Genomic DNA, 230,686 nt, shown 5'->3' with positions numbered 1-230,686 from the left:
AGATCCGATAGCGAATCCCTTTCCGATAGCAGCAGTAGTGTTACCTACAGCATCTAGTTCATCTGTAATGTCACGAGTTGCTTTTCCAAGACCTGACATTTCAGAAATACCACCAGCGTTGTCAGCGATTGGCCCGTAAGCATCAACTGTCATTACAACAGCTGTACCAGCAAGCATACCAACAGCAGAAAGAGCGATACCGTATAGACCTAAGTATTTGTCTGCGATGTACGCAGCAGCTACTACAAGAAGCATTGGGATAGCAGTTGATTCCATACCAACAGCTAGACCGCGGATAACACCTGTACCAGCTCCCGTTTTAGCAGCTTCAGCTGTAAGACGGATTGGTTTACCAGCAGTGTAGTACTCAGTGATTAGACCAATGAACATACCTGAGAATGCACCGGCCGCTAGAGCGATTGTTACACCTTGAGAAATTCCAAACATTGGAACGATTACATAAGATGCAATAGTTAAAATGATTGGTGGTACGATTAGAGCGTTTCTTAAAACCGTTGCTGGTTTTGAGTTTTTAAACATACGAGCAAGGAAGATTACTGCAATTGAGATAACCATTCCTAGAGCTGAAAGAAGAAGAGGAAGAGCAACACCCGCCATACGAGCAGCAACTTCATCAGCAGTTGATACAAGGTTTGTTAGGCTTGCTGCAGGGATTGTAAGAGCGATGGCCATAGCAGCTACGATAGCAGCAACCATAGACTCGTAAATATCAGCACCCATACCAGCTACGTCACCAACGTTGTCACCAACGTTATCAGCGATTACACCTGGGTTACGTGGATCATCTTCAGGAATGTTTTCTACAACTTTACCTGCGATATCAGCACCAACGTCTGCCGCTTTTGTATAGATACCACCACCAATACGAGCAAATAGCGCGATTGATGAAGCCCCTACTGCGAAAGCGTGAAGGATTGTTGAAAGATCAGATGAGTCTTTGAATACAACGTAAATAACTCCAAGACCAACAAGTCCAAGAGAAGCTACTGCTAGACCCATAACCGCTCCACCATCAAGAGCAACAAGAAGTGCTGCTGCTTTTGATCCAGTTGAAGCTGCTTGAGTTGTACGAACGTTAGCGTATGTCGCTGCTTTCATCCCAGCAAAACCTGCTAGAAGTGAAAGGAAAGCTCCTACGATGAATGAAACAGAAGAAACTGCTCCAAGACCGAAATAAAGAGCCGCTGCAACTACTACACAGTAGATTGCCAGAACTTTGTACTCACGAACTAAGAAGGCCATTGATCCTTCACGTACGTAAGAAGCGATTCTTTCCATTGTTTCGTTTCCACCTGGCTGTGATTTTACTCGGAAGTAAAAAAACGCGGCGATTAATAAACCAAAAACTCCAACGTAGATCGGAGAATTGATTAGTGCTGCACTAAACATTGCTGTACCCCATGTTTGAAATAAGTAATAAAATTCGAATACTTAGAATTACCCTAAGCGACAAAAACCGTCAAGAATTTGTATTTTCTTTTGCCTGTGTTCGCAGTGAGTAAAGATGTTGAATCTATGTGGGGATGGGCAATAAAAAGGCCCTCTTTCGAGGGCCCCTTTTTTATTTAAGAAGTTTTTCTACTAGAATTTGTGACTGTTGGTCTTTTAATGCTGCTGGCGAGTTGTGAGGGTAAAGGATAAGGGCTCTCATGTTCCCTAGACCTCTTCTCATCGACACGTGCTCAAGATCGTTTGCACCTACTGTTACCACTTCTGGCATATCGTAGAAGGCCAGAGAATTCTCAGAAAGGTTCAATGATTGCCACTTCTCACCATGGTTAGCTAAGAAGTCATCACCTTTTGAATCAGCTTCTAGGTGAGTGACTGAAAGCTTGATTCCTACTTTTCCGTTTTTCCCTTTAGCAATCTTAGAAAGATCAGCTTCTACAACTGCAACGTTTGAGTGGTTGTAGAATTTCATTTCACGGGCATCAAGGATGGCCGGAAGGTAGTTTTCTTGAGTGTTCGCTGGGTCCATTTCAAACGCCATACGAAGGTTTCTTGCCATCTCTGCATCTAAAAGAAGAGAAGCGAAGATATCAGCTGTGATCCCGCTTACGTAGTTCGCTTTGATCGCCAGAAGTTCCTGGTCTGCAATTCCATCGTTGTTAGCGTCGATCTGAAGAGAGATGTCACATGGCTGCCAGAATGTCATAGCATCATATAACTTCACCCCAACTTGAAGAACTTTTGTTGTTTGTCCTTTGTCAGTTTTTTCGATGATACGAATCCCTGCTGCTTCAAGGTCACATAGAGTTGAAGCTGACATATTGTTTGGATTTAATACCGTCTTTCTCTCATCTGTTCCCAGAAGGTTGAAGATAAGAGCGTCACCAGAAGACTTAGCTGAGTTTGTCAGCGTAACTTTTACTTCTGATCCGTTTCTATCTACTTTCGAGTCAGTTTGAGTCACAAGGTCTGAAGCCTTGATGTCACTTACTTTGTTTAGAACCGCAAGGAATGGAAGAGAAACTTTTGATCCATCGTCTGCGTTTGTTAAGATAACAAATCCGTCTGCTTCAATGTTGTTTTGAGCAGCGTTTTCACGAGCAAGAGTGAAGCTTACTGTGAAAGTAAGTGAACTCTTCGCCTTAACTTTTAGAGCACTTTGCAGAGACACCTTAATGTTCTTGCTGTTGATTGCTCGTGTTGAGAATAGAACATCTTTATCAGATGAGTTTGTTAATGTTACTTTCTTCGACACAGTCTTTGTTGAAGCTACTGGAACTTCTCCAAGAGAAAGAGTCGCAGGCATTGCGATAACTGGAGCTTTAAGAGCTTCTTCTACTTGAACACGTCCAGCACCTTGACGAGAAACTGCTACGTGAGCTCCGTTTGCCATCATGATTTTAGCTGTGTTTAAGATACGAGCTTTTAGTTCCTGAACTGAAGCTTTCGGGAAAGCCTGTCTCATAAGGGCCATAACACCAGCAAGGTGTGGTCCTGACATAGATGTTCCTGAGAACTGAACTGATTCAGCACCTGTACCAAAAGCAGCAGAGATAACGTTTGCTCCTGGACCAGAAATTTCTGGTTTAATTAAAGAGTCGATTGAACGTGGACCACGAGACGAGAAGTTTGTCATCGTATCGATTAGGTCGTCACGGTTAATGATTTGTCCTGGTGAGAAGTTAAATACTACTTCTGATTTTTTCGCTAGAGCAGCTTTAATTGCATCCCCTAGAGATTTTGTAACCATGACAGCCGGGAAATCGTATTTGTTTTCAGATCCCATTGCGATTGGAGCTCCATCAACGTTGTTAACCATAACAACACCAGAAGCACCAAGAGCTTTAGCTACCTGGAATTTTTGTTCGAATGAAATCGCTCCACGGTCCATAAGAGCGATGCGCCCTTTAACCTGAGTTTTGACTTCTTCAGAAATCGCTTCAACACCTGTTCCGATGTGAATAAGAGCACCACTTACTTTGCTTGAATCAGCTGGGATTGTTCCGTTTCCTTCTACTTTCTCAACTAACTTTGAAGCTCCTTCGATTGACACTTCAACCGCTGGAACAGCGATGTTTTGTGGCATGTAATCGATTGAAGCTGCAACAGAGATAGCTTCGTCAGAAGTTGCCGGTGCACCTGTAATGTATGGGTTGTCTCCTGAGTTACCAGCTGAAGCTACAACGATAGTTCCTGCTTTTGTCAGGTTCTTGATTGCTTCAGTATAAAGGATTTTTGGTTTACCGAATCCACCACCAAGAGAAAGGTTAACTACATCAAGACGGTTTGTTGGTTCGATTTTCTCACTTGGGTCAGCAGCGTATTCCAGGGCCTGGATAACGGCGATATCAGACGTGCTTCCTTCTTTACCGAAAACTTTTAGAGCATATAGAGCTGCTTCTGGAGCTACACCAGAGTATGAAACAATGTTGTCACCGATACCAGCAACTGAGCCGGCAACGTGTGAACCGTGTCCACTTTCATCAATTGGGTTTTCATCGCGCACTGGAACTTGTTGCTCAAGAGAAGCTCCACCTGCAGAGTATTTTGATCCTACGAAGTCAGCTCCACCAACAACTTTCGCGTTCGGGAAAAATTCGTTTGGTGCTGAAGGATCGATTGAATCGTAAGTTTCTTTTTTACCAGTCCCACCAAGCATAGCGTGAGTGTAGTCGATACCTGTATCGATAACCCCTACTCTCATCTTCTGCCCAGAGATCCCCATCTTGTGAGCTTTATCAGCACCGATGAATGATACAGAGTTTTTATCTTTCAGGCTTTCGATTGCCGCTGTTACTTTCTTCTCAAGACCTACAGTTTGTGGTCTAGCGAAGTTTGTGTTTTGGATAAGTTTATTTACACCTTCAATTCCTTCGATCTGACCGGCCACTTCACTTGGAGCTACGAAAGCTACCGCGTTTAGAACCATCTTATATGTCGCCACGATTTTAATATCTGGTGAGATATCTTTTAGTTTTGAGATAACTTCTTCTTGTTCATCAAGAATAGCTTTCTTTAACTCTTCATCGATAACAGGTTTACCATCAACTGTTTGCGCTTCAGCTAAAAGTGCAGGATGAGATAATTGAACGATCCCCACATATTGTGTTGGAGTCTGTTGTCTCATGCTGAAATATTTGCTGGCGATTAAATCCAGTGATGATTGGTTAGAATTCTTCGGTGCACATGATGCTAGTAGCGCCAAAGACAGAAGTAATGATGCTGAATATTTCATAAGTTCCCCTTGCTCTTAAATAAGCGAAAGGGACTATATCGTATAAAAAATTGATGTCAAAAAAATGTCGCTGATATTTACTCAAAGTTGAGATTTTTAAGTTTTGGGGCCCTAAATGTTGTAAAAATCACCACAAGGAGTGTCATTGTGCCACCAAAAATCACCGAAGGAACTACCCCCATAATCTTCGCGGCCGTCCCTGACTCAAATGCACCAATCTCATTGGATGAACCAATAAACACAGAGTTAACTGCTGAGACCTTTCCCTTCATATCTGGAGGCACAAGCGTCTGCATAATCGTTCCACGGACGACAACAGAGATGTTATCGCAAGCTCCACTGACAGCGAGAATGAAAACTGAAAGATAAAAATTCTTTGAGAGTGCAAAAATAATCATGCACACACCAAAACCAAACACAGCAAAGAGCAGTTTCTTTCCCGTGTTTTTCACTGGAGGCCAATAGATATTAATGGCGGCCATAATAAATGAACCCGCACTCGGTGCCGCTTTTAAAAAGCCCAGTCCTTGAGGTCCCACTTTTAAAATATCATTAGCAAAGATTGGAAGAAGAGCGACGGCGCCACCAAATAAAACAGCAAAGAGATCGAGAGAAAGGGCCCCTAAAAAAACCTGATTCTTAAAGACGTAAGAGATCCCCTCTTTAATTGAATCCAGCATCGGTGCACGCTTTTCTTTTGTCATCAAGTGAGGCTTTGGCGAAATAAAACTAAATGAAATAATTCCGCAAAGAACGAGTACACTCACTACCAGGTAAGCATCGTAACGAATGTAAGCGAATAAAAATCCACTCACTCCTGCTCCCAGCATATAAGCAATCTGCCAAATCGTTGAACTCCACGACGTTGAGTTGACGTAAATATCCCTCGGCACACACTCTGTAAGAATAGAAAACATTGAAGGAGAAAGTGTCCCGCGGGCAAGCCCCGTTATCGCAATCACCACATAAAAGAGTGAGAGCTGTTGATTGTTATCGGGAACCATGTGGGTGATGGTATAAAGACCAATACCACTTAACATCACGACAAAGAGACATGAGATAACAATTTTCTTTCGGTCGTAGATGTCGGCATAGTGACCAGCAAACAAAGTCACCGCAAAGTTTGGCAGGATTTCCACCAGTCCGATCATCCCCAGAGACATCGGGTCTTTGGTGATCTCATAAACGTGCCAGCCAATACTGACCACCTCAATCTGAAGGGCTATCGCCAGGAAAATCCTGGTTAATATGTAGAATCGGTAATCGGGGTATCGAAGGGCCGCGTACGGGTCTTTTTTAGTTAGAATCGGGGTATTCATATGAGTCTTTCCGCCTACTTAGCAGGCTCTTTGAGAATTTGCTATACTGTATATTAGCCAAGGCTTTTGATCCAGTACAATTTTTAACATAAGCCATCCTTACGCCGATACGACTAGTATGAGTAAAATGGGGAATAACTTTTTTTCAGTTTCTTTTGATCTGATTTTATTGGATAAATCGATTCCCTATGATCTTTACGTCAACTCTTCGGCCTCTTCAGAGCGTGAACGTTTTGTTCGCATCTACCCAAAAAACGACTTATTAAGTTTAGAGGACCTGAAGCTTTTTAAGAAAAAGTACTTCCAGCTCTACGTGCATGAATTTCAGCGCGAAGATTATTTAAAGAGTTTAATCCAAATCAGCGGTGTCGCTGATACGACGAAAACAGAAGTTATTAAATCATCAGCGATTCACTACCTCGATAAACTCTTTGATAAAGACAAAGAGTTTACGACAGAGCTTCTTTCAGAAACGATTTCTGAGTGTAAAGTGGCCGTTGAATCCATGGTTGACGTGATTAAAGACTACGACGTTTCAAAGCTTCAAGGGCTGATTGCTTCTTTAAGCTTCCATGACTTTTATACTTACGATCACTCTATTAACGTGTCGATGTATTGTATCTCTCTTTATAGAGCGGCAAAACCAAATGCCACAAAAGATGAAATCGTTATGGCCGGTCTCGGCGGGCTTCTTCACGATATCGGTAAAATTAAAATCTCTACCGACATCATCAATAAGCCAGAGAAACTTTCAGACGAAGAATTCAATATCATTAAAACTCACCCTGCCTTCGGGTTTGAGCTTCTCGCAGAAAATCCATGTGACTGCGAAGGTGTAGACTTCAACATCATTAAACGTGTTGTGTACGAACACCACGAAAATTTCAACGGTAGCGGTTACCCGAGAAAACTCTCAGGAGCAGACATTCACCTGCTTGCCCGTGTTACTGCGATTGCCGATTTCTTCGATGCCATTACGACCAAAAGAACTTACCACGAAGTGCTCTCAACTGAAGACGCCATCGCAGTTATGGCCAAAACAGTTGGAAAAAAACTCGACCCACAACTCTTTGAAGTGTTCACAAAAAGTGTGAAGCAGTTAGTTCTCAATGGAAAATTAAATAAAGAGCTTCCAGAAGACTTTGATCCATGTCAGCCGCAAAACGTTTTACCTTTTAGAAACCCAAAAGGGTACAAGGTAGAAGGATTCGGTGCCGGAGACAAGCCCCAGTCATTCGGAAAAATCAAAAAGAAAGTCGGATAGAATGCGCAAGCATTCCCTAGATATCCATTCCTTTAATCAATTCTTCAACTTGTGATTTTGTATTGAAAACGTGGAAAGAAAGACGAATGTTCCCCTGACGAACAGACACGTCGATATTGCGCTCTTTGAATTCTTTTTCAAGCGCAATACTGTCCCCGCTCACCGACTTCATACACACGATATTTCCCATGTGATCAAGAGGTGTAACCAGGTTGTATTTTTTCTTCGGGTAATTCGCTAAGAAGTAGTCTCGGATTTCAGCGTTGTATTTTCTGATGTTCGAAAGACCGATTTCCTGAAGGAAACTTAAACTTCCTTCCAGGCATCCAGAACACAGCAGGTTTGCCGCCTGTCCTCTATCGTACTGACGAGCACCCGGAAGTGTTTCAGTTGTATAGTCCAGCAGGTTGTAAACTTGTTTTGAGTTCGGGCTTAGAATCCAGTTAGCATTCAAGTGATAGATTGAATCCTGTGCCTTCTGGCTGAAATAAGCAAAGGCATGTCCGTAAGGCCCAAGCATCCACTTATAAGAAGAAACTGTCAGGACATCGATATATGAAAGTTCTTCTGCTGTGATCTCCATTCCCCCAAGGGCCTGAGTTGCATCAACAACAAAAAGAATGTCTTTTGATTTTAAGAATTTTCCAATTGATACCAGGTCCATTTTTTTACCAGTATCAAACGTCACGTATGACATATTGAAGATTCTCGTCTGAGGCTTAAGGTTTCTCTCCAGCCAATCAGGAGTGGGAACCACCTCGCTCCCCAGGTCAATCATGTCGAAAGTAAACTTTCCATGTCTTTGGGCCAGCATCCACGGAAGGATGTTGGAAGGATAATCTTTATTGATCGCGGCGACTCTGTCTCCGCTTTCGAAGATAAATCCATTGGCGATAATATTGATAACATCAGACGAAGAAGTTGAGTGAGTGATCATGTCTGGAGAGACTTGAATCAGTTCAGCAAACTTCACACGAAGTTTTTCTGAAATACTCATCCAATCATCGTAAGCATAGAACGACGGATCTAATTCGCGGTTCATTGCTTTCGTGATCGTTTCTTTCGCACGAATAGGACTAGGCCCGAAATAGGCCGAGTTAAAATAAAGTGTCTTTAAATGTGCGTACTCTTGATCGATTAAGTTTCTGGTGGCCGCGTCCATGGTGCCGCCCTTACTTACTTCGTCGCAGGCGTAGTTGCAGGCGCCGTCGTTTCTGGTGCAGCTGGTGCCGTTGTTGTTGGCGCTGGAGCTGTTGTCGCATCAGAGTTTAGTGGACGAGAAACTGGAGTTTCAGAATCCAGGATTGATTTTTGGAATTTTGAATCCTGAAGACGAGCTAGGTAGATTGAGTTAGCAAGGAACAAGAAAGCTAGAACACCAGTGATCTTTGTCATGATGTTACCGCGAGTTGAACTCGACATGATTGATTCAGAACCAGCAGCAGTCATTAATCCCGCTTCAGCACCTTTACCGAATTGAAGTAAAACAGTGATGATAAGTAGAACTGAGATAATTGCTTGAAGTACCATTAATGCTGTAGTCATGAACTTTTGTCCTTAAAAAATAAAATGTCTTAAATAGATAACAAAATTGCCGTGTTTTTCCAATTATTTTAAGAGTTTTGGCTAGATTACGCTAGCACTTGTACACAGTTGCTTGAAATCTTTCGCCTTTAGACTCGCCCCGCCAACAAGTGCACCATCAATATTCTCTTTTCTTAGCAGTGAGTCAATGTTATCCGGCTTCACTGACCCCCCGTAAAGGATGATGGTCTGCTCAGCATTTTGAGTGAGTTTACCTCTAATAAAAGCGTGAACTTCTTCGGCCTGTTCTGCACTCGCCACTTTTCCAGTACCGATGGCCCACACTGGCTCGTAAGCAATCAAGAGTAAGTGTGCTTTATCGGCCGGAACATTTTTTAATCCAACCGCAAGCTGCTCTTCGATAACTTTGAATGTTGTATTTGATTCGCGCTCTTCCAGTGTTTCACCTACACAGTAAATCACTTTTAAATTGTGCTTTAGGGCCGCCAGAACTTTTTGATTTAAGATTTCATTGTCTTCTTTAAAAATAGTACGTCTTTCAGAGTGTCCGATGATCACAAACTCCACTCCGATATCAGCGAGAGCTGCCGAAGAAATCTCTCCTGTAAACGCACCAGCATCAGCATGTGAACAGTTTTGTGCTCCCACTTGAATCGCTCCAGTAGTGAAAGCGATTTCTTTTAAAATAGGAATATGCAGAGACTGAGGAGCAATCCACGCCTTGCACTTTAACTCCATTTTCATTGCCGTCATCTGAATAAAAAACTCGCTGATCTCATGCAGAGTTTGATTCATCTTCCAATTACCAACAATGTGGATTTCGCGCTTTTTCATAATCATTCCTAAGTAAAAATGTGATACTAAGTAATAACCCAAATAGTACCAAAAAACTAGACAAAGCAAATTTATTAATCAGATAATTTTACCCATGACTGTAGAAGAAATCCACAAGCAGATTGTTTTGCCCGCGATCGCAAAAGCTGAGCGCGAAATTCCCAATCTCAACTTCAAAAGCTTCAACGACACGACTCCACTTTATGGGCCCCCTGGCGCTGTGCTGGATTCGCTTAATCTTGTGAGTTTTGTTTTTCTTCTGGAAAATTTCATTGAAGGTCAGTTTAAGAAAAAAATTGAAATCACCACGGCCGATGTTCTCAACGGAGACAAGCCGCCTTTTGCCAATGCTTTGGTCTTAAGCGAGTTTCTCGCGGAAAAGTTGAAGTAAATGGAAGAGCTATACAAAAGCTGGAAACACTCATCTAAGATTTTTAATATTTCTGAAAATGGAAAAAAGACTTACGATGACTTTTTTAATGACCTGGAAAAAAGCCGTGAGCATTTAAAAAAAGCCTTTACCCAAAAACAGCTTTTTGTCCTGGAAGCTTCCAATGATTACCAAACCTACGTTAAGTTCGTTTCGTGCCTTCTGGAAAAACACTGCGTGTTTATGTCGGCAACTTATCAGTTTGTCGATCCTGACTTTCGCGCGCTTTTAGAAAGCGAAACTCAATCGAGTTTTATTTATATTCCTGCAAATAAGAAATTTAATGATATTGCCAACACCAGTGCAACTCAAAACCCTATTATCCTGCAAGCTCTTCAGGATAAAATCTCGCCTTTTTTAGTGAGAACATCAGGTACTTCAGGAAATAAATTTAAATTCATCTGCCATAGCGCTGAAGCTTTTGTCAGAAAATATCACCAGATTCAAAACCATTTTCATACAACCATGGCCTTTTCTCCCGCTGACACCATTGCGGGAATTGAAACGCTTATGGAGGCCATCACTCATCAAAACACCCTGGTCAGTGATAAAGAAAAAATGACTCCGCTTAGAGTTTCAGAACTCATTGGAAAAGAGCAGGTTGATTATTTTCAAACGACACCTAGTTTTCTTAACCTAATGCTGATTTCCAAGGCCTTCAATCAAGAGAAGATGAAAACGCTAAAGAAGATTGCTTATGGCTCTGAGCCTGCACTCTCATCTTCTTTGCTTGCCATAAAAGACGCTCTTCCTCATCTCGAATTCAAGCATACTTATGGAATGAGCGAGATTGGAATCCTCTCAACGACGACTGATCAAAACGATCCTGCACGCTTTAAATTCAATCAATCGATTAATGACTTTAAAATTGAAGAAGGTGCTCTCTTTATCAAAACAGAAACCCGAATGCTGGGTTATCTCAATTACGTCAATCAGGCACCTGGATGGTTTAAAACAGGTGACGCTGCTGAGCTTGATCGCGAAGGTTTTATCAAGATCCTTGGCCGAACAGATGATCTCATCAACATGGCCGGAAGAAAATTTTATCCTTATGAAGTAGAAGACCTGCTCATTCGCATTGAAGGAGCAGAAGACATCAGCGTGACTGCAGAGAAAAATGCTCTCATTGGAAATATCATTGTGGCCAAATTTTTACTTGCCGCGGATTATGATGAACAGGATTTCAGGGAAAGACTTAAAATTTTTTGTGAAACTCAACTTCCAAGTTTTATGTGCCCGCATAAGATTTTAGTCACACGCGATCCTTTTATTACTTCTCGTTTTAAAAAGGACAGAAAGATATGATGTATTCGACTGTCCAATTTATTTTTTATACGGCCTTTGCTCTTCTGGCCCTCTACTACACTCCGGGGAGATTTAAACTCTGGTGTGTTTTTCTAGCGAGTGTCATCTGGTATTTAAACTGGGGCGCTCTCTGGTTTAATATCTTTGCAGGGATTATCCTTTTTAATATTGGAATACTTTTTCTGCTTAAAAAGCGTTCCGATAAAAAATTCTTTCCTTATCTCGTTGGACTAAATGTTTTTATTTTTGTTCTTTTAAAAATCCTTCCCGAGTTCATACGTTTCAGGACGCCTTACGGCACCAGCTTTTTCATGCTGATTCTTTTAGGGATGATTATTGATTACTGGAGAGAAGAAACACCTATTCAAAAAGAAGATATTCTTCCAGCGATGACCATGCCTTTATTTTTTCCAGTATTAATGGCAGGCCCCATTGAACGCAGAAAACATTTTTTTCCTCAGTTAAAAACAATTCCACCTTTTTCATTAAATAACCTGGTCGACGGCATTCTTATTTTCAGTATTGGGTACTTAAAGAAATTTCTCATTGTTGATCCCTACAGCAGATCAGTTCTAAGTAGCAGTGGAATAGATAATTTTATTTACCAGGGATTGCTCGATACGTTTATCACTTACGTTTTATTTTGCAGTTATAGTGAAATGGGAAGAGGTTGTGCTAAGGCAATGGGAATTGACCTGGCCATTAGCTTTAAGCCGTTTTATTACGCTAAAAACCCCAATGAATTCTGGCAGCGCTGGAACATCACACTGGGAACATGGATGCGAGACTACGTCACTTTCCCAGCGATGTTCAAATGGGGACGAAAAATCAGTCCTGATTTCATCATCCTTTTTTCTTTTCTTTTAATGGGATTGTGGCACGGGATTGGATTAAACTGGTTATGTTTTGGTCTCTTAAACGGACTGGCCATTTACGCTTTTAACGTTTCTCAAAGAAAATGGTCCCTGCCGGGGATCGGTATCTTCTTATCTGTCTGTATCTGGATTGGAAATGGTCTTTTCCAACACAAAGACTTCTGGCATAGAATGACCCGCTCTTTTGAACTTATACCTGAACTAAGAGTCCACGACATCAACTTGTCCTTATTTTTAGGGGCCGTGGGCCTGTTATTTGTTTTTGAATTCGTTCAGGAAAAGAAAAATAAAATCGATTTTTTTACCGGTTGGTCTTTGTGGATCAAGGTGGCCCTTGCTGTCCTTGTTGTCTTTTATTTCGGATGGAAACTCGACGACAACTCCCTCATTCAGACTTTTGACCTGCCACCTGTTTATTTCAGGATTTAAAGTTTTCTATATCGCTTGATGCACTCTTCGACATGCTGGAAATCTTCGTGGTGAAAATCTGTAATAAAAAACTCGTATCCATAATCACTATACTTCTTTAACAGCCCTGCACACTCATCGTAGCTTCCCACAATAAAAGGTGCCGAAGTCCAGAAATTTTTCATCGCACTTAAATTAAAATCATCTCTTTCGTTCGGATTCTTCTGGAGATAATCCTTTATCCACTGGCTCCATGAAGTCTCATGCCCTCCTAGAACCATATCAAAGAGCATCTGCCCTTTTCTATCTTGAGGGTAAAGCTTTTGCATGCTGGCCTGTGCGTCTTCATTAGTTGCTCTCGTGCAAATCCCCAGCAAGAGTCCCTGATTGGCCCCTTCACTCTTTTTCATTTCGTTTAGAGGCTTGATACCTCTTACATAATTACCGGACAACTCTGGCGTTGTCGTCACTCCAGAATAAAATAATTCAACATCCTCTTTTAAAGGAGGAAACAACTTTGCATCTGTCACCTGGTAGTACTGGCCCTGAAAACTGCCTGTTGTTTTCTCTTTAAAGAAGTCTTTGAGAACATTTGAAAAATCTTTTAAACGAGAGAAGCGTTCAAGAAAACTTAGCTCATCATGAAGGGCGCTCATTTCGTTTGGAAACGAACCCGGGATCATATTCAGGGCCATAGGCCTTGCATAAAAATCCTGTAGTGATGAAAGTTTTTTCACAATGTGAAAAGGATGTTGATGAAGTGGATTCACCGCAATCAGTGGATGAAATTCAGGGTTTTTCTCCATGGCCTTTTGAGCAACAACCCATGGGTCAAGACGCTTATCACCTGCCGTAATGAGGGTGTATTTAAAAAATTCTTTTTTCGTTTTCCCGACATAATGATCAAGCTGTGCATGAAATTCTTTTTCATCACGACGGTCATTTGATGGGGCAACATTAATAAAAAAAGCTTTTGTCATTCATTCACCTAATTATGTTGTGCAAGGATCTTCGTCATTTCATCACCAAGCCATTCACCGTAAAGCCTGTAGCCATAAGATGTTAGGTGGGCCCTATCCCACCACATATTCCCATTTTTTATATGGTCGTCACGATTGAGGTATGGGTTGGGGTTTAGGACAATTAAACCAAACTCTTGTGTCCAGCGCTCAATTATTTCTTTTTCTCTTAAGGAACTCTGCTCTTCTACTGCTTTACTAAAAAACAGCAAGTCGAGCCTTACATCGGAATTGGTTCTCATAAAGCTTTCAGGATTCTTTTGAAGTGAAAGATAAATGGGAGTGATTCCCATTGGAGTCATTTCTTTTAAAAGTTTTTTAAAACCACGGTCCTGTTCTGGAATTACTGAAAAATCTGTATTTTTTGTCAGAAGAAGATAATTAATTTTTTCCTGCTGTACTTTCTTTAGTATACGCTTGCGATCTGTTCTATATGAAAATTGATCGATTGAAAAATTGATGCTTTCAAGATTAAATCTTTCCTTAACTGCCTCATAAATTCTTTTATGGGCGACATTCATAAAGCCATCACCTGGATGAGTGACCCCACTACTATAACTAAAACTCGCCCCCACTAAACCAATTCTTATCGTAGGCTTGCCGTTATCAAGGGCCTTAATCGTTGCGCGCTCTTTTATAGACCCGCACTTTTCATTAAAGCAGTAAAAATAGCTTGGCTCGAACTTCGATTCACCAAACCTCGCAACAAAGGAATGAATGTCAGAACTCTTCCCACCCCAGGCCTCATACCAGGCCTTAAAAACTCTGTAGCGTCCAACCTCAAAATCGTAATCTTCTTCGGCCACAGACACTCCTCTAATCCTTCGAGTCGCGAGCCTTTTGTCACTCCAGTCACTTTCGAGCCTTGAGAAATAAAGGTAATCAAAGGCGAGCCATAGACCACCCAGAAGAAAAATAAATGATGTGCAAATGGCAAATGACTTTGAATAATGGATGTCTCTCAGTTTTTTTACAACGAAAGCGATGATTAAAGCTCCCGCTAAAATAATTAAGAAGTGACCAATGAAATGTTTTTCATAATCACGGTTGTTTTCAAGAGAAGTCCCAATCTTAATTCCAGAAACATCCAATGCTTCAATATTCGAGACAAAGGCCCCGCGCATTCCGGTTTTAAAGCCAAACTGGGCCCACTGGAAATGGTCATTGGGAATAACACTTGCTTTTTGCCCATCGACAAAAAGAGTGATGCCTTCTTCACTTTCTTGCACTCTCACTTGGACTTTGCCTGATGAAGGAAGATCAATAGGGAATGGCTGAACATTTAAGAAATCTCCTTCGCGTTTACCGTGATAAAACATGGAAGGAAAAAGTGAGCTACGGCTTAAACGAAAAGCTGTCAGGTTATGATCAGTGACGTTAAAGATCACATCTAGGTAAGAATTTAGCGGGATTGAAGCATCAAAGCTAAGAGATGAAAGTTGGACGGCCTGGACAGAATTAATTTCATTAGCGCCATAACCAGCTCTCAAGTTCAACTGATTGCCCGCAATGTTTGAGCGCGAAAGTGCTGAGCCGGTAGAGCCCATCATGTTCGACGTAATCATTTTGCTTTTTAGGTTATACCAATAGGGATTGTTAACCATGTAAGTCTGCGAGATATGCAACGACTTCGTCCATACCCAGGCTGCAAGAAACACGCACAGAATCCCTGTGAGCCAGTAGTTATGAAAAATGTCTTTTAACTTTTTCACAAAACTCTCCGCTTTGCCTTTTTTGTGCTGATAGTATTAAATACTTCTCCAGCTCCTCATTCATTTCATTGCTTAAAACTGGTCTTTGAATTTTTCCCTCTCTGACAAGAGTGAGGCAATCTCCAATATATTTTTCGATGTTTTTCACATCGCTAAAATAATGAATCAATTTTATTTTTTGAGCTTCGACCACATCAATTTTATCACCGTTTGCTGAAAGATGTTCAAATTCTCTCTCTCCTATTTTGCTTTTTAAAATAGGAGTAATGATTCCCGGGATAAGTCCCCATTTTTTTTCCGGTAAAGAAAACTGAGAAAATTGATCGCTTACCACCACATCACTCGCGGCCACAAGCCCCATTCCTCCACCAGAAACTTGTCCTTGCACCTGGCAAATAACTGGCACACGGCATTTTAAAATCTGCTGGTACATGTTTTTAATTTTGGCCATGTCTTGCAGATTTTCTTGGGCACTTAATTCACAGGCGCGCTTCATCCAGTTCAAGTCTGCACCCGTGCAAAAATTTTTTCCTTCAGCGCTAAGAAGAATCGCTTTAGCTGATGATGGGACATGAGAAAAAGCACTTGCGATTTCCTCTGTCATGTCAGCATCGTAACAATTTCCTTTTTCAGGATTATTCAAGGTAATGAAGTAAATATCGTTTTCTTGGTAAGTTAAAACTTTTTTCATAATCACCAGGTTAAAAGGGACATTTCAATTGTCAGCCCGGGTCCCATGGTGATCATGATGCCGTAATCACCTTTTTTGACACTTCCTTCATTGAGAAGTTCCTGGTAGCTAAAAAGAAAACTTCCACTGGAAATGTTGCCGTAGTTTTTTAGAATCGTGCGCGTGTGGCGAAGATCAGATTTCTTAAATCCTAACTTCTCTTCGATGCCATCAAGAATGCTTGCGCCTCCTGAATGAACAATCCAATGAGAGATATCTTCTCTTTTTAGTTTGAAGCGATCTAAAAGAGTATTCAGTGGCCTCTCAACTTCCCGGGCCAGGAATTTTGGAGTCTCTTTGCCGATAAAAAAGCGGTAGCGGTTTTTCTCTTCATCCCAATCAAAGCGAAGCATTGGAAGTGAGTCCGGGATTAAGTAACTTTCAAATCCTAAGATCGAAGCCTCTCCACTCTCTTCTTTTTGTTCAACTAAAGCGACGGCCACGCCATCGCCAAAGAGGCTGTTGACCAATGCCGTGCTCTCGCTGTCATCTAAGGTATAGATCGACGAACAAAGCTCACAACAAATGAGTAAGGCCTTTTTCCCTGGGTTATTATTCACCCAGCTCGCAACTGCATTTAAACCGTTTAATCCGGCATTACAACCCATGCCGACGATGTCGAGTCTCTGAGTATTGTTTCTGAATTTTAATGGTTCTAAAATAAGTGCAGAAAGTCCTGGAACAAGAAAGCCGGTTGAAGTCACACAACAAACATAATCAATGTCTGAAGGACCTAGACCTATTTGTTTTAAGGCCTTCTCAACAGCAACGCCAATGAGTTCAATCGCATTCTTTTTAAACTTCTCACGAAGGTTAAAGACAGACTCTTCAGCAAAATCATTTTTAGATAATGTCAGGTAGCGGTTTTCAATATGCTCATGTTTAAAAAAGCGTTTTGATTTCTCGCTCGTCACATTCATAAGAGCGGCGATTTCATTCTGGGAGAACTTATTTTGGGGATGTGATAAACCGAGTGAAAGAATTTTAGGAGTGGACCTATGCATTGCCTTTTACCAGAATGTCGTTGTGTTCTAAATATGAAACAACTAATTCTGCTAAAAGGCAATAATAAGACTAATCAATACCGAATTTAAGAGCTTGAATACCAGGAAGAGTCCCGTTTTCAATGTACTCAAGAGAAGCCCCACCACCTGTAGAGATGTGAGACATTTTGCTCGCAAGACCTGACTGGTTTACAGCATTAACTGAATCACCACCACCCACAAGTGTGAAGGCGTCTAGTTCAGATAATGTTTTTGCAATCCCTAGTGTTCCTTTTGCGTAAGCTTTATTTTCAAAAAGACCCATTGGACCATTCCATAGAACAGTCTTAGCGTTTCTTAAGTAGTCATTGTAGTTAACGATTGTCGATGGACCGATATCCAGACCGATTAAATCGTCACCAATGTTCGTCTGCCCTACCTCAACCGGCTCTCCACCAAAAGTTAAAGAGCACAGGTGATCGCTTGGAAGAACGATCTTATTCTTTGACGGCATATTAAGAATTCTTTTTGCCAGTGAAACATCTTCGTCTGAACAAAGTGACTTCCCGATCGTGTGACCTTGAGCTTTTAAGAATGGGTAGGCCATAGCTCCACCGATTAAAAGCTTATCAACTGAGATAAGAAGTGCTTCGATGATCTTGATCTTATCACTTACCTTTGCTCCACCAACAACAGCAACAAAAGGCTTTTTAGGGTCTTTTACAATGCGGTCTAGAGATTCAACTTCGCGCTTTAGAAGAAGTCCGCCATAAGCTTTGTTCTTGAAGAATGCATTGATCTCGTAAGTTGAAGCGTGTTTTCTGTGAGCGGCACCAAAAGCGTCGAACACAAAAACGTCCCCGTAAGTTGAAAGCTGACGAGCGAATTCACGGTCGTTGCTTTCTTCCTCTGCGTGGAAACGAAGGTTTTGAAGCAGGATGATTTTCGATTCATTAAGACCTAGAAGAGTTTTGATTCCACGGTCAAGTGCCGTTTCAGTCAACGTCACTTCCATTCCTAATTTTTCTGCCAGGCATTTTGCCACTGGTTCAAGTGAATATTGCATATCCACTTTTCCTTTTGGTCTACCGAAGTGACTCATCAGGATAACTTTTTTTGCTCCAGCTTCCAGGATAGCTTTGATCGTTGGGATCGCTTCATCGATTCTTGTCGTGTCAGCAATGACCGTTGGATCTTTTTTATCCATTGGAACGTTGAAATCAAATCTCGCCAGGACTTTTTTGTCCTTAGCGAGTGTTTTAAAACTTTCTTCAGTAATAAATTTTAAGGCCATGGATTAAAGTCCTTTTGAACCGATGAACTTAACAAGGTCAAGAACACGGTTTGAGAATCCAGCTTCGTTATCGTACCAAGAAACTACTTTTACAGTGTTTCCAATCACGTTAGTTAAAGAAGCATCTAAACATGAAGAGTGTCTCATTCCCATGAAGTCTACAGAAACAAGTTCTTCTGTTTCGTAACGTAGAATTCCTTTTAGAGATGTTTCACTTGCTTCTTTTAGAGCAGCGTTGATTTCAGATGCACTTGCAGGCTTCTTAAGTGTTGCCACGAAGTCTGTTAGAGAAACGTTTGGAGTTGGAACGCGGAAAGAGTATCCATCCAGTTTCCCTTTTAGCTCAGGAATGATTTCCCCTACAGTCTTAGCTGCCCCTGTTGTCGTTGGAATGATCGACATAGCAGCTGCGCGAGCGCGACGAGGATCAGAGTGTGATCCATCAAGAAGCATTTGATCAGATGTGTATGAGTGAACAGTTGTCATGAATCCAGTTTCAATTCCAAATTTTTCGTTAAGAACTTTTACGATTGGAGCAAGACAGTTTGTTGTACAAGATGCGTTTGAGATTACGTGGTGTTTTGAAGCATCGTAAATATTGTGGTTAACACCCATTACGAAAGTTGCATCAAGTCCTTTACCAGGAGCACACATAATAACTTTTTTAACAGTTCCATGCATGTGTTTTGAAAGACCTTCTTTATCTTTGAATACACCAGTTGAATCGATAACAACTTGAACTCCAAGATCTCCCCAAGGAATTTCTGATGGATCTTTTTGAGAGTAGAATTTTAGAAGTTTACCATTAACACTCAGGCTATCACCTTCAAGATGAACATCACCTTGAAATGGTCCGTGAACTGAATCATATTTTAGAAGGTGAACGTATTGTTCTGCTTTACCAGGGTTGTTAACTGCAACGATTTCGAATTCAGATTCATTGCGGTTGAAGAACTCGCGTAAAACAGTTCTTCCGATGCGTCCCATTCCGTTAATACCAACTTTAATTTTAGTCATAAAAACTCCATGAAATATGTAGGCGTATAAAGCGAAAATTCGTCAATTTTTTATACTTGTAGAGAGTGTAGTGTAAAAGGTCAATGGAAGTTTTGACAGAAGTTTTTGAGAGGAAAATTACACCTAAAAAACGCACCGGGCCGTACCCGGTGATTAAGCATGATTTATTTAAATAATGCGGGGCTTTCGCCCCGGAAATTGACTGAAATACTTCGATTAGCGAGACAGAGAGCGCCCGATAGACTCAAAGAGCTCTTTAATCCACGAGAAGAACGACTTGAAAAGGCCTCTGGCCGTGTCGTTAATTGAGGTTTGAGGCTTCGAATCGACAACGATATCTCCTCCTCTTTCTTCATTTTTCTTTTCATCTGAAACATTCGGTTCGCTCTCAGCGAACTGAAGCTTTTTGTCGACCCCTTTAGAAATAAGAAGTCTTTCAACAATTCTCTCCAGCGGAGCCCCAAGCCCTGCGTCGACATTATTCATAACTGTTGAAGTTCCCCCCGGGTGCCATGAGTATCTTGGAGTTTTGGCCTTGTTGCAGACTTGTCCGCGATAAAGGCCTGTTGGCTCAGCAAGGACCATCGCCATTGTCGAGTTGTTTTGTGGAGCTTGTTTTTTAAAATCAACGGCCCCTGTTCCCAACTGACCGGCAGTGGTAATCGGAGTTGTTGCTAAAATGTCACTATTCCAAGGAATACTTCCTCCGTGCAATCCTTTAGCTTCCGGGTCACTACCATAAGAAGGCTGTGGAGTGATGAAGGCTAGATTGGGCGTATTTCTTTCTCTTTCACAATAAATCTCGGCTTCAGAAGCGCTGTATTCATACTCGTCGCAAAGACCCAGTGTATGCATATACTCGTGTAGCATGGCCCTTGAACTTGTTCCCGTCGTAATAACCGGGACACCGCCACCAACAGAGCTCGACCCACCCCACTTGCTCATATTCTTTACAATCATGGCCTGATCCCCGCCGCGTCTGGCGGCCTGGGCCTGAATGCTGTCTGAATTTTTACACGTCACCAGGCGGTCGATTCCCAGAGAGCTTCCGCAATCCAACTCCTCAGGAGAGACGCGAACAATTTCAACCTCCACATCAAATTTGTTGAAGGGGTAAGTTGATTTCATCATCTCTGCGACTTCTTCTGATTTTTTGGTGATTGTTTCATCAGTGTAAATGACATACTTATAAGCATGCGCTGACTGAGTCATCCCCAGAACAAAAGTTGCCAGTGCGATTTGTTTTAAATTCTTTTTCATAACTACCACTTTATTTTTTGCATTTCGTAAGTCTTTTTATCTTCAAGCGATTCAATTTTATACTTTGAAATTGTTCCCATTTCTTTAGAGACCGGGAATTTTACGATGCGCGAGTTTGCATCTTGAGTGATCTTTGTTTTCTTAATCGCCCCAGGGTCTTTTTTATCAGTGAAGCCTTCATGAAAAACCATTGGATTTAAGTAGACGCGCTTGTCGTAAACAAGTTTATCTTCAGCGTTGTAGAGCCTAATAATGAAATTAGCATTCTCTTCATAGCGACCGTTGTCACAGAACTCATCTTCTTTCATAAAAGCGCCATCGAGCACAGGTGGTGCTTTTTGTGCGATCTTAAAAATAGCGCTCATGCTCTTTCCACAAACTCCTAATTCTTTCTTTAGCTCTTGCCCAAAAGAAGTTTCAGAATTAAAAAGAACAACCGATAAAAATGTGATTAAATACATTAGTTTTGACATGAAAATCTCCTTAAAGATTTTCGGTTTAAATGTCACAGACCTTTAGGAGTTCCCCCTTGAATAAGACCCAATTCATCAATCAGCTTGGTTCAAAAGACGATGTCCTCTCTCCTTTTTTGGTAAAATACATCAATAGCGCCGAAGGAAAGGATGGAAAAAGCTATCTCAATATCATTTTGGCCGATAAGTCTGGAGAAATTGAAGCCCGCAAGTGGCATGGGGCCGAAACGATTATCGGACAAATCCGCTCAGGTGATGTGGTCATCGTCAACGGCAAGATCAACCAATTCCAAGGTCGTCTACAGCTCATCGTAAATGAACTTTCTAAACTCGGGGAAGAGCAATTCAACCGCGAAGACTATATTCAAAAGGCCGGAAGTGCTCCGGAAAAAATGTTTCAGGAACTTTTAGATATCGTCGAAACTCTTGAGGAAGTCTATATCAAGGACCTGTTAAATTCGATTCTTCACGACCCGGAAATCGCTCGCCGTCTTAAAATCTGGCAAGCGGGAAAGAGCATTCACCATGCTTACCAATCAGGTCTTTTAGAACATATTCTCTCTTGTACCAAACTCGCGGTGATTCTTTCTCCTCATTATAAGGTGAATAAATCGTACGTTGTGGCCGGTTGTATTCTGCATGATCTTTGCAAAATTTACGAACTCACAGAAGGCCCGGTTGTCGATTACACAGAGGAAGGAAAACTCGTTGGTCACCTGGTAAAAGGACTTGAAATCGTCGATCACTACGCCGCTAAAATTAAAAATTTCCCATACAACATGAAGATGCACATCAAGCACATTCTGCTCGCTCATCACGGTGAATACGAATACGGATCTCCAAAAATCCCGAACACATCAGAAGCTTATCTCGTTCACTTAATTGATTTAATGGACTCTAAGATGGGCTCACTTGAACAAATCAAAAAACACGATTCAAGCACAGGCCACTGGAGCGGGTTTGTAAAACACATGGATCGCATTGTGTATAAGAGCGAACTTCCAAGCTTCACTCATTATATTGATGAGGACAAGAAGGCCTCTCCTTCTTCTACTCACGAAGCCCCTCCGGCCCCAAAGGCCACTGGTAGCAATAATAAAGAGTTAAAGTCATCGCTTGGGAATCTTTTAAAGGACTTCAAAGTCGAAGACTAAACATTTCAAGGAATACTATCGCCTGACGATAAGTTCCTTATGAAAACGTTTAAACATTCACTCTTCTTTTTTTGTATTCTGGCAGTCCCTGCGGTTGTCAGCTTCCACTACTTTAACCATGGGTATAGTCCATCGAGGACTATTGCTCAAGTTCACTCGCCTGATGGTGAATATGAAATTGTCGGTGTCAGCGACACTAAAGGTGAATACACTGGAAGGGCCTGGGTTCGTGGCGGAGCTGTTCAGCGTATCGTAAAATGGAAAAATTACTCTTATCAAGGCATGGCCGTTGAATCAGTATGGTCTGGAAAAGTTACACCTAGTGGTTTTGATTTTTCTCTTTCCCTTTCGAATGTCCTGACTCGTTTCGAAGACTACGATGCGACTAAAGAAGAACTCATCCCTGTTAAAGTCACTCTTCCTCTAGCAGGATTAACTTCAGAATTTTCTACAACACTTAAAGGTGACGGTGTTATCAAGGAAACATGGACACGTCTAAAAGATGCCGGACAAAATCCACTATGGGTAGACCAAAGAACGAGCTTCGTTGGGAATGGAGATAAACACCCTTTCATTACGATGCTTTCAAAAATCGCTGGGATGTACAAAGTCATTGAAGCCTACAGAGAGCTTCCACAAATTAAAATTTACGCAGACAAAGAAGCATTCCAAAAAGGACAACAGATTTGGGTAGAAGATAAAACAGATGCTGACTTCTATTTAAAAAATCAAAACGTTTTAAGAATTACCAACAAGACAGTAAACCCTCTTTCACTGGCCGAAGCCGTGATGAGAAAAAATGCTTATGGCCACACTCTGACTTACAAAGAAAATTTCCTGGCCAATGAAACTCAAAAATTAAATATGAACGATGCCGGAATGCTGGAAGTCGCACGCATCGATAGTGACGGTAACAAAATCGGAATGGGCCCAGAAGGCGACTCTGCTCTTTGGACCGGGATTTATGGATGGTCGCAAGTTGTTCGTTATCAAATGACCAAAGACCCTGAGGCCATGGCCAACTTTAAAAAAGTTTTAAATGGAACTCTGACATTACTTGAAATCCCTAATGACCCAAAACAATTTGCCAGAACACTGGCCATCTCTCCGGCCTCAGAAGTTTGGAGCGATGAATGGATTCAGGGAACAGGTCAGTACTCTCACCTAAAATGGATGAAGAGAGGAAACAACGACATGGCCAAGGGAATTTTCCTGACTCTGGCCCTTGCTCACAAGATGGTTGATCCTTCTGAAGTGCAACTCATCGAGAGAATTAAAAAGGCCGTTAAGTCTTTTCCTTCAGCTACTGCCATCGAAGAGCGCAGCTTTAACTTTGGGATCGCCAAAGGTCTTGATGCTCTTTGGAACAAAGACGAAGAAAGCTTACTGACGTTTCAAAAGAAGATGCTTAACTTCGAATCATTCATTTCAAACTTCACTCATCTTGATGCCGGACTTTATATTGAAGGAATTGCAGACTGGTCAGGGATTCACCTGACGATGTCTTCGATTATGTCTCAATACTTTGTTTCAGAAGAGTTGATGAAAGTTTTCCCAAATGAGTATTTCAATAAAAAGATTCATGCAAAAGCGGAAGCGAGTTTAATGGAACTTGATGACGTTTACAAAAATGGACACCGCCGTTTTGTGACTCTCGTCGCTTATACTTATTCTCCAAAAGCGCGCAAAGATAAAAAATTTGAAGCAAGAGCACGCGAAGCTCTTTGGACATTAAAAGAAGTTCCAGCTCCAAGATTTGTTGGAAATGCAGGTGCAGATCTTCCCAAACGCCCGGACTGGTCAATCTCAGCCTGGCCTCGTCAGCCTTGGAAAGGGCTTACTGGTTTTAGAAAGATGAAAGAGGATTTCAATGTGGCCGAGCTTCAACAGGGAGCTTACTTCTACCCTTACTTTGAAGGTAGCACTTGGAATACAACTTATTACTGGAAGGACATCCCTTTCCCGGTACATATCAATTCTGACAAGTCTACGAAGTCCTTCTCGTCTGATTACCTAATGCTTTATTGGGTCAGCCGCAGCTCGGGACTCATAACTGCGGAAGATTAAACTTACTTGAGTGTCATAGTCCAATTTAAAGGCCAGTGAGTATTTACCTATGCAGGATTAAAACTCAGAGGACCTTTATAATAGGGCTATGACGAAAGTAGCAGACAAAGCTCTGATAAAAAATTCCAATCTCCAAAACTTAAAACCTTTTCGAGGAAATGGAAAACTTCCGGCCGAAGCTGCCAATGCGACTAAGACTGCTGAAGGTCTGCCGAAAGCAGAAATCACTGATCAGGCAAAAATGCTGAAAGCTCAGGAGACAACTCCTCCAACAACTCCAGCAGAACCCGCACCCGAAACAACACCAGAGCAGCCATCGTCATCACCATCAACTCCTTCTTCATCAGTAATGGATAAAGCGGCGTCAGTGGCTAAAGCGATTGCAAAAGCTCCAGTTATGCCAGTGGTTGTTCCCAAAAACACGAAGTCTATTGAAAATAAAATCTCTGATAAAAAACCAGACGCCCCTCCTCACTTCATTAAAAAGCCGGCCGTTATTTTCATCGAAGGCTTTTCAATGTTTGGGATTTCTAATGGCGATGGGATTAAAGAAATGTCTGATAACTTTCCAGGAGCTAAACGCTTTGATTGGACTGAGCACGACAAGATCATTGGAGAAATCAAAAAACACGCTCCAGATCAACCTGTCGTTCTCGTAGGACACAGTTTTGGTGGAGACACGGCCATTGAAGTGGCCAATGAATTAAACTCAGCGAAAAACGGTTTCCGCCCTATCGACCTACTGGTTTCAATCGATGCGGTTGGGATGAATAAAACCATCATTCCTATTAACGTTAAAAGCAATCTAAACTTCTTTGGCGAAGGGATTCTTCCTTTCGTTCATGGCGACCCGACGGTTGCCCGCAATACAAAATACACTGAAGTCACAAATGAGTTGCGCTCAGATATGCACTCGAAAATGGACGACAGTCCTGAAGTGCAGTTTGAAATCTTCCAGAAAATTAATGAAGTTCTGGGTAATGCGGGACAGGAAGATATCTTTATTGAGATTAGTGAGACTAGTCAGATTAAAGATGTTTTGGACGCGATAAAGAATAGTCTTTAAGAGAAAAATCTACTAACCGTCTCAAAAAACATTTATTTAAAACTTAAGCCTAAGAAATTTTTGGTTACAGCCATATAGTTAATGCTGCATTTTTATATCTTCTCATTATTAGCTTTTACTTTCTTGAAGCTCTTAGTGCTGCCGATCTATTGGTCTTTTTGTAAATTTTTTCCATATTTTCTAATCGATCAGAACAAATCTTATTCGCATAAAGCTAATCTAAGAAACTAAGTATTTTATTAATTGAATGATTGCAGTGATACTCACCTTAGTACTTATATTAGATCTAAAAAATTGCAGCATCTTTCCATTATTCATAACTCCATTTTTTATCAAATTAAAAACCTCTGAGCTATTTTGATAATTTTCAGACGAAACAAATTTTAAAGAGTCTACGGCATTTTTGATATGCTGATTAAGCTCTAAAAAGGAATCCTCCACCTTATCGGCTTTCAATGAAACAATAAATGAATCCGAAATTATTTTGCCATCCGCTTGGAAGAATAACACGAAAGGAGTTTTAGGATTTTTTTCTAAATTTAAAATTTTTGACACTGACTCGTTCTGCGTATGCCTGAAAGACTCTTTAATATCTATTGAACTCATAAGACCGATATGCCCTTGAGTATTATTTTCATGCTTATCTTCAATGTAATTTAAATAAAAAACTGTAAGATATTTTCCTGAAATTTCATTCAAAGCATTCCAGTAATCTATATCCCTAAGAACTTTACCAATAGCAGGGCTTGAAAAATTAAAAACAATAAAGGCAAATGCTACTGCACGTCCATCTCTCTTATGATTCTCACAAGTTTCTAGAATATATTTTTGAAGATCTTCCGCAGAATATATCCCTCCGATATAGCTAGTTATTGGGTTCATCTTTTCCTCCTAGTTTTAACATTCCAACATTCACAAGAACACCAAATGAGATCCTCAGTCAAAAAACCGCCAAACATAGTGTTCGTTAGCCATCTCAAGAAAATCTCTACTTTGAACACTTTTTTATATTTTTCAGTCATTTGTTATGCATAAGAAAATTTTAAAATTTTTTTTAGTTGTGCATATTCTTCGATTCTCCCTTCTTCAAATATTGCTTTTGTTTCTTTCCATGCTTTAAATGGCTTATCCTTACTAAACGGCGCTCCATTTGCCCACAATACATTTTCAAATGTATCAGCAACTTTAAAAATTAATTTATCATCGCCAACAATATCTAAAATTCTTTCATTTGCCTTATATTCATCACTGCCTGATATTTGTAATAATTCTTCATCACTTCTTCCTTTCCTATCTTCATCATGAATAATTTTGAAAGGTATACCAAAAGTTTTCAAAAGTAAGGCGATTGGGGCAATAGTCCACTTACCATCACAAGAAACAATAGTTGTGCTTTCATAGGAGTGAGGACTAATATTTAAATATTCTAGATAGTTTTTTACCAAGCTAAAGAAAGCAATTTCCGTATCACCTTCCACCAACACTACTTGCTTCGCAAAAAATGATTCACAGACAGTCGGATGAAAATCCAACAATGCTCTCAAACTATCTCTTTCTTTTGTCTTTCCGACAAAAGGATCTGCTTTTAATTGCTTGAATGATAATTTTCTACTTTCATTCTTTTGCAAAATTATTAATGATAAAGGATCCTTAGCAACATCAATCAAAAACGGTGAATGGGTTGTACATAAACATTGCCAACTGTCTGATTTACTAATTTGCTCTAAAGCACTTTTTAATCTTCTCATAAGATGGGGGTGAAGATACAATTCTGGTTCTTCAAAAAGGAGTAATGTTGAACGTATCTCTTCCTTATCATCTACTCCCCTCTCCCCCTTAGAAAGAGCGGATCTCTTGGCCAAGACTTCAATTAAAGCAAAAATAAGAGATCTCTGAGCACCATGTCCCTGCTTTTCTACTTCAGTCTCGAATCCATCATTTAATTTTACAGTAGCACCGCCACTTATAATCTTCGATACTTCTGGATTAGCGAGAGTAAGATTTACTTTAGTACCAGATAAAATCGAATCCATCCGATCTGACAAATCTTTAGATAAATTTTTAACTTCATCTATTTGTTCAACCCCGTCACCTTTAACTTTTGCAACAAGTTTATTCATTGCTGTTTCGAAGCTCTCAAACTCCGTTGTATTTTTTAAAGCTGGAAATATAACTGTTTCAAGCAATTTACCAAATGGTGTCTTCGCCGTTGTTTTTAATTCTTCTCCAATATTTAAAGAGGCTGAAATTATTACGACTTGAGGCAAGGCTTGTTTAAGTGCTTCCTTAATACTGATACCTTCGGAAGTCCATTTAGACTCTCCTTTGATAATCTTATCTGAATGATGTTTTCTAATAAAATTCTTGAGTGTCTCCTTATTAGATTTACTATTCCAATTCTTGGAAGTTAATCCTTGCCCCTCTGCAAATGTTTTTACTTCTTTAGGTAAAGTAGTCCATGTTGCATCATCGAATTCTGGAATTTTCTCGTCTTGTAAAAATGCTTCATAAGTCGTTTCTATCTTATCATTTTTCTTGTCGTAAACGGCTTGCATCCTAAGAAGAATTTTATCGTTTTGTACTAAAGACGCAATTCCTGGTTTTCTTCTTTCCCAATTTTGAATCTCTTCAAACTGACCTTCAATTTCAATAGCTGTATCAAAATCATGTTGATGCCAATCATCCTTAGCTAATTTAGACTGATCTAAAAATAATTCAATAGCCTTGAGCACTGACGACTTGCAAGAGTTGTTCGGTCCTATAATAGTCGTATAGTCCCTTAAATCTAATTCAAGATTGTGAATGCCCCTGAAGTGCGTAATTTTTATTGTCTTTAGTTTCATATTTCTTCCTGGAATAATTAATAAGTACTTTAACTTTAAAAAAAACTGTCACTATTATTTTCATTGATACGAATTATCGGTTTTTAAATATAAATCTTTCTATTACATTGCCTGCTGACCGTCTCAAAAAAAAAAGAGTATTTAAACTTGTAAACGAAAATGATTTCCATTGCAAATAAAAAAATTCCTTTGAGAATTTATCCCGACCATGTTATTCAAACTCTATTCAAGAAGAGCCAAATGGATTTAAATGAAGAAAGCTCAATCCCAATAGGCAAAGAAGCTAAAAAAGTTTAAACTCTTCTCCAATGAAAACCTTATTAAATGCCCTGACGTTTTTAACTTATAAACTTCCACGCAATATTATTATTGGGGTCATTGTCCTCTACACCCTATTTGGTTTTTTCATCGTTCCATTAATCATGGAATCCCAGGTCGAAAAATTCATCACTGAAAGCTACAAAGAAAAAGTTCAAATCGAAAAAATCTTTTTCAATCCTTATACTTTTGAATTAGAAGTTAAAAAATTCGCCATTCCTGATACAACGTCTGGAGGGATCGATAAAAGCCGCCTGACCTTTAATCGCCTTTATCTCAACCTTGAAATCTTCCCTCTCTTTGTTAAAGAGATCACTTTCAAAGAAGCAAGCTTCGAAGGCGCTCACGTTTATTTAAGTTTTTACAAACAACAAAAGAATAATTGGACATCCTCAGCACCTAAAAAGCCTGAAGAGAAAAAAGAATCCTCAGGATCTCCCTGGACTTTGGTTTTAAAGAAGCTTTCTTTCGACAAAGACTATTTCCAATTTAGAGACTTTAATTACCCAACTCCGGTTAATCTTCCTCTTGGGCCTTTGAGCTTAAAGGCCTCGAACGTTAGTACGACGATTGGAAATCAATCCGCACTAGAGAGTCTTTTTATCAATCTTGGAGACCAAGGAAGCCTACTTCTCAAAGGAAAAGTGAGTCTCTCTCCTCCTTCGGCCGATATTCACTTAACAGCAAAGAAGTTCCCACTTAATTTCCTAACGGCTTACATGTCAAATACGACTTACTTAAGCCTCAACCAAGGCAGTCTCGATTTTAATGGAAACATTGATTACGACAAAGCCGTCTTTAGCGTAAAAGGTGATGCTCAAATTAACAACTTCTCTCTTATTTCAACAAAAGATCAGACTGATATCTTAAAAATTAAAAAGGCCGACTTCCAATCACTTTTTTATTCGACAGCGCCAGCGAAGTTTACTCTTGAGGCGATGGTCTTTGATGAACTTAAAAGTTATGTCCTTCTTAAACCAGATGGGACTTTAAATTACAAAGAACTCATGAAGCCAACTCCTGCCTCTCAAGTTGCACCGACAACTTCAGAGACAGCAACTGCCGAAACAAAGAAGCCCGGTTTAAATTACAAAATTAACACAATTAAACTTATTAATGGTCAGCTCGACTACAACGACTGGCAAATTAAACCGAAGTTTATCGCCCATATCCACACTCTCAATGGTGATATTGGCCCTCTTTCTAATAATCCAGAAAATAAAATTGATATAGCTCTTAACGGAATGGTGGAAGACCAAGGTAAATTTACCTCAAAAGGTTATTACTTTCAAAGTATCAAGCCTCTCGATTTAAATCTCGATGTGAAGTTTGCCAATATTGAGATGACAACATTCACTCCCTACTCTGGCCACTTCATGGGTTATGAGATCAAAAAAGGAAAGCTCTTCCTTGATGTCAATTACACTTTAAAGAAAAACCGCATTGTAGGGAAAAACAAAGTTCGCCTGGATCAATTTACTTTAGGAGAAAAAGTTGAAAGTAAAAACTCAACCAATCTTCCTCTAAAACTTGCCGTTGCTCTTCTAAAAGACCGCAAGGGCCAGATCAAATTCAACCTTCCTCTTGAAGGAGAAACGAACTCTCCTAAATTCTCTTACGGTAGTGCCATCAGGACTGCGCTTTTTAACATGATCGTTAATATCGTGATGTCTCCTTTTGATTTTCTGGCAGACGTTTTTGGAGTTGGAAAAGAAGTTCAGCTGATTGAATTTGAAAACCAGCTAGTCACTTTTAAGGTCGGGAATGAAAATAAGATTGATAGTGTCACGAGGATATTGGAAGAAAGGCCGGAACTTCGTTTGGAAATCTTAGGAACTTGCTCTGAAAAAGAATTTCTAGTTGAAGGAGCTAAAGAGCAGCCGGTTATTGAGGAAGCTCAATACAAGGAAATTGGACTTAAGAGAGCTCAGCTTGTTCAAAACCTTCTTGCCAAAAAAGGAATCAGCGCCGAGAGACTTTTTGTCATGGCGGGAAAAAAGAATGATGATTCGATTGGGAAATCGGGGGCAGTTTTAATCTTTAAAGCGGATTAATTACACTCTTCCCCAGTCTCCCTCGTAATATAAAGCTCACTATACTCAGCATCGAGCCCAATACACACCGGAAGATTTTCTTTCTTAGATTCAATCAGGTAAGTGACAAGTTCATCACACATGAACATATCCAGATAAACATTGCTCTTTAGCTGGCCCTTATCCGAGAACGTCATTCCCGTCACAAGGCTCTGGCAATCGAGCATGACCTTATCAAACTTCGTGGTTTTTATTTCATAGATGTAATCCATATCTGGTGTTGGATTGAAGTCTTGCACTGGCATTTTGATAATGTCATCTGCCATAGCAGTCATGGACATTAAAAGGCCGATCAAAACGATCATCTTTTTCATAAAAAACCTCACTTGTTTAATGAACAAGTCGGGCTTTGGAATAAAAAGTTGAGCAAAATAATAGAAAAAATGAGAAAAAATTGCCGGGGAGTCAAATATCCGTCACTTATCCTTTTCAAGGATGTTTCAAATTATTTTAATAGCTAAGCTAGATCATAGAGGCCCATCCCGCGAAGTGAGATTATCACTATCAAGGAGAGACACTATGAATGCTGAAAGTATTATGTCCAAAGACCTCATCACAATTAACAACGACGTCCCTATCATTGATGCTTATAGATTGATGAAGGAAAAAGATATTCGTCACCTTCCGGTTGTTGATCACAACCAAAGGATTATCGGTATCCTGAGTGACCGCGATGTTCAAAAAGCAATGGTCGCCAAAAAACTTGATGAGTACTACAGTGAGACTCCACTGGATAACAAGGTTTCAAGTTTTATGAACTCACCTGTTTATATGGTGAATGAAAAAACAGACTTAAAAGCCGTTGCTAAAATAATGATTAGAGAAAAAATCTCTTCGCTGATTGTTGAAAATGATGAGCACGACATCACTGGTATCGTGACAACAACTGATATGCTTGCCTACATTCTTCAGACACTGGAGAAAATGGATCACAATCCAAACTGGACTCAGTGGACGATGTCGTATTACTTAAATAGTCACAAGAAATAAAAAAGGGCCTCAATTGAGGCCCTTCTTCTTTTTAGATTAATTAAAAAAACTAAAGACTAAAACGGAATGTCGTCAGATGTGAAGTTTGTGTCTGTCGAAATGTCGTAGTCTTGGTTAACCATGCTTGAGTCGTAAGATGGACCGCTTTGGTTCATATCTTTACCTGCTCCAGCATTTGCACCAGCACCAGCAGTTGCTCCACCGATGAACTGAATAGTCTTAGCGTTGATTTCTGTTGTGTAACGTTTTTGACCGCTCTTATCGTCCCATGAACGAGTTTGAAGTGATCCTTCAACGTAAGCTTGTCTTCCTTTTGTTAGGTATTGGTTGCAAAGCTCAGCAAGTTTTCCCCAAACAACAATTCTATGCCATTCAGTTCTTTCTTGTTTTTGTCCTGCTTTATCGGCCCATGATTCGCTTGTCGCTAGTGTGAAGTTACAAACTGCCATTCCACCTGGAGTGTATTTCAACTCTGGGTCTTGTCCTAGACGTCCAAGGATAATTACTTTGTTAACACTCATTGAGATCTCCTGTTTTATTCACGGTCAATACTAACGTATGAAACTGACCGCTACATTGTGTGTGTTTAATGACCGCCATTAAACTTTAAATTTTACAGGAGCAAAAGGGGAAATGTCTTACAATTTATAATTGAGCGAAATGCCTAAGAAGGCTTGACTGGGTTATTAGAAACTGACGGGTTAACCGGCTGTTTTTGCGCCCAGAATTCTGCAACTTTTTGACGCGCAACTTTTACGTCGCGTTTATACCAAGTCGCATCAAAGCCACAGTGAGGGCACGGGACTTGTTTTTTATAATCCGAACGAACGGCAAGCTCGAAAGCTCCCCAGATCGCAAAAAAGATCACGAAACTCTCTACCCCAAAAAATGGGTATAGAGCGGCCCCTAAAACAATCGTTGTCAGGGTGATTTGCAGGAGGTTTTTCTTAGTGAGTTTAGGCGATACAGTGACGTTTCTTTCTGTACGGCAAAGCGGACAGAAAAAATTGCGGTCTTTGTTTTTGTATTTGTATACGCGCTCTACTAAGGGTTTTGGTTGATTTCTCACATGCTCCTCCATCTCCTATTCTACCCAATGAAGGCGGGCATTTTTAGAGGGCACATTTTTTCCCATACCGGGAAGGTCGGGCAATAAAATAAGGCGAGCCAGAACCCCCGCGGGTTCTGGTGTTTGAAATTGTGTGGAGTGCACCGTGCACGGTATGAAGAAGGTAGTGATGGGATTTCCGAGATACAACCAACGTTCCGCTTTATCTAGACTCGGTCTCTAGAACTGTTTTTATCAACTTCAATAATCGGGCCAACTCATAGGACCACCAACTGGTCCTATGAGCACCTGATTTCAATGTATTGTTTGACCATGAATTTCGCCTTCGGTAGCATTGAGACACTACAGTGAGTTTTATAGAGTGATTAAAAGTAACCGCGGACAGCTCAGTATCTTCATGGGTGTCACCTTATTGCTGGTGATGGGGATGCTTGCGTTTATCGTAAACGTGGGACTTTTCGTAAAGGCCAAAATCAACCTGCAAAACGCTGTGGACGCCGCTGCCTTCTCTGGGGCCGCAACTCAGGCACGCCAACTCTCTAACATCGCCTACGTAAACTGGGAGATGAGAAACACTTACAAAGAATGGATGTTTAAATACTACATTCTGGGGCAGATGGGATTGGTTAAGGGAGTAAATAACAATCTTTCAGACAACGTTCTATCATCGAATACTCGTGTAAATTATATTTTAAAAACACCTAACGCCGACGTCTCAGGATCAAACTTAGGTTCAGGTGGAAACGCTTACGATAAATACAACGTTCCTACGATCTGTATTCACAACAACTCTTCTAACGACATCTGTACACTTTATAACCTACCGGGGATCCCTCGCTTTCCAGCGATTGGTGTAGCGGGAATTTCAGAAATTCACGAAGCATTCGTCAACAAACTGGTAGAAGAAAAAGGGGCCAACTGTTCGGCCAGAACACAGATTAACTTCCTTGCTGCTCTTTCATGGGCCTACAGTTCAGGGCTAAAAGAAATTCCTGGTGCACCTCTGATTGCAACAAACAGAACTGGGGCATGGCCAGAAGCTCTTGAGCTGGCAATGAGAATGAGAAACCTGGAAATGATTGTTAACCGTCCTCCTGTAGCTGAGATCACGGCAAACAACATGAATAACTTTGCCTCTGTCGGACAAAATATCGGGCTTAACGAAAGACCAACAAAGGCCTTCATGTCTGCCTTCAGGAATCTGGGTGGAGGAAAATACAAAGACAACATCTCTTCTGGTGGTGTGGCCCAAGATGAATTAGCAGCGACTTTTAAACTCACAGAAATTTCTCCGCAACCTTTTCAAGCACCGGAGAAATCAGTTTCAGGATTCTTAATCCCTACGACATTCACTTACCCTGGTGAATCAAGTATGACTGCTTTGACTAAACACTATCTCGACCTACAAGCCGTGCCAGTTAACTACGCAACGATGTTCTCTACTTTTGCGACGACTCGAAACGAGTTTGAATCAAACGTAGCAATGGAATCGAGCTGCTTTGTTTCTAAATCGGCCATGCCTGTTCCTGGTTATCTTTTAGGATTCGTTAAAAATCCTGCCGTCGTGACATACTATGCAGTCAAAGGCGAAGCTGAGTTCACCGGGCTTTTCTTCCCTCGCTTACAAGGCGATCAATCAGGGTCATTTAAACTGACTGCCTATGCTGCTGCTAAACCATACGGTGGAAGAATTGGTCCAAGACTTTTTAACTTCACGGATGGCGACAGATCAGTTGTCCCAAGAGAAGACGAAAACGCGAGAAGCAGTTCGTACATCGGAGGAATTAGAATCCAGGTATCGACTGGGTATGCTCCGGGTATGCCAATTCCTTCAAGCGAAACTTTCTGGGCCAATGACATCAACTCTCTGGTTGGTGGAGTTCCTGGTTCGGGTTCACCGATTTCATACGGTATCCCTAATATGATTTACGATTTCGACACAGACAGCGACCTTGCAGCTCAAAACACTGGTGGGGTCACTCGCATTCAGACTATCACTCCAAGAATTTCTCCTTTTATGAGCACTCAAGAATCACAAGGTCTTTATAACTCTTATCAAGTGAGAAAGTTAAAACAGGCACTGGGTGGAGATTTCACTGGTAAAAACATGACGTCTTCTGATTTGATCCGCGCTCTCGTCTCGGCCAGAAGAGTGACAAAATACGATGCTGCCAACTATATGATCCCCGATTTTTCTCACGATGGCGAAGCTAAGAGCAATGCTGCTCCAAGAGTGAAAAAAACCCTGGACCCGAATACTGGAATGCCCAACTCATTTCAATACCAGCTCTTTGCTCCTTTGCTTGGACCAGAACTTCTCTACAAAACATCGTCTGAAGTTGGAACGATCGTTATGACTTACATGAGTGCCAACCAAGGGGCGATTGAAGCCTACACCGCTGCTTTACTCGAAGTGGCCAGAAAGATTTATAGTCTTGACCAGGGGAAAGGAAACTCAACGAACCTCAGTGCCCAGGCCGGTCAAAGTATCCATGCCAATGCGGCCGGTGGTAGCGCAATTCCACCTGAAATTTCCAGCCCTGACCCAACTAGTCCTGCAGGTTGTAACCACGGCGATATGGCCTCGAAGTTTTATCACTTTTTTACGAAATCTCAGATTCAATGCGGGATCGTTCCGCTTGAATCACTAATGGTTGAATACATTGACAAAAAGGTCAACCAGCCTAACGGCGACCTATTCTACACTACCAGCTACTACAACCCACTGCCTAATAATACGACAATGACAGCGTATTACCCAGGAATGCGCCAAGGTGCGGGGGCCGATGCGACTGCTCAGAACCCTATTGGAGTTACTACTGACACGGGGACCTACTCATTGCGCAGAAACTTCTATTCAACTAAGTTTGTTGCACTAAATAAGCTTATTAGCGGTTATAAAGACAATGTGTACCTTGAATCAGACACAAAGCCCGTCTCAGACCTGCCTGTTTTGCCAATGCAAAACCCGGTCAAATCTGATGCCACAACTAATCTTAATAGCCCCTTTTTTCTTGATTTTTAATTCTTGAAAAAAGTTCAAATTTCCATATATACTCTTCTCCAGTTTTGAAGAAAAAAACCTTCCTAATCCGAGGATATCAGAATGGCCAAAAAAGCAGCCCCAAAAGCAAAAAAAGCAGTAACTAAAAAAGCCGCTCCTGCAAAAAAAGCAGCAGCTAAAAAAGCCGCTCCTGCAAAAAAAGCAGTAGCTAAAAAGGCCGCTCCTGCAAAAAAAGCAGTAGCTAAAAAGGCAGCACCTGCTCCTAAAAAAGCAGCCGCTAAAAAGGCCGCACCTGCTCCTAAGAAAGCAGCCGCTAAGAAGGCCGCACCTGCTCCTAAAAAAGCAGTTGCTAAAAAAGCTTCTCCTGCTCCTAAAAAAGCAACAGCTACTAAGTCAGCACCAAAAGCAGCTGCTAAAGCAGTGGCACCTAAAAAAGATGCTGTTCTTTCAAGAGAAGAAGCTATCAAGAAATATAAAAGCGCCATCGCTACTCCTGTTAGTGCAAAAGGCAAACAGAATGATTATTTCGATGACGAAATGGAAGATGACTTCGATCTAGACGCTGATCTTGGTGACGATGAAGACACTGAGACTGTAGATGAGGCCATGGGCGACGAAGACTTCGACGATGAAGAAGAAGGCGAAGGCGGCGGAGCGAAGTTTGAAGAAGAGTTCGATCCTGAAGACGATGAGGGCAATAGCCAGACAGAAGGAAACTACTCTTACGGATGGGGTTACAACGATGCTTTTGATAAACCAGAAGACGATGACCTAGACCGTGAACTTGATGAAGATGAGCAATACGCTCTTGGAAAGAAATCAGGTGACGATGAAGATTCGTTCGATGACGATGATGATTACTAGAAAGTAAAACTATAGAGGGCTTCTTCGGAAGCCCTTTTTGCTATATAAGGCCATAAAAATGAAAGCCCCTGAACTAGATTTTTATTACTTCGACTCTTGTCCTTATTGCCAAAGAGTTATAAATGTCATTAATAAGCACAAAATTAAAGTTAACTGGATCGACATTTATGAAGATCTAAATGCGCTCCAAAAGCTTATTCAGATAACGGGAAGAAAAACTGTCCCTTGCCTGTTTATCGATGGAGATCCTATGCATGAGTCGTCTGACATCATGGCATGGCTGGAAGCAAACGTTGACCGTCTGACAAAGACAACTTAAGGAACAAAATGGAAATTCGCGATCCCGTTCATGGCTCTATCCACATCCTCGATGAAGAAATTCCCATTATCCGTGATGATTTTTTTCAGCGTTTAAGAAACATCAAACAACTTGGTTTTTCTGAATACGTTTTCCCGGGAGCAACTCACACCAGATTCATTCACTCTATTGGTGTTATGAATATTGCCAACAGCGCTTTCGACAGACTTTTCAAACACCGTTTACAAGACAAGAACATCCAGAGATTAAAAGAAACTTTTAAGCTGGCCTGTCTTCTTCACGATGTCGGTCACGCCCCGCTGTCTCACTCGACAGAAACGGTGATGCCGAAACTTTCAGAACTAAACATTCCGAAAGACTTCCTCTCTCTTAAAGATCAAAAAACTGACCGCCAGGCGACTCACGAAGACTACACAATTAAGTCTATCGTCGACAGCTCATTTGCCGGCTCATTCTCATTGGTTGAAAAAAAATTCGGCCTGCAAAGAAAACACATCGCCGACTTAATCACTGGTCACACAAGCGACCCCGATTATTTTAAAGTCGATGGAATTAACTACTTCCCTGTCTTGTCTCAGCTGGTTTCAAGTGAACTAGACTGCGACCGCATGGACTATCTGCTTCGCGACAGTTACTTCTGTGGAGTAAGCTACGGTTCATACGACCTGGACTGGATGCTTGATAACCTTGAAGTGTGCGTGGAAAACGACATGGCCTACTTAGGGATTAACGAAAGGGCCGTAGTGACTTTCGATGATTTCCTTCTGTCTCGCTACCACATGTTCATCATGGTGTACTTCCACTACCGCGCAGTCTGCCTGGAGCAATTGCTCTTTAAGTACTTTAGGACTTCACCTTCTGAGTACGTCATCCCGGCGAGTATTGAAGAATACATCGAACACGATGACCAATTCCTGATGAAGGTTTTAAGAAAATCAAAAAACAAATATGCTGAAGCGGTTGTGAAGAATCAAGTTCCACAAAAGATCTTCGAATCTTTCAACGATAACCAGGAAAAGAAGCTCACTGAAATCCTGAACTACCTGGCACAGGAAAACATCGAATTCATCAGAAGCTCTTCAAGTGGGCGCCTTTCAAAATACTATGTGGATGAAACAAGTATTTCGAAGTACCCGATGAAAGTTGTCAGAAAGCTTTTCGGAAGCGACCAAAAAATCACTTTCGATATCAACGAAGCTACTGACCTCTTCACAAAATTTGCTAAATCTCACGCGGTTAACCGCCTTCACTGCGATTTTGAGACCCTGACTCCTGTTCAACAGAAAAGGATTCTGGAACTCATTCACGCCCGTTAAGAGGCCAGCCTAGAAGCTTTTGCCCGACTCCCCCAGTGGTGGTCTTCCCCTGTAGAATAGAAGGAAGATCACACACTAGAAGGAGTCGACTGTGGATTTAAAAAGCTTCCAGATGCTAGAGTTTATCAATTCAAGATTGAACAACATTGAAAAGAACATTTCTCGAATTGATGAAAAGCTGGATTTCTCCATCACTCTTCAAAGAAACCATTTAGTGCGTGTTAAAAACGGCGAAGAAATCGACGACCACATGATCCTGATGGGAAGACCTTATAACGACATCTCTCCTCAAAGAGCATGGAGCATTTACAACAATCCTAATATCGATTTTTTTGTTCTGGATGTGACAGCAAAGTCATTTAAGGGGACAAGACTGGAAGAAGCGGTTCATATTCCAATTGAAGAGCTGCATGTTCGTTTTTCAGAAATCCCAAGTAAAACTGTTCCTATCCTGGTTATCTCAGAAAATGGACTACGCTCTATTTCGGCCTGTGAGTTATTGGTAAAAAAAGGATTTTTTAATATCAATAATATTTCGGGGGGCTATGAGTTCTGGCCTGGAAAATCATCAGAGAAGAGTGCACCTGATAAAGATGCACCCGTTTAAAAGAAATTATTTTAGTAATTGATAAGCAATCGTTGCGCCGGCATAGCCCAAGAGCCCCATGTAAGTAAACATGAATGCCGGGTATTTCCAAGAGCCCATTTCTCTTCTTAGAATCGCCAATGTACTAATACACTGAAGAGCAAAGACGAAGAAAATCAGAAGACTCCATGCTACTGCCGTATTGAAAACAGGTTTTCCTGTGACCGGGTCAACTTCAGATTTTAGTCTATCGCGAAGAGAGCTTGATTCTTCATCAACATCACCAAGAGCATAAACAGTTCCCAGAGTCGAAACGAAAAGTTCACGTGCTCCAAAGGCCACGAGAACCCCAACTCCCATTTTCCAGTTCATCCCCATCGGCTTAAGCACCGGCTCCATGAGCTTCCCTGCTTGACCAAGGTAAGAGTTCTCAAGTGTTAATGCTGAAACTTCTTCAGGAGTTTTATTGATAGTCTGCTCTTCACTTAATCCAGGGAAAGTCGAAAGAATCCAGATTAAAATCGAAAGCCCCAGAATGATTGTTCCGGCCTTCTTAAGAAAGACTTTTCCTTTTCTCAAAGCTTGTCTTGCAGCAAATCTAAAAGAAGGTTTTTCATAATGAGGAAGATCGATAATGAAGTTACTTGTTTCACCTTTATAAATCGTCAGCCTGAAAATCTTGGCGATGATTAAGGCCATAAAGCTTCCAAGGAAATAAAGGAAGAAGAAGGCCAGTGCCTGAGAGTTTAAAAAGCCCAGGTAAGTTACACTTGGAATGAATGTCCCGATTAAAAGAACATAAACCGGAAGTCTGGCACTACAAGTGATCATTGGAATCGTCATGATCGTGCAGGCCCTTTCTTTGTGATCCGGAATGCTTCTTGCTGCCATGATCGCTGGAATAGCACAGGCAAAACCAGACATATAAGGAAGGAAAGCCTTTCCGTTAAGTCCGAATGTCCCCATTACTTTATCAGTTAAAACAGCGGCCCTTGAAATGTAGCCTGATTGCTCTAATAAACTTAGCAAAAAAAAGAGAATCATAATCTGAGGAAGAAAGACAATCACTCCTCCAACTCCGGCAAACACACCATCAATAACGACACTTCTGATAAGTCCTTCTGGAAGGTGTGGCCCAACGAAATCACCTAAAGCGCCCACACCAGCTTCAGTCAGGTCCATGATAGGGCCGGCCCAAGAATAAATGGCGTGGAAAATGATATAGAAGATTGCGATGAAAATTAAACTTCCCCAAACCTTGTGAAGCATAATTGCATCTAACTTTTCAGTAAATTTAGTTTTAGAAGAAGAGTGAGAATAGATCCCGTTGATAATTGCTCTCGCCTCTGCTTGATGAGATTTAATCGTCTTAACAACATCATCTACGGCCACTTCTACAAAGTGCTCCTGCGATTTTAACTCAGGAATATACTGAGTCGACTCAGGGTAAACTTTGATTTTTTCAAAAGCAGAGTCTGTCTCTTTTTTATCTGTGACGAATTTGCGGATGAAATTATCCAGTTCTTTTTCATCGTCATTGATCGCCGAAATACTTAATACCGGATAACCAATTTTGATTTCAAGTTTTTTAGCATGCTCTGCTGTGAAGAGCAGGTGATCATTTTTGTTAACGATAACAATGATATTTTTCTTTGGAAGAATTTCTTTGACCGCTAAAAGCAGCGACAATGAGGCTTCAAAGCGATCAAGGTCCAGAATCATGGCGATCGCTTTGTACTTTGACATGTCTTTAATAAGTGAAGTTGTTGTAACTCCTTCATCAAGACTTGTCGGCACGAGGTTGTATACACCCGGAAGGTCAACCACACTTATTTTTTTATCATTGATTGAGTTTGAAATTAATTCTGCGTTTGCTGAATCAACGGTTACACCTGAGTAGTTGGAAACTTTTCTCAACTGGCCTGTCAGCATATTAAAAATGGTTGATTTACCAGAGTTCGGAAAACCAACGAGCAATACGTTTTCCATTTTATTCTCCCAACTTCTTTACAATGATTTTATTAGCGTAATCTTTTCTCAGTGCCAGGAAGTTCCACTCTCCATGCTTAAGAGCAATCGGGCCACCAAAAAGACTTTTAGATTTGATTTCGACATGATCTCCAGGAAGAATCCCAAGAGAAATAAATTTGAATTCATAAAGGCTCTCGCCTTCATAACCGACAACTTCGACCTTAGTTCCAACAGGAACATCTGCAAGAGTTAAACTCATAAACCGTCCTAATAAGGTAACAGTAATTCCAACCTAGGAATAAAAATTTGAATAGGCTAACTTACCGCATACTATTATTAGTACGGAGGATAATCAATAGGAAGTTTGCTGATATAACTCAGTGGTCCGAAAAGTGCTCGAAAAGCCCTGGTTGAACTAACAACTTAGAATGAAAGTTCTTTAAGATGAGTTCCACACGGTTAAGTTCAAGGTCACCAATTAAGTCGGTGTACTTTTTCTCAATATCGCCAATGCATTCAAACAAGTTCAGTTTAAATTTCAGGCCATACTCCGTAAGGAAGATATTTTGTTCGCGTTTGTCGTGAGAGTTAAGTCTGCGCTCGATATAGCCGCGGCTTTCAAGCTCATTAAGGTGAGAAGTCATCGTCTGCTTCTTTAGACCACAACCTGTACCGATTTCTTTAATAGACGGTCCGTCGTGCTCACAGATGAATAAAAGAACTTCTAAGAACGATGGTCTTAGGTCAGTGAATCCTCTTGATTGTAATGAGACTAGTAGTTCTGCTGAGTAAGTTCTGTAAATCTTTTTTACTAAACTTCCGATACTCGAAACTTTCTTCATGAAACGTCCGTGGTTATGGTTTTATTTAGTCCCCTACTGAGACTAAAATAGTTTCCCACGAAGATTCCAAGAGAGTCAAGTCTTACAACAGTACTAATAGCGAAATGCCAGACTTTAAAATAAATTTCTCGCATTGCTGATAGATGTCACGACACCACAACACACTCCGAATGTCAGAAGGTTTGATCCTCCGTAAGACATGAGTGGGAGTGGAATACCAACGATAGGCATCAATCCGGAAACCATGCTCATGTTAACGATAGTGTGCCAGAAGAAAATCCCGAGCACTCCGACAACAACAATGGAATCAAACATCTTATTGACGTTGGAAGCAAGCCATAACAATCGATAGAATAGCGCCAGATAGAGAGCAATCAGAAATACTGATCCAACAAACCCGTGCTCTTCATTAAAGATCGCAAAAATAAAGTCAGTGTGGTTTTCTGGAAGATAGTTCAGGGCCCCCTGAGAAGACTGGCGGAATCCTTTTCCAAAAAACTGTCCCGAACCGATAGCAATTTTAGATTGAATCGCGTTGTAACCAGAACCCTTGGCATCGAATTCCGGATCAAGGAAAGTGATAATCCTTTTCTTTTGGTATTCGCGAAGACCAAAGTTATACATAACTGTCGCTGAAACAATTCCGATCATTCCGATAACAACAATCGTCTTCCACTTTAGCTTTCTGTAGAAAGTGATCATGAAGAAAATAAGAAGCGTTAACATTCCCGTACCGAGATCGGGCTGAATAATAACCATGATCGCAGGAACGAAAGTAATAAGAAATGGAATGATGAGTTCTTTAAAGCCTGTTTCTTGCTCCGGAGAAGCCTTTGAATACCATCTGGCCAGAACGAGAACTACGGACATCTTAACAATCTCCGACGGCTGAAACTTAATCCCACCAATACCGATCCAACGTTGTCCTCCGAGTGCCGAGTGACCCACAAAAAGAACCATAATTAAAAGCATGATACATAGTAGATAAGAAGGATAAGCTAACCGGTAAAAGTTCTTTGGTTGAATAAAACTCACCCCGATTCCCACCATCCAAGAAAGGCAGAACCACATAATCTGAGTTTTATAAATCCCCTGCTCTGGACCAACACCGTGTGAATGAGTCGCTGAGTACAGGTTTAAGATACCAATAATGAAAATTGCGGTACAAATTCCGAAGAACGAATAATCGTAGCGCTTGAGTTCTTCTCTAAAATTAATCATTATTCACCATCCGTCCCCTCTCCTTCTTTTAATGGAGCAAGAGGCGCGCGTTTGCCATCTCTAGTTAATACATAATTGCGTACCAGAACCCCTTGTTCATCGTAGAAATCAATTGGGTTTGTCTCTGGAACCATCGGGAACGGGTTGACTCTGTTGTCTTCGATAGCTTCTTCAAAAGTCATCTTATCTTCAGCAATCAGCTTTTCCTGATATTTTGGGAAGTATTTATTCATGTAAGCAGAAACCATCGCGCGGGCAACTGGACCTGCGGCAGAACCACCGTGACATCCGTGTTCAACAACAACTGCAACGGCGATTTTTGGATTCACGCTTGGAGCATAGGCCGTAAAGAGACCGTGGTGACGGAATCTGTATTCCTGGTTTTCACACTTACTGAAAATCTTGTCTGCCGAGAAGCTGATAACCTGGGCCGTCCCCGTCTTACCAGACATCTGAATCCCCACTCCTTTTTGTGAGTAAGCTGTACCACCTGGTACGTTTACTACGTCGAACAGGGCACGTTTTGTCAGATCAAGTGTCTTCTTAGAGATTTTAAACTCATTGATAAGTTCCGGTTCATATCTCTTTAAGACCTGTCCAGTGTTTGAGAAGACTTCTTTAACAACGTGTGGACGGTATAATTTCCCTTCGTTTGCCAATGTCGAGTAGAACATTGCCAGTTGAAGTGGAGTTACGTTAACGAATGACTGACCGATTACGCACGAAAGAGTCTCCCCTTTCTGCCACTCAACTCCTGTGCGTTTTTTCTTCCATTCTTTGTTAGGAATTAAACCTGAAGTTTCGCGCGGAAGGATGATCCCCGATCTCTGTCCCATACCAAACATCGTCGCGTACTTGTAGATAACGTCGATATCGATCTTGTTTCCGATTGTGTAGTAGAAAACGTCACATGAAGTTTGCAGAGCTTTAATAACGTCTACGACACCGTGACCTTCTTTTTTCCAACAGTGGAAGACCCTTCCTCCCATTCTATAACCACCACTACAAACAACTTTCGTGTTTTCGTTGATGATACCTTCTTCAAGGGCCGCAATGTGAGTCAGAGTTTTAAACGTAGACCCTGGAGAATAGTGCTCCTGGATTGTTCTATCGCGAAGAGGTCTCTTCTCATCCATAACTAGTCCACCCCAATAGTTTGAAGTAAGACCTGTCGAGAAGTTTCCTGGGTCATAAGCTGGGCGAGAAACCATGGCGATAACTTCACCAGTTTCAACATCAAGAGCAACAGCGGCTCCATCTTTTCCATCAAGCGCGTGGTAAGCGGCCAGCTGAACATCGCGGTCAATTGTCAGACGAACGTTTTTCCCTGGCTCGGCCAGTTTGTTTTCAATTCCTGAATAAAGGTCATCAGAGCTAACGTGTCTTCTTGCGCGTCCTCTGGCATCAACTTCCATGAACTGGTAGCCGTCTTGCCCTCTGATTTCTAAGTCAAACTGCTGCTCAATCCCTGCTTGCCCGATAAAGTCACCTTGTTTGTAATCGTACTTATCGCGCTCGCGCAGCTTTGGCAGTTTTTCTTGAGAGATTTCTGAGATGTATCCCAGTAAGTGAGCACCGGCATCGCGGTCGGTGTACTCGCGGGAAATAAACGTTTCAACCGAAACCCCCGGCAGTCTTGCCGATTCAGTTTCAATGATCGCTACTTCTTTTCTTGAAATATTTTTCTTAATAACAACCGGGATGTATTTTGCTTGTCCCTGGTAACGCTTTAGGATTTTCTTGATCGCATCCGGAGTCATCTCCAGGATTTGCCCAAGGTAGGCCACTGTCTCATCCGAACTTTCTAAATACTGAGGTGTCACGATCGCATCAAAGCGCGGAACGTTGTGAGTAAGAAGAACGTTATTGCGCGAGAAAATCATCCCGCGTGGAGCGCGAACGACGTCTTTTCGAAGTCTGTTTTCCAGAGAGTAGTTAAAGAATTGCTTTCCACGATAAATCTGCAGATACCACAGGCGGGCAAGCAGGATCGCAAAAGCTATAACAATAATATTAAATAATAAATCTGCTCTTTCCTGGTGGGATTTGACCAGATCGTCTTCACCGAACATTAGACCTTATCTCCTAGCATACCGCGATCATCTACGTTCCAGATTCTATTTAAGATATAGAAAAAGATCGGCGATAAAAGGGCGATAATGACGGACTGAGGAAGGAAGCGCCAGCCTTTTTCAAAAATGTAATTCAGACTTCCAAGCTGAATATAGATAAGAATCGATTGTACAAAAAACCATAATAATTGGAAGACCTGGGTAATTAGGATCGTCATCGTCCAAGACGAGAAGTGGATCATTTCTCTTACGTAAGAAACGACAACACAGATAACGATTCCGGTAACTGTCCCCATCTCCCAACCTTCAACGGAGAAAAATCCGTGAAAGTACTGAACGATCATAATAATGATGGCCAGGTATGGTGTTTCAAGTCTTAGACCAAGAAACAATACCAGTAGAATATTGAACGGAATTCTATAGTGTAGAAGACCAATATTCGGGAACACCGCTGTCGTCATCACCTCTAAAAAGAACAGAAGGATGAGCGTTTTAATCAGTGGAACAATAATATCTTTTAAATTTGTTTTCATCGCTTAATCTCGCCTGCTTCCGGCTCTTGGTCTAAGGCCTTCCACTCGAGTTGTTTATCTTCTTCTTGTTCTTGAACCAGAACCAGAACTTCTTCAAGTTTAGAGAAATTCACGATTGGCGTGATTTCTACGTGCTGAGTGATCCCGTAACTTTCGCGTTCAATACGCGAAATGTATCCGATCTTAAGACCTTTTGGATAAACGTTCCCCAGACCGGCCGTTAAAACGATATCGTTTAGGATGATCGGCTCTGTACGGTTAACATATTTCATAATACAGCGACCGCGGCTGTAACCTTCAACAACACCATGAGAGCGAAGGCGCTCAACCACACCGTCAACACGGTTATTGGCATCAAGAATAGTAATAACGTCAGCAAAGTGTGCAGTCAGACGGTAAACATAACCAACCAGACCTTCAGCACTCACAACAACAGAGTGAAGCTTCACCCCGTGTTTAACCCCTTTATTGATACGAATAACTTTGTAATCATCCGCTGAATCCCACGAAACAACGCGGGCAACGATTTTCTTTCTCTCTAACTGCTCGCCGTAGTTAATCAGCTCGCGTAGGCGGTCACTTTCTTTAACCGCTTCCTGGTAACTAAAAACTTCATTTTGCAGGTCTGAAATCTTATTTTTTAGGACTTTATTTTCTTTACTAGCATTAAGGTTTGCCACGTAGTGCTCGACGTACGAAGACATGCCTTCCTGGATTCCAGTCACAAAACTCTGGACTGGGGCCATCAGGTCGATAATGACTCTTTCAGCAATAGATGTTTTTTGGAAAACGTAGTCTCGCTGCGACATCCCATACAGGGAAATCGCTAAGATTATGCTGTTAATCACAATCTTGGTTTTGCGCTCTTCTGAATCAGACAATCTCAAGTGATTCACTCCGTAAATATTGATGGGAAAAACAATTAATAATTAAGCTTAAGTAATCTTTTTTAAAAAGCCAATAAACTTTACGAACTTTACTTTTAATCGTTACAATAGTGAGAAATTTTTTAAAGCGCGAACCAAAGGGAAAAAGTTATGTCTGAATTCACAAAGAACAAAACGGCCGGCGTTTTTGCTACTGTTTTAATCGGTCTCATCATTCTTGCTTTCATGTTTACTGGTTACCAACAATTCGAAGGCGGTGGATCTGTCTCTCAAGTTGGATCAGTTGGCGGAATGCCAATCAAGCCTGAAGAGTATCAGCAAGAATACAATCGTCAGATTGAGTTCTATAAACAAATTATGGGTGGAGAGCTGACTGCAAAGCAACTTGAAGGCCTAAAAATCAAAGAAAGCACGATCAAAAACATCGTCCAAAGAAAGTTAATGGTAAAATTCGCGAAAGATCTCGGAACTTTTCCATCTGATGAAGAAGTTAAGGCCGAAATTAAGGCGCTTCCATACTTCCAGACTAACGGTCAATTTGACGTTAACCGCTACAAAGGGATCCTTTCTGCAAACCGTCTGACTCCACTTGAATTCGAACAAGATGTTGTCGACCAGATCAGAATGAAAAAAGTTCAAGAATTAGCTGGAAACTTCCCACTGTCAAAAGGCTACATGGCCGATATGGCAAAATTCCGTGAAGACCAACTCAATGTTGAAGTCGTTCAGATTTCAAAACACTCTCTTTCTCAGTTTATCGACGTATCTAACGACGAACTGGCAAAGTTTCTTGCTGTTGAAACAAACCAAAAAAGAGTTGAATCAATGTTCAACGAAAGAAAAGAAAGCTTAAACAAACCAGAAGAAGTTACAGCTCGCCACATCCTGCTTTTAACAGAAGGAAAAGATGAAGCTGCAGTAAAAGCACAAATTGAAAAAATTGCCAAAGAAGTGACTCCTGGAAACTTCGCTGCAAAAGCTAATCAATACACAGAAGACCCATCTGGAAAAGGTAAAGGCGGAGAGCTTGGAAGCTTCCAAAGAGGAAGAATGGTTCCTGAGTTCGACCAGGTTGCATTCACACAAAAACCAGGGACAGTTTCTGCTCCGGTAAAAACACAATTCGGTTATCACTTAATCTTCGTTGAAAAGAAAAATGAAGGTATGACAGCTAAGCTTGCTGACTTCCGCGAAAAATTTGCTCGCGAAATCATCCAAAAAGATAAAGTTGAAGACCTAAAGAAACTTACTGTAGATATCGCCAACAGCATGAGAAAAGCTCTTGAAGCTGGAAACGAATCAGAAGTTAAGGCCTTAGCTGCAAAATACAAACTTCAATACAACAAAGGAACTGCTAACCGTATCGATGGGATCTCAACAGGAGCTTACGTTTCTGCTGATAACATGAAGGAACTATTCGCTGGAGACCTATCTAAGCCGAAGTTCAATTCTTTTGATGACGGTGCAAACTTGATTATGGTAAGAAGCACGGCGGCTGCAAAAGCTACAGATCTAAACGCTCAAGCGAAGACTGCAAGTGATGAAGCCGGCCTAAAGAACGCCCTAGCTCGTAAAATGATGGACAACATCCTAAAAGAGCTGGAAGCGAACACAAAGGTTAAAATCAACCACAATGTTTTACAGATGTAATAAGAGATAAAAGAGCAATGGCCGACAAAAACTCAAAATGGGATCTAAATGTACCGGGGAAATTCTACGTTGATGACCAATGTATCGCTTGCGATGCTTGTGTTATGGAAGCCCCGAGTTTTTTTACCATGAATGATGATGACGGCCATGCTTTTGTTAAATTACAGCCAAAAACTCAGGTAGAACTTGAAGAATGCCTGAGCGCCATGGAAGCCTGCCCTGTCGAAGCTATCGGCAACGACGGCGAAGCCTAGGCAACCTTCTTCCCTTCAGATAATTCCACTGCACTCACAATTGTTTTATCCAGAATGCCTGAAATCTCAGTCGCTGATTTGGCGCTGACTTCGGTAAGTTTTTCAAACTCATTGATGACGAGTAAAAGATCCTTCCCACTTTCGCCCGACTTAACGGCTTCAACCGAGGCATTAAAAAAAAGCTGCTTGGCCTGAAACATACTTTCATTAATCGTTCTGTTTTCTTCCTTAATCGCGTACATGGTCTCGATCATTTCACTAAAATGCTGGTGACTTTCAGTTTCGGCCGGGGCCTTTCTCAAATACTTATTTAAGAGCATTGCTGATAAAAACATCAAAAGCCCCATCAAAACACTCATGCCTTGAAAAATAAAAATCCTTTCCTTGTTCATTTTTATTTCGCGTTCCAGACGGGCCTTTAAGATCTCTTTTAAATCTGTCACGGCCTTAGTGAACTCTGTCGAAAAATTTTGATAAATCTGATTGTGCATCAACCTTTTTGCCAGGTCTAAATTCGGCACACCTTTATTTTTATAACCACCATTAACGTCGTGATAGAACCCCTGGACGGCGTGAATGGCCTCAATTTCAATGCTCATTAAATCTTTTGACAGTTTCACCGCCTGCTCTACTTTATTTAGTTCATTGCGAGTGAATCCTTGCTTGTGAAGCAGATCTTTTTTTGACGATTTTCTTTTGTCGTATTCTTCTACCCATTTCTTCTCACCAGTCACGATATATAAACGCGCAAGACGTGTCAGATCATCAGAGTTTTTTTGCAACTCCTGAATCCCCTCTAGTGAAGTGTGCCTGAATTCATTTAATTGGTTCACTTCAAAAGAAGCCCACAATAAAGCGACAATCGAACCCAAAAAAAGGGTAAGTAGAATCATATTGATTCTGAAAATATTGCGGTAATTAAATATTTTTGACATCAGAAAAGACCTCAAAGATTCGGCAACGAACTCCTATCGAGACAGAGGGGAATTTTCTAAACTTAAGATTTGAAAAAAATATTTATTAGGCTGGCAAATGACAGGGCCTGCACGAAAACAGGCCCTGTTAGAAGTGGTATCTAAAGATTCAAAAATAATTGATCAATCAATGTATTATCTTGGTTGAATGTCTCGATCTTCAAAGTACGGTTAGAATATTTTACTTTAGTAAAAGTAAGCGCATTTGAGTCAAATTTTTGTACATATGGATTCTTAAAAGTTGGCTTATTTATACGCCCACCGGCAGGGCCAGCGACTAAATAATGAACACCATCTTTAAATGAGCGCTCATACATATGAGTGTGTCCGCTCAACACCAGCTTAACACCGTATTTTTCAACCATTGGAACCAGTTTTCTCCTTAGCTTCATTACTGCAAAGCTTGTGAACTTATTTAGTGAAGATGAATACACCGGGAAGTGAGTTACAAAAATCAATGGAGTGTTGCTCTTTTGGGCTGCCTGCATTTTTTGCTCAAGCCACGTCCACATTTGGTCTTCTTCATCACTCTTAAGATCGCCGACATTGCTGTTCCAGATGACTAATTGAAAACCTGGCATTTCAAAGAAAAGGTTTCCGTTGGCCGGGCTTCCTTCCCATCTCATGTATTTCTGGAAAAATTTTGGAAGTGCGTAATCTACTTTGTGCCCGCGGTAATCATGGTTTCCAATTGCTGCGATTTGCGGAACATCCATCAAGTAAGCTTTCCCACCTAAAAAGTACTCAATCCATTCTTGTTCGTCTTTTTGTCCATTTTGAACTACGTCCCCACCGTTAATGAGAAACTGAAGCGGGTCCATTGAGTGGTGATAGGCGATAACTTGTGCGATCGCTTCATGACGGTCTTTATACTGTTGTGTATCGCTGATAAATCCAAATGTGTAGTCTGGAGCTCTTGATCCCTCTGTGCATGAGAGACCTTCATAGCTTTTCGTGAAAACCACTTGGTTTGTTCCAGCATCGCGGATGCGCAGGTCTTTGCTGACTCCACATTCTTCTTTTCCTAATTCTGTCTGGTAATGAGTCCCTTTTTTGTATTCAAAAGAGCGGTTGATCTTCTGCCCGTCTTCAATCACCAGCTTCTTATCTTCATTTAACTGAAAATTTAAAAGCAAATGACCATTAGTGTGCTTGAGTGTGTAAGGAGCGACCTTAAACAAATCGGCCGAAAAGGCCTCAGAAGAGCCGACGATACATAAGGCAAGAAGCCCTAGTCTTAAGTTCATCATTGAAATCATCCTTGATTTTTATTTATTACTTAAGAGTTTCGCTTAGATTTTAAAAGAAAACAAGATGCGTGGATGTCAGGAAATCATCAGGTCTGTGTTGGCACAAACCTGATGAACGATTGATTTATTTTTCTCTGAATACTTTTCTTAGGTCTTTTGGATTTGTCTGACGATATTGATCCAGTGTTAAGCGCAGCTCCTCTGTCGTCATCCATCTGCCAGTTTTCTCAAAGTGTTCCTGGTCAGCTTTAGTGACAACTGGAAGTAAATTACCGCCAATAGACTTTAAACTCGCCATCGTCGTAATCGTTAAGCTTGGGACATCTTTCGTAAAGTCTTTTGGGATTCCAGAAATCTTCGACATCATCCCCCACAGTCCCGGGATGTATCGTGTTGACCAGATCACCTTTGCGGCAACACTCGTCATATTTTCATAGATGCGGTAATCGTAGTCCTGGATCCATCTGAACATCTCTCCTAAAAGAGCGTCCTTTCTCCATGAATCGCGCATCACGCGGTAATCCGTCCAGTCTAGAACGACATCAAAGCGCGAATCTGTCTCCATATCTGTTGGAACCATCATCGGCCCTTTTTTAACACCAACGCGCTTTAAAAATTTTGGGTCATCTAAAAGAATCTGAGACTCCATTTCCGGAATAATCATCGCTCCATTAGAAACCGTTTTATAAGCATCGTAGGCCACTTCTTCGCATGACATTTTGCTATTGTCGGAAAAATCCAACTCATAGTCATACGGAATGTACTTTTTTTCAGACTTAAGTTTTTGAACCTTGTTGTACATATAGTTGGCGGCTTTCGAAGCTAGGGCCTGATCTTTTGCTCTTAGTACCAGGATGCGGGCGTTTTCGTTTTTAAGCGCCTCCTCAATTGGGAAAATGCTCACGCCTTTTCCGACATAGGATTCAATCGTTGTCACTTCTTTCGTTTTTTCATCAACGTGAACAAAAACAATATGGCTGAAAACGGATTTAGGAGCGGCCAGTTCCGAAATCGTGCTCGAAACAAAGCTGATCCCTTTAGTGATCATGATATCGCCGTTTTTAAACTCGAATTTCGCTTTTGGATCAATCCCCGCTCCTACGTGATAAGGACGGTATTTATCGGCTTCATAAACCGGCACAGGCTCTTCCTGATACTTAATCGAATCAGCAGAGATCTGGGCATCGCTATAGTAGTGAACTCCAACATAATCCTCCACCATGCGCATTTTCAGGTAAAGGTCTTTTACTTTCGCCTTACATTCAACCGGTAAAACATCCAGCATAGAGTGAATGGCCATTCTAGCATCAAAACTTTGGTCCAGGATTTCCTGTCCTTGGTTTTTAATGACTTCGATATTCAGTGTCTCCGGCGCTTTACTATATTGTTCAATCAAAAGGTCTAAATCGCGGCTACAGCTTTGAACATTAAAATCTCTTGTCGCTACCCGGTCAATGATCACCTGAGATTTTTCCAGTAGATCCAGTGATGTCTCTACACTTGAAGGCTTTCTCCAGCTTTTCGGCCAGTAGGCACAAGATGAGAGGACAAAAGCGATTAAAATAATTAAACAAGTATTTCTCTTCATATTTGTTCCGGTATTTTTCCCAAAAAAAGGGGCCCTTCCTAGGCCCCTTTATTATTTAGCTAGCTAAAATTATCTCTTAATCTGAAGAACTTGTTGTAGCATTTCGTCCGCTGTCGTTAACGTCTTAGCGTTAGCCTGGAAGTTTCTTTGAGCTGTCATCAGGTTAACGAATTCGTTTGCGATATCAACGTTTGAAAGCTCGATTGACTTAGAAAGAACTTCTCCACGTCCAGACTCACCAGGTTTACCAAGAGCAGCTTGTCCAGATGCTTTTGATTCTTTGAAAAGGTTCTTACCAATTTTGAATAGACCTTCGTTGTTTTCAAACTTTGCTACAGCGATTTGAGCTACGTCTCTTGTTTCACCGTTATCGTATGAAGCAGTTAAAATCCCTTTATCGTTAAATGAAAGAGAAGTTAATGTTGCAGCTGAAGCTCCATCTTGAGTGTGACGGGCCATTGCTGAATCAGATCCGTACTGAGTAGAAGCATCAAGACCGTTTCCACCTTCTTTAATCGATTGACCAAAGTTAAAAGTAATTTTTTGGTCTTTAGCAGCACCTTTGTTGAAGTTGAAAGAGTTTTTAGAAGTCTTTTCTTCTTCAAGTTGCCCTTTGTCGTTGAAAATTAGAGTACCAGAAGCTTGTTCATACATAGTATCTGGCTTTCCACCTTCTACATCTTTTCCATCAACAGCAATGTGGTATTCCCATGTGTTGTTATCTACTTTGTTGTAGTAAGCAGTTACAGTTCTAGCTGTACCGATGTTATCGTAAATTGTCATTGAGTTAGAGAAGTTAGAAGTTTTCTCTGGGTTCTCGATGTTGAATTCCATCTTGTTCATACGTGAATCAAGGTTCATCGACATTAGAACTTCTTTTGTCGCTTTCGCTGGGATTGTTGTGTTCCCTAGTTTAATAGCGTCGATTTTGTTAACCATCTTTCCGTGTTCATCGGCCTGGAAACCAAGAACTTTGTATCCGTCCATAGTTGTTAACTGACCTTCTTTATCGAAGTGGAAAGATCCATCACGAGTAAACGTTCTTCCTGCTGGAGCTTCAATTGTGAACATACCGTCACCAGAAAGTGCAAGGTCTGTTACTGAATCTGTTCTTGAGATATCCCCTTGAGTCATTAGAGGCTTAATGTGACCTAATTTTGTACCGGCACCGAATTGGTCTCCCCCTTCGATTCCTTTAAGTGATACTGCTAATACGTCTTGAAATTCAGCTCTAGAAGATTTAAATCCGTTTGTTCCGGCGTTAGCGATGTTATCACCGATTACACCCATACCTTGACCAGAAGCATTTAAACCAGAAACACCAATTGTGAATGAACGTAGAATACCCATTATGTCCCTCCTAGACCTAATCGCTTAAAGATGTTTATAGCACTACAGGCTTTAAACTCAGGTTTCCGGAAAGGACCAACCGTTTTCTTTAAGACTTTTATTATTAATTTGTTAATTCATTAAAATCGTAGAATCAATTTTCGTAAAAACGTTTTCTCCAATACTTTCTTTATCAATCGCAGTTACAATCGTGTTTTTCGGAACATCTACTATGTACGCCGCTTTACCCGTAATAACTAACGAATCCTGCCCTCCTTTTAATTTCAGGCGATCCATTGCTGTTTGTAATTTTGTGTATTCATCTTTATCAATTGAAATGTTTCTTTCTTGAAGCCTTCTCATCGCGTGAGTTGAAAGCTGAATGCCTTTTTTTGGAGCTAGAGCGGACTGGCCTTCCTGCTCTGCTACTTGTGAGTCTAAGAGTCCCTTAAACTCTGACGTTTCCCCTTGCTTTAACTTATTAACGTCATCCGTCTTCTTCTGCGACGGCAGCTGCGTGACGTTCGGAATAAGAATGTTGTTAATTTTAGGATTCGCCATTTTTTTCTTTTTTTACCTTATATTTTTTCTTACGAAAAAATTATTGTTTCTCTACTTGATTATAAGCTTGCGCCGCTTGCTTTTGCAATGCAGGAATATTTTTTCCCTGATCATTATTTTCCGCTACAGAAAAACTTTGAACATCTTTTAGGAAAACTTTTTTTCCATTCGCAAGATCTAATACAGTCTCACCGTCTTCGAAGTGTACACCTTGTACTAAACCTTCAGAGCGAGTTGAACCGTTAAACTTATTGTTGTTTTCATCGAAACCAATCACCTCAAAGTGATAAGTTTCTTTCGCTGCAATTTGTCCGTCGAATCCAATTCCATCCCACGTTACGTCTTGCATTCCTTTTTGTAAATTCTCTCTTTCAATTCTGGCAATCAGCTGGTTCTTATTATCAAGAATGTTGATAACAGCGGCCTTCGCTGGTTGGTCAAGGAAGAAAGGAACTCTTACATCTTTCCCATCACCTTTGTAGTCAATACTTGTTCCAGATGTCACAACTTTTCTTCCTAAGAAAGCTGCACCCTGAACACGTTTATCGTCAACTGCATTTTGGTTAACGGCATCCATTTTTTTATTCATGGCCGTCAACTGCTCTAGTTGCGAGAACTGAGCAAGGTTGGCTGAGAAATCTTTTTGATCCATCGGTTTCATTGGATCTTGATTTTTTAACTGGTGAGCAAGAAGTTTCATAAAACCATCTTGACCAAGTTCTTCTTTTTTTCTTCTATCGACAAAACGCGCTTCTGGCTTATTTCCGGCGATCTGATTTAATGAATCACCTACTGCTCTATTAGGAAGAGCACCATTTGCAGTCGATGGTTGTCTATTGATTTTGATGTCTGAGAATGCGTTTTGCTCTACTGGTCTTCCAATTTCTGGCATACCTTAAGCTCCGTATCTTTGTTGATTATCGCGGGCCTCTTGCCATAGCTCTCTTCTTCTCTGAGATCCATTTGACGAGTCACCTGAATCAAAGCTCATAAATTCTTTTGGAGCTTGATTATATTGAGAGTTTCCTGATTGTCTTGAATCATTTTGAGCGAAACTAGAAGATTCACCACCTGAAACGATTCTTAAATCAGAAAGCTGAATTCCTGCTTGAGAAAGATTCTTCAGAAGACCTGTCTCGTTCTTCATAAAGAACTCATGCCCTTCTGCAGTTGATGTCGTAATTTGCATATCCATTTGGTTAGATCCAGGAGCCGTTGGTTTTGTTACCTGAATCTTGAACTGTCCAAGGGCATCGTGCTTAACTGTTAAGTCGATACTATCCTGGTTTGCCACCTGGCTTTGCTGAACGTAATCACTGATACGTTTAATAACTTCTTCTGTATTAGATGCATTCATCTTAGAAAGATCTAGAACCTTTCCAGAATTCTGCGTTTGCATATTCTGTCCCATTTCTTGCTTTTGCTGCATTAAAGGAACGAACTGCTCTTTTACCATCGCAGTTTCTGCGCCGATTTTTAAATCTGGATTTTTTAACTCATCAATCGCCGATTTTGGCTTTGTTTCTTTGAAGGCAAGGTCTTTTGTATTTCTAATGACGTTATCACTTAGAAGATTTTGTTTTTGTCCGTAAGCCTTCATCGACTGGTTTAATTGTTTTTGCATCAATGCTTTTGGATCGAAATCCTGAGCAGCGTCGCCTACCAATTGAGCTGGAGCTTTTTCAGCTTTTGCTTCTGCCATGTTCTTAATGAAATCTTCACTTGAGAGACCAAGCTTTGAAACAGACTCAGGATTTGTTGCCAGAACTTTTTCAGTTGTAACAGCTGCGCTTCCTACGTCCTTAGACTTTGATTCTTTAATTAAGAAATCAAGAGCGCTTCCTTTATTGTTTTTTACTTCTTTAGAGTTAGTGTTTTGAAGTGTCTCGCCTTCAACGTCCTGAACATTTCCTTCTTCACCTTTTAATGTTTTTAAAAGCTGGTCAAGATTAGTTGAGGCCGAAGTGATTTTTCCATCAAGGGCTTCACCTTTTACTGGTGCACCTTTTTGTCCTTCTGCTGTAACTGGAGTTTTTGCCAGAAGGCCGTCGATATTTTTTAAGACTTCAGGAGACAGTGCCTGCTCTGTAGTAAGAACCGTCTGCTCTGTTTTCTTATCTTGTTCTTGTGACTTATTTTTTAGAAGAGCATCTACTTTAGCTTCAGAGTTTGAAGCTTTTGTTTCTGTGGCCACTTCACCTTTTAGAGTTTGTGGTTGAGCTGATCCTTCTGTAGATTTAGTTTCTGAGTTGCCAAGAAGATTTCCAAACAGAGAAGCGAATGCTCCTTGCTCTGCCTCTTTTCCTTCTTTATTTTGACCGATAACACCTGCAATTTTGCCATTAGCATTCACAGATGCTGCTGCATCCGTTTTCCCTGTAGCTGGAGCTACATTTTGTGCTAATAAATTTACTGGCAATCCTTGCATACGTTCCTTTTAATCATCCTAATTAAAGTTTCAACGCTTCTTGTTATATTAACTTACTTTTTCATTTGAAGAAACTGCTTTTGAAGTCGGGCAGAAACTTCCTTATCCATCAAGTTAAAGATCTTTGAAGCCTTTGCTGAGTCCAGTTGGCTTAATATCCTAACAGAAAGGTCGGGATCTTGAACCGTCAGTACATCGGCCGCGTTCTGTGGCTTCATTCCAGAAATAACATCCACCATCTGAGACACTCTTTTATCGGCCTGTGCGCTTTTTTCGTCAACACATCCTAAGAACTTCTTTTGTGAGTCCTGGAACTCCACCAGCTTCTTCTTAAAGTCGGCCTTGTTCATTTCTAGTTCTTCTGATTCTTTTTTAACAGCGAGTTCTTTTACCTTGATGGCCTCTTCTTTTTCTAAAAGCTCTTTAGAAAAATCCACCAAGTTGGCACTTCCCGCTTTTTTCATTAACTTTGTCGCTTCTTCAAGCACAGCTGCTTTAAATTCTTCTTCTGTGTATTCGCGCTTGGCCGGAGCGGCCGGAGCTGCTGGAGCTTTTTTAGCTGTCGCTGCATACACCAGACTTGCGACTGTCAACATAGCTACGATTGAAGTTGTATATAAAATTTTTCTCGTTTTCATAATATTCCCTAGAGCAATCCCTTAGATCCGTTTGATCTCATCATCAGAATTTCTTCGATGGCTTCCTGTTCTTTTTTATTTCTTTCTTTAGACCACTCGTCCTTCTTTTTTTCTTTGAAGTTCTCCATGACCTTTACTTCACCGCGGGCCTGTGCCAGTTCGGCGATTTTTTTATCGTACTTCTTTCTCAGAGACCAAAGCAGGTTCTCTTTATTTTTGATGTCTTCTTTTTTCCCCTGAATGAACAATGGGAAAAACTGTAACATTTGTCCTGCTGAAGGGTCTTTCATGAACGTTTCTTGCGCTTCATAGGTTTCTTCAATTGCCTTGTTTGCTTCAGCAATTTTGTCTTCAACAGCAGTGATCTCTCTTAGGATTTCTCCCAGCTCGATCTTGATTTTCTTTTCTTTAAACTCGCGAACCTTTAGAAGACCGTCGAGTTTGAATTTAAACTTTTGCATTTATTTTTTTACTTATTAATGTTTTCAGCTTTTCTTGCGATCTCAACCATGCGGTCAAAAAGCGCATCAATTGTTAAGAACTCTGTCATCCCCTGAGTTTGCTTCAGAAGAGTCATTAAATCGTCATAAATCAGCATTGCCTTATCAACCTTAGGGTTTGATCCCTTGGCATAGGCACCAACGTTAATCAGGTCCTCATTGGCCTTATAAGCGGCCATTAAATCTCTTAAGTGAGATGAAACAATTCTGTGTTCCTTCGAAGCAACCTTCGACATAACTCTGGATAGAGATGCCAGAACATCTATCGCCGGAAATTGGTTTCGTGAAGCAAGCTCTCTTGATAAAACAATGTGTCCGTCGGCAATCGCTCTTACCGCATCGGCAATCGGCTCATCCATATCGCCCCCTTCAACGAGAACGGTATAAACTCCAGTAATTGATCCTGCTCCAGTCTTTGTTCCTGCGCGCTCCATTAGCTTTGGAAGTTTCGCAAAAACTGAAGGTGTATACCCTTTCTGTCCTGGTGGCTCACCGGCCGAAAGAGAGATCTCACGGTTTGCCATCGCAAAACGCGTGATTGAGTCCATCATCAAAAGAACGTCAGCGTTCTGATCGCGGAAATACTCAGCAACAGTTGTTGCGACGTAGGCCGCTTTCATTCTCGTTAATGCTGATGAATCTGAAGTTGCAACAATAACAACCGACTTCTTTAAACCTTCCGGTCCAAGGTCGTGCTCAATGAATTCTAAAACCTCGCGACCACGCTCTCCGATAAGCGCGATAACGTTGATGTCTGCACTTGAGTTCTGGGCGATCATACCCATGGTTACCGACTTACCAACACCCGAACCGGCCATGATGGCAAAACGTTGTCCTTTTCCTGCCGTCATAAAGCAGTTGATAGCGTGGATACCAGTATCCAGGGCTTCACTAATTGGCGGTCTTTGAAGTGGGTTTAAGGCCACACCGTAGATGCTTCTCGCTTCTACACCTGTTTGCTCAATCGGGCCTTTTCCATCGATAGGGTTCCCTTGGAAATCGATGACGCGACCAAGGAATCCTTGTGAGATTTTAATTGTTGTTGTCAGGTCTTTTAAGTAAACGCGAGTTTCTGAGTTGATTCCTGAAAGTTCATCGTACGGCATGGCCATACAACGGTTTCCGTTAATCCCTACGACTTCACCTAAAGACTTATCTCCGTATTCAGTAACGAACTCAACGTTCGCTCCAATAGGAGCTCTTGGAAGGTTAATTTCAAAAACCATCCCTTTATTGGCAAACACCTTTCCAATTTTCTGGAAAGGAGAAGCGTATTCGTAATTTTTATGGATTGAAGAGAGATCAAGATTCTTGTCCATTTACTCCCCCCTTAGACTTTCGCCAGTACGTCTTCAAACAGTTTATCAAGCGACTTGAATTGTTCTTCCATTGTCGCGTTAATGATTCCGTTTTCTGACTCTACTACAATTCCTCTTGTCGTAACCGATGAATCGATTTCTACTCTCACATTCTTCATTTCACCTAAGCGGCCTTGAACATGGTTCAAGACATCCGGCATTGAAGCGAAATCATCTGCATTCACCTGGATTAAAAGATTGTGTCTTGCCTGCATTTCTAAAAGCAGTCTTTCAAGTAATCTTTCGATGTATTTTCCGTCGTCCTGAAGCTCTCTTAGAACGATCCACTTTGAAAGGTTTCTTAGTAACTGATACATTTCTGTTTTTTGATTAAACAGGATTTCTTCCTGAGTCTTTAAAACAGCTGTCACCATTTGTGAAAAGTCTTCAAGCTTCTCATCAACAGCGCTTCTCATCTGGTCAAAAATCTCTTCGCGCCCTTGGTTTACACCTTCATCAAATCCGGCCTTAAAAGCTTCGTCCTGAATTTCAGCAACTCTTCTTTTAACTTCTTCTTCTACTCGGTGTTCATATTCACGGTCTTCCTGGTCTCTTAAACCACGGAATTGTTCAACGATAGGGTTAACTTTAAACTGAGAGTTCTTTGCAAACTCTCTTTCAGTTTTAATAACTCTTTGGAACTCACTTTTTTCAATAGTCTGAGCAGCAGTAAGCAGAGGCTTGAACTCGAATAACTTAACAGACTCGTTCCCTTCTTCCACTTCTGTGAAATTCTGAAACTTGTATTCTGTAACTTCGCCGGTCGCTTTAACCATTTTATAAATTCCTTATTTAAACTATTAAACCAGAGAGTCACCATCAGAACCGCGAGCGATAAAGGCTTTACCTTGACCTTCAAGTTCTTTAACTTTAGCAACCATTTCAGCCTGTGCTTTTTCAACATCTGAAAGCTTAGTAGGTCCAAGTGCCTCAAGATCTTCTCTAAGCAGCGTAGCCGCACGGTTTGACATGTTCTTGAAAAGCTTTTGCTTGATTTCGTCTGGTGCCGTCTTCATTGCAATAACAAGCTTTCCGTTGTCCACTTCGCGAAGAAGGTTCTGGATACCTTTGTCGTCCACGTATAGAAGGTCTTCGAAAGTAAACATAAGTTTTCTGATCTCTTCTGCCAGCTCTGGATCTTTTTCTTCAACACGAGACATGATGTTCTTCTCAGTGTTTTTATCCATAAGGTTAAGCATATCAGCGATCGGCTCAACACCGCCAAGCTGGTTAGTGTCGATAGAACCAAGAGTAGAAAGTTCAGTTTTAAGTACGTCGTCAAGCTGAGAGATAAGCTCAGGAGAAACGTAGTCAAGGTTAGCAACACGAAGAACAACTTCCGCTTGCAGACCTTCAGGAAGACGTCTTAGAACGTCTACTTTTCTTTCTGGTGCAAGGTGAGCAACGATAAGCGCGATAGTTTGCGGGTGCTCGTTGATTAAGAAGTTTGATAATGTTCTTGTATCTACCAGTTCAAGAGATTCAAGTGTATTTGATTGTCCAACTTCTACGATCTGACCAAGAAGTTGTTTTGCTCTGTCTTCACCAAGAGTGTTGATGATGAAATCGCGTCCGCGGTTTTCCGCGAATAGTAAGTCGTTTTCTTCGTTTAGTTGCTTGTAAAAATCCTCAAGAACTCTCTTAACCATCCAGATTGGCGCGCGCTTTACGTTCGACATCGCGTTGATCATTCTCTTAACATCGTTATCCTTCATGTTTTGAAAGATAAGCTGGGTAATGTTCATTCCCAGTGAGCTCAAAAGAAGTCCCGCTCTGTCCTGGCCATTTAGGAGGCCATACTCTGTGTCGGGATCTAATTGGTTGTCGTTCAGTGCTGCCATCGTTTATTCCTCAATAAGGATTAATTACGCAATTTGTTTATCTGATTCAGAAGAGTGGATCATCTCGTGGATAATCTGAGCTGCTTTACCTGGGTTGTTTTCAACCAGAGCAATGATTTTTTCACGAAGCATGTTCCCTTCAATCTTCTCAGGGTTAAGTTTTTCTTCAATCTGCGGAAGAGCATCCTCAAGACCTGGTAGGCGTTGGTTGGCCTGAACTTTTTCAAGTTCTTCAAGTGTACGAGGTAAGAAGTCTTCCACTGTTTCGATCGTGTTGTCCGTAACCCATTGGATGAAAGGACGAACTACCAGGAAGAAGAATAACGAGATTGTTAATCCTACTGCCAGGTACTTTACGATGTTTCTGATAAGTTCACGGTTAGCTTGCTCTTTTAAGATGGCATCAGCTACCGTCATGTCTTCTCTAGCAAATTCCATGTTCTTGATGATCAGCTTGTCACCGCGCTTGTCACTTGTTCCAAGTGTGCTGGCAACGATTTGCTGGAAGTTCTCAAGATCAGCTGCAGACCACTTCTCATACTTCATGACAGGGTTCCCCTGCTTATCAAGTTGAGCTGCTCCGTTTTCATCTAATACTGGAACTCTCTTACCATCGATCATAACCGCAGCAGAGATTGCTTTTACGTTTGCCGCTGGCTTCTTAGACTGAGTTACTTTTGTTGGAACATTGAAGTTTCTCGTCGTAAGTTCTTTTGTTACGTTATTTTTTGTTTCAGCTACACCTGCTTGCGGCTCTTCACCTGGAAGATTTGCGCGAGCTCCAACCACTCCTTGAGGTGATGGACGTGACCCAGCAAGATTCTGAGAGTTCTTTACTTCAGACACAACTGCCGCGTTCTCATTGTCATAAGACGTTTCAGTCGAAACTGCTTCTGTGAAATCCAGGTCAACTGTTACTTTTGCTACAACTTTTCCATCTCCAACAACCTTGCTTAGGATGTCTTCGATTTGTCTTTCGTATTTTTGGTTTAATTGAGCCTCAAGAGCAAGTCTGTTTGCTGTTGTAGCCGTCATCGGGTCACCGATGTTTTCAGAAAGCTTCTTACCGCGGTCATCTAGGATAACGACGTTTTCAACTCTCATCTCTTCAACCGAAGAAGCGACTAGTGAAGCTACCCCTTTAATCTCAGCTGGAGTTAATGACACTCCATTATTTAATTCAAGAACAACTGAAGCAGAAGGAGCTTTCTTTTCAGCTACGAATGGAGATGACTCAGGGATTGAAATGTGAACGCGTGCGCGTTTTACACCCTGGATGTACATAATCGACTTAACAAGCTCTCCTTCAAGAGCTCTTTGTTTATTTACCTTCTGAACGAAACTTGTCGTTCCGAATGATTGTTTATCAAAAACTTCATACCCTACAGTCCCCGAGAAGCTTGTTCCAAGCTTCGCGATTTCCAGACGCCATACTCCAACTAGATCCTCTGGGATCGAGATTGTTTTTCCATCATCTGATGTTTGGTATGGGATTTTCTTCTCTTCAAGGATGATAGCAATTTTTCTTGCATCTTCTTTATTTAGATCAGTATAAAGAGTGTCATATCTTGTTTTAGAGGCCCAAACAACAATCCCCACCATCGCAGCTGCAATCATACAGGCAACAATGATGAAACCAAGTTTTTTAGTGGCATCTAATCCATTAAAAAATTCTTTGAAGTTTCTAACAATCTTTTCCAAAATATCTTGCAAGGGAATCCTCCTGATAATCCAATTTCACATCCTATGAAATCTTATATCGCCCTAGTAACCAGTAACCGAGTAACCAAAGAAGCAGTGATTCAAAATCACATCTGCATTCTCATAATCTCTTTATAAGCTTCAATCACTTTCATACGAACCTGGTTCATAGTTTTGAAAGCAATTTCCGCGTTTTCTACCGCAAGCATTGTCTCACTGATATTTTTAGTTTGTCCTGAAGCTAGTTTCTGAATCGCTTTATTTGCCTCAACCTGCATGTTGTTTACTTCTGCCAGTGATGAAGCCATGATTTCAGAAAAGCTCTGAGGTGCCGCTGCGCCTTGAGCTTGTCCAGCTGTTAGCTCATTGAAGTTCGGAAGGCTCGCCTGATCAATCGAAGCACTTTTCGTCCAATCCTGAGTGCTATATTTTGATAGCATCTTGTTCATGTTTCCTACGTTTTCAATCGACATCTTTGTCTCCTACTACTCTTCTTATTTATTTACCGAACTCAAAATTTCAATGTTCAACTTTTTACTTTTTCATCACCAGTCAAAATGCTCCACTGGAGCATTTTATCGGTAAATTAATTTCTACCAATCTCTAAATCTTTAATCGCCATACTCTTTGCAGTGTTCATGGCATTGATGTTAGCTTCATAGGCCCTTGAAGCTTCAATCATATTGGCCATCTCTTCCATCGTGTTGATGTTTGGGTAGGCCACGTACCCTTCAGCGTTAGCATCTGGGTGGTTTGGTTCATATTTCATAATCGGCGCTTTTTTGCTGTTGGCGATTTCCGTTGCGTGAACGGCCTGTGCTTTTTCTTCCAGCTCGCCTTCTAAAATCTCAGCAAAGTTCTCTCTTGCCGGCTCTGATCCAAAAACAACTTCTTTTGGCTGGTAAGGTCCGCCTTCCGCCGTTCTTGTTGTTTGAGCGTTAGCAATGTTCGAAGTGATTGCTCCCATTCTCTTTTTGTTGGCAGCCAATCCTGATGAGCTAATTTTTAAACTAGTTAATAAATCCATTCATCCCCCCTAAACTATTGCCCAGAACCGATGGCGTACTTAAGTAGGCCAAGTTTTTTGTTAATTAGCTGAACAGTGGCATCGTACATAACTTTGTTTTCTGCCATTTCGGCCATTTCCTGGTCGCGGTCAACAGTGTTACCAGTTGGATCTACGATTCCGTTTGAATCTTCGTAAATCTCTGGTTGTAAATTATTAAAACCACCGCCTCCAACATTGAAATGTTTAGAGTCGGTAGTTTTCATTGTTAATTGTTCATCTGTATCAAGAGCACGGGCCAAAGCTTCTTCGAAATCAAGTTTCTTTGCTTTGTATCCTGGAGTTTCAGCATTAGCGATATTCGATGCATGTAACTCCTGACGAAGCTGTCTGAACTTCAGTGAAGCTTGTAGGGCCTGCATTGTTTTATCGTTAATCTCCATCGTCCCTTCTCCTCTACTCTAAATTATCTTAGGTTAACGAAGTACGAAGAACCTTCAGTTCTATACTCGTTAATCTTGTTTCTAAGAGTTCTGATTGATACACCAAGGATCTTAGCAGCTTGAGTTCTGTTTTCTGAAGTGTGGATAAGTGCTTTTTTGATAAGAAGCTTTTCAGCATCTTTAAGCGACATTAGTCTTACACCGTCAGAGTCGTCTTCACTCATGAAGTTAACTGATTTTTTGTCAGAAACTTCGTATGCACTTTCGTCTAGTAGAGATGAATTGTTAGAGATTGAGCTAGAGATAACTTGTTTTAGCTCATGGATGTTGTTTGCCCAGTAGTGAGAATTGATTCTATCCATAGCAACTGAATCGATATCAACTGTTTGACTTTCAGTCATTTCGCTCATGAAGTGACGAGCAAGACGCTCAAGGTCTTCTTGTCTTTCACGAAGTGCTGGGATTGTTACAGCGTTGTTTGAGAAGATTGTATATAGACCACGGTAGAATCTTCCAGCTCCAACAAGCTTAGAAAGGTTCTTTGTTGTTGTCGCGATTAAACGAACGTCGATATCGTAGTCTTCAAGTTCATTGATAATTTTGTGTAGTCTTTTTTGGAATTCTTCATCAAGGCAGTCGATGTTAGCGAAAACAACAGTTCCTCTGTTGGCCGCTTCAAGGATCCCTTTATTGAATCTTCCAGTAGCATTGTCTCTGTGTCCAAGAATGCGGTTTTCAACTTCTTGTGCTGGAAGTGAACAGTCTACAAGCTCGAATGCTTGAGCTGATCTTCCTGAATTTTCATGGATGTAGCGACCTAGAGTTCTTTTACCAACACCATTTTCGCCAACAATTAATACGGCAGCTTTGCTAACAGATAAGTTTCTTGCTTGCTGAACAGCTCTTTCTACTCTTGCATCTGTTCCAAAAAGTTCTACCCTAATCGCTTCCATCTGACCTCCTGTCATACGAATCTCGCTTCCATCCTGAAGCTAGTTATAAAGTTCTTTCTTTAAGATTTAGTAACCCTAGTTCACTCTTAGCTAACTCTTTCAAATAGTCTGAGGTGTTTTTATCGTTAACCAGTGATGTGAAGATCTCTCTTCCTTCTTTCACTTTCTGGTTAGCCACCATCGCTTGCCCCAAAAGATAGTTCACTCGTCCTGTGTAAATCGACTTTGAGTAAGCTTTTTTGAAATCGTTAATCTTTTTTTCAAATAACATATAGTTGTTTAGTGTCCCTTTTCCGGCGGTTATTTCGATACCGAGGTAGGCAATTCTTTCCCGGACATTTTGAATATAAGCATTATCCGTGCCGAAAGAAGTGGTGTCATTTAAGATTGCCTCACTAACTTTCAAGAATTTATCAGTCTGCCCCAATTCGTAGATGGAGTCAGTATAGGCCCGGATCATATCTGCTACATCCGACGGGTCGTAAATAATTCTCTGATCTTGTTTAGAGAAGAAGTTCTCCAGGTGAGTCACTGCACCTGCATAGTCTTTCTGGTTAAAAGAAACCAGACCTTTGTAGTAATTTGTCTTATTGTAAGCTGGGAGTTTCTTCTCAAAAGCTGCAATATTCTTTTGAACCAGGTCCCAGTTTTTTAGTTTAATGTCTTTAACGATCACTAATTCGCTTAATAAGTCACTTGCCTTCAGCTCCTGGTTGCGAGCAACCCAAATAGGGAAAGTCCTGTTAGGAGTGTCTTTAAGCTTCTCAAAAGCGGCGTAAACATCGTCAAACCCTTTGTAGAGACCAAGCTTCACATAAGAGCTTCCCACTACGAAATTCATGTATGGGTCCATTGCCACTTTATCAATGTATTTATCTTTGTACGTCTGCCATGCTTTGATAGCTTGTGAGTATTCTGCTTTCTGGTAGAAGTCCGAGATGATTCCGTAAACAATCTCCGCTCCGTCACCGTCAAAAATGCGAGCGTCGATTTTCGCCATACCAATTGTTGGGATCAGGCTTAGGTAGGCCAGTGCTTCTTTGTATTTGCCATCAACAATAAGAGTTCTTAGACGAACCTGCTGAAGAAGTTTTGTTAAGTTCTTATCTGGGCTCGTTGCATTCTTATCTTGCTCTAAGAAAATTCTGATTTCTCTGTCGCGGTCATCAAGATCTCTCTTTCTCACACTTCTAAAAGCAACGTAACGAACGCGAGCTTCGTAGCTTACTTGTCCGTCAACTGAAGTATCGATTGCTCTTTTGTACAGGTCTAGAGTTTCATTGTAGTTTTTATCCATTAGGTCTGAACAAAGGGCCATTCTTAAGTAAGCATTTGAAGCTACATATTCATACGAGTAGTTCTTCGTGAACTCTGTATAAAGGTTCATTGCTTCCTGGAAGCGACCCACTCTGAAGTAAGCTTCAGCAGTGTTGTACATGATAACCGGGTCGATCGGCTTAGCTAGTGCGACTCTGTTTGTTTCGTAGAATGAAATGAGTGCATTTAAATCCCCGCCTCTTAGGTAAGCGTAAGATTGGTAAGCGAGAAGAAGCTGGGCCGGAAGGATCTTCTTCATCGTCTTTTCTTGAGAAAGCTCTCTGATCTTATCGATCTGACCAAGTTTTGCCAGAGAATTTAACATTGCTTCTGCTGGGATAATTGACTCTTCGAAATCGAAATTGTCTCTTGTTCCCGCATAATAAGTTTTAGCGATTTGAAGAATCTTAAGGGATTCATTCTTTTCAATATAATAACTTAGAAGGTATTTATAGATCGCCTTCTTTAGTTCGTAGTTATCTGATTTTTCAGAAAGATTTGTAAGCATAGTCAGAGCGTTTTTAAAAAGCTCTGGGTTTGGAACATCGACGTTTTCTCTTAAGATCGCGTTTGCCTTAATGAATTCTAAAAGCTCCCACTCTGCCGTTGCACCGTATTTCTCAGTGAAAAGCTTCATAGACTTATACATCAATCCCCACTTCTTCTTGCGGTATAGATTGATTGTTAATTGAAGGTGGGCCTCTTTATCGTCTTTTTTAAAGTTACGGTTAGCAATTGGATAGAAGATCTCAGGGATCTTCGTCTTTAAGTTCACTAATTGTTTGTAAGCCGGTGCGATAGGATCGTAATCCCAAACAAAAGTCGCTCCGTATCTGAAGTCTCTATAAGGTTTTTTCGAAGCCTCTTCTTCAGCGTCCAGCTCTGCCGCTGATTTTTTGCTGATTCGAGAAGGATCTACAACGAAACTTGAAAGAACTTTATCTGCTTCAACTTTCTTTTCCAGGGCAACGTCTGCTTTTGGCATTGGTTGCTCTTTTGCGATTGCAGTTGTCACTTTCGACTTCGCTGCAATGATTTTTGGTTCAGTTACTTTTGGTGCAATCTCAATTTTAGGTGTTGGAATCGACGCCGGAGCCTTTGTTGCCACTTCTTCTGGCTTTAAAACGGCTGCTTTTCCTAACGTAACGGCATCAGAGCTGTCAGTCCAGAAGTCTACAACGTACTTCTTATCTCTTTCGCGGTAGAAGCTGAACATTTCAACGTTTGCATCTTTTAACTCAATTTCTACGGCCATAGCATTAAGAGCATTAGCGCCATTAGCATTATCTTTGAATTGAATTGCATTTAAATACTGAGGATCAAGTCTTACGTCTGATAATTCGTTCTTTAAATTGTTAAATAGCTCAACATTAAGAGTCTTTATAACAACTTTATTTCCGACTTTTGAAAATTGGAGCTGGTCTCTACCGGTAAAAAGATTCCAACGAAGATACGTTGTCGCTTTTTCTTGGTCTAAAAGTGCTTGTGAAAAGGCATTATTTGCCAAAACAATGGCAAAGACAAAAACAATCGTCAAAAATTTGAAGAATTTTTTCTGTGGGCACATTTTCACGAAACATCCTGTTCGCATCAAATTGTCCTAAAGTTTAAGGCTGTAATTGTCCTCTTCATCCTGAAGTGACTTCTTATTGATCTTACCCTTTTTTGGATTTTTTAAAAGGAAAATTTTTCTCGCAGGCATAAAATGCCGGGTCAATTCCTTGACAGATGAAAGAAATAATCTATTTACAATCATTTAGAACAATCTTCTAATAAAGGTAATAAATTTGGTAGTAACCGAGTACTTTAGACTGTTTATGAAAAACTTCTTCCTTATATCACTCCTCTTTATTATCGCTTGTTCATCAAGTGAAACCGACAGCGGTGCTTATACAAAAAGCGCTACTGTAGAAAACCATTTAAGTAAAACACTCAAAGCTCCATGGAAAGAAATCGACAATCAAGGTTCAGACCTTGCTTTAAGCAATACAAAAACAAACAGCTTCTTTATCTTTAATAGTGCCTGCAGAAGATACGACCAAAGCAATCTGCCAACTCTTACGAACTCTATCCTAAGTGGCATCAGCAATGTTGAGATTTCAGAGAAGACCATCGTTTCTCATCAAGGAAGAGATGCCTCTCTTGTTATTGCTAAAGGTGCAGTTGATGGTGTTGAAAGATACTTCCGCATTTTAACAACTCAGAAGAACAACTGTATTTATGATTTCGCTCTTATCTCTACAGGCCAAAAGAACCTGGATAAAGATACACCTGACTTTAATAAATTCATTGAACTGTTAAAATTAAACTAAATGAAAGCATTGATCCAAAATACAATTGACCGAAGAATCGAAAAGGCCCGTGAGTTTTTTATTTTCATGGGCGAAATTTTCGAACTTCTCTACCAAACGATAAAATGCACTTTTAGCGGAAAGTTTTATGTCTCAAGACTAATGGAGCAGATCAACCAGCTGGGTTTTGGCTCAACTTCTATTACCGTAGTTATCGGGTTAACCATGGGTCTGGTTATGACCCTGAACTTTGGTTATGGCCTAACAAAATTTGGCGGAACTCTTTATGTTCCGGCCGTTGTATCTTTATCTCTTGCCCGCGAGATGGCGCCACTCTTTACTTCCCTGTTGGTTGCCGGCCGGGTAGGTTCAGGGATCGCTGCGGAAATCGGAGCGATGAATGTTACTCAACAAGTAGACGCTATTAGAGCACTTGGAACATCACCTGTCAGAGTCCTGGTTGTCCCTCGCTTTTGGGCGCTGGTTATTTCGCTTCCTTTATTGTCGGCCCTTTCATTTGCTGTCGGTATTTTCGGCGGAATGATTGTTTGCATGTCTGAATTCGACATCATTCCTGGCTTTTACTTTTTCAAAGTTTTTTCAACCGTAAAGTTTTATGACTATATGTCAGGGATTGTGAAGTCCGCGATCTTCGCCGGAATCATCACGATCTTTGCCTGCTACAAAGGTCTTCATACCAAAGACGGAACAAAAGGAGTTGGAGTCTCAACCACGTGGGTTGTAGTGACTGCTTCTATTTTGATTCTGATCACAGATTTCTTTATCAGTAAAATCTTCCTGGTGATCTGGGGATAAAATGAGCGACGTAATATTAGAGCTAAAAGACATTCATAAAAGCTTTGGAGACAACGCCGTTCACCGCGGGATCAATCTCACTCTTAGAAAAGGAGAAAGTCTCGGTCTTCTAGGCGGCTCAGGAACAGGTAAGTCTGTTCTTCTTCGCTCGATCATCGGGCTTGAGCGCATTGATAAGGGCCAGATCCTTTTTCACAACGAACGTTTTGATCACCTGGACGAGGATGAGCTGACCCCTTATAGAATCAAAATCTCCTACTCTTTCCAGAGTGGCGCCCTCTTTGATTCAATCAACGTTTTTGAAAACATCGCCTACCCTTTATTTGAACACACTCGTTTTAGTTACACGCAAATTAAAGATAAAGTCGCCCAGATGCTAAAACTGATCGACCTCCCGGGAAAAGAAGAAATCATGCCTTCAGATTTGTCCGGCGGGATGCAAAAGCGCGTGGGCATGGCCCGAGCCATGATTTTAAATCCTGAAGTCGTTCTTTATGATGAACCAACTGCAGGTCTTGATCCGGCCAACACCCTGAACGTTGTCTCGCTTATGCAACGTCTGAAAGAAAAAGGGCTGGCCTCTATTTTTGTTACTCACGACATCCCTTCGGCGTTGAGCCTTTGCGACCGCATCGTCGTTCTCTATCAAGGGAAAATTATCTTTGATGATACTCCTGAAAAATTTCAAGCTTCTAATGACCCTGTCGTTATGAAGTTTCATGTGCATAAGGAATAGATTATGTTTAAGCCATCTGATAGAAAAAATTATCTTATCTCTGGTATTTTCATCTCGGTCCTCCTGGTGGTTGTGATGGTAACAGTCTTTATGCTCAATAAAGAGAACCCGCTTTTTTCCAGCAAGGTTTATATCAGCACTGAAGTTAAGAGTGCTCAAAACTTAAAAGAAGGAGCAGCTGTCCAATTAAGAGGGATTAAAGTTGGAAGTGTTAAATCGATCGATTTTAAAGACCTGGACACTCTGGTCATTACTGTTGGTGTAACTGAAAAATACAGCACATGGATTAAGCAAGACTCAACAATGACTTTTAAAACTCAGGGGGTTTTAGGGGACAAATTCCTTGAGATCTCGGGTGGAACAGACTCTGCTCCTGGAATTAAAGATGGAGATGTTCTAGCGACCAATGAAGCTTCTCAAATTGATCACATCATCACTAAAAGTGAAGACCTAGTGGTTGCAGCCGGTAGCATTCTGACGAAGTTTGATAAACTAGTTTCAAGCATTGAAGATAGAAGATTGGATAAAATCCTAAGCAACATCGAAAGCCTGACGGCCAATAGTAATAAGGTAATGATGAGCTTAAATGACAAAAACCTTGGACAGTCGCTGGCAAATCTTAAAGCTTCAAGCGACTCTATCAGTCGCATGACAAAAAGAATTGAAGAAGGACCTGGGACTCTCCACGCGCTTATCTACGATCAAGGCCTGCATGAAGACCTGAGATCGCTGGTTGGTGGGGCAAATAGAAACAAGGTTCTTAAATTCTTTATTAGAGAATCTATTAAGAAAGAAGATAATAAGTAATCTATTTGTTCTTCAAGAAGTTCTGGCAATCGCCATACACTAAGAAACTCTTAATGCGCTCGACCTGGTAGTAATAGTAATCACTAAACACACAAAGGTCCGGCGCAAACGGGTGCGGATGAAAATCCACCACCATATATCCTGCTTTACATTCAGGTGAGAAAATCTGGTAGCGGTCATCTCCACCTTCAATTCTGTGCATTTTAAATTCTTTCACCGGCGTTTTAAACGTCATGTGTTTTTCAATACGTTTTCTCATGTCGTCTTTGCATGTATTTCTCGTGGTAAAAGCATCGACGATGGCCTCAACCAGCTCCTGCGAACGAACATAGACGGGCAACTTAAATAGATCCTTATACTCATTGATCTTCTTTAGGTCTTTTTTCGACAGCGGAGAAAAAGAACGAGATTTTTCCCACCCATAACCCCATCTCCATGTGGTTTTAATTTTCGGAGTCCCACCAAGTGAAACACCATAATAGAAAATGGTGCTTAACCATTTCCCCATTTTGTTTTTTTCCAGACAGGCCTTAAAGGCCATATCAGTCTTCTCTTTCTCTTCTGCTGTCCCCCCCTTCCAGTAATTGATATCGTGAGGAATACAGCAATTAAGCCAGTCATTATTGCTAAAAGGCTCCGAATCCGGAACCATTGAACAGCCATCCGACTCAAATGGGTTAAGCCTGTTTTCCTCTTCCCCAAAGGCCTGTGAGTTCATAAAAAGTAGTGAGAATGCCAGTAGTAGTGTTTTCATATGTCCTAAGCTATTGCAAAGAAACGACCAAACTCTCCATCTAAACATATCCAGTAGATAGTCGCCTGTCTCAAGTGTGTCTGATGCTGTGTCATTGGTCATATGCCTAAAAGATAAACATCAAAAATCACCTGTAAATTCTTCAATTCTCTTGAGAAGAAACCCTCTTAAAGGTACACCTAGCTCATATGAAAAACGTAGTGATGGGAACTCTTTTACTGGCCCTGGCCGGATGTAATTTTATCGACCCTGATAAAGGCCCGCTTGCTTTTTCATCAGGCAAAGCAATCATCAATCCAATCAAAACTGACACTGATAAACCCGAGACTGAAGTTGAAAAAGACCTGGTATATCTCGATATCAAAAAGAACCTTTTTGATATGAGCTGTACGAGATGTCACAACCCTGAAAACGCCGTCAAAAAAGGCCGTCTCGATTTAACTAAGAAGGAATTGATCTTGGAAAATTACGACGACATCATTTACCGCATGACTGATGCTTTCGATCTTGGCGTGGATTATATGCCTCCGAGAGGAAACCGCGTGTCCCCAGAGGTCATTAAACAGCTTAAAGCATGGAAGGCAGACCAGGCCTATCTCAATATTCAGAAAACAGTTTTTGAAGCAAGCTGTACAAAATGCCACAATCCAAACAACAAACGCCGAATGGACTTAACTTCGAAAGAAGTTATCGTTGAAAACTACGACAAAATCCTCTACCGCATGACCGATGCGTTCGAAGAGATGAACCGCCCGATGCCACCAATCGGAAAAGGCGAAAGAGTTTCTGCTAAATTAGTTGAAGAACTAAAGGCCTGGAGAGCTTCTCTTTAATTTTAAAAATTTAATGAAATAAAAAAGGCCGCTTAAGCGGCCTTTCTTTTTTTACTATTTTACTAGTTTGTAATTGATTGTTTCTAACCATGGGTGTGAGTGGCATGTATCGTTTGTCACTTCAGTATCTACAGATACAGCTAAAGATTCTGCATTGATTTCACCGTAAGCAAGTTGTCCTTTTACATTAAGCTTTGCAGAGATCCCGTCTCCACATCCTGATTCCCAAATATCAACAAGAACAGCCTCTGCCTTAAAGTTAAGTCTGTCTTCATTGTGGCGGCTAGTTTCCGTGATTTTTAGAGCAGCTGGAAAGCTTCCATCTACACTCACAACATCTAGTTGATTGTAAGTTGTTCCATCAACGATTGATTCAAGACAAAGAACACTTGGCACTTTGTATGGAGTAGCAGTTTCTGCTTTGTAACAAGTTGTTCCGAATGCAAGAGCTGGCATAGCTAATAAAAAAGCGATTAGTTTCATAAATCCTCCAATTTTTTGTTGGAGGACTTATAACTTAAAATTTAAATGATTGGTGTGAAGAAATGGTTAAGATTTCGTTACTAGTTGAGTTGAAGAAACCCTTTCTTTTTCATCTTTTCAATTAACGTCGTGCGGTTCATTGAAAGAAGTTTAGAAGCTTGATTCTTATTTCCACCAGTTACTTCAAGGGCCTGGTTAATGAGCGAGTCCTCGATGTCTGAAAGAAGCTGCTTAAGGTCAACACCCTCGTCCGGTAAAGAAATAATATTTTTATAGGCTTCGACGTTCTGTGGAGACGTCTTTAAGAATTTTGCTGGAAGGTCTGAAACTTTAATCTGGTTTCCACCTTTTAAGATAACAAGTCTTTCAATTAAGTTCTCTAGCTCACGGACGTTTCCTGGCCAGTCGTACCCAATAAGAAGCTCTAGTGTTTCATCATCAAACTCAATATTGTTTCTTCCATCCGCACTTACGAATTTCGACAGGAAGTACGAAATCATTAGCGGGATATCCTCACGGCGCTCACAAAGGGCCGGGATCTTAATCGGAATAACATTTAAGCGATAGTATAAGTCCTCTCTGAAATTTCCTTCAGAGACTGAGTCTTCAAGATTTCTGTGAGTCGCTGTGATGATGCGAACATCGATTTCAGTTGTTTCAGTTGAACCAACTCTTTCGATCACTCTGTTTTGAAGCACGCGAAGAAGTTTTACTTGAAGAAGAAGTGGCATATCCCCGATTTCATCCAGGAAGATGGTTCCTCTGTGGGCCATTTCAAAACGTCCCTTGCGAGAAGAGATCGCTCCAGTGAAGGCTCCTTTTTCGTGTCCAAATAATTCACTCTCTAAAAGCTCCGAAGGAATCGCTCCACAGTTTACTGAAACCATGTTGTGCGCTTTTCTTGGAGAAAGATTGTGAAGAGCATTCGCTACTAGTTCCTTCCCTGTCCCTGACGGTCCTGAAATGAAAACAGTTGAATCACTCGCTGCTACTTTTTTAATGCGTTCAAAAACCTGCTTCATCTGTTTAGAGCGTCCAACCATGCCACAGAAAATGTCATCCGGGCCTGGAGCTTCGATCTTAAACTTTGATTGGAACAAGTGAGGCGCTTGAGTCGACTGCGAAACAACCGACTTCTGGGCCATCGTTTCAGCGGCCGCAAAGGCAGAAGCTGGAACGTTTAATTTTTTAGTGAAGGCCTTCGTTACCAGGTCACTTAAGACATCCAGTTCAAAAGGTTTTGTTAAATAGTGAAAGACCCCTTTTTTAGTCGCATTGATGGCCGTTTCAATTGAAGCGAAGCCTGTCATAACGATTGAAACAAAGTGGTGTCCACGCTCTTTTAAAAGATCGATAAGAAGAAGTCCGTCAGAACCACCAGCTTCGAAGCTGATGTCTGTGATTAAGCAAAATGGCTTTTGGTTAACAACAGTTTCTGCTTTGATTTTTTTATCGAGTTCTAAAAGGCATTCAGTGGGAGTAAGGAAAAAATGAACATTGAGATTGAGCTTTCTTTCAAGGTATTTCTTAATCGTCGTTCCTAAAACGCGATCATCTTCGACCAGATAAATATCCGGGAGCTTCATTTGATTTGTCAGTCCAGACCCCTTTTGATCCCTGGTGGGATCTTGTTCGTAAGAAGTATGGAGAAATTGAAAATCATTCACTCTTCGCGTCCTTGAAAGAAATTATGAAATTAAAGCTTTACCAAAAAGGTCAATCCATTTGACCTTGTAGAAAAATGCTAGCAATGAAATGGAGTCAGTGTCAATTTCTCAACATCCAATTTTAAACGGGGCAACAATTTCCGACTGATTTGATAAGATAGGCTAACTAGCTAAAAGCTTGAGTTAAATTCTTTGTTATTCCATCTGGCCCACCCATCGCAAAATAAACGGCGATAGCTGTAAGACAAAATAAGGTTATTCCTACCCAAAAGTAGGCAATGTCTCGGTAGTCCTTCAACCAAAATGTATAAGCGAAGTGTAAGCTGATGAGTCCTGAAGGGACAGCCCAAAATGGAATGTATTTACATGTGAACAAAACGACATCAAAGATATTCAAAGAAGCTGCCTCATCTGGTTACTGTCTCAGTCTTAGGCGCTTCTGGGCGAGTGTTTTCCAGCTCAGTGTTTGGCTTAGCCTTTCTCTTTCCATCGAAGTTTTTATCAACCACTGGACCTGGAGTTTTTGTTGTGACGGCCGAAAGAGTGTTACTGCACGCAACTGCTTCCAGACTTTTTAACTCTTCCATTTCCTCTTCTTCAGCAGAGTTCATGCACTTTTTCACTTCTTTACACTGCTCCTTCTGAAGTTCAAGTGCATCCTTTTCCTTAACAACTTCTTTGCCGTTAATCACAACTTTATAAGTCGTAGGAATATCCAAATTGCATGAGCCATCAAGCACAGCAGGAGAACGCGAATTCTCTGCGTGAAGAGCTGAAGAGATAATGAATGTGAATAACAAAAATTTATTCATCATTAAAATGGTGCCAGAGAGAAGATTAAGGAGCAAGGGGGGAAGCATTGCCTCCCCTTAAAGTTTATTCAAATAGTTAGTTTAATCGCCCTTGGCCCCAAAAGGATCATCCATCGGGCATAAGGGGTGAATCGAGGGCCAGGATTCGTGCAAGAAAAGATGAAAAAACTAGAGAGACTTCAACTCACCAATGACAGACTCGATAAAGAGTTCCTGAGTTTTATTAAAGAGTTTTCCTCGTCTCTGATAGAGTTTCAATGAAAACTCTAACTTCTCGCCAGGTAATAAATTTATTAGCTGCTTCTTTTTAAGATCTTCTTTTAGGCTGAACTCTGGTAGAACCACTGCCCCTGCCCCTTTTAATGCAAGCTCTCTATGAAGTAACAACCCATTCGAATTGATTTTAATCTTTAATTTTGGATAAATCTTTTTGAGCTTATCAAACGTAGGAAGTTTCTTTACCAAAGTATAATCGACTTCACGCGACCCAATAAAGACCTCGTGATTTTTTTTAACTCCCGCACAAATAAAAGCGAGCTTTTTGATTTTCTCAAATTCAATGCCACTCATTTCTTCCGGCCCATAAAAAAAGAGGCCAAAATCAATTTCATCTTTTAGCATCTTCTCACAGCCTTCCTGCGCGCTGATGAATTGCAATGAAATATCTACAAGAGGATACTCTGCAAGCCAACGGGCCACAATGGGAGAGAGAATATGATGAGCAATAAGATCGTTCGTAGCCACTCTCAAGCGCCCGGCAACCTCTTCGCTTTTTTGTCCGATAAATTCTTCGAGCTTTTCAACTTTCAAAAAAACGTCTTCAGCATAACGGTACAACTCTCTTCCCTTGTCAGTGAGTTGAATCTTCCTTCCTCTCTTTTCAAAAAGAGGAAAGCCTACGCTGGCCTCAAATTTTTTAAGCATAATACTAAGAGCTGGTTGCTGAATTTTAAGCACCAGGCTGGCACCGGTTACGCTGCCACTCTTAGCGACCTGATAAAAGTAAGTGAGATGAAGCAAATTGATATTCATATATTTAATATATCATACATATTAAATATATATATTTTTATTTAATTCGAATCCTTTGTATCTAGTGGTGCTAATAAAAGCAGGAGGAGTTATGTTTAAGACTTTGTTTCTATGCCTTTATACCAATGCCGCTTTCGCCTGGGGGACTATAGGTCATCAGACCGTTGGAGAAATTGCCGAGCGCAACCTAACACCCAATGCTCGCAGTGCTATCACTTCAATTCTTGGGGCCGAGCGATTGGCCATTGCCGCTGTCTGGCCGGATGATGTCCGCGACGATCCAGACTTCGAAGTTTTTAAGCCTTATCATTATATCAGCATCGACACCACCGACTCTTACGACTCTCTCCCTGAACATTCCCATGATCCTAAGGATTCCATGACTGTTCTTACAAAATACCCTGCCCTTATTAAAGACCCTAAAGTTTCCCGCAGTGTAAAAATCGCGGCCTTAAAATATCTTCTTCACGTCGCAGGAGATGTTCATCAGCCAATGCATATCGGGAAAAAATCAGATAGTGGTGCCAATGCCTGTATGGTCATTTGGGATAAACAACCTTTCTCCTTGCACCAAATCTGGGATGGAAAAATCATTGATGCCGACATCAAAAGATTAAAAATGGAAAATCCAGGCATCCGTCAGTATAGCTTTATTCAATACGCTGATGACATCATCAAAAATAACTCCCCTAAAGATCTTTCTCTCAATTTTTCTGAATGGATTCACGAAGGACAACTCCTACGCGATGGTCTCTATCCACAAGGCCTTTGCTTAAGAAAACCAAATGAAGTTTCTGTTATTAATGACGACTATAAAAAGCAAAGTATGTCTCTAACAGAAGAGCGTTTATTAACTGGGGGATTAAGACTTGCTGCTCTTTTAAACGATCTCTTTAAAGATGGAATTGATCCTGGAACAAATGATCACCTTACAAAAAACCAAATTATTGATCAGCTCAGTCTCTCAAACTATTAGGAGTCTTTATGAAATTTCTTCTTCTCCTTTCTCTGTTTTTTTCTTTTAATGTCTTTGCTTCGGGGTGCATGCCTGATGATGTCCAACTCGTAAGTGAAGAGATCGTCACAGGTCTTGGCAGCTTTGAAGCCTATGGACGTTGTGAGGACGGTAAATGCGGCCTTTCTGTTTCCAACTCGGTAAAAAATGAATGGCACTACCTGCACCAAATAAGCGGTCAGCCCAATGCCATTGCCCAAAAGACAATTGAATTAAAAATTTACGACCAATATTTTGTTAGTTCGTGTTCGGAAACTCACCGCTACATTCTCGGTGTCGACATTGATGGCAAACGCTTTAGAGAAGAAAAAGACTTAGATTATTTATAGGCAAAAAAAAAGGCCCTCTTCCGAGGGCCTTTTTTTTAGAAGTGTGATTTTAGTTCGTCTAGACGGTCTAGTTTTTCCCATGGGAAAATATCGCGTCCAAAGTGACCGTAAGCAGCTGTCTGAGAATAGATCGGTCTTAGAAGATCTAGTCTTTGGATGATAGCTTTTGGTCTCATATCAAACATTTCGTTGATAACTGCGTTTAGCTTAGTCATATCAACTTTTTCTGTTCCGAATGTATCAACTAGGAAAGAAACTGGCTTAGCAACACCAATTGCGTATGCAACTTGAACTAGAGCTCTTTCAGCAAGACCAGCAGCAACGATGTGCTTCGCTACGTGGCGAGCAGCGTATGCAGCTGAACGGTCTACTTTTGAAGGGTCTTTACCAGAGAAAGCTCCACCACCGTGAGCTCCGTGTCCACCGTAAGTATCTACGATGATTTTTCTTCCTGTAAGACCACAGTCTCCCATTGGTCCACCAATAACGAAACGACCTGTTGGGTTAATGAAGATTTTAGTGTTGTTATCGATTAGGTTAGCTGGAACAACTTTGTTGATAACTTCAGCTCTGATTCCTTCTTCGATTTGTTTTAGAGTCATTTCTTCAGCGTGCTGAGTAGAAACAACGATAGCATCTAGACGAGCTACTTTTCCATTCACGTACTGAGCAGAAACTTGAGTCTTACCATCAGCGCGAAGAAGTGGAAGAGTTCCATTCTTTCTAACTTCAGAAAGTTTACGAGCTAGGTTGTGAGATAGATCGATTGTAAGTGGCATGAAGCTAGCTGTTTCGTTAACTGCGTAACCAAACATTAAACCTTGGTCCCCTGCACCTTGTTCAAGGTATGTCCCTTCGTTTTCGTTAACACCTTGAGCGATATCTTGAGACTGCTTTCCAAGAGCAACAGTCACACCACAAGTGTGAGCGTCAAACCCTTTTCTTGAATCATCGTATCCGATGTTCGCAACAGTGCTTCTTACGATTTTTTGGAAATCAACGTTAGCGTTTGTTGTCACTTCACCTGCTAGAACAACTAGACCAGTAGTGATTAGTGTTTCACACGCAACACGTGATTTTGGGTCTTGAGCTAGCATTGCATCCAATACCGCATCAGAGATTTGGTCAGCGATTTTATCCGGGTGACCTTCAGTAACAGACTCAGATGTAAAGATGTAATCTTTTAACATAAACGTTTCTCCGCAAATTACAGGTAAATAAATTCTACCTAAATAAATAATACTCTAGTGTATTTCGTGGGAATATACACCCACTAATGGCCTTGAGCAACTATTTTACAGGAGCAAAATAACGAAATTGATTGGGGTTACGGTAGTAATAAACCTGTTTAGGGTTACTAAAGTCGACCACATACGGCCTTCCTTGGATTTCCACTACCAAATAGGTCTTTTTCTTATCGGCCACCGTGAAGTCATACAGGAATTTATAGCGGTCCTGTTTGAAGAGTTCCGCGAGCTTTTTAGTATTGCGGGTAAGTCTACCTGGCACTTCCCCTAGAGGTTTATAACCTTCCCATAAGGAGTCCATTTCAATACGCCCGTACATGCTCATACGAGAAAAATAACGAAGGGCCGGAAAGCTTTTGCGAGGGCTATTCAAAAGCTCAAGAGCAATGCGCACATTTTCTCTTCTTAAGAACTGGCCCACTTTAGTCATATCAGGACAGTAAATATGAAGGTTTCCCGGAATATAAAAATAAGTAAACGAAAACTCCCCTTCCTTGAAAAGAACGTTGAGCCATTTGTTGTCCTTGGTCTTCATGTCTTTTGGGAGGTAATCAAAAATGGAATCAGCTGAACTGATTTCACTATAAATCGGATGAGAGAAACGATTAATCACAACTTGGGCCACATCTCTTCTTTCCAAAGCATCCGGGGCATCAATGCGCCCAACCTCTGCATAGAGAATCGTTTCAATTGCGTATAGGTATTGAAAGAGCTCTGATTTTTTTGACCAGTATGTGTAGGCTTCAGCTTCCTTCTTTAAAACAAATTCTTTTAAATTATATAAAGAGCGGGCCCTATCCTCTAAAATTGTAGCGATATCTGCTGCGCTTACTGCTCCATCAGATTTAATCTTTTTTCCATCGGCCAGGTCTTGATAAAAAGTTAAACTGCGCTCTGTCCTTGAGGCCCATTCATCATAACGAGATACCAGCGTTTCCTTACCTAAATCCAGTAGTATTTTAAAATTAGTCAGAACATATTTAAAATCTGCTCTTTCATTATCAGTTAAAAATGTGCGGCTTTTGTCTTTATTGAGAGAAAGATAAAGTGTATCAAAACCGGCACGGATAACAGAATCATTGCGAGTCAGGTTTTCATCGTAAGAGCCATCCTGAACAATACGGCGGTAAAGATAAATAGAGTTCGCTTTTGCCCTGGCTTCTTTCGTATTCATTCCTTTAAATTTTTCGTATTCTGCACGAAGCCCCAAATGATCCAGAGGAAATTTAAAACTCTGCAAGTAAGGAGCTGCATTTTTAAGATTTTCAACTTCCTTCATCATTTGAGCGAACTGCTTTTGAGCACGTTCTTCAATATCTTTTTTCTGGTCGTTAGTTTTAGCAAAAAAGAAATCTTTCTTGGCTTCTTGTAAAACCTGAACCTCGTTTTCGATTCGTTTTAAAATCTGTAGCACTTCTTCAAAACTTGGAGTCTTTTTAATCAACTCTGACTGCGTTTTAATCCAGGCGATTTTTTCTTTGATTAGAGGGAGGTTTGCTTTAACCGTTTTTTGATCTACTTTTTGATCAAACGCTACAGGGATAAAGTTCCCGTCACCACGGTACTTCACATCCAGGTCTTTATAGGTCTGTTCAGTGGCCAGTCCACAAGTTGTCTCAGCATACTCTTTTTGGATTTTTAAGTACTCTGTCAGTACAGCTTGGTCGAGTTTGCTCTTCGCCCATAATTCCTGGGACGCAAACAAGAGCGAAATGATGTGAATAAAAAAATACATTCTTATTTAGAAAGATTTTTAACGAAGTCAGACTCCCAAAGGCCCAGACAAGTTCCGTTACTTAAAATAAGAACGACATTTTGTGGCCCGGTGATTTTTTCAATCTCAGTCATCAATTCATCAAGAGTCCCGACCACACTTCCTGGCCTTCCCGATTTCTTAACTTCTTCAACGATTTTATAAATGTCCAGGTCACCAACGTTTTTAACACTTGTTGGTCTTGTTGGTTTAGTGAAAATAACCGAAGCCGCTCGTCTTAGAGATTCTTCAAACTCTTTCTGGAAAATAGCACTTCTTGCTGTTGCCGAATTCGGCTCCATAATAACGTGAATATTTTTTCCAGGGTATTTGGTGATAATTCCATCAAGAGTTAATTCAACTGCACGCGGGTGGTGAGCAAAGTCATCGATCACAAGGGCGCCTTTATAGACTCCGCGAACTTCCTGACGACGCTTAACCATCTGCAGATCTTTGATGGCGTTGGCAATTTCTTCTTTAGAGAACCCTTCCGTTAAGGCATAAATAATGACAGCAGAAAGGTTTAAGACATTATGCTTTCCAATCAAGTTTGTCTGGAAAGTGTATTCTTCTTTATTGAGTTTTAACTGAAATGTTGTCCCTGAAGGATCGGCCGATAGAATTTTCGGTCCAACTTCAGAATTCTCTCCATACTTCATCCAACGAGTCTTATCTCCGTTGCTAAATTCGCTGAAGAGTTCATTGGCCGCCACATAATCAGATGTGATGATAAACTTTTTTTCGATATGAGGAATAGCAGCTCTAAATTGATCTTTGATTTCTTCAACTGAGTTAAAGATATCAGCGTGGTCAAATTCAAGAGAAGTTAAAATCAGGTTATCAAGAGAGTAAGACCTAAACTTAGAGATCTTTTCAAAATAAGCTGAATCGTATTCATCTGATTCAATGAAGAAGTATTTCCCACTCCCTAGCTTTGAAGAAGGACGTCCTTCCATTACACCACCGATTAAATAACCAGGAAGTGCATTTAGGTTTTCAAAAACCTGTGTCGCTAGATAAGTCGTCGTCGTTTTACCGTGAGTTCCGGCAATCCCGATAACGTTCACATCACTTAAAACCAGTGCACCGATTGCTGTCGGGAAAGATGAAAACTTCACACCAAGCTCTTCAATCATGCGAGCATCAGGTCCGCCGTTTGGAACAACGTTCCCCACTACGATCAGGTCAAATGACTTTAAAAATTCTTGAGTGATTTTATCAAGCTTGTGTAATGGGATACCAGTCGACTCAAGATAAGTGCTCATCGGTGGATAAAAATTAATATCCCCGCCTTCAACGTCATATCCTTTTTCTTTTAACAAACAAGCGGCAGCTCCCATTCCGGTTCCGCACACTCTGTAAAAAAACACTCGCTTAATATCTTTTTGCAGCTTTCTTAAAGCACTATAGTCAAGTTTGTTTGCTAAATTCATGAGTTTTCCTGTCAGGTATAAGTGAATTCTACCTGTATCTTAACATATTTAACCCTAAAACATAAGCCAAATGTTACCGAAGAAACACTGAGGTGTTGGAGACTCTTATGAAAAATTTAATATCATTATTCGTACTAAGCATACTGCTTATTCAAGCGGGATGTTCAAGCTTTACTGAGCGCTCACCTGCTCAAGTTGATAGTGAATATTTTCAAAATGCCTTTTCATTTTCTGCGACAGTAAAAGGAAAAACGAATCATAAAGAAACTATTGAAAAAGTTATTTCAGAAAATATCAGCCTGGGAGCTTATAACAAAAACGATGTTCCTCGTTCTGAATTCGTTGCCAGCAAGTCTCTCCCAAAAGGTGAAGCTTTTCACCTTGAATTAGATATTGACCCAAAAACGTCTCAACTCGTTTATAGAATCTATCATGCACCAGGAGCGCTACAAGACGATGTGGCCAGCTATGCACTCATGGATTTTTTTAGCAAGATTCTGGACTCCGGCAAACTAGATACGAGACAAGCTATTTTTGAAATGTATTACAACGCCAGACAGGGCGATCCTATTGCAATAGATAATTTTTTAAAACTGCGCGACTCCGAACAGCACTACATTCACGGGATCGACAACGCTGTTTTCAATAGTGATGAGTATCAAAAGGCCAGCAAAGATATAAAAAATCAAAGAAGTAAAATCGCTTCTGAAATCAAAGCACTTAAAGCTCAAAGGGCCAAAGATAAGGCCAAAAGAAAAAGCATCTTAGACGCTTTAGATAAAGCACCAGAAGCAAAACAATTCAGAACTCTTATTGCCAAAAATGACCGCGCGGGAGCCGCTTCCATCTTAAAGAAGTATCTTCCTTGGGAAGAGATGGCCCCTTTTGAAAAAAACTTCTGGGAAACCTATTTAGAGGTTATTGAAAAACCAGTTCCTCTTGAACAAAGAGTTTTAATCTATCGTGGACTTGATGGAGACTATATCCATCGTGCTGTGGTCAAAGGAAAAGAGCTAACGGAAAAAGAGGCCATTATTCAGAATAAAGCCTTCATTATGTCATCAGGCATGGTCAAAAACCAAGGATCATGGAACAGAAGACTTCGTTCACTTGAATCAATGAATGATAAGTTTATTGCGACAACTTCAGACGGCAGCAATGAATTTGCCCAGGTTGCTAGAATCAGTACAATTTTTAAGCGTCACTCAGAAAACCCAAAAGGAAGTCCGTTTCTTTCCTACACACCAAATTTTGATATTGCAGATAACTTTGGCGGAGAAAAGGTTTCTGCTTATCTGTTAGACCCAAGACTTTTAAATTTTAATTATGCTTCTAGTTTTGACAATGAAATTGAGTATCTTGTTCCGTTGAATACTTTTCCTGATGAACTTGTAGGTATTGCAGACATCGATCTTCTACCAGAGGATAAGAAGTATGCACGCCTGGAGTACCTGGATAATCAATTAGAAAAGCTTATCGCCAGTGAATTCGGTGAAGCTAAGAAAAAAGAAGTTCTGCTTAAAATCAAAAAGAACACTTACGATTTCTTTAAAGGTGAATACGATGGCATGGTTGCTGTTCCGGGGAAAAGCCCCGCTGCTTCTAACCTGGCCTTTTATAAAAAATTTTTAACGAAAGGTGACCCGAAGCCGCCCATCTCTCCTAAAGGAGAGATGAACTGCAAGGACCTCATCGAACTTTTCTGGATGGCGAACTGATATGAAATTTACATCACTACTTCTGATTCTCTCTCTCTTCATCACCAGCTGCTCGAGCGTGCAGTTTGGAAAACCAGGTATGGCAACTCCGTCTGTTGAGCGTCTGCCTGCTTCAAGTGTTGAAGAAATTGCTTATTACTTATCTGTGGATAAATTCAAATACTATTTGAATGAGTACTCAGTCGCGCAGGAAGGAAAAATCCCTGAGCCAATCATTAAATATCTTCGCAGTCTGGATGTTCAAGACATCATGAAAATGAACCTGGACACAGACGCCCTTAAGGATGCGAACAATTACGATAAAATCATCTGGGATCTGCTAAAAGATGAGAAGCTTACTGATGGTGTGACACAAACTCAGTTAAAGTGGGGCTACAACTTTTTTAAGACAAAACTTAACGAGGCTTTCAATTTAGCTCCTAGTAAGCTGGATATTGCCCTGACTATGCCAAGCACGAGCACTGATATCAACACGGGAACCGTGCTCAATCCGGAAATCCTGGCACCAGAAGATATGACTCTGGATTCAGGACATTATATTTCAAACAGAACAACGCGAGCTATCTTCTGGGAAGCTAACGAGAACAACCGCCCTATCGAATTTCACCTTGGAGATAGCCGCGAGTTTTTAAAGGAACTAAAAGATAAAAATGGCGAGCTTCTTTATGAAGTAAAACCTTTTGCTAAAAACTATAATAAGATTTACATCATCCAATACCCGGGTGAAAAAACTTACCGCTATGCTATTACAAACATCGGTGGACAAGACCGTCTAGACCACTTATCTCACCAGATCTCTCTTTCTAATTTCTCTGGTGGAAAATTAAACAGTAAGGTTATCGTTAAAGGCGATATTAAAAAATTCCACGCGGCCAAAGCTGAAGAACATGCTCTTCAACTTCGCCTACTTCCAAAAGCAGACCGTGTTATCATCGGACAAAAAGAATCTATCGATGGAAAGTTCAACATCTTCTGGAAAATGGGAGCACTGAAGAACTACTACCAAAAAAACCGCGCTGCATTTGAAAATAAACTCGAATCTCTTGGAACAAAAGAGCGTGAAAAGTTCTTTATGATGATGAACAGTGTTGGTGGACACGAGGCAATCTTCAAAGACAAAAAAATCATCGAAGATGCCTATGCCCTATTTGAGCCGGAATTTACCAAAGATCCTTCATTGCTTCCAGGTAAGTTTAAACTTTATAACTATGACAACTTTACCATTGAAATGTGTGACTACGTTTTTGAAGGAAACGATGGAAAACCAGTTCGCTGGCGTGTTGTTTCTAACGTTTGGGGAGATGAAGTTATTCCTATCGCCCAGGCCCTAAAAAATACCGGCCACACCAATGTAACATACATGGGAACAGCTGGTGCTTTTGCCAATAAAGAATATAAAGTTGGAGACCTGGTTTCTCCGGCCAAAGTAAGAGATGGTGAAGCCGCTCTACAGATGATGTCTCAGCCAATGAAAATCGAAGGCGCAAAATACGGTGGTACAGTAGAACACGTAGGCTCTCCTTTTGAAGAAAGCCATGCGTGGCTGGCAAAAGCTCAAGCGCGTTCTGAGTTTGTTGAAGTTGAAACGTCTTACCTGAGAAGAATTTTTAACGGTCCAAAAGACAACTTAGAAATCTTTCTTCTGATCTCTGATATCTTAGGAAGTGAAACTGAAACTCTTGCTCATGCCACTAGCTCGAAGAGGAAGAATTCACAAAACAAACTTCTGGCAAAACTTTTTGAAAGAGATTCGAAAGGAATCCCAGCAGCAACAAAGTACACTCCTCCAACACAATTGGAAGGAATTAAAAATTTAGTTTTAAGAACACTGGAAAAGAAAACTCCGGCCTTCCGCTACTACGCTTACTCTAGCTTAAAAGGAAACAAGAACCTGACTCAACAGGAGATCCTGGCCTTTGCTGAGAAAAAAGCTTCTTTCACTGACAGCTTCCTTCTTGATCGCCTGGTCAAAATTGGTGAAGTCATTCATGAGATGAAAAAGAGTTACCCTGAAGCGGGAGAATTCGAAGTGGCCTTCTCAAAGTCACTTGTTGAAGGAACATGGAACCCTAAAGAAGATAAATTGGCCGTGACTTTTAAAGCGAAAAGCCCACAAAGTGAAAAAGTGATGAAAGAAGCACTAAAAGAAAATCAGGCCTTCTTAGATAAGATGAAAGCGTTTGCAGTCATCGACGTTAAAACGGCCATTGATGATCCAAACATGGTCTGGCTAAAAGTGCCGGAAAAAACAGATCCGGATTTCCTGGTGAAGATTTATTCACTTTCAGGATTTAAGAATGCAGGTCTTTATAAGAACGTCACTTACAACGGTAACGTAACACTAGATTTTCTTCCTACAAGCCAGACGGAAAACGCTCTGGAAGCTTTCTATCAAGGTAAAGGAGCTGTCCCCGCAGTTAAAGGCCTTGATGTTGGCGGAACTTGTATGGAAGCGATGTCGAGGTTAATGAAGATCTTATAGTTTTCGGGGAGCTCTATGTTTTCCTACGGCCGCACGGCTTTATTATTGTGTGCCCTGGTTGTAAGTTGTGACAACAATGTCACTATCTCAACCCAATCATCAAAATATTTGATGAAGGCACACGTGTCTGAGCTGACGGCCCAGGACGCCCTTCCACAAGAAGTGCGTACACTGCTTAAACGTGAATCCTTAACTAATAAAAAGCCAGTGAAATTTCCTCTCGCATACTACCTGATTCAGGAAGAAGACACCAAGATGTTGTACTCTTCTGATTTTGAAATAAAGATCACCACCCAGCTTTTCCTTGTGGTGAGTGGAACAAAATATTACAAACTTTTTGTCCATCCAGACCTGGAAGGCAGTTACTCTTTTTTAAGAAACGCCTACAGATATATTGGTCCTGATCAAACTGAGTTTATGGCCACTCCGACTACGGGAGAAAGAACCATGGCCGTTTGGAATCGATCGCATACAGGCAAAATACCTTTCATCGTAAAAACAGAAATCGATGAGCGCACAATCAATGTGGGTAGCACCCGCGTGCCGGCCAGTTTATCGCAAACCGTTCTTCCTGACTCTATTCAAATGATCTTTCACCGTCCCATAAGAGGAACTAAGGAGCGTATTGAAGGTCAGCAAATCACTAAAATCCCTTCCTATAATAATCATTAAGCCAGCCAAATTCTGTAATTTTTACAGCTAAAACCACCTTTTTCCCCTTTTTTTCTAAGCCTCCCTATAATGCCGGCACAAACAAAACTTATGAGGAGTCTTTATGAAGGCATTCGTTCTTGGTCTATTAGTTCTTGCCCTATCAAACAATGTATTTGCAGACACTGAAACACGCACATATAAAAAAGTTAGTGCGACAGAAGCAACAGTTACTATCAAGACAGAAGAAACAGATGGAACTCAAGCTGCTGGTTATGTTGATGCTCAAGAAAATGAAAAATTCATCAACGAACTTTTAAAAGACCCAACTTCTCCACTTTATAAAATCGCAAAAGAAATTGAAAACGATATGTGTGATGCAGAAAGCACGCCTGATAATTCTTGGATTGATGGATGTGGTGAAGTCACAATCACAAAAGAAGTAAGAACATCTTTTGGTAGAGGTGGTTGGGCCTCTGCTGGTGCCGGTTATACATTCTTCATCGGTTTCACAAGCGATGGAACAGGAAGATTCTTTGATGTTTCTTATATGGTAACAATCGGTGAATCAGCTGACGCTCAGACTGACGATAATGGCGAATACAATGGAATCGTGCTTAAAACTCTTTCGCTGGCAGAAATCAAAAAACTAGAAAATAACTAAAATAAAAAGGGGCCTTTAAGGCCCCTTTTTTGTTTTTAATCTAAGTAAAAAATCACCTGACTTACAACCCTCACCTTTTTCTTTAGCGACGAATCGGCATCGTAATCATTAATCGGCGATCCAATTGAAAAAAGCCCTTGAGACGCATTTTTAATGTCTCCTACCTTTGCACCAGCGTTGGCCGCAAAACTCTGAGCTGCCGCTCTGGCGTTTTTAGTCGCTTCTTCCAGCATCTGAGGTTTGATATCATTTAAGGCCGTAAAGTAATAACTCACACGGCTTCCGGAAAGAGCAACACCTTTGCTTAAAAGCTCGTCGGTCTTCTGGCTGGCGGCAACCAGCTTATCAATTTTTGTACTCGTCACTACAAATCCACCACGGGCCACAAAACGCGCGCCTTTTCTCTCACCGTACTCTTGCGCTTCTTTATCTGTGATATTTCCAGCGTCTTTAATAATTTCTTCTTTTGTAAAACCCTCAGCTTCTAAAAAAGCTAACGTTGTCTTTTGAGTGTCGCTAATCTTCTTATTGAGATCACTCATGTTGTCTGAAGCCACGTTATAAGTCAGTGACCATCTCGCCTCGTTGGCATCTACCACGCGTTCTGAAAGCCCTTTAACTTCCACCACACGGTCTAGTTTCTTAAATTGAATAATTCCGTTACCGATAAAAAATCCGCCTAAAGCAACTCCAAATGCAACAACTAAACTCGACACTGAATTCATTAAATCCTCCAGATAGCTTCACCAAGTGTTTTTCTAAGATGGGTTAATCCCGATCGTTCATACCAATAAGTTTGAGTGGCATTAGTCAGAATAACTGAACCTTTTTGCTGTTCAAGATCTATCCAGAACGATGTTCCGGTAAATCCTAAATGCCCGAAGGTTTTTGTCGTAGCTCCTTTTCCTGCCAGCGTATTTTCCGGGTCCATGACGTGGTCAAAACCCAGGATAAAGCGGTCTTCATTTTTGTGTGACTTGAAAGCCTCTGTTAACTGGTCGTTAAGTTTTACCGTCTTATTCCAATTAAGGAGTGAACGGCACAGGCCTCCGACAGTCGCAAATAAGCCAGCGTGAGAAATAAACTCACCAATGTTGTAGCAATTATTATCATGAACTTCTCCACTCACTACATGCTTGTTTCGGATTCCATACTCTGGTGAAAAGGCCCCATCTGGAAGCTCTTTCCAGTGAAGCATTTCAGGATCAAAGTAATACGAACATAAATCCTTTAATTTTTTACCCGACTTCTTTTCAATCTCCAGCATACAGCGAAGAGATGAGTAATCAGAGTATAAAGTCGGAGACAATTTAATATCGTAGGCCAGGAGCTCTTCTCTCCATGTATCTTTCGAGAGAAGCCCTCCGCTTGGCAGACCCGCAATGTGATTTAATAGAAGCGAATTCTTTTCATCAAAAAGTCCTGGCTCCTTTAACCTCACCGCTGAATTCGTCAAAGGCTTAGTTAAACTTGCCAGGTCAAAATATAAGTAAGGCTTTGGCGATACAACATTCGTGGCAGCGATCTCAAAGCTTTCAAATGAGTTATTCTTAAAGTCAATCACGCCAACAGCAAGTGAATCGAAGTGCTGCTGATCTAAAAGTTCAAGGCCTAAATTTACTAATTCGTTTTTCATACTCTCGTCTATCTTAATGGGGATTTTAAAAACCGGCACGGTGAAAATGGGAGAAACGGCAGGAAGTGTATCCACTTTGCGGACACCCTGCCGTTTAAAAAGATTACTTCATCAACTTTAAAATGTTTCCGTCAACATCTTCAAACACCAGCATATGCCCCCAAGGCTGCTTGTTTTCGCTTAGGATTTTTCCGCCGTATTTTTCAATGCGTGCACGGTCCTCTTCGATATTGTCTGAAGAAAGCGTCAGCGTTCCTCCATTTTCCTGCCCGTGGCTATCGCGTACAGTTTTTGGAACATCCTGGCCTTCATTCCAATGAAGCCCTAAGCACAGGTTACCAACAACCATGCTCGTCCAATACTCGTCTCCTGTTTCAACAAACATCTGTAATGCTTCTTGATAGAAGGTCACGGCTTTTTTCATGTCTTTAACATTGTAATAAATGTCTTTGTACCCTGTGATCATATTATTTATCCATTTTAAAAACTTGTTCCATGACTTTTTGGGCCACTTCAAAAGTGTCGCTGACTACGAAGATTTTACTTTCTCTATAAGCAATGACTTTGTTTACTGATTTAGGTTTCGGCATTTTCTTCGAAAGCATTCCTCTGGTTTTTGCAGAGAATTTATCCGGGTCTATTTGCGAGTGGTACACTAAAGTCACCAACCCTTCTTTACTGAACATTTGCGGCATATTTCCTTTGCTCACGATATAAATCGGAGCTGAAATGAATTCACCATTTCTTTGAGAAATAAGTTGCCCATTTTTTTTGAAGTAACTAATCACGTTCTTATTCAGGTAAAGTGCATACTCACTTTCAGCATTTTCTTTTGTCAGGTCAGTGTCTTCAACCGCCATTGTCATCTCATCAGAGATTGCGTTGTCGATAGAAAGTTTCTTTCCTGTCAGCTTTGAAAAAAGCTCTGAACAAGCATTAAACCCTTCACACTTTTCAGCATATGAATTCGCTGAAAGGGCCATAAGCATAAGGGCAAGAATCACTCTCTTCATTCATCCTCCATAAAACGCAAAAAGGCCCGCACGAGGCGAGCCTTTTAAATACTTACTATTTTGTGTTCTTGATTGCTGCTTGTGCAGCGGCCAGACGAGCGATTGGAACACGGTAAGGTGAACAAGAAACGTAATCAAGTCCAATCTTGTGACAGAACTCAATTGATTTCGGCTCTCCACCATGCTCTCCACAAATACCAAAGTGCATATCAGGGTTTGTTTTTCTTCCTTCAGTTACGGCGTGTTTCATTAAGAAACCTACACCTTCTTGATCGATTGAAACAAACGGATCTGTTGGTACGAGTGTCTTATTAACGTACTCAGGAAGGAACTTACCTGCGTCGTCACGAGACAGACCAAACGTCGTCTGAGTTAGGTCGTTTGTACCAAACGAGAAGAACTCAGCATGCTTAGCAATTTGTCCACCCATGATCGCGGCCCTTGGAAGTTCGATCATTGTTCCAACTTTGTACTTAACTTTCTTTCCTTTTTCTTTAAATACTCGCTCAACTTCATTGATAGCGTCTTCTTTAAGGATTGTTAATTCACCTTCAACGGCCACAAGAGGAATCATGATCTCAGGAAGAACAGTCATTCCTTTTTCTGTACAGATCACTGCTGCTTCAGCAATGGCCTGAACTTGCATGCGGTAAATTTCCGGGAATGTAATCCCTAAACGGCATCCTCTGTGTCCTAGCATCGGGTTGAACTCATGAAGCTGCTCGCCTCTGTGTTCAATCGTCTTCATATCAAGACCAAGACTGTCAGCAAGTTCTTTTTTCTCCTCAGTTGTGTGAGGCAGGAACTCGTGAAGAGGTGGATCTAGTAAACGGATGTTAACCGGAAGACCATTAAGGGCAGAGAAAATTCCAACAAAGTCTTCTCTTTGGAAAGGAAGAATTTTTGCCAGCGCTTTTTTTCTATCTTCAAGTGTGTTGGCGAAAATCATCTCGCGAACAGCAAGGATTCTGTCTTTTTCAAAGAACATGTGCTCTGTACGGCATAGACCAATCCCTTCGGCTCCGAACTTCACTGCTACTTTTGAATCTTCAGGAGTGTCAGCATTTGTTCTTACACCAAGTTTTCTGAATTCATCAGACCATTGCATGAAAGTGGCGAAGTCAGCTGTAATCGCAGCATCAATCGTTGGCACGATTCCTTCGATAACTTCCCCTGTTCCACCATCGATTGTCAGTGAATCGCCTTCTTTGTAGCGTTTCCCGTCAACTGTTAATGTACCAGCAGCGTAATCGATCATAAGAGCTGAACATCCTGCTACACATGGCTTCCCCATTCCGCGGGCAACTACCGCCGCGTGAGAAGTCATCCCTCCACGTGCCGTCAGAATCCCTTGAGAAGCAACCATACCTGCGATGTCTTCTGGAGATGTTTCCTGGCGAACCAGGATAACTTTTTTCCCTTCTTCTGCAAGCGTGTGAGCGCGCTCAGAAGAAAAAGCAATAATACCAGCTCCAGCACCTGGAGACGCTGGAAGACCTTTAGCGATCATTTTCTTAGTAGCTTTCGGGTCCAGACGAGGGTGAAGAAGTTGGTTTAGGTCTTCAGCGTTTACACGAAGAAGAGCCTCTTGTTTTGTTAAGATTCCTTCGCTTACAAGATCAACGGCAATCTTGATTCCAGCAGCTGCTGTTCTCTTTCCGTTTCTTGTCTGAAGGATATAAAGTTTTTTGTTTTCAATTGTAAACTCGATGTCCTGCATGTCTTTGTAGTGACCTTCAAGTTTTTTGTAAACTTCAGTTAGTTCAGCAAATGCTTTTGGCATAGCTTCTTCTAAAGTTTTGAAGTTTTTGTTCGAGTCGTTTTTAGAGAAATTGTTAATCGGCTGAGGAGTTCTGATCCCTGCTACAACGTCTTCACCTTGAGCATTGATTAGGTACTCACCGAAGAACTTTGCTTCTCCAGTCGATGGGTCGCGAGTAAAGCACACCCCAGTAGCACAGTCATCTCCCATGTTACCAAATACCATTGATTGAACGTTTACAGCTGTTCCCCAGTTATGTGGGATATCGTAAATCTCGCGGTACTTAACAGCTCTTGGATTTCCCCAAGAGTTAAATACTGCAGCGACAGCTAACCATAATTGCTCCATTGGATCAGTTGGGAAAGACTCCCCTGATTCTTCAAGGATGATTTTTTTGAAAACTGTAACAAGCTCTTTTAGATCCCCCGCTGAAAGCTGAGTATCATCGTGAACTCCACGAGCTTCTTTTAAATCTTCCATCGTCGCTTCAAGAAGCGAGATATTGAAATCCATAACAACGTTGGCATACATCTGAATGAAACGTCTGTAAGAGTCCCATGCAAATCTTTCGTTGTTTGTTAGTTTGGCTAAACCTAAAACCGATTGATCGTTAAGACCAAGGTTTAAAACTGTGTCCATCATCCCTGGCATTGAAGCGCGGGCCCCTGAACGAACAGAGAAAAGAAGTGGATTGGCATTGTCACCGAATTTTTTACCAGTAAGTTTTTCAACTTCTGCAATGGCCTTCAACACCTGAGCTTTTACGTCCTGGTTGATTGCCTTGTTATTTTTTTCATAGTCCAGACAGGCTTCCGTCGTAACTGTGAATCCTGGAGGAACGGCAAGTTTTAAAGAACACATCTCGGCAAGGTTGGCACCTTTTCCTCCAAGAAGATCCTTCATGTCTTTGTTCCCTTCGGTCTTTTCTGCGCTAAAGAGATACACCCATTGTTTTGTCATACTTTCCCTTGTTGTTAAAAAGGCCTCGATTAATTGAGGCCTTAAACTAAAATTTAAATTTATCTTTTAAATAATTTTGTACGTTAGCAATCGCGATTCTTTCCTGAACCATTGTATCGCGGTCGCGAACTGTAACGGCATGATCGTTTAACGTATCGAAATCCACTGTAATACAGAATGGAGTTCCGATTTCATCCTGACGTCTGTAACGTTTTCCAATTGTACCCGCTACATCGTATTCTGATTTATAAACGCCACCGATATCTTCGAATAGCTTTGTCGAGACTTCTTCCAGCTCTGATTTTTTAGAAAGCGGAAGAATTGCTGTTTTAATTGGAGAAAGTGCTGGGTGGAATTTCATTACTGATCTTTCCTTGTCCGCATCACCTTCGTTTTCTAATCTGTAAGCATCACACATAATCGCTAGTAAACATCTATCCGCACCAACCGAAGTCTCGATTACGTATGGAAGATATTTTTCGTTGTTCACCTGATCAACGTAGTTCATGTTCTTCCCAGAGTATTCCTGGTGTTGTTTTAAGTCGAAGTCAGTACGAGAGTGGATCCCTTCCATCTCTCCCCATCCCATCGGGAATTCGTATTCGATATCTGTAGCAGCGTCAGCGTAGTGAGCAAGTGAGTCTGGTCCGTGTGGTGCCCACTTGATCTTCTCTGCACGCAGACCGTTTTCAAGGTGCCACTTCCAACGGATTTCTTTCCAAGCTTCCATTGACTCTTTTTGTGTTCCTGGTTTTACGAAATATTGCATTTCCATTTGTTCGAACTCGCGAGTTCTGAAAATGAAGTTCCCTGGAGTGATTTCGTTTCTGAATGCTTTACCAATTTGAGCAATACCGAATGGAAGTTTTTTTCTCATTGTTGTTTGAACGTTAAGGAAGTTTACGAAAATCCCTTGAGCCGTTTCTGGTCTTAGGTAAACCATAGAAGACGTATCTTCCATCGCTCCCATTTGAGTTTTGAACATTAAGTTGAATTGACGAACGTCTGTGTATGAATCTTTTGATCCACACTTCGGACATGGTTTAGTCATGTCGATGTTGTCCGCTCTGAATCTTTCTTTACAAACTTTACAGTCTACCATCGGGTCAGAGAAACCATCAACGTGTCCTGAAGCTTTCCAAACTGTCGGGTGCATAAGAATTGAAGCATCAACACCTACGACATCTTGACGAAGAGTCATTGCTTTCCACCAACGGTTCTTTAAGTTATTTTTTAACTCAACTCCGTAAGGACCCATATCCCAACATGAGTTCAATCCACCATAAATTTCTGATGATTGAAAAATAAATCCACGTTGCTTACACAGGGCCACTAAATCACTCATTGATTTTAAATTGCTTTCATTAGACACGGCTAATTCTCCAGGCTGAAATTTCCAAATTTTGACTCTGAAAGATTACTTTTTATTGGGTTTTTTGTAATTAAAATTTTTGCTTTAGTTAATGAAAGCACAGCTTAGTTAGTTCCCAAATGTGCGCGGTGCGATGTTTTGAAGTCTTTGGCTAAGAAAAAGGTCATAGCCAGGGGCAAAAGTATAGCGTTTCATAGATGCAAGTGCTGGCAAAACACATTTTTTAATTATTTTGATATTAGGATCATATTCCCAACTGTCTTGAATGAGCACTATGTCAAAAGGAATCTCCCCATTTGAGCAGGCGTCCTTTAATTGAAAATAAAGGTAAAACTCTAGGCCTTCATGACCCAATACCTCTCCAATTCTCTCATATGAAAGAATACGGAAACGGTTTTCATAATCTACTTTGGGAAGAGATTGGATCAAATCATGCATTGGCTTGTTAATAAGTCCATTATAAGCACGAATTGAAGGGAAATTGACTGAAACACCATCTGCATAATTTGGGCGATCGAACAAGAAGGCCATTAAGCATAATCCAATAATCGCTTTGGAAATCCATCTGTGACCTCTAGTATCGAGCATAAAGGCTAATAGACTCAGCATCAAAACATAAAACATGATTATGTAAGAATCAAGATTTCTAACCGCTAGCAAAGGCACCATCGCTACATAATAAAAAAGCTGATTATCCCTAACTTCTCTCCAGTAATTCTGTCCTTTTTCTTTAAAAGATTTTTGAATGAAAAGCAGCAAAAGAAAAGCATTCATCATGGTAAAATAAGAGTCCAACAAAACACGCCAAAGCGTATAGACTACATACTTTCCATATTGAAAAATATTAAAAACGAAGATGGAAATCAAATTCCATAAACGCTCAAGCGGACCGTAAGATTGAGGATGAGTGTCAGTTGCCAGGCTAATAGAAAGCAGAGGTTTCATCCCTCCAACGTATTGATAAATCAAAAACGCTGCAGCAATTCCTCCCAATGAAAAAATAAAGAAAGATATTATCTTTTGCTTTTTTGTCTTGGGAATCCCCAAAGAAAGCGATAGCGCTAAAGCTGCAGCAAAAGCAAATTCCATTCTAAAAAACCCTAAAACTCCTAAACTAAGAAAAAGAAAAATTCCTCGAGCTCTACCTTCAAAACGATCCGCCATAAGCAGAATCAGAAAATAAAAAGCAATCGCCCAAAAATGCATTTTCCTCGACAAGGTAATATGCAATGAACAAAGTGCTAATGTTGATGTAACAAAAATGTTAGTCGCCAATGAAATATTTCTTTTCCTGTGATAAAGGAAAAAAAGAAGACAGAGGCAAAAGCCCGAGAGAATAAAATTCATATAAAATACGTCATAAAAATTTCTCGAAATCAGAGTAAAAAGCGAAAGAAACCTGACGTGAAGATTATTGGGATATGTTCCTTTTCCAAGTGCCTGCAAAATTGAATGATATTCATCCTGATAAGGGTAATCAGCATACGAAACCATCCAGATTTGAATATAAAAAAGTAGTCCGATAAAAAATAAGATTATTAGACTAGATGCATATTTTTTTAAAAAATCTTTTATTTCCAAAGCAAATAATCCTTAATTACTAGATAATCCATTTCTGTTTTCATAAAACAATCCACGGCATCATCTACTGAAAGCACAATGGGCATTCCATTAATATTAAAGGATGTATTAAGTAGAATCGGGCAATCCGTCAGTTTGTAAAACTCCCTAAGAAGCTCAAAAAATTCCGGATTATATTTTGAAGAAACTGTTTGCACACGGGAGGTTCCATCCTCATGCACAATAGCGGGAGCAAGCTCTTTTGTTATCTCCTTTGCATTTAAAGTTTCAATCATAAAAGGGTAAGAATTTTTATCTGTCTGATAAAAATTCTGCACTTCTCCTTCTGGAAAACTAGGGGCAAAAGGCCTGTAAGGCTCACGGAACTTTACTTTTTCATTGATAATATCTTTCATCTTTTTATCGCGAGGGTCCCCTAAAATACTACGGTTTCCAAGCGAGCGATGACCAAATTCCATCCTTCCCTGCATCCATGCGATGACTTTCCCCTTTGCCAGAAGCTCGGCCACTTCGCTGGTATGGGAGATTTTTTTATAGTTAAGATTTTTAAATGAACTGGTTTTAATCTCCCCGATAGCAGGCCCTAGAAAAAGATGTTCCACCTTTTCCATTTTCACACCAGCTTGCATCTGCACCCACTGAGCAGCTCCAAGAGCTGTCCCATTGTCATCGGCCACTGGAAAAAATGTATAACTTTTAAAAAGTGAACTCTCTGCAATTTTCTGATTCAATAAGCAGTTGAGAAACACTCCACCTGAAGCAGAAAAAGAATCTGAATGAAAAAATGATTTATTCTTTTCTAAAATCCCGAGCACAATAAAGTTCAAATGATCTTGTAGCGAGCGAGCAAAATCCATTCTGTCATTTTCCGTATTCACGTCCGGAAAAAGTTCGTAAAAGGCTTCAGAGAAAAACTGATTTCCTTTTTTATGAATTTCAAAATACTTGAGGTTTAACTCAAAATGATTGTCATTGAAACGATAAAGCTCTTTAAAGCGTTCGTTAAAACGCGCACTCTGCGAATAAGCGGCAAGCCCCATCACTTTAAATTCATCGCTATCTGGAGTAAAACCTAAAAACTGCGTCGCACTCGAATAAAGGACTCCCAATGAATGCGGGAAATGGTCTTCGTAAATTTTTCGTGTATTGGACCCTTTAAATTCAAACAGACTGGTGGAAGCAAACTCCCCCATCCCATCGGCCACCATACAAATGCCATCCTGTCTTTCAGTCTGCACATAGGCCGACACCGCATGGGCAAGGTGGTGATCAATAAATGAGATTTCACCTTTAAACTGATAGCGTTTTCTAATTTCATTTTTAAGGTTAGCGATAAGAAAAAACTTATTAAAGCGCGAACGTTTTTTAGCGCCTTCTCTTTTTTCCAGAAAAAAACGCAGTGATTTTTTGTGTAAACTTTTTAACTGGCCCAGGATAGTTAAGCGCGGAGACCAGCCAATAGCAATGTGATCAATCTCTTCGAAAGAAATGCCAAGTTCTGTGGTCAGGTACTCAATGGATTTTTCGGGAAAAGCGTCGTCGAATTTCTTGCGGGAAAAACGTTCTTCAGAGACCGCTCCTAAGGTCTTGCCATCTTTTACCAATGCGGCAGATGATGAATGTCCCTGATAACAGATAATCCCCAGCGAAATCATGGCGCTCTTTTTCCCTCATTTTTCTCACGTAAAATTAGTTTATGTTATAATGCTTTTTATGAATATAGTTATTATCAACCCGCCGGATAAAAACACCATCGTCGAATTTCCCGACGAAAAAGGCGACAGTTTTTTAGAAGCTGACGACTATGGTTATTTTCCTCCTCTGGGTGCTCTCTATGTTCTGTCATACTTAGAAAAAAACACCACCGGCCACAATCTTCACTTCATCGATTGCGTGGCCGAACAAGTGGATCACAACGCTCTTATTGAAAGATTAAAAATCATTCAACCTGATGTTTTAGGAATGACCAGCTTCACGATTTCTTTAGTCGACATAAAAATGGTCGCAGAAAATGTGAAGGCTCATTTTCCTAATTGCCACATTTGCCTTGGCGGGCACCATGCGATTTCGTATCCAAACGAAGCAGCGGCCATGCCCAATATCGACTCCATTGTCGTGGGCGAAGGTGAAAAGGCCTTTACTGATTTAGTTAATTGCCTGGAAAAGAAAGAATCCATTGAGCACATTCTTGGTGTGTACACTAAAGAATCAATCAAGCGTGCAGAAGAACCCAAAAAAGACAATCGCTTCCTAAACTCTGTGATCGTCAATCCTGCGTATGTCGATGATGTCGACACCATTCCCATTCCCAATCGAAAATTCATTAAACACATCAAATACAGCAGTATCTTGGGCGTGAGTAGCAACCTGGCGACTATTATCAGCAGCCGTGGATGCCCTTACCTCTGCACTTTCTGTAATGTGCCTTATAAAAAATACCGCGCGAGAAGCCCAAAACTTATCGCTGATGAAATCGAAGAGTGCTTAAAGCTTGGTTACGACGAATTCCATTTCTACGACGATCTCTTTAACATCACTCCAAAACGTCTTATTGAAATCTGTGAAGAGTTTGAGCGCAGAGAACTTAAGATCACATGGGATTTTAGAGGACGCGTAAATTCGCTTACTAAAGAGGCCCTGGCCATCGCCAAGAAAAATGGATGCCGCTTAATCTCTTTTGGAGTGGAAACCGGAAGTGATGAAGGACTTAAAGTTTTAAAGAAAGGCTGTAACATCGAAAAAGTCCAGAATGCTTTCCGCTGGTGCCGAGAGCTCGGAATTATTTCTGTGGCCGATTATATGATAGGACTTCCTCATGAAAGATCAGAGGCCGACATCATCAAGAACATTCAGTTCCTGGTCGACTTAGACCCGGACTATGCTCAGTTTAATATTATGACTCTTTATCCACACACTGAAGCCTATGACCAGGCCGTGGCCAAAGGGCTAATTGAAGGCGGAAGATGGCAGAAGTTTGCCATGAACCCGACCAAAGATTTTAAAGTGGATCACTGGGAAGAGTATGTGCCGATGAAGAGGCTGGTAGAGCTGCACAAGTACGCCTACCGCAAGTTTTATTTCAGACCGCGCTACATTTTCAGAAGCGCAGTCAAAACCAAATCGCCTTTTGAATTTATGAGTAAATTCAGAGGGGCCTTAAAAATCCTTCGAACTTAAGCCTTTAAAGAAAGCTCGTAAAGTTTTTTGTACTCACTGTTGTTTGACATCAGTTCGTTATGAGTTCCCTCTTCAACTAAACGCCCGTCTTTTAAAACGAAAATGCGGTCGTAGTCCTGAATCGTTGAAAGCCTGTGAGCAACAGCAATAACTGTTTTATTACCAGCAATAGATTCAAGTGCTCTTTGAACAACTTTCTCTGATTCGTTATCAAGGGCACTGGTCGCTTCATCGAATAAAAGAATGTCAGTGTTCTGCAAGAAAGCACGGGCAATCGTTAAACGCTGCTGTTGTCCGCCTGAGAGTTTGGCACCTCTATCTCCTACAACTGTATTTAGACCTTGAGGAAGTTTATTCACAAACTCTGAAGCGTAAGAAACTTCAAGGGCACGCTGGATTTCTTCATCGCTGAATGTTCCACCGATTGTTAAGTTCTCTCTAATCGTGTCGTGGAAAAGGAAAATATCCTGAGACACTAATCCAAAACGTTTTCTTAATTCTTTAAGTTTAATCTCAGAAAGAGGTCTTCCATCAATCGTGATTGAGCCTTGTGAAAGCGGGTAAAGACCAAGAAGAAGGTTAATCAATGTCGACTTTCCAGAACCCGATAAACCAACAAGAGCGATCTTCTGACCTTTTTTTACTTTGAGAGAAAAATCTTTCAGAACATCAGCTTCACCGTAACCAAACGTCACGTTATTAACTGCGATTTCATCGTTAAACGATTTAATATCGTAAGTCCCTTTATCAACTTCCTCTTCCAGATCAAGAATCTGGTTAATGCGATCTGCAGCTGCTAAACCTTGCCCAAGTTTTACGTTGGCCTGAGAGTATTTTCTGATTGGATCCATTAAAAGGGCAAGAGCTGCTACGAACTGGATAAAATCCCCGACAGTCATCGCACCTGATTTAATTCTGTAGTAAGCAAAAACGATAACCAGAGAAAAGGCAATCGCCCCGATAAGTTCAACAAACGGGTGAGCAATCTCTTCGACTTTCGTCGTCTTCATTTGAAATTTAAAATAATAGTCCTGTGATCTCTCGTAACGTTCCATCACGAATTTTTGCAGGTTAAAAGCTTTGGTCACTTTATGGCTTGAAAGCCCCTCAGCTAAATTGTGAGTTAATTCAGCTCGCCCTTCCTGAACCTGACCTTGATTCGCTTTAATCTTCTTTCCGCTAATCTGGAAAATCATAACAAAAAGCGGACCAACAACTAAAATAACCAGAGTTAATTGCCAGTCACTGTAAATCGCAAGACCAAGGTAAACCAGTGCCTTTACCGGCTCTCTGATAATATCAATCAAAGCTCTAAACGATTGCGCGAAAATCTCAGCGTCGTTAAGAACAGTTGAAAGCATGCGGCCTTGTTTATTTTGGTTGTAAAAACTTGTCGGCAATCTTTGAAGTTTAGCAAAAAGAGTTGATCTCATGTCTGAGTTCATTTTTTCGCCAACGTATCTCATCCAGTAAAAGTGAAAGTATCTTGCCGGGAAGTTAATCACACCCAAAAGCAGTAACAGACCTGAAAGAGTGAGAACTTCCTGAAGTGTCGCTGATCCCGATAGACCGCTATCAAAAATAGGCTTGATAAGTTTTACTTGCGCTCCCGTTAGGGCCGCTAGAACGAATGATAATAAAAAGGCCGCAAGGGCCATAGATTTATATGGCTTAATGTAAGGCCATAGCTGCTGGATAAGTTTTTTAATCATGCCCCAGATTAGCCCATAAGAGGCTAAAATACCATAGGAGCGGTCTTAAAATCTTTCTCTTCAAAATGGAATTGGAAACAAAAATAGTGGAAGAGCATTTTAGGAAGTGATTTGTATTCCAGCTTAAGCCCATGAAGTTCGGAGTATTTTGTGTGGGCGATGTGCCCGACAATTTCCCAAAGCTCGCGCCCTGATTGCACAGAGTAAGACTTCCTCTGATTCATGCAAGGAGGACAAGAGAAGCCCCCTTCTTCTGAAAGCAAGTACATATCATTGAATCCACCCAGCTCAATGCCACACAACGTGCAGTGCTCGCGCTCTGGAAAAACTCCCAAGTGAAGCAAGGTCTTGGTTAAAAAGATGACGGCGTGCGAGTGAATATAAAATGAATTCTCTTTAAGAGACTTTTCCAGGTGCACCAAAGCATTACTTAGCGATGTAAAAAGCCCTACCATCTCCGTGTTTTCTTCATGCACATCATGCAGGTTCTCCGTCGGAGAGATGCGGTTGATCACTTCTAAGAAAAAGCACATCAGGTAAAAAGCACTGTGGTTAGAACGAATCAGATCGTGATGCCAGATCAAGTTCCACTCTTTAGCATGATAAATATCAGAATGATTTTTTGCTTGAGAAAGTTCTACGGAAAGCATGAAACCAAGTTCGATGATCGAAGACTTTTGTTTTTTCCCACCGCCGCGTCCACCGTAAAAGACCACGGAAATTTTTCGTCCTGTCCTAAGCAGAAGATGAGCGATAATGTGGCGTTCATCGTAGGGAATTTTCGAAAGGACCAGCCCTTCAACTTTGGTTTGCATCCTCCCATCTTACCTGAAGGAGAAAATGTTTGTCTCCTAGATTTCAATTCCCAGAAGGTCTCCCAAAACGATTTTTGCTTTATGCTTTAGTCTTTCTTTTTTAGTCGTATGAAAACGATCAGTTGTATAGACTTCGTAACCACTCCCCCTTCTTCCTCCCCGGCCAATCATCTGCAGCCAGAAGTCGTAATTCTTCACTTCATAATCAATAAAAACTTTTTTTATCTCCGGAAGATTCACTCCGTGGCTTAAAGTTGTCGTCGAAAAGATGCAATCAATCTCGCCTTTATTCTCTTCTACATTTTCTAAAAAGGACTCCACTTCTCCACCGACACAGCCCAAGGCCTTAAACCCCAAACGCTTTGCCCGGTCGGTGAGCTCATCCACCTGTGAGCGGTAAGCACAGAAATAAAGAAAAATGTGCTCACTCTCTTTCTGTCTTAACTCTCTCCAAAAAGCTTTTTGTATATAGGCCGGCTTCATCCCATAAAAGCTCAGCTGCTTTTCAGGTTTTCTATGGAGAGCATGATTGCCGTAATCGATGTGAATCCAGAAGTCCTGATAATACTCCAGGTCTTTTTTTAATCCCGCCATCACTTCCTGATCCATCGTCGCGGTGACGGCCAGCATGGGAAAGCAACAATTCAAAATGGCGAGGAAGCGGTCATGAAGTACAGGACGAAAACCTTGCCCCCAATAATAAAACAAATGAAACTCATCAATGACAAAAATAACTTTCTCTTCAAGCTCAAATAATTCTTCGAGGAACTCTTCACTCAAAAGCTCCATCGTTGAGACCAGAAAACTCTTCTTCGCTTTAATAAACCCTTTTAAACAATCCTCCAGCGGTGTTTCACCACCAGCGAGAAAGATATGTTTTTCACCGGCCTTTTCTAAATTGGAATGGACTTCATTGGCGAGGGCCCGCAAGGGAGAAAGATAAACGATCTTAAAATCTTCTTCGCGATAAAACTCCACCACCATCCTGGTTTTTCCGGAAGCGACAGGGGCAGTCAGTAGTGTAAAACATGAGGGTGAAAATAAAGCGGGGATAAGTTTCATGAAATGGCATCATTCAATGCTACCTCATGCCCCTTATCCCCAACCTAGGAAGATTATGGACGTGACTCCAAACGAACTTCTAATCTTTGTATTTTGATTTCATTTCTTTCATACGAGTTTTCATAGCTTCCTGAAATTCTTTATTCTTTTTCTTCAGGACATTTTCTTTAAACTCTTTTCTGTTTTTCTCTTCTTCTTTTTTGAAAGAGTCTTGTTTCTCTTTAATCTGTTCACGTAAAGCTTTGTTGTGAGTTTTATCACCCGGCTTTAATTGTTTATAAAGCTCTTCAAGCTCTCTTACATTGGCCAGTTTGCGGTCATACATTTCGTTAATATGTTTAACGTGCAAATCACGCATTTCCTGAATGTGGTCTTCACGGAATTTTGAGCACTCTTTAGAAAACTTAGCGACGTCTTCTTTTACCTGGTCATCGGCCGCAAAAGTCACAGCGCTTCCCATTAAAAGGACCAGGGTAAAAATAGCGTTTCTTAGCACCCCTAATGAAATCGTCATGTTAGAACCTCCGTTTTTGTTCTCTTAACCATTTTACGCTAGCATTTCATAAAAGTTTCACGAAACTTTTGGGCAATATTTGCGTATTATAGGTGAATGGAAACTGCCAGGGCCACAAAAGGCATTATGTCCGACAACCAGTTAATGCAGATGTTTGCTGATCACGATGATCAGGTTGCGTTCGAGCGCCTTTACCATAAATACAAAGAGTCCTTAATTAGATTTAGTTATGGATACACTTTTAACCAGGCCCGTGCGGAAGAAATTGTTCACGATACCTTTTTAAAGGTCTATCGCTACAAAAAAAATTATGATCCACAAAAAACATTCCGAACATGGTTGTGGACCATTTGTAAAAATACCAATCTCGATGCTCTTGATAAGAACCCACTTAAAAGGGACCAGAGCTTTGAAGATATAGAAACTGAATTCACCGACCAGGATGAATCAGTTTTAGAAAAGATGGTGAATGAATCTACCAAAGAAGAGATTAACAATGTAATTGGCACGCTTCCTCTCACTCAAAGAGAAGCTCTTTTGTTGTGGATGAATGATGACTTAAGCTTTGAAGAAATGGGAAGTGTTTTAAATAAATCTCCCCAGGCCGTAAAAAACCTGGTCCACCGTGCGAAATTAGGAATGAAAACTAAATTAGGAGGCTCAAAATGAGCAATCAATTAAAAGATGCACTAAAGAAGAAAATGGATGTCACTCCATCGTCTAACTTTGATTCAGCTTTTTTTGAGAAGCTTGAAAAGAGCAAGAAGCCTCGCCTATTTAGCAATTGGGTTACCTGGGCCGTGAGCGGTTGCGCGACAGCTTCAGTCCTTTTTATTGCTATCACTAACTACAATGTCCCGGGGCCCCAGCGTGTAAACCAAAGGGAATTTGTGGAAAATGCCCTTGAAATCCAGGGTGCCTTAAACGAAGGGATTTCCCCTATCGAATCTGACTTGACGGTCTCAATCACTGATGAGATTTAGTCATGCATGAATTCATTAATCCTAAAAAACACTGACGGGGTCATTGCCGATCCAAAAGTCCTCGCGCATATGCACGAGACACTTAAAGCGAAGGCAGGAGACACATTTAAGTGTACAGTTTTAGGACAAGGCCTTTGCCAAGGTAAAATCATTGAGCTGGCAAAAGACAAATGCATCCTCGAGCTCTCTCCTCTGACAAAAGCTCACTCGCAATGGTTTAACTTGGTAGTGGGAATTTCCAGACCGCAAACCAGCAAAAAGGTTCTCGAACACGCCACTACTTTTGGCGCTAAAAATATCCATTTTTTTAAGGCCGCTCTCTCTGAGAAAAGCTACCTGGACTCAAAAGTTTTTGACCCCCATGAGTGCGAAGAATACCTGCTTGCAGGACTTTCTCAGTCGGCAATCTATGGTGAACTTCCTGGTGTTAAGGTCGATAAATATAACCCAGCAGATCACTATAAAAACGAGCCTCAAAAGTTCATTCTTGATCTTTCAGGAAAAGAGAACTTCCTTGATTTAAAAGAGAGTATTAACTTTGATACTGCCATCACCTTAGCTATCGGTCCGGAAAGAGGTTTTATCCCTGAAGACATAGAGCGTTTTCATCAGGCAGGCTTTAAAAGTGTCAAGATATCGTCTAGCATTCTTAGAGTAGAACATGCTATATATTCAGCCGTTTCTCAGTTAGAATTGATTAGAGGAAGATATTAATATGATCAGAAAACTAGAAAATTTATTTGATGAACAAGTTCGCCCGGCACTCGCTGCTCACGGTGGTAACGTGGAAATCGTCGACCTCGACAACAACGTTCTTTTCCTTCGCCTTCAAGGTGGATGTCAGGGATGTTCAAGCTCTAATGCCACTCTTAAGCAAGGGATTCAAACTCTGGTGAAACAAAATTTTCCGGAAATCACTGACGTGGTCGATATTACAGATCACGAGAGTGGAGAAAATCCTTACATGTAGTTGTGATGGACCCCATCACTTTCTCCGGCGTAAACAGTTTCAAACATTGCATGTACTCATCTTTTAAATCACAGACGGAAAGACCACAGTAGTGGTGCACTCTGGTTCTGCATGCCAGCTCTTCCACATAAAAATAAGGATGCTTTTTAGAATCGTATGGATGCCATTCATTGGCAGGCTCTGGTCCAAAAAGCGTGAAGCTCTTTAAATCAACCGCAACCGCGATATGTTTTAGGCCTGTATCATTTCCAATGTAAAAAGCCGACTCCTCAAAAAATTTTGGGAGCTCAGCCAAGGGAATATGAACGATAGCTGTATTTGAGGGAAGACCTAAAGCTTCTAGTTCGTTTTTAATTCTTTCATCATCCACGCTTTTAGAAAGTGGTATGACTACTTCAAATTCAGGAAAAGCTAAGGCCATCAGTTTCGCCAAAGCGATATAATTCTCCAAAGGCCACATTTTCGTCAATCTGGTCGCCACCACTCCAAAAATAATTCTCGCTTTTTTAGCGTTGGAATTAAGGACGGTCATCTTCGGTGAGTAATCCAAAAATTTTGGAATCTCTTTATCACCTAAAAAAGAATACACACCATCAAGGTCTCTTTGAATAAGTGGCTTAATCACGCCCTGATCAAGAACCTCACCACCTTCTTTTAAATGATGGTTATGGGCGGTGTATTTAATCCCCATTAAAAAAGCTATCAGCTTAAACGCCTTAGCTCCTCTTCCCGACTGGTGCATTTCATGAATGTGATCGATTTTTAGTTTTCTCAGGTCTTGGTAAGTTTTAAAGAAATCTTTTAACGACTTTAGCGAGAGCGGGTAAATAGAATCTGCCGCTGTTTCAACATTCTTATAAAGCGGCGCCACCCATTGAGGAACAGCGTAAATGATGTTAGCCTTGGGGTATAATGCACGAGTGTAAGCAACCGAGCTAAGCCCCATAACGGAGTCGCCTAAAGCACGGTTTTTAACTAACAGAATGTTTGAAAGTTTTCGCATTTAGGTACCAAAGAATGAATAAATTAACAGTGGCCATCATAACTTACAACGAAGAGAACAACATTGAACGTTGCATCACTTCGGTTAAAGAAATCGCCGATGAAGTCCTGGTAGTGGATTCATTCTCTACAGATAAAACTGAAGAAATCGCTACCCGCCTTGGTGCCCGTTTTATTAAAAATCCATTTGCCGGCCACATTGAACAAAAGAACTTTGCTTTAGATCACTCGTCTCACGATTACGTTCTTTCTCTCGATGCCGATGAAGCCCTTTCTCCAGAACTTCTTACTCAAATCAAGATGGTCAAAAAGAATTTCAACATGAATGGCTACCGCTTTAACCGCTTAACCAATTACAACGGTCACTGGGTTCGCCACTGCGGTTGGTACCCTGATACAAAACTTCGCCTGATTAAAAAAGGCAAAGCTCGTTGGGGTGGAGAAAACCCACACGATATTCTTCAAATGACAGTGAACGAAGGAACCGGTTTTTTAAACGGCGATCTTCTCCACTACAGTTATGATTCAATCACTGCTCACGTGACTCAAACAAATAAGTTCACGACAATTGCCGCTTACGCTGCTTTTAAACAAGGCAAGCGCTCAAGTGTCTTTAAAATTGTCACGAGACCTGTCTTTAAATTCTTCCGCGACTATTTTATCAAGGGTGGATTTTTAGATGGCCGATACGGTTTCATTATCTGCTGTATCAACTCTCTCTACGCTCTTTTGAAGTACTCTAAGCTTCACGAGCTGCAACTTGGTAAAAAAATCTAGGACCTTTATGAAAATAGTTTTCTCTCACTCAGGCGTTCTTCCGGTTATTGGTTATGGCGGAATTGAGCGCATTCTTTTCTGGCACATGGTAGAGCTTGCTCGCCTGGGCCATAAAGTCGTTTTAATCGGACACCCCGATTCTAAAGTTAAAGAATACGGCATCGAACTCATCCCTATGAAAATGGAAGGAAAAGAGTGGACGACACAAATCCCACAGGACGCCGACATCATTCACTTAAGCTACAACTACCGCGTTCCTGGAAACATTCCGACAATCATTACTGTTCACGGTAATGGTCAACCGGGAGAGATTTTCGATAAGAACTCTGTTTTTGTTTCTAAGAGACATGCTGAAGTTCACGGTTCAACTCAATTCGTTCACAATGCAATCGATCTGGCCGAATACCCATACCAACCAAAAAAGAAACGGGCCTGGAATGATTTTCTCTTCCTGGCCAAAGCTTCCTGGCGAGTGAAGAACTTAAAAGACTCCGTTAAGGCAGCAAGAAGCACTGGCAGACACTTGCACGTTGCAGGTGGACGTTGGTGGGGGCTGTCTCGTTATGTCCACAACCACGGAGTTGTTGGCGGCGATAAAAAAATGGACATTATTAGAAACTGCGACTTCATGGTTTTTCCGGTTCGTTGGCCAGAGCCATTTGGAATCGCTGTTATTGAAGCGATGTCACAAGGTCTGCCTGTGATTGGTTCTCCTTACGGAAGCCTTCCTGAACTTATCACTAAAGATGTTGGTTTTATCGCTCACAACTATAACGAATTGGAAAAATTTGTTCGCGAAGATCATTCAAAAACTTTTGATCCAGATAAAATCAGAAAGTATGTCGAAGACAATTTTAATGTGAATAAACATGCTCTAAGTTATCTGGAGCTTTATAAGAAAGTGATCAGTGGAGAGAGTCTGAATCAGACCAACCCAACGTTTCAATTCTCTGAAAGGGCCGAGAACCTACTACCTTTTTAAAACAGAGTAGCTATGCCATTTAAAGAACACGTCGAAAACACACTTCGTATCAATCCTGAGCCAACACCGCTCTTTAAGATGCTTCTTTCTGCGCTGGCCATCACCACTCCACTCATCATTGGACATTTTAACCACGAACTTTTTGTTTCGATGTTCGGCTCACTTATGGGTCTGGTTTTTTACTTAAATGATCACTTCGATAGTTTTTTTGTTCGCACCCGCCACCTGGTCGTCACGTTTATTCTCTTGATGATCAGTTTAGCTGTTGGCGCAGCTTCTGTTGGTAGCCTCTACACTGTCGCCATCATTCTTTTCATTTTGAGTTTTCTTCTGGGGAAATCAAAAGATTATGGAATTGAACTTGAACGCATGATGCTTTTTATCACGCTTCAATTCTTAACGGCTTCAGCAGAAGTTGTTATTAAGCTGAAACTTACCTCACTTCTTCTTTATTCAAGTATCGCTTTTCTCAATTACTTATTTTGGGCCTATGTCATTTTTAAGGTTACAAAACATGAGACTAAATTAACGGAAAGTAAGAGAGCGACAGTAAAAAAGATTATTGCTCATAACCGCGGGATCAAATTCCCTTTAGTATGCGCTGTCTTTTCAACTCTTGGGTATATCCTTGCTCAGGTTTTTGAATTCGCTCATGCAAACTGGATTGTGGGGACTGCGCTTATCGTGATTCTTCCAGACAGCTATCAAAGTATTTACAAAAGTGCCCAGCGAGTTCTGGGAACAATTTTAGGTGTCGTCATCGCTTCGGTCATTTTAAGTTATGCCCACAACCAGCTTCTGCTTATCTCTTTTGTGTTTATCTGCTCATTTTTAATGCCATTAGGCCTTTCTCAAAATTATTGGGTTGGTAACATCTATATCGCGGCCATGATTCTTTTTTTCCTGGAAATTGCCGCTCCTCAATCAACGGCCACTCATCACTTAGCTTATTGGCGTGCGATTGATATCATCCTTGGATGTTCTATCGGAGTCTTAGCAGCAATTTGGCTCAAGCCAGACATCGTTAAAAAGTCGATCAAATCTCTCAGACATTAATTTGTCACATTTGCGTTTTGTTTGGCCGATAAGACCCCTAATTGGGGGTCTATGTGAAAATTAATCTACTTCTTCTTTCGCTTGCTTTGATGCAATCGACAGTCTTCGCTCAGGTGCAAGACTTGGATCAATACAATCAGTATCCAGGGCAACAGCAGCAACAAGGCTCTCAAAAAGACTCTTTCAATTACCCTGGTGGTGGCATATTCGGTGGAATGACTGGTGGGTTTCCTGGGGGCATGGGAACAACGAAACTCAATCCTGATGATTATCCACAAATAACGGTTAAACTTGCCAACAATCAATCATCTGTAAAATGTAATCTCGATAAAGAAGTCAAAGTTTACGTTTGTCCTAATGGCGACAAACCAGTGCTGGTTAAAAACAATCCATTTGGTTTCACGGCCCTTAGTAGAGATAAAGAAAATGCACCGTCATTCGCTACGATTGAAAATGTCGTGGCCGATGGAAAAACTCTCTACGCTGCTCCAACGACATCTCCAGGAATGGGAATGGGTATGGGTGGTGGAATGATGGGAGGTTATGGTGGTACAGGCGCTTTTGGAAAACCTAACGACCTAAGCACTAAGTACAATGAAAGTGTCATGCTCATTGATGCTTTTTTCACCAACCCAGAAAACCGCTCTGATAATTCATTAAAGACGAAAGGCTCTTCTCAATATAAGTCTATTGTCCAGGCCTACATGTACGACAGAGAAGAAGCGAAAGCAGAACTCGACAGGGCCTACAACGAAAAGTCATACAAGGTTCAACTTTTTAATGGCCAGGAAGTTTCATGTGAGCGCGGTGAAACCAGAGAGCTGACAAATCAAGAAAGAGATTATCAGCGCCAAATGGGTTACCAGATTAAATGCGGAAGCTTTAAATGTGATCCAGTAACGATTGACGGGAAGACATACCAAGCGACAATGCTTTATGACTCTGCTCCAAATTCAATGATCCCGGGAACGATTCACTTGCTAGATGAAAAAGATGGAATCGGTCCAACTACAACGATTAAAAAAATCACATCTCCAAATTCGCAAACACCATTAGTAGATATGCCTTATGACTATAAGAAGCTTCCGATGTACGGCGATTACATCAAAGCGAGCGTTCCTCAATCACTTGGGCAAGACCGCGATAAAGTTGTGACATATAAAGATCCCAATTTTGAGCAGGCCATCGTTTACTACAAAAATGTTTGTAAAGACAACAAAGCATTAAACGATTTGGTTGAAGGCAAAAAGAAAGTGCTTAAAAAACTTGGCGATCTTGAGCTGGCCGAGTTCATTCAGGTTATCGGAAATGGAAACCTAGTCGGGACTTTTGTCGATCCAAAAAAAGCACCTGAATTAGGATGTATTTATCAAGGTGTTTTCCTAAATGCTGAAGCGGCAAAAAATCTTGACCGCATCAAAAAGAACATTCACCCAGATAGAACTGTTGAACAAACCATTACGATGGACAGAGCGAGTGAGCTTTTTAAGAAAGCACAAAAGATGGATGACATTGCCTGGAAATATAAGCCAGACGGTTGTTATGCCCGTGCTCACTTAATGGCAAGACGTTTTGAAGAAGAAGGTGTGCGCGTTGATAAAGTCTGGATCAAGGGTGATCTCTATGTTCCAGGAACAGAGCCACTTATCCAGTGGAACTTCCACGTAGCACCTATCGTGTATGTTAAAAATGCTAAAGGTGAGACACAAAAAATGGTTATCGATCCTTCTCTTTTTGATAAACCGGTAACAGTTGAGGAGTGGGACAATAAGATGTCAAAGAACACAGCTCGTGGCTCGGTTGTGACAGCTTTTCCTTTCCCGGAAAACGCAGCTCAGATGGAGAGATCAGCTTTATCTTTCTCAAGCTCTGATCCTTACCTTCCTCGCGACAGCATCTATCTTTCTGAACAAGAGAAAATGGATATGGCGAATGAAACAATGAGAATGTACAAACCACTGGAGCCAAGATAATGAAAACATCAATCCTTCTTTTAACACTTCTGATGTCCTCTTTCACACTTGCCCAGGAAGCTGGGAAACGTGAAGAAAAAACAATAGAAATCAAAGCTCATATTGCCAAGATGCTGATGACTCCTAAAAAGGTCTACAGATTGGAATTAGTCGAGCTTGCAGCTGCCTACTTCGCTGAAGAAAAGTTCGCACCTTGCCTGCAAAAAGCGATGAAAGAAAATAAAAAGGCCACTATGAAAGTGGCCGCTTATTCGCTTAGTGTTTTAGATTGCAAAGTCGATTAATAAGGACGATTCATTAAGACTGATTTCCTGATGAGTTCAATCTTCGGGAAATCAAGTTCTACCACTCCTACTTTCACACCTTCTTGAAGATCCATAAGAATATCTCCCCACGGGTCAACAACTAACGAGTGACCATAAGTTTGCATCCTATCGTTGTGATGTCCCCACTGAGCAGCCGCAATGACAAAACACTGATTCTCAATCGCGCGGGCGCGAAGAAGTGTATGCCAATGAGCTCTTCCCGTCGGCACTGTAAAAGCGGCAGGGTAAGTGATAATGCTCGCTCCTTCTTTTCTATAGTGAAGGGCCATCTCTGAAAAGCGCATATCAAAACAGATCCCCAGACCTACTTTAACGGCGTTTACATCAACGACTTTATAATCAGAGCCAGCAGTGTAGTTTTTTGCTTCTGAAATCTTCTTATCTGGAAGATCACAAGCAAAAAGATTGATCTTGTCGTAGTGACCAAGGTCTTTACCATTTTTATCAAAGTTGTAAGCGCGGTTAACCACTTTACCGTTTAGTAAAGTTGCGGCCGAACCACCAATCTGCGCCATCCCGAAATCCGTCGAGAGTTTCTGGATTTCTTTATAGTGCTCGTTGCCCTCTTCAACTAAATAAGGTGTAGGAGTGATTCCATCACTCATTGAATAGAAAACTTCCGGCATAAAGAATGCTTCGGCCCCTTGAGCTTTAGCCTCTTTTAAAAGGCCTCTGATTGTCTCAAGGTTCGTTTTATAATCAAGAACAGATGTTAACTGGAGTACTGCGATTTTCATTTAATGAATTTCCCAATTGCGTAGTAAGTAAATCCTTCTGCCTGAACTTTTTTAGTGTCGTATAAGTTTCTTCCGTCAAAAATAACTGGTTTGTTAAGCTTCGTTTTAATTTCAGAGAAATCAGGAGTCGTAAACTCTCTCCACTCTGTTACAGTGATTAAAGCGTCAGATCCTTTAAGAGCATCATACTTGTTATCGAAGGCCTTAATCTTGCCTTCACATTCTTTATACTGACTCATTTCATGTAGGTAGTTTTCAGTCGCTACTGGATCGAAAATGTTAATTGTAGCACCAGCTCCGATTAACTTTCTTGCCATCGCAATCGCCGCTGTCTCGCGAACGTCATCAGTGTTTGCTTTGAAAGCTACACCCCAGAACGTGAAGACTTTACCTGTCAGGTTGTCACCGTAATGTTTTTTTACTTTTGAGAAGACATAAGATTTTTGTTCATCGTTAACTTCTTCAGTTGCGTTGATGATTTTTAAATCCATTCCGTAGTCTTCAGCTGTTGCCACTAGAGCTTTTACGTCTTTAGGGAAACACGATCCACCGTAACCTGGACCTGGGTATAGGAAGTGTCCACCAATTCTCTTATCTGATGAAATCCCCTTTCTTACTTCTTCGATATCTGCATTTGTTAAATCACAAAGGCGGGCAATTTCGTTGATGAAAGAAATCTTAGTAGCAAGGAAACAGTTCGCTGCGTACTTGCTCATTTCAGCTGAAAGGTTGCTCATTCCGTAGATCGGGTTACCTTGGCGGACAAGAGGAGCATAAAGCTCTTCCATTACTTTCATCGCTCCAGCGTCCTGGTGACCGATGATAACGCGGTCAGGGCGCATAAAGTCTTCTACCGCTGATCCTTCTTTTAGGAACTCAGGGTTGTTAACCAGGTGGAATTTTTTTGTCGTTTTTTCTGCGATTAGCTTTCTGATTTCAACAGATGTCCCAACTGGAACTGTTGATTTAATAACAACGATTGCTCCGTCAGTTAAATTCTTTGCCACCGCTTCAGCAGCTGCACGAAGATACTTAAGGTCAGCTCTTCCGTCGTCTGCAGATGGCGTTCCAACGGCCAGGAAGATTGATTGAGCTTCCGCCACAGATTCATACCCTGTTGAGAAATGAAGTCTGCCCGCTTTAATATTTCTTTCCAGAAGTTCTGTTAAACCTGGTTCATAGATTGGCGATTTATGTGCTTTTAGCATTTCGATCTTTTTTGGATCGATGTCGATACAAGTTACATCGTGTCCGATTTCAGCAAAACAAGTCCCGCTGACTAATCCCACATACCCAGTACCAATAACAGAAACTTTCATATTTTCCTCTCTCTCAAAATTAGCAATTTCCCCCCTACAATAGCATTATGCGAGGGAATATGCTAAATTTTTATAGATGAAAACCACCCTCAAATTCCTCCTGGCCTTTGCCTTATGCTATTGGCTTTTTAAGAATGATCAGCTGGATTTCTCTCTCGTAACAAAGACCTTGAATAGTGGTTACTTATGGGTGTTCGCTATAACCTTGCTCGTTGCTCGATTATTTGTCGCCAATGTCCGCTGCCAGATTCTCCTGGAAACAAAGAGCGAAAACAAAATCTCTTTTTCCAAACTCTTTGCGTTTAATGCAATTGGCAATTTCTTTTCCGTAATCCTGCCGGGCTCCAGTGCCGGAGATGTCATAAAGTTTTTCTATTTTAGAAACCTGGATAAAAGTCTCTCTGCCACAACCGTTGCTTCCATTATAGCCCTCGATCGTTTTGTAGGGCTTCTTGGCCTATTGGGGATTGGGATTTTTATTTGCTGTTTTCAATACCAAAGCATCATGGCACTCAACCCTGCGCTCTTAACGTTCATCATCATGAATGTCGTTCTTTTTGTCGGGCTTGGAATTTTTATTGTTGTGATCTTTAGCAACCTGATCAACAGAGAAAAACTCGTCTCTAAGCTCACTCATTACCTCAACAGATGGCCAAAGGTCTTGGGTCCTTTAATTGATATGCTTTCCATCCGCCTATCGTTTAAACCATTTTTTTATACGTTTATGCTGAGTGTGTTTAATCAGTTGTTACTCTTTATCTGCATCTGGCTTTTAATTAAACCTTTTATTCCTCTGGAAACCTCAGTACTCAATCTCTTTAGCATTCTTCCCATCGGAATGATCGGCGCAGCTCTGCCTATCACACCGGCAGGTCTGGGAGTTGGTCACGTCTTGTTTGAAAATTTATTTAAGATGCTGCAAATTGATCATGGCGCTTCATTATTCAATTTATTCTTTATCGCCAATACGCTGGTGAATCTTACGGGAGTTATCCCCTACCTGTTCGTTAAGTCTGAACTTAAAGACAGGCAGGAGACACCTTAATCATTATCTGTGCTGGCTTTCTTTCATCGAATTAACCGAAGTTAAAATCGCTTCCTGAATCTGGTCTCTCATTCCCGTTACGTTGCTTGAACTGTACGGAACCATGATAGTGTTTGAGTGAGAGTTTTTACTCATGGCCTCTAGCGCATCATAGTGTTGAGTGATTAAAAGAATAGTTAAAACCTCTTCATTGTTAATGCCGGATTGTTTTAAATCTTCAATCGACAATTTTAAACCAGAAGCAATCTCTTTTCTTTGGTTGGCCATACCAAGACCTTGAAGACGTTTACTTTCAGCGTGAGCTTCAGCTTGCATAACGATGCTGATTTTTTCAGCTTCAGCTTTGGCCATCGCTGCATCTCTTAATCTTTCAGCAGCGTTGATTTCGTTCATTGATTGCTTAACTTTTTCATCTGGATCAATATCAGTGATGAGAGTTTTAATAATCATGAATCCAAAATCATCCATTGATTCTTCAAGAGACTCTTTCACTGCTAAAGCAACAGTGTCTTTGCTAACGAATACATCATCAAGAGAAAGTTTTGGGATTTCCGAACGAACTACGTCAAAGATATAACTTTCAATCTGCGCGATAGGATCAGACAGACGGTAGTATGAATCGTGAACTTTATCTCTGATAATCTGATACTGAACAGAGACTTTTGTTCTTACGAATACGTTGTCTCTCGTTTTCGTTTCAACTTCAATATCCTGTTGAACGATCTTTAAATTTCTTCTGATAACAATTCTGTCGATAAACGGCAGCTTGAAGTTTAAACCTTCGTGAGCTGTGATATGGTATTTCCCCAGGCGCTCAATAATGGCAGCAGTCTGCGAGTTAACAATAAACAATGAATCAAATAAGCAAATAGCGATAAAAATCAGAAGCACAATCAATAGTGGTTCCACATAGACCTCTCAAATTAGTTTCTTTGATCATAAACCTTGAGAGGCCTTCACAAAAGCCTTAATGCAAAAAATTATTTCTCTGTAAGATTCGACGCGAAGAGAGCTCTAAGAAGGGTGGCGAAACCCGATATGTCTGCTGGATAACTGGAAAATCAGTTTAAAATCATCACTCCACGGACGGTGAAGTTTCGACTTCATTTCAAGACCTGGCTCTGCTCTCTTAAAAAGGTAATCAAACAATCCTGGCTCAGTTAACACCATCGACTTCTTTAAAGCAGATGGAACTTCGCTGCTTGAAGCAAACCAAGAAACCTTTTTGGCCCCAATTGTTTTAAGAAGAGTTTGAGAATATTTTTTCGGGTCTCCCACAATCGCCACTTCAGAAACTTCTGGAAGCTCCCAAATATCATTCATGCGCAGGATGCGCTCTTTCATCACTAGTGGATGAGTGCCAAAATATTCAACACACTTATTTTTGCTGGCATTTCTCTGGCCTTTGGAAAGCTTTTCTTCCAGCACTTGAGCTTCATGATAAAGTTTTCCCATATCGCGGATTTTTTCTTTATATGAGTCCTGCTCTCTTACGTGGCCGTAATGGAAAATACGCGCCTCTGTGAAGAAAACTTTAGTCTGGTTTCTGAATCCCTGAGCGTCTCCCCAGGATTCAATATTAGTTTTTAGTTTGATCGCTCTGATTTCATGCGGGTACCATTTTTTAGAAACGGCCACATGATGATGAGTCTGCCAAAAATGGAAGTAGCGGAATGAAATCGCATCACAACCAGTCTTCTGAGCTTCCTCAATATCTTTAATTAATCTTTCGTAATCATCTTCGTGCAAAACTTCATCGGCCTGCAGGTAAATTCCCCAGGCATTATCTTCTTGCCCGTGATCTTTTCTCAAGGCCTCAAGTGCTTTGTTCGTTTCCACAGAAAGCACGAGTCCTTTTTTCAGGGCCATGTCCCAAGTACTTGGGATGATTTTTACGCCGGGAATCTTTTGTGACTCTTCCAGAGAGTTGTCATCACCTTTATCTAAAGCAACGTAAACTTCCTCTGAGATATGAGATAATGACGTGAACGATTCTCTAAAAGAGTAATCGTATTTCACGCCATTTCTTAATAAGGTAAAACCGTATAACTTAACTAAATTTGAAGATTTTTGTGGCATCGACGTGTCCGTAGCGGATCCACTTCGTCTTAAAAGATTCAATCTTCAGAAGGAATTTTAGCTCCTCACCAGGATTTTTCAGCTTTCTAACTTTTTTACATTCCTTCTTCAGGATACCGCGAACATCTTTTGGGATAACACAAAGGCCACTCATCAGATAGTTTTGGTTTTCATAAGTCAGAACGCGCCCAACGAAAATATCATCTTTAATGATTGATGGAAGCGACTCTCCTTTTGGAAGAGTGATTTTTTTATCGTGAAGCATATCGTACAGAGTATCGTATCCTCTGAAGTTTTTACCGACATACTCAAATAGAGAATAGTTAACGCCTGAAAGGGACTTCGCCAGGAAGTCATCTACCGGGTTGTTGATCAGGTAATCGCTGATAACAGTTCTAGTTCCACGCATAGAAATAAACTGAAGAACGTACCACTCGTTAAACGAGTTCATGCGCGCTTCAAAATCATCATCGTCGTCGTTAGCTTGACCAGTGATTGTGAAATACTCTTTCTTGGCTTCTAAAAGCGTGTCGTAATGTACACCTTGTGTATAGATGTCCAATGCTTTTAAAAAATGTTCTTTTAACAGTGGGTGCATATAATCCTTTATATGAATCTATTTCATCAATACCATCTTCATCGTTCAGTCGCGCGACGTGCAGTAGCACGCCTCCTCCTTCACTCTTCAACTCCTAGAATCTGGCATCGCTGAAACAGCTTCCAATTCTTAACTTATTCATCAGTTGAAAGAACAGCGAGGAACGCTTCTTGCGGAACCTCTACAGATCCTACCATCTTCATGCGCTTCTTTCCTTCTTTTTGTTTTTCTAGAAGTTTGCGCTTACGTGAGACGTCACCACCATAACACTTGGCAAGTACGTTCTTACGCAGGGCCTTGACTGTTTCTCTTGCAACTATTTTAGCACCAATTGCAGCTTGTACTGCAATATCAAATTGTTGGCGATCAATTAATTTTTGAAGTTTTTGCACAAGGTCACGACCTTTATAGAAAGAATTGTCGCGGTGACAAATAATCGACAGGGCATCTACCTTGTCCCCATTCAATAAAATATCAACTTTAACTAAGTCGGCCTCTGCGTAATCTCTGAACTCATAGTCCATCGAAGCGTATCCTTTAGTTAAACCTTTTAGTTTATCGTAAAAATCAAAAACCATTTCCGAAAGTGGCAGATCGTAAATAACCTGAACGCGGTCTTCGGTGATGTATTTAATCTCAGTCTGAATCCCTCTTCTTTCTTCACAAAGAGTGATCATACGTCCTACGTATTCGTTCGGAACGTGAATCGATAATTGAACCATCGGCTCACTAACAGATTGGATTTCTCCCGGCTCCGGCATCTCTGACGGGTTAGAGATCATGATTTCTTCACCGTTATTTTTTAAAACTTTGTAACTCACCGATGGAGCTGTCGAAATCAGGGCAAGACCAAACTCGCGCTCTAAGCGCTCCTGAATAATGTTCATGTGCAGAAGTCCTAAGAATCCGCAACGGAAACCAAATCCAAGGGCCGCAGAACTCTCCGGCTCGTATGTGAAAGAGGCGTCGTTAAGAGCAAGTTTCTCCAGAGCTTCTTTTAGATTTTCATAATCAGTAGACTCAACAGGAAAAATACCACAAAAAACCATGGGTTTGACTTCAACGTATCCAGCGAGATTTGGAGTCTCTTTTTTGTTGGCATGAACAACAGTGTCGCCAATATGAACGTCACGAATAGTTTTAATACCACAAATTACCATCCCTACTTCACCGGCCGTTAATTCATCAAGCTCAGTGAAAAATGGCGAGTTCACCGCCAATTTTAAAACTTCGTATTCCTGGCCTCCGGCCTTAAGGAAAATCTTCTCGCGTTTTTTTAGTGTTCCTTCAACTACTCTCACCAAGATAACTACACCCTGGTAAACATCAAACCACGAATCGAAGATCAGCGCCTGAAGTGGGTTAGTTGATTTTCCAGTTGGAGCAGGAATCTTTTGAACAATTTGTTCTAATAAAGCATCAATACCAATTCCCGATTTTGCCGAAACTTCACAGGCTTCGCTGGTATCGATTCCGATAATATCCTCAACTTCCTTCTTCACTCTTGGAGCATCGGCGTGAGGTAAATCAATTTTGTTAATAACTGGAAGGATTTCCAGGTCGTTGTCGATGGCCATATAAACGTTGGCCAGCGTCTGAGCTTCTACCCCTTGAGAGGCGTCCACAACCAGAAGAGCTCCATCACATGAAGCTAAAGAGCGCGAAACTTCGTATGAGAAGTCTACGTGGCCTGGAGTATCTATCAAATTAAAATAATAGGTATTGCCATCCTGCGCCTTATAAGGGATACGAACAGCCTGGGCTTTAATGGTAATTCCGCGTTCGCGCTCTAGATCCATGTTATCGAGTAAACGGTCTTTCTTCTCACGATTTGAGACAGCGTTTGTTGCTTCCATAATACGATCTGCGAGAGTCGATTTCCCGTGGTCGATGTGAGCAATGATAGAAAAATTGCGAATAAATTTTTGATCCATAAATCCCTAAAATTAAAGATAGCAATCACCATAGCATTAGATACTTAAAAATTGAATTTATTATACGAAACTTAGGACACCTTTCATGAAAAACGAGTTCGAAATCCAGCATATTGATCCTATTGGGCAAGGCGTTTCTAAACAAGAAGGCAGTGTAACCTTCATCAAAAAAACTTTGCCAGGCGAAATTGTCACTGCGGAAGTGTTCTCTTCAAAAAAAGGGGTTCAATTTGCCAAGCTTTGCGACGTTGTCACCCCTGCACCAGATAGAATTGCACCACTATGCCCACATTACAGCGAGTGCAACGGCTGTGATTTCCAGCACACTAGTTACGAAAAGGAACTTGAATACAAAAAAGCGGCACTTGCCCGCCATATGTTCAAATTCCCGGAAGTGCCAGTGACAGTTCACGGCGCAAAAAGAAGACTTTCATACAGAAACCGCATCCAACTTCATTACGATAAAAAGAAGAGAGAGCTCGGGCTTTTAAACTATAAAAATGAAATCATCCCAGTTCCTGAATGTAAGATTATCGAGCCAAGTGTTGCTTATGAACTTCGCGCTCTTTACGCTGCCGACAATTGGTTAAAGCTAGTGACAAAAGAGCCAGTTAAGGGCCATATCGAGCTTTACTCAAGAGACAATCACACTGGCGGGCACAACGTAAAAGTGTCAGTGAATTACCCATACGCCAATGGCGGTTTCACTCAGGTAAACGCAGAAATGAATGAGCGCTTGCGCGTTTGGATTGAAAAAAAGGCCCATGAAATCATTCCTCCAAAGGCCGTGGTGTACGACCTTTTCGGCGGAAATGGGAACCTGAGCGTGAAATTTAAAAACCCAACTCTAGTTGTGGATAAATACCGTACAACTCCCCAACCTTCGGCCCACCAGAAGTTCTTTTCTCTCGATTTATACGACAAAAACGCTGTAAGAAGCCTCATCGCTCTTAAAAAAGACGGTTATCCTCGTCCTGATTGGTTAATTATTGACCCTCCTCGCTCGGGATTAAAAAATTTACAAGATTTTTTAAATGAATTTAAACCAGCTGGATTTATCTTCATCGCCTGCGAAGCGACCAGTTTCACTCGAGATACACTGGCGACTTTGAGCAATTACGATCTTCAGAGCGTGGAAATATTCGACCTTTTCCCTTCAACACAGCATTTTGAAACAATCGGCATATTTACAAGAAGAGCCTAGAGCGATTAAAATAGACTCATATCTTAATGGATTGAGATGTGAGGATCCCATGCTAAAAAAAGCGTTATGTTTAACTCTTACTACACTTGCTGTTGCTTCTTGTTCAAGCAATCAACTAAAAGAGCAGACAGTTGAAGAAAAGAAGGCCGAAGTTTATTACGGTCGCGGCACAGAAGAATTAATTTCTAAAAACTACGCTCAGGCCCTTACATACCTGACTCAGGCCAGAGACCTAAATCCAAAAGATTCACAAATCAGAAACAATCTTGGAATGGCCTACTATTTTAGAGAACAGCCAGTCCTCGCAGAAAATGAATTAAAAGAGGCCATTAGTATTGACCAAAAAAACAGCGACGCCAGAATCAACCTTGGTTCTCTGTATATGGAAAAAAACAGGCTTAAAGAAGCGCGTGAGCAATTTGAGCGCGTAGAAAAAGACCTGACTTTCAACAATCAATTTAGAAACTACTACAACCTGGGAATTCTTTCGCTTAAAGAAGGCGACAGACGTTCTGCTTTTGAGTACCTGGCAAAGTCAGTGAAAGAAAGAGAAGACTACTGTGCTGCTCACTACAAGCTTGGTGAAATGTATGCGGAAGAATACCGCTTCTCGCAGGCCCTTGAATCATTTAAAAATGCCGGAAAAGGAACGTGTGTAAAAGAACCTGCTCCGTACTATCAACAAGCTCTAACACTTATCAATTTAAATAAACCAGCAGAAGCAAAAAGAAAGTTACTCGAAATTACAGACAAGTTTCCATCAACTCGTTTTAGCTCGATGGCCGTTGCTCAACTTCGCAAGCTGGAAAATATGCCGGAAGGCCAATCATCAACCAGAGCTTCTCAAACTGAAGTGATTAAAGAATCACGCGCAGTCGAGACTCCGAACTTTTAAGAAACTATGACGGAAGAAAACAATACACCTGAAAATGAAATTGAAACAACGCCAGTGCAAGAAACACCTGTACACGTTGAACCAAAACTAACGATCGGACAACTGATCAGAAAAAGCAGAGAAGATAAAGGACTTAGTTTAAAAGTCATCTCTCAACAAACGAAAATCCACATTGGATTACTGGAAAGCCTGGAAGCTGACGAATTTGAAAAACTTCCAAGCAAAGCTTATGTTCGCGGTTTCGTAAAATCGACGTCAAAAATCCTGGGCATCAATCAAGAGATGGCCCTTGAGCTTCTTGATACAGCTTACGCAAAAAGTGCTCCTCAAATGCACCACCCAGTTCCCAACCAGGAAATGAAAACGGAAGCTGCAAGAAACACTCTTTCGGCCATCACGACAACTCCACTGGAAACAGTAAAATCAGTAACAGCTTCTTCAACAGTTTTTCTAGCGAAGTCAGCAGTCGTTATCCTGATTGTGGGGATTATTGGATTTAATGTTAAAAACTTCATGGAAAAATCTTCTGAAGAATCAGAAGTAAAACTTCCTGAAGTTCTCTCTACTCTTCATAAGAAAAAAGCACCAGCACCTAAGCCGGTTGCGAAAGTTGAACCAGTTGAGCCTAAAAAAGAAGAGCCAATTCAGGTTAACTTAATTCAGGATAAAAACCCAAAACCAGCTGAAGTGACTGTTAACGATATCAATCTTTCAACGATTTCTATTGCTGAAAAACAGTTCGCTGAAGAAAAAATGGAAAAGGAACAATACGACGAACTTCTTCCAGCAAAGTACCGTATTCAACCAACAAAAGGTCAGGAAACTGTCTTTATCAATGCTAGCGAAGGCGACTCGTGGCTGACGTACAAAGTTGATGACAAAGAAATTAAAAAGTTTGTTTTACGCCAGGGAAGAACTCTTTTTCTAAGAGGTTCTTTAATTCGCCTGTTTGTTGGAAACACTCGCTCACTAAAAGTTTTCTACAATAACAAACCTGTGAATCTAACGGCCGGAGCAAAAGGCGGCGTAAAGAACATCGTTCTTCCAGAAGAAATGAAAACGAAGTACATGGCACCACTCTTTGTTTTCCAGGATGATGGTTCTGTTTTAACGAGTGATGAATACTTAAAAGTTAATCAGAAGAAAACGCCAACTCCTCCACCGGCACCAGCGGCGGAAGCTCCAAGAACAGATGGACGCAAAGTTAATAATATCTAACTTATCCGACCCAATCTAATTTTCGATAATAATAAAAAGAAATACACAACAAGAGGACACTAGGTGAAAAGCTCGCAAGAGCAGCACCTATTGCTCCTCTTTGTGCCAAACTGATCAAAAAGAAATAAAGACCATAGTAACCAAGAAGAAAGACAATTGCACGGATAGTGTTCCCACTTCCTCCGCCTCTTCCTTTCTTAATTCCTAAAGTAAAACCTAAAAGCACAAAGAGAATGATTTGCGGAAGAGTGATGAAGCGTCCGTAGTATTCGATTTGAGATTTTACAATCGACTTTTTGGCCTCTTTTCTAATCTTCGTATCATCTTCATTTTTGGCCGGAGTCTGCATCAGATAGTTGTACTCTCTGAGCCTATTCTCGATAGTCTTATACAACTCTTTATTAGTCTTCATACTATCTTTGTCTAAACTGCTCGAGACAAAATCAGCATTAAAAATTGGAAAATCATACTGCTCAAAAAGCACCTTCTCTACCTGATCCCCATCACCATTGATCTTGGTAATGTTACCGTCTCTCAGGTGAAGCCTTAAACTAGGGGCCTGTTGTTCATCGGCATAAAGCTTTACCAGCGAGCCCTTTTTAGCAAAGATGATTCTCTGCTCTGCCCCCGACTTATCTTTTAAGTGGAGAAAGACCTCATCAAAATTGTCTCCATTCTCTGACACATCCTCAGCAAATAGCGTTGCGTTTGGAATGTCGGTAAAGAATTGTCCTGATTTAATACTGGTCAGCATCCCCGTTGATGTCAGACGTAAGATGGTGTTCTTAAAGTTAGCGTTGGCCTTAGGAATATAAACACTATTAAGTGAGAAAATCATTCCTCCAATAAGTAAACTAACCAAAAGGAAAGGAAGATAAATCTTAAACTTTGTGATCCCAAACGAGCGCATAGCAATGATCTCAGAGTCTTCGCTGAGCTTGTTCAACGTATAGATAGTCGCAAAAAATACGGCCAATGGTGTCGCAAGAGGAAAAAACGAGACACTTAAATTAGAGACCATCCCTAGGACTGTTCCGATTTCAACTCCCTTGTTCACGATAAGCGAGATGATCCTAAACATGTAGAAGGTAATGAGGAACGCCACGAAGAACACAAAGCCTATGGCGAACGGAGGGATAAAATTTGCTGCTAAATACCTAGTGGTTACTTTTAACATAGACTGTGCTATTTTAGCCTGAATACTTTTTTTTAAACATCAAAAACATAGGAATGTACCGATGAAAATTAATTTAAGCTTCGCACCAACATCCGCTGAACTCAATGTTTATTCTTGTTTTAACAAGACACAGGAAGAAAAAGCGGCAAAAACAACAAAAACCTCTAAAAAAGCTCCAGCATCTAAAGGAAAAGCTGAAAAAGTCCTGGTTCACTCTCACTGGCCAGAAGAAGTTACTGAAGCTTTCGAGCACGCAGTAGCAAGCAAGCACTACAAAGGTGACGTTGGAGAAACATTTGCTCTAACTCTAGTAAACGGACAAAGCGCAATCATTCTTGGTCTTGGCGATAAGAACAAAGTAACTAAAGAAACTCTAAGACGCCAAATCGCGCATATCTACAAAGCAGTGTCTGGAAGATATGAAGACATGAACCTTCACCTTGATGGGTTCCTTCTAAAAGGTGAACAAGAAGAATCACTGGCTGCAATCGTTGAATCTCTTCACATGACTTCTTACGTTTTCGACCGCCACCTTTCAGCTAAGAAAACAGCTAAGCTTCAAACTATCAATCTGGTTACAAGCGAAAAGAAAACAGCTCAGAAGAAATTCGAAGCTGCTATCGCTGAAGCTTCTAAAATTGGTGAGTCTATCACTGTAGCTAAAAACTTCGTTAACGAAGCACCAAACATTCTTAACTCTGAAACATACGCAAAAGAAATCGAAAAAGATGCTAAGTCACTTAAGAACGTAAAAGTAAAAGTTCTTGGTGTTCCAGAGCTTAAGAAAGAAAACATGAACATGTTCCTTTCTGTAAACGCTGGTTCAGCTTATGGAGCTCGCCTTGTTCACTTAACTTACACTCCGAAAAAAGCGACATCAAAAACTCGTCACATCGCTCTTGTAGGGAAAGGATTAACTTTCGATACAGGTGGATACTCATTAAAGCCAGGTGCTTCAATGATGAATATGAAATTCGACATGGCAGGATCTGCAACAGTATACGCTGCTTTCAGAGCTGCAGTTCTACTAGAGCTTCCAGTAAAAATTTCTTGTTACCTTGGTATGACAGATAACGCTGTTAACGAAAAAGCAACTATGCCAGATTCAATCGTTAAAGCTCGCAACGGAAAAACTGTTGAAATCCTAAACACGGATGCTGAAGGACGTTTAGTTCTTGGTGACGTTGTTAACTATGCTTGTGATGACAAACCAGATGCACTTATCGACGCTGCTACTTTAACTGGAGCTATCCTTGTAGCTTTAGGAAACGAAGTTTGCGGTCTATTCTCAAATGACCAAAAACTTGCTGACGCTCTTTTAAAATCAGCGAAGAACTCTGATGAATATATGTGGCAACTACCAATCATCGACGAACACAAAAATGATATGAAGTCAGTTGTAGCCGACCTTAAGAACATCGGTGGAGCAAGTTTCGGTGGATCTGCTAAAGGTGCTGCGTTCATTGAAGCTTTCATTGAACCAGGTATCTCATGGGCCCACTTAGATATCGCAGGTATCGGTGACTCTCAAGGACACCTTCCATACTGTTCAGCAAAAGGAGCTTCAGGTCTTGTGATCAGAACTCTTGTTGATTACCTTAAAAAGCAATAATGTCTAAGTTTAAGATCGTATTAGTTGCGCCTGAAATTCCCGGAAACACCGGGAGTATCGGGCGCACTACGGTCGCTCTCGACCTCGAACTCATTCTCATTAAACCACTCGCTTTCGATATCGATGAAAAGGCCGTCAGACGCGCAGGCCTTGATTACTGGAAGTACGTTAAGCTTAAAGTGTATGAGAATTGGGAAGAGTTCATGGAAAAAGAGCAGCCTAGCGCTGATAAGATGTTTCTCTTCTCTCGTTTTGCCACTAAACCTATTTTTGATTTTAAGATCACTAAAGACAGCTATCTTATTTTCGGGTCAGAAACCAAAGGTCTTCCGGCCGAAGTTAAAGACGCCTTCACCTCTCAATTGGTCACCCTGCCAATGAATTCTGAGCACATCAGGTCTCTCAACCTTGCCAATGCCGCCACGGCCGCAGCTTACGAAGCCCTAAGACAAATTGATTTCGTAAAATAAAAAAGGCCGGAACTCAGTCCGGCCTTATGAAGTTTTCTTTAAATTAGCTTCTTGGTTTTGGAAGTAAACACCCTGGAACACTCAGGTCGATGTTGAAATCCGGGCGAAGGCAGCTATAAATATTATAAGTCTGCTGTCCGTACTTTTTGTCGCGAAGAACAGTGATTGTTCCTTGCTCATTGATTTCACAAGGATTGTTCATTGTACACTTCTTCCCGCTTTCGTTAGCTGTGTTGTTGATAGCGATAACTGAACGAGTTCCACGAGAGATGATTGGAGAACCTGAAGTTCCACCAACAGTCGCACATCCATCCGTGTAGCGAATTGAGTCCTTAAATGTGTACCCTTCTTCTTTTAAGTTGAAAATGAAAGCGTCGATAGCACAGCTGTATCCACGTTCCCAGTACCCAGAAACGATATCAATATTCGTTCCTTCAAACGGTCTCACTGTATCCAGGCTAAATGGCTCAATTTTATATTTAGACATGATTGAATCGTATGATTCAGAAAGCTCATAAAGAGCAATATCAGTATCAGTCATTGTTCCGTAAAGCACGCGAGTTGCCTTAACAGGGAAAGTCTTCATATCTTTGTTGAAGATCTTCATATCACGAGAAATAGTTTTGTTATAAATCACTTCACCTGGTTTCATCATTCCACCAAAGACTCCAGCAGAATAACAGTGACCATTTGTTAAAACGACGGCCTTAGAAGATGTCGGTTGTCCCTGGAATCTGATTAAAGATCCTGAACAGTTGTTAAGCTTAATGATTCCTTCGAAATCATAAGTCTCAGCTTGAGTTGATTTTTCTGAATGTTCAATTGTTGTCTTTAGAGCATCAAAGGGAGCTGTAGGAAAAGCAAAAGCAGATTGAGCAAGAGCGAACGTTGCCAGCGTTAATAGAAACTTCATAAAACCATCCTTGGATTATATTTCTTGTGAAGTTAATCATAGGATTGTTGATCTGACTTTGTAATCCAACAAAATATCTCTTTTGGCGCTTAAAATAAAAAAAGCCGGGCGTTAACCCGGCTTTTTTATTATGAATCAATTCATTTAATTCAGAATTAGAACTTGTAAGTAACAGCAACACTTGTTTCTAGGTTTTCAAGTGAAAGGATACCAACCTTTGGTGCATTAGAATCTGTTGCAGATTTTGTCTGAGCTCCAGTTCCGTTAGTTGCACTGATTAGACCATCAACTGAAATTTGTCCAAATGATAGAGTTGCTCCAGCGTTTACCTGAGTAGAGTTCGCAAGAGTCTTCTTTCCTGATCCACCGTAGATTTTAGAAATTAGGTTACTTGCAACTTTATTTAAACGAGTTCCGCCTGCAGCGTAGTTATCCACGTTTTTGTTGTCTTGTTGACCCCAAATGTTTTGAACTACTGATCCGCGAAGAACTAGCCAATCTGTTGCTTGAGCTTCATATCCAATTGTTAATGGAAGAGCGATGTGACGGATTTCACCTTTGTTTGAAAACTTCAAGTTGATATCTGTTTTCTTAGCTGCAAAAGAGTAGAAAAGTTTATCAGTTGTGTTTACATCTGTGTGAGATCCCCATCCAAGATAGTAAGAAGTGAAATCACCTTTTACAGTTCCTTGTTGTCCACCAATGTTTGCTTGTTGAGTAGCATTGTAACCAAAGCTATCTTTTTGCTCCCATCCGTAGTGCTTCACGTATCCGAAAGCTCTATTGTTTCCTGAGAATACGTATGAACCACCAACTTGAAGACCAAGTTTTCCTTCGAATTCTTGAGTAACAGCAGTTGAACCGATACCAAGAGCTGCTGCTGCAATAGTATCTGTTGCTTCTGCTTTACTTGCCAGAGATACGTTTAAGTGAGCATCCCATCCAGAACCAATCACACCACCACGTAGAGCGATCGCTGAATCTTTTGCTTTTCTTGCATCATCTTTTCCGAAAGCTACAGTTGGGTTAACGGCCCACTTAAGATCGCTTCCACCACCGAAGAATAAATCAACTTGGTTATCAGCTGTCTGAAGCATTTTTGATTGAGGTGAAGTAGCTGCCCCTGTGTATGCGTTCATTGCTGAAGCTGCAGAAGTACCAGCAACTCTTAAAAGAGATGAAGTGTTTGACTCGTTTCCGAAGTATAGACCGTAAACGAAATCACCGTATGTCTTAAAAACCCCACCTTGAGCTTTTGGGCTTGAAGTGTTGTTGTTAAGAGTTGCTACTGAAGTTGTAGCTCCAGCTCTTGCGTTTAGACCAGTATCTCCCCACTCAAATACAGCGTGGTTAGAGTAAAGGTTAATGTAAGCTGGGTTTAGGAACATATTACGAGCGTCTGAAACGTGGTACATACCTTCGTTGTCAGTTTCGTTCATACCTAAAGCTAGAAGTCTAGCTTGAGAAGCCATAGCCGATGTTGAAATAAGTGATAGAGCACTTACGATTAATAATGATTTTTTCATTGCAGGATTCCCCTTTAAGCAAATTTGTCTAGTTTAAAAATACTTAAAAAAAAGGCCCACCGGAGTGGGCCCATTGAATTCAGTTAAGAATTAGAAGTTGTAAGTTACACCAACTCTAGTAAGAAGGTTAGATGTTGAAAGAACACCTTTCTTCCCGTTAGCTCCTGTTCCGTCAGTTGTTCCAACTAGACCGTCAACAGCAAGTTTTCCGAAGTTAAGAGTAGCACCACCGTTTACAGTAGTTGAGTTAGCATCAGTTGATTTAACAGATCCGTTCTTTCTGTTGTTTAGAAGAACGTATTGTCCTACTGATCCACGAAGAGTTAACCATGAAGTTGCGTCAGCTTCGAATCCGAAAGTTACAGGTAGACCCATGAACTTATCTTTAGTAGTTGTTTTTTCTTGTGTGTAAACAAAAGAAGCGTCAGCTAGAACTCTAGCAGTTGGGTTGATTTCCCAAATACGTCCAGCACCAACTCTGATATCAGTTGTTTTTGTAGATGTAGTTGTTCCAGAAACTTTTTCTTCTACTTTTCCGTTAGAGAATTCACCGAAGAAAGTGTATCCAGACCAGTCATATGATCCACCGATTGTGAAAGATGGCTTTTGGTTCCACTCGTCACCAGCAGCAGCTCCACCTTCTGATTTGTCAGAGATGTCAACGTTAGCGTACCCTTCAGCAGCTCCCATTACCATACCAAGACCTACACCGTAAGCAGAGTTTTTCTTCTTAACAGTTCCTGTATCGTCTTTTCCAGATGCATAGTGAAGACGAGCTCCCCATTGCATACCAGCGTCACCACCTAAGAATAGGTCAAGAGCGTTGTCTTGAGCCATATAGTTAGTTGTTCTAGTTGTATCGTTCTCACCATCGTTTCCTAGGTATAGACCGTAAGCTAGAGATCCAGCGTCTTTAAAGAATCCACCTTCAGCTCTTGGAGCAGTAGATGAATCAGCGTTAACATTGTCACCCCATTCAGTTACTACGAAATTTTTGTGCGTGTTGATTGTAGCTGCGTTTCTGAAAACGTTAGCTTTGTCTGAAACGTAAAGGTTTGCAGCTCCATCGTTCCCGCCTAAAGCTGCTAATCTAGCTTTAGATGCAAATGCGTTTGTAGATAGTAGTGCAAGACCTGCAATTACTAATGCGCTCTTTTTCATTCAATCTTCTCCTTGAAGTTAAACTAAGTATGTTAATACTTGTCCTAATAAATCACGTCTTTCATTAAATGTTGTGAGCAGTCGATTCTTTTGTCAACATACCCTAGTCAAATTTTTTCGTATGGTTAGACTGAATAACAAGGGCGCGCATCACCCCATTTAGATCTTTCTTGGAATATTCGAACGTATAATTAGCACACTGCTCGCTAGTAACCGGAGCATTGATCCCAATGAAAAAGAGATTTTTCATTTCGTTTTTGCCGGCTTCTAAACTTTTAAGAAAAAGCTCGTCGTCAATTTTAAGACACCCAATTTCTTGCTCCAATGCGATGTATTCATGACTTTTAATTTTTAAAAAATTATCAAAAATCTTCTCCATATTCTTTTTTAAAAGACGAATTATTCTTGAAACGTCTTCTTCCGACATCAAATGGTCTTCCATAAAGTGCATGAATTCGATTTCCTGCCCATCTTTAGAGGCCCTAAACTCTCCTACAAAATGCCCCCAATCATGGGTATAGCTTAGAGGGATAAAAAGCGTCTCTTTCATGTCTGAAAGTGGTGTTTTATCGAAGACAAATTTCACAAAGAGGGCCGAAGAAGTCTTAGTGGTTTCACAGAACTCCATAAAGCTGTCAGAGAATTCGCTCTTTTCAGAATAGAACTCCATATAATGATAAGGAGAAAGTCCAAAATAAAGAAACTCGCAGTGAAATTCAGTTCCGTTGATACATTCAACGACGAATCCTTCGTTTTCCCTTTTAATAGACTTGATTTTTACCTGGTAAGCTTCCTTATTGATCCCTTCCAGATACTCATCAGAATGAGGGATGTTTTTAAAGATTTGTTCATAGTCCGGAGTGATTTGTCCGCCTGTATAGAACTCTTCATCGTACTTCAGGACTTCAGACTTACTTCTTCCACCAAAACTCTTCCACGTCATATCTTTATAGAAGAGAGCATTCTCCATCGTTTCGGTACGGGCGATATCCGGAAATGTCTCGTTAAAGAATCTCTTATTCACTTCTCCGCGGATTGTACTTGGCCCCTTTGGCAGAAGATCCGAACGCAAAACAGCGTCCTGAGAAAGCAGGCGTACCTTGTCATCTCCATGGGCTTTTTTCAGATCGTTATATAAGGAAAGAGCGAAGATATCTTTTCCAACCACTAGGTATGGAGTTGTGATGCTTTCTTTTTCAACAACCGCAATTTTCTTAAGTTTATGAAGATCTTTAAAGGCCATAGATATTTCCTTGAGAAGGGCACTCGGGAATTATTTTAAAAACAAAGTGTACTTCAAAGAAAATAAGACTGGGAAGAGGTTTTAAAACGAAAAATGGCCCCAGAGGGGCCATTTTTATAAGAGAAAAATTTTATTTAGATTACTTGATAACTAATTTTACGCCTGCATTAACTTTTTTCGATTTTTTGCTAAGGACGTCTCCGTTCGACGCTATTAACCGCTTCACTGATATTCCGTGTTTTTGTGCTACGGTGAACAGTGTTTCTCCCTTTTTTACGGTGTAATAGCGCATAGGCTTTTTTCTAGCTGCATACCTCTTTGCTCTGTAAGCACGGCTGTTCTTTTTCAAAACTTCACGGCGAGGTTTTTCAAATAAGTCAGCGTAAAGGTTATTCGATGGGCTTACCAACTCTCCATCTCTAAATGGAAGTTTAACCACATCACCCGGCTGGAAACGAGCGCCTTCTGAAACATTGTTCAGGCTGGCAATTACATAGTCTTTTCTAATTTTAAATTTCTTTGAAATCTGAGCAAGAGTCATGCTCTTCTTCCCACCTACTACATACTGCTGGAAGTTTGTCGCAATCAGGTTTGCCTTTGCACAACATTCTGCGAATTTCTCAGCTGTGTTTGGTGGAAGTCTTAAACGGTACTCTGCAATGTTTGGTGGAGTGAACCAACGAAGAACTTCTGGGTTCAAGCGTTGCATTTCTTCGAAATCAACTCCCATTAGCTCAGAGAGTTTCACTAAGTCTGTCGCTGCTGGAACTGTGACTTCATCAAAATCCAGTGGCTCATGGAATTCAACATCATCAAATCCGAATGACTTCAGGTTTTTTCCGATGATCGCAAGGGCCATAATTTTTGGAACGTAGTTTTTCGTTTCAGCTTTTAGGTACTTTCCTTTCGTTAAGTGCCAGAAGTCCTCAGACTTGTACTTTTTAATCGCACGTCCAAGCTTCCCTTCTCCAGCGTTGTAAGCTGCAGCTGCAACTTCCCACTGTCCGAAATCATCATAAAGCTTTGTTAGGTATCTTGCCGCTGCAACAGTTGCCTTGATCGGGTCGCGGCGTTCGTCGCGGTACCAATCTTGTTCAAGACCATAAAGTCTTCCAGTGTAAGGCATGAACTGCCACGGACCAACAGCTGCCGCCCAAGATTTTGCTACGTTGTTGAATCCACTTTCGGCCATTGCTAAGAAAATAAGATCGCGAGGCAGACCGTGCTCTTCCAGGATTGCTCCTAAGATCGGCGCATATCTTCCCGCTCTTTCAGTATAACGTTCAAAGAAAGGACGTCCTCTGTTTAGGAAGTAATCCATCCATTTTTTTACCTGATCGTTGTAAACAACTGGGATATCAAAGTAATTATTTTCAAGGTTCAGTTCTTCTGCACCTTCAAGATAATAAGTTTTTCCCTTATAGTTTCCAAGACCATCCAGAGTTGAAGCTCCAGTGATCATTGACTTTGATTGAGCTTTAGCAATCTTCGCACTTTCTTCTTCGTCGATTTTCTTATCTTGCTCAGTGTAATCCGTTTTCTTCAAACGCAGGTAAGCTTCGCGGACGCTTTCAGAGGCAAAACCATCTTTCGTGGCCACATGATTAGTCGATGCTTTTTGTGTTTGAGAAGTAGATGCACATGACGTAAGGATAAGAGCGGCTACAAGAAGAGATAATTTAGAAGAGGCAGATTGAATCAGTCGGTCTTTTTTCATAAATTTATCATCCTGATGAAGTCACAATAGGTGATCCAACGCTCCTGTTGAATCGAGCACAGATACAGATAAAAGTGTAACCTTAAATCCCTCAAAAAAAAAGTTTTTTCCCGGCTAGTGCGAAAATAAAGCTCCGCTTAAAATAGTCGAATGTACAACCAGTTTACAAAATATCTTTCGCTTATGCTGTTTTTAGCAGGGATTTCGATCATAGCGAAGGCCGAAATAAAATCTCCAAACTACGATTTTAATCTGGCGGTTATTGAATCATTTTTCCCGGGTAAAGGGATTGAAGAAGCTAAAAAAGACAAAGCAATCAAGTCTGATATTTTTGAAGACAACGGCAACATTAAAATCTGGCGATTCAAGGTTAACAAAAAATCCTACATACTCGACATCTACGCTCAGGTTAAGGACGACAAGATCACCGATATGTACGTGCGCCTTCCCCAGCACTTTTCCCACGACCAGGTTTTAACAGATTTACAAAAGCGCTATAAAAAACAGGATAAATACGTCAACAAGGACATGAGCTCCCTTTACGTATGGATGAACCGCGATGGCAATAATGTCATCTATCACGGTTCGTGCTCAATAACTTGTTTCCCAATGTTTGTGGAAGTGGTGAGCACAGATAAAACCGTCACACCACTCTATCAGAAATTAAATGAAGCTTTGCCTAAATGGTAGTGTTTCTTTTCTTCGCGTAAATGCCTACGGCCACACCTACGATAATCATTAAGAAACAAAGAATCTGACCCATCGTTAAAAAACCAAAATAATACCCAAGTTGTGTATCTGGTTCGCGGTAGAATTCAACAATAAAGCGGAAGATTCCATAAAGAGCGATAAAGGCCGCAGAGATCATCCCGTACACTTTAACTTTTGATTTCATCATCCAAAGAATGATTGAAAGCACGATTCCTTCCAGGACTGCTTCATAAAGCTGTGACGGGTGTCTTGGAGCTAATCCCCCGCCATTTGGAAAGATGATCCCAACCCATGAAGTTGTCGGACGTCCGTACAACTCTCCATTGATAAAGTTCCCCATTCTTCCAAAGAATAACCCTTGAGCTCCGGCCAGCGCGATACTGTCCATAACCTCAAACCATGTCAGCTTGTTTTGTCTTCCAAAAATATATCCACCAACACATAGACCAGCGAGCGCTCCGTGGAAGCTCAATCCGCCCTTCCAGACAGCTAAAAGCTCCATCATGTGATCAGCGTAATAATCCCAGTTGTAAATGAAGACGTAAGCAAAGCGAGCACCGATAAACATACACACGATCATCGTGGTAATCAGTGAATCAATTTTTGCTTCTTCAACTTTAAAGAAATTGTCTTTGACTAATTTTTTTAACAGAACACCGGCAATGATAAAACCGACAACATACATCAATCCATACCAACGGATCTGCAAACTTCCTAGATCTAAAATGACTGGATCAAGATTGTGAACGTAATGAGAGCCCATATATTATCTCTTTTTAAAAATTGATTTTTAAGAAGGATAACTAAGACTGACTATAATGACAAATCAGTTCTCGGCCTGAAGCTCTCTTCCGGATGAATCAATCCCACTGTCATTTTCGCCAGCGTTTGAATCATTTGTCTCACAGGAACTGAAAGCCCGGTATAATCCAGGTATGAACAATGTGCTGAGATAAAACTCAACAACTCTTCATTGGTCATGCGGATGTTTCTTCCGTGAAGAGTCGGGTCGAGTCTTAACACTTTAAACTTCGGACCTAGTTTTTTAATTCCATCCAGAGAAAGAATGCGGTTTCCGACGACATCGACAAACACTGCCTCCCCTTTTGATTCAACAGATCTCTGCAAAACCATTCCATCATCCACTGTCACTCCCCACAGACCAAGAATCCCGTGGTGAACCAATGCCCAACTCAAAAAGCGGTGAATGATTGTTTTATGGGCCAGGCGCTTTGCCGAATCCTTACTTGAACCAAAATCGTGAAAAGCTCCAAACTCCCACGATTTCACCCCAAAAGAATAAACCATCAGTCCTTCATCTTTGTAGCGGTAAACTTGGTAGCCTGGTTTTGGGATCACGCTTTCTAGCCCGTAGCGGTCGCTTTCCATGGTTGAATGAATTTGACGCGCAACGGCCGGCGTGGCCTCGGTGATATTTAAACATCTCGATGCGTTATTTTTCTTCATGGTTTCCAGGGCCGCCGCTTCTTCTTTGTCCTGAAGTTTGGTAAATTTCATCAAAAGCAGGAAGTCATTTAACCCGGATTCAAACCCTTGCGGATCTACGGCGATATAAACGGGCAACCCTAAATCTTTTTGGTATTGATAAATGGCTTTTTTACTCATAACAGCATCCTCGTCGACTCCGGGGGTTTTCCCTCGGAAACTTATCCCTTTATCGGACGAGTATTCCCTTGACATTAAGGCGGTATTTGCATAAAAATCCAAGGTTCATAAATAGTGGTTAAAATTAGGGCCAACAAGTTTTATGCCTGATCAAAAAAATCAGTTATAAGCCCCTGGATTTTGCTATTTATAGTTTTAGGAGTTTTCATGTACGCAGTAGCAGAAATTGGTGGTCACCAGTACAAAGTTCAAGCAGGTGATCTAATTGACGTTGAGAAACTAGCAAAAGACGCTGGTTCACTAATTGAACTTGATCAAGTTCTTTTCATTGGTGGAGATAAGCCTCTTGTTGGTGCTCCAACAATCGGTGGTGCTAAAATTACAGCAAAAGTAATTATGCACGATCGCTCAAGAAAACTAATCGTTTTCAAGAGAAAGCCAGGTGGATACAAAAGAAAGAACGGTCACAGACAACACTTCACAGCCCTTCTGATCACTGAGATCAACGACGGGAACGGAAATGTTGCTAAGATCGATAAAGCATCTAAGAATGCTACAAAGTATTTAAAATAATTAATTAAGATTTTTTAGGAGTTATACAATGGCACACAAAAAAGCCGCCGGGTCCACAGCTAACGGTAGGGATTCAAACCCAAAAATGCGTGGAACAAAAAAATACGGTGGAGAAAACGTTATCCCAGGTAACATCATCGTAAGACAAAAAGGGACAAAACTATTTCCAGGTACTGGAGTAGGTATGGGCCGTGATTTCACAATCTACGCTCTAATCCCAGGAAAAGTTAAGTTCTCTCACTACACTAAAAATAAAAAGTTAGTTTCTGTAGTTCCAGCTTAGTTTTTTCTAGATTCATAGCAAAAAGTGTTATAAAGGGAATCCACTGGATTCCCTTTTTTTTTTGTGGTTTCCCAATAGGACAAAATGCGTTTTATAGACGAAGTACGAATTACTGCAATTTCAGGCCACGGTGGTCCAGGTGCCGTTACTTTTCGAAGAGAAAAGTCGATTCCATTTGGAGGACCAGATGGTGGTGACGGAGGCCGCGGAGGCTCGGTTATCTTTATTGCAGACGAAGGGATCAACACACTGATTGATTTCCGTGGAAAGAAAGTCTTTAAAGCTGAAGATGGTGAACCTGGTGCCGGCAGACAGTTAAACGGTGCTGACGGAGTTGACCAAATCCTTCGCGTTCCAGTCGGAACAATCGTAAGAAATGCTGAAACTGGCGCAGTTATCGCCGATTTAAAAAAACATGGTGAAGAAGTTGTTATCGCTGAAGGTGGTAACGGTGGACGCGGAAACATTAACTTTAAATCCTCTGTTAACCAGGCCCCACGTATTGCTCAGCCAGGTCTTCCTGGAGTTGAGTTAGTTCTTGATCTTGAGCTTAAGCTTCTAGCCGACCTTGCTCTTGTAGGACTTCCTAATGCTGGTAAATCGACGCTTATCTCGTCGATCTCTGCCGCAAGACCAAAAATTGCAGATTATCCTTTTACGACACTTGAACCAAACCTTGGAGTTGTCACTCTAGGCGAGAGATCATTTGTTGTCGCAGATATCCCGGGACTTATTGAAGATGCGAGCATCGGAAAAGGTCTAGGGACAAAATTCTTAAAGCATATCGAAAGAACATCAGCACTCGTTCACCTCGTGGATGTTTCATGGTGTCTTGATGAATACGAAGCCTTTGAGCAATATGTAACTGTGCGCACTGAGCTTGAAAAATACAGTGAAGACTTAGCTCTAAAGCGCGAGATCGTGTGTCTGACTAAGATCGATGCGATGACTGAAGAAGAAATTAAAAAATTCCAGGACTTCTTTGAAGAACAACTGGATAAAAAAGTATTACCAATCTCTGGGGTTTCTGGACGCAACATTGACCAGCTAAAAGCGCTTATGATCAAGTGTATCGACATGGCCAAAGCAACAGAGAAAGAAAAGCGTGGGAAAAACCTAGATGGTATCCATGCGATTGATGAGGAATAAAAATGAATCGTGATTACATTTCAAAAGAAGTTGCCGCTATTATCGAAGACAAACACTTCGAAGCTCCATTAAATGCAGCGATGGCATCAGCTTGGATTATGGGAAACTTCAAAGGTTTAAACCTTAAGGTTTTAGATCTTCGTAAAGTTTCTGGGATCGCGGACTTTTTTGTCATCGGTTCAGCGTCTAACCCTACTCAGGCAGGGGCGATGGCCGAAGAAATCTCTCACCAAATGAGACAAAATGGTTTTGAAGCTCTTTCTCGTGAAGGACTTAAGACAAACACTGACTGGATCCTTCTGGACTACGGCGATTTTATCGTTCATGTGTTCCATGAACCTTCAAGAACTGTTTACGATCTTGAACACCTATATAAAAACGCAATCGCTGTTGATATCCCTGAGTCGTACTACTTCTCTACTCCAGAAAACGAGAGAAAAGGTGGAAGCGACGACGGACGCAACTACTTCTAGTTTTTTTAGTTCATGAAAGATCTTCATCTTATTGTTGTCGGAAAATTAAACGATAAAAATATTGAAGAACTTGAACGCGATTACTTTAAGAGAATTACAGCTCCAAAACTCTTCATTCATGAAGTTAAGGCCCATTCAGAAGACCTCGTTAAAGAGGCCCGCGAAGTCATATCTAAAATTGATGATATTGCTAAAAATGAAAATCCCTACATTGTCCTTCTGATGGAAAAAGGAAAGCAATTTACGAGCGTGGATTTTTCTAAGTGGTTATCAGGAGTTTATGAAAGGCAGAGCATGGTCTTTGTTATTGGAGGAGCTTCTGGTCACGGGGAAGCGGTCATTAAAAGGGCCCATTTTAAGCTGTCTCTTTCTGAACTCACTTACCCGCACAAATTGGCAAGGCTACTTTTCGTCGAACAGATTTACCGCGCTCAAACGATCGTAGCAGGACATCCTTACAACAAGTAACTATTCAAAGCTTAATGGAAGCTTGTAAGTTGAAGCGACTGCGGCTTCACCTGCTTTACTTGAAGTAATCGTCAGCTCTTTATACATTTTTAGTTCATTGCCTTTGATATCGCATCTAAAGAACTCAGCTTCTTTAGTGCACTTTACCGGGAAGTCTTTAGCTCCCTTTAGTGACATCGTAACCTGTGACTTTGTCATGTCTACTTTCTTGAAATTAATATCTAATAGATACACCTTGGTTTCAGCTTCACTCGATACTAACTCTACGTGATAGGCCCCAGGCATTCTTACATAACCACCATTAGGTCCCGGTTTATTCATGCCATGAGCAAAGACCCCTGTTGAGAGAGTCATTAATAATGTCACAAATGCAAGTTTCATAGCGTATTCCTTTTGTTAAACTAGCTGTACTCAGTATACGACACTAAGGAGAATATGTGACAGTCAATAAATCAGTAAATTTCAAAGTTAATGGTATGCACTGTGGTGGATGCGCAAATAAAATCAAAAACAGCGTCGCTGGTCTCAATATCGAACATGACTTAAACGTTGATGTGCCAACTGGAAAGGTCAACATTAAGTACAACTCTGAAGAAACTTCTATTGCCACATTAAAAGATAGCATTGCAAAAGCGGGCTTCCAGGTGGAATCAGTTGAGCTCGAGTAATTTAAAATTTAAAATCGAAGGAATGACCTGCGCTGCTTGCTCAGGCATCATCGAAAAAGAGACGAGACTTTTAAAAGGTGTTGAGTCTGCTGAAGTTAACTTCGCTACGGAGTCAGCTGAATTTAAAACTGCTGAAGGTTTTGATCTTGAAACATTCCATGCTCTTTTAAAGAAGCTAGGCTATCGTGCGATTGATCCAAACGCTAAAAGTGAACAAAACAACGATACGATTTTTAACCGCGACTTTACCAAGGCCGCTATTGCGATCGTACTTGCTTCTATCACGATGTTTTTTGCCATGGTTGTTCCTAACAACACCATTCAAGCAGTCTTAACGACAATTCTTCTATTTGGATTTGGCTGGCCTTACATTAAGGCCGTCATTGGTTTTCATTCCAATATGAACACGCTCATTGGTTTGGGAGTTTTAAGCTCATACCTCTATAGCATGTATCTTATTTTCGCCTCACCTCACGCTCACCCCTATTTTGAAGGTGGAGCTTTCATTATCGCCTTCTCTCTCGTCGGTCACTACCTGGATGGGCTGGCCAAAACAAAAGCGAGAAACAATTTAAGCTCACTTTATAAAATGCAGATTAAGTTTGCTTCACTGGTTGTTGATGGAAAAGAAATCAACACACCTGTAGTTGATTTAAAAGTTGGCGACGTGATTCGCCTTCGTCCGGGAGAAAAATTTCCTTTGGATGGTGAAATTATCGTCGGCGAAACTCACGCTGATGAATCTATGCTTACCGGTGAATCACAGGCGATTGCCAAATCAGTTGGTTCAAAAGTTTTTGCCGGAAGTATGAACCTTGAAGGGTCTGTGACTATTAAAATCACAGCGACACTTCACAGTACTTTTATTTCTGAAATCGTTCACTTCGTTGAAAAAGCTCAGCTTAAAAAAGCTCCTATTCAACAATATGCTGACAAGATCGTTAAGATCTTCGTTCCAATTATTCTTCTGATTGCCGCTTTGACTTTTGTCGTGTGGTACTTGATGACGAAGGATTTAGGATTCTCTTTAACTCATATGATTGCTGTTTTAGTTATCGCCTGCCCTTGCGCGCTTGGGCTAGCTGTCCCAATGGCCATTATGCTTTCAACCAGTGAAGCGGCCAAAAATGGACTTTTAATTAGTGGTGGAGACATCGTTGAGAAAGGGTCTCATATTGATACGATTGTTTTTGATAAAACGGGAACACTCACAGAAGGTCGTCCTGAATTAACAGAAATTGTAGTCTTCGATACGGCCCACACAGAAGAAGCGCTACTAAAAATGGCCGCCTCTTCACTTCAGTATTCAACTCACCCACTTTCACAATCAGTGGCACACGCTGCTGTTAAAAAAGATGTTAAGCTTGCTGACCCTGATAAGTTTAAAAGTTTAACAGGACTTGGTGTTGTAGCGGAATTAAACGGCAAGAAACTCACTCTGGGAAATGCTGATCTTTTAAAACAAGAAGGTGTTGAAGGGGCCATTCCTGAGAGCTTTTATAAAGCTCACGTCGGAAGTTATGTTTTCCTTTCTATTGATCAAAAACTGGCAGCCGCTTTTGTCATCACTGATCCGATTAAAAATGAAGCGCGCGCCCTGATTTCAAACCTTCACTCACTAGGCATTAATGTGTGGATGTTAACCGGAGATCACCATGGGGTTGCTCAGAAGATCGGTAATGAATTAGGTATTACGCCTGAGTTTATCCGTGCTGGTGTTAAACCAGTTGGGAAAGCAGACTTTGTCTCTGACTTACAAACCAAAGGTCATAAAGTCGCAATGATTGGCGACGGAATTAACGACGCTCCAGCATTAGCGAAGGCCGATCTTTCAATCGCAATGAGCAATGGCTCTGACGTGGCCCTGGAGGCTTCTGAAGTGTCTTTACTCGATGGGAAGATTCTCTTAGTTGGTGATTTTTTCGCCCGCTCAAAACGCACGATGAGAATCATTAAAGAGAATTTACTGCTCTCTTCGCTTTATAACATTCTCTGCATCCCACTCGCGGCAGGTGTGTTTTATCCATGGACAAAGATGTCTCTCACTCCAATGTGGGCGAGTCTGGCCATGGGGCTTTCTAGTTTTTCGGTGATTATCAACTCGTTTAGAGTTAAAAAATTATAGCTTAACCTACAATCTTTCTAACCTCAGCAGCGGCTTCGGTCGCTGCTGCAAATGAACATTCAAACGCCGGATTGGCCCAATTGTCCTGGTTAGCAAAGAAGATCTTTCCACCAAATGGTTTACACATTTTTTCAAGGTAACCACTTTCGATCAGACCTTTATCGGCCACAGGAATTGAGTGCCCCCAACGAGTCATGCGCATTCCTTTTAAATCATTCCAATCTACGCCGACAGTCTTGGCGAAGTTTTTAAGCTCCTCAGAGATTAAGCGCTTATGTTTGTCGTGAGCTGCTGGGTTGAAGAGGAATTGGCGTGCTCCATCGAATGGAAGAGCTTTATAAACAGTCATAACACCGTTTTGAGTGTCATCGTTTTGTGCCCATGTACCGAAACAAACATCGCTGAAAGCGCGGTTAGATTGCTTCATGGCCATTGGTGGCTCAGGCTTTTCACCTTCAAAACAATAAACATCAAAACCAGCAGACTTAAATGGGTGATTGAAGATGGCATTCGCAACTAAGTATCCGCGGAAATTTAAGTCATCCATCAATTTGATTTGCTCAGCTGGAAGTGAGGGAACAATCAGTTTCGCTACGAATTTTGGAGAAGCTACAATACACGTTTCTGTCTCAACAGTCTTAACAACACCAAGTCCGTCTTCATAGGTAACCCAAACGTTGCCGTTACTTTTTTTATCTACCTTTAAAACGAAGGCCTGCGCGCGAAGAGAGTTCGCAGTCGTTTGCTCTTCAATTTTTTCAAACATTCTTTGAGTGATTCCTGCGTTTCCGCCAGGAAGAGCTAGGACTCCATCAACTTCTGAAGCTACAAAGTTTAACACCTGAAGCGCTGAAAGCTCTTCGATAGATCCATTGAAAGAAGACCAACAATAGAGTTGGAAATATTCCAGGATGTGTGGATGCACTTTCCCGAATTTCTTATTTAACCATTGCTCGAAAGTCATTTTATCCAGCTCAAGATACTCTTCTTTTGATATCGCACTCTCAGGTGTCCATGGAATATCAGGATAAGCTTCGTCGTAAATTCTTCTTAACTCAGCTTCGACATTAATAAAATCCTGTGCATTTTTTGGATCAGTTGTGCCTTTCCAAAAATCACCCATCAGAGATTTTTTGTAAGTGAATTTTGTCTCTTCCGATGTCTCGTGCTTTAGTTCATCTAATAAACCTAATTCTTTAAAAAACGTTTCAATGTCTGAGCCTTCATCTGGAATTGTGACGTAAGCAGCACCAATTGAGTAAGTTGCATTACCGTATGTCTCGCCTTTAGAGTTTCCTCCAAAGTTCGGGTCTTGTTCTAAGATAAGTGGATTTAAATCGCGAAGGCTCCATCCAGCGATCAGGCCAGACATCCCACCGCCAACAATAACAACTTTTCTTTTTTCAGTCGGAAGAGGAATCCCTCCTTTCTTTTTAATGTAACCATCAAGGTTCCATAAAATGTCGTGAGGTCTATTAATATTGTCACCATTGAAATCAAGACTCGCAAACTGATCAGCGCTTAAGACCTGAATAGGAGACATTTGCATAAGACTCTTGGGAAGCAGCTTTTTAAGAACGGCTTCGGATTTTTTGGGCATAGCGAAGGCCATGGCCGTAAAAGCAGAAAGTTTTAGGAAATTGCGACGAGGATTGCTTTGAGACTCATTTAAATTCAATGACATATGAATTATTTCCTTACTGAGAAATTTGTTTGAGGTATAAAACACTTCCCGTGTATTTCTGTCAAGAATTCCTATAAAAATGACGATAAATAGGCGTGATAAGTTTAGTAAATAGGCACATTCTCCTTCTCATCACCTGGATGCTGATTGCTTCATGCAGCTCACACCAGTTAGAGCTTAGTACGCGCGAACCTGCCGGCGAAAACAGCTGTGCAGACCTAATGTCTGCACTCATCCAAAAAAATACTGCTTTAGACACCTCCCCTAAAGAAGCTCCGATCCTTCCAGGGCCTCTTGTCGATGTTCCCCTCACACGGATTATTAGCAAAAGAAAAAGTCTCAAAGAAAAATATATCAAGATTACTGAATCTATTCGCGACTTCCAAATTGGCAAAGACGTGCCAGTCAATGGAAAGACAAAACTTTTACTAGATGCTCGTGAAGGCTATCTGGCAAAAATCATGATGATTAGGAATGCTAAAAAAACCATCGACTTGAGCTATTACATTTTTAAAGACGATGATACAGGTAAGGCCATTTTGCATGAATTAAGACTGGCCATTAAACGCGGTGTAAAAGTACGCATTCTCGTTGACTCCTCAGGATCAATTGCCAAAGCTCCATTTTACGATGATATCAAAGCCCTCATTGCCTTAAGCGGAAGAGCTGTTCTTGATGAATATGGCAATCCTACTGGTGAGTACGCCCACGCCGAAGCGATGCTCTTTAATCCCGTTTTTAATATACGTGCCCACGTCGCGAACTGGGTAAAAACGATTCATAACTTATTTGCCAGTGAAAATGAAAAAATCCCTCTTGCCACTTTTACCATCAATCGCAGAAGTCATGACAAAATACTTCTGATCGATGCTCACTCTGAAACGGATTCAATGGCCATTATAGGTGGAAGAAACATCGCCGACAGGTACTACTCGGTCAATTCAGGTGAAGACAATCCAATACTTGATGCAGAAATTCTCATCAAAGGTCTTGCAACAAAAGATGAAAATGGAAATATTCAAAACTCACTGGAAGACCACTATAATAAAATTTATTTCTATCTCGCCAACAAAAACTTTGAAAATTTCCTTTTCAAAACCAATCGTGCTCAAGTGAAAAAAGAATTCAAAGAAATGCGCGTTAGTGCAAAAAATCTTTTTGATGAAGATGGTCCCTTACATGAACAACTCAAACAAATGGAAGAAGATAAATTTCTTGAAACGGATTTTGAAGACGGATTAATTTCGATCATTAATGAAATCCAAAACCTCAGCCGCACTAAAATTTTCCTGGCACCGCAAGGAGCTCACAATAAGAAAAATGGAAACTCTCTAGTGGCTAAACTTCATGCGGAAATCGCCAAAGCTGAAGATACGGTTGATATCGTCTCGCCTTATTTCTGGATCCCCGATGAGGAGATTGAATTTCTCATTGATTGGGCAAAAAAGCATCCACATCGAAAAGTGCGAATCTTTTCTAACTCGATAACAACCACAGATAATATTATTGCCCAGTCAATGGTGGATGCGACTTTTCAAGAGACAATCATTAAGCGCATCAAAGGCACTCCCTATGAAAAGCAGTTTGAGATCTACTCCTATGGTAGAATTGATGATGAAATCCTGGGAGGGGATAAGCGCTATGGATTCCTCCATGCAAAGCTAGTCATTACCGACAATAAGGTTGTTACCGTCTCAACTTCTAATTTAGACCCAATTTCGAGGCACTTAAATTCAGAAGTCGGAACCACCATTGAAAACCTCCCTAAGAACTCTAAGAACTTGCAGAAGTTGGTAAAATACATTGATGATCTGGAGAAAAACTCTACACTATGGGGAAGTGCTGAATGGGAAGAAATACGCAGGCATCCTAACAATAGGATTATGACGATTTTACAAGCCTTTGTAACTAAAATCATTTATGCATTAAACTTAGTTCCTATTATCTAAAAACGGGGCAACTAATTTCGATGCACCAAGAGAAAAAGCAATACATTGAAGATCAGTTGAGCAACGACTACGTCGTGAAGGCCCAAAATTCTTCTATCGCTTTTCTCCTCGGGGCCCTGCTCTACTTTTTCTTGCACAAAGAGCATGATAAATACCAAATTTATATTATTATCTTGCTCGTTGGAATCGTTATCCTCTCTCTTCTTAGACTCTACAATGCCAATCGCTACATCAATAAGAAAGTTCCTCTTCAGGATGCTGTTAAGATTGCCAGTTTCAGTGCCATTTTCAATGGGCTTCTGTGGTCTGCCGTTGGCATTTTTTCTATACTCTCCTTTAATACTGTCAGTGTGCAAATCATTATCACATTTATTATTCTCATTAGTTTTAGTGCCGGCTCTCTCTTAACACTCTCTCACCGCTGGCCAGTTTTAATGATTTTTAACTTTGCTATCTTATGCCCTCAAGTTTTTTATGCTTTCTACCATCGCAGTGAAGATAGTGGCAGCCTTTGGCTTCTGGCCTACACTGTTGTTAACATCATCTATATTTTTAGACAGGCCAATGTTGTTCAAAGCGAACTTAGAATGCGCTTTACCTCTGAATACAATTTAAAAGAATCACTTGAAGCAATCGCTCTTAGTAAAAAAACACTGGAAGAAGAAAGTATCAAGACCTTTCACGCTTCCCGTCTGTCTTCTCTCGGAGAAATGGCCGGAGGAGTGGCCCACGAAATAAACAACCCTCTAACCATTATTCAGGGAATTACTAAATCCATCATGGTTCACGATCAATTGAAAACTGATGACCAAACTCGTGAAAAGCTCGGCAAAATCCATGCTGCCAGCCAACGTATTGCTAAGATCGTAAAAGGAATGAAAACAATTTCAAGCAAGCATGATCAGATTGAACACGAAGAATTAAAAGTCAGTAAAGCACTCGAATTGTCTCTGGGACTTTTTGAAGAACGTTTAAAAAATGAAAGTGTTATTTTTCATTATGAGAATTTAACTGACCCTACAATCAGATGTAACCCTCAACAGGTTTCACAGATTATTATTAATCTTTTAAGTAACGCCCTCGATGCTCTCTTAAGAGTCGATATTCAAAGCCATCGCCTGGACGTTTTAGTGATTGAGGACAAGTCCAATCAAGCGGTAGATATCAGAGTTATTAATAGCGGACCTCTTATTGATCCTGAAGTCGAAACAAAGATCTTTGAGCCTTTTTTCTCTACCAAGTCATTAGGACAAGGAACAGGCCTTGGATTAAGCATTTCACAAACCCTTGCAGGGAATAATGGTGGGTATTTGAGTTATGAAGTGTATCAAGGTAAAGTATGCTTCAAACTTAGACTGCCAACGGTGAATGTATAATTTATGAAAATTATCTGGCCCCTTATTCTAATTTCTTATGCCAGCCTTTTTGTTTTTGGAATTAGCGACAATATTCGCGGCCCCCTCTTTCCTGAAATCCTAAAAGACTTCAATGTCAGCGATTCAATGGGATCATTGATGTTTGCCTTAAGCTCAATCTCAGGTTTTTTTGCCAGCCACTTAACCAGGCACCTACTAAGACGTTATGACAGAAAATCCATTCTACAAATTGGATGCTTAGGTTTAACTTTTGCACTTCTAGGGATGGCCCTGGCCCCAAGCTTTCAGATTTTCCTGGCCCTAAGTGTGATCTTCGGAATGTGTTCTGGGATTCTTGGGCTCATTCCCAATGTTCTGGTCCCCTTGGGAGCTTCTGCTGAAAAAAAGCAGCAGCTTTTATCAGGACTACATGCCATGTATGGGATTGCCAGCCTGCTTGCGCCAATGTTAGTTGCAGCTGTTGGATTTTTCACTAAAAATTGGAGAATTACTTTTGCCTTAACAGCAGTAACTCCATTGATCCTCTATTTTTACTCTCTTCATAAAAGTCATTACCCTCACCACCAAAAACCAAAACTGACTGCAGAAGAACATAAGGCAAATAGAAAAAAGAATTTTAAGCCGCAAATCTTCCTGGCCTTCATGGTGAGTTTTGCCGTTGCTGCTGAAGTAATGATGTCTTCGCGTCTGGCCCTGTATATGAGACGCGTATGGAATTACGACCTGGAAATGTCGAGCCTCTACGTCACGTATTTTTTTATTGCTCTTCTTTTAGGACGACTGCTTTTTACCGGCGTGAAGTTTAACCGCTCTATTCCCTTTCAGCTCTCGGCCTGTTTATTGATTACAGCGATGTGTATTTCTCTGGGACTTTTTATTCATCCTCTCTTTTTTGCTGTTGCAGGTATGAGTATTGCGCCTTTTTACCCCCTGGCCATTGCCATGATTTCTTCTGAGTTTCCTCATGACCTGGACACCGCCGTCTCTTATATGATGGCAACAGACTCTATGATGCTGGCAATTATGCATGTGACGGTTGGAAAACTGAGTGATGAATACGGAATTCACCAGGCCATGTACTCTGAAGCTTTCTTTCTTACGGTGTCATTCATTTTAGTGAACACCTACCATTTCTTTTTCAAAAGAAATGCGCAAAATCACTAAAGACTATTTTTTGATTCTGCATTATCATTAATCTATGAAGTTTTTAATGAAACATTCATTGATGGTCATGGCCGTTACGGCTATTGTCATCACTCAATTTATTCTTCCATGGTCTGGGGTGAATGATGCTTATCCAATTTTTAACTGGAGCATCTTCTCTTTTAGTCTTCCAACCACTCAGGCCACTACCATTCGCGTGACTTTTAAAGATAATATCGGCGAACACGTTTGTTACCTGACTCTTTGCCCGCGTGAGCTTAGAACCGGCAACCGCAACGAACTTATCTGGAAAGCAGTGAACTGGGAAAAAGCTGTAGATAAATCGCTGGCAAAACCTACCTTTTTTTCAAACTTAGATGAAAGAATCACTCACTATGAAATTCTAAAAGTCGACATTGATCATACGAAAGCTTTTGCACCTGAAACAATCACTCCTGTTCAGGTATTGGGGAAATGGAAAGAATGATGATGAAAAATAGAATCACACTTCTTTACCTGACCCTTTTTGTGCTCATCATGGCCCATGTCACCCAATTTCTTTATATTTTAAATTTAAGGCCTACTGATATTCTCTGGCCGGTTAAATGGATTCCAGAATCAGCATGGTTTTTTACTGGCAATATTATGCTTGGAGCTTCCCTTCTAAGTACTTTCTTTTTGGCGGTTAAGAGCAAACACCGCTTATTAAGAATCATCTCTTTTGTTTCCGTCTTCTTCCTTCTTGCTATGTATTTTTCCTATGGAAAAATCAATCATGGGTTTCATCAATGGATTTATGTTCTCGCTGCCTTAATGATTCCTCAAAACTTCAAAAAAGAAACGACTGATTGGTGGAGACAGAATCTCGCTGGGATTTTTACTTTAACTTATTTCTGCTCTGGCATCTGGAAGATCAGGGGCTTTTTTGATTTTGCCATTTCCTATAAACAATACAGCTTGGCCGACTATCTTCGCATACAAGTAAACAATGCCACCTTAGATAATGGGCCTTCTTACTTTATTCACTTTTTTAATTCTCCTTCGAGCAACAGCTTTCTTATTCTAGGTGCCTTACTAGTGATTGCCCTTCAAGTGTTGCCTTTTCTTTTTGTTTTCAAGAAAAAATATCTTCCAGCCTTTATCTGCGTCGCTCTTTTTCACACCATGACACTTATCTCTCTTAAGGTTTGGTTCTTTCAAAGCATCATTCTTGCTGCAATTCTCCTTCTAGACTTCGATCAGCAAGAACATGAAATCAAAGAAAATTAAAAGCATCGTTTCAAAACTGACTCATCTACTTTTTTAATTTAACTTTAAGTTCTTGTAGGTCCTATTAAGCTTCTATTTTCTCCTTGATAAGCTGAATTTAAGAGGGGCGATTCCCTCTCTAATGGAGGAAGAAATGAGCGCTGAGCAAATCATTACTGTTTCGGTTATGGCCCTTTGGTTTTTGTTTCCCATCGGGATGTTTATTTCGGTCTGGAGACAACAAGACGATGAAAAGCGTACAGTTTATCCAGCGAAGTCCAAAAGACCAGAAACCATCCATGTTGTACCTCACGCTTCCTATGTTTATGAAGACAATCTTGACGATGAAAATCACTATCAGGATTATGACTACACTAAGATCCCGAAGAAAGATTCTAACAGAGATACTCACTACACCAATAACTAGTGCTTGCTTTTATATTTTTTAAAGTCATCCAGGACTTTGATTTTTTGTTTTAACTTTAAATAACCTTTCCAAGGGTCTGATCTCTTTTTAAGAAGTTTAGGAACATCCTTAAGCGTATAAGAGTGTCCACTCTTTAATTTTTTAGCTTCTGCCCATGTAATGGGTAAAGCAACAGGTGCATGCTCTCTGGCCCGTACAGAATAAGGAGCAATCGCAGTGGCCCCATACCCATTTCTCAAATAGTCTAAGAAAATTTTCCCTTTCCTCTTGGCCTTAGAGACAGTAGTTGTGTATTTCTCAGGATGAGCGGATTCCATTTGCTCACAGATTTTTTTAGCAAATTCTTTAATTTCATCCCAGTTATATTGAGGAGAGACTGGTACTTGGACATGGAGCCCTTTTCCTCCGCTGACTTTGATAAAAGATTTTAATTTCAATTTTTCCAATAAGGCCTTAAGTTCAAAAGCTGCAGATTTAACTTTTTCGAAACTCATACCTTCATCTGGATCGAAATCAAAAACGATTTGATTAGCATAATCAATATGCTGGTAGTCTCCTCCTCTCACATGAATTTCGAGTGTGCCTAATTGAACCAGCTCTCTTAAACCGTCTATCGAATCGATATAAAGCACCTGCTCTTTCTTCTCTTTTAGCTTAGAGACAATATCCTGACTCTTAATACCTTCCTCATCTGTTTCGGCATGCTTCTGAAAAAAGCAGGTATGATCATATCCAGCTGGACATCTCAATAGGGCCAGAGGTCTGTCTTTGAGATGAGGAATAATCCATTTTTCAATCGCTTTATAATAATCTAACAGGTCTTGCTTCGTGATTTGATCTTCTGGATAAAGAATTTTATCCGGACTGCTTATCTCTGCTGCCATTTTATTCTTCTTCTGAAGCACTGCTTTTTTCACCGGGAGCTCCAGCATAACCTCTGGTGCTTTTTTATCTTTTCTTAATCCTTTAAAGGCTGCATGTCTCAAAATCTTATCCTCCGTCCAGGTTGAAAATTCAATATTGGCCACGAGAGAGGGCTTTACCCAAAACTGCTGCCTTCCTTTAGGGGATTTCATTTCAAAGGGAGATTTAGTTATTTGCAGGTTTTTTAAGGATTTTAATAGAGCTGTACTCGTTTTGTTATTAAATCCTGTTCCGACTTTTCCGATGTATTGAAATTCTCCCTTTTCATTATGTACTCCCAGTAAAATCGCTCCAAGAGAAGCACTATTTTTTTGAAGGGTATAGCCGCCAATGACGAACTCCTGGACATTTTTACATTTAATCTTTAACCAGTTTTTCCCTCTTCCAGATGAATACTCACCGTGGATATTTTTAGAAATAATCCCTTCTAATTCATTCTCGCAGGCACTCTTAAAAACGTTCGCCCCATCTTCATCCCAATGGGAACTGTATATAATCTTTTTGGACTTAGTCTTTTGAATGACTTGCTCAAGAAGTTTTTTTCTTTCAGCAAGAGGAAATCTTCTAATGTCAAAGCCATTTAAAAAGAGAAGGTCAAAAACATAGTAGATTAGCTTTCCGTCATCTTTTTCTTCCAAAGCGTTTTGCAATCCTTGAAAACTTGAGTGCCCATGCTCATCAAGCCAAACAATCTCTCCATCCATGACAATGTCATCGACAGGAAGTTTTTCACATTCTTTTAAAATGCTTTGATACTTCTTACTCCAATCAAGTCCATTTCGAGTGATGAGCTGTAGCGATTTTTTCTCTTTTCGGCAAAGGGTCCGATAACCGTCATATTTGATTTCATGAATCCAGTCTTCGCTAAGAGGTGGTGAGTCGACAAGAGTTGCTAATTGTAAAGATCCAATCTCTGCAAAGGTTAGAGGTTTTGTTTTCTTAGGGCTTTTTTTTTAGCAGTGGACTTTGTTTTTACCACCTTCTTTTTCATAGGGATTTTCTTTTTAAGTGTCTTTAACTCCACTCCACCTTCCAGATCTTCAATCGTGACGCCCGAAATAACACTTCGATCATTCTCAGTAACATCTACACCAGACACTGCTCCTTCATCGTCTTTTTTTACCAGAAGCCAGTTTGGTTTTTTATTTTCTCCCTGTCTGGTCCTTAGAAGCATCCAATGCCCTTCAAGTTTTTCACCATGTAGTTCAAAATCAAGATGCCCCTTTTTAAGTTGCTCATGAACGTTCTTAGGAGGAGTCCACTCCCCCTTATCCCACACGATAACGTGACCTCCGCCATATTCGCCTTTTGGAATCTCTCCTTCGAAATTGGCATAGTCCACAGGGTGATCTTCAACTTCTACCGCTAACCTTTTAACCTTTGGATCCAATGATGGCCCTTTCGGAACAGCCCAGCTCTTTAAAACTCCATCCAACTCCAAACGAAAGTCATAGTGAAGATGACTGGCATGATGTTTTTGAACAACAAAAATATGCTTATTTTTTGCTGAGCCTTTGAGGCCTTTAGGCTCAGCTGTTTTCTTGAAGTTTCTTTTGGCCTTATATTGTTTTAACGTCATGCTCTCGCTCGCTTTTTCTTAACAACTCTTTTTGCAGGAGTTCGGCTTTTATGGCCGGTCTTTCTTTGTCCATGAGTTTCCCCAAGGCTTTTTTGCAGAAAAGGCAGGAGATCGAGAACATTAGTGTCTGTTTCCTGGGCCTCTTCTTCCAAATCCTCATTTTCTTCCACATCGCCTTTTTTAATTTTCTTTTTAATGTATTTTAAAAGTTCATCCTGATATGTATCTTTGTATTGTTCTGGTTTCCACTTAGCCGTCATTTCATCAACGAGTACTTTCGCTGCCTTTAATTCACGAGGAGAAATTTTGACTTTTTTCAAATCAAAATCATCCAAAAAATTTGCTTCATGGGTTTCCTGAATTTCATGAGCAAATCGGAGCATCTCTAAAACGAGGTACTCATCCCGGGCCATAACGGCAACAAGGTGCTGCTTACTCCTCAAGACAAATTTTGCAATCGCCACTTTACTAGTGTCTTCAAGTATCTTTCTTAAAAGCACATAGCCTTTTTCACCATTTTTTCCAGGAACCAGGTAATAGGGTTTTTCAAAGAGAAGTACATCCACTTCATCAAGAGAGATAAAATCTTCAATATCAATAGTCCTCGTGGCCTTGGGATTGGCCTTTAAAAAGTCTTCTTCAGTAATAATTACAAATTGATTTTTCTTATACTCATAGGCCTTTTCAATATCTTTTCTATCAACTTCTCGGCCTGTTGCTTTGTTGTATTGTTTATATCCTATTGGGGCTTTATTCCTTTTATCGAGCATCTTAAAGCTAAGTCTTTCCTCCTCTTTTGCGCTCATGACTGAAACAGGGATATTTAACAGCCCAAAACTAATTGCCCCGCTCCAAATTCCTCTTGCCATGCACACCTCCTTCGTACATCACTCCATTCATTGTCTTGCATTTCTTGTACCCAATAATTCCCGACTATCTGGTATGCAAATTGCTTAACTACAAAATCGTGTTCATTAACGAGGAAATATTCCTCAAAACTAAGGAGTGTTTATGAAAATCAAGTTCCTATTATTAACTCTTGCCTTAACGTCTGCTTTTTCTTTTACAGCACATGCACAGGCCATGAATGATCATCAAATCGCAGAAATTCTTGAAGAGGCAAATGATGCAGAGATCGATGCTGCCAAACTAGCTAAAGACGATGCTTCTCATAAAGAAGTTAAAGAATTTGCTAAACATATGATTGAAGAACATAAAAAGAACGAAAAAGAGACAAAGAAAATTGTAAAAAAGAACGATATTGACCCAGAAGACTCTGAGTGGTCAAAAGCATTAAAAGAGAGTGCGAAAGAAAATAAAAAAATGTTAAAAAAACAAAAAGGCATGGCATTTGATAAAATGTATATGGAGCAACAAGTTTCTATGCACCAGCAACTTCTCAATGACCTAGATCAGAAGTTTATTCCAAATGCAACAAAACCAGAATTTAAGTCTCACCTACAAGCGACTAGAGAGCATGTCAGCAAACATCTTGAGCAGGCCAAAGCTATCCAATCAAAACTTTAATTTTCCAAGCAAGGTAAAGAGAGGGACTTAAAACCCCCTCTCTTTATCTACTTTCTGTGTCGGCCCTCTTTTGCCACAGCCTTTTATCTCTGCATAATAATTTCTCATTCGTTGTTAATTCTTATCCAAATGATAGGTTGATAAAAACTACATTTGGAGGTTTTATGAAAGTATTACTTGTTTCTCTTCTTTTATCCCTAACATCACTTCTACAAGCAAAAGAGTTTTCTCCCAAAAATCTTGATTGCCAATTTAAAATTTCAACAGATGAAAAGACGATCTCACTTCCAATGATTTATTCTGAAAGTGGCATCATTGGCCCAGCATGGATCAGCGGATTTAAAAATGAAAAAGCTCAATACCGCGCACTTGCTTTTGGAGGAATGCCAATAAAAAATAAGCTTATTCTCCTTTATGTTGAAATTGTACGCGATGAAATCTATGAAGCTAATGGAAGTGTCAACGGTTCATCAAAGGTTTATAAAGCAAATCTGGCCCTTAACAATGATAGCCGAAGTGGATTTATCTCATCAGAAGTAACTCAATGGCCGGAAGGAAGCAGCGAAACGCTTGCGGTTGTTTGCGAAGTACAATAACAAAATTGTCTAAAGGGCCTGCGGGCCCTTTTTCCTTTCATCAACATTGTCCTCATTCAAGTTTTGTTGTAGCCTAAAAGAGTATAATTAGACATAACAACCAAGGAATCCCTAATGAAAAAATGGGGACAATTCATTCCCTATCTTATCATTTTAGCCTTTTGTTTAATCAATGTGTGGGTGGTGGGTCCAAACAGAGATAATAAAGTACGCCTGCCTTTTTTTAACTGGTGCTTGTTCTGCACGGCTGATGCTCAACATATAAAATATTACGAAGTCCAAATCCAAGGGCCTAATAAGCCTCTGGTCATTTTCAATAACAGAAATAACCGCAACCAAATAGATGCTCTACGCATAACAGAGATCATGTCTCTTTACACAAAATCTCAATTAACACCAAGTCGTCTAAAAGATTTAACTGGTCAAAAAAATGCTACGGTCTTTCTTTACGAAGTAGGTTGTGACATTCATCAGTGGTTTATCAAAAATGAATGTGGTCCAACTAAACTACTGGCGGTTTATGAAATCTAAAATAGATAATGGAGTTCAATATCCAACAATCATCGCCTTTCTTTTTTACCTGGCACATGCATTTTTCCTGCCGCGGCTAACTGTTTTTTTAAATAGCCAGATGCCGGCCAACTATTATCAGTGGCCGATTCGACTTGTCCTGGAAAATGCAGGAAATCCTTTAATTGGAAAATGGCTTATTGTTGTTTTTTGCGTTTCTGTTTATTTTCTATCTGTTTTTTATGGAAGAAAGAAGTCGATTCAGTTCCTGGTTGTTCTAACAAATTTATTCTATATTGCCATGACCAGCTTTCCTGTCTTGGCAATTAACGCAAACGAATCCTTCTGTTTTTTTTATTTCTCAATCGCTCTTCTCTTTTTTAATTTTGATAAGAAGTTTTTTGTCGATAAATATAAAGTTTTGATGGCCATTGCCGTCTCACCTTACGTACTTTCTGGACTAATCAAGATTTATCAATACGGTCAATTCCTGACAGATAAAACACTATTCAACAGAATCATTGAACTTGAGTATTTCAGCCATCGAAGTTCATTCTTGGTTCCATTTTTAAAAGGGTATGAGTTCTCTACCTACCCACTTTTACCGCTAGCTCTTTTATTGCAAGTTTCAGGTATATTCGCCATAAGCTCAAAGCGTTTTCGTAAGTTCTGGATACCTTCTATTCTCTTTTTTCATTTATCAAACTCAGTTTTATTTAATATCCATTTCTTTTTTTCGTTTCTCATCCTTCCTTTTTCTTTCTTTAATTCTGAATCTGAAGAAAACGTTGAAAGAGATGCAACCAATATCATAGTGCAGACATTTTATTTGCTTTCTATTTTTACCGTTCAGAACTTATTTAGGTTCACAACACTTGCTTTACCGGAGGGGGAACTTGCAAGCCTGCGCATTTACTCCATGATCTATATGGCCATCACCTTCGCTGTCATTTTCTTATATAAAAAGAACTTTATGCGTACCATTTTCTTTATTTCTCTTATCTTCAATACTGTCTTATTAGTAGCCTATAACATCCCTTTTTCTTTTCCCGATCACATTATTTTGATCGTCTTGGCCTTTGCATTCCTGAAAGATCTAAAGAGTCCTTTAATGGGAATAAGGGAATGGATACTAAAAGGAATGACTTTTGTTGGTGGGTTAAGGGCCACGTTACTAGCAGTCATCATTATTGCAAAGTTGCCTTTCGTTCATTTTCCTTTAGAGCAATTACCACGTTCACTTAAATTTATGGTCGAACTACCAACAACCGGACAATGGAACCTCATCATTTTTGCTGTGATTGCTGCTTTAGAAATATATTTTCAAAAGATCTCTTCCAGAGTCTGGGCACTCCCACTTTTAATTAGTGCTCATCTTTATCTTGCCTGCTTTTTCTATGTCACCAGTTCTTACTATTTATTCTGGGTCATTTTAATTATCGCAATGAGCAATGTGAAAAGTTCAACTACTCCAAACAAGTGGACAATTGCCACTTGCGAAGGATAAAATTTTTTTACAGTTATTATTGGATTGCCGGAGTATTTTAGTGAGTTCTTTTAAATTGAAGCACGTATTCTTTTTGTTACTTACTGTCTCAATCATGGCCTGTCGCTTTTCTGCGAATGACAATTCACTCAATGAAGATCTTAAAAAGAAATTAAAAGATACTAAGAATCCCGTTTCTGAAGACGTTCTTAACGGAATGAAATGGGAAGAGTTTGAAAACTTCTACCGCGACTGGCGCATGGTCACGTCAACTTTCAGAACAGACAGAGACCAGCTTCGAGTTATTTTTGCCAATGATATTGCCTGGAAAGCTCTCAACGAAGGAAAGTCTTTTCCAGATGGAGCGATGTTTGCCAAGACAGGATTTCAAGTTGAAGAGGATGAAAGATTTCCTTCAAGTAAAATCCCTTCAAACCAACTTAGACTCATGGTTATGAAGCGCGATCATAAGCTTTACCCAGATACAGACGGATGGGGTTATGCTCTTATGAACCGCAGAAGACTTGAGCGCTTAGAAAAAGGTGAAGTCCCGGAGAAGTACGAGTCGATTACAGACTTCCAGACGTCATGTCATGCTTGTCACCAGTTAGCGAGCAACACAGATTTCGTTTTCTCTAAACCAATGCTTAACAATGTTCTCGGACGCACAACTTCTGTTAATGGAATGGAAACTCTTATTTCAAAGTTCCAGAAGGCAAATGCTCCATTCTCTCAAAAAGTGGCCCTGGAAATTTTCCAAGAGATGGGAGTAGATAAAAAGCATCTAGAGAATCTTTGGTATATGGAAATGCCTCTCTTTGAAGGTGCCCTTCCAGAGCTAAGAGCTTCTCTCACAAAATTCACCGGGAAAAATAATCACAACTACCTGGTCTTTGATCCAGCTTCACAACTCTATGCTTTAAGTATTCCGGAAAACTCTTTGAAAAAATGCCAGAGCGCTCAAAAATACTATACTGGTTGCCTGGATAAGAAGATCCCGAGAAAAAATATGGTGGAAGTCACTCACATCGTAACAATTTGTGATGGGCAAGAATTAACCCATTAATAAGCCACTATGCTCAAAATAAACAAGATTATCCTTTTAGCATTCTTCTTACTCATGGGGCAAATGCCCCTGAGTATTGCCAAGGAAATGATCACTCAAGACTTTATCTCTGAGCCTCTCTCCCTTCAGCAAAAAAAACAAATCGAAGAATGGGTTACTGGCAAAAAAATCGACACTATCGTTTCGGGAACTATTAATCTACACCCAAACATCAAGCTTCCCCCGGGAGGCGAGCTTCACTTGAGGCTTGTGAATATTTCATCGATTTATCGCCCTTTTATTTTTAAGCGCCTCTACAATGTTCAGTTCCCATATAAGTACCAAATTACGACTTCGGATTTTGTTGGCGGCATTGGCCCACAGGCCTTATTTGAACCTTACTATCTGGAAGCATTTTACTATCGCTACCGAGCGGATAAAACTCCTCGCTATGATGATTCTGAAGGAGTTGTCGGTGGAGAAGCTTGGGGGAATCCGGGAAGACCCTATCCACTTTCATTTGGACAAAATCGCGATTTCCAATTGAACTTCTGGTGGACACCGGAATTATTTGGCTCACGTTTTTCACCTTCAATTAAATCTTCTCCTTCACTCACGTCTGGCTGGTTATACCTATCTAATGTGTTAAAGAAGAAACTTGATAACGTTAAACAGATTGAAGGCAGTATTTATGTTTGTGACAAAAAACTTCAACTTGTAAAATCAACTTCGTTTAAGATCGCTGACCTGAACAAACCCATTGAATGGCATATTGATTTACCAAATACGGTTACTGGTTTTATCAGCGTAACGGCCACAGCGAAAACACCAGATGGTAAAACTGTTTATCTTCGCGGAGGAAGAGCAAGTCCGAAAGTGGTCATCAATCTTCCGGCCGTCAGTTTAAAAATAGTTCTAACAACAATCAGTAATAAAACAGCTCCGGCCTGCACTCCACGAGATAGTTAAGGAAATATGATTAAACTTATCAAACCATTTTTTTTAATGTCTCTTCTCTTTGCCCACGCATCGGCCTTTGCTGTAAAAGAAGTTGTGACTCAGGATTTTGTTTCAGACTCTCTCTCTGTAAAAGAAGAAGCTCAAATCGCCAGCTGGATTGCCAAGAAAAAAGTTGAATCTATCATTTCTGGAACAATCACTTTGCATCCGAATATCAAGGTGCCTCCAGGAGGAGAGCTGCATTTAAGATTAGTTAATTTTTCTTCAATCTATCGCCCCTTTATTTTTAAACGTTTTTATAAAGTCCAATTCCCCTACAAATTCGAAATTAAAACCTCAGACTTTGTCGGAAACATTGGATTACCTGCGCTATTTGAACCGTACTACCTGGAAGCTTTTTACTATCGCTATCTTCCCAATAGAACTCCACGCTATGATGACTTTTCATCTAACCTGGTTGCTGGAGGAGAAGCTTGGGGTGATCCCGGCAGACCTTATCCTCTCTCTTTTGGGCAAGTCCGCAACTTTCAGCTAAATTTCTGGTGGACACCAGAACTCTTTGGCTCGAAGTACTCTACACCGATCAAAGATTCTCCTGGCCTCATGTCTGGATGGCTTTATCTGTCGGCCTTACTAAGAAAAGACTTGAAAAATGTTAAACAGGTACAAGGAAATATTTATATCTGCGATAAAAATCTTAAATTAATCAAATCGACTCCTTTTAAGATTTCCGACTTAAGCGCGCCACTTGAATGGCATACAGAATTAGCTACACCGATTACTGGATTTATTAGTGTCATTGGAGAGGCAAAAAAAGACAAAGGAGAACCTGTTTATCTCTATGGAACAAGGGCCAACGCTAGAGTTTCAGTGAGCCTGCCGGTCTCAAATCTTAAAATCGCCTTAACAACTTCGAGCAATACGAAATGGCAGCCATGTCTTTCGGAAAATTATCATGGAAAATAACTTAGAGAGTCTCGAAACAATCTTCTGAAATGTTGTATGACTTTAAAAGTTCTGAATACACTCTAACTCCTAAAACATCCGGGGAACTTGTAAACTTCTTTTTATAATCTTTATAAAAAGAACAAGTTGGTTTTAATTTTGATAGGTTCCCACTGAGTTCAATATCCTTTGAGAGATAAGGCCAGATAGAAAAACTTTGTCTATGGCGCGAATTAAGAGAAAAAGCTTTATATAAATACTGAGCAAAGATATCGCTGCTATTTGAATCAACAGAAATGATCTCCTTATGGTACTTCTCAGAAAAGAGTGAACTGGCCTTTCCAATGACTTCTGCTTTCTCTTTTAACACTCCAGTTGCTGGATAAAACAACACGCGAGACTCAGCAATGCTTCGGATAGAAGAGCGCTTTTGCATATTGCGCTCATAAAGCCCCTGTCCCCAAAATAACTTTGATAAATTTGGGTTTTGACCTTCATCGCATTTTCCCTGATCAGAGAAAGCCTCAGCAGAAGTTACCGCCGTTCTCGACCCAACAATGACCGGGGCCAGGCCTGCCTGTCTAATTCTCCCAGTAAATGGAAAAGCAAAATTCGTTAAGCAATTAATTCGTTCATCAGTAAATGACCGAGTGACAAAAATCCCATTATCAGTCAGCGCTCCATTAACTAAATCGAAAAACTCTTTAGTATAAGTCAGCCTGGCACTCATATACAAAGGCCAGGTCAAATTGTTCACAATCAAATCATAAGCTTCGTTATATTTTTTTCTGGCCAAAAATTTGAAGACGTCATCGGTATGAACTTTTAATGTCGGCAATTTTTTATCGTTAAAATCAATCACATCGCTGATTTCTTTTCTAAATCCTTCTCTCTCATAAGGAGGAAAATTGTCGATAACATCAATCGTTTCAATCGTCCCACCTGTTTCATCTTGAAGAATTGAAGCATATTTCAGTAAAAGATGATTTCCCAATCCAAGTATTAAAACGCGCTTCACTTTATTTTCTTTCATAAGCCTTTTAGTCGCAAGCGACTTAGCTAAATCAGCTGGAGAATACATTGGGGCGACATACCCCCCAAGTCCAATCCCCGGGATATCGCCATAACTGTAAACAAAACCAACTTTTCCTTCTTTGCGATGAATCTCTTGGACTCCGTTTAATCCAAAACTCTTATCTACAAAGACTGATTCAGTTAAAAGAATACGCGACTTAAGCGACTGAACAAGAATTCGTCTACTAGGATTAGGAAAAAGAAATACACAAAGGATCACTGCACACACCGCAAGTCCAACCATTTGTTTCTTGTTATTAAAATCAACGGTCTTCCACCAGACCAAAGATAAGATGAAAAATAGTGGTAGAAGCATCTCAAGAGGCGGATGGATAAGCAGAACCCCGGGAATAAGGAAACCGAGGAAATTCCCTAAAGAAACGAAGAATAAATGATTTTCATTCGGCGTTTCTAGCTGTCGTCTTGGAACAACATAAGCAAAAAAAGCATACGGAATTAAAAGAGTGAAAACCTGAATAAAGCTCACTAGTGCAATTCGATAAGAAACTGAGTAACTCGAAAAAATAAGCGGCGCTTGATTAAAAAAGAAGAAATCTTTCACTCCGCCAAAAAAACCAACCAAGATTAAAATCAAGGCCAGGAAGGCCATTATTGGGATGAGAGAGAATTTTACTTTTCGTGCCGGCAAATAACGGGCAACGGCCAAATGTAAAAAAGTCAGAAGAAGATAAAAATGAAACTCAAACCCGGAAGGAAAAATAGATAGTTCCATCGTTTCTAAAACACAAGAGAGATAAACTCCTGAGAAAAAGCCAAGTCCCAAAGAAGTCAAAGTCAGAGAGTTCCAATGAATCGCAAGCAGAGATTCAGATTTATTCCATAGACGGTGACTCAAAGAAATCAATAAAAGAGCGCTTCCTGCCACAATACAGACAGCGGCATTTCCAAACTTAACCTGAATTCCAAAAAGACATAAAATACCAAAAGCACAAATTAAGTTGTGCCAAAAGTAATTTTTCTTAATGTCAGAGTCAAGATAGATCGCACGCGAAGAAAGGATACCGGATGAAACAACAGTTAAAACAATGAAAAATCCCGCAAGTAATTCACCAATAAGCGAACGCGAACCTTGTAAAATGGCCTCAGAGTAAAACCAACCCAGGAGTGTGAGGATAATACCCGACACCGTTAATAGGATGCGTGTCCAGGCAATATTCAAAAGACCTGATTGCCCAAGGCAAATACCACCCATGACAGCAATTAAAATCATGCTTTCAACTGCAGTGGTGCTTCCAAAAACTCCAAAAAAAATAGGCTGTGCTATAATTTGAATAGTAACAACAACGACCGCTGCCACCAAATGTAGACTTTGCTTTAGAAGGGACATAAAATAAGTTTATGTATCCCTTAGAGAATTGACAACAACATTATTCAGATCATGAGTACATACAAACTATACAATCACCTATTCACTTGTCTGTTCATTTCATGCTCTGTGATTTCATGTTCTCCTTCTCCTCATAAATTACTGCCTGTTTATTTATCGACACCTCTTTCTGGCCCAAAGGATAAAGGACAACGGATTTTTAATGCAGCAGAGATGTATGTGGCCGATCATCCTGAGCAAAAATTAGAACTGCATGCTGCAGATTCAAAGTCAGATGAAAAACTAAGTGCACAACAAACCGTGAACTTTCTTAAAGAAAAGGATCCCAAATTAGTTTTTGGACCTCCTGGCTCTTCAATTGCTGATGAAGTGATCGAACTTACAAAAAGTCTTAAACCGGAAGAAAAGAAAAATCTTTTTTTTCTTAATCAAGTCGTCGCTTCTCCTAAAATGAATCTTGCCCTTCCAACGATTAATGTGTTTTTTCAAACGGAAGATTACTTATCAGGGGTTGTAGATTTTCTTTTAACGAAAGGAAAGAAGCCGCGCAAGGCCCATATCATTCGCCTGACGAATGTTCCTTACTTAGACGAAGTCGCTGAATTTGCCAGAAAGGATTTAAGTGCAAGATCTATTGCCATTGGTTTAGATATCGCTACACCTCAAGAAGGCACGCCTGAGTTGGCCGAAAAATGGAAAAAATCCGACATAAAAAAAGAAGATTGGGTTTTTCTTATCACACACAATATCCCAGTTACTTTTAAATATCTTCAAGACGATAAAGTCTTTTCCGCAATGACCAAAATTATCACTTATGGGAAAGCTCAATCATCAGTGGCCAATCATCCATGGCTCTATAAAAACAGCTGGCAGACCATGTTCTGGCATCCAGATCTAGAATATAAAAACAGTGGCGCCCTATCAAATTGTGCCTTTGAGACAAAGTTTGAAAAACAATTTCATTATAAACCAGATTTTCACTCTGCTTTCATGTACTCAATGTTCGAAGCAGCTGCTGCTTTAGATTTTAAGAACCCTTTTTTAAAAGAAGAAGGCTTAGTTGGACTTCCTCCCATCTCTACCCTGACCGGTGAAGTGCAATGGAATGAAAAAGGACTAAGACTTTCACTCAAACCAATTCTTTATTACCAAGGTGAATCAGCTAGTGAAATTTACCTTCCACCGGCCGTTAAGAAGGTTTGTGATTCCCCACGCTACTTAAGTGGAGCTAAAGTTAAATTATGGGATTCTCCTTCTCTTGGATTAAACTTACGTGCTTGGGAAAAATCAATCAAAGGCAATTCGCGATTCATTCCTGTGCAACTTTGGGATGGAAACGATTGGGATGGAAGTGAAACTCTTTCAATGGAAAATAGCAATGATAAGAGTTTTAATCATACTAACAGCCGAGGGCACACTTACAGCAAAGAAATCTTAGGTGCACAACAATGGTATCATCCAAAAGTTAAACGCTCACTTCTTGTTTATAAGAGAATTTCACCAAAGACTCCAAAGATTGAAGCTAAAACTCAGCTCTTTACTCTGACTGATGACTCTCAAGGTCTTGGACGAGTCTTTGATACGCGCGAAGGAAATTATTACGCTTTTGATGAAGTAAAATTTCCTTTGGGTTGGTGGAAAGAAGGTGAAGAAAAAACTTTTAAACATTCCCGCTGGTATCAGGGAGATGTGAACCCTCGAGAGTTTACTTCTAAAATCAAAATACTGGAGCTCAACTTTAATTACAAAGGAGTTCCTCACTCATTGAAGTATGACCTTACAATTTATGATGAAAATCATAAAATGATTACTCATAACATCTATATTTATAGTCCTAACCAAGCTAACGTTTTAACACAAAACCTTATCAATCAATATCGATGAAAAACTTCTTTAAAAAGAACATTAATGAAATTGAAAATGATAAGGCCTTGAGTTGGTTTGGGGTCTTCCTTTCTCTCACTCACGTCTGGACTTATCTCTTCTGGAGCCTTGATTTAAAGGTTCCTCAAATTATTTCCAGTCAGGCCACTCCCGTGTGCTGGCCATTTTTTGAGAATTGTTTCAACTATAGATTTTTGAGCGCTGGGCAAGTAGACCTCGTTCTTTCCCTTTATTTGTTACTTGGGTTGGCCGTCTCTTTTCTTTTTGTCTTACCTACACGCTACACGAAATGGGCCTATACTGGACTTGTCACTCTTTCGGTCTTTAAATTTATTCTTTTTGCTCAAGACTATCAATTGAGAATGAATCAGCACTACATGGCCCTAGCTGTAACCTTGGCCTATTTATTTATCTATAGTAAACGAAAAGTTATTCCACAAGTCATCGTTCTTTTCTATGTGTGGGCCGGAACAATCAAACTCAATGAAGAATGGTTAAGTGGTGCCGGCATTTATAGATTAGAGAAGTTATGGCTTCCTGAAAGCCTGCATAAAATTTCTTTTGCTTATGTTGTTGTACTCGAACTAGTTCTTGCTTTTTTTCTTCTTTCAAAGAAAAAAGGAATCTTTTACTTTACCTTTATTCAGTTCTTAATTTTCCATCTGCTCTCTTGGCCTATCGTTGGATTCTTTTATCCTATGGTCATGTACTCATTACTCACCATTTTTGTCCTCGATCGCCTTTTTTTAGCTCCGACCGCCTCTGCCCCACTTCTTCCCATTGGCGGAAGCTGGCAAGGCGCAACTTACTTAACTCTATTTTGTCTGGTGCAACTGACTCCTTACATTTTTCCTGGGGACATTACTCTTACCGGAGAAGGACGCTATTTTGCACTTAATATGTTCGATGCCAAAAGTGTGTGCGATGGTGAGTTCACTATCCAGATGAAAGACTCCTCAGTTAAAAGGCTCAACATAAACAATGACTGGAACGAGAGTTTTAGAAAAAATAAGCTCGACGGGACACTCAGACTTAGAACGCGCATTCACTGTGACCCTCTGGTTCATTTTAACCGCGCTCAGGCCTTCTGCAGAAGAAATGAAGTGCAGAACCTGGATTTAATCTTCTTTTCTAGAAGAAGTTCGGACTCTGAGTTTAAAAAACTGATCGACGTAAAAGACTTTTGCACGCAAAATTTAAGTTATAGTATGTACCGACATAACTCATGGATTCTCGCGCAATGAAAATAGTGTCAAATTCCTATTTGCCGGAAAAAAGTGAATGGATCAATCTGCTCTTTCCATTGATCTCTCTTCCTTTTATTTTCGCTGAATTCCAACTTGGCTGGGCCTTTTCAATTGCCTTTTTTGTAGCCATTAGTCACTTCGGTGCCATTCACCACTTAATCACCATCTACATCGTAGGCCAAAGTCCCGAGTGTGGAGAATGGGCCAAAGAACATTTTGGAAGCGTGCCTAAATTCTTTGCTGCTTTCATTCTTCTGGGATTGATTCTTTTTTTGATGTTTGTTTTTAGTATGGAAAAAATGGAATCCCAGTTTCCTTTTATGAAATGGGTTTTTCTTTCGTTCATTTTGATAGACATCTACTTCATCTCTGTCTTTCATATGATCCATCAAAGTAAGGGGATCTCTCTTCTTTATAATAAATTTGGAGAAACTTCTGACAAGTTAAAAAAATGGGAAAAATGGGAACGCTTATGCGCCACTGGACTAGTAACAGGTGTGGTCATCGCAGGCTTTTTTGGAACCTTCCGCAGAAATCCTATTAATGTTTCTCAATATGGTTTTTCCAGACCACTTGAGATCTTAGGTCTTACTCTCGCAGCTCTTTCGGCCCTAACTTATATCTACGTGGCCATAAAAAGCAGCAGCCTCTTAAAATCATCAAAAGGCGTCTTTGCTCTTAGAATGATTGTCTGGGTATTCTATCCTATTTCGATGGTGGCCCAAGCAACACAAAGATTAGTGCATGGTCTAGAGTACTATTTCATTTACGCTAAAATTGGAAAATCCAGAAAAGACATGATCACTTTTTTTGGTATTCTCTCTGCGATTGTCTTAATTGCTACGTATGCAGTGGTGTTATCTTTCCGCAGAGATGGAATGACGGTTTATCTTGCCAATTTTGGAATCTTAGAAAAAGGACTCACTGAACAGTATATCGGAGGCTTTAAAGTCAGAAACCTGGCCTATGCTTTTTATGGGACACTCAATGTCCTACATATCTTGATTGACTCATTTCTTTTCCGTTACAAATTCCCTAAAGCACGCCTTGTGACCCTACAACACCTTCTAACAAAACGTTAATGAAGAATGGTCGCCAGTTCATTTGGGTGATCAATGATATAGTCTGCCTGCATCTCTTTTAGCCTGGATGGATCTCCATAGCCGTAGCTCACTCCAACAGTTCGCACACTGGCATTTTTCCCGGCCAATATATCGGCTTCAGTGTCACCGATTATTAAAATATTTTCTATCGAGACATTAAACTCATCAGAGATTTTAAAAATAGGAAGAGGATCAGGTTTATGTTTTTCAAACGTCTCTTTGCCATAAAAATTCAAAAAATAATTGCTAAGTTCAAGCTCTTCTAGGATCACTCCAACAAATTCATTTGATTTATTCGTCAAAACAACTTTTTTATAATCAGAAAAACTCTGGAGCATTTCAAAAACACTTTCATAAACAGATGTATTTTCTAACATACATTCAGCATAATTCTTTCTGTAAACCTCAGCTGCTCTCTCAAAATCCCTTATTCCCTTCTCTAATAATCTTTGAATAATAAAATTAAAAATCCCACTCCCTATAAAACTCTTGGCTTCATTCGCTGAAACCGCTGGAGCATTAAAATGCTCCAGCGTTCGATTAACCGCATTTAAGATATCCTGATGTGAATCCACCAAGGTTCCATCTAAGTCAAAAATAAGGAGCTTAATTGTTTTATTCATCGAGTTCTCTATTGAATGACTGGCTTCAAAAACAGCGCGTGAAACCCAGAAAAAGAAAGAGAGTAATGATCTCTGCTACTTTCTTTAGATTCATCCAGCACCAGCAAAGGAAGCTCTCTTAAAATCTCTTCAAAAAGCAGACGGATTTCTAATCTTCCAAGCTTTGCTCCTAAACAATAGTGAGGCCCGTGTCCATAAGCAAAGTGACTGACTTCTCTTCTGATATCAATTTCATGGGCCCTGGCTTCAGTTGGCAAATCCCTATTGACCGCATGATTAGAGATAAAAATGACATCTCCTGGATTAATAGGCTGCTCCCCTATTTTTGTATGCGCGCGTGCTACCCTAAAAATAAAAGTCACTGCAGGATCAACTCGCTTTAATTCTTCTAAAGCATTATTAATCAAAGTAGGGTCGGCTTTAAGCTCTTCTTGTATTTTAGGATTTGCGGCCAAGAGAAACATAATATTGTTAATTTGATCCGTTGTTGTTACCTGCCCAGCAACAAACATCATAATGAGTTGAGAAATCAATTCATCATCACTCATTCCTGTCATAGGCTGAGCTTTAAGTAAGATGGAAACATAATCTTGCCCATTATTCCCTCTTCTTTCTACAATCAGCTTTTGAAAATACTCTTTTAGCGATTTAGCTGCATTGTTAACTCGAATTCCATCTTCATTAAAGTAGCTCGTTGCTCCCCCAAAGAATCCAGTCATGATATTGGCCGAATTGAAAAACTCGGCCCTGTCCTTCTCTGGGAGCCCAAATAAATCTGCCAAAACTGTCGATGGAAGTTCTTTACTTAAAGCCTCAACAAATTCAAAGGATTCTTTATTTTTTACATTTTTTACAATTCGCTTAACGGTTTCTTCAACCGTTTTGGCAAAACGGTCAATGATATGATCTTCAAAACCTCTTGCCGCAATTTTCCTTCTTGCAGAATGGTCTTTGTCATCACTCATAACCATCATCTTTTGAACAATTCCAAAAAAGTCCTGGATAAGGGAAAGGTCCATTTCCGGCATACGCGAAATGAAAAAACCGCCTCTGTCTGCGCTAAATTCCGGTGATGTTAAAACCATTCTCGCGTCAGCGGCACGAGTGACAACATGAAAATTCCCTTTCGACCAGAAATACGTGTCACCAAATGATGTTATATAGTTAGAAAAATCTTGCGGGAAAGTTTTTAAGTTAGATTCTTTCTTAAAGTCTAAAAATGATTGTCCGCTCGCCGTTTGCATATAGTCTCCTACAAAATTTGAATTCTTTTAAAGCTGCGTTTTAAATTACTCTTCAATGCTCTTCGCCCATGTAAAAAGGTGAAGTTGTCACAAACCACTAAATCACCTTTTTGCCATGAGTGTTCGTAGAGATACTTAGGATCGTAGAGTTTCTCGCACATCTTTTTATAAAAAGCCGTCGTATCAATCCCGCGGCTACTTTCAATATGAAGCCCTACCGGATTAAGCGAGGTCTCGACTCTTTCGGCCAGGCGTAATATCGTCCTGCCACTCAAGGGATGCTTTTGCACTAGAGGAACACTAATCTCTCCCCCATAATGGGCCTTTTTTTCCGTGAAGTACTTTAAAGTAATGCTCTCGCATTCTACTTTTTCTTCAGTCGTTAAATCATTCCAAAGGGCTTCAGTGTTCACAAAGATGGTTTCTCCACCGGCCCCAAGGCTTTCCACGCAATAAAAAAGTAAATGCGAAGGCTCTTTATAAAAAGCCCCATCCCAATGGAGAGGAACTTCTTCTGCAGAAAATAGGTAATTCGAGGCATTCTCATCAAACTTCATATTCATGATGGGACCAAACTCCCAATGAAGAATCTTGTTCTTTAGATCCCCTTTTTTATCGCTTAAAGAAGAAGCGTAATGAAGAAGCTCTTCATCACTCTTTTCTCCAGCATTTAAAACCGTAAGAGTATTAAACTTCGAAGTAGACATACTTACCCCCAAACTTTTTTTCTGTAGCTCCAAGCTCTAGTGCCTTTGATTTATGCATCAGTTGAAAAGCCCCATCTACTTTCACTGTCACGTTATGCCAGGGAGTCGCCCATTTATCTGATGACGATAAGAGCTTCACTCCAAATTTTGAGTGATTGATTGGGTAAGCGTGAATCGACAAGCGCAGAACATCCCCAAACTGATCTGTTAAAAGCTCAGACCAGGCATCAGATCTCCTGATTAGTTCATATGTTAAGAGTTTTGTTTTTTTGCTTAATTGGTTCTTCGATAATGTTTTATTTTCAGCAAGCCCTCCGTGGTCTTCCATCATAAATTTATGAACCCCATTAAAGAGCGCTCTGTAATTGTCATCATTAATAACCAGAAACCTAATTTCATCTGTAGACTTGGCATATCGCCAAACGAGTCTTTCGCGCAGAAGGTCTCCTTTTGTATCCGGGTATAAGTCGTCCATCGAAAATGTCGAAAGATGAGAAAGCTTAAACTCTTTAATAATATTCTCAATCCACTCTCCATACTCATCAATATGAGCGTCGGGAACAGACACAACATCACTAAAAACTCTTCCATCTGAACAGATCACCACTTGAGCACCTGGAGCGTAGACGCTTGATATTTTTTTACACATTTCATCCAGGCTTTTGAGTGCCAAAACTTCACCCAAGTCAGGATGAATGCCCGAAGTCTTTGCGATACTTGGGCTTTTTGCAGGAAAGGCCGGCAACAAGAAAGTCAAAGGCACATTTTCAAGGAACTGCTCCGTTGCCTTCTTAAGAATAGGAACGTCAGCATATTGAATGTCACTTAAATCGTCTTGATTAGATAACTCTAAAATGGCTTTATAAATCACGGCTAAAGCTTCTTTATTATCTATAAGTGCTTCATTTTTTGCTGCTTCCATCGATTCCTCCATCGAAATTAATTTTTACTATTGATAAACAAAAGCTGATCATTTAAAAATTAGATGGAATCAATGTTTAATATAGGTATTTACAAATATGTCGGTAACATTCAAAGATTTAGAAAATTTTGTCACTGTCGCTAATTCCAAAACTCTTTCAGAAGCCTCTGAAAAGCTCGAAATGGCACAACCTTCTCTTTCTCTAGCGATTAAAAAGCTTGAGGGTGAATTGGGAATTCCTCTTTTTATCAGGGGGAGACAAGGAATTAAGCTAACTCCTCAAGGGAGAATGATCTTACCTGAGGCCAAAAATGCCCTAAAGACACTTTTTAAGATTAAGGGGAACCCGGTCAATCTGGCCTTTAAGATTGGCTGCCACCCTTCAGTTGGAATGTTTTTATTGGGAAGATTTTTAAAATCAATGAATCAGTTTGCCTCTAACGTTGACCTGCAAATTATCAACGAATCCTCAATGGAAATTAATAAAAAAGTGGCCTCTGGAGAAGTTGATTTCGGTTTGGTTATGAACCCACTCCCTATTCCTGGATTAATTACGAAATTAATCGGCGAAGATGAGGTGGCCGTTTTTGAATCTAAAAAGCTCTACCGCAAAAGACTCATCTACAACCCTGACTTAATCCAATCTCAGGCCATCATCTCTAAATGGAAAAATGCTCCCACAGAAAGAATTGAAGTCTCAAATCTTGAACTTTTAGCTAACCTGGTTGACTCAGGGGCTGGTATTGGAATTATCCCTTCGCAAGTCGTTCTCGCCCAAAGATGTGATTTAAAGAGAGTTCCCAACACTCCGACTTATAAAGACAAGCTAGCGTTGGTTTGTTACCCAGAGATTCTCAAATCAAATGAAGGGAAAATGATCTTTGAGGAGCTCAAGAAGTCTTTTATCCCTGCGTAGATATAGGTTTTAGCCTATAATAATCATAATTCGATATCAATTGTTCAAATCTCCCCTTTGGCATACATAAAGGGGATGAAGGCCATTTATTATAACATTTTTGGGATTGGACACATCAGACCAACCCTTCCGCTTGTCTCCGAGCTCTGCCGCCGAGGCGTGGAGATCATTTACCACACTTCACCTGCACGCCAGAAGCTTGTCGAAAGCACCGGAGCAAAGTTTAAAAACTATGGCAGAGATGACTACTCCGCCAGCGATTACAATCCTAATAAAAACTTTGTGCTTCAGAGTCTTCCTGCGGCCAGAGGACTACTGCCCTTCCTTCAAGATGAAATCGAGAAAATTCGTCCCGACTTTATTCTTTATGATTCCATGGCACCTTGGGGTTACATCTTAGGACGAATCTATAATATCCCTGCCTTCTGCACAGTGACGACTCTTGCTTTTACACCTGAAGAAATTCAAAAGGCCTTTTCGCAAAATCATATAGAGATAGATCAACCCAATGAAGACGCCATTGCTTTTTTTAAATCTAACTTTCAATTGAATATTTTGCTTGAGCACGCCTTGGGAGCTTATGGTGACCATAACATTGTCTTCACCACAAAAAGCTTCAACACTCCACTGAACTATTCAGGCAAAAATTTCTTCTTCACCGGGCCCCAAATACTTCCACTAGAAAAGTTAGCACCAAAATACCTGGCTGCAAAAAACCAAAAAATGATTGTTATGTCGTTTGGGACTATTGTTCTGAATGAGAGACCAGAACTTCTTAGCCACTTCATTCAACTAATTGAAGAGTATAAAAATAATACTGACACTAAATTGATCTTAGCTGTCGGCAGCTCTCAAAACTCTAAATTTATAAAAGATCACTATCCTAAATTTCCCGCACATATTATTGTTGAAGAATTTATACCTCAACAATCGCTATTAAAGATCGCTGATGTCTTTATCAACCACGGAGGAATGAACAGTATTAATGAAGGCCTCTACTTTAAAGTCCCTCAAATCATCATCCCCATTGCCAACGATCACTTTATCAATGCTGCTCAAGTTGAAAAACTCTCGTATGGGGCTCAAGTCTCAGCACAAAAAAGTTTTTCATTTAAATCATTAATTGAAAGTGTTCATGCGAATGCATCTATTCGAAATGCCCTTCTTGCTCAGAAACAGATTCCAGTCAAAGGGGTTTCTGAGATCATGGATTTTATTGAAGAGAAACTCAGAATTTTTAATTGATCAAAGAACTCTCTTTAACCTTCGTGAAGCCCTAAAGGCTAAAACTTAGCGCAAAAGAACTAACGCCTTATTCATGCTTTGTTCTATCTTAACTGGTCAAAATGGAAGGGGTAAGTATTTGAAATTTTTGGTTGCGGGAGCAGGATTTGAACCTACGACCTTCGGGTTATGAGCCCGACGAGCTACCAGACTGCTCCATCCCGCAGGGTGATATTAGATTGCCGGAGGCCGTTTGTCCAGTAAGAAATCGAATTATTCGCTCCAACATAAAGTTCTAAATTCCTTCGTAAATATGGCGATAAATAGTTTAGTGACCCTTTTGAACCCTATTTAGAGAGAGGATTCTTTTTATGTCAGCCCAGACTTCATTAAAAAACAGCATGATCAAAATCGAGATTGATGGAAGCGAGCTAACACCACAGCAAGTGAGACTCATTAAATCACTTAATACGATGCTCACGCATGTGCTATTAACTGAAAGCGAAGAAGAGTACTTTGAAGGGAGCGCTGAGTTCATGAGAATGTGTGCTGCTCTTATTAAGCAAGCGCGCTTTACAGAGGAATTGAAGGATCAAAGCAATATCCCCTATGCTCAACAAGCATTAGAGTATTCCGTTGATATACTTCAAGAATACGTTACTGCGTCAAAAGTTGTTACTTACGATAATTAATCTATTATTTAGCCATGGGAAAAAGTGAGCAATCAATCGCGTAAATAGCGCCTTTTTTACACACTTTTTCTCATGCATTCAAAAAAATCATCTTTGTGAAAAACTCACCTACTTAACACGACAGGCATTTCTGACAAGTGTGCATTTGTTATCAAGCTCAAGTTTTTTGACAAGTCTTTCAGCTTCGTAACAGTTGTACAAAGGATTATACGCCTTAAAAGTCGCATAGAGTACATCATCGACATAAACGTATGAATCATTACCGGCATCTTCCTTGCCAAAAAAACCAGATGACATTCGGATACTGCACGTATGTTTTGGTGCAGGCTTAGCCTTCGCACTGGCGCATATATAATCCCCTTCCGGAGAGACTTCTCCTGGAGATAAAACTCTTGGTGATTGGGCGTATAGTGATAAGCTTGTCACGACAGATAGAATAGTCATCATCATCTTCATAAAAACTCCTTTGTTTTTTTAACTTACAAGTTGCCAGAAGCATGCCATCTCTATTGCCTTGAAAAAATGTTAACCGGTGATGTGTCTTTGTCCAAAGACACAATCAGTGTTTAAAAAAGAGTCGTGTTTTTCACTCTCGACACACTTAAAAGAAAAATAAATGAAGAAGGTTTTTGGAATGATGAGGGGAACTTTTAACAAAAAGGCCCGCATTTTGCGGGCCCTTTACGATATTAAGCTTTTGGAGTTGAAGGCTTTGAATTTCTAAAGTTCGTTCTATTTAGGTTGTTGTTTTTGATCGTCGCTTTTACTGCATCAACCTTTTTTCTTCTTTCTACGTATGATTTTTGTTCTTCAACGTAAACCTGATCAGAAAGAGATTGGATCTTATCGGCAACTTTCGCTTTCTGTTCAGCAATTTGTTTTAGAGAGTCAAAATATGTCTCTCTTCTAAACTTCTTGAAAGCCTCATCATCAGCAACAGTACCTGGTTGAGGGCGTTTCTTCTTAAGATCGATTGTCTTTTTAGCAGAGATGAACCCTTCTTGATTCAATACTTTTCTCATTGAACCATCTTCATTGATTCCGATGAAACCAAGCATTTGCTCTTTGCTCATTACACGGAATTTCCCTGGAGCAACACCTTCAACAGAAAGGTTACCGATAGCAAGACGCTTAAGTTTATCTACTGTCAGACCTACGGCCTCACATAGACGTCTAATCTCTCTGTTTTTTCCTTCGTTAAGACGGAATTCAATCCATGTCTTAGTTGGAAGCTGCTTAATTACACGAACTGAAGTCGGCTTTACCAGACCTTCGTCAAGATAAGCTCCGGCCTTAAGTTTATTTAGGATTGTTTCAGTCACTGATCCGAATACCTTTACTTCGTAAACTTTTGTTACGTTGTATTTCGGGTGCATGACCATGTTGGCGAACTCACCATCATTTGTCATAAGAAGAAGACCTTCTGAAAGGTAATCTAGACGACCTACTGGATAAATTCTTTCCGGGATTTCTTTTACCAGGTCCATAACCGTCTCACGTCCTTCTGGATCGTTTAGAGTCGTTACATAACCTCTTGGCTTATGAAGCATTAAATAGATTGGCTCAACTGCATTTAGATCTGCAAGAGCACCATCAACCATAACAACATCATTATATGGGTCTACTTTCGTTCCAAGTTCCGTAACGACTTCACCGTTAACTGTTACACGTCCTTCACGGATCATCATTTCAGCTTTACGACGAGACGTAACTCCACAATCAGCAATAAATTTCTGAAGGCGTACATTTAATTCGTTAGCTGTTTCTGCGATTTTTGCTTTTGCGAGCGCGGCTTTTTTAGTCTTTGACTTAGTCATCAGGTCCTCCAATCTGCCATAACGGCTGTTTTTTGGTTAAATATGTAATCGGACCAGAGTTTTACGCTATGGTCCGATGAATGTCAAATTAGTCTTGAGAACGATCGTCTGAATCGTCATTTTCAGCACTTGGGTCTTTTAAAAAAGACAGGTCTAGGTCTAAATCCTGGGCCTTTTCGATCATGCCGTTAGTGATGTCATCAATGCTTTGGCTTCTTTCTTCAAGCTCTCCACCAAAAGCAAACTCTTCATCTGAAAGGCGGCTATCAAGTGATTCACCTGTCAGGTTTTCAAAAGCTGCATCAAGGGCCTTTGAAAGGGCCTCTTCTTCGCTTTCTTCTTTATCGAAATCAAGGTCTACGATGATATCGAATTCGCTCTCATCAAGACCACTTTCATAGTTTCCATTTTCATCAATTTCGCCGTCGAATTCAGCGTCGTACTCGATAGGTAATCCCGTATCAAGGTCGATCATCTGGAACTCTTCTTCGTCCTCTTGAGGAACGTTGAAAGGTCCTGCTTCAAGGTCGTCGATAATTCTTGGATCAATTACGTTAGTTGTAAGAAGAGATTCGATCGCCTGTTTGTTTTGCTCAGAGATAAGTCTCTTATTAACAAACTCTTCAAGAAGATCAAAAGCAGATTTAACCTCAGCTCCATCTTCTGACATACGTTTCTTTTCTTCAACTTTAAGTGAAGCAGTAAAATCAGTTTCACTTGAGATGTTTTTGATAGACTCAGAAAGCATATCAAGCTCTTCGATTTCGTCGAACTTGAATCTCGCTTTATCAGCTCCGTCATTAACCAGAGTTTTAATATCAGCGATTTTCCCAACTGAAGAAGCACGAGACATTTCATCAAGCTCATGCTCTGGTGGAAGAGCTGCCAGATCCGGAAGGTTAAACACTTCCAGGAACTCTGGAGTTGTTCCGTAAAGAACCGGGCGACCTAATTCATCTGATCTACCAGTTACTTTTACTAAACGTTTATCCATAAGGGCACGAACGATGTGTCCGCTATCCACTCCTCTGATCTTGTCGACTTCAACTTTTGAACATGGTTGCTTGTAAGCGATGATCGCTAAAACTTCCAGTGCAGTTGGAGAAAGAACCAGTGAGTTGATTTTGAAAATATCTTGCACGTACTTAGAGTACGTCGCTTTTGTACGGTATTGGTATCCTTCAGCTACTTCAAGAAGGCGAAGGCCATGGTGTTTTTGCTCGTATTCAGCTTGAAGTCTTTGAAGAGCTTCGTGAACTACTTTAAGCGGCATTTCAGCGTCGATTAGCGACTTAATCTTTTGGATTGAAACAGGCTTATCACTCATGAAGATGATTGTTTCGATAGCACCACAAAGAGTGTCTGGGTTTAAACCAGTACGTGCCTGCCATAGGACTTCATCTGAGACGATGCTGTCAGAGAAGCTCTCATCAATGATTTCGTTTTCGATCTCATTCTTAACTTCTGTTGCAGCAGCAGAGATCTCAATGTTCTCATCCAGTTCGGCCATTTCAAAAATCGGCAGTTCTAAATCTTCCTCAGAAGGAAACTTAGCTGGAAGTTCAATATCATCCATGTGTACGTCTGAATTATTGTTAACGTTATCCATATATCCCCTTACCCTTATTGAATTAATTTAGATCCGCTGTCTGGACTCTCAGGTGTTGTCAAAAGCTCCATGAACTCATCTTCCTGCTCTTTTGATAATCCAGTCTCTGTAAGCTCTGAAGGAATTTCTTCATCGGCAGAAGCTTCTTTTGTTTCTTCTTCTGCTGAGTAGTCACCCAGGTCTTCAATGATTAGTTTTTCATCCGGATTAGCTGCTTTAATTTCTAAAACATCATCATCTTTTGGTGCCGGTGTCGGCTGTTCGTCTTCAAATCCGTTTGCCTGATCAACATCGAAATCTTCAAGTGATCTGACGACATTGACATAAATCGTGCTTCTATCTTCATTTTGAAAAACGTTGATGCGCTTAAGACGAGCAAGCTCTAAAAGAGAGATGAAAGTGATAACGATGTTATCAATTTTATCCTTCTTCAGGTTCTCAGGATTTTGGTCGTCACCAATGAGGGCGTTTCCATCCTGCTCTAAAAGAGTGTCAAACGTCGTTTGCTCACCCAGCTTCAGATTGCTCTTTAAGAATTTCAGTTTTTCTTTAATCGATAGACGATCGCGTTTTACGACTGTGTATTTTCTTCTTTGTCTGAATAGGAAATCGACCATTGTCATAGTCAACGAGTTTAAATCCATTGGAGTTAAAATCGAGTTAACGATGGCCTTTCTATCTACTTTTGGTTTTACGAAGATCTCGTGACCTTTCTTTTCCAGGTCCCAAAGCTTCTTAGACATTTTTTGGTAAAGCTGAAGCTCTTCAAGACGTCTGATAAGTTCAGACTGAGAAGTGATGTTTAATCCTTCTACGCCAAACTCAGACTCAAGCGACTTCATCTCTTCTTCGGCGATACACACTTTTGATTTTAGAAGCAGAAGTGTTGAAGCCAGGAAAAGGTAATCTCCTGCTACGTCGAAGTTCAGATCGCGCATCTGAGCTAAGTAATCTAAGTATTGTTTTGTAATCTTTGTCAGGTCCAGTTCGCGGATGTTCATTTCTTCTTTTTCAACAAGAAGAAGGAGCAACCCGAGAGGTCCGTCAAAATGATCTGTCTTTACCTGAATAGATGTATCTAACATTAAAAACCTGCAAAGATGTTAATAAAAATATTAACGATAAGGTTACTTGCCCATAGTGCCGGAGACATAATCCAACTCAGCACTGGAGTCATAATCAAAATAATTAAAAAGACAAAACTATAACGTTGAAGATCTTCAAACTTGCGAGCGGCATTGTAATCAAGCATTGAAGACACCATTTTCGATCCATCAAGTGGTGGAAATGGAATCAGGTTGAATACGGCCAGAAGAACGTTGATCGTTACTGCACTCTTAAGCATTTCAGTGAAAACCTGAAAGTATGAGAAGTCTGGAGAAACTTTTGTGAACATGAAAGCAAGCAGGATAGCTGAGATGAACATCAGGATGATGTTTGCCAAAGGGCCTGCGAAACTCACCCAGAAAATACCCGAGCGAATGTTTTTGAATCTTCTTGTATCGACCGGAACTGGTTTTGCCCATCCGAACATCGTTCCACCAAGCATGGCCCCAATTAACGGGAAAATCACTGTTCCAATCGGATCGTAGTGCACCAATGGGTTTAGGCTAAGTCGCCCTAATTGCTCACCAGTTGTGTCACCAAAACGCTTGGCCATCCACGCGTGCGCCGCCTCGTGACATACAATGGCCAGAAGGAAAGCAGGGAGTGAAATTGCTACTCTATAAATAAAATCTTCCATAAGCGGAAAACATATCATTTTGGTCAACATGTAGCAACGAATTATGGGGGTAAGAAACCTCCTAATTAGGCAATTTTTATGACTCAAATATTAAAATGTCAGATTATGTTAAAATTTTAAAATATGAATGATCAAGATCTAAAGAAAAAAGTCCAAGTGGTGGTCGTCGCCGACAATCACCTTTTATTGTTTGAATTCAATAATCAAATCCCCAATAACTACGTCGGATTTCAAAATATCACTGGCGGTGTTGAGGGAGATGAAAGCTACGAAGAAGCGGCCAAGCGCGAACTTTGGGAAGAAGCAGGCCTTAGCGCTGGAGTGATTGATCTCAATTTAAGATATGAGTTCTTCGACCGCTGGAAAAAACAATGTGTTGAGCAGGTTTATCTTTGCCACTTCGATGAAAAACCTGAAATCACTCTCAATGAAGAACATCTTTTTTTCAAATGGGTTCCCTTCGATGAAGTCGACCCGAAAGACTATACCTTCCCGACAAATTACGAAGCTTTTGTGATGGCGAAAAAATACCTAGAGGGGAAAAAATAATGAAGCTGGTGTTGGTTTTACTTCTCGCCTTCTTCGCTATTTTTAGCCATGCCGCCGAATTAAAACCCTACCGCGTTTATTTAAAGCCAGGCACTGTTCTTACCCGACTCTCAGATAAAAAAAGTTTTGCTATTGAGAGAGGAATTTACGCCAACGTCCTGGAAAGTAATCCTTCAAAAAGAGACCATTTTCTAGTCTACGATAAAAATGGCAAAGCAATCTACGATACTCTGGCCGATGGAGTTGTGGAGATTGAAAAAGATGTCCAGATTCTTCCAAACGTCGATGCAGAAATCAGTTACCCTCCTCCTTCGCAACTCAAGGCCAATAACAAATACGCTTTTTTTGATACGCAATTTAACCTGCACCTGGAACGCCTGGGGATGGCCCCTCTTAACTCCATCTACAATCAAGAACTCACTTCTGCTGTTGGAAATCGCTGGGAAATCAGAACGCTTTACGTCTCTACACTTCCAGTAAATTTCGGCCTTGGAATCAATTACCAGACTGCGACCTGGGAAAATGATATTGATGAAGTGAAGCTTTCAATATTAAGTTTCGGTCCGCAAATACAGCGCTACATTTATCAAGGTGAAACCACTGCGCTTTCACTTCACATGGGGGGAGAATTTGCTCCCATTTATACGACGTCATCAGGTACATCAAAAGAAAAATACCAAGCGATTTTATTCGATCTGGGCCTAGAAGCACTTTGGGATTCCGGTTACGGTAAATGGACGGTCGGAACACACTATCGCAGGCATGATTTAACTCTTACTTCGACAACCAGACCTGGCTCAAATCCAGTTCCGGAAGAACTTGTTATCAATTCAATCGGCGCAATGGTCGGTTACAAATATGAATGGGATCTATGAGAAAATATTTTTTCCACTTATTCACATTTTTAGCTCTTTCAACTCAAACGGCACTGGCCTATGATGGCGTCGTCATCGTACTGGAAGCTCCCCTCTTAAAGGGCCCTTCACTGAGTTCCACAGTCCTGCAAACAATCAGGAAGGGTGAACGCGTTTTTATCCCTAGAGAATACTATGTCGATGGGACTCTCCCTGACTTTGTTCCGACATTTGACCGCGCAGGAAATCCTGCTTTTATTCCGGCAAAATATGTAAAAGTTATTTCCGGAACTTACAATGAAGACAAACAACCAATCAGACTGGCACACGACCCGACTGACTACCGCATTGAAGAGCCGATTCCTTCAACATATCCCTTTGAAGACCGCTCATTTCTTCGCGCTTCAATCTCATTTATCGTTGGAAACAACACGACTTCTCCTTACACATACAACTCTTCTTTTGATAAACAGAAATACCGTGCTGAGATGGGTGGTCGTTTAGTGATCTCTCATAAAATCAGCTACGATAAGTATGATCGTTTTTATTTTGGGATGATTGGTTTCATCACTTCTTCAAAAAACACTGTTGAATTTAAAAATGACAACGTAGCAGAAGAAAGCCGCGACATGATTCGCGTCGGACCTTGGTTTACTTACGATGCTTATAAAAGTGATAAATACCGCCTGGCGATTGGAACGGGGTTCACTTTTAACTATCATCGTTCGACTCTCTTTATCGACAACGCCTCTATTGGCGAAGAAAGAATCTTTTCTGGATTCTCTATTTCTCCAATGACCAGCACTTCATTACAAATCACTGAAGTGTTTCCCAACACGGATTTAATCGGTGGAGTGGATTTAAGTTTATTTCTTCCCCACTCGGTTAAAACAACCGACCAACCTGCTTACCCCGAGCTTTGGAGCGAAGACCAGATCTCGAGCGGGCTTAAGGCCCAAGCCTCGGTTTTTGTAGGAGTTCAGGTAAGATATTAGGCCTGATCTCCGAGTGAAAAACTCCGGGATTAATGTCTAAAAAATAATTAAAAAAAATAAAAAAATGTCTAAAGTTTTGACGGCCCACACACGAAAAGTAATGCAAGAGACAAGGTAATCACAATTTCACGGAGGAAATTATGAAAGCATCAAAATCAAACACACAAGCAACATCTGAAGTTCTTTTTCAAAAATTAGGAAACACTTGGTACGTCTTCACTGAAGTATCTGGAGATATGGTTTATTCTGCTCTTCCGTACGGAATGGATCCACACACGACAAACCTTGAGCTATTCGAAGTGATCGAAAGCCATATGCAAAAAGTTTCTAAACACTATTCAAGCGGGAGAAAGCCAGAAGTGGCTGCATAAAAAATTATGGGTGCTCTAAAAAAACCTCAATGCGAAACAGTTCCAAAGGCGAAAACACAACTAAAAGTAGTTGATGATAATATCGTCCAGAAAGCTGAAATTGAACGCATGAAAAAACTGATTACCGAAAAAATCAAAGATCCGGCGCTGGCAAAAAAGGCGGCGATGATAATCACCGAAATGTTAGATAAAAAATAAAAAGGCCCTCTTCGGAGGGCCTTTCTTTTTTAAGATCCAGAGTATTCGTTATTTGAGTTATTGTTAGCTGTTTCTTTTTTCTTTCTCTCTTTGTACTCTTCCGGCTTACACTTCTTTAAAATCGCCATCGACAATTGATCCATCTCCCCTTTTCTTTCCAGGTATGGAACAAAGTTTCCGTAGTAGTAATGGTTGAAGCTTGTCATCCCATCACGGTATTTATAAATCGTCGTCTGGTGTTGAAAGTTACTGTCGATGATTTCAAGATCATATCCACCATCAACTTGTTTCATATTAACAACTAACCAAGCGTGAGCTGTTACACCTTTAATCTGTAGTTTTTGGTAAGCAATGTTCCCTTGAACTTCAACATAATCGTAAAGCTCATCCATCATCTCTTTTAATTTTGGAGCTTCAACTTCGTTGCTTCCAGAAAGACCGATAACCCAATTGAACTTCACGATCCCATCTGATTTCTGCCATTTTTCAAGTTCACGCTGAATTAAACTTCTATAGGCTCCAGAGAATTCATTAAAGTTGCTGAATCCTGGGATTTCGATAATGTCTTTACCTGAACGGATTTTACTAATGAGTTTCTCAGCTTCGCTGATTGTTGGTTTTTTTTCTGCTGGCTTATAAATCGTTAAATAAAGCGCATTTCTTTGAAAACGCGAGTGCCACCAACAAACTCCACCATTGGCCAGACCACCACGATTCTGGAAGGCCATTAAATTGGTATAACTTTTAGTGAGGTCTTTTGTGTATGAAGAAGAATCACGGTCTGCGCAAAACTGCTCTTCAGATTGAGAAGGGGTAGCTGTCGCCGCCATAGCGCTCATGCTAGCAAAGGCCAAAAGGGCCAAAATAGTCGATTTCATACAGTTGCCTCCGGGGGATAGGCTGTTTTTGTTACGTTGTCGTTGTAAGTAGAAGAATCGTATCGCAATGCAGAAATAGTGCAATTGAGCATGAAATCTTTATAGGACATCTCTTGCTAGGAGGCCCCCTAGATGGTAACTAAACCCTTTAAAATTAAAAGGCTTTAGACTATGGTTGATTATTCTTTCAAAGAAGATTTCAAGTACAAACATGAGAACCCTTATCATGAAAGGTTGGGTGCGTTTTCTGATTTCGTTTTAAGAGATAACGAAGCAGAAGCATTCAAAGGTAAGTGGAACAAAGAAATTTTTAAAAGAGACGGCGAGCTCTTTTTAGAAATCGGAACTGGTGCTGGCCATTTCATGATTGATTATTGTGCTGATCACCCACACCACCACTTCGTAGGCCTTGATTACCGATTCAAAAGAAGTTTTGCTCTGGCAAAAAAACTTTCGACTCTTGAGTTTACAAACTTCCGCTACCTCCGCGCTAAAGGCGAGAGAGTGGAATTTATGTTTGAAGAAAACGAACTCGATGGAATTTTCTATTTCTTCCCTGACCCATGGCCAAAAACGAAGCACCACAAGAAGCGTTTGATTCAAGAGCCATTCTTAAAATCAGCTCACAAATCGCTTAAGCCGGGCGGGATTTTCTATATTAAAACTGACCACGATGATTATGCAGCGTGGATGGAAAGAGAGATCAAAGCTCAGAGCGATCTCTTTGAAGTCATCCTTGAAAGTAAGGATTTAAGAGCTGAATATCCAGATCATATGCTGGCAAAATATACTACGGGCTTCGAAAAGATTTTCCTTAGCCAGGGAATCAAGATCAAAGCGTTCGTATTGAGATCAAAGAAGTAATGTCATTAGACGACTTAAAACAAAAGATTAAAGAAGAAATTCCGATTTCATCTGTGATCGGCAATTATCTTGCGATCAAGCGCTCAGGTTCAGCGCAGGTTTCCCTGTGTCCATTTCACGGCGATACAAAACCGTCGATGAATATCAACGACTCCAAAAAGATCTTCAAGTGTTTTGCCTGTGGAGCTGCCGGAGATGCTATCACCTTCGTAATGAAGTATAGAAACCTGGACTACGTTGAAGCGCTTAAAGAAATTTGCAACAAACAAGGAATCAATTTCGATTCTTACCAGGAAGAAAAAAAGACCAACCCGAAAGTGGAAATGGCCAAAAAAATCCTGACGAGAACAGCTCTCCTCTACCGCAAAACAGCTTCATCGGGAGCATTTGCACCGTATACATCATTCATTAAAAATCGTGGACTGAATGAAGAGATCGCGACGACCTACTCGCTTGGGTTTGCTCCCAACAGAAATTCGATTACCGACTATTTAAAATCAATTCCCGATCCTAAAGACCGCGATTTCGCCATCAATACAGCTCTGGATATCGGGCTTATCAGAAAAGATAAAAACGATCCTAATGCCCAATATGACACCTTTAGAGACCGAATTATCTTCCCTATCTGGGATCAATTCGGCCAGGTTGTAGGTTTCACTTCAAGGGCCATTAGAGACGATCAGAAAGCTAAATACATGAATTCGGTGGAGTCTTTCATCTTCATCAAGAGCAACATCCTCTATGGCTTCCATCTTGCTAAAAATGCCATCAGGGAAAAGGATGCTGTCATCCTGGTTGAAGGAAACATGGACCAAATCGCAATGTACAACAATGGCTTTAAGAACACCGTGGCGGTTATGGGTGTTGCATTGGGTACTAACTCACTTGAGAGGATTGTGGGTCTTACAAAAAATGTTTACCTGGCACTGGATAGCGATAAGGCCGGCTTTATTGCCATGGAAAGGATCAATAAGCAGCTCGCTGAAAAAGGTTTAGTGGCCAAATACATCGAATTCTCCCCTCAAAAGGACCCGGATGATTATTTAAAGGCCAACGGTGCACTTGCAATGCAAGAAAAGCTCGATAACGCCATTCCGGCCTTCGATATTCTGCTTGGCGCACTGATCCCAGAGAAGCTTCCAGAGGTTCTCGATAGAAAACTAGAAATCCTAAACAAAGCTTTCGAAGTCCTGGCCCCTCTGAAAATGGAGCTGTCTGCGACTGAGCGAGTTGTAAGCTTTGCTAAGCGTCTGGGTTTAAAAGCCGATAGCGCTCAAATCGTCAAAAGTTATCAAGATCACTTAAGTAAAACGACTGAAAAGCCGAAATTTATCCAACCAAAAAAAGAACAACCTACGGAAGAACCTGCTTACACTGACAGTGATTTTATCCCTGATACCAATGAAGAATTCCACTTTGATGCTGAAATTTCTCCTCCTCATATTTTCCTCTCGAAGATGGAGAAGCTCCTAGTGCAAGAAGTAGTCCAACTTCCCTCTCTATTAAACATGGATAAAATGAATGAAATCCTTGATTTAGTAGGGAATGATGAGGTAAAAAAATACATTGGAAAAATTCGTAAAATCACAATGGAAGTTGATGATAGCGAGTACGAATCAGTGGTGCTCAATGTGACGAATAGTCCAGAGTACTCGATTGATTTAAGAGAAGTCGTAACTTCGGCATTCTATAATTACAAACCTAAAGACGCTGACAACAAAACAAAACAGCGATTACTCTTTGACCTAAAAATTAAACTGCACATGGAGCAGTTAAAAAATAAGAAAGACGAAATTAAAAAACTTCAACAAACGTGCGAGTCAGAAGAAGAGATGACAAAACTCCTGACCCAGTTACTTGAAGTTGAAAAAAATATTCAACAATTAAAGAATTCAAAACCCGAAAAAATTAGTTAGGGAGAACGATTAATGAGTAACCCAATTTCACCAGCAGTGGCTCAATTCCTGAACTCAAAAGAGTTCAGTCGTCTTTTGACGAAAGGAAAAGACCAAAACTTTATTACAGCTGAAGAAATCAACGACGCACTTCCTGCCGGCATTGTCCTGGCATCAGACGTCGATGAAATCATGGGCCGCATCCTTGAGCTTAAGATCGAGGTTATGGACTCAGCAGCGGAAGAAGATGAAGATGAAGAAGGGATCCGTTTAGACGGTACTGAAATCATCGAAGAAGCACTATCACGTGAAGAAAAAGCTGAACTTCGTTCAGCATCTACAGACCCTGTAAAACTATATTTAAAGCGCATGGGTTCAGTTGCCCTTCTAACTCGCGAAGGCGAAGTTGTAATTGCAAAAGAAATCGAAGAAGGAGAAAGAGAGATTATCCTTTCTGCCCTATCTTCAACTCACGCTCTAAAAGAAGTTGGAAAGCTTCGTGAGAAGATCGAGACTCAAGAAAACCCACAAGAATTCGTTAAAGAACTTGTACGTGGTCTTGATGACGAATCATCTCCAGCTGACATCAAAAAAGTTAAAGACAGAATTTATGCGGTTATCGACCAAATCGCAGTCATCCTTCAGGAAACTGAAAAAGCTGACGGGACTCTAAAGGCCCTGGACGTTGCTCAGAAAAAACTAATGGATGAAATCTCTGCTGAACTTGCTGATTTAACTTTCAACAGAAAGATCATCAACTCTTTCGTAGAGCCAGTTAAGAAATACTACCTTCAGTTCACTGAAATGTTCGATCAACAAGATCGTATCTTCAAGTTCCTTGAAGTTGGAAATGCTGAAGACTATAAGATCCTTTACGACAGAGTAATGGAAGATGATGCGTTTAAGAGAAAGCTTGCAAAAGACCTTTTCACGACAGACGCAAAGATCGAACAACTTATCCGTAACCAGGAAGATATCCTAAGAAAGCTTCGTCGTTTAACGATCGATGCTGGTATGGAATTCGTGGAAATCGAAAAAGTTTACAAGATCATCATCGAAGGTGAAACAAAGGCCGATAAAGCGAAGGCTCAACTCGTTGAAGCCAACCTTCGTCTCGTTGTTTCTATCGCGAAGAAATACACTAACCGTGGTCTTCAATTCCTTGATCTCATCCAGGAAGGGAACATCGGTCTGATGAAAGCCGTAGATAAGTTCGAGTACCGTCGTGGATACAAATTCTCGACATACGCAACTTGGTGGATTCGTCAGGCGATCACAAGAGCAATCGCGGATCAGGCGCGTACAATCCGTATCCCTGTTCACATGATTGAAACAATCAACAAGATGGTAAGAACATCTCGTCAACTTATCCAGGAACTTGGTCGCGAACCAACTCCGGAAGAGATTGCAGAGAAAATGGAACTTCCAGTTGATAAAGTTAAAAAAGTACAAAAGATCTCGAAAGAGCCAATCTCTCTTGAAACTCCAATCGGGGAAGAAGAAGATTCATCTCTTGGGGACTTTATCGAAGACAAAAAGATCATCTCTCCAGCAGACGCTGTAATGTCTATTACACTTTCTGAGCAAACGAGAGCGGTTCTTTCAACTCTTACTCCAAGAGAAGAGAAAGTTCTTCGTATGAGATTTGGTATCGGTGAAAAATCGGATCACACTCTTGAGGAAGTAGGACAAGACTTCTTCGTAACAAGAGAGCGTATTCGTCAGATCGAGGCGAAAGCACTTAGAAAGCTTCGTCACCCATCGAGAGCAAAACTTTTAAAATCTTATGTAGATAACTAAAAAAGGGCCCGGTTAGGGCCCTTTTTTTTTTACTCAATCGAGCCAATCGGCAGCATCACCTTAAACGTCGTCATCCCATCCTCCGTTGCTGATTCCAGCTGCAGATTTCCGCCATTATGAGAGAACACATTCTGAGCATATGTTAGCCCTAAGCCCTTCCCCTCTCCTACATTTTTAGTCGTAAAAAATGGGTCATAAATCCTATCCATAATCTTCTTTGAGATCCCACGTCCGTTATCTTTAATAAGCACGTTAATATGCCCGTCATTCTTTTCCAAAAGAACCTCAAACCTGCGCTCACCTTCAATATTTTTTAGCTCATCAAAAGAGTTTTCCAAAATGTTATAAAAGGCCTGGAAAATTTCCGTATAAATCCCGTTAAAGTATAAGGGTTCATTATAAAAGTAAGTGCTCACTTTTATCTGGTTCTGACTTATCTTCTTAGAATTCATATCGATCAATGAATTTAAAAGTGCCTGCATGTCAATTTTGGCGATTTTCTTGTTCTCATCTTTATCCGAAAACGTTCTCATTGACGTTGTAATGTCATGAATGCGTTTTGTATTTCTGTCGATCATCTCCATATAATGAGTCAATGCCGCTTTATCAATTGGAGCTGAGGACTCAATCATACGATTGATCTTTAACTGTGACCCTTGAATAACCGCTAGCGGATTATTAATCTCGTGAGCCACCCCGGATGACAGTTTCCCTAAAGAGGCAAACTGAGAAAGAAGGAATGATTTTTTTTGTAGCTCTTCTTTTTCCAGTGAAGTCTTTTCTCTAAGCAAGTCAGAAAGAACACAAAGAACCGTGATCAAACTCGTGCAGAGAAAGAGTGATGTCATCATGAGTTTTTCAATTGGCGCTCCTGCTAACACGTTAAGAGGAAGAGCATCATTTTTTCCGAGATAAGAAATGATTATGATGTCCGCAAGCACAAGCAGATACCAGATCACGCTAAAAGTGGCGTTAAGAAGAAAAGAGGCCAAAATCGGTACAGTCCCCAACCACCAAATGGCAGAAGCCTTAACTCCTCCTGTATGGAGGGCAAGAAATGTAACAGAAGCAAAATGAATCGCCACAACATAGTTGGCCATAATCAAATGAGATTTAGTGAACTTCTTTACCAGTGGAATAAAACACGCCATTGCTGAAGCCAGGGCACAAGAAATGGCGAGCGATGTTGCGTGGTATTTGCCGTAGTAATAAAAAGAAAAAAAGAGCCCCATTCCTACCAGACTGTAGGTAAAAGGAATGATGTACTTGGCCTTCGCTCGTTCAGAGTGCTTGGATAATCTAATCTTCATTTAAATTAGATTTTATTAGAACCAGTATCTTTTTCAATGGAATTAAATTGCTTGTTTGGGAAGAACAACTTTAAAACACGCGCCTTTTCCAGGAGCGGGGACAAACTCCAACGTTCCACCATTAAAGGTGATAATATTTGATGAGTATGTAAGCCCTAATCCTGTAGCCTGACCGATACTCTTTGTGGTGAAGAATGGATCGAAAATATTTTTAGTAAATTCCTCGGGAATCCCTCGGCCATTATCTCTAATAAAGATCACCATATTTGGACCATAATCATCTAAAGTGATTTCGATTTGGCCATTTCCACGACTCAGATCAATGAGTTCATCTAAAGCATTTTCTACAATAATATAGATGGCCCTAAAGATCTCATTGTAAATCCCAGAGAAATACAACCCTGTTTGTTTGAAATAAGTGTGGATTTGAATATCGCGGTTTCCGATTCTCTCTTTTGCCATGGTCGCAACTGACATCAAAAGCTCTTGCATATTTATCGGTGCAATTCTGCGATTGCTCTTATCGGAGATACTTCTCATTGAAAATGTCACATCCTGGATGCGTTTAACATTTCTTTCGATTTTATCCATGTAGTTTTCAAGGGCTTTTTTATCGACTGGTCTTTCGGATTCAAGCATTCTTCTAATTTTGTACTGGCAACCCTTGATGACCGATAATGGATTATTGATTTCGTGAGCTACTCCGGTGGCGAGGTTACCAAGCGAGGCCAATTGTGTAAGCCTGAAGGATTTATTTTGCAGTTCTTCTTTTTCGGAAGTCGTCTTTTCTCGCAGAATATCGGCCAGGATACAAAGAGCTGTAATCAAGATGATTCCAAAAACAGTTGAAGTCACCAAAAAGCGATCCATTCCATCCAAGGGCACCACATTGGCCGGTAGCATATCCAGCCTTTTAAGCTGGTTGACGAGAACAATGTTTAATATCGTAATCCCAAACCAGACAATGCTGTAAAAAGCGTTAAGCAAGAAGGCCGCAAGCACTGGCACGATACCGATCCACCAGATTGAGCTCGCTTTAATCCCACCTGTGTAAAGGGTCAGCATCTCGATGGTGATGAAATAAACGACAATAATGTAATTTGCAGTGAGTAAATAAGATTTAAATGTGCGCATGATGAGCGGTAAGAACATGACAGCTACGCAAGCCCCTAAACAACTAAGGGCCAGAACCTTAGACTCATACCTGAAATAATAAGTCAGAGAAAAATAGAGCCCTAAAGTTACAAAGCAGTAAGTAAAGGGCAACACATAACGTGCCTTTGCTGATTCTGATTGTTTCGAAAGTTGTGTGCTTAAGAACTCCATGGCCTGAGGTTAAGTAAAATTCCATGGAAATTAAATGCGCACGCCATTACCTGATTAAAATACTTTTTATCCAGAAAAAGTGCCGAAAATAGAGGTGAAATAGAAGAAAATCGCTTATAATACCCTTTTATCCACAAGAGATTTAATGAACGATCGTACCTGGAACATTCCTGAAAAAATAAACGAAGAATGTAAGCGCTTTTTTTCGCCTGCATTAATTCAAAACGGCTTGAGATTTTTTAAACTCTCGCGCGTGTCTATTTCGTTTAAAAAAGGTTCACCTGATACGTACTACATCGTAAGTGGTATCGTGCGTGATGACCGCGCTCACGAAACAAAGATCGTCTACAAAAAACGTCTTGAAGGCACGCCAGAAGGCCCCTTCTCTTCAAACTGTGATTGTCACCACTGGAAAGAAGGTTCGCACTGTCAGCACGTTGTTGCTCTCTTTTTAACTTATCAAGTTCAACAGTATTTAGAAGAACAAGGTGAAGAAACCGCTGATAACAATGAGAGTGGGCTTCCACCAATCGTTATCAACTCAAGCTTTGGGGTTAACGTCGCTGAGTACGGGACTATCATCGGTGGGCCTCACCAACTTATCGGTGCTCCCGCAGCTCCAACCTACTCTTCACTTCAATACCTTCTTCACAATAAAAAGATCGTTCCTTTCCCAATGCCTGAAACATTCAGAGGAAAGTTACAGCTACACCTTTTCCACGATGAAAAGGTACGCTTTAAATACCGTTCTCCTGAAAGTGATAAAGCTATTTCAGAAGTTTCTATTTTTGAAAACCTTTACATCTTCAATTGGAGAGATGGAACTGTCCTACATATCCCGAATGACTTAAAAATTCTTATCCAAAGAATCAGACTGAATCTTTTTAACTACACTATCAACGATATCCTGACGAACATTCAGGAACTGGACCTCTTTTCGCAAGTAGAAGTCTTTATCGAAAATGTAGCGCTGGAAGAAATCAGAACCAGCAGACCAAAATGCCGCGTGACTTTAGCTCCGGCAGAAAAGAAGGGACTGCTTCACGCCTCCTTGGAATTCTTCGATGAATCAGAGCTCCTTGTCGCTCCAAACGAATTCATGTCGTTTTTTACTTTCAATCATGGAATTCTTGGGCACTTTAAAAAGAAACAAGAAGCTTATGATTTCGTTCTTGCTGTTAAAGACAGCTTAGTAAACGGAAACGAGAGCTATAAAAAGTTTATTGTCTCGGCCAATAAGAAAGTGAAAGCTCAAAGTTTAATCAGCGAGATTACTAAAAACCGCGACACCATTGTTTACGATCAGACAAACCACCTTGTTTGCCTGTACGAAAACCAAACGATCCGCGAGCTTTTCCTGGCGATGATCGAGCACTTTGGAGACCAGTTCTTCAGATACGCTCACCTCGACGGCGAAGAAAAGAAAGTGAAATATGATGTTCAACCGGGAGTTGTCTTCCAGGGACTATCAGAATTCCACCGCGCAATCTCTCTTTTGAATATTGAAATTTATTACGACCGCCACGAGATTTCTAAATGGAACTCGCGCATCAGGTTCGAACGTCGCTCTTCAAGCACGAAATGGTTCGACCTCGAACTCAACATCGACCAGGATGACTTAGCAGTTATTCAGGAAGCCGATCTTGAGGCCGGAATGGTTATTACCAAAAAAGGTCTGATCCTTTTAACAAAGGAACAAAAAGACCTGATCCGCTTCATGCAGAAGTATACAAAATACGAAGCGACTGACACTCAGACAAAAATTGATGGAAGCCAGTCGTTTAAAAAATTCATTCTGCCGTTTAACCGCGCAAGAATTTTTGAATTATTTGAACTAAGAAAATTAGGAATTGAAGGAGCCCTTTCAGAAGAAGATATCGCTCTTTGCGAAAGACTCTCTAACCTCACTGAAATGCCAAGCTACCCTCTTCCACAGGAACTGGATGGCGTTTTACGTCCGTACCAGCAAGTTGGATACAATTGGCTAAGGTTCCTGCACGAACACAAGCTTGGTGCCTGTCTTGCCGATGATATGGGTCTTGGTAAGACTCTACAGACGATTACGTTCCTGCAATCTATTTACGACAAAATCGACCGCGTCCTGGTTGTGTGTCCAGTGACAATCCTTCTGAACTGGGAAAAAGAAATCCAAAAGTTCTCGAAAATGAGCATGCACATTTATCACGGTGGCTCGCGCGAGATTCCAAGTGATAAAAAGATCATCCTGACTTCTTACGGGGTGATGAAAAAAGAATCTGAAGCTGTTTTCTCAAATATCAACTTCGACATTCTGGTACTAGATGAAGTTCAGCACTTAAAGAACGTCAGGTCTTTGGGGGCTTTCTCAGCGAGAAAGATCAATGCTGATTTCAGAATCTGTTTAACTGGTACGCCGGTGGAAAACGATCTCTCAGAGTTCTACAACATTCTCGATTTAAGTATCCCAGGAATCTGGGGCGATCTTCAGTTCGTAAGAGCTGTTTCAAATACAAAGACCAGAGGAATCGCCAGAAGAACGGCCAGTCCGTTTATTCTAAGACGTACTAAGGCCCAGGTTCTTCACGATCTGCCACCGAAAATCGAAAACAACGTCTACCTGGAATTGAACGAGGAAGAAAACAAGTTCTACCAGCAAAACATCGTTTCGATCCGCGCACGCATTCAAAGCTCGACCACTTCAGCGAAGTACGGGGAAATCCTGCGCGGTCTACTACAACTAAGACAAAATTGCTTATGGCAAAACCGTGCTGGAGATAACAACTACAAGCACATTGATTCAACTAAGATCGACTTCCTGTTAGAAACACTGGAAACAATCTTGGAAGAAGGCCAGCAGGCCATCATCTTCTCTCAGTTTACGACTTACTTAGATATCATCCAGCACTTCTTCAGAGAAAAGCACTGGAAGTTCTCACGCATCGACGGATCTCAAAGCATCAACAAACGTCAGGAACAGGTTGACCAGTTCCAGTCGGGAAAAACTCCGATCTTCCTTATCTCACTTAAGGCCGGAGGTGTGGGGCTTAACTTAACAGCGGCTAGCTACGTGTTCATCATGGACCCATGGTGGAACCCGGCCGTTGAATCGCAAGCGATCGATAGAGCTCACAGAATCGGGCAGAAAAACACACTGACGGTTTATCGTCCGATTATTAAAAACTCGGTTGAAGAGAAAGTTCTTAAGCTTCAGGAAGAGAAGAAACAGCTCTTCTCTGATCTTCTTTCGACGGATGATGATCAGGTGTTCTCTGGTCGCTTGACGATGAAAGATTTTGAGATGCTTTTTTCTTAGTCTGTTTTTAGTCAAGAGCCTTACAACGAATCGAAAGCTTCACTTTCCCATCCGCTTTAACTTTACCTGCAACAGAACACTCAGCCTCGCCTTCTGGTTTTGGCCACAACTGTCCTGTGCCTGTAACGACATCGTTTTCTACAGTTAACTTGAAAGCACTGTAGCTTGATGAATTGGTACAATATATAGCGATCACATCCGTTTCCGATGGATTGATTTTACATTTAGAACCTTGAGACTTCTCCACCGCTAATTTAAGGTTAGATACCAAATCTTGTGCCGACACAGTCGCCGAAAAACTTAACCCTAAAATCATTAAAAATAGTGATGTCTTAAGCATAATTCCTCCAAATCCCCCTAATCATAGCACCTGAATAAAAATGCCTTAAAAGAAGTGAAAAATTTACGGAGGTGTTCAATTTTTTTACAGTGTTGTCGTTACACTAGTTTATGAGTTTGTTGAAAATAGTCCTCAATGTTTTTGGCCCTTCGTTCGATACTTAGGCCTCTTCGAGGGTTGATAAATGTCATTCGAAAAACTCATTGGTTGGTCATTTAAATTGGTGTTGAGCATTTGTGCTGGGTTTTGCATCAAGATTTTGATGTTTACCTAGTCAAGCTTCCAATCAATCGGTTTAATACTTTTCGATTCAAGATAAGTATTAGTTTGAGAAAACGGTTTACTCCCTAGAAACCCTCTGTGCGCAGAAAGTGGAGATGGATGCACCGATTTAATCACGTGGTGTTTTTTTGTGCTTACAGCTTTTGCTTTTTTCTGAGCAGGACTTCCCCACAGGATAAAAACTAAGTGCTCACGTTTTTCGTTTAGCACTTTAATAATTTTATCTGTGAATTCATTCCATCCAATATCTTTGTGAGACATTGGCTTCCCACCTAAAACGGTCAGCTGATTATTTAAAAGCAGAACACCTTGCCTTGCCCACTTCTCAAGATCGCCATTAGAAGGCTTTTTTGCCCCCATATCGCTCACAAGTTCTTTGTAGATATTCACCAGTGAGGGTGGAACCTTAATCCCCGGCTTAACTGAAAAACTAAGCCCGTGGGCCTGCCCAGGTCCGTGGTATGGGTCCTGGCCAATAATAACGACTTTTACTTTTGAAAAGGGAGTCAGGTTTAGTGCAGTGAAGAGTTCTTTTTTTGGCGGGTAAACAGTTTCTTCAGCATAAGCTTTCTGAAGTGTCTCTTCCATCGCTTTAAAATACGGCGCCTCGAATTCATCTTTTAGAACTTCAAGCCAAGACGGGTCTTCAATATACTGAGAAAGCTTCATTACTTAATTCTGCAATCTGGAAGTGCGCTAATCGCTGATCCCAAATCAATTTTGCAGTTAAATAATTCCATCACTGCTGGTGATGATGTTGTTGAGATAACTTTATTCGTTGATGTTTCAATCAAGCGAACTGATGTTTTTGCCATGATTCCAAAATATGTCGATGTACATTCAACTGAAGCGTCACTGATAAATTCAACAGATGAAACTTCTGATGGATGAGAAAGAACTGTAACAAAATATCCTTTTTGTTCGTAGGCCTTGATGACTTCTTCTTTTTTAGTGTCTTCGTTCATTGCTCTTCCGAATGGAAGAAGGCCTAGTGAGCATTGGTTTCCTGAGATTGTGGCTGCGTTTGTTTCGGCTGAATATAGAGCGATGACGGCAACGACTGCTAGGATGATTTTTTTAATTAGTAGCACTGGAAAGGCTCCTGAATGTATGAATTTATTCAGGGGTGTTTTATAGAGAAATTGTTGATTTTTCAAGATAGAAATAAACCTTATTTCAAAATTAATAACTCCCTTCCGATAGTTACAATCTCATGCACAATAAATGAACATTCTACCTATTTACAAGTAAGGTAAAAAACCTTACAGATAAAGAATCATGGATTAAAATTCCTATATTTTGAGGTCAATAATTATGGTTATTAAATCACTATCAAAAAAACTTGAATCTGAATTAGGGCCTTTGAGTTTTGGAATGTTTATGAGAGTTTCAAGAAAATCTTTGGGCCATACTCAGCAAGAAATGGCTGATCTTTTGGGGATTGCGAGAGGAACCTTGTGTGATATCGAAAAAGGGCGTCAATTTGTTAGTGTTGAATTTGCTACGAAAGTTGCAAAGAAAGCGGGGCTCTCGGGGGTGATGGCGGTTGAGGCTTGTTTTGTGGATCAGATTAGGAAGTCGAATTTAAACTATCAAGTTAAAGTAAAAGCTTAAAACATAATTTCTTAGATACTTCACGGATCATCCTTAGATTTCTTTAGGTGGTTCTTTATTTATGACACCTTTGATAAATGGAATATGATCAAATGCTGCAGAATTATGTCCTGTCGCTAAATAGATTTTTAAAAAACCTTGCTTAAAAAATTTTTGGGCCAAGATCTCACCTTTTACTTCTTGACCAGTTTCATCCTTTCCAAGATTTGAATCAATATAAAGCACTGTCTCTGCATCAATATTCACTAAATCTAATTCTAAATCTTTTGCACTAGAATATGCCTTAAAATTATGTTTTCGTATTTGAGCATTAAATTCCCATGTCATTCTAACAAGCTCATCATCATCAACTAAAATGTAATCGTATTTTATCTTCACTGGTTATTTCTCATGTTGCTGCAGATGGAATATGTAGGGTAATAGTAGTACCTATCCCCTCATCACTTTCTATTATAAAACTTCCCTTCCAAGATTTGATTGTTGTCATTGCATGATGCAGCCCCAGCCCACTTCCAGAAGTTTGAAGATTTTCTTTTCCATAGCTAAAGCCTTTAGCTCCCAGTTTATTAAAAAGAGCTCGAGGAATTCCTTTTCCAGTATCTGTTATTTTTAACTCGATCATATTGTTATTTGAGACCAAAGAAACCTGAATCTTCTTAACAAGACTACTCTGACAAGCCTCGATAGCATTATTTAAAATATTGGACACAATTCTTTCAAGCTCAACCTTATTGGCTAAAACATAAAAATCATTATCAACTCCAGAATCAAATTTAAAAGTAACACCATTCTTCTTGTCGATCTCTTTTTCTGTAACAATTCCTTGAACAATTCTCCCTATTAAACAAGGACTTAATGTATTTTCGTTATCAGCATTAAGCTGATTGAATAACTCTTGAGTTCTATCTAATGATCGTGCAAACATTTCTTTAATTTTAGGATCAACATCTCTTAAGATTTCTAAAAATAACTTCATCGTTGCAATAGGAGATGCTACATCATGCCGAATCTGTAATGTCTTATCAAAAAACATTTGCTTTTCAATCTCTGAAGCTTTGATCCTGACAAGAGAAATTTCTTCTTGCTTATTCAAATATTTATTTAACTGGTTTGCTCCAAGGGCTAAAATTAAATAAATCAATGTTTCTAAAATAATAGACTGCCAAGGCATATTGAGCTGAAGAGTGATCCTATATTTTAAACCATTGACTGCTTTGGAATCAAAAGAAAACTCATTAAAAGCTTTCATCAACACAGATTGGTAACAGTGATTTTGATTGACCGTAGAGTAGAAAACTCTCTTCTCAGAAAAATCTTCAATCAATTCGGAACATCTAATGATTTCTAGCTTTTCAAGATCTAATATCGATTTAGATAATGCATACGTATTTGCAATTAGTGATTCATTTCGCAAAAGTGAATTTATCACTTGTTGCGTTCTGTACTCTGACTGTTGATTTGCCCATCTGAAATAGAAGAAAGTTACAAGCGCTACTAGTATGGTCAGTACATATATTAGATTCAATTTACTTAACTTCATACTAATATAAAAACCTTTCAATAGGCCCCTCGTGCCACGATGTCCATCCCCCTATGATTACTCTAGCGATGAAGCATTCTTTGTGATGAACTGACTCTATTTTTTCGAATACAACCTCAGGTATTGGCCATTTTTTTTCCGATGCTTTATTAATTTGTGCAAGTGCAATATCTTTATTTTTTGAAAAATAGACAACTTTATTAGCAGGAAAATGATCATTCCCGACGGTGTTATTCTTAACAACAAGTAAATGTCGATATGATTCTAAAAGTGAGTGCTGCCATACCGAACCGTCATTTGTCTGGGCAGAAGACCCAGGAAATATTCCGTCTTTAGTGAAACCCATTGTTTGAGCAACTTCGATATCTATAAATTTTCCATGAAAAAAAATAGTTACGATCTTTCGATAATACTTAACTTCAACAAATTGCTTTGCAAAGAAAATTGAAGCGGGATCTAAATGTATTTGATCTTTAGGAATCTCTTCAATAAAAAAGCCATCATCGATCCACTTACTCATTACCCAGCGCTCGCATGCTTCAGAAAGAGCTCTAAAGATTGTATTCATCTGATCGAATCCTGCTGCAAAGCCACATGCTGTTGGAATAATGTCTAACCCCCAACTTTCGCGCACACTCTCAGGCTGAGAAGAAATTGTATAAAATGCTTTTCTTTCTAGGTACTCAGCAAAAGAAATTTTTCTTGCATGCATTTTATCTGATGCAAATCCTCCCGCTATTGGAAGATTACTTTTATCGAGCACTGTCGAGTGCCAATAATCAATTCCGATTTCGGGAAAAAGGCTCGCTTCTTCGATTCTACATCCGTTTAGATTGAATTCATCATTAAACCAATTTAATAGTGAGCTCATTCGATTTCTACTTGATCAAACCTAACTACGCTTATTAAGGGACTGATAGACTTCGTATTTATGCCTGAAGAGATGTACCACTGAAGACCAAAATGGCTTATTGGCAATATCGCCGAATCCTCTTCTACTGCCGTAATAAACTGATCTGTGAGTTCTTGTTCTGTTAATTTATCTACATTATATTTTTCCAGCATCCTCTTCACTCTTCCAGATGGATCTGGCAAATTAGGCCCAACAGAGGAAAAGAAAAACATATCAAGTCCCCATGCTTCAACCCCACTCCCAACGGAAGTTCCAGCAATTCGAAGATCATAACTTGGATCAGAATGATCTTTCCATGTAAACTCGTTATTTTTCATAACGTATTTCCAACCTAATGACTCTAGAGCATCTATCAGAATTTTATAAGCTGCATATTTAGGACTCGTGGCATCTAGCACTTTCCCTTCTATTACTAAAGGTTTTTTTGGAGGACTTACAACAACATCGGGAAGACTCTGCTTTGCTCTTTGTTGTGATGGATAAAAAAAGGGACTGTATGAAGCACTTGGCTGCTTATTGGGATAATTTTCTCTTTTGGTCTGAACTGCATTATCAAGGGCCCTGCGATTCTCTAGCTTTGAAAAGAAACCCTCTTTTATATCTCCAAGTAAAATACTACACATATATTCTGGAACTAGTGGATAATTTTTTAATTTGGATGGTAGTGAGTTTAAGGGTTGCAATGAATCAATAATTGTATTTCTCTTTACTCCTGCTTCACTCGTTGGAATATCATGAGTTATAATGACCCTTTCTGGAGATTTTGAAGCAAAATCTATCCATTCTTTTCTCTTCACAAGTACATACTCTTTCCCTATTTCAATTTTTTCTACCTTGTAAGCTCCTGAAGAAATAAATTTAGAATCATCTTTCCACGATAAATCAGGATTTAAATTCTCTTCGCATATATAACCAAATGGAGCAAAGGAAAGGAGTTGTAATGGTCCTGATCTTGTTGGTTCTGTAAATCTAAATGACAATGTATCATCAAAAACGATTATCCCGGGAAATGTATCTATTTTCCCATTAACTAAATCACTAAAACCTTCAAGTTTATTAAAAACGGGAACATTTCCTTTTTTGGCAGCTACTTTAAAAGAACGAATTAAACTCTTTTTAAAGCTCGCAGCTGAAATTTCTTCTCCATTTTCACAAGTATAGCCTTTCTTAATCTTAAAATCCCACCGAGTTGGCGAAACCCTTTGCCAGCTTTCACTAATTCTTGGTTCATAACGACCATTATTTGAATAGTACACTAGGTTCCCAATTAATTGCTGAACAATAACGGCTGGAGCATATCTCTCAGCTTCGTAAAGATTCAAAGTAATTGGAATTTGATTCCCTGCAAGTATATAAGATAATGTATTCAAATTTTTCCTGCTGCCTTGATTACTTAAAGCCTTTATTACCAACCCCATGAGCACGAGCAATAGAAACAATAGTACTAAAACGATCATACGTTTCGAAACGAATGTCTTTACCTTCATCTTCTTTACTCACTTTTAAATATTCATTCCAGTCGATATTAACTTGGTAACGGTTATAAAATTCTTCTCGAACAACTTGAGCTGAAATCCCGTACTCATCAAGATTGTGAACTTGAACTACAATGTAATTTTCACCAGCTCTTGTGATCTGACTTGAAAAAATTGCGAGAACAGAAACTAAGGCTTTCTTTAAATTCATATAACTCCCACTTAATACAAATATTCGTGATACATTTCTTAAAATATTTATAACTAGATTCAAAATTGCGATATTATTTATTATAATTCCTTTGAGCATACATGATTATGCTATCGATAAATTGAATATTTTTCATTTATGAAAAATATTCAATTCACATCCTTGCCAGCCTCATTTCAAGTGATGTTCAACTTAGTAAAAATATTAAATGGCGACAATTCGGCTTCCTTAACAAGGAAGCCACGATTTAGGCTGGAAGAGCAAAAATTATTGCCCTTGTGATTAATTAAGAAATCTCGACTAAAATTACTGTTGTTTTATTAAATACTTATAAAGACCTTGTCCGAACCTCCTTCGCATTCATGATACAAATCCAAAGGAGTTACCCATGATTCACATTTTACGCTATACTGAAGATCTAGAAAAAGCTGGTTTTACCAGTGAGCAGGCCAAAAAATCTGTACAAATCTGGATGGAACTTATGGATCAAAATTTTGCAACCAAGTCAGACTTAAAAGAGCACTCTTTTATGGTGAAAGCAGATCTTGTGAATATGCAAAATGAGATTAAAGAACTTAGAGCTGATTTTCAAAGCGAAATCAAAAGTTTTAGAACTGAGTTTCAAAACGAAATTAAAAGTTTTAAAACTGAAATTCAATCAAACACTAAAGAACTAGAGCATAAACTAACTATCCGCTTGGGAGCATTGCTATCTACAGGAATTATCCTTTTAGGTGTATTAATCTCTTTGAAATAATTTAGATATGAAAGGGGCTTTCGTTATACACTAGCCCCCTTTCACAATCCTATTCAACTCATCCACCTGCTCATTTAACCCACTCGACTGCTCCCCAAGAACAACCACCGTCTGCGAAATTCTCCCAGACACATTCATATTCTTCTCAGAAGCTTCTTCCAGAATCCTCATGGCCTGATTAATCTCTTTCGCCTCACGATCCTGAGCATTCGTCCCTTCTTTTATCTCTGTCGCTTTAGTCGAAGCTAATTCCACTCCTGAAATGATCTCAGAGAGAACCTCACCACACTTCTGAGCGGCGACAGTTCCCTTATCTACGATAATCATATTGTCTGCAGACATCTTTTCATTCGAAGCTTTTGTCTGAGCGATAATGCGGTTAATTTGAGTTGATCCATCTAAGATAATATCAGTAATCTCTTTTGAAGCCTTTCCAGACATATTGGCCAGGTTCCCTACCTCTTCCGCTACAACCGAGAACCCTTTCCCTAACTCTCCTGCTCTCGCCGCTTCTACAGAGGCGTTAAAGGCCAAAAGTTTTGTTTGGAAAACGATATCATTGATCACGTTCGTCTTTTCTTGAATGACATTGATAACCTGGACGATGCTATTGATCTCTTCAAAATTCTCTTCCATCTTCTTAAGCATTGAAACGTTACTATCTTTGATCTGAATAATCGAATCGACCATTTCAGAGACAATCGCTGAACCGCGCTCGCCTTTTGCATAACATTCAGTCAGAAGCTGATTAGACTCGTTGGCCTTATTTGAATTTTCCGTAATCGAGACAGAAATCTGATTTACGGATTCAGTTGTCTGTGTCAGAAGAGTTGCTTGTTCCTGGCTGACAGCATTTAAGTCTTTTTGAGCGTCGGCGATAACCTGAGACACTCTCGTCACTTCAGTTGCTCCAGAAGCAACATTTTCAGTGATCACTTCGATTTTCTTACTAATTGATGAAATCATCATCCACACAAGAGCGGCGATGAGAATTGTGACAAGAACTGCTCCACCGACTTGATAGAGAAAGAGGTTGTTTGATTCTTTCTTAAGTGCGCTCATTGGGACAACACTTGCATAATACCAAAGCTCTGGTGATCTTCCCATCTTTACCGGGCGGAAGTATTTTACAGATTCTTCTTTTAAGTATGGTTCATACGATTGGATATAAAAAGGCTCACCTCTTTTCATTTTTTCCTGAATTTCGATCGCTTCTTTTTCAATCGGCCATGGTTTATTCAAATTGCCTGAATCAATATCTGCGGCAATCTTTCCACTGCTGGTGATTAGACGAGAAAGGCCTTTTTCAAACGGGCGCGACTTCTCAAATGTTTCCTGAATAGAACTGATTCCAAAATCACATCCAATGACACCAAGGAAATCGCCCTTATCATAAATCGGAATGCTGATTGAAGTGAGAAGTTGTTTCTTACCATTTACATCATCGAGGTAAGGATCAATCATGATCAAATCCTTCACTTCTTGAGGTTTCGCGAAGTAAGGTTCATTCATCACATCTTCCCACTTATACGGGTCTTGAAGAACAGGGACTCCTTTATCATCGCGCGCCCAAAAAAGCGTAAAACGACCGTTTTTGGCTTCGTCGTCGCCGAATTTTCCAGGAACCCAGTCTGCCCATGCACCTTTAAGGAATTTGTTAGAGTTCACCCAGTAATTAAAATGTACGCTGAACGTATCGCGGTCGAGTTTCTTTTGATCAACCCAGGCCTGAACCATCTTGGCCATATTATCAACTTCAATAGAGGCCTTATTAACTTCTGTGAGGATTTCAGTAGAAGTCTTAATCGACTCCTGCTCTAGAGACGTGTATGTCATTTTCTCGAGAGTGGATTTCGTATTGAGAAAGTTGAGAACGCTAAAAGCAGTGAAAGCAACAGCGACCAGAATAATAATTGGGAGGAAAACTCTCCACTTCATCGAAAGACGATTGAACAAACAAAACCCCTTAGTTAAGAACTGTCTGTTTATCGTAACTTAGAAATAGAATCTTTAAAAATACTTAATTGGTTTGACGAATGGCCGAGTGGTCTTATCGGAGGAGAAAACAAGAATGCCCTACTAGGGATAGGGCATTCCGTAAAAGACTGACGAAGATTAGATTTCTTCGATTAATTTTTCTGATTCATCAAGGATCTTGTTGATAGCATCTACGTTTTCTTCTGTTAATTGTTCATCAGATGCGATTGAGTTTAATCCTTCTTCTGCTTGAGCAAGTTTTTCTTCAACAGAGTTCACGATTGCAGCTACGATTTTTCCTTCAGTGATATCGTCTGTTTCGAAGTTGTTAAGTTTTTCTTTTAGAGCTTCTCTTTGCATTTCGATTCTTGATTCAATTCCAAGTAGAGCTTTAGCTGAAACTGTTGCTGCTTGAGCTGTAATAAGGGCGAATAAACTTACGATTGCGATGAATGACTTCATTGGGCTTCCTTGGTTAAAGATTTAGGGGCATCTTACTCCTTTGCACTTCCCAATGAAGGGGTTTTGTAAATTTTACAGGTGGGTGTAAAGTCTTTTGCCTCCCATAAATAACAATTATTACAGGTGATTTTGATCAAATTTTGAACACCCCCATAAATCTTATAAGCTAAGCCCATCCCCGCCCTATTTCCCAGTACTATATCCAGATGAAAACCTATATCGCCATTGCCTTCTCTCTTCTCGTAAGCCTTCCTGTGTCTGCTCAATTTATCGATTTCCCCCAGACAGAAGTCAGAAGCATTCTTCTTATGACCCCTGAGCAGATTAAACAATTTGCCCATAAAAAAGAAATTGAACTCTTCAAGTTCACAGACCCTGTGCCCTCTCAATCAAAGGACATTGCCCACGGATTCCTGGCTACCTTACCGGAAGCAAATCAGGAACTTTTTAAGCCTTTTCAGGAAATTTTCACTGGCTCGACATTAGGGGTGTATTTCTCTAAACACAATTCAAGTATTGATCTCGAAAGTGACACTATACTTTTTTCAAGTGAAGCTGATCGCTGGACGATTGCTCACGAGATGGGACACGCCCTGATAGATAAAAACAGGCCGTTGGAAATGAAAAGAGATGAAGGTGCCGACATTGAACGCCTTCGCAATGCCAAGGAAGATTATGAGGAAGTCATGAGCCTTTATCGCAATCTTGGTTTTTTCCCTAGCCAGGGCTATATGCAAAGGGCCTTGCACTCCATTCAGACCTGGACAAGCTTGATGCTTAATATGCTTTATACTTATGAATTAGAAGAAGTTCGTATCGAGCGCTACCTCATCAGTCTTTATGAAACTGAACCGGGTTTAAAACTTGATTCACATACGTATAAGAGGAGTTTTTGGTATATTGGGAAAAATTGTACGAGTGCCAAGGCGAAAGTAAATCTTTCGCTTGAGGTGCTTGAGTACTTTTACTCGATTGTGTCGAAGGATTTTAAAGAGGCTTATAAGGATGAGTTTTTAAAGCATAGAAAACTTTTGAATCAGCATAGTAAAACAATAGGTGAAATCTGCTTATAGTGGCATCTCTTATGCAATAGCTTTAATAAGTAGGAGGACACTATGAAAATCTGGAGCTACATCAAAAAACTTTTTCACCCTACAGAAAAGAACAAGTATGATAACCAAAAGCCGAAAAAGAGAAATCTTTTTCCCGAGAAAGAACAACCTTTAAAGTAGTATTGAAATGAAACTATTTCTGGCCCTTGATGCTCAGTCTTTGAACTTTGATAAAAGTACCTTTGCTAAACTTAGGGTCAGCCTGAAAAAGAAAACGGATGAGTTTAAGTTTGTCGACATGGATAAACTCTGCATTCCATTAGTTCATTTGCCTGAAATTGATATTGATCCTTTCAAAGAAAAAATAAGCTCTATCGCTCATAACACTTCCCCTTTTGATCTCAAACTCTCAGGGCTTTCGGCCTATCCTGATTTAATTCAAGGGCGCATGATTTGGATGGGAGTGCAGAATACGAAGGAACTCAGAGAGCTTCAAAGCAGGCTGGAAGCGCTCTTTTATCCAGAGAGCGAGCAAGAATACAAACCAACTCTCCCACTAGTGAGAATGAGAAATCATCACAACGTGACTGATGCTCTATCGCCTTATAAATCGACTAAATTTCCTGTTTTAAGTGCTACGACTATCGTGCTTTATGAAATGGTATCGGGAGGCGCTTATCCGACGATTAAGCGCCTTTTGGATTTTTCTCTTACTGGTGAGTAGCTTCCTGCTCGTAACTCGTCTCTGCCTTAAGGCGAAAATGAGTGAATTCAGGAACTAAATCTTTAATCATGTAAACGATAGCATCCGGCTCCGGTGAACGAAGACTTAACAACCCATCCAAGTTTGAATGGAAAGAGTTTTCCAGCGGTCTGAAAAGAGCTTTTCTAATTTTCCCATGATGAGTGAATTCATATGCTTCTTTATCACTAAAGAGTTCTTCGAAAAGTTTCTCTCCAGGTCTTAATCCAGAGAAAACGATCTTAATGTCTCTTCCTTCAACCATACCTGCAAGACGAATCATTTCACGGGCCAGGTCAACAATCTTAACAGGCTCTCCCATGTCAAGAACGAAGATCTCTCCTCCCTCGCCCATTGAACCGGCCTGTAAAACGAGCTGACAAGCTTCTGGGATCGACATGAAATAGCGGATGATATCTGGATGAGTTACCGTAATATCTTTACGCTCTTCAATTTGCTTTCTAAATAGTGGGATAACTGAGCCATTACTTCCCAAAACATTTCCGAAACGAACTGAGATAAATTTCGTCGTTGTGCTTTTCTTAGAAAGATCAGTAATAACCATTTCAGCGATACGCTTTGAAGCCCCCATCACGTTAGTTGGGTTAACGGCTTTATCGGTAGAAATCATGATAAATTTTTCTGCGTTGTGATTCAAAGCTGCTTCAGCAACAATTTTTGTCCCTTTGATATTTGTCTCAACCGCTTCCATCGGATTGTGCTCCATCATCGGAACATGCTTGTAAGCTGCCGCATGAAAAACAAGTTGTGGATGGTACTCATTGAATACAGCATTCACTTTATCTGCTTGTCTGACATCCAGGATTTTAGGAAAGAACGAAATATCTGGAAACTCTTCTTTGAAGCGCAATTCAAGCTCATACATGAAAAGTTCACAGTAATCTGCCATGACAATGATTGCTGGATTAAATTTAGCGATCTGAACACAAAGTTCACTACCAATCGATCCACCAGCACCAGTAACTAAAATAACTTTGCCCTTAATCATGTCATTCAAATGAGCCGTATCAAGCTCCACCTGATCACGCCCAAGCAAGTCTTCGATATTCAAATTTCTCAGTAAAGAGAATCCAACACGAGTAGAAAGCAACTGGTCCATCTTAGGAAGAATCTTGATCTCAGCTTCTGTTTGATCACAGAAGCTAATGATGCGCTTAACGTCTTCCCTATTGGCAGAAGGGATCGCAATAAAAATTTTATCAATTGCTAATTTTTGAGTTAATTCCGGGATCAGCTGTACATCACCAAAAACTCTTACGTTGTGAATGCGCGCATTTTTTTTGAATTTGTCATCGTCGAGAAATGCTACAACATTCAACTTAAGCGCAGGAGTTGAATTAATATCGCGAAGGAGCTTTTCTCCTGCTCGACCAGCACCCACAATTAAAACTTTTTTCACTTCAGCATCAGCTCCACCAATCATAGAGCTCAATGATGTTTGATCTTTTAAGAAGCGATAAACAAAACGTCCACCACCAAGACCGATAACTAATAAAAGAAACTCAATCAAGAACATTGACCTAGGCACACCATTAAGCCTTGTCATAAAAAAGCATGCAACGACTGAAAGAAAAATGGCGACAGATGAAGCTTTCACAACTCTAACCAAGTCATGCATACTGCTAAAACGCCACACACCCTGATAAAGGCCATTTAGAAAAAAGCTGAGTGCATGAATAAGCATGGCAACAAAAAAGAAACGATTAAAGGCAAGATCATCAGACAAAGGTATGTTAAGAGTATCAAACCTTAAATAAATTGCGATCCAGAAAGAAACTCCTGCAATAAAAAGATCATAGAGAAATGCGAGCATAACTCTGGGGTTTCTAAAATTATTTAAAAGATTCGTCATGGGTTTTGCCTATTTTCCCTTCGTAAAATTGAGAGAATTATCTTATAATTCCTTTTTATTGATGTCATGGAAGATTTAATGACAATACGCACAATGAATATCATTTTAAGCCTCACTGCTATTTTGATCTTTGCTATACCATTTTGCATTGTCTGGGCCCTTGTTAGAATGACAAGTCCAGGGCCGGCTATTCATTGGTCAAAACGCATCGGCAAAAACAACGATATTTTCTTAATGCCTAAATTTCGAACAATGAGAATAGACACGCCGCAAGTAGCGACTCACCTACTAGGAGACGGAAAAAGCTATCTAACTCCCATTGGATCTTTCCTGCGCAAATCTAGCCTAGATGAACTTCCTCAGCTCTGGTCAGTCGTGAAAGGCGATATGAGCCTGGTTGGTCCTCGCCCGGCCCTTTTTAATCAGGACGACTTAAAGGATCTAAGAACTCAGTATGGTGTACACAAGATTGCCCCAGGAATAACTGGCTGGGCACAAATAAACGGACGAGACGAACTAGAGATTCCTGAAAAAGTTAAATACGACAAATACTATCTCGACAATCGATCACTCTGGTTCGATATCAAAATCATTTTTTTAACTGTCTACAAGGTTATTATGAGAGCAAATATTCAGCACTAAGCATTTTTGAACGTATCTTCAAATGTGTATCGTGGCTTCCAATTCAATCTGTTTTTAGTTTTAGAAATATCAACTTGAAGATTGCCAAACAACCTTTGTACGTAAGTTCTTTTGCCAAGAAGGACTGCCCCAAATTTCATTAATCCAACCGGAACATATATCAAACGAGGAGACTTATTGAGAGTTTTGCCCATAACCTGCAGCAGTTCTTTTAAGCTGTAGTCATGATCATCAGATACAAGAAAAATTTCTCCCCCTGCATTTGGATGATTGATACATGTAATAATTAAATCGCAGAGATTATAAATAGAAACAAGACTTCTTTTATTTTTCACGGCTGCAAATGGAAGTGGAAAATCTTTTTTTACAAGCCAGAAAAGTTTTTCAAAGTTTGCTTTTACTCCTGGGCCATAAATCAATGGCGGTCTGATGATAACAATTTCAAATTTTCCAGGTTCATGCAAATTCAACAGAGCAATTTCAGCTTCCATTTTTGAAACGCCATACGGATCTGATGGTGAAGGCATATCCGAGGCAGAAAAAGGAACATCCTGAGTTTCTTCTCCATTTACTTTGATTGAGCTTACAAAAATAAACCGCTTCACACCAGCAGCTCGAGCTCCTACTGCAAGATTTAGCGTTGCTTCGACATTTACTTTTCTAAATGCAACTAATGGGTCCTTTTCAGTTTCATCCATTACGTGCACTCTGGCCGCAAGATGCACAACTACATCATGACCAGCAAGAATATCAGACCATCTCTTTTGAGACTCCATGGCACCATATAGTGAGCGCTCACCTGCAGTATATGAAATATCATTTTGAACTAAAAATCTGCTTAATGTCTTTCCAACAAATCCATTTGCTCCCGTAATAAACACCTTATTCATGAGCAGCTTCCAGGCTCATGACTTTTCGGTGATATTGATAGAGAAACTTATTAGGTAAAAACACCAAAATCATAGGTTTCAAAAGATAAAGATAATATTTCCAGGGGAAATTATTTAACTTGATCAAATTAAATTTGAATCTTATTTCTCTCAAGCGATCCTTAATGGTTTTTCTTTTATAATCCTTCCAGCCCCAGTGAATTTCATAAAGAGGTTCTAACAGATTTCCAAATTTTTTACCTTTTGCCAGCATACGCATCCACATGTCGTAATCCTCAACACGTATTGCAGTAGCATCGTACCCATTAACATCTTCCATTGCTTTTCGTCTCATAAGAACACAAGCATGGATAACTTGTGTTCCTTTTGCCCAGTCCTCAAGACGAGGCCTGTTTGCAACTCTATACATACCCCATTGAACATTATCGTCGTCGACTAGATATGCGTGAGAACTCATCACATCCAAATCTTGGTGCTCTTTAATAAAGGCCAATTGTTTTGAAAATCTTTGCGGTAGTGAAACATCATCAGCATCTTGCCTTGCGACATATTGCCCTCTGGATTTCTTAAAGCACTCATTGAGTGTAGCCGCTAATCCTATGTTTTTTTTGTTTTGAATTAGAACAAATCTAGAATCATCTTTATACTTTTGAAGAATATCCCAGGTTTTGTCTTTAGAGCCATCATCACAAATGATAAATTCCCAATTTGAGAATGTTTGCGATAAGATCGATTGGATAGCTTTATCTAATGTCCTCTCACAATTGTAAGCACCCATTAGAATTGAAATTTCAGGATTTGATGACATATTAGGTAAACTCTTAAACTTGTATTTAAAATTAAGATTATGGGATATTTTCATAAATGAACATAGAGATTCTAAAGAAAGCACAAAAAAAGCGCCTGGTATTTATTGCAACAATTCCTCGCTTTTTTGTCCACATAATCAACAATATCAAAGAGCTTGAAAAAAATGGATTTGATATACAGCTCGTTTCTTCGTTTGAGTCTTACGGCGATTATTTAAAACACGATCACGGTTTCAAAATAGATTACATTGAAATTCCCCGCGAAATCTCCCCACTAAAAGATGTTAAAGCACTTTTTCTGCTTTATTTATATTTGAGAAAAAATAAGTTTGATATTGTTCACTCACTTACTCCCAAGGCTGGAATCGTAGTTGCTTTAGCCTCTTTTGCGGCCAGAGTTCCTATCCGAATTCACACATTCACTGGACAACGCTGGGCGACCCTAAGTGGTGCTTTTAGAAGTATTTTAAAAACCCTGGATAAGATAGTCATCAAGCTTAATACTCGCTGTTACGCCGACAGCAAATCTCAAATCGATTACTTAATCAGTGAGAATGTTGCCAAACCTTCAGAAGTTTTTTGTATTCATGAAGGGGCACTTGGTGGTGTCGACATTGAAAAATTTCATTTAAATAAAAATAGCCTTAGGACAAGAATCTCTCAAGAATTAAATATCCCCATGGAGTCTCCATGGATATTGTTTTTGGGAAGAGTCACTAGAGATAAGGGTATTAATGAACTGGTAAAAGCTTTTGAACAAAGCCAGGACTCTACAAAAGCTTATTTAATAATTGTTGGCCCTTATGAACAAGATCTTGATCCTGTCGACCCATCAACCGTCAACAGCATTAAAAATAACCCATTTATTAAACACATGGGTTTTCAGAACCATCCAGAACAGATCATTGCCGCTTGTGATTTTCTCTGTCTCCCAAGCTACCGTGAAGGATTTGGAACAGTAATTATAGAAGCTGCAGCTGCAGGAGTCTGCACAATCGGAAGCAACATTCCTGGAATTCAGGATGCAATCATTGACGAGAAAACAGGCGTGCTGGTTCCTGTAAAAGATATCCATGCACTTAAAGAGCAGATAATCCGCCTATCCAATAAGAAACAATTCAGAGAAGAGCTTTCTCATAACGCTTTTTTACGGGCCCAGAAAGATTTTAACTATCAAATCATTTCTCAATTTCAAGTTAACGAGTACCGCCAATTGCTTGCAAATAGGAATACGTAAGCTTATTTATACCTATGCCCCCCTGCTTCCCTGCGTAAGAAAACCCTGTTTCATGCTGGTCAAAATTCGATTATGATGTCTTAATTATTGAAAAAACCTAAAGGACTAAAGAGTGAGCAATTTCAGATTTCAAGAAAGAGTTTTAATGTCTCCTCCTCACATGAGCGGGCATGAGAAAAAATATATTGATAGGGCCTTTGAAGATAATTTTATTGTTCCACTTGGACCAAATGTAAGAGAGTTCGAGCAATCAGTACTCGATTATCTTCAAGAGAAAAATCTTTATGCTGTTGCCATGAGCTCTGGTACTGCCGCTATCCATATCGCTTTAATATTGATGGGAGTAAAACCTGGAGAAGAAATTTTTTGCTCTTCAGGGACATTCATTGCGACCTGTAACCCTATTCTTTATGAAAAGGCTATTCCAGTTTTTATCGATGCTGAAGATAAAACCTGGAATATCTGTCCAAAATCACTTTTAAAGGCCATTGAAGCTAAAAAAGCTACTGGAAAAATTCCTCGCATCTTGATTGTCGCAGACTTATTTGGAATGAGCGCTGACTACAAAGCTATCATGGAAATTTGTGATCAATACAAAATTGAAGTCATTGAAGATTCTGCAGAGGCATTAGGATCTATATATCATGGAAGAAAATGCGGTACCTTTGGACGCTTTGGAATTTTATCATTCAATGGAAATAAAATTATCACGACTTCGGGTGGTGGAATGCTCATCACGCATAGTAAAGAAGAAGCTGACAAAGCTCTCTTTTTAATTACTCAAGCTCGCGACAATGCTCCTTATTATCTTCACTCGGAAATTGGTTATAACTATCGAATGAGCAATATTTGCGCTGGTATTGGACTAGGACAAATGAGTGTTCTTGATCAGAGAATTCAAGCAAGAAGATCACACTTTGATTATTATCAAAAAGCATTCGCAGATCTACCAGTCACTTTTGTTGCGGAAGATTCTAATAATTTTTCTAATCGCTGGTTATCTACAATGTTGATTGATCCAAAGTCGCAGGTAACGACAACCCAACTTTTAGGAGCACTTGAGCGTGCAAATGTTGAAGCAAGGCACATTTGGAAGCCAATGCACACTCAACCCATTTTTAAGTCTCACGAATTCTTTACTTGCTACGACTATCCTGTTTCAGAGAAAATTTTTGATCAAGGTGTATGCTTGCCATCAGCTTCATCAATGAAGCAAGAAACTCTGGAAAAAATTTGTGATCTTGTTAAGAGCGTTTTTTAGATTCTTATAGATACTTTTCGTCTTCTGCGCGCTTACGAATAACCTTACACGGCAAACCGTAAGCGAACGCATGATCTTCAATATCTTTTATTACTAATGAACCTGCGCCTACGACAGTATGCGGCCCAACTGTCCTGCCATGAATAACATTCGCACCAAGAGAAATGGTAGAGAAATCTCCAATACTCACAGTTCCCCCCAGAGTGGCCCCCGGAGCAATACTTGCAAAGTTTCCAACAGTGCAATCGTGATCAATTGAAGAAGATGTATTGATAATTGAGTGCTCCCCTACTGTACTAAAAGGATTAATCACAGTATTGGCCATGACCACCGTGCCTTTTCCAATAATGCAACCAGTACCAATTTGTGCCGAAGGATGGATTGCCTTAATAAAATTAAAGTTCTTATTGATTGAGATGACTGTTTCAACAATCTTGGATCTCACCCAATTATCACCGATAGCAACTACACCTGCCTCAAATTTTAGCTTTGAAAATTCATTCTGATGATAATGAGGAAGATCTAAAAACGTTTTTAAATTTTGATTTAAACTAACAAAGGCAACAGGAGTGTAAACTCCTTCTTTAACAATAATATCGTAGACAACTTTTGAATGCCCACCAGTCCCAAATATAATAACCTCTTTTTTCATTCTTAAAGAATACCTTTACAATAGGATCGTGCCAATATTAGATTATTTATATTAAATTTTCACCAACAATGCACTGCGAGTCACAGATGGAAAAAGCACGCGCGCAAGATATTAGATCTTTTTCAATATTTCTAGTGATATCTCTTGTGATTTGCATTTTCAGGCTTCCTCTTCTCGCTCCGTTCTCCCTACATAGTCTTACCGTCGTTTTGAATTTTATCCCATTACTGGGAGCACTCTATTTCTATTTTAAATTTGGAAGCGACAAACCATGGAATAGGCTTCTTTTAAATTTGAGCATTTTTGCCATCGTCTATTTAAGCATTTTACTTTTAGTTGTGGCCTTTACTGGAGTGAGTGAAGCATTAGCAACTCTGAGAAGCCTTTCTTCAACAACCCTCTTCCTGCTCTTCCCGCTCTTCTTGGATAAAATTCTAACGAAGGAAGAAATCGAAAAGATCTTAAGCTACCTTGTTCCACTAATCATTATTATTGCACTTGGATTAACTTTAACTGAATTTGTATTACTGAAATCTAAATATGTAACGGCCAATGAAATTTCGCTTTTTTTATTAAATAAGCCAACAGTAAAGCCTACGCGTATTGTGACTTTTATGGGTTCAGGGGCTTTATCAATTCTTTCAATCATTGCCCTGTATTCATACATCTTCGATAAGACACTAAAGATTTACCAAGAGCGCTCCACTATCAATCCACTTAATTTTCTTTGTATCCTTCTAGGATTCATTTGCATGCTACTTAGCGACTCCCTGACTCTAAATCTAGCTGCCTTTATCCTGTCATCAGTTTCATTGCTTGTTTTTTTAAAAAACTCATTGAAAGGTTTCAAAATAGATTGGAAAGCAATTCTCTTAATTGTCGTCTGTACTTATGCTTTTTATAAAATTGCAATCTACCTGTTGGTCATTACTCGCTTAGGACATCGTTACATGGCCTATTTTTATTATGGAGAAGGCCAGGGAGCCCTAGATGCATGGTTTCCGAAAGTTTCAAATTGCAATATAAGCCATATCCTCACAGGATTTCCGACACTCTTAAAAACAAATCTTGATCTTGTTTGCATGCCTGGAGAATTTCACAGTATGACATTAGCCTTTAAATATGGCTTTGGAGTTCAGCTCGCGTGGTTTGTTTTTATTTTGTTTCCTATTTTTTATTTTTTCAAAAATATAAAGAATTTTTTCAATTTCCCTTCTAGTTTCTATGGCGCGATCGCCTTCCTTCTACCAATGAGCCATTACTCTGGAGTAGAAATATGGGGTAATAATTATATCGCCGCCATTTTCATCGTCTTGCTTATGAAATCAAACTTTGGTGAAAAAAAGGCTTAATTGGCAGTTTTATAATTCTTATTTTTTGACAGAAACCAAAGCAAGATTGTCATGGATACAACCATTGATAAGGCATCGGGAAGAAACCAGTCAAAAAAGCCAAAACTAGTAAAGAACTCATGAAATAGCCACAAAAACGTAATTGCAAGAACTCTGCTATTTATAGCGTTATATATAACAATGGAAAACGTAGCCAAAAGACCGATTAACCCAAACGCTATTGTCGAATTCTTAAAATACAAATAACTTTCGCCAAACCATGTGGGCATATCTGAGTTGTAGCTCTTTAAACTAGAAGAAATCGTTTTGAAATCTGGAAGATAAAAATACCTGAATAGCAATGCTAGCGTATGCTCGTTATAGACTCTTGCCCCAACAAAGCGGTTTAATCCTGCTTTTACTCTTTTTGATAACAACAACTCCTCCTGAATTGCTCCCCTTTTTTCAGGAGAATCAGAGTTTAAAAAAAGATGAACATAATCAATTCCGCTTAAACGGCTGGAAAAACGATAAAGATGATAACTTAAAGGATGATTAGATTCTGTTGGCCGGTTTACACGATTTCTAGTTCCTAAATCATACTGGATTAGAAATAGCACAAGGACGACAGTCCCCCAAACAAGATGCGTTTTTTTGAATTTATAATTAATGCTTCCAACCAACATATTTAATAAAATCAAAAAACCGAAAAGAATAAATCCATGTCTTGCTCCCATCAATGTAGAAAAAACAACCTGACAACCAAGCATCAAAATGGCCAGTGCAATAGTTTTGCGTTTGAGAATAGACCAGCTAGAGAATAATACGAATACAACAATTATATCTATACACAAGATATTCATTAAAAATTTTCTAATAATGTTTACGATATAGAGATAATTCCCCGGAAGCTGAAGATGTGGTAAACAATAATAAAAAACTAAAAGCAAAGTGTTAAAAACCATAACAATGTTTAATTTCTTGTAATCAATATTCTGAGCGAAGTGATCATTGAGAAATGGATCATCATCCCTAGTAAGTAGTTTCATGACAATCAATACGACCGTATGTGATATCGTTAAATAAAGAAATGTTTTATCAAACGCAGTCGTGCTTAATTTTAAAGCAGGCACATGAAACCAAGTTCCCATTAAAGAAGTAGGGTCGTCGATAAAGGGCCAAAACACTAAATTTTGCATGAAATAAACAAAGAAAAGAAAAATGTAAAACTTAATCAATCTGCTTTTACTATATTTTAAAAAATAGACATTTAAGATCACCTGTAAAGAAATCAGAAATATGGCAAAAGGTGAAAAGAATATGCCCTGAAAGAAACTAACTGAACTTACTACTAGAATCAGCAAGACATTTAAAAAGCATAATAAATTGATAAAAAATGTCATCGCCTACAACTCTCGCCTTAATCTCACTAGCATGATTAAAATTGAAAGAGTTACCGAGACCCAGAAAGCTAATAGAGTTTTCTTATATAGAGTGTAGTTAGGTCTAAGAATTACTGTTTGAAATGATGTATCTACATTCTTTTGCGCCAAAAAAACCCAGTTCGTCCAATTTGAGATCATCAGGTCACCAAACATTCTTTTATTTTTGAGATCATTAAAAACGATCTCATACTCTTTTAAGAGCCTCGGATCAGTTGAAAACCTTACCATGTCGTTGATTGAACACTTCACAACATCATTACATTCCTTATGTTCTACTTTTTTGGGAGTTAACTTTCTTGAATTTAACCATAGCTGATTAATTTTTAACGAAACATCAAATAGGTCGGTTTTAAAGCTAGCAAGTTGCTTTAAAAAATCTTCATCATTTCTTTGTAAGGGAAATACTTCGAGACTTTCACCTGCGATGGAAAAAGTGTATTCTTTACCAGAAAAATAATTTTGCAATTGTTCCTTAACAAAATGATCCGGAAGCTTCATTACATATTTCACGCTCTCAGTATCAGAATCAATCCTTGTACCAAACAAGAACAAAAAAAACATTCCCGCAAAAAGTATTGCAAAAATCTTAAATTCTTTTTTTGGTAAATAATTCATTCAAAAACCTTTTAGATACTCATTGCAATGAAAACAGATGAGCGAAGCGAAGCAATTAAACTTTTGCAGCTACAAAGTATCATTATTACTTTTTGCTGAAATTAAAAATCCAATGTTTTGCATGGATATGATTAAACTCATATTCAAAAAAACCAATATTCATTTCTTGATTCGGAAAGAAGCGTGCTAATTCTTTTTTCTCTGGAATAATCACAATACAACCTTCTTGCCCTGGGACAAGCGAGCGATATGTTGAATCCCCCAGGAACTCAGCATGAACCTGACTGATGTCACCTGGAGCTGCAATGGCCCCAACAAAAAGCCCGCCCGGTCTTAGAACTCTTTCAATTTCTTTGGCAATTGGTTCTAGTGAAGACCAATTGTTGTAATATAAAACCTGCCACGCCACGATTATGTCGAATGAATTATCAAGAAAAGGAAAACTGCTGCCAACTTCGTAAAGTTCTAGTTGAGGCTTAAATCCACTTTCTGAAAATTTTTCACTCGTTTTTTTTAGTGCATCTGGCGAGACTTCTAGTCCATGAACATCATGTCCCATTTTGGCAAAATGAAGTGCATTTGCACCTGTTCCAAAACCGAAATCCAGAATTTTAGCTTGTTTATCTTTTGGGAAAAGCATATTGGCCACTCGAACCAGCAAATCACTTGGATACTTCAAGTCCCCTTTTCCATCACGATAAATTTTCTTCCAAACATCCTGATTAACTTGAGCATTCTCTGTCATATTATTCCTTTGAATTAACAAGTGCGTCTAATTTCTTTCTATCAATTTTTCCATTGCTATTTAATGGCATTACCTGAACATACCTTACCTTAGTTGGGATCATATAATCTGGAAGATAAGGCTTAAGTTTCTCGGCAAACTCAGAGTAAGAGCTTTCTACATCTCCAGAAAGAACCCCAATAAGATCTGTTACCTTTTCATTTTTCACTACAGCAATACAAGCAGCGTGAGAAACATCGAGAGTTTTTCTGATGACTGCTTCAATTTCTTCTAATTCAATCCTGTATCCCTTAAATTTGATTTGGCGATCAATGCGTCCTTTAACAAATAAAAGATTTCCCTCTTCAAAATAACCATAATCGCCAGTCCTATATGCTCGCAAACCGTCTTTTTTAAAAAACTGCGCCGCCGTTTTGACAGGGTCATTTATATAGCCATGAGAAACGTTATTTCCAACAATAACTAGTTCATTATTTCCATTTGCTGTATCTACATAAAGTTCTGTCCCTTCTTTTACATACCCAACAGGAAGAACCTCATACTTGTTTAAAACATCTTGTGTAATCTCAATGGCCGTCATCGCACAAGTAGCTTCTGTCGGTCCATACAGATTTAAGATATGGGCATCGGGAAATCTTTCTTTTAATTTCAAAGCCGTACTTTTTGCCAGCACTTCCCCACAGAATACAAAGTACTCAAGGCTAGGGATACTTGCAGCGCTAAATCGTTTATCGATTAAGCACAAATCTGCAAATGAAGGAGTAGAAACCCATACTGTACATTTTTCTTTTTGAATTTCTTCAAAATGTGCTCGAATATTTGAATTATTTTTGTGCTCAAGTCCTAAAATCTTCCCCTCTAGTGCAATCGAGGTCCAAAGCTCAAAAACAGACAGATCAAAAGAGAAAAGTGCCTGATTAACAAAAACATGTTCTTTAGCTTTTTGAACAAGTCCCTTACTCCAGAAAACAAAATCATCCAAAGCTTCGATTGAAATTTCTACGCCTTTAGGCACTCCGGTTGAACCTGAAGTAAAAATGATATAAGAAATATCTTCATTTTTTACATATGAATCCAAATTGAGTTTATAGTGTTCACCACTAACCAATAAATCAAACTCAACGATATTGCAGCTGACATCAAATGGAAGTGGAGAAAGCGCAACAATGAAATCTGCCCCTGAAAGCCTAATCACGTTTTCCACTCTTTCTTTTGGTGTTGTGACATCGACCGGCACAAAAGCTACACCAGAAGCATTACAACCCAAGAAAGTGGAAAACATTCCCGCTTGTTTGTGCCCAAAAACAATTACAGGCTTATTGTTATTTTTTTGGACTAAAAATTTTCTTACCTCTTCTGCAGATGAAAATAATTCCTGATAAGATGTACTCTTCCCATTATTGACATAAGCAACTTTCTGAAGTCTTTCATTAGAAGATGCAATGTTTTCTAAAGATTTTTTTAATAACATAGTAGCCTTTTATTAATACTTAATATCATTTGTATCTAAACGAGGGATCAAAAGAGAGTTATCTAATGAAAGATCAGCGATTCGCATTTCCGTAGTAAATCCAACCAGACAGGATTTATTTTTTAAAACATGAAGAACGTCATCATTAAATCCACCATAAGGATAACAAATGGCCCAATTTTCAGCGGGCATTCCGATTTCTTTCAAGAAAGATATCGTATGATCAATCTCTTCTGTAATTTCTTTTGATGTAAGAGAGTTTAGCCACTTGTGTTTATATCCATGTCCACCAAAGAACATTCCGGCTGCCTTCATCTCTTTAATTTGCTTCATATTCATGTAGAGATCCATGGCCAGCTGTTTCTCATCAACGCCTAAAAACTCTTTTAAAAGATCAAGACAGATGTTTCTTCTTAACTCATACGGTAATGCAACCTGAAGCATTCTTTTAACAAAAATGGTCTCTGGTGTATCAAAACGATTAGATTGAAAATACTTCTCAATGTAATACTCGTCGCTTTCCAATGAGTATTTCTCTCTATTCATCTCAACTAACTTTAAGACTCTACTCATTAATAATTTTGAATTCTCCACTGCTCCCAACACATGATGTATAATGTTTACATCCAAAACGACTTCCTGCTGGGCAGTTAGAACGGGAGGAAAAAACGCACCAGTGAGCTTATGTTTCTTCAAGATTGGAAAAACAAATTCATAATGATCAATATAACCGTCATCAAAAGTCAGAAGCAAAGCGTTGTCTGGAAGAGGTTTTTTATGGAGAAGAGACTCATAAATATCCTCCATTCCAACAATTGTATAATTATCTTTGAAAAACAAAATTTGCTTTTCAAATAACTCCACCTGAAGTCCTTTCAAACCCTTGTATTTGGATGTTTTGAAATCTCTCACATAGTGATACATTACAACTGTGACATTATTCATTTAAAGATTAATCCCCATTTTTACCAAATAAGACTTATTCGCACGATCTTGATCTCCATCACCTCTAGAGATGAAAAAGTGATCAATACCTTCCGGTGATTTAGCCTTCAATGCTGCCGAAACATAAATTTCAGCATTCTGAACTTTTCTACTCATGTCGATGGGATCAAGCAAGCTAGGAAGAGAGTCATTGTAGTCTCTTTCAAATCCCGTTTCTTCTAACATTTTATGGTATTCATCTGCTGTACAGTAAAAATCTGCATAATCACAACCTGCTTTCTGAAAAGAATTCAGGCACTTTTTCATTAAATCCATGCCTAACTTTTTTCCTTCATCTGTTTCAGGAAAAAAGAAATCAAGTATTCTTGCAACCTTTATCCCTCTATCTGTATCTACAACTCTTGCGACACAAACAGCTGGTGCCGTTTTTGGGCCAGTTACAAAAATTTTATATTTAAAAAAAGGGTAAGTTGCGTATCTTTGATTGATATAATTATAGGTGCGAAGTGTTCCAAATTTTAGTGCAGGATAAAAATTCCAGTCTGGAGAATAATCCTTCATTGAAGAAAAATCGACCTCGGCAATATCAGAACCGTTATCGCTTAGATTGAAGTCTTTTGAGGAATCGTAACCTAATTCATTCTTTATTTTTTCTCTATTAAAAACACAAACTGATTTAGGAATTTTTTCTAAAAATTGAAATCGCATTTTAGAAACAATGGCCTGATTCATTGCGCTCGCCCCCTGTGTGGCTACAATTGGAAAAAGTTCTGTTAATTTTCTCATTAAAAGAACGCCGACCCCATTGCGGTACTCTTCAATTGTCATCCAAAAAGCAGTCCATGCTCCCTGCACATTTTCACCATTCCAATTGAAAGTTGTAGGCAGATAACCCAAGAGAGAGACAAGTCTGTCTTCTTCATAAGCAACAAGCATATTTGCATGTTCGCGGTCTTCGCCTCTGACGAAAAACCACTCAAATATAGGGCGGTATCTTAATATATGTCCTTGCCCATGAGTAACAGCTATAAACTGATCCATCTGCGCCCAGTCTTTCATTGGAAATTTTGAAAGCAGAGTTATTTTTTTCATTTAAGCTTCATAACCTTTAACAGTTAACAATTGGACAAAATCTCCAATGCTATGAAGGTTTGCCAGCTCGTCAGATGTAAAGGCAACTCCTGTTGCATCTTCAATTCCGACAATAAGAGAAATATGGCGAACAGAATCCCAATCGGCCACATTGTCAGCATTTAAATCACTGGTCACAACCATTGCTGGATTTTCAAAAACTTCTCTTACAACAGGGGTGATCTTTTCTAAAATTTTATGCGTCATAAAGATTTCCTAAGAATGTATATTTACCATCTTCCTAAAACTTTCACTATTTTGTAACAAGTGCTCATAACTTCCCAATCCAACAATCTTCCCTTGAGAAACTTCAATCACGATGTCGCATTTTTTAATCGTCGTTAAACGATGTGCTACGATAATGACTGTCAGGTCAGAATCAAGAGAATCAATTGCATCCATAACTTCCTTTTCAGTGTTGTTATCAAGTGCACTTGTGGCTTCATCAAACATTAAAACGGTCGCATCTTTATAAAGTGCACGCGCGATCCCAATTCTCTGGCGTTGCCCACCAGAAAGCTTTACACCTCTTTCGCCTACGCTAGTTTCATACCCCTGAGGACTACTTTCCGCAAAATGATCAATACGTGCTCTTTTAGCGGCTGAGCGAACTCTCGCCATATCAATTTTGTCTTTAGGAATACCAAAAGCAATATTTTCAGCAAGCGATGCATCTGTCAGGTAAATCACTTGAGGAACATGAGCAATAATCTTTTGCCAAGACTTTTTTACTGCTCCTTTGAGGACCTGGTTATCTATTTTAATTACACCTTCCGCCGGCTCAACAAGACCCATCAGCAAGTCAAGCATCGTACTCTTTCCACTACCGGTTCCCCCAGTAATCCCAACCCTTGCCCCCTTTGGAATAGTTAGCGAAATGCCATCAAGAACTAAAGGAGTTGTAGCTGAATAACGAAATTTAACCGCATCAAATTGAATTTCTTTTTTAAAATCAAGTGGCGCTACGTTTGAAAAATCTTCTCCAACAAGAGGCTGATCTAAGAAATCCAAAGTCTCTCTCAAGGCTGCTTGGTTAGATACAATTCCTACCCATGAAGCATAACTTTGTTGAAGTGAAGGAAGCAAGCGCTGGGCACCCATGGCAATTGCACCAAGAATTGGAAATGCTGCCGCCACTCCACCTTCCGATTGACTTAACACGTAAGCAAGACCTGCGACCAAAAGCATCCCAATGGCCTCCATCAAAAAGCGCGGACTTCCTCCAATGAAAATATTGTTCCCGATAGCATGCTGCAGCGGAATGTCTGCTTTGCGATAAATTTCACAGTAAAAATCCTGAGTGCCATCCAATAGAACATCTCTAATTCCACCCAGGCCTTCTTGAACAGCACGGACGACCTGAGTTGACTCGCTAGAAATTAACTCCGAGTTCTTCTTTAACTTTCTCTTAAAAAATAAGCTAATGCCAAAATAACAACCACCGAAACCTAATGCTAAAATAAAAGGCAAAGCCGACTTAGAAACGACTAGCACCAAAAGAATAATACTGACCAAAACAATTGACGTGATCAGCACTAATGTTTGATACATGGCCCCTACAGTGTAGACCACTTTGTAATTTAACCCACTACTCACCTCACTTGTATTGCGCGATAGATGTGTCAAATAAGGCTGAAAGAGGGTCCTGCGATAAATTTCATAACTAATATCTGAACCCGTAGAATAAACAACTCTACTCGAGGCCCAAAGAAGAAGCAGACGAAGTCCTGCTCCGAAAAGAGCGGCTGCAATAAAAATTAAAGTCAAAGGAAGCACTAACTCATGCGGTTGTGAAATACTAAAAAAAGTCGCTGTTTTTTGTGCAATTGAATATTGAAAAATTTTCTCTGGCGCCACTAACACGCCTAGGAATGGAATAACTGCACCCAGGCTAATAACTTCCATAAAGGCACTGGCCACCATTAAAACTAAGACGAGCTTAAATTGAAATCTTCTGCGGTCTGACAGATGACCCCAAAGGCGTTGCAGCAAACCAAGGACTGAAACTGAATTGTGGTCTTTTCCTGCCATGAGAAATTTCCTTGAACTTCACTGCTAAATATAGGGATAAAACTTTAGTATACAAAAAGCAAAATAACACCAACTTTTTAAGTCGTAGGTATGTATTTTATAACTCTAGCAGGAGAGCCAACGACAACGGCACCCGCCGGGACAGATTTAGTAACAACAGAGGCGGCACCCACCACTGCATTTTCACCAATTTCAACACCTGAGAGAAGGATCGCCTTCGCTCCAACCCAGCACCCTCTGCGCAAAATAATTGGCTCATCAGGAGTTGACCCCTGATCAATCAAGGGAATATCTCTGGTTTCAAATTTGTGGTCACTGATATACATATGAACACCAGAGCCAATCATCACATCGTCTTCAATGATGATTGAGGTCGGGAGTGTATAGGACTCCCCAAAAAGCATACAGCCAGGTCGAAGAACAACCCTCGAGCCAATTTTTATTTTAGAACATCCAATGACATATGCTCCAGGGCGAATCACAGCAGAATCCGCAAAACTTTGAAATTTTCTTTTGCAAAGTTTTTTCATTTTGCTTTCAAAATGTAACATCCAATGCGTAAAAGGCACATCAGGTCCAATTCTGTCGGCATTGAGACAATAATTAATTTTTTTATATAATTCTTTTAAAAACATACGACTCTGTATTTTTACTATTTTTTGAAATGATAACAAACATTCTTCATTTTTCTATAAAAAATTGGATGCTTCATCAGGCAATAAAACCAAGCTATAAAATGCTTAGGTCTCTGTGCTAAAAAACTCAATTGAAATGAGAGCCTGGCAACAAGCCCAGCGCCCCTTCGATCGGCAAACCTGATTCTTTTTAATGTCTCCAAAGCATACAAACGCTCTAAACCAGAAAGAGAATTCCATATAACTCTATAAAACTTTATAAATGAATAAGCAGGATTTTTCCTGTGATTTGTAAGTCGAGGTCTCGAATCATCGTTAGAGTAATTGACTAAAACATTATCAATCACGATTGCATCTAGCCCTGAGAGGGTGAGGATTTTCACCCACAGATCCCAATCCTGACAAGCTTTTAAATCAGGATTAATGCTAATGTTCTTTAAATAACTAGAACGCGTTAAAGCAAATGAAAAACTGCCAATAAAATTCGATCTGTGCAAATCTTTTAAAGTATAAACTCCATGTGCAGAAATCTTGCGGCTTCCATTCTGGTCTACAGAAAAATAATTACATCCAATGATTGCATATTTTTCTGAATTAATTGCTTCGACTTGCTTTTCAAGTTTTTCAGGTAACCACTCATCATCATCATCCAGAAAGGCTACAAATTCGCCGCGCGCTTTTTTGAGAGCAAAATTTCTCGCCCCACCACCACCTAGAGGTTCACGCGACTCAAACGAAAAAATGTTTTCATATCCCTTATATTTCTCAAGCGTCGCACTTGTATGATCGACACAAGCATCAGCAATTATAATAATTTCCCAATTTTTATAAGTCTGTTTAAGCACACTGTGTATCGCAAGCTCAAGAAGTTCTGCTCGATTATGTGTAGGAACAATAATGGAAACTAGACCCTTAATCATGGCGATCCTCGCTGCCAAAAATGTACTCAATAAACTCGCCAGGATTTAATGATTTTTTAAAGATTAATAAAGCACAATCCTCTTGCTTACCATAATTTTTACTCATGACAGAATGCTGAACTTCATGTTTACAATCGGAAGAAATAAAATATCTTTTTTGTGTTTTAGTGTTAAAGCTAACTCGCGAACCATTAAGTGCCAATGAATCAGCAGAACAATCAAGTGGTAAAGCTAAAACATAGTCTGATTTTTTCGAAAGTAATTTATCTCGAAGAATTAAATTTTCCTTCTCTAAATTGTATTGAAATGTTCTTTCAATAACGGCGGCTCCGTCGAAAGATGAAACTCTATACCTAAAAAGAACTTCAGATTCTTGAATAATATTAAACTTTGAAATGAATAAACTCTTAACAATCGTTGGGATTGTCTTAATATCCCAAGGTCTATGCCCCAAACAAGGCATTGAATGAAATGCCTGTTTTTGTTGTTCAATTGAAATATGGTCACCTGTATAGTCTTTTCTTCCTAAATCCTGAACAAGTGCACTTCCCTCGCAAAAAAGTACAAAGCTGCCATTATCTTCATGTCCATGACTTCCAATTCCTTTGTTTTTTGCCATTACAAAAAGATCAAACTTACCAATTTTTTTATGAATCCATACATTCTTAATTTTTGTATTAACGACTTCGGGAGAGGCACTTAAACCATTTAACAAAAAGCTCCATGGAGACTTCTTTTCTATGTCTATGAAAGGATAAGACATAAAGGTCTCGACAGGAAAATCCGGCGAAATATCACCAAATAAAGGGCCTGTTCCGTTCTGTAAAAATGTTTTCCTGCAAACTCCTAATAGGTTTTTCAGTCTAGGTTCAAGCCACTTTTGAAATTCATAGTCTTTTGCTATTTTCGAAGCATGAAAAACTTCAATAAACCATCGAGTAACAATAAACTGATAATGAGTTGAATCTTCCTGTAAATACCCATCAGTAATATGCTCATCATATTCTGCAATTATTATGACTTTTCCTAATTCTTTAATTTTTTCATCACTTAGAAATGCACCTCCTACATATAAGGCCATTGCATTTTTTAAAATGTGATTATTTGTAAGCTGCCCCTTGAATTCTAGATTTTGAGCTAAGTAATTAAGTTGCTTAATAATGGATTTAGAAATTAATTTAATATCATTTTCATCGATATTAATTACACCCTTAGAAAAAACAAGGAAGAAAATCCAGCTTGTGATTCTTTCTGATATTGAATAAGACTCGAAGATGTCTTTATTCCCTTCCATGTCATAATCTTTAGAGATCCATGAAAGTATCAAGCTCAAAGCTTCTTGAAGGGCCTCGGGATTCAACTGTGTCAGATATTCGCTCCATAGCCAGTTAAACCTATGAAGTTTGAAGAAATCCTCGATATCATTAAAATGTGAATCGAAATCTTTTTTAGTAATCAAGCTTGGGAGTAAAGTCTCCGTTTTAAAAATTGTAGCTTCTGCAATTCTTTCAATTTTCAAGACAGAATCTGCTGATGTTGGAAAATGTCTTAAGAGGCTAATGATCTTACGATTCCTTTTAAACCTCAAATACTTAATCTTAACAAGGCCTTTTCTTAAAAAAAAATCACCAATTAAAAGTAAAGCCAGAACTTCATTTTTAATTTTCTTGCTCGCAATTAGATAAGGAATTTGTTTTTCTTTAAGCTTGGTTAATATCACTAGCTTTCTTTCCTTCAATAAATAACTGCGCCCAGATTTCTAAAACAACTACCTTCCACAATTGCCAGGAACGTATTTCATTAATATCAGCTAATTTAATTAAATTGTTACGAGCTAAATACCCATTTGAAAGAATTCCTTGGAACTCTTTTAAGTATCGCTCGGTCCAGGCATCAACAGGTATACCAAATCCTTCTTTTTTTCTGTAGATCAATTCATGAGGAAGTTTCTTTTCAAGCAGCTTTTTAAAGATAAATTTTCTTTCATTATTTTTAACTTTAAATCTTGAAGGGATTTGCCAACTCAATTCAACAAGTCGGTGATCCAATAATGGGACACGACACTCTAAAGAAGTGGCCATTGTCATTTTATCAGTCAGTAATAAAATATCGTCCTGTAAATAGTTGAATGTATCTGAAAGCATTTGTGCATTCAATTCATCATCGTTCTTGAATTTTTTAAAAATAGTATCAAATTCTTCCTTTCCAGAATTTTTTTCATACCAACTGAAAATTTTCTTCCAATTGTAACGATTGTCTTTCCAGCGATCATAACTCGAAGAGGCAGGACAAGAGTTCTGTAAAATTAATCTTAAAAATGATTCATGCAATGGATATTTTTTATGATTTGAATAACCACCAAATAATTCGTCCCCACCGGCTCCACTCAACACAACCTTGACAGACTCTGCTGCTGTTTTTGCCAGAGTATACGTCGGCACAAAGGCCGCGTCAGCTAAAGGCTCTTCCATGTGCCAGATTAACTTAGGAAGTAAATTTAACAAGTCGATATCAGAAAAATTCGAAAGATTAAAATTAGTTTTATATAAACTAGAGACTCCTTTCGCATACGACTCTTCGTTAATCTTTCCTTTTAAATTCTCCCACGAAAGATGAAATGTATTAAGCGGAGTCTCTGTAAAGGTTGAAGCATAGGCAACAACTCCTGAACTATCTAGTCCTCCACTCAAATAAGCTCCAACTGGAACATCACTTCGCATTTGGATGCGGATGCTGTCTTCCAGGAGAGATTCAATTTTTTCCAAGATCAGGTTTTCATCTTCAATTGGTTGAAACTTTTGAGGTCCCCAATATTGAGAAATCTTGATCCCTGAAGCATTAAACGTTAAAACACTCCCTGAAGGAATTTTTTTTATTTCGTTGAAGCCCGTTTTCGGACAAGGGATATAAAGAAGATCCAGGTAAGTTGAAAGGGCACTGAAATCCACTGTCGGCTTAAAAGTATTTAAAGCCAGAATAGACTTTAATTCCGAGGCATATGCAAAAATGCCATTTTCAAAAGAATAGTAAATCGGCTTTACACCAAGACGGTCTCTTACCAAATGGATTGAATTTGTTTTTTTATCAAAAATACAAATCCCATACATTCCATTTAAAAGGTGAACAAATTCTAATCCATGCTTTTCATAAAGATGAGGAAGCACTTCAATATCTGAATGGGTCTTGAATTTAACTCCATCCTTTTCTAATTCACTTCGCAGCTCTACATAGTTAAAGATTTCACCATTACAGAAAACAACGATATCTTGATTTTCACTATAAAAAGGCTGATGTCCTGAATTAATATCAATGATACTTAGTCTACGCATCCCCAAAGCAAACTTGTCAGTTACATATCTTCCTTCTCCATCCGGCCCTCTGTGCAATTGCATTTGTGCCATTGCATCTAAAAGCGCATCTGGATTATCCTGACTAACTCTACTAAAACCGAATATTCCGCACATTAGACAGTTCCCTGTGGTCTGGAACTTTTATAAAATCTTCTACCAATTCGATAGATCTTATAAAAAAATTCATAGACGCAAGCAAAAGGTAAAAGAACAACCATTAGAGGGTAATACCCTAAGTTTGTTTTCAAGTGGTATCCAAAATTAATAAAGCTGCTCGGGCTAAGCGATGACAAATGTTGAGCCCAAATTAAAGTAATTTTAAAAGTGTATTTTATATTTTCAAAAAAACTTAAAGGTAGTCTCTTGATGTGATAAGAAAGCAATCGATAAAACTCATCATAAGTGATTTTATCTTTTGTTGTTTTTCGAATAGTCGTTTTATGTTGTCTGAAAAAGTTTAATTCTTCAGTTAAATAGTAAAAGTCGTATTTCTCTGCAAGTTTAAAGAAGATATCCCAATCGCTACATGCCTTATAATCCAAAGATAGTCCATGTACTTCTTTTAGGGCCGACGTTTTTATTAAAACCTGGCTAAGATTAGGAATCACGCAAGAATGAAATAAAAATTTTGACATCTGTAGACCAGAAATCAGGGTATCCTTGCTGCATATTTCTTTGAAAGATTTTTCACGTCCTTCAAAATCATCACCAATATCCTGGCTCTTTTCATCGACCATCGTATTTCTTGAAAAAACAGCGCAAAGATTTTTATGAACAGCAAAGGGTGCAACCAATTTTTCGATCTGATCTTCTTTGCAATAATCATCACAATTCGCAAATACTATAAATTCACCAGTGGCCATTTCAATACCCTGATTACTAACTTTTACCCAACCTGAGTTCTTTTGATTTTCAATCAATTTTACTTGAGGGTATTTAGTATAGGGGCGAAGAACTTCAAGACTATTATCTGTCGAGCAATCATCAATTACCAAGATCTCAAGATCTTTCCACGTTTGATTAACAAGACTATCCATTCTTTCTTTTAAATATTCCGCATGATTATAGCTCGCTACAATCGCAGTCACTCTTCCTTTAATCATTTATATAAACCTTTTTCTTTAAGCTCTTTAATGCTGGCTTCATAAGTATCTTTTCCAACCGCTTCAGCCTTAACCCACTCAACAAACGATTTAAGACCTTCTTCAAAGGAAATTTTTGGAACATATCCTAAAACCGATTTAATCTTTGTGAGATCGGCAAGGTTGTGACGAATATCACCAACTCTAAAATTTGAAGTGACTTTGACAGGAACGTCTGAGTTTAAAAGTTCACGCAACTTCATAGATAAGTCATAAACATTAATGGCCTTACCTGAACCTACATTAAAAACACTTTGAATTGTTTCTTTATGTTCGATTCCCAGAATCGTAGCATTTACAACGTCACTAACATGAACGAAGTCACGGCTCTCAAGTCCATCTTCAAAAATATTAACTTCATTTCCATTTCTTATTCTAGTTGAAAAAATTGAAAGAATTCCAGTGTAAGGATTAACCAATGACTGTCCGGCACCGTAGACGTTTTGGTAACGATAAGCGATTGCCGAAATCCCCAAAGATTTCCCAACAACTAGAAACATCTGTTCTTGGTTATACTTGGTGATACCATAAATAGAGGCAGGCTTAATCATAGAATCTTCTGCCGTTGGGATCATTGAAGTCACTTTAAAACACTTTGGACAATGTACTTCAAAATCGCCTTTGCTCATATCTTCAACCGAACGAGCCTCAGGATAAACAGTGCCATGGTCAGGACAATTATAAGCCCCCTCTCCATAGATAGCGCGTGAAGATGCAACAATAATTTTTTTAACTTTGTTTGGCTTATTAGCAATCACATCCAAGAGTAGTGCCGTTCCTGAAACATTTACATCTGTGTAATGTTCAATGGCATACATAGACTGTCCTGTCCCTGTCTCCGCTGCATAGTGGACAACAGTATCAATGTCTTCCAGGGCACTTTCTACCGTCGAGCGATCGCAAACACTTCCCTTAATAAACTTAACTTTGCCCTTAATCGATTGATAAAGAGATGAGGATTCTGAATCTTCCCCATGAATCTGCTTACTCAGATTATCTAAAACAGTAACAGTGTATCCTTTTTTCAGAAGTTCAAGAGACAACCTACTCCCAATAAATCCGGCCCCACCTGTAATCAATATATTTTGCATTTTTCCTCAATTATTTAAAAAACTATGAACAATAGTATTCTTTTTAGCAGCAACAGAACCGACAAAATATTTTGTCTTATTGATATTAAAAATTGTGAAAAAGGCCTTCCTCATTTTCCCCGGATGACACATTGCCACCTTGGACTGATTCATCCATAATTATTACCCATTTACCAATTATCAATAACAAAGAAATAGTACTTTAAATACCTACAGAAAGTATACATTTGCCCGGTAGAATTATAGAAAAAGACATTAAGGCCATTGCCTCGATATGGTGCTTTGCAGACCCAAATAGATTGCTCGATTACACAAAATTTTAATTAGTGCCAATGACAAGAATTCAACGATTATACATCTCAAATTTACGACGAAATATCATCTTCGAAATTTAAATAAACTTTATCCGTATGAAGCTGATTTGCTCAACTTTCACAAATTATCTAGGTATCGCTTTCCACTGCTTTTCGACTTCTGAATACTGCTTAATGATCCGGGCAGGTGAACCTACGGCGATTGAATAGTCTGGAATATCTTTTGTCACCACACTATTAGCACCAATTACGCAATTCTTGCCAATTTTAACTCCCATTACGCAAACATTCTCTCCAAGCCAGGACCCATCTCCTATCTCAACGTCTCCCTTAAACTTCACCTCTTGCAACATAATTGGTGTTAAGTGATCTTCATGAGCGTGATAATTATCAGTAATAAACACATTATTGGCAGTTAAAACCATTTTCCCAATCTTAACTGACTTAATAGCCGTAATGTGATTGTTGTAGCCTAATACTGTCCCTTCGCCGATTGAAAGGACTGCGTTGGTATTGCTAGTGTTTTTAGCATATAGCCAACCATTGCTTTGAATACTTACAAAATCTCCCAGTGAAATATACTCCCCCCCATCAATTCTAATAGGTTCAAATAAACTCACCTTCTTCCCGCTTTTTCCTAAAATTGCTTTATAGTAAAATTGATAGAGTAGTTTTTGCTTAAGTCGTTTTATTAAAAGAATCATTTTTTTACCTTATCATACTCTGCTAAAAACTTTTCAGGTTGATCAAACCATTTTGAGAGACCTTTGATTTCTACGATAGATAAATTCCACCACTGACTCTCTTCAAGTTTTTGACATAATTCTTCATTAAATCTCTTTTTGATAAACTTTGCAGGCACTCCACCTACAATTGAATATGCTGGAACATCTGTCGTAACAACGGCTCCGGCCGCAATGACTGCCCCTGGCCCAATTGTGACTCCGGCCTTAATTTGAGCTCCATACCCAATCCAAACATCTGCCCCAATTTTGGTAGGAATCAAAACGTTATTGAATTTTACTCCTTCTACAAATGCATAAGGTAGAGGCTGTGTAGAATCATAAAAAGACGGATGAGTGCTGATAAAATGTGTCGGATGACCCGCAAGACCAACAACTACATTTTCAGCAATTGAACAAAACGGACCTATTTCAGTATTGTAGATTGCTGTCTTTTTTTGAATATATGTATGATTTCCAATTTTGGATAAGTAGACATAAACATCACGGAACAAAACAACATATTTCCCAAGCGAGCTTTGCTCAACAACCACGCCCTCATAAATAACCGAATCTCTAAATTTATTGCGTGTCTTATGCAGACGATACACCATTTTCAAATAACGAATAATAAAAGTGATTAACAATCTGAACATGCACTCACCTTTGCTGCCAGCTCTAATACTTGAGCTTCATTGCTACAATTTAATAATTTATATATATAATCGATATTGCGTTGTACATTGTTCCCATCAAGAGGTCCTTGATAGTACTCCATTACTTTCCTATCCAGAAACTTATTATAGCGTTCGCTGTCCAGGTAAAAATCTTCAAATGCAGCTGAAAGCTCTTCTTGATTTTTAGCAGTTACCAACTCCCCTTTCCCATCAAAAGGCGGATGCATAACCATTGTATCCTTTTTATAAAAAATGACAGGAACTCCCAACATTGAAGCTTCAAATAATGTTTGAGAATAAAATGAAATATAAAAATCTGTTTTCTGCAAAACTTTAAGCATTGGAACAGAATCCAGGATAGTGACTTCTAAACTTGGAAAATACTCTTGAAGAAAACTTACATACTGTGACTTGTAACCATTGGGTCTGACCTTAATGATAATCTCAATATTTTTTCCATTATTTTTCTTATCCTGTAAAACCGTTAATATATCACTTAAAAAGCAAAACTCTTCTGATGAATATGAATTGAGATCTACGTTGTTAAATGCCGAAGTTCCGATGGAAACAACCGTCTGCTCCCTATTAATTTCTCTTCTTGGCATTAAGAAATACTGGTCCATGCGAGGATCACCCAAAACTACAATATTGTCCTGGCCATGATAATAATTCTTCTTTATTGCCTCTGAATAACTATTTATAGTTAAAGCATATTTAGATTCATCACCAAAATCATCCCCTAAGAAACCATTAATGATTAAGTAATTGGCAATCTTGTTTTGTGTAAAATAAGCATGAACAATGCCACTGAAAATTCCAACATTCCCTACTAAAATTTCTAATTGTGGTGGGTAGTGAGAAAAATAGAATTTTACTGAATCGATATATTTCAAGTAAGACACGATATTTGTCTTTAATCTTTTTTCAAAAAAAAGAAGAATAAAATCTGTTATATCTGATCCGTCCAGCAGAACAATTCTTTCATGCTTTTCATTGCGAAACTTATTCCATAATCTTTCTGCTTCTTTTGTGTGTCTTTTCTTTAAAGTAAATAATGGTATTGTTCTTTCCTGAAAATAGCCTTTCCAGTTTCCATAATCCGAATATCTCTCAAGACATAACCTGACTTTATTATCACTTGCCAGTTTTTGTAGAATTGGTTTGGTGGGATGGTAGTTTTGAACAAACACCAATGGTTTCTGTTCAAGAAAAGGATTAAGTTTGTGTAAATAAAACATTACCCAAGGAACAATAAAATAAAAAGCATTTCTAAGTTTTGCTTTTAAACCGCTTGGCCTTATGGCCTGATTCATCCACTTACTCATCGGAAAAAAATAGGTCATCTCAGAATTTTGAATCATTTCAATTTTAGTAAAACTCAAATTTTGAAGACTTAGTATTTGAAGCAAAACTTGATCATCTGTTCCGACATAAAGTCTCTGGCATTCAACCGTTTTAAGCACGCGAAGATTAATCAATAATCTAATAGAGTAAGTGAAGTCGTTCCAAATTTCCTGACGGAAAACAAATCCAAAATCCAATCCATTATAATTGAAAATATCACGCCCATTTTTATCGAGGTGCCATTTTTTAAAGTAACGGTAAATATTAATATTTTCACTTTCCACAACTTGTGGATCAAGCAAATGATCCAGGAAGTGAACTTCACCTTTTTGTTCTTTGATTTTTTTATGGACAGCAAAATCAAAAGTTAAGACTAAATCATGTTGTGAATCATATAGATGTAAAAAATCTTCTTCGTAAGAGCGATCCGTTACGATAAAAATATTTCTATAAACTTTGCGGGCAAACATCCCTTTATCCCTTTTGCCAATGAATGAAATATAGTAACTTTAAGATATTGCAATTACAATGATTTCCTCCTTGACCTGGACAACTTCTCTTGTAGAATTCATCCATTTTATGCATACTTACCAAATACTTATAGGGAGCTAGAATGAAAATAATCGAGACCGGTATTTCGGACTTATTAGTGCTGGAGCCTTCTCTATTTAAAGATAATAGAGGCTATTTTTTTGAGAGTTATAACTGCCAAAAATTTGAATCTTTAGGACTTAATTATCGTTTCGTTCAAGATAATGAGTCCTTTTCTGACTATGGAACATTACGTGGCCTTCACCTCCAAAAAGGTGATGCAGCACAAGCAAAGCTTGTTCGTGTCATTCAAGGAGAGGTTCTGGATGTAGCCGTCGATGTTCGTCACAAATCTCCAACATTTGGGAAAGTTTTTTCAATTCGACTGTCAGCAGAAAATAAAAAAATGCTCATGATCCCAAGAGGATTTGCCCACGGATTTGTTGTTTTGAGCGAAACGGCCGTCTTTGCATACAAATGCGACAATTTTTACAATGCAAGTGCTGAAGGTGGAATCATCTACAATGACCCTACCCTCAATATTGACTGGGGTGTAAAACCTGAAGACATGAAACTTTCACCAAAAGATCTTGTGCACAAAAGATTTAAAGAAACTGACTGGAGCCAAATATGATTATTGTCACTGGCGCTTCGGGCCAACTGGGGCAGGAATTAAAAAGAATCGCCGGACAGGATTATCACTTTATCGACAGAAGTATCGTTGATTTTGAGAATATTGATACCGTCAAAGAGTTTTTTAATAACTCAAAAATTAAAGGCGTCATTCATGGTGCCGCTTATACTAATGTTGAGCAAGCTGAAGTAGAAAAAAGCAAAGCGCAGAAAATCAACGTAGAGTCTACATCTGTCATTGCAGAGATGGCGAAAAAACATCATTACAAAATGACCTACATATCTACTGACTTTGTTTTTGATGGAAAAAAGTCGACCGCATACACTGAAGAAGATGTGACTAACCCATTAAATCATTATGGACTGACAAAGCGAGATGGCGAAAATGCCATTATCGATACTGACGGTGACTATGCAATTATAAGAACATCATGGGTTTACTCGACTTTCGGGAATAATTTTATAAAAAAAATCATTAAGCTTTCTGAAACGCAGAAAACACTTAAGGTCATTCAGGATCAAATCGGAACCCTGACTTATGCAAGAGACCTTGCTCAAGTCATTACGAGAAGTGCAGATCTTCAAGGTATGTATCATTTTTCAAATGAAGGAGTCTGCTCTTGGTACGATGTCGCCTGCGAAATAAAGAGAGCATTTAAACTCGACGTAGAAGTTATTCCAGTTTTATCAAATGAGTTTG

General features: G+C 40.0%; 217 protein-coding genes, 1 tRNA gene and 1 pseudogene (2 of these 219 running past the window's edge). 90 read left to right on the top strand and 129 right to left on the bottom strand.

Annotated features, from left to right (window positions below; translation table 11 throughout):
* From AC6JA8_RS02710 to AC6JA8_RS02700, 3 genes are all read right to left on the bottom strand, one after another.
* A protein-coding gene (locus tag AC6JA8_RS02710) for a sodium-translocating pyrophosphatase (RefSeq protein ID WP_497975653.1) crosses the window boundary here: on the bottom strand, nucleotides 1–1,410 show its 5' portion. 654 nt of this gene lie to the left of the window's left edge; only the first 1,410 of its 2,064 coding nucleotides appear in the window; it begins with the start codon at nucleotides 1,408–1,410; its stop codon lies beyond the left edge, outside the window.
* A 172-nt stretch (nucleotides 1,411–1,582) separates the two neighbouring features.
* Entirely contained in the window at nucleotides 1,583–4,705 is a 3,123-nt protein-coding gene (locus tag AC6JA8_RS02705; protein WP_497975652.1) for a S8 family serine peptidase, read from the bottom strand.
* Nucleotides 4,706–4,782: 77 nt separating this feature from the next.
* Nucleotides 4,783–6,024, bottom strand: coding sequence for an MFS transporter (locus AC6JA8_RS02700; protein ID WP_497975651.1), 1,242 nt, complete (start codon nucleotides 6,022–6,024; stop codon nucleotides 4,783–4,785).
* A gap of 127 nt (nucleotides 6,025–6,151) precedes the next feature.
* On the opposite strand from AC6JA8_RS02700, the gene AC6JA8_RS02695 reads away from it, so the two are divergent.
* The gene (locus AC6JA8_RS02695; RefSeq protein WP_497975650.1) at nucleotides 6,152–7,288 is read left to right on the top strand and encodes an HD-GYP domain-containing protein; all 1,137 of its coding nucleotides are present in this window, start codon (nucleotides 6,152–6,154) and stop codon (nucleotides 7,286–7,288) included.
* A gap of 16 nt (nucleotides 7,289–7,304) precedes the next feature.
* Here AC6JA8_RS02695 and AC6JA8_RS02690 read toward each other — a convergent pair whose 3' ends face one another.
* The 3 genes from AC6JA8_RS02690 to tpiA all read right to left on the bottom strand — a co-directional run bounded on the left by AC6JA8_RS02690 (nucleotide 7,305) and on the right by tpiA (nucleotide 9,667).
* Nucleotides 7,305–8,450, bottom strand: a complete 1,146-nt coding sequence (locus AC6JA8_RS02690) for an aminotransferase class V-fold PLP-dependent enzyme (protein WP_497975649.1) — start codon at nucleotides 8,448–8,450, stop codon at nucleotides 7,305–7,307.
* A 14-nt stretch (nucleotides 8,451–8,464) separates the two neighbouring features.
* Nucleotides 8,465–8,833, bottom strand: a complete 369-nt coding sequence (gene secG / locus AC6JA8_RS02685) for a preprotein translocase subunit SecG (RefSeq protein WP_497975648.1) — start codon at nucleotides 8,831–8,833, stop codon at nucleotides 8,465–8,467.
* Between the two features lie 81 nt (nucleotides 8,834–8,914).
* Complete coding sequence (gene tpiA / locus AC6JA8_RS02680; protein ID WP_497975647.1) at nucleotides 8,915–9,667, bottom strand: triose-phosphate isomerase; 753 nt, start codon at nucleotides 9,665–9,667, stop codon at nucleotides 8,915–8,917.
* A 94-nt stretch (nucleotides 9,668–9,761) separates the two neighbouring features.
* Here tpiA and AC6JA8_RS02675 point away from each other — a divergent pair, with 94 nt between their 5' ends.
* Genes AC6JA8_RS02675 through AC6JA8_RS02665 form a run of 3 tightly spaced genes read left to right on the top strand, consistent with a single transcriptional unit; the run spans nucleotide 9,762 to nucleotide 12,706 of the window.
* Nucleotides 9,762–10,058, top strand: a complete 297-nt coding sequence (locus tag AC6JA8_RS02675; protein WP_497975646.1) for a hypothetical protein — start codon at nucleotides 9,762–9,764, stop codon at nucleotides 10,056–10,058.
* Entirely contained in the window at nucleotides 10,059–11,402 is a 1,344-nt protein-coding gene (locus AC6JA8_RS02670; protein ID WP_497975645.1) for an AMP-binding protein, read from the top strand.
* A complete protein-coding gene (locus AC6JA8_RS02665; protein WP_497975644.1) occupies nucleotides 11,399–12,706 on the top strand; it encodes an MBOAT family O-acyltransferase in 1,308 nt (435 codons plus the stop codon). The genes AC6JA8_RS02670 and AC6JA8_RS02665 overlap by 4 nt, the downstream gene beginning before the upstream one ends.
* Here AC6JA8_RS02665 and AC6JA8_RS02660 read toward each other — a convergent pair.
* The 8 genes from AC6JA8_RS02660 to AC6JA8_RS02625 all read right to left on the bottom strand — a co-directional run bounded on the left by AC6JA8_RS02660 (nucleotide 12,703) and on the right by AC6JA8_RS02625 (nucleotide 21,173).
* Nucleotides 12,703–13,665, bottom strand: a complete 963-nt coding sequence (locus tag AC6JA8_RS02660) for an LLM class oxidoreductase (protein ID WP_497975643.1) — start codon at nucleotides 13,663–13,665, stop codon at nucleotides 12,703–12,705. The two genes, AC6JA8_RS02665 and AC6JA8_RS02660, sit on opposite strands and share 4 nt — an antisense overlap.
* 8 nt (nucleotides 13,666–13,673) lie before the next feature.
* Nucleotides 13,674–15,416 carry a hypothetical protein gene (locus AC6JA8_RS02655; protein ID WP_497975642.1) on the bottom strand — a complete coding sequence of 581 codons (1,743 nt, stop codon included), beginning with the start codon at nucleotides 15,414–15,416 and terminating at the stop codon, nucleotides 13,674–13,676.
* Complete coding sequence (locus AC6JA8_RS02650; RefSeq protein WP_497975641.1) at nucleotides 15,388–16,107, bottom strand: enoyl-CoA hydratase-related protein; 720 nt, start codon at nucleotides 16,105–16,107, stop codon at nucleotides 15,388–15,390. Before AC6JA8_RS02650 ends, AC6JA8_RS02655 begins: the two co-directional genes overlap by 29 nt.
* Nucleotides 16,108–16,109: 2 nt before the next feature.
* On the bottom strand, nucleotides 16,110–17,150 hold the full coding sequence (locus tag AC6JA8_RS02645) for a type III polyketide synthase (RefSeq protein WP_497975640.1): 1,041 nt from the start codon (nucleotides 17,148–17,150) through the stop codon (nucleotides 16,110–16,112).
* A gap of 70 nt (nucleotides 17,151–17,220) precedes the next feature.
* Nucleotides 17,221–18,423 carry a phosphoglycerate kinase gene (locus AC6JA8_RS02640; protein WP_497975639.1) on the bottom strand — a complete coding sequence of 401 codons (1,203 nt, stop codon included), beginning with the start codon at nucleotides 18,421–18,423 and terminating at the stop codon, nucleotides 17,221–17,223.
* 3 nt (nucleotides 18,424–18,426) lie between these two features.
* Entirely contained in the window at nucleotides 18,427–19,440 is a 1,014-nt protein-coding gene (gene gap, locus AC6JA8_RS02635; RefSeq protein WP_497975638.1) for a type I glyceraldehyde-3-phosphate dehydrogenase, read from the bottom strand.
* Between the two features lie 216 nt (nucleotides 19,441–19,656).
* Nucleotides 19,657–20,700 (bottom strand): hypothetical protein, encoded by a 1,044-nt coding sequence (locus tag AC6JA8_RS02630; protein ID WP_497975637.1) that lies wholly within the window; start codon nucleotides 20,698–20,700, stop codon nucleotides 19,657–19,659.
* A 2-nt stretch (nucleotides 20,701–20,702) separates the two neighbouring features.
* Entirely contained in the window at nucleotides 20,703–21,173 is a 471-nt protein-coding gene (locus AC6JA8_RS02625; protein ID WP_497975636.1) for a hypothetical protein, read from the bottom strand.
* A gap of 56 nt (nucleotides 21,174–21,229) precedes the next feature.
* On the opposite strand from AC6JA8_RS02625, the gene AC6JA8_RS02620 reads away from it, so the two are divergent.
* From AC6JA8_RS02620 to AC6JA8_RS02610, 3 genes are all read left to right on the top strand, one after another.
* Nucleotides 21,230–22,327 (top strand): 3'-5' exoribonuclease YhaM family protein, encoded by a 1,098-nt coding sequence (locus AC6JA8_RS02620; RefSeq protein WP_497975635.1) that lies wholly within the window; start codon nucleotides 21,230–21,232, stop codon nucleotides 22,325–22,327.
* Between the two features lie 39 nt (nucleotides 22,328–22,366).
* Nucleotides 22,367–24,394, top strand: a complete 2,028-nt coding sequence (locus AC6JA8_RS02615) for a hypothetical protein (RefSeq protein ID WP_497975634.1) — start codon at nucleotides 22,367–22,369, stop codon at nucleotides 24,392–24,394.
* Between the two features lie 88 nt (nucleotides 24,395–24,482).
* Entirely contained in the window at nucleotides 24,483–25,460 is a 978-nt protein-coding gene (locus AC6JA8_RS02610) for a thioesterase domain-containing protein (RefSeq protein ID WP_497975633.1), read from the top strand.
* A 219-nt stretch (nucleotides 25,461–25,679) separates the two neighbouring features.
* Here AC6JA8_RS02610 and AC6JA8_RS02605 read toward each other — a convergent pair whose 3' ends face one another.
* Both AC6JA8_RS02605 and AC6JA8_RS02600 read right to left on the bottom strand, forming a co-directional pair.
* Nucleotides 25,680–26,342, bottom strand: coding sequence for a hypothetical protein (locus tag AC6JA8_RS02605; RefSeq protein WP_497975632.1), 663 nt, complete (start codon nucleotides 26,340–26,342; stop codon nucleotides 25,680–25,682).
* A 143-nt stretch (nucleotides 26,343–26,485) separates the two neighbouring features.
* Nucleotides 26,486–28,303, bottom strand: a complete 1,818-nt coding sequence (locus tag AC6JA8_RS02600; protein WP_497975631.1) for an ATP-dependent nuclease — start codon at nucleotides 28,301–28,303, stop codon at nucleotides 26,486–26,488.
* A gap of 308 nt (nucleotides 28,304–28,611) precedes the next feature.
* On the opposite strand from AC6JA8_RS02600, the gene AC6JA8_RS02595 reads away from it, so the two are divergent.
* Nucleotides 28,612–30,675: a DUF748 domain-containing protein gene (locus AC6JA8_RS02595; RefSeq protein WP_497975630.1), complete on the top strand. Its 2,064-nt coding sequence runs from the start codon at nucleotides 28,612–28,614 to the stop codon at nucleotides 30,673–30,675.
* Here AC6JA8_RS02595 and AC6JA8_RS02590 read toward each other — a convergent pair.
* On the bottom strand, nucleotides 30,672–31,028 hold the full coding sequence (locus tag AC6JA8_RS02590; protein WP_497975629.1) for a hypothetical protein: 357 nt from the start codon (nucleotides 31,026–31,028) through the stop codon (nucleotides 30,672–30,674). The two genes, AC6JA8_RS02595 and AC6JA8_RS02590, sit on opposite strands and share 4 nt — an antisense overlap.
* A gap of 205 nt (nucleotides 31,029–31,233) precedes the next feature.
* Here AC6JA8_RS02590 and AC6JA8_RS02585 point away from each other — a divergent pair, with 205 nt between their 5' ends.
* The gene (locus AC6JA8_RS02585; RefSeq protein ID WP_497975628.1) at nucleotides 31,234–31,704 is read left to right on the top strand and encodes a CBS domain-containing protein; all 471 of its coding nucleotides are present in this window, start codon (nucleotides 31,234–31,236) and stop codon (nucleotides 31,702–31,704) included.
* Between the two features lie 56 nt (nucleotides 31,705–31,760).
* Here the strand turns inward: AC6JA8_RS02585 and AC6JA8_RS02580 are convergent, their stop codons facing one another.
* Nucleotides 31,761–32,231, bottom strand: coding sequence for a single-stranded DNA-binding protein (locus AC6JA8_RS02580; protein ID WP_102242302.1), 471 nt, complete (start codon nucleotides 32,229–32,231; stop codon nucleotides 31,761–31,763).
* 137 nt (nucleotides 32,232–32,368) lie between these two features.
* The gene (locus tag AC6JA8_RS02575; RefSeq protein WP_497975627.1) at nucleotides 32,369–32,773 is read right to left on the bottom strand and encodes a hypothetical protein; all 405 of its coding nucleotides are present in this window, start codon (nucleotides 32,771–32,773) and stop codon (nucleotides 32,369–32,371) included.
* A 334-nt stretch (nucleotides 32,774–33,107) separates the two neighbouring features.
* On the opposite strand from AC6JA8_RS02575, the gene AC6JA8_RS02570 reads away from it, so the two are divergent.
* The 5 genes from AC6JA8_RS02570 (at nucleotide 33,108) to AC6JA8_RS02550 (ending at nucleotide 38,883) form a co-directional block, all read left to right on the top strand.
* Entirely contained in the window at nucleotides 33,108–35,798 is a 2,691-nt protein-coding gene (locus tag AC6JA8_RS02570) for a Tad domain-containing protein (RefSeq protein WP_497975626.1), read from the top strand.
* 81 nt (nucleotides 35,799–35,879) lie between these two features.
* Nucleotides 35,880–36,641, top strand: coding sequence for a histone protein (locus tag AC6JA8_RS02565; protein ID WP_497975625.1), 762 nt, complete (start codon nucleotides 35,880–35,882; stop codon nucleotides 36,639–36,641).
* 58 nt (nucleotides 36,642–36,699) lie between these two features.
* A complete protein-coding gene (locus tag AC6JA8_RS02560) occupies nucleotides 36,700–36,960 on the top strand; it encodes a glutaredoxin family protein (protein WP_102242298.1) in 261 nt (86 codons plus the stop codon).
* An 8-nt stretch (nucleotides 36,961–36,968) separates the two neighbouring features.
* The gene (locus tag AC6JA8_RS02555; protein ID WP_497975624.1) at nucleotides 36,969–38,276 is read left to right on the top strand and encodes an HD domain-containing protein; all 1,308 of its coding nucleotides are present in this window, start codon (nucleotides 36,969–36,971) and stop codon (nucleotides 38,274–38,276) included.
* 91 nt (nucleotides 38,277–38,367) lie between these two features.
* Entirely contained in the window at nucleotides 38,368–38,883 is a 516-nt protein-coding gene (locus tag AC6JA8_RS02550) for a rhodanese-like domain-containing protein (RefSeq protein ID WP_102242296.1), read from the top strand.
* A 6-nt stretch (nucleotides 38,884–38,889) separates the two neighbouring features.
* On the opposite strand, the gene feoB is transcribed toward AC6JA8_RS02550, so the two are convergent.
* The 7 genes from feoB to mreC form a co-directional block, all read right to left on the bottom strand.
* A complete protein-coding gene (feoB, locus tag AC6JA8_RS02545) occupies nucleotides 38,890–40,851 on the bottom strand; it encodes a ferrous iron transport protein B (protein WP_497975623.1) in 1,962 nt (653 codons plus the stop codon).
* Nucleotide 40,852: 1 nt separating this feature from the next.
* On the bottom strand, nucleotides 40,853–41,092 hold the full coding sequence (locus AC6JA8_RS02540) for a FeoA family protein (protein ID WP_102242294.1): 240 nt from the start codon (nucleotides 41,090–41,092) through the stop codon (nucleotides 40,853–40,855).
* A 118-nt stretch (nucleotides 41,093–41,210) separates the two neighbouring features.
* The gene (locus tag AC6JA8_RS02535) at nucleotides 41,211–41,675 is read right to left on the bottom strand and encodes a MarR family winged helix-turn-helix transcriptional regulator (RefSeq protein ID WP_102242293.1); all 465 of its coding nucleotides are present in this window, start codon (nucleotides 41,673–41,675) and stop codon (nucleotides 41,211–41,213) included.
* Nucleotides 41,676–41,789: 114 nt separating this feature from the next.
* Nucleotides 41,790–42,896: a rod shape-determining protein RodA gene (gene rodA, locus AC6JA8_RS02530; protein WP_497975622.1), complete on the bottom strand. Its 1,107-nt coding sequence runs from the start codon at nucleotides 42,894–42,896 to the stop codon at nucleotides 41,790–41,792.
* Nucleotides 42,896–44,968: a penicillin-binding protein 2 gene (mrdA, locus tag AC6JA8_RS02525; RefSeq protein ID WP_497975621.1), complete on the bottom strand. Its 2,073-nt coding sequence runs from the start codon at nucleotides 44,966–44,968 to the stop codon at nucleotides 42,896–42,898. The genes rodA and mrdA overlap by 1 nt, the downstream gene beginning before the upstream one ends.
* Nucleotides 44,968–45,501 carry a hypothetical protein gene (locus AC6JA8_RS02520; protein ID WP_102242290.1) on the bottom strand — a complete coding sequence of 178 codons (534 nt, stop codon included), beginning with the start codon at nucleotides 45,499–45,501 and terminating at the stop codon, nucleotides 44,968–44,970. The genes mrdA and AC6JA8_RS02520 overlap by 1 nt, the downstream gene beginning before the upstream one ends.
* Nucleotides 45,498–46,388: a rod shape-determining protein MreC gene (gene mreC / locus AC6JA8_RS02515; protein ID WP_158649535.1), complete on the bottom strand. Its 891-nt coding sequence runs from the start codon at nucleotides 46,386–46,388 to the stop codon at nucleotides 45,498–45,500. The genes AC6JA8_RS02520 and mreC overlap by 4 nt, the downstream gene beginning before the upstream one ends.
* A 150-nt stretch (nucleotides 46,389–46,538) precedes the next feature.
* Here mreC and AC6JA8_RS02510 point away from each other — a divergent pair, with 150 nt between their 5' ends.
* Both AC6JA8_RS02510 and AC6JA8_RS02505 read left to right on the top strand, forming a co-directional pair.
* Nucleotides 46,539–48,038 carry a peptidylprolyl isomerase gene (locus tag AC6JA8_RS02510; protein ID WP_497975620.1) on the top strand — a complete coding sequence of 500 codons (1,500 nt, stop codon included), beginning with the start codon at nucleotides 46,539–46,541 and terminating at the stop codon, nucleotides 48,036–48,038.
* Between the two features lie 17 nt (nucleotides 48,039–48,055).
* Nucleotides 48,056–48,292, top strand: coding sequence for a ferredoxin (locus AC6JA8_RS02505; RefSeq protein ID WP_102242287.1), 237 nt, complete (start codon nucleotides 48,056–48,058; stop codon nucleotides 48,290–48,292).
* Here AC6JA8_RS02505 and AC6JA8_RS02500 read toward each other — a convergent pair.
* From AC6JA8_RS02500 to AC6JA8_RS02415, 18 genes are all read right to left on the bottom strand, one after another.
* The gene (locus AC6JA8_RS02500; protein WP_497975619.1) at nucleotides 48,289–49,185 is read right to left on the bottom strand and encodes a methyl-accepting chemotaxis protein; all 897 of its coding nucleotides are present in this window, start codon (nucleotides 49,183–49,185) and stop codon (nucleotides 48,289–48,291) included. The two genes, AC6JA8_RS02505 and AC6JA8_RS02500, sit on opposite strands and share 4 nt — an antisense overlap.
* A gap of 182 nt (nucleotides 49,186–49,367) precedes the next feature.
* Nucleotides 49,368–50,516 (bottom strand): metallophosphoesterase family protein, encoded by a 1,149-nt coding sequence (locus AC6JA8_RS02495; protein ID WP_497975618.1) that lies wholly within the window; start codon nucleotides 50,514–50,516, stop codon nucleotides 49,368–49,370.
* Nucleotides 50,517–50,640: 124 nt separating this feature from the next.
* On the bottom strand, nucleotides 50,641–52,104 hold the full coding sequence (locus AC6JA8_RS02490; protein ID WP_497975617.1) for a hypothetical protein: 1,464 nt from the start codon (nucleotides 52,102–52,104) through the stop codon (nucleotides 50,641–50,643).
* Between the two features lie 69 nt (nucleotides 52,105–52,173).
* On the bottom strand, nucleotides 52,174–53,454 hold the full coding sequence (locus AC6JA8_RS02485; RefSeq protein ID WP_497975616.1) for a flagellar hook protein FlgE: 1,281 nt from the start codon (nucleotides 53,452–53,454) through the stop codon (nucleotides 52,174–52,176).
* A gap of 111 nt (nucleotides 53,455–53,565) precedes the next feature.
* Nucleotides 53,566–53,994, bottom strand: a complete 429-nt coding sequence (locus AC6JA8_RS02480; RefSeq protein WP_102242282.1) for a TIGR02530 family flagellar biosynthesis protein — start codon at nucleotides 53,992–53,994, stop codon at nucleotides 53,566–53,568.
* A 40-nt stretch (nucleotides 53,995–54,034) separates the two neighbouring features.
* The gene (locus tag AC6JA8_RS02475; protein WP_497975615.1) at nucleotides 54,035–54,886 is read right to left on the bottom strand and encodes a flagellar hook assembly protein FlgD; all 852 of its coding nucleotides are present in this window, start codon (nucleotides 54,884–54,886) and stop codon (nucleotides 54,035–54,037) included.
* 3 nt (nucleotides 54,887–54,889) lie between these two features.
* Nucleotides 54,890–56,422 (bottom strand): hypothetical protein, encoded by a 1,533-nt coding sequence (locus tag AC6JA8_RS02470; RefSeq protein ID WP_497975614.1) that lies wholly within the window; start codon nucleotides 56,420–56,422, stop codon nucleotides 54,890–54,892.
* Between the two features lie 53 nt (nucleotides 56,423–56,475).
* Entirely contained in the window at nucleotides 56,476–57,060 is a 585-nt protein-coding gene (locus AC6JA8_RS02465; RefSeq protein ID WP_497975613.1) for a MotE family protein, read from the bottom strand.
* An 8-nt stretch (nucleotides 57,061–57,068) separates the two neighbouring features.
* Nucleotides 57,069–57,521 (bottom strand): flagellar export protein FliJ, encoded by a 453-nt coding sequence (gene fliJ, locus AC6JA8_RS02460; protein ID WP_102242278.1) that lies wholly within the window; start codon nucleotides 57,519–57,521, stop codon nucleotides 57,069–57,071.
* 8 nt (nucleotides 57,522–57,529) lie between these two features.
* On the bottom strand, nucleotides 57,530–58,879 hold the full coding sequence (locus AC6JA8_RS02455; RefSeq protein ID WP_102242277.1) for a FliI/YscN family ATPase: 1,350 nt from the start codon (nucleotides 58,877–58,879) through the stop codon (nucleotides 57,530–57,532).
* An 11-nt stretch (nucleotides 58,880–58,890) separates the two neighbouring features.
* Nucleotides 58,891–59,694 carry a FliH/SctL family protein gene (locus AC6JA8_RS02450; RefSeq protein WP_497975612.1) on the bottom strand — a complete coding sequence of 268 codons (804 nt, stop codon included), beginning with the start codon at nucleotides 59,692–59,694 and terminating at the stop codon, nucleotides 58,891–58,893.
* Between the two features lie 24 nt (nucleotides 59,695–59,718).
* Nucleotides 59,719–60,759 (bottom strand): flagellar motor switch protein FliG, encoded by a 1,041-nt coding sequence (gene fliG / locus AC6JA8_RS02445; RefSeq protein ID WP_243733581.1) that lies wholly within the window; start codon nucleotides 60,757–60,759, stop codon nucleotides 59,719–59,721.
* 24 nt (nucleotides 60,760–60,783) lie between these two features.
* Nucleotides 60,784–62,472, bottom strand: coding sequence for a flagellar basal-body MS-ring/collar protein FliF (gene fliF, locus AC6JA8_RS02440; RefSeq protein ID WP_158649533.1), 1,689 nt, complete (start codon nucleotides 62,470–62,472; stop codon nucleotides 60,784–60,786).
* Nucleotides 62,473–62,567: 95 nt separating this feature from the next.
* Nucleotides 62,568–62,933, bottom strand: a complete 366-nt coding sequence (fliE, locus tag AC6JA8_RS02435; protein WP_491633925.1) for a flagellar hook-basal body complex protein FliE — start codon at nucleotides 62,931–62,933, stop codon at nucleotides 62,568–62,570.
* A gap of 113 nt (nucleotides 62,934–63,046) precedes the next feature.
* Nucleotides 63,047–63,487, bottom strand: coding sequence for a flagellar basal body rod protein FlgC (flgC, locus tag AC6JA8_RS02430; protein ID WP_102242273.1), 441 nt, complete (start codon nucleotides 63,485–63,487; stop codon nucleotides 63,047–63,049).
* A gap of 14 nt (nucleotides 63,488–63,501) precedes the next feature.
* On the bottom strand, nucleotides 63,502–63,909 hold the full coding sequence (flgB, locus tag AC6JA8_RS02425) for a flagellar basal body rod protein FlgB (protein ID WP_102242272.1): 408 nt from the start codon (nucleotides 63,907–63,909) through the stop codon (nucleotides 63,502–63,504).
* A 23-nt stretch (nucleotides 63,910–63,932) separates the two neighbouring features.
* Nucleotides 63,933–64,862 (bottom strand): sigma-54-dependent transcriptional regulator, encoded by a 930-nt coding sequence (locus tag AC6JA8_RS02420; protein ID WP_497975611.1) that lies wholly within the window; start codon nucleotides 64,860–64,862, stop codon nucleotides 63,933–63,935.
* Between the two features lie 43 nt (nucleotides 64,863–64,905).
* Nucleotides 64,906–67,752, bottom strand: coding sequence for a tetratricopeptide repeat protein (locus tag AC6JA8_RS02415; protein WP_497975610.1), 2,847 nt, complete (start codon nucleotides 67,750–67,752; stop codon nucleotides 64,906–64,908).
* A 244-nt stretch (nucleotides 67,753–67,996) separates the two neighbouring features.
* Between AC6JA8_RS02415 and AC6JA8_RS02410 the strand changes: the two genes are divergently transcribed.
* Genes AC6JA8_RS02410 through AC6JA8_RS02395 form a run of 4 tightly spaced genes read left to right on the top strand, consistent with a single transcriptional unit; the run spans nucleotide 67,997 to nucleotide 70,829 of the window.
* Complete coding sequence (locus AC6JA8_RS02410) at nucleotides 67,997–68,491, top strand: hypothetical protein (RefSeq protein WP_497975609.1); 495 nt, start codon at nucleotides 67,997–67,999, stop codon at nucleotides 68,489–68,491.
* The gene (locus tag AC6JA8_RS02405) at nucleotides 68,492–69,286 is read left to right on the top strand and encodes an MlaE family ABC transporter permease (protein ID WP_208107777.1); all 795 of its coding nucleotides are present in this window, start codon (nucleotides 68,492–68,494) and stop codon (nucleotides 69,284–69,286) included.
* 1 nt (nucleotide 69,287) lies between these two features.
* Nucleotides 69,288–70,022, top strand: coding sequence for an ABC transporter ATP-binding protein (locus AC6JA8_RS02400; protein ID WP_497975608.1), 735 nt, complete (start codon nucleotides 69,288–69,290; stop codon nucleotides 70,020–70,022).
* Between the two features lie 3 nt (nucleotides 70,023–70,025).
* Nucleotides 70,026–70,829 (top strand): MlaD family protein, encoded by an 804-nt coding sequence (locus tag AC6JA8_RS02395; RefSeq protein ID WP_497975607.1) that lies wholly within the window; start codon nucleotides 70,026–70,028, stop codon nucleotides 70,827–70,829.
* A 1-nt stretch (nucleotide 70,830) separates the two neighbouring features.
* On the opposite strand, the gene AC6JA8_RS02390 is transcribed toward AC6JA8_RS02395, so the two are convergent.
* A complete protein-coding gene (locus AC6JA8_RS02390) occupies nucleotides 70,831–71,583 on the bottom strand; it encodes a hypothetical protein (RefSeq protein WP_497975606.1) in 753 nt (250 codons plus the stop codon).
* A 188-nt stretch (nucleotides 71,584–71,771) separates the two neighbouring features.
* On the opposite strand from AC6JA8_RS02390, the gene AC6JA8_RS02385 reads away from it, so the two are divergent.
* A complete protein-coding gene (locus AC6JA8_RS02385) occupies nucleotides 71,772–72,416 on the top strand; it encodes a c-type cytochrome (protein WP_497975605.1) in 645 nt (214 codons plus the stop codon).
* Nucleotides 72,417–72,470: 54 nt separating this feature from the next.
* On the opposite strand, the gene AC6JA8_RS02380 is transcribed toward AC6JA8_RS02385, so the two are convergent.
* The 4 genes from AC6JA8_RS02380 to AC6JA8_RS02365 form a co-directional block, all read right to left on the bottom strand.
* Entirely contained in the window at nucleotides 72,471–72,899 is a 429-nt protein-coding gene (locus tag AC6JA8_RS02380) for a hypothetical protein (protein ID WP_497975604.1), read from the bottom strand.
* Nucleotides 72,900–72,979: 80 nt separating this feature from the next.
* Complete coding sequence (locus tag AC6JA8_RS02375; RefSeq protein ID WP_497975603.1) at nucleotides 72,980–74,566, bottom strand: sigma-54-dependent transcriptional regulator; 1,587 nt, start codon at nucleotides 74,564–74,566, stop codon at nucleotides 72,980–72,982.
* Nucleotides 74,567–74,973: 407 nt separating this feature from the next.
* Nucleotides 74,974–75,381 (bottom strand): hypothetical protein, encoded by a 408-nt coding sequence (locus AC6JA8_RS02370; RefSeq protein ID WP_497975602.1) that lies wholly within the window; start codon nucleotides 75,379–75,381, stop codon nucleotides 74,974–74,976.
* Between the two features lie 165 nt (nucleotides 75,382–75,546).
* Nucleotides 75,547–76,410, bottom strand: coding sequence for a LysR family transcriptional regulator (locus tag AC6JA8_RS02365; protein ID WP_497975601.1), 864 nt, complete (start codon nucleotides 76,408–76,410; stop codon nucleotides 75,547–75,549).
* A 91-nt stretch (nucleotides 76,411–76,501) separates the two neighbouring features.
* On the opposite strand from AC6JA8_RS02365, the gene AC6JA8_RS02360 reads away from it, so the two are divergent.
* Complete coding sequence (locus AC6JA8_RS02360) at nucleotides 76,502–77,386, top strand: S1/P1 nuclease (RefSeq protein ID WP_497975600.1); 885 nt, start codon at nucleotides 76,502–76,504, stop codon at nucleotides 77,384–77,386.
* 8 nt (nucleotides 77,387–77,394) lie between these two features.
* Nucleotides 77,395–77,754, top strand: a complete 360-nt coding sequence (locus tag AC6JA8_RS02355) for a hypothetical protein (protein ID WP_497975599.1) — start codon at nucleotides 77,395–77,397, stop codon at nucleotides 77,752–77,754.
* A gap of 35 nt (nucleotides 77,755–77,789) precedes the next feature.
* Here the strand turns inward: AC6JA8_RS02355 and metK are convergent, their stop codons facing one another.
* From metK to AC6JA8_RS02340, 3 genes are all read right to left on the bottom strand, one after another.
* Nucleotides 77,790–78,944: a methionine adenosyltransferase gene (metK, locus tag AC6JA8_RS02350; protein ID WP_497975598.1), complete on the bottom strand. Its 1,155-nt coding sequence runs from the start codon at nucleotides 78,942–78,944 to the stop codon at nucleotides 77,790–77,792.
* A 100-nt stretch (nucleotides 78,945–79,044) separates the two neighbouring features.
* Complete coding sequence (locus tag AC6JA8_RS02345) at nucleotides 79,045–80,736, bottom strand: hypothetical protein (RefSeq protein ID WP_497975597.1); 1,692 nt, start codon at nucleotides 80,734–80,736, stop codon at nucleotides 79,045–79,047.
* A 2-nt stretch (nucleotides 80,737–80,738) separates the two neighbouring features.
* Nucleotides 80,739–82,187 (bottom strand): UDP-N-acetylmuramate--L-alanine ligase, encoded by a 1,449-nt coding sequence (locus AC6JA8_RS02340; RefSeq protein WP_497975596.1) that lies wholly within the window; start codon nucleotides 82,185–82,187, stop codon nucleotides 80,739–80,741.
* Between the two features lie 107 nt (nucleotides 82,188–82,294).
* Between AC6JA8_RS02340 and AC6JA8_RS02335 the strand changes: the two genes are divergently transcribed.
* The 4 genes from AC6JA8_RS02335 to AC6JA8_RS02320 all read left to right on the top strand — a co-directional run bounded on the left by AC6JA8_RS02335 (nucleotide 82,295) and on the right by AC6JA8_RS02320 (nucleotide 87,702).
* Nucleotides 82,295–83,905, top strand: a complete 1,611-nt coding sequence (locus AC6JA8_RS02335) for a hypothetical protein (RefSeq protein WP_497975595.1) — start codon at nucleotides 82,295–82,297, stop codon at nucleotides 83,903–83,905.
* 1 nt (nucleotide 83,906) lies between these two features.
* Nucleotides 83,907–86,387: a hypothetical protein gene (locus AC6JA8_RS02330; protein ID WP_497975594.1), complete on the top strand. Its 2,481-nt coding sequence runs from the start codon at nucleotides 83,907–83,909 to the stop codon at nucleotides 86,385–86,387.
* Between the two features lie 15 nt (nucleotides 86,388–86,402).
* Nucleotides 86,403–87,059: a hypothetical protein gene (locus AC6JA8_RS02325; RefSeq protein WP_497975593.1), complete on the top strand. Its 657-nt coding sequence runs from the start codon at nucleotides 86,403–86,405 to the stop codon at nucleotides 87,057–87,059.
* Between the two features lie 103 nt (nucleotides 87,060–87,162).
* Complete coding sequence (locus tag AC6JA8_RS02320) at nucleotides 87,163–87,702, top strand: hypothetical protein (RefSeq protein ID WP_497975592.1); 540 nt, start codon at nucleotides 87,163–87,165, stop codon at nucleotides 87,700–87,702.
* Between the two features lie 35 nt (nucleotides 87,703–87,737).
* Here AC6JA8_RS02320 and AC6JA8_RS02315 read toward each other — a convergent pair whose 3' ends face one another.
* From AC6JA8_RS02315 to AC6JA8_RS02280, 8 genes are all read right to left on the bottom strand, one after another.
* Nucleotides 87,738–88,427: an SIMPL domain-containing protein gene (locus AC6JA8_RS02315; protein ID WP_497975591.1), complete on the bottom strand. Its 690-nt coding sequence runs from the start codon at nucleotides 88,425–88,427 to the stop codon at nucleotides 87,738–87,740.
* The gene (locus AC6JA8_RS02310; RefSeq protein WP_497975590.1) at nucleotides 88,427–89,338 is read right to left on the bottom strand and encodes a serine hydrolase; all 912 of its coding nucleotides are present in this window, start codon (nucleotides 89,336–89,338) and stop codon (nucleotides 88,427–88,429) included. The genes AC6JA8_RS02315 and AC6JA8_RS02310 overlap by 1 nt, the downstream gene beginning before the upstream one ends.
* 103 nt (nucleotides 89,339–89,441) lie before the next feature.
* Nucleotides 89,442–89,804 (bottom strand): VOC family protein, encoded by a 363-nt coding sequence (locus AC6JA8_RS02305; protein WP_497975589.1) that lies wholly within the window; start codon nucleotides 89,802–89,804, stop codon nucleotides 89,442–89,444.
* A 1-nt stretch (nucleotide 89,805) separates the two neighbouring features.
* Entirely contained in the window at nucleotides 89,806–90,351 is a 546-nt protein-coding gene (locus AC6JA8_RS02300; protein ID WP_497975588.1) for a hypothetical protein, read from the bottom strand.
* Between the two features lie 55 nt (nucleotides 90,352–90,406).
* On the bottom strand, nucleotides 90,407–93,073 hold the full coding sequence (ppdK, locus tag AC6JA8_RS02295) for a pyruvate, phosphate dikinase (RefSeq protein ID WP_497975587.1): 2,667 nt from the start codon (nucleotides 93,071–93,073) through the stop codon (nucleotides 90,407–90,409).
* Between the two features lie 46 nt (nucleotides 93,074–93,119).
* Nucleotides 93,120–94,418: a glycine--tRNA ligase gene (locus AC6JA8_RS02290; RefSeq protein ID WP_102245435.1), complete on the bottom strand. Its 1,299-nt coding sequence runs from the start codon at nucleotides 94,416–94,418 to the stop codon at nucleotides 93,120–93,122.
* Between the two features lie 135 nt (nucleotides 94,419–94,553).
* Nucleotides 94,554–96,026, bottom strand: coding sequence for a hypothetical protein (locus tag AC6JA8_RS02285; protein ID WP_497975586.1), 1,473 nt, complete (start codon nucleotides 96,024–96,026; stop codon nucleotides 94,554–94,556).
* Nucleotides 96,017–97,681 carry a carbamoyltransferase family protein gene (locus tag AC6JA8_RS02280; protein ID WP_497975585.1) on the bottom strand — a complete coding sequence of 555 codons (1,665 nt, stop codon included), beginning with the start codon at nucleotides 97,679–97,681 and terminating at the stop codon, nucleotides 96,017–96,019. The genes AC6JA8_RS02285 and AC6JA8_RS02280 overlap by 10 nt, the downstream gene beginning before the upstream one ends.
* Nucleotides 97,682–97,739: 58 nt before the next feature.
* On the opposite strand from AC6JA8_RS02280, the gene AC6JA8_RS02275 reads away from it, so the two are divergent.
* Complete coding sequence (locus AC6JA8_RS02275; protein WP_497975584.1) at nucleotides 97,740–99,203, top strand: B12-binding domain-containing radical SAM protein; 1,464 nt, start codon at nucleotides 97,740–97,742, stop codon at nucleotides 99,201–99,203.
* Here AC6JA8_RS02275 and AC6JA8_RS02270 read toward each other — a convergent pair.
* The 4 genes from AC6JA8_RS02270 to AC6JA8_RS02255 all read right to left on the bottom strand — a co-directional run bounded on the left by AC6JA8_RS02270 (nucleotide 99,200) and on the right by AC6JA8_RS02255 (nucleotide 103,306).
* Complete coding sequence (locus AC6JA8_RS02270) at nucleotides 99,200–100,915, bottom strand: ABC transporter ATP-binding protein (protein ID WP_497975583.1); 1,716 nt, start codon at nucleotides 100,913–100,915, stop codon at nucleotides 99,200–99,202. The two genes, AC6JA8_RS02275 and AC6JA8_RS02270, sit on opposite strands and share 4 nt — an antisense overlap.
* A gap of 23 nt (nucleotides 100,916–100,938) precedes the next feature.
* On the bottom strand, nucleotides 100,939–101,730 hold the full coding sequence (gene recO, locus AC6JA8_RS02265) for a DNA repair protein RecO (RefSeq protein ID WP_102242246.1): 792 nt from the start codon (nucleotides 101,728–101,730) through the stop codon (nucleotides 100,939–100,941).
* Nucleotides 101,731–101,766: 36 nt separating this feature from the next.
* Nucleotides 101,767–102,792 carry a DEAD/DEAH box helicase gene (locus AC6JA8_RS02260; RefSeq protein ID WP_497975582.1) on the bottom strand — a complete coding sequence of 342 codons (1,026 nt, stop codon included), beginning with the start codon at nucleotides 102,790–102,792 and terminating at the stop codon, nucleotides 101,767–101,769.
* Nucleotides 102,793–102,871: 79 nt separating this feature from the next.
* Nucleotides 102,872–103,306 (bottom strand): hypothetical protein, encoded by a 435-nt coding sequence (locus AC6JA8_RS02255; protein WP_497975581.1) that lies wholly within the window; start codon nucleotides 103,304–103,306, stop codon nucleotides 102,872–102,874.
* A gap of 96 nt (nucleotides 103,307–103,402) precedes the next feature.
* Here AC6JA8_RS02255 and AC6JA8_RS02250 point away from each other — a divergent pair, with 96 nt between their 5' ends.
* Genes AC6JA8_RS02250 through AC6JA8_RS02235 form a run of 4 tightly spaced genes read left to right on the top strand, consistent with a single transcriptional unit; the run spans nucleotide 103,403 to nucleotide 105,259 of the window.
* Nucleotides 103,403–103,975, top strand: a complete 573-nt coding sequence (locus tag AC6JA8_RS02250; RefSeq protein ID WP_142410139.1) for an RNA polymerase sigma factor — start codon at nucleotides 103,403–103,405, stop codon at nucleotides 103,973–103,975.
* On the top strand, nucleotides 103,972–104,289 hold the full coding sequence (locus AC6JA8_RS02245; protein WP_497975580.1) for a hypothetical protein: 318 nt from the start codon (nucleotides 103,972–103,974) through the stop codon (nucleotides 104,287–104,289). Before AC6JA8_RS02250 ends, AC6JA8_RS02245 begins: the two co-directional genes overlap by 4 nt.
* A gap of 6 nt (nucleotides 104,290–104,295) precedes the next feature.
* Nucleotides 104,296–105,003 (top strand): RsmE family RNA methyltransferase, encoded by a 708-nt coding sequence (locus AC6JA8_RS02240; protein ID WP_497975579.1) that lies wholly within the window; start codon nucleotides 104,296–104,298, stop codon nucleotides 105,001–105,003.
* Between the two features lies 1 nt (nucleotide 105,004).
* Nucleotides 105,005–105,259: a NifU family protein gene (locus AC6JA8_RS02235; RefSeq protein ID WP_102242240.1), complete on the top strand. Its 255-nt coding sequence runs from the start codon at nucleotides 105,005–105,007 to the stop codon at nucleotides 105,257–105,259.
* Here AC6JA8_RS02235 and AC6JA8_RS02230 read toward each other — a convergent pair.
* Nucleotides 105,222–106,262: a glycosyltransferase family 9 protein gene (locus AC6JA8_RS02230; protein ID WP_497975578.1), complete on the bottom strand. Its 1,041-nt coding sequence runs from the start codon at nucleotides 106,260–106,262 to the stop codon at nucleotides 105,222–105,224. The two genes, AC6JA8_RS02235 and AC6JA8_RS02230, sit on opposite strands and share 38 nt — an antisense overlap.
* Nucleotides 106,263–106,276: 14 nt before the next feature.
* Between AC6JA8_RS02230 and AC6JA8_RS02225 the strand changes: the two genes are divergently transcribed.
* From AC6JA8_RS02225 to AC6JA8_RS02205, 5 genes are read left to right on the top strand one after another with little or no spacing between them, the layout of a single operon-like run.
* Nucleotides 106,277–107,038 carry a glycosyltransferase family 2 protein gene (locus AC6JA8_RS02225; RefSeq protein ID WP_497975577.1) on the top strand — a complete coding sequence of 254 codons (762 nt, stop codon included), beginning with the start codon at nucleotides 106,277–106,279 and terminating at the stop codon, nucleotides 107,036–107,038.
* Between the two features lie 7 nt (nucleotides 107,039–107,045).
* On the top strand, nucleotides 107,046–108,020 hold the full coding sequence (locus AC6JA8_RS02220) for a glycosyltransferase (RefSeq protein ID WP_497975576.1): 975 nt from the start codon (nucleotides 107,046–107,048) through the stop codon (nucleotides 108,018–108,020).
* 12 nt (nucleotides 108,021–108,032) lie between these two features.
* Nucleotides 108,033–109,076 carry an FUSC family protein gene (locus AC6JA8_RS02215; protein WP_497975575.1) on the top strand — a complete coding sequence of 348 codons (1,044 nt, stop codon included), beginning with the start codon at nucleotides 108,033–108,035 and terminating at the stop codon, nucleotides 109,074–109,076.
* Between the two features lie 53 nt (nucleotides 109,077–109,129).
* Nucleotides 109,130–111,049, top strand: coding sequence for a protein-glutamine glutaminase family protein (locus AC6JA8_RS02210; protein ID WP_497975574.1), 1,920 nt, complete (start codon nucleotides 109,130–109,132; stop codon nucleotides 111,047–111,049).
* Nucleotides 111,049–111,333: a hypothetical protein gene (locus AC6JA8_RS02205; protein WP_497975573.1), complete on the top strand. Its 285-nt coding sequence runs from the start codon at nucleotides 111,049–111,051 to the stop codon at nucleotides 111,331–111,333. The genes AC6JA8_RS02210 and AC6JA8_RS02205 overlap by 1 nt, the downstream gene beginning before the upstream one ends.
* Here the strand turns inward: AC6JA8_RS02205 and AC6JA8_RS02200 are convergent.
* Together AC6JA8_RS02200 and AC6JA8_RS02195 are read right to left on the bottom strand one after the other, a co-directional pair.
* Nucleotides 111,330–112,112 (bottom strand): carbon-nitrogen hydrolase family protein, encoded by a 783-nt coding sequence (locus tag AC6JA8_RS02200; RefSeq protein ID WP_497975572.1) that lies wholly within the window; start codon nucleotides 112,110–112,112, stop codon nucleotides 111,330–111,332. The genes AC6JA8_RS02205 and AC6JA8_RS02200 overlap by 4 nt on opposite strands.
* Nucleotides 112,109–113,431, bottom strand: coding sequence for a UDP-glucose dehydrogenase family protein (locus AC6JA8_RS02195; protein ID WP_497975571.1), 1,323 nt, complete (start codon nucleotides 113,429–113,431; stop codon nucleotides 112,109–112,111). Before AC6JA8_RS02195 ends, AC6JA8_RS02200 begins: the two co-directional genes overlap by 4 nt.
* A gap of 76 nt (nucleotides 113,432–113,507) precedes the next feature.
* Between AC6JA8_RS02195 and AC6JA8_RS02190 the strand changes: the two genes are divergently transcribed.
* Nucleotides 113,508–114,476 (top strand): lysylphosphatidylglycerol synthase transmembrane domain-containing protein, encoded by a 969-nt coding sequence (locus tag AC6JA8_RS02190; protein WP_497975570.1) that lies wholly within the window; start codon nucleotides 113,508–113,510, stop codon nucleotides 114,474–114,476.
* A 3-nt stretch (nucleotides 114,477–114,479) separates the two neighbouring features.
* Here the strand turns inward: AC6JA8_RS02190 and AC6JA8_RS02185 are convergent, their stop codons facing one another.
* The 4 genes from AC6JA8_RS02185 to lepA all read right to left on the bottom strand — a co-directional run bounded on the left by AC6JA8_RS02185 (nucleotide 114,480) and on the right by lepA (nucleotide 119,087).
* The gene (locus AC6JA8_RS02185) at nucleotides 114,480–115,385 is read right to left on the bottom strand and encodes an SPFH domain-containing protein (protein WP_497975569.1); all 906 of its coding nucleotides are present in this window, start codon (nucleotides 115,383–115,385) and stop codon (nucleotides 114,480–114,482) included.
* A gap of 105 nt (nucleotides 115,386–115,490) precedes the next feature.
* Entirely contained in the window at nucleotides 115,491–116,495 is a 1,005-nt protein-coding gene (locus AC6JA8_RS02180) for a glycosyltransferase family protein (RefSeq protein WP_497975568.1), read from the bottom strand.
* A 31-nt stretch (nucleotides 116,496–116,526) separates the two neighbouring features.
* Entirely contained in the window at nucleotides 116,527–117,153 is a 627-nt protein-coding gene (locus AC6JA8_RS02175; RefSeq protein ID WP_102242228.1) for a hypothetical protein, read from the bottom strand.
* A 134-nt stretch (nucleotides 117,154–117,287) separates the two neighbouring features.
* Entirely contained in the window at nucleotides 117,288–119,087 is a 1,800-nt protein-coding gene (lepA, locus tag AC6JA8_RS02170; RefSeq protein ID WP_497975567.1) for a translation elongation factor 4, read from the bottom strand.
* An 85-nt stretch (nucleotides 119,088–119,172) separates the two neighbouring features.
* Between lepA and AC6JA8_RS02165 the strand changes: the two genes are divergently transcribed.
* From AC6JA8_RS02165 to AC6JA8_RS02155, 3 genes are read left to right on the top strand one after another with little or no spacing between them, the layout of a single operon-like run.
* Entirely contained in the window at nucleotides 119,173–120,291 is a 1,119-nt protein-coding gene (locus AC6JA8_RS02165; RefSeq protein WP_497975566.1) for a class I SAM-dependent RNA methyltransferase, read from the top strand.
* A gap of 49 nt (nucleotides 120,292–120,340) precedes the next feature.
* Nucleotides 120,341–121,186, top strand: a complete 846-nt coding sequence (locus AC6JA8_RS02160) for a tetratricopeptide repeat protein (protein WP_497975565.1) — start codon at nucleotides 120,341–120,343, stop codon at nucleotides 121,184–121,186.
* Between the two features lie 6 nt (nucleotides 121,187–121,192).
* A complete protein-coding gene (locus AC6JA8_RS02155; protein ID WP_497975564.1) occupies nucleotides 121,193–122,404 on the top strand; it encodes a helix-turn-helix domain-containing protein in 1,212 nt (403 codons plus the stop codon).
* Between the two features lies 1 nt (nucleotide 122,405).
* On the opposite strand, the gene AC6JA8_RS02150 is transcribed toward AC6JA8_RS02155, so the two are convergent.
* Complete coding sequence (locus tag AC6JA8_RS02150) at nucleotides 122,406–123,581, bottom strand: LptF/LptG family permease (RefSeq protein ID WP_497975563.1); 1,176 nt, start codon at nucleotides 123,579–123,581, stop codon at nucleotides 122,406–122,408.
* 61 nt (nucleotides 123,582–123,642) lie between these two features.
* Between AC6JA8_RS02150 and AC6JA8_RS02145 the strand changes: the two genes are divergently transcribed.
* Both AC6JA8_RS02145 and AC6JA8_RS02140 read left to right on the top strand, forming a co-directional pair.
* The gene (locus tag AC6JA8_RS02145) at nucleotides 123,643–125,193 is read left to right on the top strand and encodes a leucyl aminopeptidase family protein (protein WP_497975562.1); all 1,551 of its coding nucleotides are present in this window, start codon (nucleotides 123,643–123,645) and stop codon (nucleotides 125,191–125,193) included.
* Nucleotides 125,193–125,663, top strand: coding sequence for a tRNA (cytidine(34)-2'-O)-methyltransferase (locus tag AC6JA8_RS02140; RefSeq protein WP_497975561.1), 471 nt, complete (start codon nucleotides 125,193–125,195; stop codon nucleotides 125,661–125,663). The genes AC6JA8_RS02145 and AC6JA8_RS02140 overlap by 1 nt, the downstream gene beginning before the upstream one ends.
* A gap of 43 nt (nucleotides 125,664–125,706) precedes the next feature.
* Here the strand turns inward: AC6JA8_RS02140 and AC6JA8_RS02135 are convergent, their stop codons facing one another.
* The 5 genes from AC6JA8_RS02135 to AC6JA8_RS02115 form a co-directional block, all read right to left on the bottom strand.
* Nucleotides 125,707–126,576, bottom strand: coding sequence for a trypsin-like peptidase domain-containing protein (locus AC6JA8_RS02135; protein ID WP_497975560.1), 870 nt, complete (start codon nucleotides 126,574–126,576; stop codon nucleotides 125,707–125,709).
* 155 nt (nucleotides 126,577–126,731) lie between these two features.
* Nucleotides 126,732–128,102 carry a PopA family porin-like outer membrane protein gene (locus AC6JA8_RS02130; protein WP_497975559.1) on the bottom strand — a complete coding sequence of 457 codons (1,371 nt, stop codon included), beginning with the start codon at nucleotides 128,100–128,102 and terminating at the stop codon, nucleotides 126,732–126,734.
* Between the two features lie 90 nt (nucleotides 128,103–128,192).
* Nucleotides 128,193–129,263, bottom strand: coding sequence for a PopA family porin-like outer membrane protein (locus AC6JA8_RS02125; RefSeq protein WP_497975558.1), 1,071 nt, complete (start codon nucleotides 129,261–129,263; stop codon nucleotides 128,193–128,195).
* 103 nt (nucleotides 129,264–129,366) lie between these two features.
* Nucleotides 129,367–130,506, bottom strand: coding sequence for a hypothetical protein (locus AC6JA8_RS02120; protein ID WP_497975557.1), 1,140 nt, complete (start codon nucleotides 130,504–130,506; stop codon nucleotides 129,367–129,369).
* Between the two features lie 139 nt (nucleotides 130,507–130,645).
* Nucleotides 130,646–132,223: a lytic transglycosylase domain-containing protein gene (locus AC6JA8_RS02115; RefSeq protein WP_497975556.1), complete on the bottom strand. Its 1,578-nt coding sequence runs from the start codon at nucleotides 132,221–132,223 to the stop codon at nucleotides 130,646–130,648.
* Nucleotides 132,224–132,373: 150 nt separating this feature from the next.
* On the opposite strand from AC6JA8_RS02115, the gene AC6JA8_RS02110 reads away from it, so the two are divergent.
* Nucleotides 132,374–132,913: a hypothetical protein gene (locus tag AC6JA8_RS02110; protein WP_497975555.1), complete on the top strand. Its 540-nt coding sequence runs from the start codon at nucleotides 132,374–132,376 to the stop codon at nucleotides 132,911–132,913.
* On the opposite strand, the gene lgt is transcribed toward AC6JA8_RS02110, so the two are convergent.
* A complete protein-coding gene (lgt, locus tag AC6JA8_RS02105) occupies nucleotides 132,903–133,697 on the bottom strand; it encodes a prolipoprotein diacylglyceryl transferase (RefSeq protein WP_497975554.1) in 795 nt (264 codons plus the stop codon). The genes AC6JA8_RS02110 and lgt overlap by 11 nt on opposite strands.
* A gap of 50 nt (nucleotides 133,698–133,747) precedes the next feature.
* Nucleotides 133,748–134,560 carry a hypothetical protein gene (locus tag AC6JA8_RS02100; protein ID WP_497975553.1) on the bottom strand — a complete coding sequence of 271 codons (813 nt, stop codon included), beginning with the start codon at nucleotides 134,558–134,560 and terminating at the stop codon, nucleotides 133,748–133,750.
* 207 nt (nucleotides 134,561–134,767) lie between these two features.
* Between AC6JA8_RS02100 and rplU the strand changes: the two genes are divergently transcribed.
* The 5 genes from rplU (at nucleotide 134,768) to AC6JA8_RS02075 (ending at nucleotide 137,506) form a co-directional block, all read left to right on the top strand.
* Nucleotides 134,768–135,133, top strand: a complete 366-nt coding sequence (gene rplU, locus AC6JA8_RS02095; RefSeq protein WP_102242212.1) for a 50S ribosomal protein L21 — start codon at nucleotides 134,768–134,770, stop codon at nucleotides 135,131–135,133.
* Nucleotides 135,134–135,161: 28 nt separating this feature from the next.
* The gene (gene rpmA / locus AC6JA8_RS02090) at nucleotides 135,162–135,416 is read left to right on the top strand and encodes a 50S ribosomal protein L27 (RefSeq protein WP_491633861.1); all 255 of its coding nucleotides are present in this window, start codon (nucleotides 135,162–135,164) and stop codon (nucleotides 135,414–135,416) included.
* Between the two features lie 84 nt (nucleotides 135,417–135,500).
* Entirely contained in the window at nucleotides 135,501–136,565 is a 1,065-nt protein-coding gene (gene obgE / locus AC6JA8_RS02085) for a GTPase ObgE (protein WP_497975552.1), read from the top strand.
* 2 nt (nucleotides 136,566–136,567) lie between these two features.
* On the top strand, nucleotides 136,568–137,038 hold the full coding sequence (gene rsfS, locus AC6JA8_RS02080) for a ribosome silencing factor (RefSeq protein ID WP_142410160.1): 471 nt from the start codon (nucleotides 136,568–136,570) through the stop codon (nucleotides 137,036–137,038).
* A 12-nt stretch (nucleotides 137,039–137,050) separates the two neighbouring features.
* Nucleotides 137,051–137,506 (top strand): 23S rRNA (pseudouridine(1915)-N(3))-methyltransferase RlmH, encoded by a 456-nt coding sequence (locus AC6JA8_RS02075; RefSeq protein WP_142410161.1) that lies wholly within the window; start codon nucleotides 137,051–137,053, stop codon nucleotides 137,504–137,506.
* On the opposite strand, the gene AC6JA8_RS02070 is transcribed toward AC6JA8_RS02075, so the two are convergent.
* Nucleotides 137,507–137,887 carry a hypothetical protein gene (locus tag AC6JA8_RS02070; protein ID WP_497975551.1) on the bottom strand — a complete coding sequence of 127 codons (381 nt, stop codon included), beginning with the start codon at nucleotides 137,885–137,887 and terminating at the stop codon, nucleotides 137,507–137,509. It lies immediately after the preceding gene.
* 56 nt (nucleotides 137,888–137,943) lie between these two features.
* Between AC6JA8_RS02070 and AC6JA8_RS02065 the strand changes: the two genes are divergently transcribed.
* Nucleotides 137,944–138,174, top strand: a complete 231-nt coding sequence (locus AC6JA8_RS02065) for a heavy-metal-associated domain-containing protein (RefSeq protein ID WP_102242206.1) — start codon at nucleotides 137,944–137,946, stop codon at nucleotides 138,172–138,174.
* Nucleotides 138,161–140,299: a heavy metal translocating P-type ATPase gene (locus AC6JA8_RS02060; protein WP_497975550.1), complete on the top strand. Its 2,139-nt coding sequence runs from the start codon at nucleotides 138,161–138,163 to the stop codon at nucleotides 140,297–140,299. The genes AC6JA8_RS02065 and AC6JA8_RS02060 overlap by 14 nt, the downstream gene beginning before the upstream one ends.
* A gap of 1 nt (nucleotide 140,300) precedes the next feature.
* Here AC6JA8_RS02060 and AC6JA8_RS02055 read toward each other — a convergent pair whose 3' ends face one another.
* On the bottom strand, nucleotides 140,301–141,983 hold the full coding sequence (locus AC6JA8_RS02055) for an FAD-dependent oxidoreductase (protein WP_497975549.1): 1,683 nt from the start codon (nucleotides 141,981–141,983) through the stop codon (nucleotides 140,301–140,303).
* A gap of 95 nt (nucleotides 141,984–142,078) precedes the next feature.
* Here AC6JA8_RS02055 and AC6JA8_RS02050 point away from each other — a divergent pair, with 95 nt between their 5' ends.
* The 6 genes from AC6JA8_RS02050 (at nucleotide 142,079) to AC6JA8_RS02025 (ending at nucleotide 148,126) form a co-directional block, all read left to right on the top strand.
* Entirely contained in the window at nucleotides 142,079–143,932 is a 1,854-nt protein-coding gene (locus AC6JA8_RS02050; protein ID WP_497975548.1) for a phospholipase D-like domain-containing protein, read from the top strand.
* Between the two features lie 20 nt (nucleotides 143,933–143,952).
* Nucleotides 143,953–145,308 carry a sensor histidine kinase gene (locus AC6JA8_RS02045; protein WP_497975547.1) on the top strand — a complete coding sequence of 452 codons (1,356 nt, stop codon included), beginning with the start codon at nucleotides 143,953–143,955 and terminating at the stop codon, nucleotides 145,306–145,308.
* A gap of 3 nt (nucleotides 145,309–145,311) precedes the next feature.
* On the top strand, nucleotides 145,312–146,472 hold the full coding sequence (locus AC6JA8_RS02040) for an MFS transporter (RefSeq protein ID WP_497975546.1): 1,161 nt from the start codon (nucleotides 145,312–145,314) through the stop codon (nucleotides 146,470–146,472).
* A 34-nt stretch (nucleotides 146,473–146,506) separates the two neighbouring features.
* Complete coding sequence (locus tag AC6JA8_RS02035; RefSeq protein ID WP_497975545.1) at nucleotides 146,507–146,938, top strand: hypothetical protein; 432 nt, start codon at nucleotides 146,507–146,509, stop codon at nucleotides 146,936–146,938.
* Nucleotides 146,926–147,720 (top strand): hypothetical protein, encoded by a 795-nt coding sequence (locus AC6JA8_RS02030; RefSeq protein ID WP_497975544.1) that lies wholly within the window; start codon nucleotides 146,926–146,928, stop codon nucleotides 147,718–147,720. Before AC6JA8_RS02035 ends, AC6JA8_RS02030 begins: the two co-directional genes overlap by 13 nt.
* Before the next feature lie 133 nt (nucleotides 147,721–147,853).
* Nucleotides 147,854–148,126 carry a hypothetical protein gene (locus AC6JA8_RS02025; protein ID WP_497975543.1) on the top strand — a complete coding sequence of 91 codons (273 nt, stop codon included), beginning with the start codon at nucleotides 147,854–147,856 and terminating at the stop codon, nucleotides 148,124–148,126.
* On the opposite strand, the gene ligD is transcribed toward AC6JA8_RS02025, so the two are convergent.
* The 3 genes from ligD to ku all read right to left on the bottom strand — a co-directional run bounded on the left by ligD (nucleotide 148,123) and on the right by ku (nucleotide 151,498).
* The gene (gene ligD, locus AC6JA8_RS02020; RefSeq protein ID WP_497976870.1) at nucleotides 148,123–149,895 is read right to left on the bottom strand and encodes a DNA ligase D; all 1,773 of its coding nucleotides are present in this window, start codon (nucleotides 149,893–149,895) and stop codon (nucleotides 148,123–148,125) included. The genes AC6JA8_RS02025 and ligD overlap by 4 nt on opposite strands.
* A gap of 77 nt (nucleotides 149,896–149,972) precedes the next feature.
* A complete protein-coding gene (locus AC6JA8_RS02015) occupies nucleotides 149,973–150,629 on the bottom strand; it encodes a DNA polymerase ligase N-terminal domain-containing protein (protein WP_497975542.1) in 657 nt (218 codons plus the stop codon).
* Entirely contained in the window at nucleotides 150,626–151,498 is an 873-nt protein-coding gene (gene ku / locus AC6JA8_RS02010; protein ID WP_497975541.1) for a non-homologous end joining protein Ku, read from the bottom strand. Before ku ends, AC6JA8_RS02015 begins: the two co-directional genes overlap by 4 nt.
* Nucleotides 151,499–151,640: 142 nt before the next feature.
* On the opposite strand from ku, the gene AC6JA8_RS02005 reads away from it, so the two are divergent.
* The 7 genes from AC6JA8_RS02005 (at nucleotide 151,641) to AC6JA8_RS01975 (ending at nucleotide 157,719) form a co-directional block, all read left to right on the top strand.
* Nucleotides 151,641–152,156 carry a DUF4142 domain-containing protein gene (locus AC6JA8_RS02005; protein WP_497975540.1) on the top strand — a complete coding sequence of 172 codons (516 nt, stop codon included), beginning with the start codon at nucleotides 151,641–151,643 and terminating at the stop codon, nucleotides 152,154–152,156.
* Between the two features lie 164 nt (nucleotides 152,157–152,320).
* Nucleotides 152,321–152,752 carry a hypothetical protein gene (locus tag AC6JA8_RS02000; RefSeq protein ID WP_497975539.1) on the top strand — a complete coding sequence of 144 codons (432 nt, stop codon included), beginning with the start codon at nucleotides 152,321–152,323 and terminating at the stop codon, nucleotides 152,750–152,752.
* A gap of 114 nt (nucleotides 152,753–152,866) precedes the next feature.
* Nucleotides 152,867–153,283, top strand: coding sequence for a hypothetical protein (locus AC6JA8_RS01995; RefSeq protein ID WP_497975538.1), 417 nt, complete (start codon nucleotides 152,867–152,869; stop codon nucleotides 153,281–153,283).
* Entirely contained in the window at nucleotides 153,273–154,769 is a 1,497-nt protein-coding gene (locus tag AC6JA8_RS01990; protein WP_497975537.1) for a hypothetical protein, read from the top strand. Before AC6JA8_RS01995 ends, AC6JA8_RS01990 begins: the two co-directional genes overlap by 11 nt.
* Nucleotides 154,770–154,809: 40 nt before the next feature.
* On the top strand, nucleotides 154,810–155,814 hold the full coding sequence (locus AC6JA8_RS01985) for a cytochrome P460 family protein (protein WP_497975536.1): 1,005 nt from the start codon (nucleotides 154,810–154,812) through the stop codon (nucleotides 155,812–155,814).
* Nucleotides 155,815–155,823: 9 nt separating this feature from the next.
* Entirely contained in the window at nucleotides 155,824–156,762 is a 939-nt protein-coding gene (locus AC6JA8_RS01980) for a hypothetical protein (RefSeq protein ID WP_497975535.1), read from the top strand.
* Between the two features lie 6 nt (nucleotides 156,763–156,768).
* Nucleotides 156,769–157,719: a hypothetical protein gene (locus AC6JA8_RS01975; protein ID WP_497975534.1), complete on the top strand. Its 951-nt coding sequence runs from the start codon at nucleotides 156,769–156,771 to the stop codon at nucleotides 157,717–157,719.
* 1 nt (nucleotide 157,720) lies between these two features.
* On the opposite strand, the gene AC6JA8_RS01970 is transcribed toward AC6JA8_RS01975, so the two are convergent.
* Nucleotides 157,721–160,120 (bottom strand): spermine/spermidine synthase domain-containing protein, encoded by a 2,400-nt coding sequence (locus tag AC6JA8_RS01970; protein ID WP_497975533.1) that lies wholly within the window; start codon nucleotides 160,118–160,120, stop codon nucleotides 157,721–157,723.
* Nucleotides 160,121–160,171: 51 nt separating this feature from the next.
* Here AC6JA8_RS01970 and AC6JA8_RS01965 point away from each other — a divergent pair, with 51 nt between their 5' ends.
* Genes AC6JA8_RS01965 through AC6JA8_RS01955 form a run of 3 tightly spaced genes read left to right on the top strand, consistent with a single transcriptional unit; the run spans nucleotide 160,172 to nucleotide 164,333 of the window.
* On the top strand, nucleotides 160,172–162,004 hold the full coding sequence (locus AC6JA8_RS01965; RefSeq protein WP_497975532.1) for a type 1 periplasmic-binding domain-containing protein: 1,833 nt from the start codon (nucleotides 160,172–160,174) through the stop codon (nucleotides 162,002–162,004).
* Nucleotides 162,001–163,248 carry a hypothetical protein gene (locus AC6JA8_RS01960; RefSeq protein ID WP_497975531.1) on the top strand — a complete coding sequence of 416 codons (1,248 nt, stop codon included), beginning with the start codon at nucleotides 162,001–162,003 and terminating at the stop codon, nucleotides 163,246–163,248. The genes AC6JA8_RS01965 and AC6JA8_RS01960 overlap by 4 nt, the downstream gene beginning before the upstream one ends.
* Complete coding sequence (locus tag AC6JA8_RS01955; RefSeq protein ID WP_497975530.1) at nucleotides 163,245–164,333, top strand: hypothetical protein; 1,089 nt, start codon at nucleotides 163,245–163,247, stop codon at nucleotides 164,331–164,333. The genes AC6JA8_RS01960 and AC6JA8_RS01955 overlap by 4 nt, the downstream gene beginning before the upstream one ends.
* Here AC6JA8_RS01955 and AC6JA8_RS01950 read toward each other — a convergent pair.
* The 4 genes from AC6JA8_RS01950 to AC6JA8_RS01935 are packed head-to-tail and all read right to left on the bottom strand — an operon-like array spanning nucleotide 164,330 to nucleotide 167,850.
* Nucleotides 164,330–164,977 carry an HAD family hydrolase gene (locus tag AC6JA8_RS01950; protein ID WP_497975529.1) on the bottom strand — a complete coding sequence of 216 codons (648 nt, stop codon included), beginning with the start codon at nucleotides 164,975–164,977 and terminating at the stop codon, nucleotides 164,330–164,332. The two genes, AC6JA8_RS01955 and AC6JA8_RS01950, sit on opposite strands and share 4 nt — an antisense overlap.
* An 8-nt stretch (nucleotides 164,978–164,985) precedes the next feature.
* Nucleotides 164,986–166,221 (bottom strand): cytochrome P450, encoded by a 1,236-nt coding sequence (locus AC6JA8_RS01945; protein WP_497975528.1) that lies wholly within the window; start codon nucleotides 166,219–166,221, stop codon nucleotides 164,986–164,988.
* 8 nt (nucleotides 166,222–166,229) lie between these two features.
* The gene (locus AC6JA8_RS01940) at nucleotides 166,230–166,928 is read right to left on the bottom strand and encodes a TauD/TfdA dioxygenase family protein (protein WP_497975527.1); all 699 of its coding nucleotides are present in this window, start codon (nucleotides 166,926–166,928) and stop codon (nucleotides 166,230–166,232) included.
* A complete protein-coding gene (locus AC6JA8_RS01935; RefSeq protein WP_497975526.1) occupies nucleotides 166,909–167,850 on the bottom strand; it encodes an L-tyrosine/L-tryptophan isonitrile synthase family protein in 942 nt (313 codons plus the stop codon). Before AC6JA8_RS01935 ends, AC6JA8_RS01940 begins: the two co-directional genes overlap by 20 nt.
* A gap of 97 nt (nucleotides 167,851–167,947) precedes the next feature.
* On the opposite strand from AC6JA8_RS01935, the gene AC6JA8_RS01930 reads away from it, so the two are divergent.
* The gene (locus tag AC6JA8_RS01930) at nucleotides 167,948–168,766 is read left to right on the top strand and encodes a LysR family transcriptional regulator (RefSeq protein ID WP_497975525.1); all 819 of its coding nucleotides are present in this window, start codon (nucleotides 167,948–167,950) and stop codon (nucleotides 168,764–168,766) included.
* Between the two features lie 57 nt (nucleotides 168,767–168,823).
* A complete protein-coding gene (locus AC6JA8_RS01925; RefSeq protein WP_497975524.1) occupies nucleotides 168,824–170,011 on the top strand; it encodes a glycosyltransferase in 1,188 nt (395 codons plus the stop codon).
* Between the two features lie 128 nt (nucleotides 170,012–170,139).
* On the opposite strand, the gene AC6JA8_RS01920 is transcribed toward AC6JA8_RS01925, so the two are convergent.
* Nucleotides 170,140–170,216 (bottom strand) — tRNA-Met (locus AC6JA8_RS01920).
* A gap of 145 nt (nucleotides 170,217–170,361) precedes the next feature.
* Here AC6JA8_RS01920 and AC6JA8_RS01915 point away from each other — a divergent pair.
* Entirely contained in the window at nucleotides 170,362–170,682 is a 321-nt protein-coding gene (locus tag AC6JA8_RS01915) for a hypothetical protein (RefSeq protein WP_497975523.1), read from the top strand.
* A 108-nt stretch (nucleotides 170,683–170,790) separates the two neighbouring features.
* Here AC6JA8_RS01915 and AC6JA8_RS01910 read toward each other — a convergent pair whose 3' ends face one another.
* The 5 genes from AC6JA8_RS01910 to AC6JA8_RS01890 form a co-directional block, all read right to left on the bottom strand.
* The gene (locus AC6JA8_RS01910) at nucleotides 170,791–171,138 is read right to left on the bottom strand and encodes a hypothetical protein (RefSeq protein ID WP_497975522.1); all 348 of its coding nucleotides are present in this window, start codon (nucleotides 171,136–171,138) and stop codon (nucleotides 170,791–170,793) included.
* 233 nt (nucleotides 171,139–171,371) lie between these two features.
* Nucleotides 171,372–172,499, bottom strand: coding sequence for a pseudouridine synthase (locus AC6JA8_RS01905; RefSeq protein ID WP_497975521.1), 1,128 nt, complete (start codon nucleotides 172,497–172,499; stop codon nucleotides 171,372–171,374).
* Nucleotides 172,500–172,587: 88 nt separating this feature from the next.
* Nucleotides 172,588–174,108 carry an SMC-Scp complex subunit ScpB gene (gene scpB / locus AC6JA8_RS01900; RefSeq protein WP_497975520.1) on the bottom strand — a complete coding sequence of 507 codons (1,521 nt, stop codon included), beginning with the start codon at nucleotides 174,106–174,108 and terminating at the stop codon, nucleotides 172,588–172,590.
* 14 nt (nucleotides 174,109–174,122) lie between these two features.
* Nucleotides 174,123–175,193, bottom strand: coding sequence for a segregation and condensation protein A (locus AC6JA8_RS01895; RefSeq protein WP_497975519.1), 1,071 nt, complete (start codon nucleotides 175,191–175,193; stop codon nucleotides 174,123–174,125).
* Nucleotides 175,193–175,852 carry a site-2 protease family protein gene (locus AC6JA8_RS01890; RefSeq protein WP_158649527.1) on the bottom strand — a complete coding sequence of 220 codons (660 nt, stop codon included), beginning with the start codon at nucleotides 175,850–175,852 and terminating at the stop codon, nucleotides 175,193–175,195. The genes AC6JA8_RS01895 and AC6JA8_RS01890 overlap by 1 nt, the downstream gene beginning before the upstream one ends.
* Nucleotides 175,853–175,975: 123 nt before the next feature.
* Here AC6JA8_RS01890 and AC6JA8_RS01885 point away from each other — a divergent pair, with 123 nt between their 5' ends.
* The 5 genes from AC6JA8_RS01885 to AC6JA8_RS01865 all read left to right on the top strand — a co-directional run bounded on the left by AC6JA8_RS01885 (nucleotide 175,976) and on the right by AC6JA8_RS01865 (nucleotide 178,819).
* Nucleotides 175,976–176,401 (top strand): NUDIX domain-containing protein, encoded by a 426-nt coding sequence (locus AC6JA8_RS01885; protein WP_497975518.1) that lies wholly within the window; start codon nucleotides 175,976–175,978, stop codon nucleotides 176,399–176,401.
* Entirely contained in the window at nucleotides 176,401–177,276 is an 876-nt protein-coding gene (locus tag AC6JA8_RS01880; RefSeq protein WP_497975517.1) for a hypothetical protein, read from the top strand. Before AC6JA8_RS01885 ends, AC6JA8_RS01880 begins: the two co-directional genes overlap by 1 nt.
* Nucleotides 177,273–178,250, top strand: coding sequence for an SH3 domain-containing protein (locus AC6JA8_RS01875; protein WP_497975516.1), 978 nt, complete (start codon nucleotides 177,273–177,275; stop codon nucleotides 178,248–178,250). The genes AC6JA8_RS01880 and AC6JA8_RS01875 overlap by 4 nt, the downstream gene beginning before the upstream one ends.
* A 140-nt stretch (nucleotides 178,251–178,390) precedes the next feature.
* Nucleotides 178,391–178,621 carry a hypothetical protein gene (locus tag AC6JA8_RS01870; protein WP_102242163.1) on the top strand — a complete coding sequence of 77 codons (231 nt, stop codon included), beginning with the start codon at nucleotides 178,391–178,393 and terminating at the stop codon, nucleotides 178,619–178,621.
* A gap of 6 nt (nucleotides 178,622–178,627) precedes the next feature.
* Entirely contained in the window at nucleotides 178,628–178,819 is a 192-nt protein-coding gene (locus AC6JA8_RS01865) for a hypothetical protein (protein ID WP_497975515.1), read from the top strand.
* A 29-nt stretch (nucleotides 178,820–178,848) separates the two neighbouring features.
* Here AC6JA8_RS01865 and AC6JA8_RS01860 read toward each other — a convergent pair whose 3' ends face one another.
* On the bottom strand, nucleotides 178,849–179,697 hold the full coding sequence (locus AC6JA8_RS01860) for a hypothetical protein (protein ID WP_497975514.1): 849 nt from the start codon (nucleotides 179,695–179,697) through the stop codon (nucleotides 178,849–178,851).
* Between the two features lie 171 nt (nucleotides 179,698–179,868).
* Here AC6JA8_RS01860 and trmB point away from each other — a divergent pair, with 171 nt between their 5' ends.
* The 4 genes and pseudogenes from trmB (at nucleotide 179,869) to rpoD (ending at nucleotide 184,256) form a co-directional block, all read left to right on the top strand.
* A complete protein-coding gene (trmB, locus tag AC6JA8_RS01855) occupies nucleotides 179,869–180,561 on the top strand; it encodes a tRNA (guanosine(46)-N7)-methyltransferase TrmB (protein WP_102242160.1) in 693 nt (230 codons plus the stop codon).
* Entirely contained in the window at nucleotides 180,561–182,477 is a 1,917-nt protein-coding gene (gene dnaG, locus AC6JA8_RS01850; RefSeq protein ID WP_497975513.1) for a DNA primase, read from the top strand. Before trmB ends, dnaG begins: the two co-directional genes overlap by 1 nt.
* Before the next feature lie 12 nt (nucleotides 182,478–182,489).
* Nucleotides 182,490–182,852: pseudogene (locus tag AC6JA8_RS01845) on the top strand (RNA polymerase sigma factor region1.1 domain-containing protein); the annotation flags it as partial.
* Complete coding sequence (gene rpoD / locus AC6JA8_RS01840) at nucleotides 182,826–184,256, top strand: RNA polymerase sigma factor RpoD (protein ID WP_243733583.1); 1,431 nt, start codon at nucleotides 182,826–182,828, stop codon at nucleotides 184,254–184,256. The pseudogene AC6JA8_RS01845 and the gene rpoD, both read left to right, overlap by 27 nt.
* Nucleotides 184,257–184,285: 29 nt before the next feature.
* On the opposite strand, the gene AC6JA8_RS01835 is transcribed toward rpoD, so the two are convergent.
* Nucleotides 184,286–185,566, bottom strand: coding sequence for a sensor histidine kinase (locus AC6JA8_RS01835; RefSeq protein WP_497975512.1), 1,281 nt, complete (start codon nucleotides 185,564–185,566; stop codon nucleotides 184,286–184,288).
* Between the two features lie 42 nt (nucleotides 185,567–185,608).
* Entirely contained in the window at nucleotides 185,609–186,892 is a 1,284-nt protein-coding gene (locus tag AC6JA8_RS01830; RefSeq protein WP_497975511.1) for a sensor histidine kinase, read from the bottom strand.
* A gap of 145 nt (nucleotides 186,893–187,037) precedes the next feature.
* Here AC6JA8_RS01830 and AC6JA8_RS01825 point away from each other — a divergent pair, with 145 nt between their 5' ends.
* A complete protein-coding gene (locus tag AC6JA8_RS01825) occupies nucleotides 187,038–190,184 on the top strand; it encodes a DEAD/DEAH box helicase (protein ID WP_497975510.1) in 3,147 nt (1,048 codons plus the stop codon).
* Nucleotides 190,185–190,191: 7 nt separating this feature from the next.
* Here AC6JA8_RS01825 and AC6JA8_RS01820 read toward each other — a convergent pair whose 3' ends face one another.
* The 3 genes from AC6JA8_RS01820 to AC6JA8_RS01810 all read right to left on the bottom strand — a co-directional run bounded on the left by AC6JA8_RS01820 (nucleotide 190,192) and on the right by AC6JA8_RS01810 (nucleotide 191,897).
* The gene (locus AC6JA8_RS01820) at nucleotides 190,192–190,524 is read right to left on the bottom strand and encodes a hypothetical protein (RefSeq protein WP_497975509.1); all 333 of its coding nucleotides are present in this window, start codon (nucleotides 190,522–190,524) and stop codon (nucleotides 190,192–190,194) included.
* 270 nt (nucleotides 190,525–190,794) lie between these two features.
* Nucleotides 190,795–191,475, bottom strand: a complete 681-nt coding sequence (ung, locus tag AC6JA8_RS01815; RefSeq protein WP_497975508.1) for a uracil-DNA glycosylase — start codon at nucleotides 191,473–191,475, stop codon at nucleotides 190,795–190,797.
* Nucleotides 191,475–191,897, bottom strand: a complete 423-nt coding sequence (locus AC6JA8_RS01810) for a hypothetical protein (RefSeq protein WP_497975507.1) — start codon at nucleotides 191,895–191,897, stop codon at nucleotides 191,475–191,477. Before AC6JA8_RS01810 ends, ung begins: the two co-directional genes overlap by 1 nt.
* Nucleotides 191,898–192,120: 223 nt before the next feature.
* Between AC6JA8_RS01810 and AC6JA8_RS01805 the strand changes: the two genes are divergently transcribed.
* Nucleotides 192,121–192,420, top strand: coding sequence for a helix-turn-helix transcriptional regulator (locus AC6JA8_RS01805; RefSeq protein ID WP_497975506.1), 300 nt, complete (start codon nucleotides 192,121–192,123; stop codon nucleotides 192,418–192,420).
* A 33-nt stretch (nucleotides 192,421–192,453) separates the two neighbouring features.
* Here AC6JA8_RS01805 and AC6JA8_RS01800 read toward each other — a convergent pair whose 3' ends face one another.
* Genes AC6JA8_RS01800 through AC6JA8_RS01780 form a run of 5 tightly spaced genes read right to left on the bottom strand, consistent with a single transcriptional unit; the run spans nucleotide 192,454 to nucleotide 196,559 of the window.
* A complete protein-coding gene (locus AC6JA8_RS01800) occupies nucleotides 192,454–192,798 on the bottom strand; it encodes a hypothetical protein (RefSeq protein WP_497975505.1) in 345 nt (114 codons plus the stop codon).
* Between the two features lie 10 nt (nucleotides 192,799–192,808).
* The gene (locus tag AC6JA8_RS01795) at nucleotides 192,809–193,960 is read right to left on the bottom strand and encodes a sensor histidine kinase (RefSeq protein ID WP_497975504.1); all 1,152 of its coding nucleotides are present in this window, start codon (nucleotides 193,958–193,960) and stop codon (nucleotides 192,809–192,811) included.
* Between the two features lies 1 nt (nucleotide 193,961).
* Nucleotides 193,962–194,831, bottom strand: coding sequence for a hypothetical protein (locus AC6JA8_RS01790; RefSeq protein WP_497975503.1), 870 nt, complete (start codon nucleotides 194,829–194,831; stop codon nucleotides 193,962–193,964).
* A complete protein-coding gene (locus AC6JA8_RS01785) occupies nucleotides 194,828–196,243 on the bottom strand; it encodes an ABC transporter substrate-binding protein (RefSeq protein ID WP_497975502.1) in 1,416 nt (471 codons plus the stop codon). Before AC6JA8_RS01785 ends, AC6JA8_RS01790 begins: the two co-directional genes overlap by 4 nt.
* Before the next feature lie 19 nt (nucleotides 196,244–196,262).
* On the bottom strand, nucleotides 196,263–196,559 hold the full coding sequence (locus AC6JA8_RS01780) for a hypothetical protein (protein WP_497975501.1): 297 nt from the start codon (nucleotides 196,557–196,559) through the stop codon (nucleotides 196,263–196,265).
* Nucleotides 196,560–196,947: 388 nt separating this feature from the next.
* On the opposite strand from AC6JA8_RS01780, the gene AC6JA8_RS01775 reads away from it, so the two are divergent.
* Nucleotides 196,948–197,316, top strand: coding sequence for a CCDC90 family protein (locus AC6JA8_RS01775; protein ID WP_497975500.1), 369 nt, complete (start codon nucleotides 196,948–196,950; stop codon nucleotides 197,314–197,316).
* Nucleotides 197,317–197,346: 30 nt separating this feature from the next.
* Here AC6JA8_RS01775 and AC6JA8_RS01770 read toward each other — a convergent pair whose 3' ends face one another.
* Nucleotides 197,347–199,272: a methyl-accepting chemotaxis protein gene (locus AC6JA8_RS01770; RefSeq protein ID WP_497975499.1), complete on the bottom strand. Its 1,926-nt coding sequence runs from the start codon at nucleotides 199,270–199,272 to the stop codon at nucleotides 197,347–197,349.
* Between the two features lie 159 nt (nucleotides 199,273–199,431).
* A complete protein-coding gene (locus tag AC6JA8_RS01765; protein WP_497975498.1) occupies nucleotides 199,432–199,755 on the bottom strand; it encodes a hypothetical protein in 324 nt (107 codons plus the stop codon).
* Between the two features lie 206 nt (nucleotides 199,756–199,961).
* Between AC6JA8_RS01765 and AC6JA8_RS01760 the strand changes: the two genes are divergently transcribed.
* Together AC6JA8_RS01760 and thpR are read left to right on the top strand one after the other, a co-directional pair.
* Nucleotides 199,962–200,828, top strand: coding sequence for an ImmA/IrrE family metallo-endopeptidase (locus AC6JA8_RS01760; protein ID WP_497975497.1), 867 nt, complete (start codon nucleotides 199,962–199,964; stop codon nucleotides 200,826–200,828).
* Nucleotides 200,829–200,994: 166 nt separating this feature from the next.
* Entirely contained in the window at nucleotides 200,995–201,531 is a 537-nt protein-coding gene (gene thpR / locus AC6JA8_RS01755) for an RNA 2',3'-cyclic phosphodiesterase (protein WP_497975496.1), read from the top strand.
* Here the strand turns inward: thpR and AC6JA8_RS01750 are convergent.
* A complete protein-coding gene (locus AC6JA8_RS01750) occupies nucleotides 201,518–203,422 on the bottom strand; it encodes a polysaccharide biosynthesis protein (RefSeq protein ID WP_497975495.1) in 1,905 nt (634 codons plus the stop codon). The two genes, thpR and AC6JA8_RS01750, sit on opposite strands and share 14 nt — an antisense overlap.
* Before the next feature lie 78 nt (nucleotides 203,423–203,500).
* Between AC6JA8_RS01750 and AC6JA8_RS01745 the strand changes: the two genes are divergently transcribed.
* Complete coding sequence (locus AC6JA8_RS01745) at nucleotides 203,501–204,064, top strand: sugar transferase (RefSeq protein WP_497975494.1); 564 nt, start codon at nucleotides 203,501–203,503, stop codon at nucleotides 204,062–204,064.
* On the opposite strand, the gene AC6JA8_RS01740 is transcribed toward AC6JA8_RS01745, so the two are convergent.
* Together AC6JA8_RS01740 and AC6JA8_RS01735 are read right to left on the bottom strand one after the other, a co-directional pair.
* Entirely contained in the window at nucleotides 204,061–204,954 is an 894-nt protein-coding gene (locus AC6JA8_RS01740) for a UDP-glucose 4-epimerase family protein (RefSeq protein ID WP_497975493.1), read from the bottom strand. The genes AC6JA8_RS01745 and AC6JA8_RS01740 overlap by 4 nt on opposite strands.
* Nucleotides 204,947–205,762: a glycosyltransferase family 2 protein gene (locus tag AC6JA8_RS01735; protein WP_497975492.1), complete on the bottom strand. Its 816-nt coding sequence runs from the start codon at nucleotides 205,760–205,762 to the stop codon at nucleotides 204,947–204,949. Before AC6JA8_RS01735 ends, AC6JA8_RS01740 begins: the two co-directional genes overlap by 8 nt.
* A 56-nt stretch (nucleotides 205,763–205,818) precedes the next feature.
* Between AC6JA8_RS01735 and AC6JA8_RS01730 the strand changes: the two genes are divergently transcribed.
* Complete coding sequence (locus AC6JA8_RS01730) at nucleotides 205,819–207,000, top strand: glycosyltransferase family 4 protein (protein ID WP_497975491.1); 1,182 nt, start codon at nucleotides 205,819–205,821, stop codon at nucleotides 206,998–207,000.
* A 112-nt stretch (nucleotides 207,001–207,112) separates the two neighbouring features.
* The gene (locus tag AC6JA8_RS01725; protein WP_497975490.1) at nucleotides 207,113–208,261 is read left to right on the top strand and encodes a DegT/DnrJ/EryC1/StrS family aminotransferase; all 1,149 of its coding nucleotides are present in this window, start codon (nucleotides 207,113–207,115) and stop codon (nucleotides 208,259–208,261) included.
* A gap of 4 nt (nucleotides 208,262–208,265) precedes the next feature.
* Here the strand turns inward: AC6JA8_RS01725 and AC6JA8_RS01720 are convergent, their stop codons facing one another.
* Nucleotides 208,266–208,913 carry an acetyltransferase gene (locus tag AC6JA8_RS01720; RefSeq protein ID WP_497975489.1) on the bottom strand — a complete coding sequence of 216 codons (648 nt, stop codon included), beginning with the start codon at nucleotides 208,911–208,913 and terminating at the stop codon, nucleotides 208,266–208,268.
* Between the two features lie 293 nt (nucleotides 208,914–209,206).
* Between AC6JA8_RS01720 and AC6JA8_RS01715 the strand changes: the two genes are divergently transcribed.
* The gene (locus tag AC6JA8_RS01715; RefSeq protein ID WP_497975488.1) at nucleotides 209,207–210,265 is read left to right on the top strand and encodes a hypothetical protein; all 1,059 of its coding nucleotides are present in this window, start codon (nucleotides 209,207–209,209) and stop codon (nucleotides 210,263–210,265) included.
* Here the strand turns inward: AC6JA8_RS01715 and AC6JA8_RS01710 are convergent.
* The 17 genes from AC6JA8_RS01710 to AC6JA8_RS01630 all read right to left on the bottom strand — a co-directional run bounded on the left by AC6JA8_RS01710 (nucleotide 210,262) and on the right by AC6JA8_RS01630 (nucleotide 229,292).
* A complete protein-coding gene (locus AC6JA8_RS01710) occupies nucleotides 210,262–211,395 on the bottom strand; it encodes a hypothetical protein (RefSeq protein WP_497975487.1) in 1,134 nt (377 codons plus the stop codon). The genes AC6JA8_RS01715 and AC6JA8_RS01710 overlap by 4 nt on opposite strands.
* Nucleotides 211,396–211,650: 255 nt before the next feature.
* A complete protein-coding gene (locus AC6JA8_RS01705; protein ID WP_497975486.1) occupies nucleotides 211,651–212,199 on the bottom strand; it encodes a hypothetical protein in 549 nt (182 codons plus the stop codon).
* Between the two features lie 190 nt (nucleotides 212,200–212,389).
* Nucleotides 212,390–213,049: a class I SAM-dependent methyltransferase gene (locus tag AC6JA8_RS01700; RefSeq protein WP_497975485.1), complete on the bottom strand. Its 660-nt coding sequence runs from the start codon at nucleotides 213,047–213,049 to the stop codon at nucleotides 212,390–212,392.
* Nucleotide 213,050: 1 nt separating this feature from the next.
* Nucleotides 213,051–214,520, bottom strand: coding sequence for a D-alanine--poly(phosphoribitol) ligase subunit DltA (gene dltA / locus AC6JA8_RS01695; RefSeq protein WP_497975484.1), 1,470 nt, complete (start codon nucleotides 214,518–214,520; stop codon nucleotides 213,051–213,053).
* 12 nt (nucleotides 214,521–214,532) lie between these two features.
* The gene (locus AC6JA8_RS01690) at nucleotides 214,533–215,465 is read right to left on the bottom strand and encodes a polysaccharide deacetylase family protein (RefSeq protein WP_497975483.1); all 933 of its coding nucleotides are present in this window, start codon (nucleotides 215,463–215,465) and stop codon (nucleotides 214,533–214,535) included.
* Nucleotides 215,466–216,557 (bottom strand): GNAT family N-acetyltransferase, encoded by a 1,092-nt coding sequence (locus AC6JA8_RS01685; protein WP_497975482.1) that lies wholly within the window; start codon nucleotides 216,555–216,557, stop codon nucleotides 215,466–215,468.
* Nucleotides 216,558–216,803 carry an acyl carrier protein gene (locus AC6JA8_RS01680; RefSeq protein ID WP_497975481.1) on the bottom strand — a complete coding sequence of 82 codons (246 nt, stop codon included), beginning with the start codon at nucleotides 216,801–216,803 and terminating at the stop codon, nucleotides 216,558–216,560.
* Nucleotides 216,804–216,812: 9 nt separating this feature from the next.
* Nucleotides 216,813–218,627 carry an ABC transporter ATP-binding protein gene (locus tag AC6JA8_RS01675; RefSeq protein ID WP_497975480.1) on the bottom strand — a complete coding sequence of 605 codons (1,815 nt, stop codon included), beginning with the start codon at nucleotides 218,625–218,627 and terminating at the stop codon, nucleotides 216,813–216,815.
* Nucleotides 218,628–218,704: 77 nt separating this feature from the next.
* Complete coding sequence (locus AC6JA8_RS01670; RefSeq protein WP_497975479.1) at nucleotides 218,705–219,157, bottom strand: acyltransferase; 453 nt, start codon at nucleotides 219,155–219,157, stop codon at nucleotides 218,705–218,707.
* Between the two features lie 122 nt (nucleotides 219,158–219,279).
* Entirely contained in the window at nucleotides 219,280–220,182 is a 903-nt protein-coding gene (locus AC6JA8_RS01665; protein ID WP_497975478.1) for a glycosyltransferase family 2 protein, read from the bottom strand.
* Nucleotides 220,175–221,902 (bottom strand): hypothetical protein, encoded by a 1,728-nt coding sequence (locus AC6JA8_RS01660; RefSeq protein ID WP_497975477.1) that lies wholly within the window; start codon nucleotides 221,900–221,902, stop codon nucleotides 220,175–220,177. Before AC6JA8_RS01660 ends, AC6JA8_RS01665 begins: the two co-directional genes overlap by 8 nt.
* Entirely contained in the window at nucleotides 221,883–223,646 is a 1,764-nt protein-coding gene (gene asnB, locus AC6JA8_RS01655; protein ID WP_497975476.1) for an asparagine synthase (glutamine-hydrolyzing), read from the bottom strand. Before asnB ends, AC6JA8_RS01660 begins: the two co-directional genes overlap by 20 nt.
* Nucleotides 223,646–224,635, bottom strand: coding sequence for a glycosyltransferase family 2 protein (locus AC6JA8_RS01650; protein ID WP_497975475.1), 990 nt, complete (start codon nucleotides 224,633–224,635; stop codon nucleotides 223,646–223,648). Before AC6JA8_RS01650 ends, asnB begins: the two co-directional genes overlap by 1 nt.
* A complete protein-coding gene (locus AC6JA8_RS01645) occupies nucleotides 224,632–225,765 on the bottom strand; it encodes an NAD-dependent epimerase/dehydratase family protein (protein ID WP_497975474.1) in 1,134 nt (377 codons plus the stop codon). The genes AC6JA8_RS01650 and AC6JA8_RS01645 overlap by 4 nt, the downstream gene beginning before the upstream one ends.
* Before the next feature lie 439 nt (nucleotides 225,766–226,204).
* Entirely contained in the window at nucleotides 226,205–226,783 is a 579-nt protein-coding gene (locus AC6JA8_RS01640) for an acyltransferase (RefSeq protein WP_497975473.1), read from the bottom strand.
* Nucleotides 226,780–227,457, bottom strand: coding sequence for a CatB-related O-acetyltransferase (locus AC6JA8_RS01635; RefSeq protein WP_497975472.1), 678 nt, complete (start codon nucleotides 227,455–227,457; stop codon nucleotides 226,780–226,782). The genes AC6JA8_RS01640 and AC6JA8_RS01635 overlap by 4 nt, the downstream gene beginning before the upstream one ends.
* Nucleotides 227,442–229,292 (bottom strand): CDP-glycerol glycerophosphotransferase family protein, encoded by a 1,851-nt coding sequence (locus AC6JA8_RS01630; protein ID WP_497975471.1) that lies wholly within the window; start codon nucleotides 229,290–229,292, stop codon nucleotides 227,442–227,444. The genes AC6JA8_RS01635 and AC6JA8_RS01630 overlap by 16 nt, the downstream gene beginning before the upstream one ends.
* Nucleotides 229,293–229,435: 143 nt before the next feature.
* Between AC6JA8_RS01630 and rfbC the strand changes: the two genes are divergently transcribed.
* Nucleotides 229,436–229,987 carry a dTDP-4-dehydrorhamnose 3,5-epimerase gene (gene rfbC / locus AC6JA8_RS01625; RefSeq protein ID WP_497975470.1) on the top strand — a complete coding sequence of 184 codons (552 nt, stop codon included), beginning with the start codon at nucleotides 229,436–229,438 and terminating at the stop codon, nucleotides 229,985–229,987.
* A protein-coding gene (rfbD, locus tag AC6JA8_RS01620; protein WP_497975469.1) for a dTDP-4-dehydrorhamnose reductase crosses the window boundary here: on the top strand, nucleotides 229,984–230,686 show its 5' portion. It continues 122 nt past the right edge of the window; only the first 703 of its 825 coding nucleotides appear in the window; its start codon is at nucleotides 229,984–229,986; its stop codon lies off the right edge, out of view. Before rfbC ends, rfbD begins: the two co-directional genes overlap by 4 nt.

The organism is Bacteriovorax sp. HI3 (genome assembly GCF_059738875.1).
Note: the sequence above shows the minus strand (reverse complement) of the source record. Positions and strands in the feature narration are given on the sequence as shown.

What these genes read in the sequence shown, in the direction of transcription:
- AC6JA8_RS02690 (WP_497975649.1), bottom strand. Translation starts at nt 8,450, where the DNA reads ATGGACGCGGCCACCAGAAACTTAATCGATCAAGAGTACGCACATTTA.
- recO (WP_102242246.1), bottom strand. Translation starts at nt 101,730, where the DNA reads ATGCAAACCAAAGTTGAAGGGCTGGTCCTTTCGAAAATTCCCTACGAT.
- AC6JA8_RS01990 (WP_497975537.1), top strand. Translation starts at nt 153,273, where the DNA reads ATGAAATCTAAAATAGATAATGGAGTTCAATATCCAACAATCATCGCC.
- AC6JA8_RS02670 (WP_497975645.1), top strand. Translation starts at nt 10,059, where the DNA reads ATGGAAGAGCTATACAAAAGCTGGAAACACTCATCTAAGATTTTTAAT.
- AC6JA8_RS02490 (WP_497975617.1), bottom strand. Translation starts at nt 52,104, where the DNA reads ATGAAGAGAAATACTTGTTTAATTATTTTAATCGCTTTTGTCCTCTCA.
- AC6JA8_RS01970 (WP_497975533.1), bottom strand. Translation starts at nt 160,120, where the DNA reads ATGTCCCTTCTAAAGCAAAGTCTACATTTGGTGGCAGCGGTCGTTGTT.
- AC6JA8_RS01775 (WP_497975500.1), top strand. Translation starts at nt 196,948, where the DNA reads ATGATTCACATTTTACGCTATACTGAAGATCTAGAAAAAGCTGGTTTT.
- AC6JA8_RS02270 (WP_497975583.1), bottom strand. Translation starts at nt 100,915, where the DNA reads ATGATTAAAAAACTTATCCAGCAGCTATGGCCTTACATTAAGCCATAT.
- AC6JA8_RS01980 (WP_497975535.1), top strand. Translation starts at nt 155,824, where the DNA reads ATGCTCAAAATAAACAAGATTATCCTTTTAGCATTCTTCTTACTCATG.
- AC6JA8_RS01895 (WP_497975519.1), bottom strand. Translation starts at nt 175,193, where the DNA reads ATGTTAGATACATCTATTCAGGTAAAGACAGATCATTTTGACGGACCT.
- AC6JA8_RS02310 (WP_497975590.1), bottom strand. Translation starts at nt 89,338, where the DNA reads ATGAAAAACGAATTAGTAAATTTAGGCCTTGAACTTTTAGATCAGCAG.
- AC6JA8_RS01945 (WP_497975528.1), bottom strand. Translation starts at nt 166,221, where the DNA reads ATGCAAACGGCGAGCGGACAATCATTTTTAGACTTTAAGAAAGAATCT.
- AC6JA8_RS01740 (WP_497975493.1), bottom strand. Translation starts at nt 204,954, where the DNA reads ATGAATAAGGTGTTTATTACGGGAGCAAATGGATTTGTTGGAAAGACA.
- AC6JA8_RS02470 (WP_497975614.1), bottom strand. Translation starts at nt 56,422, where the DNA reads ATGCAAGGATTGCCAGTAAATTTATTAGCACAAAATGTAGCTCCAGCT.
- AC6JA8_RS02040 (WP_497975546.1), top strand. Translation starts at nt 145,312, where the DNA reads ATGAAAATTATCTGGCCCCTTATTCTAATTTCTTATGCCAGCCTTTTT.
- AC6JA8_RS02115 (WP_497975556.1), bottom strand. Translation starts at nt 132,223, where the DNA reads ATGAAAAAAGACCGACTGATTCAATCTGCCTCTTCTAAATTATCTCTT.
- AC6JA8_RS01960 (WP_497975531.1), top strand. Translation starts at nt 162,001, where the DNA reads ATGAAAAACTTCTTTAAAAAGAACATTAATGAAATTGAAAATGATAAG.
- AC6JA8_RS01780 (WP_497975501.1), bottom strand. Translation starts at nt 196,559, where the DNA reads ATGAATTTAAAGAAAGCCTTAGTTTCTGTTCTCGCAATTTTTTCAAGT.
- AC6JA8_RS02245 (WP_497975580.1), top strand. Translation starts at nt 103,972, where the DNA reads ATGAGCAATCAATTAAAAGATGCACTAAAGAAGAAAATGGATGTCACT.
- gap (WP_497975638.1), bottom strand. Translation starts at nt 19,440, where the DNA reads ATGACTAAAATTAAAGTTGGTATTAACGGAATGGGACGCATCGGAAGA.
- AC6JA8_RS02190 (WP_497975570.1), top strand. Translation starts at nt 113,508, where the DNA reads ATGAAAACCACCCTCAAATTCCTCCTGGCCTTTGCCTTATGCTATTGG.
- fliJ (WP_102242278.1), bottom strand. Translation starts at nt 57,521, where the DNA reads ATGCAAAAGTTTAAATTCAAACTCGACGGTCTTCTAAAGGTTCGCGAG.
- AC6JA8_RS02235 (WP_102242240.1), top strand. Translation starts at nt 105,005, where the DNA reads ATGATCAGAAAACTAGAAAATTTATTTGATGAACAAGTTCGCCCGGCA.
- AC6JA8_RS01645 (WP_497975474.1), bottom strand. Translation starts at nt 225,765, where the DNA reads ATGCAAAATATATTGATTACAGGTGGGGCCGGATTTATTGGGAGTAGG.
- AC6JA8_RS02110 (WP_497975555.1), top strand. Translation starts at nt 132,374, where the DNA reads ATGTACAACCAGTTTACAAAATATCTTTCGCTTATGCTGTTTTTAGCA.
- AC6JA8_RS02000 (WP_497975539.1), top strand. Translation starts at nt 152,321, where the DNA reads ATGAAAGTATTACTTGTTTCTCTTCTTTTATCCCTAACATCACTTCTA.
- AC6JA8_RS02220 (WP_497975576.1), top strand. Translation starts at nt 107,046, where the DNA reads ATGAAAATAGTTTTCTCTCACTCAGGCGTTCTTCCGGTTATTGGTTAT.
- AC6JA8_RS02405 (WP_208107777.1), top strand. Translation starts at nt 68,492, where the DNA reads ATGAAAGCATTGATCCAAAATACAATTGACCGAAGAATCGAAAAGGCC.
- AC6JA8_RS02120 (WP_497975557.1), bottom strand. Translation starts at nt 130,506, where the DNA reads ATGGCCTTTAAAGATCTTCATAAACTTAAGAAAATTGCGGTTGTTGAA.
- AC6JA8_RS01635 (WP_497975472.1), bottom strand. Translation starts at nt 227,457, where the DNA reads ATGTTCAGATTGTTAATCACTTTTATTATTCGTTATTTGAAAATGGTG.
- AC6JA8_RS02410 (WP_497975609.1), top strand. Translation starts at nt 67,997, where the DNA reads ATGAAAAACTTCTTCCTTATATCACTCCTCTTTATTATCGCTTGTTCA.
- AC6JA8_RS01795 (WP_497975504.1), bottom strand. Translation starts at nt 193,960, where the DNA reads ATGAAGTTAAGTAAATTGAATCTAATATATGTACTGACCATACTAGTA.
- rpmA (WP_491633861.1), top strand. Translation starts at nt 135,162, where the DNA reads ATGGCACACAAAAAAGCCGCCGGGTCCACAGCTAACGGTAGGGATTCA.
- AC6JA8_RS02205 (WP_497975573.1), top strand. Translation starts at nt 111,049, where the DNA reads ATGAAAACATCAATCCTTCTTTTAACACTTCTGATGTCCTCTTTCACA.
- AC6JA8_RS02485 (WP_497975616.1), bottom strand. Translation starts at nt 53,454, where the DNA reads ATGGGTATTCTACGTTCATTCACAATTGGTGTTTCTGGTTTAAATGCT.
- AC6JA8_RS01935 (WP_497975526.1), bottom strand. Translation starts at nt 167,850, where the DNA reads ATGGAAGCAGCAAAAAATGAAGCACTTATAGATAATAAAGAAGCTTTA.
- scpB (WP_497975520.1), bottom strand. Translation starts at nt 174,108, where the DNA reads ATGGATAACGTTAACAATAATTCAGACGTACACATGGATGATATTGAA.
- AC6JA8_RS02605 (WP_497975632.1), bottom strand. Translation starts at nt 26,342, where the DNA reads ATGAACCCAATAACTAGCTATATCGGAGGGATATATTCTGCGGAAGAT.
- AC6JA8_RS01735 (WP_497975492.1), bottom strand. Translation starts at nt 205,762, where the DNA reads ATGTCATCAAATCCTGAAATTTCAATTCTAATGGGTGCTTACAATTGT.
- flgC (WP_102242273.1), bottom strand. Translation starts at nt 63,487, where the DNA reads ATGGATTTATTAACTAGTTTAAAAATTAGCTCATCAGGATTGGCTGCC.
- ku (WP_497975541.1), bottom strand. Translation starts at nt 151,498, where the DNA reads ATGGCAAGAGGAATTTGGAGCGGGGCAATTAGTTTTGGGCTGTTAAAT.
- AC6JA8_RS02275 (WP_497975584.1), top strand. Translation starts at nt 97,740, where the DNA reads ATGAATATAGTTATTATCAACCCGCCGGATAAAAACACCATCGTCGAA.
- AC6JA8_RS02215 (WP_497975575.1), top strand. Translation starts at nt 108,033, where the DNA reads ATGCCATTTAAAGAACACGTCGAAAACACACTTCGTATCAATCCTGAG.
- AC6JA8_RS02365 (WP_497975601.1), bottom strand. Translation starts at nt 76,410, where the DNA reads ATGAATATCAATTTGCTTCATCTCACTTACTTTTATCAGGTCGCTAAG.
- AC6JA8_RS02400 (WP_497975608.1), top strand. Translation starts at nt 69,288, where the DNA reads ATGAGCGACGTAATATTAGAGCTAAAAGACATTCATAAAAGCTTTGGA.
- AC6JA8_RS01835 (WP_497975512.1), bottom strand. Translation starts at nt 185,566, where the DNA reads ATGAAGATTAGATTATCCAAGCACTCTGAACGAGCGAAGGCCAAGTAC.
- dltA (WP_497975484.1), bottom strand. Translation starts at nt 214,520, where the DNA reads ATGTTATTAAAAAAATCTTTAGAAAACATTGCATCTTCTAATGAAAGA.
- AC6JA8_RS02360 (WP_497975600.1), top strand. Translation starts at nt 76,502, where the DNA reads ATGTTTAAGACTTTGTTTCTATGCCTTTATACCAATGCCGCTTTCGCC.
- AC6JA8_RS02380 (WP_497975604.1), bottom strand. Translation starts at nt 72,899, where the DNA reads ATGAAACTAATCGCTTTTTTATTAGCTATGCCAGCTCTTGCATTCGGA.
- AC6JA8_RS02330 (WP_497975594.1), top strand. Translation starts at nt 83,907, where the DNA reads ATGAAATTTACATCACTACTTCTGATTCTCTCTCTCTTCATCACCAGC.
- trmB (WP_102242160.1), top strand. Translation starts at nt 179,869, where the DNA reads ATGGTTGATTATTCTTTCAAAGAAGATTTCAAGTACAAACATGAGAAC.
- AC6JA8_RS02055 (WP_497975549.1), bottom strand. Translation starts at nt 141,983, where the DNA reads ATGTCATTGAATTTAAATGAGTCTCAAAGCAATCCTCGTCGCAATTTC.
- AC6JA8_RS01930 (WP_497975525.1), top strand. Translation starts at nt 167,948, where the DNA reads ATGTCGGTAACATTCAAAGATTTAGAAAATTTTGTCACTGTCGCTAAT.
- AC6JA8_RS02630 (WP_497975637.1), bottom strand. Translation starts at nt 20,700, where the DNA reads ATGAAAAAGAATTTAAAACAAATCGCACTGGCAACTTTTGTTCTGGGG.
- AC6JA8_RS02165 (WP_497975566.1), top strand. Translation starts at nt 119,173, where the DNA reads ATGAAAAACGAGTTCGAAATCCAGCATATTGATCCTATTGGGCAAGGC.
- AC6JA8_RS02590 (WP_497975629.1), bottom strand. Translation starts at nt 31,028, where the DNA reads ATGAAAAAGATGATCGTTTTGATCGGCCTTTTAATGTCCATGACTGCT.
- AC6JA8_RS01825 (WP_497975510.1), top strand. Translation starts at nt 187,038, where the DNA reads ATGAACGATCGTACCTGGAACATTCCTGAAAAAATAAACGAAGAATGT.
- AC6JA8_RS01690 (WP_497975483.1), bottom strand. Translation starts at nt 215,465, where the DNA reads ATGAATAATGTCACAGTTGTAATGTATCACTATGTGAGAGATTTCAAA.
- AC6JA8_RS02315 (WP_497975591.1), bottom strand. Translation starts at nt 88,427, where the DNA reads ATGAATTCAGTGTCGAGTTTAGTTGTTGCATTTGGAGTTGCTTTAGGC.
- dnaG (WP_497975513.1), top strand. Translation starts at nt 180,561, where the DNA reads ATGTCATTAGACGACTTAAAACAAAAGATTAAAGAAGAAATTCCGATT.
- asnB (WP_497975476.1), bottom strand. Translation starts at nt 223,646, where the DNA reads ATGTGCGGAATATTCGGTTTTAGTAGAGTTAGTCAGGATAATCCAGAT.
- AC6JA8_RS02420 (WP_497975611.1), bottom strand. Translation starts at nt 64,862, where the DNA reads ATGGAAGCGATTAGGGTAGAACTTTTTGGAACAGATGCAAGAGTAGAA.
- rsfS (WP_142410160.1), top strand. Translation starts at nt 136,568, where the DNA reads ATGAATCGTGATTACATTTCAAAAGAAGTTGCCGCTATTATCGAAGAC.
- AC6JA8_RS01830 (WP_497975511.1), bottom strand. Translation starts at nt 186,892, where the DNA reads ATGGAGTTCTTAAGCACACAACTTTCGAAACAATCAGAATCAGCAAAG.
- AC6JA8_RS01820 (WP_497975509.1), bottom strand. Translation starts at nt 190,524, where the DNA reads ATGCTTAAGACATCACTATTTTTAATGATTTTAGGGTTAAGTTTTTCG.
- AC6JA8_RS01730 (WP_497975491.1), top strand. Translation starts at nt 205,819, where the DNA reads ATGAACATAGAGATTCTAAAGAAAGCACAAAAAAAGCGCCTGGTATTT.
- tpiA (WP_497975647.1), bottom strand. Translation starts at nt 9,667, where the DNA reads ATGAAAAAGCGCGAAATCCACATTGTTGGTAATTGGAAGATGAATCAA.
- AC6JA8_RS01700 (WP_497975485.1), bottom strand. Translation starts at nt 213,049, where the DNA reads ATGACAGAGAATGCTCAAGTTAATCAGGATGTTTGGAAGAAAATTTAT.
- AC6JA8_RS01940 (WP_497975527.1), bottom strand. Translation starts at nt 166,928, where the DNA reads ATGTCTACTTCGAAGTTTAATACTCTTACGGTTTTAAATGCTGGAGAA.
- AC6JA8_RS01685 (WP_497975482.1), bottom strand. Translation starts at nt 216,557, where the DNA reads ATGAAAAAAATAACTCTGCTTTCAAAATTTCCAATGAAAGACTGGGCG.
- AC6JA8_RS02150 (WP_497975563.1), bottom strand. Translation starts at nt 123,581, where the DNA reads ATGTTAAAAGTAACCACTAGGTATTTAGCAGCAAATTTTATCCCTCCG.
- AC6JA8_RS02560 (WP_102242298.1), top strand. Translation starts at nt 36,700, where the DNA reads ATGAAAGCCCCTGAACTAGATTTTTATTACTTCGACTCTTGTCCTTAT.
- AC6JA8_RS02240 (WP_497975579.1), top strand. Translation starts at nt 104,296, where the DNA reads ATGAATTCATTAATCCTAAAAAACACTGACGGGGTCATTGCCGATCCA.
- obgE (WP_497975552.1), top strand. Translation starts at nt 135,501, where the DNA reads ATGCGTTTTATAGACGAAGTACGAATTACTGCAATTTCAGGCCACGGT.
- AC6JA8_RS01880 (WP_497975517.1), top strand. Translation starts at nt 176,401, where the DNA reads ATGAAGCTGGTGTTGGTTTTACTTCTCGCCTTCTTCGCTATTTTTAGC.
- AC6JA8_RS02355 (WP_497975599.1), top strand. Translation starts at nt 77,395, where the DNA reads ATGAAATTTCTTCTTCTCCTTTCTCTGTTTTTTTCTTTTAATGTCTTT.
- rodA (WP_497975622.1), bottom strand. Translation starts at nt 42,896, where the DNA reads ATGATTAATTTTAGAGAAGAACTCAAGCGCTACGATTATTCGTTCTTC.
- AC6JA8_RS02250 (WP_142410139.1), top strand. Translation starts at nt 103,403, where the DNA reads ATGGAAACTGCCAGGGCCACAAAAGGCATTATGTCCGACAACCAGTTA.
- AC6JA8_RS02005 (WP_497975540.1), top strand. Translation starts at nt 151,641, where the DNA reads ATGAAAATCAAGTTCCTATTATTAACTCTTGCCTTAACGTCTGCTTTT.
- AC6JA8_RS01955 (WP_497975530.1), top strand. Translation starts at nt 163,245, where the DNA reads ATGAAAATAGTGTCAAATTCCTATTTGCCGGAAAAAAGTGAATGGATC.
- AC6JA8_RS02395 (WP_497975607.1), top strand. Translation starts at nt 70,026, where the DNA reads ATGTTTAAGCCATCTGATAGAAAAAATTATCTTATCTCTGGTATTTTC.
- AC6JA8_RS02665 (WP_497975644.1), top strand. Translation starts at nt 11,399, where the DNA reads ATGATGTATTCGACTGTCCAATTTATTTTTTATACGGCCTTTGCTCTT.
- AC6JA8_RS02345 (WP_497975597.1), bottom strand. Translation starts at nt 80,736, where the DNA reads ATGTATTTTTTTATTCACATCATTTCGCTCTTGTTTGCGTCCCAGGAA.
- AC6JA8_RS02175 (WP_102242228.1), bottom strand. Translation starts at nt 117,153, where the DNA reads ATGCACCCACTGTTAAAAGAACATTTTTTAAAAGCATTGGACATCTAT.
- AC6JA8_RS01965 (WP_497975532.1), top strand. Translation starts at nt 160,172, where the DNA reads ATGAGTACATACAAACTATACAATCACCTATTCACTTGTCTGTTCATT.
- AC6JA8_RS02335 (WP_497975595.1), top strand. Translation starts at nt 82,295, where the DNA reads ATGAAAAATTTAATATCATTATTCGTACTAAGCATACTGCTTATTCAA.
- AC6JA8_RS01640 (WP_497975473.1), bottom strand. Translation starts at nt 226,783, where the DNA reads ATGATTCTTTTAATAAAACGACTTAAGCAAAAACTACTCTATCAATTT.
- AC6JA8_RS01875 (WP_497975516.1), top strand. Translation starts at nt 177,273, where the DNA reads ATGAGAAAATATTTTTTCCACTTATTCACATTTTTAGCTCTTTCAACT.
- AC6JA8_RS02615 (WP_497975634.1), top strand. Translation starts at nt 22,367, where the DNA reads ATGAAAACGTTTAAACATTCACTCTTCTTTTTTTGTATTCTGGCAGTC.
- AC6JA8_RS02155 (WP_497975564.1), top strand. Translation starts at nt 121,193, where the DNA reads ATGACGGAAGAAAACAATACACCTGAAAATGAAATTGAAACAACGCCA.
- AC6JA8_RS01950 (WP_497975529.1), bottom strand. Translation starts at nt 164,977, where the DNA reads ATGAATAAAACAATTAAGCTCCTTATTTTTGACTTAGATGGAACCTTG.
- AC6JA8_RS01650 (WP_497975475.1), bottom strand. Translation starts at nt 224,635, where the DNA reads ATGATTAAAGGAAGAGTGACTGCGATTGTAGCGAGCTATAATCATGCG.
- AC6JA8_RS01910 (WP_497975522.1), bottom strand. Translation starts at nt 171,138, where the DNA reads ATGAAGATGATGATGACTATTCTATCTGTCGTGACAAGCTTATCACTA.
- AC6JA8_RS02300 (WP_497975588.1), bottom strand. Translation starts at nt 90,351, where the DNA reads ATGAAGAGAGTGATTCTTGCCCTTATGCTTATGGCCCTTTCAGCGAAT.
- lepA (WP_497975567.1), bottom strand. Translation starts at nt 119,087, where the DNA reads ATGGATCAAAAATTTATTCGCAATTTTTCTATCATTGCTCACATCGAC.
- AC6JA8_RS02540 (WP_102242294.1), bottom strand. Translation starts at nt 41,092, where the DNA reads ATGAGTTTAACTCTTGCAGATGTTCCTGTTGGAACTAAGGTCGAAGTT.
- AC6JA8_RS01760 (WP_497975497.1), top strand. Translation starts at nt 199,962, where the DNA reads ATGAAAACCTATATCGCCATTGCCTTCTCTCTTCTCGTAAGCCTTCCT.
- AC6JA8_RS01890 (WP_158649527.1), bottom strand. Translation starts at nt 175,852, where the DNA reads ATGGAAGATTTTATTTATAGAGTAGCAATTTCACTCCCTGCTTTCCTT.
- AC6JA8_RS02565 (WP_497975625.1), top strand. Translation starts at nt 35,880, where the DNA reads ATGGCCAAAAAAGCAGCCCCAAAAGCAAAAAAAGCAGTAACTAAAAAA.
- AC6JA8_RS02475 (WP_497975615.1), bottom strand. Translation starts at nt 54,886, where the DNA reads ATGCCAGAAATTGGAAGACCAGTAGAGCAAAACGCATTCTCAGACATC.
- AC6JA8_RS01710 (WP_497975487.1), bottom strand. Translation starts at nt 211,395, where the DNA reads ATGGGAACTTGGTTTCATGTGCCTGCTTTAAAATTAAGCACGACTGCG.
- AC6JA8_RS01860 (WP_497975514.1), bottom strand. Translation starts at nt 179,697, where the DNA reads ATGAAATCGACTATTTTGGCCCTTTTGGCCTTTGCTAGCATGAGCGCT.
- AC6JA8_RS02225 (WP_497975577.1), top strand. Translation starts at nt 106,277, where the DNA reads ATGAATAAATTAACAGTGGCCATCATAACTTACAACGAAGAGAACAAC.
- AC6JA8_RS01680 (WP_497975481.1), bottom strand. Translation starts at nt 216,803, where the DNA reads ATGACGCATAAAATTTTAGAAAAGATCACCCCTGTTGTAAGAGAAGTT.
- AC6JA8_RS02230 (WP_497975578.1), bottom strand. Translation starts at nt 106,262, where the DNA reads ATGCGAAAACTTTCAAACATTCTGTTAGTTAAAAACCGTGCTTTAGGC.
- AC6JA8_RS02535 (WP_102242293.1), bottom strand. Translation starts at nt 41,675, where the DNA reads ATGAAGAAAGTTTCGAGTATCGGAAGTTTAGTAAAAAAGATTTACAGA.
- AC6JA8_RS01675 (WP_497975480.1), bottom strand. Translation starts at nt 218,627, where the DNA reads ATGGCAGGAAAAGACCACAATTCAGTTTCAGTCCTTGGTTTGCTGCAA.
- AC6JA8_RS02455 (WP_102242277.1), bottom strand. Translation starts at nt 58,879, where the DNA reads ATGGACAAGAATCTTGATCTCTCTTCAATCCATAAAAATTACGAATAC.
- AC6JA8_RS02035 (WP_497975545.1), top strand. Translation starts at nt 146,507, where the DNA reads ATGAAGTTTTTAATGAAACATTCATTGATGGTCATGGCCGTTACGGCT.
- AC6JA8_RS02520 (WP_102242290.1), bottom strand. Translation starts at nt 45,501, where the DNA reads ATGAAAACAAATTTAAAAGATATTATTGTTCCACTGATTAAAACGCTC.
- AC6JA8_RS02100 (WP_497975553.1), bottom strand. Translation starts at nt 134,560, where the DNA reads ATGAGTAAAAAAGCCATTTATCAATACCAAAAAGATTTAGGGTTGCCC.
- AC6JA8_RS01885 (WP_497975518.1), top strand. Translation starts at nt 175,976, where the DNA reads ATGAATGATCAAGATCTAAAGAAAAAAGTCCAAGTGGTGGTCGTCGCC.
- rpoD (WP_243733583.1), top strand. Translation starts at nt 182,826, where the DNA reads ATGGGTTCAGTTGCCCTTCTAACTCGCGAAGGCGAAGTTGTAATTGCA.
- AC6JA8_RS02555 (WP_497975624.1), top strand. Translation starts at nt 36,969, where the DNA reads ATGGAAATTCGCGATCCCGTTCATGGCTCTATCCACATCCTCGATGAA.
- metK (WP_497975598.1), bottom strand. Translation starts at nt 78,944, where the DNA reads ATGTTAAAAGATTACATCTTTACATCTGAGTCTGTTACTGAAGGTCAC.
- ung (WP_497975508.1), bottom strand. Translation starts at nt 191,475, where the DNA reads ATGAAGCTTTCTCAGTATATTGAAGACCCGTCTTGGCTTGAAGTTCTA.
- AC6JA8_RS02660 (WP_497975643.1), bottom strand. Translation starts at nt 13,665, where the DNA reads ATGACAAAAGCTTTTTTTATTAATGTTGCCCCATCAAATGACCGTCGT.
- AC6JA8_RS02305 (WP_497975589.1), bottom strand. Translation starts at nt 89,804, where the DNA reads ATGATCACAGGGTACAAAGACATTTATTACAATGTTAAAGACATGAAA.
- AC6JA8_RS01665 (WP_497975478.1), bottom strand. Translation starts at nt 220,182, where the DNA reads ATGATTAAGGGTCTAGTTTCCATTATTGTTCCTACACATAATCGAGCA.
- AC6JA8_RS02610 (WP_497975633.1), top strand. Translation starts at nt 24,483, where the DNA reads ATGACGAAAGTAGCAGACAAAGCTCTGATAAAAAATTCCAATCTCCAA.
- AC6JA8_RS02465 (WP_497975613.1), bottom strand. Translation starts at nt 57,060, where the DNA reads ATGAAAACGAGAAAAATTTTATATACAACTTCAATCGTAGCTATGTTG.
- AC6JA8_RS01630 (WP_497975471.1), bottom strand. Translation starts at nt 229,292, where the DNA reads ATGTTTGCCCGCAAAGTTTATAGAAATATTTTTATCGTAACGGATCGC.
- lgt (WP_497975554.1), bottom strand. Translation starts at nt 133,697, where the DNA reads ATGGGCTCTCATTACGTTCACAATCTTGATCCAGTCATTTTAGATCTA.
- AC6JA8_RS02320 (WP_497975592.1), top strand. Translation starts at nt 87,163, where the DNA reads ATGAAGGCATTCGTTCTTGGTCTATTAGTTCTTGCCCTATCAAACAAT.
- AC6JA8_RS01750 (WP_497975495.1), bottom strand. Translation starts at nt 203,422, where the DNA reads ATGACGAATCTTTTAAATAATTTTAGAAACCCCAGAGTTATGCTCGCA.
- AC6JA8_RS02640 (WP_497975639.1), bottom strand. Translation starts at nt 18,423, where the DNA reads ATGGCCTTAAAATTTATTACTGAAGAAAGTTTTAAAACACTCGCTAAG.
- AC6JA8_RS01805 (WP_497975506.1), top strand. Translation starts at nt 192,121, where the DNA reads ATGGTTATTAAATCACTATCAAAAAAACTTGAATCTGAATTAGGGCCT.
- AC6JA8_RS02390 (WP_497975606.1), bottom strand. Translation starts at nt 71,583, where the DNA reads ATGAAAACACTACTACTGGCATTCTCACTACTTTTTATGAACTCACAG.
- AC6JA8_RS01865 (WP_497975515.1), top strand. Translation starts at nt 178,628, where the DNA reads ATGGGTGCTCTAAAAAAACCTCAATGCGAAACAGTTCCAAAGGCGAAA.
- AC6JA8_RS02370 (WP_497975602.1), bottom strand. Translation starts at nt 75,381, where the DNA reads ATGATGAATAAATTTTTGTTATTCACATTCATTATCTCTTCAGCTCTT.
- AC6JA8_RS02695 (WP_497975650.1), top strand. Translation starts at nt 6,152, where the DNA reads ATGGGGAATAACTTTTTTTCAGTTTCTTTTGATCTGATTTTATTGGAT.
- AC6JA8_RS01995 (WP_497975538.1), top strand. Translation starts at nt 152,867, where the DNA reads ATGAAAAAATGGGGACAATTCATTCCCTATCTTATCATTTTAGCCTTT.
- AC6JA8_RS02385 (WP_497975605.1), top strand. Translation starts at nt 71,772, where the DNA reads ATGAAAAACGTAGTGATGGGAACTCTTTTACTGGCCCTGGCCGGATGT.
- AC6JA8_RS02505 (WP_102242287.1), top strand. Translation starts at nt 48,056, where the DNA reads ATGGCCGACAAAAACTCAAAATGGGATCTAAATGTACCGGGGAAATTC.
- AC6JA8_RS02500 (WP_497975619.1), bottom strand. Translation starts at nt 49,185, where the DNA reads ATGATTCTACTTACCCTTTTTTTGGGTTCGATTGTCGCTTTATTGTGG.
- rplU (WP_102242212.1), top strand. Translation starts at nt 134,768, where the DNA reads ATGTACGCAGTAGCAGAAATTGGTGGTCACCAGTACAAAGTTCAAGCA.
- AC6JA8_RS02595 (WP_497975630.1), top strand. Translation starts at nt 28,612, where the DNA reads ATGAAAACCTTATTAAATGCCCTGACGTTTTTAACTTATAAACTTCCA.
- AC6JA8_RS02675 (WP_497975646.1), top strand. Translation starts at nt 9,762, where the DNA reads ATGACTGTAGAAGAAATCCACAAGCAGATTGTTTTGCCCGCGATCGCA.
- AC6JA8_RS01720 (WP_497975489.1), bottom strand. Translation starts at nt 208,913, where the DNA reads ATGAAAAAAGAGGTTATTATATTTGGGACTGGTGGGCATTCAAAAGTT.
- AC6JA8_RS02130 (WP_497975559.1), bottom strand. Translation starts at nt 128,102, where the DNA reads ATGAAAAAATCATTATTAATCGTAAGTGCTCTATCACTTATTTCAACA.
- AC6JA8_RS02255 (WP_497975581.1), bottom strand. Translation starts at nt 103,306, where the DNA reads ATGACGATTTCATTAGGGGTGCTAAGAAACGCTATTTTTACCCTGGTC.
- AC6JA8_RS02195 (WP_497975571.1), bottom strand. Translation starts at nt 113,431, where the DNA reads ATGAAAGTTTCTGTTATTGGTACTGGGTATGTGGGATTAGTCAGCGGG.
- AC6JA8_RS01915 (WP_497975523.1), top strand. Translation starts at nt 170,362, where the DNA reads ATGTCAGCCCAGACTTCATTAAAAAACAGCATGATCAAAATCGAGATT.
- flgB (WP_102242272.1), bottom strand. Translation starts at nt 63,909, where the DNA reads ATGGAGATTAACGATAAAACAATGCAGGCCCTACAAGCTTCACTGAAG.
- AC6JA8_RS02135 (WP_497975560.1), bottom strand. Translation starts at nt 126,576, where the DNA reads ATGAAGTTTCTATTAACGCTGGCAACGTTCGCTCTTGCTCAATCTGCT.
- AC6JA8_RS02200 (WP_497975572.1), bottom strand. Translation starts at nt 112,112, where the DNA reads ATGAAAATCGCAGTACTCCAGTTAACATCTGTTCTTGATTATAAAACG.
- AC6JA8_RS02650 (WP_497975641.1), bottom strand. Translation starts at nt 16,107, where the DNA reads ATGAAAAAAGTTTTAACTTACCAAGAAAACGATATTTACTTCATTACC.
- AC6JA8_RS02070 (WP_497975551.1), bottom strand. Translation starts at nt 137,887, where the DNA reads ATGAAACTTGCATTTGTGACATTATTAATGACTCTCTCAACAGGGGTC.
- AC6JA8_RS02700 (WP_497975651.1), bottom strand. Translation starts at nt 6,024, where the DNA reads ATGAATACCCCGATTCTAACTAAAAAAGACCCGTACGCGGCCCTTCGA.
- secG (WP_497975648.1), bottom strand. Translation starts at nt 8,833, where the DNA reads ATGACTACAGCATTAATGGTACTTCAAGCAATTATCTCAGTTCTACTT.
- AC6JA8_RS02015 (WP_497975542.1), bottom strand. Translation starts at nt 150,629, where the DNA reads ATGACGTTAAAACAATATAAGGCCAAAAGAAACTTCAAGAAAACAGCT.
- AC6JA8_RS02480 (WP_102242282.1), bottom strand. Translation starts at nt 53,994, where the DNA reads ATGGCGAATCCTAAAATTAACAACATTCTTATTCCGAACGTCACGCAG.
- AC6JA8_RS01905 (WP_497975521.1), bottom strand. Translation starts at nt 172,499, where the DNA reads ATGACTAAGTCAAAGACTAAAAAAGCCGCGCTCGCAAAAGCAAAAATC.
- AC6JA8_RS02645 (WP_497975640.1), bottom strand. Translation starts at nt 17,150, where the DNA reads ATGCATAGGTCCACTCCTAAAATTCTTTCACTCGGTTTATCACATCCC.
- mrdA (WP_497975621.1), bottom strand. Translation starts at nt 44,968, where the DNA reads ATGTTCGGTGAAGACGATCTGGTCAAATCCCACCAGGAAAGAGCAGAT.
- AC6JA8_RS01870 (WP_102242163.1), top strand. Translation starts at nt 178,391, where the DNA reads ATGAAAGCATCAAAATCAAACACACAAGCAACATCTGAAGTTCTTTTT.
- AC6JA8_RS01765 (WP_497975498.1), bottom strand. Translation starts at nt 199,755, where the DNA reads ATGAAGTCATTCATCGCAATCGTAAGTTTATTCGCCCTTATTACAGCT.
- AC6JA8_RS01745 (WP_497975494.1), top strand. Translation starts at nt 203,501, where the DNA reads ATGACAATACGCACAATGAATATCATTTTAAGCCTCACTGCTATTTTG.
- AC6JA8_RS02290 (WP_102245435.1), bottom strand. Translation starts at nt 94,418, where the DNA reads ATGAGTGATTTAGTGGCCCTGTGTAAGCAACGTGGATTTATTTTTCAA.
- AC6JA8_RS02075 (WP_142410161.1), top strand. Translation starts at nt 137,051, where the DNA reads ATGAAAGATCTTCATCTTATTGTTGTCGGAAAATTAAACGATAAAAAT.
- fliE (WP_491633925.1), bottom strand. Translation starts at nt 62,933, where the DNA reads ATGTCGATTGAAAACGTAGGAAACATGAACAAGATGCTATCAAAATAT.
- AC6JA8_RS02325 (WP_497975593.1), top strand. Translation starts at nt 86,403, where the DNA reads ATGTTTTCCTACGGCCGCACGGCTTTATTATTGTGTGCCCTGGTTGTA.
- AC6JA8_RS02160 (WP_497975565.1), top strand. Translation starts at nt 120,341, where the DNA reads ATGCTAAAAAAAGCGTTATGTTTAACTCTTACTACACTTGCTGTTGCT.
- AC6JA8_RS02125 (WP_497975558.1), bottom strand. Translation starts at nt 129,263, where the DNA reads ATGAAAAAGAGCGCATTAGTAATTGCAGGTCTTGCACTACTATCTACA.
- AC6JA8_RS02045 (WP_497975547.1), top strand. Translation starts at nt 143,953, where the DNA reads ATGCACCAAGAGAAAAAGCAATACATTGAAGATCAGTTGAGCAACGAC.
- rfbC (WP_497975470.1), top strand. Translation starts at nt 229,436, where the DNA reads ATGAAAATAATCGAGACCGGTATTTCGGACTTATTAGTGCTGGAGCCT.
- thpR (WP_497975496.1), top strand. Translation starts at nt 200,995, where the DNA reads ATGAAACTATTTCTGGCCCTTGATGCTCAGTCTTTGAACTTTGATAAA.
- AC6JA8_RS02340 (WP_497975596.1), bottom strand. Translation starts at nt 82,187, where the DNA reads ATGAATTTAGCAAACAAACTTGACTATAGTGCTTTAAGAAAGCTGCAA.
- AC6JA8_RS02140 (WP_497975561.1), top strand. Translation starts at nt 125,193, where the DNA reads ATGTCTAAGTTTAAGATCGTATTAGTTGCGCCTGAAATTCCCGGAAAC.
- AC6JA8_RS02450 (WP_497975612.1), bottom strand. Translation starts at nt 59,694, where the DNA reads ATGGTTAAAGCGACCGGCGAAGTTACAGAATACAAGTTTCAGAATTTC.
- AC6JA8_RS02705 (WP_497975652.1), bottom strand. Translation starts at nt 4,705, where the DNA reads ATGAAATATTCAGCATCATTACTTCTGTCTTTGGCGCTACTAGCATCA.
- ppdK (WP_497975587.1), bottom strand. Translation starts at nt 93,073, where the DNA reads ATGACAAAACAATGGGTGTATCTCTTTAGCGCAGAAAAGACCGAAGGG.
- AC6JA8_RS01670 (WP_497975479.1), bottom strand. Translation starts at nt 219,157, where the DNA reads ATGAAAAAACTTTGCAAAAGAAAATTTCAAAGTTTTGCGGATTCTGCT.
- AC6JA8_RS02280 (WP_497975585.1), bottom strand. Translation starts at nt 97,681, where the DNA reads ATGATTTCGCTGGGGATTATCTGTTATCAGGGACATTCATCATCTGCC.
- AC6JA8_RS02625 (WP_497975636.1), bottom strand. Translation starts at nt 21,173, where the DNA reads ATGTCAAAACTAATGTATTTAATCACATTTTTATCGGTTGTTCTTTTT.
- AC6JA8_RS02145 (WP_497975562.1), top strand. Translation starts at nt 123,643, where the DNA reads ATGAAAATTAATTTAAGCTTCGCACCAACATCCGCTGAACTCAATGTT.
- fliG (WP_243733581.1), bottom strand. Translation starts at nt 60,759, where the DNA reads ATGGCAGCACTGAACGACAACCAATTAGATCCCGACACAGAGTATGGC.
- AC6JA8_RS02495 (WP_497975618.1), bottom strand. Translation starts at nt 50,516, where the DNA reads ATGATGAACTTAAGACTAGGGCTTCTTGCCTTATGTATCGTCGGCTCT.
- AC6JA8_RS02030 (WP_497975544.1), top strand. Translation starts at nt 146,926, where the DNA reads ATGGAAAGAATGATGATGAAAAATAGAATCACACTTCTTTACCTGACC.
- AC6JA8_RS01790 (WP_497975503.1), bottom strand. Translation starts at nt 194,831, where the DNA reads ATGAGCTCACTATTAAATTGGTTTAATGATGAATTCAATCTAAACGGA.
- AC6JA8_RS02510 (WP_497975620.1), top strand. Translation starts at nt 46,539, where the DNA reads ATGTCTGAATTCACAAAGAACAAAACGGCCGGCGTTTTTGCTACTGTT.
- AC6JA8_RS01975 (WP_497975534.1), top strand. Translation starts at nt 156,769, where the DNA reads ATGATTAAACTTATCAAACCATTTTTTTTAATGTCTCTTCTCTTTGCC.
- AC6JA8_RS02585 (WP_497975628.1), top strand. Translation starts at nt 31,234, where the DNA reads ATGAATGCTGAAAGTATTATGTCCAAAGACCTCATCACAATTAACAAC.
- feoB (WP_497975623.1), bottom strand. Translation starts at nt 40,851, where the DNA reads ATGGAAAACGTATTGCTCGTTGGTTTTCCGAACTCTGGTAAATCAACC.
- AC6JA8_RS02600 (WP_497975631.1), bottom strand. Translation starts at nt 28,303, where the DNA reads ATGAAACTAAAGACAATAAAAATTACGCACTTCAGGGGCATTCACAAT.
- AC6JA8_RS02260 (WP_497975582.1), bottom strand. Translation starts at nt 102,792, where the DNA reads ATGAAACTTATCCCCGCTTTATTTTCACCCTCATGTTTTACACTACTG.
- AC6JA8_RS02025 (WP_497975543.1), top strand. Translation starts at nt 147,854, where the DNA reads ATGAGCGCTGAGCAAATCATTACTGTTTCGGTTATGGCCCTTTGGTTT.